The organism is Arthrobacter zhaoxinii (assembly GCF_024385505.1).
In the GTDB taxonomy this organism is placed as follows: Bacteria; Actinomycetota; Actinomycetes; order Actinomycetales; family Micrococcaceae; genus Arthrobacter_B; species Arthrobacter_B zhaoxinii.
Genome location: NZ_JANFLT010000005.1, coordinates 623,242 through 853,927 on the forward strand (window position 1 = coordinate 623,242; position 230,686 = coordinate 853,927).

203 protein-coding genes, 1 tRNA gene and 3 pseudogenes (2 of these 207 running past the window's edge) are annotated in these 230,686 nt (G+C 66.4%); 92 read left to right on the forward strand and 115 right to left on the reverse strand.

The window, feature by feature from the left end; genetic code table 11:
* Positions 1–863, reverse strand: the 5' portion of a protein-coding gene (locus NNX37_RS10370; protein WP_255792511.1) for an alpha/beta hydrolase family protein. Its footprint begins 400 nt before the window's first position; the window shows 863 of its 1,263 coding nt (coding positions 1–863); the start codon lies at positions 861–863; the stop codon falls past the left edge of the window.
* A gap of 96 nt (positions 864–959) precedes the next feature.
* Here NNX37_RS10370 and NNX37_RS10375 point away from each other — a divergent pair, with 96 nt between their 5' ends.
* From NNX37_RS10375 to NNX37_RS10440, 14 genes are all read left to right on the forward strand, one after another.
* Positions 960–1,451: a hypothetical protein gene (locus NNX37_RS10375; protein WP_255792513.1), complete on the forward strand. Its 492-nt coding sequence runs from the start codon at positions 960–962 to the stop codon at positions 1,449–1,451.
* A 14-nt stretch (positions 1,452–1,465) separates the two neighbouring features.
* Entirely contained in the window at positions 1,466–1,912 is a 447-nt protein-coding gene (msrB, locus tag NNX37_RS10380) for a peptide-methionine (R)-S-oxide reductase MsrB (RefSeq protein ID WP_255792514.1), read from the forward strand.
* 6 nt (positions 1,913–1,918) lie between these two features.
* A complete protein-coding gene (locus NNX37_RS10385; protein WP_255792515.1) occupies positions 1,919–2,467 on the forward strand; it encodes a flavin reductase family protein in 549 nt (182 codons plus the stop codon).
* A 110-nt stretch (positions 2,468–2,577) separates the two neighbouring features.
* Positions 2,578–2,898, forward strand: coding sequence for a ferritin family protein (locus tag NNX37_RS10390; RefSeq protein WP_255792516.1), 321 nt, complete (start codon positions 2,578–2,580; stop codon positions 2,896–2,898).
* A 36-nt stretch (positions 2,899–2,934) separates the two neighbouring features.
* On the forward strand, positions 2,935–3,381 hold the full coding sequence (locus NNX37_RS10395) for a hypothetical protein (RefSeq protein ID WP_255792517.1): 447 nt from the start codon (positions 2,935–2,937) through the stop codon (positions 3,379–3,381).
* Positions 3,378–4,388: a hypothetical protein gene (locus NNX37_RS10400; protein WP_255792519.1), complete on the forward strand. Its 1,011-nt coding sequence runs from the start codon at positions 3,378–3,380 to the stop codon at positions 4,386–4,388. The genes NNX37_RS10395 and NNX37_RS10400 overlap by 4 nt, the downstream gene beginning before the upstream one ends.
* Positions 4,375–5,730, forward strand: coding sequence for a V-type ATPase 116kDa subunit family protein (locus tag NNX37_RS10405; RefSeq protein ID WP_255792520.1), 1,356 nt, complete (start codon positions 4,375–4,377; stop codon positions 5,728–5,730). The genes NNX37_RS10400 and NNX37_RS10405 overlap by 14 nt, the downstream gene beginning before the upstream one ends.
* Positions 5,727–6,182, forward strand: a complete 456-nt coding sequence (locus NNX37_RS10410) for an ATP synthase subunit C (protein WP_255792521.1) — start codon at positions 5,727–5,729, stop codon at positions 6,180–6,182. The genes NNX37_RS10405 and NNX37_RS10410 overlap by 4 nt, the downstream gene beginning before the upstream one ends.
* Positions 6,179–6,412, forward strand: coding sequence for a hypothetical protein (locus tag NNX37_RS10415; protein ID WP_255792524.1), 234 nt, complete (start codon positions 6,179–6,181; stop codon positions 6,410–6,412). Before NNX37_RS10410 ends, NNX37_RS10415 begins: the two co-directional genes overlap by 4 nt.
* A complete protein-coding gene (locus NNX37_RS10420; protein WP_255792527.1) occupies positions 6,409–6,936 on the forward strand; it encodes a hypothetical protein in 528 nt (175 codons plus the stop codon). Before NNX37_RS10415 ends, NNX37_RS10420 begins: the two co-directional genes overlap by 4 nt.
* Positions 6,933–8,717, forward strand: a complete 1,785-nt coding sequence (locus NNX37_RS10425) for a V-type ATP synthase subunit A (protein ID WP_255792529.1) — start codon at positions 6,933–6,935, stop codon at positions 8,715–8,717. The genes NNX37_RS10420 and NNX37_RS10425 overlap by 4 nt, the downstream gene beginning before the upstream one ends.
* Positions 8,710–10,092: a V-type ATP synthase subunit B gene (locus NNX37_RS10430; RefSeq protein ID WP_255792531.1), complete on the forward strand. Its 1,383-nt coding sequence runs from the start codon at positions 8,710–8,712 to the stop codon at positions 10,090–10,092. The genes NNX37_RS10425 and NNX37_RS10430 overlap by 8 nt, the downstream gene beginning before the upstream one ends.
* Positions 10,089–10,688, forward strand: a complete 600-nt coding sequence (locus NNX37_RS10435) for a V-type ATP synthase subunit D (protein ID WP_255792533.1) — start codon at positions 10,089–10,091, stop codon at positions 10,686–10,688. Before NNX37_RS10430 ends, NNX37_RS10435 begins: the two co-directional genes overlap by 4 nt.
* Positions 10,689–10,903: 215 nt before the next feature.
* A complete protein-coding gene (locus tag NNX37_RS10440; RefSeq protein WP_255792838.1) occupies positions 10,904–11,791 on the forward strand; it encodes a DUF695 domain-containing protein in 888 nt (295 codons plus the stop codon).
* Positions 11,792–11,800: 9 nt separating this feature from the next.
* Here NNX37_RS10440 and NNX37_RS10445 read toward each other — a convergent pair whose 3' ends face one another.
* The 4 genes from NNX37_RS10445 to NNX37_RS10460 form a co-directional block, all read right to left on the reverse strand.
* Positions 11,801–12,469 (reverse strand): cyclase family protein, encoded by a 669-nt coding sequence (locus NNX37_RS10445; RefSeq protein ID WP_255792536.1) that lies wholly within the window; start codon positions 12,467–12,469, stop codon positions 11,801–11,803.
* A gap of 3 nt (positions 12,470–12,472) precedes the next feature.
* A complete protein-coding gene (locus tag NNX37_RS10450; protein ID WP_255792538.1) occupies positions 12,473–13,888 on the reverse strand; it encodes a purine-cytosine permease family protein in 1,416 nt (471 codons plus the stop codon).
* A gap of 9 nt (positions 13,889–13,897) precedes the next feature.
* Positions 13,898–14,401, reverse strand: coding sequence for a YybH family protein (locus NNX37_RS10455; RefSeq protein WP_255792540.1), 504 nt, complete (start codon positions 14,399–14,401; stop codon positions 13,898–13,900).
* 157 nt (positions 14,402–14,558) lie between these two features.
* Complete coding sequence (locus tag NNX37_RS10460) at positions 14,559–15,725, reverse strand: acetyl-CoA C-acetyltransferase (protein WP_255792544.1); 1,167 nt, start codon at positions 15,723–15,725, stop codon at positions 14,559–14,561.
* 186 nt (positions 15,726–15,911) lie between these two features.
* Here NNX37_RS10460 and NNX37_RS10465 point away from each other — a divergent pair, with 186 nt between their 5' ends.
* The 4 genes from NNX37_RS10465 to NNX37_RS10480 all read left to right on the forward strand — a co-directional run bounded on the left by NNX37_RS10465 (position 15,912) and on the right by NNX37_RS10480 (position 20,071).
* Positions 15,912–16,538 carry a winged helix-turn-helix domain-containing protein gene (locus NNX37_RS10465; protein WP_255792547.1) on the forward strand — a complete coding sequence of 209 codons (627 nt, stop codon included), beginning with the start codon at positions 15,912–15,914 and terminating at the stop codon, positions 16,536–16,538.
* 14 nt (positions 16,539–16,552) lie between these two features.
* Positions 16,553–17,818: an MFS transporter gene (locus NNX37_RS10470; protein WP_255792548.1), complete on the forward strand. Its 1,266-nt coding sequence runs from the start codon at positions 16,553–16,555 to the stop codon at positions 17,816–17,818.
* A 113-nt stretch (positions 17,819–17,931) separates the two neighbouring features.
* Positions 17,932–19,560 (forward strand): peptide chain release factor 3, encoded by a 1,629-nt coding sequence (locus NNX37_RS10475; RefSeq protein WP_255792550.1) that lies wholly within the window; start codon positions 17,932–17,934, stop codon positions 19,558–19,560.
* A 295-nt stretch (positions 19,561–19,855) separates the two neighbouring features.
* On the forward strand, positions 19,856–20,071 hold the full coding sequence (locus NNX37_RS10480; protein WP_255792553.1) for a hypothetical protein: 216 nt from the start codon (positions 19,856–19,858) through the stop codon (positions 20,069–20,071).
* Positions 20,072–20,119: 48 nt separating this feature from the next.
* Here NNX37_RS10480 and NNX37_RS10485 read toward each other — a convergent pair whose 3' ends face one another.
* Entirely contained in the window at positions 20,120–21,163 is a 1,044-nt protein-coding gene (locus NNX37_RS10485) for a substrate-binding domain-containing protein (RefSeq protein ID WP_255792554.1), read from the reverse strand.
* A gap of 150 nt (positions 21,164–21,313) precedes the next feature.
* Here NNX37_RS10485 and NNX37_RS10490 point away from each other — a divergent pair, with 150 nt between their 5' ends.
* The 4 genes from NNX37_RS10490 to NNX37_RS10505 all read left to right on the forward strand — a co-directional run bounded on the left by NNX37_RS10490 (position 21,314) and on the right by NNX37_RS10505 (position 26,433).
* Positions 21,314–22,831 carry a sugar ABC transporter ATP-binding protein gene (locus NNX37_RS10490; RefSeq protein ID WP_255792556.1) on the forward strand — a complete coding sequence of 506 codons (1,518 nt, stop codon included), beginning with the start codon at positions 21,314–21,316 and terminating at the stop codon, positions 22,829–22,831.
* A complete protein-coding gene (locus tag NNX37_RS10495) occupies positions 22,828–23,880 on the forward strand; it encodes an ABC transporter permease (RefSeq protein WP_255792558.1) in 1,053 nt (350 codons plus the stop codon). The genes NNX37_RS10490 and NNX37_RS10495 overlap by 4 nt, the downstream gene beginning before the upstream one ends.
* 52 nt (positions 23,881–23,932) lie before the next feature.
* Positions 23,933–25,012 (forward strand): polyprenyl synthetase family protein, encoded by a 1,080-nt coding sequence (locus NNX37_RS10500; RefSeq protein WP_255792560.1) that lies wholly within the window; start codon positions 23,933–23,935, stop codon positions 25,010–25,012.
* 185 nt (positions 25,013–25,197) lie between these two features.
* Entirely contained in the window at positions 25,198–26,433 is a 1,236-nt protein-coding gene (locus NNX37_RS10505) for an ROK family protein (protein ID WP_255792562.1), read from the forward strand.
* Positions 26,434–26,514: 81 nt separating this feature from the next.
* On the opposite strand, the gene NNX37_RS10510 is transcribed toward NNX37_RS10505, so the two are convergent.
* From NNX37_RS10510 to NNX37_RS16535, 8 genes are all read right to left on the reverse strand, one after another.
* Complete coding sequence (locus tag NNX37_RS10510) at positions 26,515–28,626, reverse strand: PQQ-dependent sugar dehydrogenase (protein WP_255792563.1); 2,112 nt, start codon at positions 28,624–28,626, stop codon at positions 26,515–26,517.
* Positions 28,627–28,937: 311 nt separating this feature from the next.
* Positions 28,938–30,338, reverse strand: a complete 1,401-nt coding sequence (locus NNX37_RS10515; RefSeq protein ID WP_255792564.1) for an alkaline phosphatase family protein — start codon at positions 30,336–30,338, stop codon at positions 28,938–28,940.
* A gap of 9 nt (positions 30,339–30,347) precedes the next feature.
* Entirely contained in the window at positions 30,348–31,496 is a 1,149-nt protein-coding gene (gene eboE, locus NNX37_RS10520) for a metabolite traffic protein EboE (RefSeq protein WP_255792565.1), read from the reverse strand.
* The gene (locus NNX37_RS10525) at positions 31,496–32,374 is read right to left on the reverse strand and encodes a TatD family hydrolase (RefSeq protein ID WP_255792566.1); all 879 of its coding nucleotides are present in this window, start codon (positions 32,372–32,374) and stop codon (positions 31,496–31,498) included. The genes eboE and NNX37_RS10525 overlap by 1 nt, the downstream gene beginning before the upstream one ends.
* Positions 32,375–32,376: 2 nt before the next feature.
* A complete protein-coding gene (locus NNX37_RS10530) occupies positions 32,377–33,882 on the reverse strand; it encodes an EboA domain-containing protein (RefSeq protein WP_255792567.1) in 1,506 nt (501 codons plus the stop codon).
* Complete coding sequence (locus NNX37_RS10535) at positions 33,879–34,760, reverse strand: SCO3242 family prenyltransferase (RefSeq protein WP_255792568.1); 882 nt, start codon at positions 34,758–34,760, stop codon at positions 33,879–33,881. The genes NNX37_RS10530 and NNX37_RS10535 overlap by 4 nt, the downstream gene beginning before the upstream one ends.
* On the reverse strand, positions 34,757–35,998 hold the full coding sequence (locus tag NNX37_RS10540; protein ID WP_255792569.1) for an inositol-3-phosphate synthase: 1,242 nt from the start codon (positions 35,996–35,998) through the stop codon (positions 34,757–34,759). The genes NNX37_RS10535 and NNX37_RS10540 overlap by 4 nt, the downstream gene beginning before the upstream one ends.
* A 412-nt stretch (positions 35,999–36,410) precedes the next feature.
* Complete coding sequence (locus NNX37_RS16535; protein ID WP_308206317.1) at positions 36,411–36,629, reverse strand: hypothetical protein; 219 nt, start codon at positions 36,627–36,629, stop codon at positions 36,411–36,413.
* On the opposite strand from NNX37_RS16535, the gene NNX37_RS10545 reads away from it, so the two are divergent.
* The 17 genes from NNX37_RS10545 to NNX37_RS10625 all read left to right on the forward strand — a co-directional run bounded on the left by NNX37_RS10545 (position 36,603) and on the right by NNX37_RS10625 (position 56,983).
* Positions 36,603–37,514, forward strand: a complete 912-nt coding sequence (locus tag NNX37_RS10545; protein WP_308206316.1) for an ROK family protein — start codon at positions 36,603–36,605, stop codon at positions 37,512–37,514. The genes NNX37_RS16535 and NNX37_RS10545 overlap by 27 nt on opposite strands.
* 441 nt (positions 37,515–37,955) lie before the next feature.
* Entirely contained in the window at positions 37,956–38,864 is a 909-nt protein-coding gene (locus NNX37_RS10550; protein WP_255792571.1) for a sugar phosphate isomerase/epimerase family protein, read from the forward strand.
* Between the two features lie 268 nt (positions 38,865–39,132).
* The gene (locus tag NNX37_RS10555) at positions 39,133–40,530 is read left to right on the forward strand and encodes a DUF6421 family protein (RefSeq protein ID WP_255792573.1); all 1,398 of its coding nucleotides are present in this window, start codon (positions 39,133–39,135) and stop codon (positions 40,528–40,530) included.
* The gene (locus NNX37_RS10560; RefSeq protein ID WP_255792575.1) at positions 40,527–41,288 is read left to right on the forward strand and encodes an SDR family oxidoreductase; all 762 of its coding nucleotides are present in this window, start codon (positions 40,527–40,529) and stop codon (positions 41,286–41,288) included. Before NNX37_RS10555 ends, NNX37_RS10560 begins: the two co-directional genes overlap by 4 nt.
* Positions 41,289–41,322: 34 nt before the next feature.
* Positions 41,323–42,402, forward strand: coding sequence for a threonine aldolase family protein (locus tag NNX37_RS10565; protein ID WP_255792577.1), 1,080 nt, complete (start codon positions 41,323–41,325; stop codon positions 42,400–42,402).
* A 303-nt stretch (positions 42,403–42,705) separates the two neighbouring features.
* Positions 42,706–43,434: a nucleotide exchange factor GrpE gene (gene grpE / locus NNX37_RS10570; RefSeq protein WP_255792578.1), complete on the forward strand. Its 729-nt coding sequence runs from the start codon at positions 42,706–42,708 to the stop codon at positions 43,432–43,434.
* A gap of 58 nt (positions 43,435–43,492) precedes the next feature.
* On the forward strand, positions 43,493–45,088 hold the full coding sequence (locus NNX37_RS10575; RefSeq protein WP_255792580.1) for an Hsp70 family protein: 1,596 nt from the start codon (positions 43,493–43,495) through the stop codon (positions 45,086–45,088).
* A gap of 12 nt (positions 45,089–45,100) precedes the next feature.
* A complete protein-coding gene (locus tag NNX37_RS10580; RefSeq protein WP_255792582.1) occupies positions 45,101–47,800 on the forward strand; it encodes a fibronectin type III domain-containing protein in 2,700 nt (899 codons plus the stop codon).
* A 2-nt stretch (positions 47,801–47,802) separates the two neighbouring features.
* Complete coding sequence (locus NNX37_RS10585; protein ID WP_255792583.1) at positions 47,803–48,999, forward strand: TRAFAC clade GTPase domain-containing protein; 1,197 nt, start codon at positions 47,803–47,805, stop codon at positions 48,997–48,999.
* 9 nt (positions 49,000–49,008) lie between these two features.
* Positions 49,009–51,036: a GAP1-N2 domain-containing protein gene (locus NNX37_RS10590; protein WP_255792584.1), complete on the forward strand. Its 2,028-nt coding sequence runs from the start codon at positions 49,009–49,011 to the stop codon at positions 51,034–51,036.
* 2 nt (positions 51,037–51,038) lie between these two features.
* Complete coding sequence (locus tag NNX37_RS10595) at positions 51,039–52,742, forward strand: TRAFAC clade GTPase domain-containing protein (RefSeq protein WP_255792586.1); 1,704 nt, start codon at positions 51,039–51,041, stop codon at positions 52,740–52,742.
* Complete coding sequence (locus NNX37_RS10600) at positions 52,739–52,960, forward strand: hypothetical protein (protein WP_255792589.1); 222 nt, start codon at positions 52,739–52,741, stop codon at positions 52,958–52,960. The genes NNX37_RS10595 and NNX37_RS10600 overlap by 4 nt, the downstream gene beginning before the upstream one ends.
* 206 nt (positions 52,961–53,166) lie before the next feature.
* The gene (locus NNX37_RS10605) at positions 53,167–53,817 is read left to right on the forward strand and encodes a nuclease-related domain-containing protein (protein ID WP_255792591.1); all 651 of its coding nucleotides are present in this window, start codon (positions 53,167–53,169) and stop codon (positions 53,815–53,817) included.
* 94 nt (positions 53,818–53,911) lie between these two features.
* On the forward strand, positions 53,912–54,091 hold the full coding sequence (locus tag NNX37_RS10610; protein ID WP_255792593.1) for a hypothetical protein: 180 nt from the start codon (positions 53,912–53,914) through the stop codon (positions 54,089–54,091).
* Between the two features lie 227 nt (positions 54,092–54,318).
* The gene (locus NNX37_RS10615) at positions 54,319–54,942 is read left to right on the forward strand and encodes a DUF3000 domain-containing protein (RefSeq protein ID WP_255792840.1); all 624 of its coding nucleotides are present in this window, start codon (positions 54,319–54,321) and stop codon (positions 54,940–54,942) included.
* 87 nt (positions 54,943–55,029) lie between these two features.
* Positions 55,030–56,367, forward strand: a complete 1,338-nt coding sequence (locus NNX37_RS10620) for an HRDC domain-containing protein (RefSeq protein ID WP_255792595.1) — start codon at positions 55,030–55,032, stop codon at positions 56,365–56,367.
* Positions 56,368–56,425: 58 nt separating this feature from the next.
* On the forward strand, positions 56,426–56,983 hold the full coding sequence (locus tag NNX37_RS10625) for a hypothetical protein (protein WP_255792596.1): 558 nt from the start codon (positions 56,426–56,428) through the stop codon (positions 56,981–56,983).
* Here NNX37_RS10625 and NNX37_RS10630 read toward each other — a convergent pair.
* Positions 56,973–57,485, reverse strand: coding sequence for a GNAT family N-acetyltransferase (locus NNX37_RS10630; RefSeq protein ID WP_255792598.1), 513 nt, complete (start codon positions 57,483–57,485; stop codon positions 56,973–56,975). The genes NNX37_RS10625 and NNX37_RS10630 overlap by 11 nt on opposite strands.
* A 61-nt stretch (positions 57,486–57,546) precedes the next feature.
* Between NNX37_RS10630 and NNX37_RS10635 the strand changes: the two genes are divergently transcribed.
* Together NNX37_RS10635 and NNX37_RS10640 are read left to right on the forward strand one after the other, a co-directional pair.
* On the forward strand, positions 57,547–57,972 hold the full coding sequence (locus tag NNX37_RS10635; protein ID WP_255792599.1) for an SRPBCC domain-containing protein: 426 nt from the start codon (positions 57,547–57,549) through the stop codon (positions 57,970–57,972).
* A gap of 56 nt (positions 57,973–58,028) precedes the next feature.
* Positions 58,029–58,568: a GNAT family N-acetyltransferase gene (locus NNX37_RS10640; protein WP_255792600.1), complete on the forward strand. Its 540-nt coding sequence runs from the start codon at positions 58,029–58,031 to the stop codon at positions 58,566–58,568.
* Here the strand turns inward: NNX37_RS10640 and NNX37_RS10645 are convergent.
* Positions 58,565–59,065 carry a DinB family protein gene (locus NNX37_RS10645; RefSeq protein WP_255792601.1) on the reverse strand — a complete coding sequence of 167 codons (501 nt, stop codon included), beginning with the start codon at positions 59,063–59,065 and terminating at the stop codon, positions 58,565–58,567. The genes NNX37_RS10640 and NNX37_RS10645 overlap by 4 nt on opposite strands.
* An 89-nt stretch (positions 59,066–59,154) precedes the next feature.
* Between NNX37_RS10645 and NNX37_RS10650 the strand changes: the two genes are divergently transcribed.
* Positions 59,155–59,577 (forward strand): GNAT family N-acetyltransferase, encoded by a 423-nt coding sequence (locus NNX37_RS10650; RefSeq protein WP_255792602.1) that lies wholly within the window; start codon positions 59,155–59,157, stop codon positions 59,575–59,577.
* A 136-nt stretch (positions 59,578–59,713) separates the two neighbouring features.
* Positions 59,714–59,956, forward strand: a complete 243-nt coding sequence (locus NNX37_RS10655; protein ID WP_255792603.1) for a hypothetical protein — start codon at positions 59,714–59,716, stop codon at positions 59,954–59,956.
* A 134-nt stretch (positions 59,957–60,090) separates the two neighbouring features.
* Here NNX37_RS10655 and NNX37_RS10660 read toward each other — a convergent pair whose 3' ends face one another.
* Together NNX37_RS10660 and NNX37_RS10665 are read right to left on the reverse strand one after the other, a co-directional pair.
* The gene (locus NNX37_RS10660) at positions 60,091–60,360 is read right to left on the reverse strand and encodes a GlsB/YeaQ/YmgE family stress response membrane protein (protein ID WP_255792605.1); all 270 of its coding nucleotides are present in this window, start codon (positions 60,358–60,360) and stop codon (positions 60,091–60,093) included.
* A gap of 152 nt (positions 60,361–60,512) precedes the next feature.
* Entirely contained in the window at positions 60,513–62,234 is a 1,722-nt protein-coding gene (locus tag NNX37_RS10665) for a bifunctional metallophosphatase/5'-nucleotidase (RefSeq protein ID WP_255792607.1), read from the reverse strand.
* Positions 62,235–62,519: 285 nt separating this feature from the next.
* Between NNX37_RS10665 and NNX37_RS10670 the strand changes: the two genes are divergently transcribed.
* Positions 62,520–64,328: an immune inhibitor A domain-containing protein gene (locus NNX37_RS10670; protein WP_255792610.1), complete on the forward strand. Its 1,809-nt coding sequence runs from the start codon at positions 62,520–62,522 to the stop codon at positions 64,326–64,328.
* A gap of 225 nt (positions 64,329–64,553) precedes the next feature.
* Here NNX37_RS10670 and NNX37_RS10675 read toward each other — a convergent pair whose 3' ends face one another.
* Positions 64,554–65,078 (reverse strand): GNAT family N-acetyltransferase, encoded by a 525-nt coding sequence (locus tag NNX37_RS10675; RefSeq protein WP_255792612.1) that lies wholly within the window; start codon positions 65,076–65,078, stop codon positions 64,554–64,556.
* Between the two features lie 9 nt (positions 65,079–65,087).
* Entirely contained in the window at positions 65,088–65,636 is a 549-nt protein-coding gene (locus NNX37_RS10680) for a GNAT family N-acetyltransferase (protein WP_255792614.1), read from the reverse strand.
* 159 nt (positions 65,637–65,795) lie between these two features.
* On the opposite strand from NNX37_RS10680, the gene NNX37_RS10685 reads away from it, so the two are divergent.
* Positions 65,796–66,245 carry a PGPGW domain-containing protein gene (locus tag NNX37_RS10685; RefSeq protein WP_255792616.1) on the forward strand — a complete coding sequence of 150 codons (450 nt, stop codon included), beginning with the start codon at positions 65,796–65,798 and terminating at the stop codon, positions 66,243–66,245.
* Between the two features lie 183 nt (positions 66,246–66,428).
* Positions 66,429–68,135 (forward strand): 3-ketosteroid-delta-1-dehydrogenase, encoded by a 1,707-nt coding sequence (locus tag NNX37_RS10690; protein ID WP_255792617.1) that lies wholly within the window; start codon positions 66,429–66,431, stop codon positions 68,133–68,135.
* On the opposite strand, the gene uvrA is transcribed toward NNX37_RS10690, so the two are convergent.
* A complete protein-coding gene (gene uvrA / locus NNX37_RS10695) occupies positions 68,119–70,644 on the reverse strand; it encodes an excinuclease ABC subunit UvrA (RefSeq protein WP_407079944.1) in 2,526 nt (841 codons plus the stop codon). The genes NNX37_RS10690 and uvrA overlap by 17 nt on opposite strands.
* A gap of 112 nt (positions 70,645–70,756) precedes the next feature.
* On the opposite strand from uvrA, the gene NNX37_RS10700 reads away from it, so the two are divergent.
* Both NNX37_RS10700 and NNX37_RS10705 read left to right on the forward strand, forming a co-directional pair.
* On the forward strand, positions 70,757–71,167 hold the full coding sequence (locus tag NNX37_RS10700; protein ID WP_255792618.1) for an MmpS family transport accessory protein: 411 nt from the start codon (positions 70,757–70,759) through the stop codon (positions 71,165–71,167).
* Positions 71,168–71,395: 228 nt separating this feature from the next.
* Positions 71,396–71,812 (forward strand): hypothetical protein, encoded by a 417-nt coding sequence (locus NNX37_RS10705; RefSeq protein ID WP_255792620.1) that lies wholly within the window; start codon positions 71,396–71,398, stop codon positions 71,810–71,812.
* Here the strand turns inward: NNX37_RS10705 and NNX37_RS10710 are convergent.
* Positions 71,809–72,729, reverse strand: a complete 921-nt coding sequence (locus tag NNX37_RS10710; RefSeq protein WP_255792621.1) for an alpha/beta hydrolase fold domain-containing protein — start codon at positions 72,727–72,729, stop codon at positions 71,809–71,811. The two genes, NNX37_RS10705 and NNX37_RS10710, sit on opposite strands and share 4 nt — an antisense overlap.
* A gap of 190 nt (positions 72,730–72,919) precedes the next feature.
* Between NNX37_RS10710 and NNX37_RS10715 the strand changes: the two genes are divergently transcribed.
* The 4 genes from NNX37_RS10715 to NNX37_RS10730 all read left to right on the forward strand — a co-directional run bounded on the left by NNX37_RS10715 (position 72,920) and on the right by NNX37_RS10730 (position 77,058).
* A complete protein-coding gene (locus NNX37_RS10715) occupies positions 72,920–74,161 on the forward strand; it encodes a thiolase family protein (RefSeq protein ID WP_255792623.1) in 1,242 nt (413 codons plus the stop codon).
* On the forward strand, positions 74,161–76,287 hold the full coding sequence (locus NNX37_RS10720; RefSeq protein WP_255792624.1) for a 3-hydroxyacyl-CoA dehydrogenase NAD-binding domain-containing protein: 2,127 nt from the start codon (positions 74,161–74,163) through the stop codon (positions 76,285–76,287). The genes NNX37_RS10715 and NNX37_RS10720 overlap by 1 nt, the downstream gene beginning before the upstream one ends.
* Before the next feature lie 184 nt (positions 76,288–76,471).
* A complete protein-coding gene (locus NNX37_RS10725; RefSeq protein ID WP_255792625.1) occupies positions 76,472–76,708 on the forward strand; it encodes a hypothetical protein in 237 nt (78 codons plus the stop codon).
* A 59-nt stretch (positions 76,709–76,767) separates the two neighbouring features.
* A complete protein-coding gene (locus NNX37_RS10730) occupies positions 76,768–77,058 on the forward strand; it encodes a DUF4287 domain-containing protein (RefSeq protein WP_255792626.1) in 291 nt (96 codons plus the stop codon).
* Between the two features lie 202 nt (positions 77,059–77,260).
* On the opposite strand, the gene NNX37_RS10735 is transcribed toward NNX37_RS10730, so the two are convergent.
* The 6 genes from NNX37_RS10735 to NNX37_RS10760 form a co-directional block, all read right to left on the reverse strand.
* The gene (locus tag NNX37_RS10735) at positions 77,261–78,238 is read right to left on the reverse strand and encodes an aldo/keto reductase (RefSeq protein WP_255792627.1); all 978 of its coding nucleotides are present in this window, start codon (positions 78,236–78,238) and stop codon (positions 77,261–77,263) included.
* Between the two features lie 66 nt (positions 78,239–78,304).
* On the reverse strand, positions 78,305–78,619 hold the full coding sequence (locus NNX37_RS10740; RefSeq protein ID WP_255792629.1) for a hypothetical protein: 315 nt from the start codon (positions 78,617–78,619) through the stop codon (positions 78,305–78,307).
* Between the two features lie 51 nt (positions 78,620–78,670).
* On the reverse strand, positions 78,671–79,528 hold the full coding sequence (locus NNX37_RS10745; protein ID WP_255792630.1) for an SDR family oxidoreductase: 858 nt from the start codon (positions 79,526–79,528) through the stop codon (positions 78,671–78,673).
* 44 nt (positions 79,529–79,572) lie between these two features.
* Positions 79,573–81,546 (reverse strand): 1-deoxy-D-xylulose-5-phosphate synthase, encoded by a 1,974-nt coding sequence (dxs, locus tag NNX37_RS10750; protein WP_255792632.1) that lies wholly within the window; start codon positions 81,544–81,546, stop codon positions 79,573–79,575.
* A gap of 174 nt (positions 81,547–81,720) precedes the next feature.
* A complete protein-coding gene (gene acnA / locus NNX37_RS10755; RefSeq protein WP_255792634.1) occupies positions 81,721–84,546 on the reverse strand; it encodes an aconitate hydratase AcnA in 2,826 nt (941 codons plus the stop codon).
* Between the two features lie 312 nt (positions 84,547–84,858).
* Positions 84,859–86,148 (reverse strand): class I SAM-dependent RNA methyltransferase, encoded by a 1,290-nt coding sequence (locus tag NNX37_RS10760; protein ID WP_255792636.1) that lies wholly within the window; start codon positions 86,146–86,148, stop codon positions 84,859–84,861.
* A 209-nt stretch (positions 86,149–86,357) separates the two neighbouring features.
* Here NNX37_RS10760 and NNX37_RS10765 point away from each other — a divergent pair, with 209 nt between their 5' ends.
* Positions 86,358–87,032 carry a potassium channel family protein gene (locus tag NNX37_RS10765; protein ID WP_255792637.1) on the forward strand — a complete coding sequence of 225 codons (675 nt, stop codon included), beginning with the start codon at positions 86,358–86,360 and terminating at the stop codon, positions 87,030–87,032.
* Positions 87,029–87,862, forward strand: a complete 834-nt coding sequence (locus NNX37_RS10770; RefSeq protein WP_255792638.1) for a potassium channel family protein — start codon at positions 87,029–87,031, stop codon at positions 87,860–87,862. The genes NNX37_RS10765 and NNX37_RS10770 overlap by 4 nt, the downstream gene beginning before the upstream one ends.
* Here the strand turns inward: NNX37_RS10770 and NNX37_RS10775 are convergent.
* The 4 genes from NNX37_RS10775 to dut form a co-directional block, all read right to left on the reverse strand.
* The gene (locus tag NNX37_RS10775; protein ID WP_255792639.1) at positions 87,760–88,488 is read right to left on the reverse strand and encodes a DUF3159 domain-containing protein; all 729 of its coding nucleotides are present in this window, start codon (positions 88,486–88,488) and stop codon (positions 87,760–87,762) included. The two genes, NNX37_RS10770 and NNX37_RS10775, sit on opposite strands and share 103 nt — an antisense overlap.
* Positions 88,485–88,796 (reverse strand): single stranded DNA-binding domain-containing protein, encoded by a 312-nt coding sequence (locus tag NNX37_RS10780; RefSeq protein ID WP_255792641.1) that lies wholly within the window; start codon positions 88,794–88,796, stop codon positions 88,485–88,487. The genes NNX37_RS10775 and NNX37_RS10780 overlap by 4 nt, the downstream gene beginning before the upstream one ends.
* A gap of 32 nt (positions 88,797–88,828) precedes the next feature.
* A complete protein-coding gene (locus tag NNX37_RS10785) occupies positions 88,829–89,554 on the reverse strand; it encodes a DUF3710 domain-containing protein (RefSeq protein ID WP_255792643.1) in 726 nt (241 codons plus the stop codon).
* A gap of 85 nt (positions 89,555–89,639) precedes the next feature.
* On the reverse strand, positions 89,640–90,113 hold the full coding sequence (gene dut, locus NNX37_RS10790) for a dUTP diphosphatase (RefSeq protein ID WP_255792842.1): 474 nt from the start codon (positions 90,111–90,113) through the stop codon (positions 89,640–89,642).
* A gap of 206 nt (positions 90,114–90,319) precedes the next feature.
* Here dut and NNX37_RS10795 point away from each other — a divergent pair, with 206 nt between their 5' ends.
* Positions 90,320–90,805: a DUF3093 domain-containing protein gene (locus tag NNX37_RS10795; RefSeq protein WP_255792644.1), complete on the forward strand. Its 486-nt coding sequence runs from the start codon at positions 90,320–90,322 to the stop codon at positions 90,803–90,805.
* A gap of 1 nt (position 90,806) precedes the next feature.
* On the opposite strand, the gene NNX37_RS10800 is transcribed toward NNX37_RS10795, so the two are convergent.
* Entirely contained in the window at positions 90,807–91,106 is a 300-nt protein-coding gene (locus tag NNX37_RS10800; protein ID WP_255792647.1) for a DUF4193 domain-containing protein, read from the reverse strand.
* 314 nt (positions 91,107–91,420) lie between these two features.
* Between NNX37_RS10800 and sepH the strand changes: the two genes are divergently transcribed.
* Positions 91,421–92,740 carry a septation protein SepH gene (gene sepH / locus NNX37_RS10805; protein WP_255792648.1) on the forward strand — a complete coding sequence of 440 codons (1,320 nt, stop codon included), beginning with the start codon at positions 91,421–91,423 and terminating at the stop codon, positions 92,738–92,740.
* A gap of 48 nt (positions 92,741–92,788) precedes the next feature.
* Here the strand turns inward: sepH and NNX37_RS10810 are convergent, their stop codons facing one another.
* The 4 genes from NNX37_RS10810 to NNX37_RS10825 all read right to left on the reverse strand — a co-directional run bounded on the left by NNX37_RS10810 (position 92,789) and on the right by NNX37_RS10825 (position 98,264).
* Positions 92,789–93,625: a thymidine kinase gene (locus tag NNX37_RS10810; RefSeq protein WP_255792649.1), complete on the reverse strand. Its 837-nt coding sequence runs from the start codon at positions 93,623–93,625 to the stop codon at positions 92,789–92,791.
* 2 nt (positions 93,626–93,627) lie between these two features.
* Positions 93,628–94,902, reverse strand: coding sequence for an alkaline phosphatase family protein (locus tag NNX37_RS10815; protein WP_255792650.1), 1,275 nt, complete (start codon positions 94,900–94,902; stop codon positions 93,628–93,630).
* Positions 94,841–95,515 carry a DUF5998 family protein gene (locus tag NNX37_RS10820; RefSeq protein WP_255792652.1) on the reverse strand — a complete coding sequence of 225 codons (675 nt, stop codon included), beginning with the start codon at positions 95,513–95,515 and terminating at the stop codon, positions 94,841–94,843. The genes NNX37_RS10815 and NNX37_RS10820 overlap by 62 nt, the downstream gene beginning before the upstream one ends.
* A gap of 61 nt (positions 95,516–95,576) precedes the next feature.
* The gene (locus tag NNX37_RS10825) at positions 95,577–98,264 is read right to left on the reverse strand and encodes a bifunctional acetate--CoA ligase family protein/GNAT family N-acetyltransferase (RefSeq protein ID WP_255792653.1); all 2,688 of its coding nucleotides are present in this window, start codon (positions 98,262–98,264) and stop codon (positions 95,577–95,579) included.
* A gap of 127 nt (positions 98,265–98,391) precedes the next feature.
* On the opposite strand from NNX37_RS10825, the gene NNX37_RS10830 reads away from it, so the two are divergent.
* Positions 98,392–100,890: a DNA gyrase/topoisomerase IV subunit A gene (locus NNX37_RS10830; protein WP_255792654.1), complete on the forward strand. Its 2,499-nt coding sequence runs from the start codon at positions 98,392–98,394 to the stop codon at positions 100,888–100,890.
* Positions 100,891–100,995: 105 nt separating this feature from the next.
* Here NNX37_RS10830 and NNX37_RS10835 read toward each other — a convergent pair whose 3' ends face one another.
* Genes NNX37_RS10835 through NNX37_RS10845 form a run of 3 tightly spaced genes read right to left on the reverse strand, consistent with a single transcriptional unit; the run spans position 100,996 to position 103,988 of the window.
* On the reverse strand, positions 100,996–103,332 hold the full coding sequence (locus NNX37_RS10835; RefSeq protein WP_255792655.1) for a heavy metal translocating P-type ATPase: 2,337 nt from the start codon (positions 103,330–103,332) through the stop codon (positions 100,996–100,998).
* A 49-nt stretch (positions 103,333–103,381) separates the two neighbouring features.
* Positions 103,382–103,606: a heavy-metal-associated domain-containing protein gene (locus NNX37_RS10840; protein WP_255792657.1), complete on the reverse strand. Its 225-nt coding sequence runs from the start codon at positions 103,604–103,606 to the stop codon at positions 103,382–103,384.
* 37 nt (positions 103,607–103,643) lie between these two features.
* Positions 103,644–103,988: a metal-sensitive transcriptional regulator gene (locus tag NNX37_RS10845; protein WP_255792658.1), complete on the reverse strand. Its 345-nt coding sequence runs from the start codon at positions 103,986–103,988 to the stop codon at positions 103,644–103,646.
* Positions 103,989–104,102: 114 nt separating this feature from the next.
* Between NNX37_RS10845 and NNX37_RS10850 the strand changes: the two genes are divergently transcribed.
* The gene (locus tag NNX37_RS10850; RefSeq protein ID WP_255792659.1) at positions 104,103–104,798 is read left to right on the forward strand and encodes a metal-dependent transcriptional regulator; all 696 of its coding nucleotides are present in this window, start codon (positions 104,103–104,105) and stop codon (positions 104,796–104,798) included.
* Positions 104,799–104,807: 9 nt separating this feature from the next.
* Here the strand turns inward: NNX37_RS10850 and NNX37_RS10855 are convergent, their stop codons facing one another.
* From NNX37_RS10855 to NNX37_RS10870, 4 genes are all read right to left on the reverse strand, one after another.
* Positions 104,808–105,800, reverse strand: a complete 993-nt coding sequence (locus NNX37_RS10855) for a GNAT family N-acetyltransferase (protein ID WP_255792660.1) — start codon at positions 105,798–105,800, stop codon at positions 104,808–104,810.
* A gap of 9 nt (positions 105,801–105,809) precedes the next feature.
* Complete coding sequence (gene cydD / locus NNX37_RS10860) at positions 105,810–109,283, reverse strand: thiol reductant ABC exporter subunit CydD (RefSeq protein ID WP_255792661.1); 3,474 nt, start codon at positions 109,281–109,283, stop codon at positions 105,810–105,812.
* Positions 109,280–110,296, reverse strand: a complete 1,017-nt coding sequence (cydB, locus tag NNX37_RS10865) for a cytochrome d ubiquinol oxidase subunit II (RefSeq protein WP_255792663.1) — start codon at positions 110,294–110,296, stop codon at positions 109,280–109,282. The genes cydD and cydB overlap by 4 nt, the downstream gene beginning before the upstream one ends.
* A 99-nt stretch (positions 110,297–110,395) precedes the next feature.
* Complete coding sequence (locus NNX37_RS10870) at positions 110,396–111,997, reverse strand: cytochrome ubiquinol oxidase subunit I (protein ID WP_255792666.1); 1,602 nt, start codon at positions 111,995–111,997, stop codon at positions 110,396–110,398.
* Between the two features lie 182 nt (positions 111,998–112,179).
* Here NNX37_RS10870 and NNX37_RS10875 point away from each other — a divergent pair, with 182 nt between their 5' ends.
* Positions 112,180–112,545, forward strand: coding sequence for a BlaI/MecI/CopY family transcriptional regulator (locus tag NNX37_RS10875; protein ID WP_255792668.1), 366 nt, complete (start codon positions 112,180–112,182; stop codon positions 112,543–112,545).
* An 8-nt stretch (positions 112,546–112,553) separates the two neighbouring features.
* Positions 112,554–113,546, forward strand: a complete 993-nt coding sequence (locus NNX37_RS10880; RefSeq protein ID WP_255792669.1) for a M56 family metallopeptidase — start codon at positions 112,554–112,556, stop codon at positions 113,544–113,546.
* A gap of 141 nt (positions 113,547–113,687) precedes the next feature.
* On the opposite strand, the gene NNX37_RS10885 is transcribed toward NNX37_RS10880, so the two are convergent.
* Positions 113,688–115,799: a DNA gyrase/topoisomerase IV subunit B gene (locus tag NNX37_RS10885; protein ID WP_255792671.1), complete on the reverse strand. Its 2,112-nt coding sequence runs from the start codon at positions 115,797–115,799 to the stop codon at positions 113,688–113,690.
* A gap of 240 nt (positions 115,800–116,039) precedes the next feature.
* On the opposite strand from NNX37_RS10885, the gene NNX37_RS10890 reads away from it, so the two are divergent.
* Positions 116,040–116,261, forward strand: coding sequence for a DUF7455 domain-containing protein (locus NNX37_RS10890; protein WP_146362357.1), 222 nt, complete (start codon positions 116,040–116,042; stop codon positions 116,259–116,261).
* A 249-nt stretch (positions 116,262–116,510) separates the two neighbouring features.
* Here NNX37_RS10890 and NNX37_RS10895 read toward each other — a convergent pair whose 3' ends face one another.
* The 6 genes and pseudogenes from NNX37_RS10895 to NNX37_RS10920 all read right to left on the reverse strand — a co-directional run.
* Positions 116,511–117,800: an RNA polymerase sigma factor gene (locus NNX37_RS10895; RefSeq protein WP_255792673.1), complete on the reverse strand. Its 1,290-nt coding sequence runs from the start codon at positions 117,798–117,800 to the stop codon at positions 116,511–116,513.
* Positions 117,801–118,067: 267 nt separating this feature from the next.
* On the reverse strand, positions 118,068–119,318 hold the full coding sequence (locus NNX37_RS10900) for a DUF4192 domain-containing protein (protein WP_255792675.1): 1,251 nt from the start codon (positions 119,316–119,318) through the stop codon (positions 118,068–118,070).
* A gap of 126 nt (positions 119,319–119,444) precedes the next feature.
* Complete coding sequence (locus NNX37_RS10905; protein WP_255792677.1) at positions 119,445–120,182, reverse strand: ABC transporter permease; 738 nt, start codon at positions 120,180–120,182, stop codon at positions 119,445–119,447.
* Between the two features lie 26 nt (positions 120,183–120,208).
* Positions 120,209–120,967 carry an ABC transporter ATP-binding protein gene (locus NNX37_RS10910; RefSeq protein ID WP_255792679.1) on the reverse strand — a complete coding sequence of 253 codons (759 nt, stop codon included), beginning with the start codon at positions 120,965–120,967 and terminating at the stop codon, positions 120,209–120,211.
* A gap of 79 nt (positions 120,968–121,046) precedes the next feature.
* The gene (locus tag NNX37_RS10915) at positions 121,047–122,384 is read right to left on the reverse strand and encodes an MFS transporter (RefSeq protein WP_255792681.1); all 1,338 of its coding nucleotides are present in this window, start codon (positions 122,382–122,384) and stop codon (positions 121,047–121,049) included.
* A 216-nt stretch (positions 122,385–122,600) separates the two neighbouring features.
* Positions 122,601–123,494, reverse strand: a pseudogene (locus NNX37_RS10920) (proteasome assembly chaperone family protein); the annotation flags it as partial.
* A 253-nt stretch (positions 123,495–123,747) separates the two neighbouring features.
* Between NNX37_RS10920 and NNX37_RS10925 the strand changes: the two are divergent.
* The 9 genes and pseudogenes from NNX37_RS10925 to NNX37_RS10965 all read left to right on the forward strand — a co-directional run bounded on the left by NNX37_RS10925 (position 123,748) and on the right by NNX37_RS10965 (position 132,446).
* A complete protein-coding gene (locus NNX37_RS10925) occupies positions 123,748–125,277 on the forward strand; it encodes a leucyl aminopeptidase (protein WP_255792682.1) in 1,530 nt (509 codons plus the stop codon).
* A 190-nt stretch (positions 125,278–125,467) separates the two neighbouring features.
* Positions 125,468–126,850 carry a dihydrolipoyl dehydrogenase gene (lpdA, locus tag NNX37_RS10930; RefSeq protein WP_255792684.1) on the forward strand — a complete coding sequence of 461 codons (1,383 nt, stop codon included), beginning with the start codon at positions 125,468–125,470 and terminating at the stop codon, positions 126,848–126,850.
* Between the two features lie 122 nt (positions 126,851–126,972).
* Positions 126,973–128,742 carry a 2-oxoglutarate dehydrogenase, E2 component, dihydrolipoamide succinyltransferase gene (gene sucB / locus NNX37_RS10935; RefSeq protein ID WP_255792686.1) on the forward strand — a complete coding sequence of 590 codons (1,770 nt, stop codon included), beginning with the start codon at positions 126,973–126,975 and terminating at the stop codon, positions 128,740–128,742.
* A 163-nt stretch (positions 128,743–128,905) separates the two neighbouring features.
* Positions 128,906–129,253, forward strand: coding sequence for a hypothetical protein (locus NNX37_RS10940; RefSeq protein WP_255792687.1), 348 nt, complete (start codon positions 128,906–128,908; stop codon positions 129,251–129,253).
* Positions 129,254–129,335: 82 nt separating this feature from the next.
* Positions 129,336–129,764, forward strand: a complete 429-nt coding sequence (locus NNX37_RS10945) for an OsmC family protein (protein WP_255792688.1) — start codon at positions 129,336–129,338, stop codon at positions 129,762–129,764.
* Positions 129,765–129,933: 169 nt separating this feature from the next.
* Positions 129,934–130,536 (forward strand): annotated as a pseudogene (locus NNX37_RS10950) (urease accessory protein UreD); the annotation flags it as partial.
* A 14-nt stretch (positions 130,537–130,550) separates the two neighbouring features.
* Positions 130,551–131,744, forward strand: coding sequence for a HoxN/HupN/NixA family nickel/cobalt transporter (locus NNX37_RS10955; RefSeq protein WP_255792690.1), 1,194 nt, complete (start codon positions 130,551–130,553; stop codon positions 131,742–131,744).
* Entirely contained in the window at positions 131,741–132,016 is a 276-nt protein-coding gene (locus NNX37_RS10960) for an urea transporter (RefSeq protein ID WP_255792691.1), read from the forward strand. Before NNX37_RS10955 ends, NNX37_RS10960 begins: the two co-directional genes overlap by 4 nt.
* A 10-nt stretch (positions 132,017–132,026) precedes the next feature.
* A complete protein-coding gene (locus NNX37_RS10965; RefSeq protein ID WP_255792843.1) occupies positions 132,027–132,446 on the forward strand; it encodes an urea transporter in 420 nt (139 codons plus the stop codon).
* Between the two features lie 9 nt (positions 132,447–132,455).
* On the opposite strand, the gene crcB is transcribed toward NNX37_RS10965, so the two are convergent.
* The 5 genes from crcB to NNX37_RS10990 all read right to left on the reverse strand — a co-directional run bounded on the left by crcB (position 132,456) and on the right by NNX37_RS10990 (position 139,154).
* The gene (gene crcB / locus NNX37_RS10970; protein ID WP_229952269.1) at positions 132,456–132,833 is read right to left on the reverse strand and encodes a fluoride efflux transporter CrcB; all 378 of its coding nucleotides are present in this window, start codon (positions 132,831–132,833) and stop codon (positions 132,456–132,458) included.
* Positions 132,830–133,282 (reverse strand): fluoride efflux transporter FluC, encoded by a 453-nt coding sequence (locus NNX37_RS10975; protein WP_255792692.1) that lies wholly within the window; start codon positions 133,280–133,282, stop codon positions 132,830–132,832. The genes crcB and NNX37_RS10975 overlap by 4 nt, the downstream gene beginning before the upstream one ends.
* Entirely contained in the window at positions 133,279–133,614 is a 336-nt protein-coding gene (locus NNX37_RS10980; protein ID WP_255792693.1) for a hypothetical protein, read from the reverse strand. The genes NNX37_RS10975 and NNX37_RS10980 overlap by 4 nt, the downstream gene beginning before the upstream one ends.
* Positions 133,615–133,679: 65 nt before the next feature.
* Positions 133,680–137,264: a S41 family peptidase gene (locus NNX37_RS10985; protein ID WP_255792695.1), complete on the reverse strand. Its 3,585-nt coding sequence runs from the start codon at positions 137,262–137,264 to the stop codon at positions 133,680–133,682.
* Between the two features lie 48 nt (positions 137,265–137,312).
* Entirely contained in the window at positions 137,313–139,154 is a 1,842-nt protein-coding gene (locus tag NNX37_RS10990; RefSeq protein ID WP_255792696.1) for a serine/threonine-protein kinase, read from the reverse strand.
* A gap of 144 nt (positions 139,155–139,298) precedes the next feature.
* Here NNX37_RS10990 and lipB point away from each other — a divergent pair, with 144 nt between their 5' ends.
* The 3 genes from lipB (at position 139,299) to NNX37_RS11005 (ending at position 141,885) form a co-directional block, all read left to right on the forward strand.
* Complete coding sequence (gene lipB, locus NNX37_RS10995) at positions 139,299–140,027, forward strand: lipoyl(octanoyl) transferase LipB (RefSeq protein WP_255792697.1); 729 nt, start codon at positions 139,299–139,301, stop codon at positions 140,025–140,027.
* Positions 140,024–141,028 carry a lipoyl synthase gene (gene lipA / locus NNX37_RS11000; RefSeq protein ID WP_255792698.1) on the forward strand — a complete coding sequence of 335 codons (1,005 nt, stop codon included), beginning with the start codon at positions 140,024–140,026 and terminating at the stop codon, positions 141,026–141,028. Before lipB ends, lipA begins: the two co-directional genes overlap by 4 nt.
* A gap of 104 nt (positions 141,029–141,132) precedes the next feature.
* Positions 141,133–141,885, forward strand: coding sequence for a DUF4191 domain-containing protein (locus NNX37_RS11005; RefSeq protein WP_255792699.1), 753 nt, complete (start codon positions 141,133–141,135; stop codon positions 141,883–141,885).
* 54 nt (positions 141,886–141,939) lie between these two features.
* Here the strand turns inward: NNX37_RS11005 and NNX37_RS11010 are convergent, their stop codons facing one another.
* Positions 141,940–142,995: an NAD-dependent epimerase/dehydratase family protein gene (locus NNX37_RS11010; RefSeq protein ID WP_255792700.1), complete on the reverse strand. Its 1,056-nt coding sequence runs from the start codon at positions 142,993–142,995 to the stop codon at positions 141,940–141,942.
* Between the two features lie 37 nt (positions 142,996–143,032).
* On the reverse strand, positions 143,033–143,473 hold the full coding sequence (locus NNX37_RS11015; RefSeq protein WP_255792701.1) for an RDD family protein: 441 nt from the start codon (positions 143,471–143,473) through the stop codon (positions 143,033–143,035).
* A gap of 249 nt (positions 143,474–143,722) precedes the next feature.
* Between NNX37_RS11015 and glnA the strand changes: the two genes are divergently transcribed.
* Positions 143,723–145,147, forward strand: coding sequence for a type I glutamate--ammonia ligase (gene glnA / locus NNX37_RS11020; protein WP_255792703.1), 1,425 nt, complete (start codon positions 143,723–143,725; stop codon positions 145,145–145,147).
* A 132-nt stretch (positions 145,148–145,279) separates the two neighbouring features.
* Here the strand turns inward: glnA and NNX37_RS11025 are convergent, their stop codons facing one another.
* Together NNX37_RS11025 and NNX37_RS11030 are read right to left on the reverse strand one after the other, a co-directional pair.
* On the reverse strand, positions 145,280–145,879 hold the full coding sequence (locus NNX37_RS11025; RefSeq protein WP_255792705.1) for a hypothetical protein: 600 nt from the start codon (positions 145,877–145,879) through the stop codon (positions 145,280–145,282).
* Positions 145,880–146,049: 170 nt separating this feature from the next.
* Positions 146,050–146,226 carry a hypothetical protein gene (locus NNX37_RS11030; protein ID WP_255792707.1) on the reverse strand — a complete coding sequence of 59 codons (177 nt, stop codon included), beginning with the start codon at positions 146,224–146,226 and terminating at the stop codon, positions 146,050–146,052.
* Between the two features lie 262 nt (positions 146,227–146,488).
* Between NNX37_RS11030 and NNX37_RS11035 the strand changes: the two genes are divergently transcribed.
* Both NNX37_RS11035 and NNX37_RS11040 read left to right on the forward strand, forming a co-directional pair.
* Complete coding sequence (locus tag NNX37_RS11035) at positions 146,489–147,169, forward strand: alpha/beta hydrolase family protein (RefSeq protein WP_255792709.1); 681 nt, start codon at positions 146,489–146,491, stop codon at positions 147,167–147,169.
* On the forward strand, positions 147,169–148,068 hold the full coding sequence (locus NNX37_RS11040) for an alpha/beta hydrolase fold domain-containing protein (protein ID WP_255792710.1): 900 nt from the start codon (positions 147,169–147,171) through the stop codon (positions 148,066–148,068). Before NNX37_RS11035 ends, NNX37_RS11040 begins: the two co-directional genes overlap by 1 nt.
* A gap of 122 nt (positions 148,069–148,190) precedes the next feature.
* Here the strand turns inward: NNX37_RS11040 and NNX37_RS11045 are convergent, their stop codons facing one another.
* The 7 genes from NNX37_RS11045 to NNX37_RS11075 form a co-directional block, all read right to left on the reverse strand.
* Entirely contained in the window at positions 148,191–149,729 is a 1,539-nt protein-coding gene (locus tag NNX37_RS11045; protein WP_255792711.1) for an HNH endonuclease, read from the reverse strand.
* A gap of 405 nt (positions 149,730–150,134) precedes the next feature.
* Positions 150,135–150,524: an SdpI family protein gene (locus tag NNX37_RS11050; RefSeq protein ID WP_255792712.1), complete on the reverse strand. Its 390-nt coding sequence runs from the start codon at positions 150,522–150,524 to the stop codon at positions 150,135–150,137.
* A 9-nt stretch (positions 150,525–150,533) separates the two neighbouring features.
* The gene (locus tag NNX37_RS11055) at positions 150,534–151,232 is read right to left on the reverse strand and encodes an NUDIX hydrolase (RefSeq protein WP_255792713.1); all 699 of its coding nucleotides are present in this window, start codon (positions 151,230–151,232) and stop codon (positions 150,534–150,536) included.
* 54 nt (positions 151,233–151,286) lie between these two features.
* The gene (locus NNX37_RS11060) at positions 151,287–152,015 is read right to left on the reverse strand and encodes an amino acid ABC transporter ATP-binding protein (RefSeq protein WP_255792714.1); all 729 of its coding nucleotides are present in this window, start codon (positions 152,013–152,015) and stop codon (positions 151,287–151,289) included.
* Positions 152,012–153,472, reverse strand: a complete 1,461-nt coding sequence (locus NNX37_RS11065; RefSeq protein ID WP_255792715.1) for an amino acid ABC transporter substrate-binding protein/permease — start codon at positions 153,470–153,472, stop codon at positions 152,012–152,014. The genes NNX37_RS11060 and NNX37_RS11065 overlap by 4 nt, the downstream gene beginning before the upstream one ends.
* Before the next feature lie 110 nt (positions 153,473–153,582).
* Complete coding sequence (locus NNX37_RS11070) at positions 153,583–156,597, reverse strand: bifunctional [glutamine synthetase] adenylyltransferase/[glutamine synthetase]-adenylyl-L-tyrosine phosphorylase (RefSeq protein WP_255792716.1); 3,015 nt, start codon at positions 156,595–156,597, stop codon at positions 153,583–153,585.
* Between the two features lie 11 nt (positions 156,598–156,608).
* On the reverse strand, positions 156,609–157,949 hold the full coding sequence (locus NNX37_RS11075) for a glutamine synthetase family protein (protein ID WP_255792717.1): 1,341 nt from the start codon (positions 157,947–157,949) through the stop codon (positions 156,609–156,611).
* A gap of 150 nt (positions 157,950–158,099) precedes the next feature.
* Here NNX37_RS11075 and panB point away from each other — a divergent pair, with 150 nt between their 5' ends.
* Positions 158,100–158,966, forward strand: a complete 867-nt coding sequence (panB, locus tag NNX37_RS11080; protein WP_255792718.1) for a 3-methyl-2-oxobutanoate hydroxymethyltransferase — start codon at positions 158,100–158,102, stop codon at positions 158,964–158,966.
* 28 nt (positions 158,967–158,994) lie between these two features.
* Here panB and NNX37_RS11085 read toward each other — a convergent pair whose 3' ends face one another.
* Positions 158,995–159,156: an SPOR domain-containing protein gene (locus NNX37_RS11085; protein WP_255792720.1), complete on the reverse strand. Its 162-nt coding sequence runs from the start codon at positions 159,154–159,156 to the stop codon at positions 158,995–158,997.
* An 87-nt stretch (positions 159,157–159,243) separates the two neighbouring features.
* On the opposite strand from NNX37_RS11085, the gene map reads away from it, so the two are divergent.
* Positions 159,244–160,122: a type I methionyl aminopeptidase gene (gene map / locus NNX37_RS11090; protein WP_255792721.1), complete on the forward strand. Its 879-nt coding sequence runs from the start codon at positions 159,244–159,246 to the stop codon at positions 160,120–160,122.
* A gap of 37 nt (positions 160,123–160,159) precedes the next feature.
* Positions 160,160–160,963, forward strand: a complete 804-nt coding sequence (ppgK, locus tag NNX37_RS11095) for a polyphosphate--glucose phosphotransferase (RefSeq protein ID WP_255792723.1) — start codon at positions 160,160–160,162, stop codon at positions 160,961–160,963.
* A 122-nt stretch (positions 160,964–161,085) separates the two neighbouring features.
* Here the strand turns inward: ppgK and nrdR are convergent, their stop codons facing one another.
* The 25 genes from nrdR to dinB all read right to left on the reverse strand — a co-directional run bounded on the left by nrdR (position 161,086) and on the right by dinB (position 190,430).
* A complete protein-coding gene (nrdR, locus tag NNX37_RS11100) occupies positions 161,086–161,586 on the reverse strand; it encodes a transcriptional regulator NrdR (protein ID WP_255792724.1) in 501 nt (166 codons plus the stop codon).
* 131 nt (positions 161,587–161,717) lie between these two features.
* Entirely contained in the window at positions 161,718–163,064 is a 1,347-nt protein-coding gene (gene hisD / locus NNX37_RS11105) for a histidinol dehydrogenase (RefSeq protein WP_255792725.1), read from the reverse strand.
* An 81-nt stretch (positions 163,065–163,145) separates the two neighbouring features.
* A complete protein-coding gene (gene dnaE / locus NNX37_RS11110) occupies positions 163,146–166,685 on the reverse strand; it encodes a DNA polymerase III subunit alpha (protein ID WP_255792727.1) in 3,540 nt (1,179 codons plus the stop codon).
* 83 nt (positions 166,686–166,768) lie between these two features.
* Positions 166,769–167,704, reverse strand: a complete 936-nt coding sequence (locus tag NNX37_RS11115; RefSeq protein ID WP_255792729.1) for an RluA family pseudouridine synthase — start codon at positions 167,702–167,704, stop codon at positions 166,769–166,771.
* Complete coding sequence (gene lspA, locus NNX37_RS11120; protein WP_407079953.1) at positions 167,701–168,294, reverse strand: signal peptidase II; 594 nt, start codon at positions 168,292–168,294, stop codon at positions 167,701–167,703. Before lspA ends, NNX37_RS11115 begins: the two co-directional genes overlap by 4 nt.
* A 232-nt stretch (positions 168,295–168,526) precedes the next feature.
* Positions 168,527–169,198 carry a DivIVA domain-containing protein gene (locus NNX37_RS11125; RefSeq protein WP_255792733.1) on the reverse strand — a complete coding sequence of 224 codons (672 nt, stop codon included), beginning with the start codon at positions 169,196–169,198 and terminating at the stop codon, positions 168,527–168,529.
* 157 nt (positions 169,199–169,355) lie between these two features.
* Positions 169,356–169,646: a YggT family protein gene (locus NNX37_RS11130; RefSeq protein WP_255792735.1), complete on the reverse strand. Its 291-nt coding sequence runs from the start codon at positions 169,644–169,646 to the stop codon at positions 169,356–169,358.
* Between the two features lie 63 nt (positions 169,647–169,709).
* Positions 169,710–170,240 (reverse strand): cell division protein SepF, encoded by a 531-nt coding sequence (locus NNX37_RS11135; protein WP_255792736.1) that lies wholly within the window; start codon positions 170,238–170,240, stop codon positions 169,710–169,712.
* Positions 170,241–170,362: 122 nt separating this feature from the next.
* Positions 170,363–171,121 carry a YggS family pyridoxal phosphate-dependent enzyme gene (locus NNX37_RS11140; RefSeq protein ID WP_255792737.1) on the reverse strand — a complete coding sequence of 253 codons (759 nt, stop codon included), beginning with the start codon at positions 171,119–171,121 and terminating at the stop codon, positions 170,363–170,365.
* A gap of 45 nt (positions 171,122–171,166) precedes the next feature.
* Positions 171,167–171,889, reverse strand: coding sequence for a peptidoglycan editing factor PgeF (gene pgeF, locus NNX37_RS11145; RefSeq protein WP_308206312.1), 723 nt, complete (start codon positions 171,887–171,889; stop codon positions 171,167–171,169).
* A 41-nt stretch (positions 171,890–171,930) separates the two neighbouring features.
* Positions 171,931–173,127, reverse strand: a complete 1,197-nt coding sequence (ftsZ, locus tag NNX37_RS11150) for a cell division protein FtsZ (RefSeq protein WP_255792738.1) — start codon at positions 173,125–173,127, stop codon at positions 171,931–171,933.
* A gap of 333 nt (positions 173,128–173,460) precedes the next feature.
* Complete coding sequence (locus tag NNX37_RS11155; protein WP_255792739.1) at positions 173,461–174,420, reverse strand: cell division protein FtsQ/DivIB; 960 nt, start codon at positions 174,418–174,420, stop codon at positions 173,461–173,463.
* Positions 174,410–175,843, reverse strand: coding sequence for a UDP-N-acetylmuramate--L-alanine ligase (gene murC, locus NNX37_RS11160; protein WP_255792740.1), 1,434 nt, complete (start codon positions 175,841–175,843; stop codon positions 174,410–174,412). Before murC ends, NNX37_RS11155 begins: the two co-directional genes overlap by 11 nt.
* Positions 175,840–176,949, reverse strand: a complete 1,110-nt coding sequence (gene murG / locus NNX37_RS11165) for an undecaprenyldiphospho-muramoylpentapeptide beta-N-acetylglucosaminyltransferase (RefSeq protein ID WP_255792741.1) — start codon at positions 176,947–176,949, stop codon at positions 175,840–175,842. The genes murC and murG overlap by 4 nt, the downstream gene beginning before the upstream one ends.
* Complete coding sequence (locus NNX37_RS11170) at positions 176,946–178,277, reverse strand: FtsW/RodA/SpoVE family cell cycle protein (RefSeq protein ID WP_255792742.1); 1,332 nt, start codon at positions 178,275–178,277, stop codon at positions 176,946–176,948. Before NNX37_RS11170 ends, murG begins: the two co-directional genes overlap by 4 nt.
* Before the next feature lies 1 nt (position 178,278).
* Positions 178,279–179,844, reverse strand: coding sequence for a UDP-N-acetylmuramoyl-L-alanine--D-glutamate ligase (murD, locus tag NNX37_RS11175; RefSeq protein ID WP_255792743.1), 1,566 nt, complete (start codon positions 179,842–179,844; stop codon positions 178,279–178,281).
* Positions 179,826–180,929 carry a phospho-N-acetylmuramoyl-pentapeptide-transferase gene (mraY, locus tag NNX37_RS11180; RefSeq protein WP_255792744.1) on the reverse strand — a complete coding sequence of 368 codons (1,104 nt, stop codon included), beginning with the start codon at positions 180,927–180,929 and terminating at the stop codon, positions 179,826–179,828. The genes murD and mraY overlap by 19 nt, the downstream gene beginning before the upstream one ends.
* On the reverse strand, positions 180,926–182,431 hold the full coding sequence (locus NNX37_RS11185) for a UDP-N-acetylmuramoyl-tripeptide--D-alanyl-D-alanine ligase (RefSeq protein ID WP_255792745.1): 1,506 nt from the start codon (positions 182,429–182,431) through the stop codon (positions 180,926–180,928). The genes mraY and NNX37_RS11185 overlap by 4 nt, the downstream gene beginning before the upstream one ends.
* Positions 182,432–182,437: 6 nt before the next feature.
* The gene (locus NNX37_RS11190) at positions 182,438–184,063 is read right to left on the reverse strand and encodes a UDP-N-acetylmuramoyl-L-alanyl-D-glutamate--2,6-diaminopimelate ligase (RefSeq protein ID WP_407079954.1); all 1,626 of its coding nucleotides are present in this window, start codon (positions 184,061–184,063) and stop codon (positions 182,438–182,440) included.
* A gap of 22 nt (positions 184,064–184,085) precedes the next feature.
* Positions 184,086–185,867 (reverse strand): peptidoglycan D,D-transpeptidase FtsI family protein, encoded by a 1,782-nt coding sequence (locus NNX37_RS11195; protein WP_255792746.1) that lies wholly within the window; start codon positions 185,865–185,867, stop codon positions 184,086–184,088.
* Positions 185,868–185,914: 47 nt separating this feature from the next.
* Complete coding sequence (locus NNX37_RS11200; protein ID WP_255792747.1) at positions 185,915–186,637, reverse strand: hypothetical protein; 723 nt, start codon at positions 186,635–186,637, stop codon at positions 185,915–185,917.
* The gene (rsmH, locus tag NNX37_RS11205) at positions 186,634–187,635 is read right to left on the reverse strand and encodes a 16S rRNA (cytosine(1402)-N(4))-methyltransferase RsmH (protein WP_255792748.1); all 1,002 of its coding nucleotides are present in this window, start codon (positions 187,633–187,635) and stop codon (positions 186,634–186,636) included. The genes NNX37_RS11200 and rsmH overlap by 4 nt, the downstream gene beginning before the upstream one ends.
* A 189-nt stretch (positions 187,636–187,824) precedes the next feature.
* Positions 187,825–188,256 (reverse strand): division/cell wall cluster transcriptional repressor MraZ, encoded by a 432-nt coding sequence (gene mraZ, locus NNX37_RS11210; protein WP_255792749.1) that lies wholly within the window; start codon positions 188,254–188,256, stop codon positions 187,825–187,827.
* Between the two features lie 348 nt (positions 188,257–188,604).
* A complete protein-coding gene (locus NNX37_RS11215; RefSeq protein WP_255792750.1) occupies positions 188,605–188,979 on the reverse strand; it encodes a DUF3040 domain-containing protein in 375 nt (124 codons plus the stop codon).
* A 182-nt stretch (positions 188,980–189,161) separates the two neighbouring features.
* A complete protein-coding gene (dinB, locus tag NNX37_RS11220) occupies positions 189,162–190,430 on the reverse strand; it encodes a DNA polymerase IV (RefSeq protein WP_255792751.1) in 1,269 nt (422 codons plus the stop codon).
* Positions 190,431–190,574: 144 nt separating this feature from the next.
* On the opposite strand from dinB, the gene NNX37_RS11225 reads away from it, so the two are divergent.
* Entirely contained in the window at positions 190,575–191,078 is a 504-nt protein-coding gene (locus NNX37_RS11225) for a hypothetical protein (protein ID WP_255792752.1), read from the forward strand.
* 2 nt (positions 191,079–191,080) lie between these two features.
* On the forward strand, positions 191,081–192,181 hold the full coding sequence (locus tag NNX37_RS11230; protein ID WP_255792754.1) for a polyprenyl synthetase family protein: 1,101 nt from the start codon (positions 191,081–191,083) through the stop codon (positions 192,179–192,181).
* Positions 192,182–192,273: 92 nt separating this feature from the next.
* Here NNX37_RS11230 and NNX37_RS11235 read toward each other — a convergent pair whose 3' ends face one another.
* Entirely contained in the window at positions 192,274–192,627 is a 354-nt protein-coding gene (locus tag NNX37_RS11235) for an Rv2175c family DNA-binding protein (RefSeq protein ID WP_229952314.1), read from the reverse strand.
* 256 nt (positions 192,628–192,883) lie between these two features.
* Between NNX37_RS11235 and NNX37_RS11240 the strand changes: the two genes are divergently transcribed.
* Both NNX37_RS11240 and NNX37_RS11245 read left to right on the forward strand, forming a co-directional pair.
* Positions 192,884–194,233 carry a lytic transglycosylase domain-containing protein gene (locus NNX37_RS11240; RefSeq protein ID WP_255792755.1) on the forward strand — a complete coding sequence of 450 codons (1,350 nt, stop codon included), beginning with the start codon at positions 192,884–192,886 and terminating at the stop codon, positions 194,231–194,233.
* Positions 194,234–194,313: 80 nt separating this feature from the next.
* On the forward strand, positions 194,314–196,473 hold the full coding sequence (locus NNX37_RS11245; RefSeq protein ID WP_255792756.1) for a Stk1 family PASTA domain-containing Ser/Thr kinase: 2,160 nt from the start codon (positions 194,314–194,316) through the stop codon (positions 196,471–196,473).
* Positions 196,474–196,494: 21 nt separating this feature from the next.
* On the opposite strand, the gene NNX37_RS11250 is transcribed toward NNX37_RS11245, so the two are convergent.
* Together NNX37_RS11250 and NNX37_RS11255 are read right to left on the reverse strand one after the other, a co-directional pair.
* A complete protein-coding gene (locus NNX37_RS11250; RefSeq protein WP_255792847.1) occupies positions 196,495–197,856 on the reverse strand; it encodes a class II 3-deoxy-7-phosphoheptulonate synthase in 1,362 nt (453 codons plus the stop codon).
* Positions 197,857–198,433: 577 nt separating this feature from the next.
* A pseudogene (locus NNX37_RS11255) lies at positions 198,434–199,114 on the reverse strand (lysophospholipid acyltransferase family protein); the annotation flags it as partial.
* Between the two features lie 169 nt (positions 199,115–199,283).
* Between NNX37_RS11255 and NNX37_RS11260 the strand changes: the two are divergent.
* Positions 199,284–200,048: an alpha/beta hydrolase gene (locus NNX37_RS11260; RefSeq protein WP_255792757.1), complete on the forward strand. Its 765-nt coding sequence runs from the start codon at positions 199,284–199,286 to the stop codon at positions 200,046–200,048.
* On the forward strand, positions 200,045–200,593 hold the full coding sequence (locus tag NNX37_RS11265; protein ID WP_255792758.1) for a hypothetical protein: 549 nt from the start codon (positions 200,045–200,047) through the stop codon (positions 200,591–200,593). Before NNX37_RS11260 ends, NNX37_RS11265 begins: the two co-directional genes overlap by 4 nt.
* A 31-nt stretch (positions 200,594–200,624) precedes the next feature.
* Here NNX37_RS11265 and NNX37_RS11270 read toward each other — a convergent pair whose 3' ends face one another.
* Complete coding sequence (locus NNX37_RS11270) at positions 200,625–201,605, reverse strand: ROK family glucokinase (RefSeq protein WP_255792759.1); 981 nt, start codon at positions 201,603–201,605, stop codon at positions 200,625–200,627.
* Positions 201,606–201,835: 230 nt separating this feature from the next.
* Between NNX37_RS11270 and NNX37_RS11275 the strand changes: the two genes are divergently transcribed.
* Positions 201,836–203,644: an AMP-dependent synthetase/ligase gene (locus NNX37_RS11275; RefSeq protein ID WP_255792761.1), complete on the forward strand. Its 1,809-nt coding sequence runs from the start codon at positions 201,836–201,838 to the stop codon at positions 203,642–203,644.
* Between the two features lie 33 nt (positions 203,645–203,677).
* Here NNX37_RS11275 and NNX37_RS11280 read toward each other — a convergent pair whose 3' ends face one another.
* Together NNX37_RS11280 and NNX37_RS11285 are read right to left on the reverse strand one after the other, a co-directional pair.
* Positions 203,678–205,105 carry a mycothione reductase gene (locus tag NNX37_RS11280; RefSeq protein ID WP_255792762.1) on the reverse strand — a complete coding sequence of 476 codons (1,428 nt, stop codon included), beginning with the start codon at positions 205,103–205,105 and terminating at the stop codon, positions 203,678–203,680.
* 43 nt (positions 205,106–205,148) lie between these two features.
* Positions 205,149–208,547 carry a pyruvate carboxylase gene (locus tag NNX37_RS11285; protein WP_255792763.1) on the reverse strand — a complete coding sequence of 1,133 codons (3,399 nt, stop codon included), beginning with the start codon at positions 208,545–208,547 and terminating at the stop codon, positions 205,149–205,151.
* 255 nt (positions 208,548–208,802) lie between these two features.
* Here NNX37_RS11285 and NNX37_RS11290 point away from each other — a divergent pair, with 255 nt between their 5' ends.
* The gene (locus NNX37_RS11290) at positions 208,803–209,633 is read left to right on the forward strand and encodes a ParA family protein (RefSeq protein WP_255792764.1); all 831 of its coding nucleotides are present in this window, start codon (positions 208,803–208,805) and stop codon (positions 209,631–209,633) included.
* A gap of 96 nt (positions 209,634–209,729) precedes the next feature.
* On the opposite strand, the gene NNX37_RS11295 is transcribed toward NNX37_RS11290, so the two are convergent.
* The 4 genes from NNX37_RS11295 to NNX37_RS11310 all read right to left on the reverse strand — a co-directional run bounded on the left by NNX37_RS11295 (position 209,730) and on the right by NNX37_RS11310 (position 212,264).
* Complete coding sequence (locus NNX37_RS11295; RefSeq protein WP_308206313.1) at positions 209,730–210,317, reverse strand: MerR family transcriptional regulator; 588 nt, start codon at positions 210,315–210,317, stop codon at positions 209,730–209,732.
* 193 nt (positions 210,318–210,510) lie between these two features.
* Positions 210,511–211,005 carry a bifunctional nuclease family protein gene (locus NNX37_RS11300; protein ID WP_255792765.1) on the reverse strand — a complete coding sequence of 165 codons (495 nt, stop codon included), beginning with the start codon at positions 211,003–211,005 and terminating at the stop codon, positions 210,511–210,513.
* A gap of 1 nt (position 211,006) precedes the next feature.
* A complete protein-coding gene (gene ftsR / locus NNX37_RS11305; protein WP_255792766.1) occupies positions 211,007–211,756 on the reverse strand; it encodes a transcriptional regulator FtsR in 750 nt (249 codons plus the stop codon).
* 37 nt (positions 211,757–211,793) lie between these two features.
* Positions 211,794–212,264, reverse strand: a complete 471-nt coding sequence (locus tag NNX37_RS11310) for an FHA domain-containing protein (protein WP_255792767.1) — start codon at positions 212,262–212,264, stop codon at positions 211,794–211,796.
* Between the two features lie 330 nt (positions 212,265–212,594).
* On the opposite strand from NNX37_RS11310, the gene NNX37_RS11315 reads away from it, so the two are divergent.
* Positions 212,595–213,173 carry a GNAT family N-acetyltransferase gene (locus NNX37_RS11315; RefSeq protein WP_255792769.1) on the forward strand — a complete coding sequence of 193 codons (579 nt, stop codon included), beginning with the start codon at positions 212,595–212,597 and terminating at the stop codon, positions 213,171–213,173.
* On the opposite strand, the gene NNX37_RS11320 is transcribed toward NNX37_RS11315, so the two are convergent.
* Positions 213,170–214,255, reverse strand: coding sequence for a PQQ-dependent sugar dehydrogenase (locus tag NNX37_RS11320; RefSeq protein WP_255792770.1), 1,086 nt, complete (start codon positions 214,253–214,255; stop codon positions 213,170–213,172). The genes NNX37_RS11315 and NNX37_RS11320 overlap by 4 nt on opposite strands.
* A gap of 97 nt (positions 214,256–214,352) precedes the next feature.
* On the opposite strand from NNX37_RS11320, the gene NNX37_RS11325 reads away from it, so the two are divergent.
* Positions 214,353–214,874: an alpha/beta hydrolase gene (locus tag NNX37_RS11325; protein ID WP_255792771.1), complete on the forward strand. Its 522-nt coding sequence runs from the start codon at positions 214,353–214,355 to the stop codon at positions 214,872–214,874.
* A gap of 32 nt (positions 214,875–214,906) precedes the next feature.
* Here NNX37_RS11325 and NNX37_RS11330 read toward each other — a convergent pair whose 3' ends face one another.
* A complete protein-coding gene (locus tag NNX37_RS11330; RefSeq protein WP_255792772.1) occupies positions 214,907–217,636 on the reverse strand; it encodes an AAA family ATPase in 2,730 nt (909 codons plus the stop codon).
* A gap of 276 nt (positions 217,637–217,912) precedes the next feature.
* Between NNX37_RS11330 and NNX37_RS11335 the strand changes: the two genes are divergently transcribed.
* A complete protein-coding gene (locus NNX37_RS11335; protein ID WP_255792773.1) occupies positions 217,913–218,497 on the forward strand; it encodes a small multidrug efflux protein in 585 nt (194 codons plus the stop codon).
* Positions 218,498–218,586: 89 nt separating this feature from the next.
* Positions 218,587–219,228, forward strand: coding sequence for a hypothetical protein (locus NNX37_RS11340; RefSeq protein WP_255792774.1), 642 nt, complete (start codon positions 218,587–218,589; stop codon positions 219,226–219,228).
* Positions 219,229–219,317: 89 nt separating this feature from the next.
* Here the strand turns inward: NNX37_RS11340 and NNX37_RS11345 are convergent.
* The 10 genes from NNX37_RS11345 to NNX37_RS11390 form a co-directional block, all read right to left on the reverse strand.
* Positions 219,318–219,391, reverse strand: a tRNA-Pro gene (locus tag NNX37_RS11345).
* 347 nt (positions 219,392–219,738) lie between these two features.
* Positions 219,739–221,301 carry a ribosome biogenesis GTPase Der gene (gene der / locus NNX37_RS11350; RefSeq protein WP_255792776.1) on the reverse strand — a complete coding sequence of 521 codons (1,563 nt, stop codon included), beginning with the start codon at positions 221,299–221,301 and terminating at the stop codon, positions 219,739–219,741.
* Between the two features lie 168 nt (positions 221,302–221,469).
* A complete protein-coding gene (gene cmk, locus NNX37_RS11355) occupies positions 221,470–222,171 on the reverse strand; it encodes a (d)CMP kinase (protein WP_255792777.1) in 702 nt (233 codons plus the stop codon).
* On the reverse strand, positions 222,168–223,277 hold the full coding sequence (locus tag NNX37_RS11360) for a prephenate dehydrogenase (protein ID WP_255792778.1): 1,110 nt from the start codon (positions 223,275–223,277) through the stop codon (positions 222,168–222,170). Before NNX37_RS11360 ends, cmk begins: the two co-directional genes overlap by 4 nt.
* Before the next feature lie 3 nt (positions 223,278–223,280).
* Positions 223,281–224,483 (reverse strand): pseudouridine synthase, encoded by a 1,203-nt coding sequence (locus NNX37_RS11365; RefSeq protein ID WP_255792779.1) that lies wholly within the window; start codon positions 224,481–224,483, stop codon positions 223,281–223,283.
* Positions 224,484–224,507: 24 nt separating this feature from the next.
* On the reverse strand, positions 224,508–225,149 hold the full coding sequence (gene scpB / locus NNX37_RS11370; protein WP_255792780.1) for an SMC-Scp complex subunit ScpB: 642 nt from the start codon (positions 225,147–225,149) through the stop codon (positions 224,508–224,510).
* Positions 225,139–226,065 carry a segregation and condensation protein A gene (locus NNX37_RS11375; RefSeq protein ID WP_255792781.1) on the reverse strand — a complete coding sequence of 309 codons (927 nt, stop codon included), beginning with the start codon at positions 226,063–226,065 and terminating at the stop codon, positions 225,139–225,141. Before NNX37_RS11375 ends, scpB begins: the two co-directional genes overlap by 11 nt.
* A gap of 25 nt (positions 226,066–226,090) precedes the next feature.
* Complete coding sequence (locus tag NNX37_RS11380) at positions 226,091–226,984, reverse strand: ParA family protein (RefSeq protein WP_255792783.1); 894 nt, start codon at positions 226,982–226,984, stop codon at positions 226,091–226,093.
* Positions 226,985–227,098: 114 nt separating this feature from the next.
* Positions 227,099–227,686, reverse strand: coding sequence for a GNAT family N-acetyltransferase (locus NNX37_RS11385; RefSeq protein ID WP_255792784.1), 588 nt, complete (start codon positions 227,684–227,686; stop codon positions 227,099–227,101).
* Positions 227,687–227,849: 163 nt separating this feature from the next.
* Positions 227,850–229,277: a cation:dicarboxylate symporter family transporter gene (locus NNX37_RS11390; protein ID WP_255792785.1), complete on the reverse strand. Its 1,428-nt coding sequence runs from the start codon at positions 229,275–229,277 to the stop codon at positions 227,850–227,852.
* 132 nt (positions 229,278–229,409) lie between these two features.
* Here NNX37_RS11390 and NNX37_RS11395 point away from each other — a divergent pair, with 132 nt between their 5' ends.
* Positions 229,410–230,686: the 5' portion of a sensor histidine kinase gene (locus tag NNX37_RS11395; protein WP_255792786.1), read on the forward strand. The gene runs 346 nt beyond the window's last position; only the first 1,277 of its 1,623 coding nucleotides appear in the window; the start codon lies at positions 229,410–229,412; its stop codon lies beyond the right edge, outside the window.

Here is a 230,686-nt window from a genome sequence, read left to right on the forward strand (position 1 = left end):
CAGTTGATTACCGGACCGTCCAGCACCATGGCGCGGATGTACCGGTTCAACGGTGAACGGTCGGCAGCCTGCAGGCTGATTGCCCCGCCCATCGACCAGCCGAACAGCACCACGTCCTTGGCGCCGTGGTCCAGGGCATAGCGGATGGCCGCCTCGACGTCCTGCCACTCGGTCAGGCCCAGCCCGTAACGGCCGTCGGGAGCGTAAGGGGCCTCGCCGTCGTTGCGGTAGGAAATCACCAGGCTGGTCAGTCCGGCTTCCCGGGCGGTGTGCAGTGCCCGCAGGCACTCGGTGCGCCGGGCGCCGCGGCCGTGGACCATGATCGCCCAGGTCTCGGCCCCGGGGGTACGCACCAGCCAGGCCGGCGCTTCTCCCCCGTCCACGGGAATGGAGACTTCCTCTTCCGGAAGGCCGACGGCGGCGGGCGAGGGATAGACGGAGCCGCTCCACCAGCCGCGCCGGGCCTTGCCCAGGTCGCCGCTGTACACCTCCTCTACATCCCGCTGCACGGTACCCTCGCGCGGCACATAGGAGCGGATGGCACCGATCCGGGCGTGACCGTCGCCGTTGTCGAAGTACAGGCTGTAGGTGCCCTCGACCGTGGTGTCGAGGTTGGCCGGCAGAATGATCTGGCGGCCGTGCTCGCTGTCGGGGACAGCCAGGATTTCCAGGTTCGCGTCCCGCGCGCGCGCCGGCGTGACAACCTGGCGCGCGAAGTAAATGCCGAGGCCGGAGGCGGCCGCCACGACGGCGGTGGATGCTGCGGCGCCGATGCCGGCACCGAACGCCGTCCAACGGACCCACGGAACCGACAGAACCGGGGTGGTGCCGGCGGACGCATCAGGAGGAACGGAAATACCCATAGAACATTTTTACCGGATGGGCACAGGCTCCGTGTAACGGCAGGCCGGTGCGGCCCTGATGAGAGCTTCACGGAGGGGCGTACTAGGCTGGTGCGCATGACTTCGACAATTGTGGTGCTGACGGAAGAATCGCTGGGTAGCCGCGATATTGAGAACCTGCGGTCCCTGGTGGGCGATGCCCCCGTCCGCTTTGACGTACTGGTGCCCGCCGATCCGGGACGGAACCTGCTGGTGGACGTGCTGGACAACCTCAGCCTGCTGGATTTCGCGGAAGCGTTCCGGAGCCTGACCGGCGGCCGCCAGTCCAAGGCCGACGAGGTGAAGGAAGCTGTCACCTCGCTCGCCGACTCCCTGGAGCAGCTGCACGCGGCCGGTATGGAGGCCACCGGCACGGTCACCGGTGAAGACCCGGTGGCCGCCGTCGTCGAAACCGCCAAGCGGACGTCCGCGGACCAGGTGGTCGTGATCACCCGGCCGCACGCCGTCGAGGATACGTTCCGCACCGACTGGGCCAATGAAGCCCAGGACCGCCTCGGCGTACCCGTGCTGCATCTGTACACCGGCTCGGGATTTATTGGCGAGTCTTAAGCGTTGACGCGGATATGACTACCGAAGAGAACACCGGAACCGTCCCTGTCCAGAAGACCGACGAGCAGTGGCGCGAGGAACTCACCCCGCAGGAATTCGCGGTGCTGCGCAAGGCCGGCACCGAACGGCCGTACACCGGCGAGTACTGGGACACCAAGACCGCCGGCGTGTACCAGTGCCGCGCCTGCGGCAGCGATCTGTTCACCAGCAGCGAGAAGTTCGATTCGCACTGCGGCTGGCCGTCCTTCTTCGCCCCGCTGGCCGAGGGCAAGGTGCGCTACCTGCATGACCGCAGCATGGGCATGGACCGGGTTGAGGTCCGCTGCGCCAACTGCGATTCGCACATGGGCCACCTGTTCGAGGGCGAAGGTTTCGACACACCCACCGATCAGCGGTTCTGCATCAACTCCATCTCCGTGAAGCTGGTCCCGCAGGACGCGTCCGCCGGCACCGCAGAGTAGGACCCCATGGAGCACGGAGTCTTTCCCGGGGAAACCGTGGCCGGGCCGGACGTCCCGGACGAGGTCATTGACACGTACCGGGAGCTGAGCGCGGACATCGCGTCCGGCGTCGGCGTGGTGTCCACCCGGCTGCGCGGACGCGACTACGCGGCTACGGTCAGCGGGTTCCTCTCCGTCTCCTACGATCCGCCCACCCTCCTGGTGAGCCTGTACGCCGAGGCGCGTATTGCAGAGGCAGTGGTCGACGCCGGCAGCTGGGTCCTGAGCCTGCTGCCGGCCCGGCTGCGCGGCACCGCCAACTGGCTCGCCAGCCCCGGCTCGCCGCTCGAAGGGCTCCTGACCCAGGTCGACTACGGCAGGGCGCCGGAAACCGGGGCCGTCATCATCGAGGACTCGATCGCCTGGTTCGAAGTCCGCACCACGCAGGTGACGACGGCGGCCACACACCAGCTGGTCATCGGCGAGGTGGTGGCCATGGGCCGCCGGGCCAACGCCGACGACGAGGCGGACCCGCTCGTGCACTTCGCCTCCGCCTACGCCCGGCTGGCCCGCTGATCCTGCCCGGAACCATTGTTTCCCCACCGCGTCCCACGTAACGTCGAGGAACGGGGGAAACGTTCCGCAGCCGCATGGACGGCGGGACCACCGGTCCTCAGGAGATGCAAATGGCCACAGACCAATACCATGAGCCGCCTTCCGAACTTCCCGCAGAAACCCGGACCTTTGCACGCATGTGCGCCAGTCTCGCCGAGGAAGCCGAAGCCATCGGCTGGTACGTCCAGCGGATGGCCGTGGAGCCGGATGCCGAGTCGCGGGCCATCATGCTCGATTCACTCGGCGAGGAATTCAAACACTTCAGCATGGAACTGGAATTCCTGCTGCGCCGCACTCCCCTCTGGCGGGACATCGCCCGGGGCATCCTCTTCACCGACGGCGACATAGTCCGGCACGGCGAGGCCTCGGAGGCTGAAGCCACCGGCGACTAGCCGTAACCGTTTTTCCTCCGCTCAGGGAGGTGCCGCATGGCACGCAACAGCCTGCTGGACCGTTTCCGTCCCGTCGGCGCGCCCGGGCCCGCCGGACCCGCCGGTGTTCCGGCCACCGACGACGAGGGTATGGCCGCTGAGCTCATCCCGGTCTTTGAATCCCTCGACGCCACGATCAGCGAAAGCCGCGGCCGCACCGAATCCGCCGAGGCGCAGGCCCAGCAGACGGTGGCCGCCGCCCGCCGGCAGGCCGCGGCCCTGGTGGAGCAGGCGCGGATGGACAGCGCCGCCGTACGGGCCGATGCCGCGGCGCGGGTGTCCGCCGAAGCCGCCCGCGAGGACGAACAACTGCTCGCCGCCGCCAAAGAGGAGGCCGAAACGCTCCGCAGGCAGGGCGAATCCCGCGTACCGGAGCTCGCCTCCGCCATCGTGGCAGACCTGGTGCAGGACCTCCTGGGCCGCGGAACGGACACCGGCGAATGAGGGCGGATTGGGTGGCAGCCTCGGTGCGGGCCCGGTCCATGGCGCAGCGGCGGGTAGGCGCCGGCACGTGCCGTGAACTGTCCACGCTGCCGGACCTGCCGGCTGCCGTCGAGGCGCTCGAGGGGTCCGTGTACTCCGACCAGCTCTCCAGCGCCCGTACGCTGAGCTCCGCGCAGCAGGCGACCCGGCGGACCGTGCTTTGGCAGCTGCGTGTCCTGGCCGGCTGGCTGCCGGCCGGCGGCACGCCGCTGGTGCGGGCGGCAGCGGCACGGTTCGAGGCGGACAACATCCTCGCCCTCGCCGCCGCCCTCCGGGCAGGCCCCGGCACCACGGCCGGCCCGGCCGCTCCGGCAACGCCCGCCTCCACGGGCGTTGCCGCTATGCCGGCATCCGCTCCGCCGGCGTCCGTTCCCCCCGCCGCCGCTGCCTTCGACCTGGGCGGCCTCGCCATGGCCTGGCCGCGGCTGCGCACCGCAGACTCCACCGAGACGCTGTTCGCGATGCTCGCTGCCTCCCCGTGGGGGGACCCGGATACCGAAACGGCGCTGCCGGACCTGCTGACCGCCGTCTGGCTCCGCCGGCTGGCCTCAACCGCGCCGGCGGCACGCCCGTGGGCCGTGGCCGGTGCCGTGCTGACCGCAGCCCGTCTGCTGCTGGTGGATCGCATCCGACCTTCGGACCGGCTGGTGTCCCTGCTCCGCCCCCTGATCGGCACCGGCTGGACCGAAGCCGCTTCGCTGGCGGAACTCACCTCTGCCCTGAGCCCCGCGGCAGGCCAGGTCCTGGCCGAGGTGCAGGAGCCGCACGAACTGTGGCAGGCCGAAGCCCGCGTTGCCGCACAGGTGGAAGCAGACGGCTTCAACCTGCTGCGGGCCGGACTCCCCGGCCCGGACGTGGTGCTCGGCGCCATGGCGGTCCTGGCCGCGGATGCCTGGCGGGTCCGGGCCGCTCTGGCCGCGGCAGCTGCAGGATTCGGGAGAAGCGAGGTGCTCGATGCCGTGGCGTGAAACCCTCAGCCCGGTCCGGATGGACCGCATTGCCCTGGTCTGGCCGGTCGATGCCGCCCGTCCCGTGCTCACCGAGGTGGCCGCCAGTGCCGCCGTCGAACTGGATCTGCCCTACGAACCCGGCAACGGCCCGGAGGAACTGGACCGCGCTGCGGACGCCGCCGTCGTGCACGGGCCCGTGGCCGGGCTCGTCGGCTGGTCCCCCAGCCGGCAGCTGCCGGAGCTGCGGAAGGCTCTGGAACCGCACGGCGCTTCCGCGGTGCCGCTGCGCCGGCCCCGCGGGGTGCAGCCGCCCACCCAGCTCACCGGGGAGGAACGACGCCGGCCGCGGCTGTCCCGGCTGCTCGTGGACACCTACACCACGGTCCCGTACGCGGACCTGGACCCGGCACGGATAGCCGCGGTGGCCTACGTCGTGATGTTCGGAATGATGTTCGGCGATGCCGGACAAGGCGCGCTGCTGGTGATCGCCGGACTGCTGATCCGGTTCCTTCCGGTGCCGTGGCTGGACCGGTACCGCAAAACCTGGCTCTTCATCACCGGCGCGGGTGCCGCCGCGGTGTTCTTCGGCGTCCTGTACGGGGAGTTTTTCGGCCCCACCCATGTGCTGCCCGTACTGTGGCTGGAACCGCTCGAAGAACCCATTCCGCTGATTGTCGCCGCCCTGGTGCTCGGAGCGGTGCTGCTGGCCGGATCCTACGCGCTGGGCAGCATTAACCGGGTCCGGGAAGGCGGCTGGGGCTATGCCCTGTACGCCCGCTCCGGGTTGGCCGGGGCGCTGCTGTTTACCGCCATCGGGCTGGTGGCCTGGGGACTGCTGGCGGGCAGCCCGGTGATCCTGGTGGCCGCCGGAACCGTCGCGCTGGTTGCCCTGGTGCTCATCTTCATCGGGCTGTTCGTGGAATCCGGCGGGGGTCCCACCGGCGGGCTGCAGGCCACGGTAGAGCTGGTGGACACCGTGGTGCAGCTGGCATCGAACCTGGTGTCCTTCACCCGCCTGGCGGCGTTCGGGCTCACCCATGCCGCCCTGATGATGGTGGTCTGGCAGGCGACAACCGCCATCTGGGAACCGGGCTGGCGGATCATTCCCGCCATCCTGATGTTCGTGCTGGGCAATGTGCTGACCTTCGCCCTGGAAGGCCTCGTCGCCGGTATCCAGGCCCTGCGGCTGGAGTACTACGAGCTTTTTTCCCGCGTCTTCACGGAGGAGGGACGCCGCTTCCGGCCCTGGGCCCCCGACCTCGGTGCAGCCTCCGCCTCCCCGGCCACCGCCTCCCCCGCCGCGGCCTCCGCCGTTCCCGCTGCCTCCGCCCTTCCCCCTGTTGAAAGGCACCTGCCGTGAATCCCTGGTTTGCCGTCCTTCCTCTGGTCCTGATTCTCACCGTCCTTCTGGCCGGGGGCGCCCTGGCCCTGATGCGCCGCCGGCGGCGGGCCGGGGTCCGCGCATTGCTCGCGCTGAACGCCTTCCTCATGGCCGGAGCGTTGGCACTGCTGGTCTCGGCATTAAACGCAGCCCCGGCCACGGCGGGCAGCGGCAGTGCCGCGGCCACCGCTGTCGCTGCCGCCACGGACGGCAGCGACAGCAGCGGCGCCGCCCTGCTCGGCGCAGCGATCGCCGTCGCCGGATCCTCCATCGGCGCAGCCATTGCCGTGGCCTACACCGGTTCAGCCGCCCTGGCGGCCATGAGCGAACGGCCGGAAATCTTCGGACGGGCCATGGTGGTGGTGGGCCTGGCGGAAGGCATTGCCATCTACGGACTGATCATTTCCATCATCCTCATCGGCCAGGCATGAGCCGCCGGGAAGGAACCGTGGCCGCGGTGGGCAGCCCGTCCCTGCTCGAGGGGTACCGGCTCGCAGGGGCGGGACTGTACCCGGCCGCGGGGGCAGCGGATGTGCGGGCGGTCTGGGCGGGGCTGCCGGACTCGGTCTGCGTTGTCCTGCTCACGCCCGACGCCGCGGCGCATCTGAGCGACGAACTGGCGGATCCGGCGTCGCCCCTGACGGTGGTGCTGCCTTCATGACCCGGTTGCCGCAGGGTGCCGAGACAGCCCTGGAGCCGGTGCGCCGGGCACTGCAGCAGGAAGCCGAAACGACGGTGGCCCGCTCCGATGCCGAGGCACGGCAGCAGGCAGCGGACCTTCTGGGCCGGGCTCAGGCCGAAGCGGACACCATCCACCGCACCGCGCAGCGGGAAGGTGCAGAGGCCGCCCGCGCCGAAGCCGTTGCATCCTCCGCCCGTGCCCGGCGGCAGGCCCGCCGGACGGTGCTGGCGGAGCAGGAGCACCTGCGCAGCCTCTTGGCCCAGCAGGTGCAGGAGCAGGTGCGCGAAGTGCGGCGGGACCCGCGCTATCCGCAGATCCTGCGGAGGCTGACCGCGCAGGCGGACCGGATCCTCGGACCGATGGCCTCGGTCACCGAAAGCCACAAGGGCGGCGTCATCGGCACCGCAGGCTCGCGGCGGCTGGATTTGTCGCTGTCCACCCTGGCGGAGCAGGCACTAGAGGACCATGCCGGGGAGGTGCGGCGGTTATGGCACGACGCGTGAGGACTCCGAACCCCGCTGAAACAGCAGGCAGCGGCCGGATCACCCGGGTCAGCGGACCACTCGTGGAAGTCAGCGGGCTGCCCGGGCTGTCCATGCTCGAGGTGGTCAACATCGGGCCCGACGGCATCGCCGCGCAGGCGGTATCCATCAACGGAGACGAAGCCACGCTGCAGGCCTACGAATACACCGGCGGACTGAAGGCCGGCGACCGCGCCGAGCGGACCGGACACCAACTGGCCGGACTGCTGGGGCCGGGGCTGCTGGGCACGGTCTTCGACGGGCTGCTGCGTCCGCTCTCCTCCGCTCCCCTGTGGCTCACGCAGGAGCGGCAGAGTTCGGCCGAAGACCCGGCGGTGCTGGAGACCCTGTGGGAGTTTGCGCCCTCGGTCACGGTCGGCGACACCGTGCGGGCCGGTCAGGTCCTCGGGACCGTGCCCGGAGTGGGGACGGTCGAGTTCCGGGTGCTGGCACCGCCGTCGGTCTCCGGGGAGGTGACGTGGCTGGCCGAAGGCAAGGTCCGGCCGCTGGACCCCGTGGCCCGGATCGGCGGCGTGGAGGTGCCCCTGGCGCAGCGCTGGCCGGTGCACACTCCCCGGCCCTTCGGCGAGCGCATCACCGATGTGGTGCCGCTGCAGACGGGGCAGCGGGTCCTGGATCTGCTGTTCCCGGTTCCCCGCGGCGCCGCGGCCGCTGTCCCCGGCGGCTTCGGCACCGGCAAGACCCTCACCCTGCAGCAGATCGCCAAGTGGTCCAACGCGGACGTGATTGTCTATGTGGGCTGCGGCGAGCGCGGCAACGAGATGGCCGACGTCCTCGAAGGACTCTCCGGACTGGACGACCCCCGCACCGGCGGCAAGCTGATTGACCGGACCGTCATCATCGCCAACACCTCCAACATGCCCATGATGGCCCGGGAAGCCTCCATTGCCACCGGCGTCACCGTGGCAGAGTTCTTCCGCGACATGGGTTACGACGCCGTCGTGATTGCCGATTCCACCTCCCGCTGGGCCGAGGCGCTGCGCGAGTTCGCCAACCGCAACGGCGACCTCCCCGCGGAGGAAGGCTATCCGGCCTCCCTCGCCAGCGAACTGGCCGCGTTCTACGAGCGGGCCGCCCGGGTGCGCACCCTGGGCGGGGCGACGGCGTCGGTCACCGTGATCGGGGCGGTCTCCCCTCCCGGCGGCGACATGAGCGAACCGGTCACCACCGGCACCCAGCGCTTTGTCCGTTCCCTGTGGCTGCTGGACCGGGACCTGGCCTACTCCCGGCACTACCCCGCGGTCAGCTGGCGCGGTTCCTTCTCCCGCGACGCCGAGTCCCTGGGCCGCTGGTACGCCGCCCACGGGGATCCGCAGTGGGCGCAGCGCCGGGCGCAGGCCTCCCTGCTCCTGGCGGAGGCTGACCGGCTGACCGCCCTGGCGGAAATCATCGGTGCTTCCTCCCTCCCGGGACACGAGCAGATGGTCCTGCTGGGCGGGCGGCTGCTGCGCGACGGGGTGCTGCTGCAGAACGCGCTCAGCCCCAATGACGGCTACAGCTCGGCCGGGAAGGGCGCCGCCCTGCTGCAGGCCGTGCTGGACGTGGTGGAAACCTGCCAGACCCTCGTGGCGCGCGGAGTGCCGCCGGCCGACGTCGACCGTTACGACTTCACCCCAGTCCTGCGCCTGCGCGAGGACACCGGGCCCACAGACGCCGCCGGTGTGGAGGAGCGCGGCCGGGCCTTTGTGCGGCACCTGACCGAGACCCTGGACCAGCCGGCGACAGGAGATGCGAATGGCTAGCAGCAACCGGGCGCGGGTGGGCCACAGCGATGTGCGGGAACTGCGCGGACCACTGCTGGTCCTCGGGGACACGGAGGGCGTGGGCTGGGACGAGTTCGCCACGGTCGACGTCGAAGGCTCGGCCCAGCGGCACGGGCTGGTGCTGGAGGTCGACGGTGACGAAACAACCCTGCAGGTACTCGAAGGCACCGAGGGGATGGCGCTGGGCGGGGTGGAAGTCCGGTTCTCCGGCCGGCCGCTGGCGGTGCCGGTGGGCACCGGGTGGCTGGGCCGGGTCTGCAACGGGCGGGGTGAGCCGCTCGACGGCGGTCCGCCGGTCACGGCGGAGACCAGTTCACCGGTGAGCGGCTGGCCGCTGAACCCGGTGTACCGTGAACCGCCGCAGGACCCGGTGATTACCGGCATTTCCGTGGTGGACGCCCTCACCACCCTGGTCCGCGGGCAGAAGCTGCCGATCTTCTCCATCCCCGGGCTGCCGCACCTGACCCTGGCCACGCAGATCGCCGCGCAGGCCACCGTGTCCTCCGGGCGGGCCTTCCGGGTGGTATTCGCCGCCATGGGGATGACCCACGCCGATATCGCCTATATCCGTGACCGGCTGGAGGAACGCTCCGCGGCCGGTGAACTGGTGCTGCTGCTGAACGCCGCCGACGATCCGGTGATCGAACGCATCCTCACCCCGCGCATTGCGCTCACCATCGCGGAGTCCCTGGCCTATGACGACGGGTCGGACGTGCTGGTAGTGATGTCGGACATGACCAGCTACGCCGAGGCGGTGCGCGAGGTGTCCGCGGCCCGCCGGGAGATCCCGGCCCGGCGGGGCTACCCTGGCTACCTCTACAGCGACCTGGCCACCCTGTACGAACGCTGCGGACGAGTCCGGGGACGGGAGGGGTCGGTGACCGTCGTGCCGGTGCTGACCATGCCCGCCGGGGACATCACCCACCCGGTGCCGGACCTGACCGGTTACATCACAGAGGGGCAGGTGGTGCTCGACGGCGACATCGACGCCCGCGGCATCTACCCGCCGGTGGACGTGCTCTCCTCGCTGTCACGGCTGATGCGCAGCGGCGCCGGCCGGGGCCGGACCCGGGAGGACCACCTCGACGTCGCGGCCCAGATCCTCTCCGCCATGGCCCGCGCCCGGTCGGCTGCGGAACTGGCCGAACTCGTGGGGGCCGCCGCGCTGAGCGAAACCGACAAGGCCTACATCGAGTTCCGGACCGTGGTGGAGAAGGAACTGCTCAACCAGGGACGGGACGAGCTGCGCACCCTGGAGCAGACCCTGGACCTGGCCTGGCAGGCGCTGTCCCTGCTGCCGCGGCGTGAACTGACCATGCTGTCCGGCGAGTTCCTGGACCGGTACCTGCCGTGAGCGGGTTCCGGTCCGGCGGCAGCCGGGCCGAGCGGTCCGAAGTGCAGCGGCGGCTCGCCACGGCCCGGCGCGGAGCCGAGCTGCTGGACCGGAAGCAGCGCATCCTGCAGGCCGCCATCGACGGACTGCAGGAGCAGGCTGACGCCGGCATCCGTGCCTGGGAGACCGCCGCCCGGACGGCAGCGGTGTGGCTGCAGCGCAGCACCGGGCTGGACGGTGCGGACCGGCTGCTGGAGGCCGCGCCGCCGGACCCTGCCGTCGCCGTCGTGCAGTGGGGCGGGGCCATGGGCATCTCCTATCCCGAGTCTGCGTCCTGCACGGTGCCGCCCGCCCCGCCGCCGGGCGGCAGTTCCGCCCTGGCGTATACGGCTGCGGCGCACCGGACGGCACTGGAGGCGGCCGTGTCCGCTGCGGCCGGGCAACGGGCCCTGCTGCTGGTATCGGAGGAACTCGCCGCCACACGCACCCGGCAGCGGGCTGTGGAGAACCGGTGGATCCCCCGGCTGGAGGAACAGCTGACCGCCATCGAACGCCGGATTGCCGAACAGGAACTGGAGGAGAGCCTGCGGCTGCGCTGGGCCGCCGGGCTGATGTGAGGGCGGGAGCCCGGGGTTAGGTCCTGAGGCGTGCCAGGAGTAGATTCATGCGCGTCGGCACAGCGCAGGGGGAAGGAAACATGGGGCTCTTCACACGCGGGGATTCTCCAGCGGTACACCCGATCACGGGGTTTTGGCAGTGGTGGACCTCAGAGGGATCTGCTCGGTTCACCGCGGCGGCGGATAGCGGAGAATGGGGCAGTCTTTCCGTGGAGATGGGCGAACGGCTGGCTGCCGTCCATCCCGATCTGGCCTGGGACACCGGCGCCGGACGGAGAGCCCGCCATCTGCTGGCCGTCAGTTCCGACGGAGATGCGGTCCTGCGGCGGATTGCGGAACAGTGGCTCCGTGCGGCTCCGGCGGCAGACGACGCGTGGGAATACGCGGCCGCCCGGCAACCCGTTCCCGGTGTCAGCGGCCAGGCCCTCATGATCGACGGTTATCGCCTGGATGCCGGTGATGTCCGTTTCCGTATTTCGGAGGATCCCGGCGGGCAACGGCTCAACCTCGAGGTGCATCATCCGGTGTTCCCTGACCTGCCCGAAGGCGTCCCGCTGCAGGTCTCTTTCCTGATCCTCGACTGGATTCTTGGTGAGGACGGAGTGGAGCGATGGGTGGGTGCCGTCGATACAAGCACCAACGGGGCAACCGCAACGGCCACAGTGTCCGATCTTGCTGCAGCGGCCAAGGCTCTCGCGGACCGGGAACGAGGCGGAACCTGGGTCCTGATGGAGGCCGTGACGCCCGCCGGGGAAAGGGTCATGGCCAAAGCCCGCCGGCCGCTGCGCTGGATCGATTACCCGATGTTCGACCTCCACACCGAGGTGCGCCTCACCTACAGCGATTACCAGGACGACGGCCTGCCCACGCAGGCATCCCTGGACCTCCTCCGCCGAGCCGAGGACGGGATCTCTGCCGCACTCGGAACCCGCGGGATCCTGGTGGCCCAGGAGACGGCAGCCGGCACGCGGGTGCTGCACTATTACTCCGACTCCGAGGACCAAAACAGCGGCGCGGTAATCGAGACTGCGGCCCGTGCTGCCGGCGGGGACACCCGGCACCTCCCCGACCCGGGCTGGAAGCACATGCGTAAATTCTCCTGAAGAAGCGGGTCAGGGCCTAAAAGCCACGGCGCGTACGGGCGAGCCGTCCAGTCCCTCCAGCCGCAGGGGCAGCGCCGAGAACCACGGGTCCGGCACCGGCACCGCGTCCAGGCGAGTCAGGTTCTCGACGATCCCGCCCCCGGCACCCAGAAACACATTGTGGAACGGCAGGAACGGTCCGCTCTGGGACTGTCCGGGGACCGCCGGTCCGGGCGTTGGATCGGGGTTGAGGGTATCGACGCCGACCAGCCGCACCCCGGCCGCCACCAGACGCTCGGCGATCCCGGCATCGAAGGTCGGATGCTCCAGGTAGGCGGGCGTATCGAAGTGCCGGGACCAGCCCGTGGAGAACAGCACGATGGTTCCGGGCAGCAGGTTTTCCAGCTGTCCGCTCACGTCTTCCCAGCGGAGGACGGCATGGGCGGCAGGCTCCGGCAGGGAAACGATCCGCGCCGGGCCCATCAGTGCCTCCAAGGGCATCGCGTCTACTGGCGCGCCGCCCGGCACGGTATGCAGCGGCGCGTCCAGGTGGGTTCCGGAGTGGCTGCCCAGGTGCAGCTGCGCCACGGCGAAGCCGTCCGCGGCCACGGTGGCGGCGCTGCGCAGCTCCACGGACGGGTCGCCCGGGAACACCTGCATTCCGGTGCGGACCGGATGGCTGAGGTCAACAACCTGCATCGGCTAGACCGCTCCGCCGGCTGCGGCTGCCGGGGCGGTCTCGCTGAGGTGCAGGGACTGCGGCCGGCCCTTGACCACGCGGCCGGTCACCGCACACCAGCCGAGGTAGAGCACAAAGGTGACCGCGAAGGTGGGGATAGTGGCTCCGAGCGGGCTGGGCAGCACATAGGTCAGCAGCACGGAGGCACCCGCGCCCACCAGCCAGGCCGCCAGTGCCGCCGCGTTGACACCGCTCCGGAACCAGTACCGACCTCCGTCGCCGCGCAGGATGTCCGCGCTGTACGAACGCTTCTGCACTACGTAATAGTCCGCGATCATCACCGCGAAGACAGGAATGAACAGGGCGCCGATGACGGTCAGGAAGGACGTGAAGCTGTCCAGCAGGCCCAGCCAGGTGGAACCGAGGATGGACACGGCACCCAGAACGAGGGCCGTGGGCAGGAAACGGATCCGCCGGGACGGCACCATGTTCACCACCGAGGAGACCATGCCGTACACCACCATGGTGTTGGTGGCCATGACGGACAGGAAAATCACCACGGCCAGCGGTGCACCGAAGATCCCTACGATCAGGGCCGGATCGAAGCCCACCGCTTCGCCGCCGTCGAGCACCACATAGCCGATGGCGGTGGCCCCCAGCGCCATGGCCAGAACTGTCGAGACCACGTAGCCGACGGCTGAGCCGGCCACGCCGGCGGTCTGTGACTTGGCCAAGCGGTTGAACTCGGCGGAGAGAACGGTCCAGGAGATGGCCGTGGCAATGACGACGTCGAGCACCGAGATCGCGGACATCCCGGCGGCGGCGTCCCGGGGAATGGCGGCGAAGTCCGCCACCGGGAATTCCCGGAACGCGACCGTGAAGACGTAGGCCATGATGGCCAGGATGACCAGGGCCAGCCACGGCTCCACCCGGGCAATGCCCTTATGGCCGAAGATGGCCAGGGCCACCACCAGCAGCTGGCAGAGCACGGAGAAGAGGACCGGACTGGAGAACCCGGTGGCGCGTTCCACCAGGAAATTCACGGTCACCCCGGCAAGCATTGCCTGCACCCAGCTCCAGCCCATGAGGATGACCACGTTCGCGGCCACGGGCAGGAACGAGCCGCGCAGCCCGAAGGACCCCTTGGTCAGGGACATGGTGGGCAGGCCGGTGCGGGTGCCCATGTTGCCCACCAGCACCAGCACGGCGCCGCCGATGAGGGTGCCCAGGACGATCATGCCCAGGGCCATGGGCCAGCTGACTCCCGGAACGAAGAGGGTTCCGGTGAGCAGGGTGGTGACCACCAGGTTGGCGGCCAGCCAGATCATGCCGATGCGTCCGACGCCGAGGGTGCCGCGGAGCGGGCCGTAGCCCTCGGCGTCCTTATCAAGGCGGCGGGACAGACGGGTCCAGGCGGACGGCTGCGCGGTTGCGGACATCGGATCCCCTTAGGCGACGACGACGACGGGCGTGGCGCCGGCGTCGGCACCCGCATCGGCACCGGCGGCGGCACCCGCATCGGCCGGCTCGAGACTGAAGCCGGGGTCCGGCACCGGGGAAAGATGCTCGTGGACTGCCAGGATCTGATCCCCGGACCGGGTGAAGACGATGGTTTCCCGTTCCCGGGTGGTCTCCGTGGCACCGGGCGTGCCGGCCGTTGTCAGCACCGTGTGGCTGAACACCGCGCTGGTGCCGTACACCTGCACATGCGCATCGGTACTCTCACACGCCGTGACGGACCAGCCGTCGGCGAGCCAGAACGCCCAGAGCGCCTCGTATTCGGCCCGGCTTTCCAGCCTGGCCGGTTCCGTGTGGAAGACAAAGGTTGCCTCCGGAGCGAACGCGGCGAAGTACTCCGCCGTGTCCGTGCGCGCAAAGGCGGCGACCAGGCGTGCCGCTGCTTCGAGGACGTCGTTTTCGGACAGGGACCGGGCCGGAGTGGGAGTATCCATGGGCCAGCCTTTCAGAACGGGCTGCGCGCAGCCTCAGTGGGTGGGGTGTTCTTGAAGTACGCTCCCAGAAAACAAGTGGTGCGTATTAGAAAACCTGCTCCAGTCTGAAGTGAGCCGGGTCACGTGTCAAACGCCCGATCGTGCCGCCCCGCATCCCCTACAGCCTGAAGCCTTCATCCAGCCGCTCGATGATGGTGACGTTCGCCTGACCGCCTCCCTCGCACATGGTCTGCAGGCCGTAGCGCCCGCCGGTGCGCTCGAGTTCGTGCAGCAGGGTGGTCATGATCCGGGCACCGGTGGCCCCGATGGGGTGGCCCAGGGCGATGCCGCCTCCGTTGACGTTGACCTTGGCCATGTCCACGCCGAGCTCACGCTGCCAGGCGAGCACCACGGAGGCGAAGGCCTCGTTGATTTCGAGCAGGTCCATGTCCTCGATGCTCATTCCGGTCCGCTTCAGCGCATGCCTGGTTGCCTCAATGGGTGCACTGAGCATCATGACCGGATCATCTCCGCGGGCGGAAATGGAATGGATCCGGGCGCGGGGCTTCAGCCCGTAACGGCGCACCGCGTCCTCGGAAGCGACCAGCAGGACGGCGGCGGCGTCGGAAATCTGCGACGAGGTGGCGGCGGTGAGGTGCCCGCCCTCGGCGAGCGGCGCCAAGGTGGCAATCTTCGCGCGGTCCGGATCCCGGGGACCCTCGTCGGCTGTCACACCGTTCATCGGCAGGATTTCGCGGTTAAAGCGGCCTTCGGCCTGGGCGGCGATGGCGCGCAGGTGGGATTCGACGGCGAAGTCCTCCATCTCCCCGCGGGTCAGGCCCCATTGCTTCACCATCATTTCCGCGCCGATGAACTGCGAAATCTGCTGGTTTCCATAGCGCTTTTCCCAGCCCACAGAGCCTGCAAACGGGTTCGGGAAGCCCAGTTCCTTAGCCGCGGAATTGGCAAAGGACAGCGGGACGGAGGACATGCTCTGCACGCCGCCGGCAATCACCAGGTCGCTGGTGCCGCTCATGACGGCCTGCGCCGCATAGGACACGGCCTGCTGGCCGGAGCCGCACTGACGCTCCACAGTGGTGCCGGGAACCCGTTCGGACAGCCCTGCCGCGAGCCAGGAGGTGCGGGCAATATCCATGGCCTGCGGTCCTACTTGGTCAATGGCACCGAGGATGACTTCGTCATATTCCTCCGAGTCGATCCCGGCACGCCGGACCGTTTCGGCAATCACGTGGGCTGCAAGATCAGCGGGGTGGATGGTGCTCAGCCCACCCTTGCGCTTGCCGACGGGAGTGCGGACGGCGTCGATAATGAACGCTTCAGCCATTTTCAGGGCCTTTCGTCGTTGTAAGGCGGGGGCGGACCACGGACCAGGTGCCCGAAGCCGCTGCGTATGTGCCGTGCACCACAATAGGCGATGCGGACGCGCGGGTAACCAGACCGGCGGTATGGCCCTCGCATTGCAATCTAAAGAACCCTTGCTAAAGACTCCTTTAGCATCTACCCTCACTCCATGACCTCGACACCGGACCCGGCGGATACCGGCCCGAAACAGCACGCGTCCACCCCGGGAGCGTCCGGCGAGCAGGTGTTCGCCGATCCGGTGCAGATCCGCGCCCTGGCCCATCCGGTCCGGCTGGAACTGCTCGGGCACCTGGACGACGTCGGCACGGCGACGGCGACCGAGTGCGCCGCAGCGATCGGCGAATCCGTGGCCAGCTGTTCCTACCACCTGCGCATCCTGGCCAGGCACGGCTTCATCGAACAGGTCGAGCGGCAGGGGCGCGAAAAGCCGTGGAAGCCGGTTTCGCTCCACCGGTCCCACGTCATCGATCCGGAAGCACCCGGCTCCGTGCACGCGGTCTCGGCCGTGGCCGCAATAGAGGTGGACCGCCAGCTGAAACGGATCCAGTCCTGGCTCCGCCGCTCCCCCGCGCTTCCCCCGGAAGACCTCGAGGTCTCCACTGTGCACGAGGCCCGCACCTACGCCACGCACGAAGAGATCCTCCAGCTGCGGGAAGAGCTGTGGCATCTGGCCCAACGCTTCGAAGGCCGCTGGGAGAACCCGGAACAGCGACCCGAAGGAGCGGTTCCGGTCCGCCTGTTCTCCGTCCTCAACGTGGATCCGGGGCAGGAATGACCCCGGCGGCACCGGTGACCGGCACCAATCGCGACGTCCTGCGAGTCCCCGGGTTCCGCAGACTCGCTTTCGCCTGGGTGTTCTCCAACTTCGGCGACTCGGTGCTGTTCCTGACTGCGGCCATCTGGGTCAAACAGCTCACCGGCAGCGACGCCGCGGCGGGTCTCGTGTTCGCTGCCCTCGGCCTGCCGGCCCTGCTCGCCCCCTTCACTGGCCGCATCGCGGACCGCTACCGGCGCAGGCCGCTGCTCATCTTCAACAACCTGGCCGCCGGCGTCGTCGTCCTGGCCCTCCTGGCGGTCCGGGACGTCAGTTCCGTCTGGCTGGTCTACACAGTGATACCGGTGTATGCCGTCAGCTCATATATCACCGGCGCCGCGCAGTCCGGGCTGCTGCGTGACCTTCTGGAGACCCGCCTGCTCGCCCCGGCAAACGGCATCCTGAGCAGCATTGACCAGGGGCTGCGCATCATCTCGCCCCTGGCGGGAGCCGCGATTCTCGCTCTGTGGGGCATGGATCCCGTGGTGCTGCTGGCCAGCGGCTGCTTCCTCACGGCGGCACTGGTCCTCGCCACCCTGAAACTCGCCGAAACGGTCCACCTGCCGGATGCGGCGGAGAGTTTCTGGCACAGCACGACGGCGGGCATCCGGTTTATGGCCCGGCATCCGCTGCTGGGCCGCGCCCTGTTGACGCTGGGCATTGCCATCGGCGCCACCGGAATCCTCAACGTGACCGTCTTCGCCACTGTGGAGCAGGGACTGGGCAGGCCGCCGGAATTCCTCAGCATCCTGCTGGGGGTGCAGGGAGCTATGGCCGTCCTTGGCGGGGTCACGGCGAGCCTGGTGATCCGGCGGATCGGAGTGCGCTCCTGCATGGTCCTCGGTGTCTTCCTGCTGTCCGCAGGCGTCCTGGGCACCGCGCTTACGTTCCTGCCGCTGGTCCTCGCCGCCGCCGCGGCAGCGGGTGCCGGTGCCTCGTGGCTGATCATCGCCTTCGTCACGCTGCGGCAGACCGAGACCCCGCCCGGCATGCAGGGCCGGACCGCAGCGGTGACGCAGGTGATGGTGAACCTCCCCCAGGTCGCAGCCTCAATGCTTGCGGCGGTGCTGATCGGCATCCTGCCGTACCAGGTACTGGTCACGGCCATGGGCGCCGGCTGCCTGCTGGCGGCGGCACCCCTGCTTTCCCGCCGTGCCCGGTCGCACACCCCGGATGACACGGACAGTGACAACGGCAACGCAGCCGCGGCGACGACGACGGCACCCGCCCCGCCGTCATAGCGCCCCGTGGGCGGCGGGTAGAATGAGAAAGCTGTGTTCTGAGCAGCCGGCTGCCGGGTACCACGCAGTTCCACCCACCGGCAGTTCCATCACCAGAGTCTGAAAGCAGCGGAGTGTCCCAACAGGTTTCCACCCCCGTCAGCGCCACCGCCACCAAAGAGATCGTTCGGGAGTCCGCCCGCCGGCGCACCTTTGCCGTGATCTCGCACCCCGACGCCGGTAAGTCCACGCTCACCGAAGCGCTGGCCCTGCACGCCCGGGTGATCGGCACGGCCGGTGCCACCAACGGCAAGGAAAACCGCCGCGAAACGGTCTCCGACTGGATGCAAATGGAAAAGGACCGCGGCATCTCCATCAGCTCCACGGCCCTGCAGTTCGCCTACCGCGACACCGTGATCAACCTGCTGGACACCCCCGGCCACGCCGACTTCTCCGAGGACACCTACCGCGTCCTCGCGGCCGTCGACTGCGCCGTGATGCTGGTGGATGCGGCCAAGGGACTGGAAACCCAGACCATGAAGCTCTTCGAGGTCTGCCGTGCCCGGAACCTGCCCATCATCACCGTGATCAACAAGTGGGACCGGCCGGGCCTGGATCCGCTGGCCCTGATGGACGAGATCACCGAACGCACCGGCCTGGAGCCGATGCCGCTGACCTGGGCCGTGGGCATTGCCGGCGATTTCCGCGGCGTGTGGGACCTGCAGAAGGACGAATACGTCCACTTCGAACGGCAGAACTCCGGTGCCTCGCTGGCCAAGGAAGAGCACTTCAGCCCCGAAGATGCCCTGGCCCGCGAAGGTGACGTCTGGACCGATTCGCTGGACGAAGCCGAACTGGTCATCGACGGCCGCGAGTTTGACCGGAACAAGTTCCTGGACGCCAAGGCCACCCCCATCCTTTTCTCCTCCGCAGCCCTGAACTTCGGCGTGAAGCAGATCCTGGACGCACTGGTGGACCTGGCGCCGTCGGCCTCCGCCCGCGAGGACAAGGACGGCGGACTCCGTCCCGTCGAGGCGCCGTTCTCCGGCTTCGTCTTCAAGGTGCAGGCGGGCATGAACAAGGCCCACCGCGACCACGTGGCATTCATCCGTGTCTGCTCCGGCATCTTTGAACGCGGCATGGTGGTCACGCACTCCAACACCGGCAAAACGTTCGCCACCAAGTACGCCCAGCACCTGTTCGGCCGCGAACGCGAAGTCATTGACCAGGCCTACCCTGGCGACGTCGTCGGGCTGGTCAACGCCTCCGCCCTGCGGGTGGGTGACAGCCTCTATGTCGAGGAACCGGTGGAATACCCGCCTATTCCGTTCTTCTCCCCCGAGCATTTCCGCGTGGCCCGGTCACAGGACCCCAGCCGCTACAAGCAGTTCCGCCGCGGCATCGACCAGCTCGAGCACGAGGGCATCATCCAGGTGCTGCGCTCGGACCGGCGCGGCGATCAGGCTCCGGTCCTGGCCGCCGTCGGCCCGATGCAGTTCGAAGTGGTCGAGGACCGCATGACGCAGGACTTCAATGCGCCCATGCGCTATGAGCAGCTCTCCTACTCGCTGGCCCGGCTCACCACAGCAGACGCCGCCGAGAAACTCAGCAACGTGCACGGCGCCGAAGTGCTGGTGCGGACCGACGGCGCGTTCGTGGCCGTGTTCAACGATGTCTGGGCACTGCGCCGGGTGGAAAAGAACCACCCGGACATCAGCCTGACCGTCATCGGCACCGAATCACCCAACAGCCGCGGCTACTAGGCGCTGCAACTCCGGTTCCGGCACCTTTTGCGGCGGCTACGCGGTTTTTGCGGGGTTCCCGGACCCACCGTTCGGCTCCAATCTGCGCTAGCCTGCCCGCATGACATGTAAAGGGACAGCGGCATGCTGCCTGGTGCTGGCTGCCTCACTGCTAGCGGCGGGATGCGGAAGCGGCACGGGCGCGGAGCCGGCTGCATCCCCGGACCCCGTGCTGCCGGCCCACTCTGCCCCAGAGATCGAGTGCGGGAGCGGCACGGACACCGGGCCGGCGGAACCGGCGGAGGAGTTTTCGCCCGTGCTGCCGGCCCAGCCTGCCCCTCCGGGCGAGGCTGTCCCTCCCGAGGAGGCTGCCGCTCCGGATGATGCTGCCCCGGAGGCAAGTGACTCTGATCCCTGCTCACTGTCCGTCTCTCGGACGGCAGAACCCGGCGAGGCTGCCGACGCGCTGGAGTACTGGACGCCCGAGCGCATGGAAAGCGCCATCCCCGAGATGCCCACGGTGGACAGATAACGCCCGGACAGGCGGGGCACCCGATCCCGGGCACCCCGCCTTTCGGTCCTAGGATTCGAAGGCGGTCGGCAGGTACTCCTCGACGTTTTCCTGCGTGACCACCGGCGCATTCAGGACAATGCGCTTCGGGACTTCGACTTCCACGAGGTCGCTCATTGCCTTGTCCTGCACGATCAGCCTGGCCAGGCGGATTCCGTCCGCAGCCTGGGTGGAGGGATAGATCACCGTGGCCTCCAGGACGCTTTCCCCGGACTGGATTTCGCGCATGGCATTTGCTGATCCGGCACCGCCGACCATGAAGAACTCATCCCGGCCGGCGTTGTCGATCGCGGCCAGGACCCCGACGCCCTGATCGTCGTCGTGGTTCCAGATCGCGTCAATCTTCGGGGCGGCTGACAGCAGCTGCGACGTTGTCGCTTCGCCGCCCGCAACCGTGAAGTCCGCTGCCACCCGGTTATCCACGTCCAGTCCGCAGGATTCGAGGGCGTCCGAGAAGCCCCGGCTGCGGTCCTGGGTCAGCGGCAGGGAGTCGACCCCGGCGATTTCCGCGACGACGGCGTCGTCATTCCCGCCGAGCTTCTCGCAGATGTAGTTACCGGCGCTCACGCCCATGCCGTAGTTGTCCCCCAGGATGGTGGCACGGGCTGCGGCAGGGCTGGAGAACTCACGGTCGACATTGATCACGGGAATGCCGGCCTCGGTAGCCTGCGTTGCGACCTGGGTCAGGGCCGCACCATCCGTCGGCAGCAGCACAATGGCATCAACTCCGTCGTTGATGAACTGTTCCACCTGGCTGATTTGAAGGTTGGCATCATTGGTGCCTTCGGCCACTCTCAGGTCTACGTCCGGCATCTCCTCCGCCGCCTCGAGAGCAGCGCTGTTGATGGCACCGAGCCAACCGTGGTCAGCAGCCGGTCCCGAGAATCCAATGACTACTGTGTCCCCTTCGGCCTGATTCCCTTCCACCGATGCATTTGAGGGCTGGCTGTCACCTTCGTCATCGCCTGCCGTGCACCCGGTGACCAGCGAACCTACAGCCAGGAAGGCACCGGCGGTGATGAGAATTTTCCGTTTCTTGAGAACTGCGGGCATCTGTGTCTCCTCGTTGAGTAGGTGCGTCTTCGCCAAGGACACGGCCACCCCGAAGCCGCAACTTTGCGTGACGTGCATCACAATAACAGAAGATAGAAAATAATCGACGACCTTATACCGAGCCCCGACGTAATGTGCTACGTTCCACACATGTTCGATGGAGACCAGCCCCCTTTGCTCGAGGTCCGCGGCATCACGAAGCGGTTCGGTGCAGTACAGGTACTCAAAGGCGTGGACCTGCAGGTGCGCCCCGGAGAGGTCCACTGCGTGATGGGCCAAAACGGTGCCGGGAAATCCACACTGATCAAGACCCTCTCCGGTGTGCATCAGCCGGAGGGAGGGGTGATCCTCTGGGAGGGCCGGGAGGTCTCGCTTTCGCATCCCACGGAGGCCCTGGACCTGGGCATTGCAACGATGTACCAGGAACTGGACGTAGTGGACGGCCTGACGGTGGCGGAGAACATTTTCCTCGGCCACGAAAACGCCAGCGGGGGGATCCTGCATGTCCGGAGTGCCAACGCCCTCACCCGGTCATTGCTGGAACGGCTCGGCCACGGCCGGCTCGCGCCCGCCACCGAGGTGGGAGAGCTGTCGGCAGCCAACAAGCAGATCGTCAGCCTGGCGCGTGCGCTGTCCCGCGACACCAAGCTGATCATCATGGACGAGCCAAGTGCCGTCCTCGATTCGGGCGAGGTGGCAAACCTCTTCCGGGTAGTACGGGAGCTCACCGCCCAGGGGATCGCCGTCGTATACATCTCCCACCGCCTGGAGGAGATCCGCCAGATCGGTGACCGGATTTCAGTGCTCAAGGACGGAAGAAGCACTGCCAGCGGGCTTCAGGTTGAGAAAACCTCCAGAACCGAGCTGATTCGGCTCATGACGGGACGGGACGTCGAAAACGTCTTTCCCGAACGGAAACCGGTGGATCCAAACGCGCCAGTCGTTCTCGACGTGGAAGACCTGGCGTTGCAGGGGCAATTCCGGAAGGTCAGCTTCAAGGTCAGGGCGGGTGAGGTCTTGGGCTTTGCCGGATTGGTCGGATCCAAGCGCTCCGAGATTCTGGAAACGATCTGCGGAGTCCGGAAGGCAACGTCGGGCAGAGTCTCGGTCAAGGGCCGGAGAATCCGCCCGGGCTCCGTGAGCTCCGCGGTCAAGGCAGGGATCGGGCTCTCCCCCGAAGAACGGAAAAGCCAGGGGCTGATACTGGACGAGCCGCTGTTCAAGAATGTCACGCTGTCCACGTTCGACCGGTTCGCACGTGCGGGTTACCTCAACGAAAAAGCGGAGCGGGACGCCGCCCGCCGCCAAATCCGCGCCCTGGAACTGCGCCCGGCCGATCCTGACCGCACCACCCGCACCCTTTCCGGCGGGAATCAGCAGAAGATCCTCCTTGCCCGCTGGCTCGTGCACGGAACTCCGGTACTGCTGCTCGACGAACCGACCCGCGGCGTCGACGTCGGTGCGCGCGCGGAAATCTACAACCTGATCCGCCGGCTCGCGGCGGACGGGACGGCCATGATCATCGTCTCCAGCGAAATCGAGGAAGTGCTGGGACTCGCGGATACGGTGCTCGTCATCGATGACGGCAACGTCCTCACCGAAACCAATCCAAGCGACATTGACGAGCATGGCGTGCTCGATCTCATTATGAAGGGAAGTGCCGCGTGAGCGAGCCGAACACCACTGTCGCCAATCCCGCTGATAGCCCCGCCGGCGGCACCGGCACTGCCAGGTCGAACCCGCTGAAGGGCGCCCTTGGCGGTTCCGTGGGACGCAGCCTTGGGCTGGTGATTGCGCTGGCCCTGCTCTTCGTGGTGGGGGCCGTCACGAGTGGCGACCGGTTCCTGAATGTGGAGAACCTGCTCACCATCCTGCGGCTTGCGTCCGTTATCGGCGTCATCAGCATTGGCGTCACCTTCGTGATTACGGCCGGGGGCATCGACCTTTCCGTAGGGTCCGTCATGGGCCTGGCAACGGTGGTCGCCAGCCTGACGAGCGTCCAACTCGCGGCAACCGAATCGTCGTGGCTGCTTATGGTCCTGGTTCCCCTGGCGGTCGGCGCGGGAGTCGGGCTGTTGAACGGGGTGGTAATTGCCTACGGAAACGTGGTTGCCTTTATCGCCACGCTCGCGACGCTTGTGGCAGCACGAGGCGTGGCTGAACTCATCTCCGGCCGAAGCACCCAAATCGTGACGAACCGGGACTTCCTCAAGGTCATGAGGGGAGAGTTCCTTGGCGTTCCGGTTCTCGTGTGGATTTTCATTGTGGCCGCTGCAACGGGGTGGTTCCTGCTGAACCGCACCACCTTCGGCCGGAGGACCGTTGCGATTGGAGGAAACCGCGAAGCGTCCCGCCTGGCAGGCATAAAGGTCAATCGGCACTTAGTAACTCTGTACGTTCTCTCCGGACTCTGCGCCGGCATTGCCGGAGTCATGATGCTTGGCCGAACAACGGCAGGAACCTCCACCCACGGCCTGCTCTACGAACTCGACGCGATCGCCGCCGTCGTCGTAGGAGGAACCCTGCTTATCGGCGGCCGCGGAACAATTATGGGCACGGTCCTCGGTGTGCTCATTTTCAGCACCCTCACCAACGTCTTCACGCAAAACAACCTGGACACCTCTGTCCAGGCCATCGTGAAAGGCTTGATCATCGTGGTCGCGGTCCTCCTCCAGCAGCGTTTCGCTGCCACGCGGCCATCCAAGCGGGGAGGATAGTCCCGCACGCAGCGACGGCATCGGCAGCGAAAAAGAAGCAGGGGGCGCACCAGTGAACTTCCCTAACACCGAGTACGCAGTGGAAACGGACGCCGACCTGGGCCTGGTTGAAGAAGTGCTGGATTGGTTCTTCACGGACGCCAAGCTGCGCGCGGTCTCCGTTCATCCGGCCTACCTCAGCCTCTGGGAAGCCATCGAACGCAGTGCCGCCAGCGGAAAACGCTTTCGCCCCCGCCTTCTTATGCTGGCCTACCGTCAGCTGGGAGGAACGGAGTCCGCCGCCGCGGCCAGGCTCGGAGCCGCTTATGAACTCCTCCACAATGCGTTCCTCATCCATGACGACGTCATCGACAGGGACGTGCTGAGGCACGGCGTTCCCAACGTTTCGGGGCACTACAGCAACAAGGCCCGGCGCGCGGGCGCTTCCGCCGCGGCCGCCCAGCATGCCGGCATGACCTCCGGGCTCCTTGCCGGAGACCTCGTCCTTGCCGGAGCCTACCGCCTCCACGGAAGCGTGGAAACGTGCCCCAAGGTCCGGGAGGAACTCAACGGCATTCTGGACTACGCAGTTTTTTCCACGATCGGCGGAGAGCTCTTGGATGTCGAATTCGCCCGGGCCCCGGAGATGCCCTCGCCGGAGGAGATCCGGACAGTGGCCCGCAACAAGACTTCCGTCTACTCCTTTGAGGCGCCGCTTCAGGCCGGCGCAGTACTGGCCGGAGCCACGGCCTCCGTTGCAGCAACACTTGCAGCCTTCGGGCGCGACGCCGGGATTGCCTACCAGATTGCCGATGACGTTCTCGGGGTTTTCGGGCAGGAACAGCACACCGGAAAGACAAACTGGGGAGACCTCAGGGAAGGCAAGCGGACAGCCATGCTCTCCTACGCGGCGACGAAACCTCAGTGGGCGCAGATTTCGGAACTCATAGGCTCAGACCGGATGACGGCGGCGGAGGCACAATGGGTCCGTGCCCTGCTGACTGAATGCGGGGCACAGGAGCACGCGGTCCAGCTGGCATCCGAACATGTACAGGCCGCCCTCAAGCAGTTGGGAGACGAAGTGCCGGCCGGGCTGGGAGACAGCCTGGAAAACCTCCTGTCTTCAGTTCTTGCCGGTCTGCGTTCGCTCTGAGCCTGCTTTCCGGAGGTGGTACCCGGGAGCAGGAATACTGTGGGAAACTAGTCCGGTTCTGGCGCCGTCCGCCAGAGGGACCTACAACGGGGGAAGAATATGCAGGCGTGGAATCGGACCTCACCGTTTAGTCAGTCGTTGGTCGGGCGTCCTCCCCACCGCGGTGCCGGACGAACGCCTGCCGCATGACTTCCGCAGCACAGGGCAAAAACACGGCACGCACGTATCTCGGCAGCAACAGGGATTCGAACCGCCAGCACAACCTCTCAACAGTGCTGCAGCTCGTGCACTCCACCGCTGGCGTATCCCGCGCCCAGCTCACGCGGACCACTGGACTCAACCGTTCCACCATTGGGGCGCTGGTCTCCGAGCTGTCACAGCTGGGGCTGGTGGTCGAAAGTGACATTGACCAGGCCCAGCAGCACGGCCGTCCGAGCAGGATGATCGAGCCGAGTCCCGCCACCCTGGCCTTGTCCGTCAACCCGGACGTCGACGTCGTCAGCGTTGCCCTGGTCTCCCTGGGCGGCCGCATCGTCAACGCGGTCCGTTTCCACACCGTCAGGGCTCCGTCAGTTATCGAAGTGGTGAATATCGTGTCCGCGGTCTACACCGGAATGCGGACTGCGCTGCCGCCCGGGCACCGCGTCGTGGGTGTCGGACTCGCCGTTCCCGGGCTGGTGGAACCCGGCGGCGGAAAAGTCATAGAGGCACCGCATCTCGGCTGGCGGGACGAGCCGCTTCCCGCACTGCTCAGCGACGCGCTCCAGCTGAAGACAGTCAGCGCCAACGACGCCGTAGTGGGTGCCATTGCACAGGCGGCCTTTGGAGCCGGGCAGGATGTTCCGGATCTGGCGTACCTCTACGGCGGGGCAAGCGGGATTGGCGGCGGAATCATGAGCGGCGGCCATCTGCTGAGGGGTGCAACCGGGTTCGCCGGGCAGCTGGGCCACACACATGTGCGCACAAACGGTGCCGCATGCACCTGCGGTTCCCGTGGCTGCCTCGAGGCCGAGGTCACCAGGGAAGCGCTCATCGAGGCAATCGGGCTGCCGGCCGGCGAGACCGAGAACCTTGAAGAAATCCTCATGGAAAAGCTTATGGACGGATCCGACGCCGATGGGGTGCGTTCGGTGATCCAGCGGCAGATCGAATTGCTCGCTGTGGGATTGAAAACAGTGATCAGCCTCGTCAACCCCTCAGTGGTGGTGCTGGGAGGGTTCCTTCGCATCTTGGTGCGTGCCGCGCCCGGCGCCCTGGACGAGGCGCTGCACGGGCCCGGAACCCGCGGGCCCTGGGACAACGTGAGAATCGAGCTTGCTCCGCTTGGGGACGATCCCATCCTGATAGGAGCAGCGGAGCTGGTTTTCGAACCCCTGCTGTCAGATCCGGCAGGCTTCCTGCAAACGCCGGCAGACGAATAACAGCGTTCAAGGGAAAGGACCCTGTGCCGGGTTTCCCGGCACAGGGTCCTTTCCTGCTTATGCTCCGTATTCCAGCAAACGTTAGTTGGAGGGAGTCAGAACAACTTCGGCAGTACCGGTCAACGGACCCGTTCCACCATCACCCGCATCGGTGTAGGAAGCACTGAAAACGCCCGACAGATTGTCGACGGCGGGATCATGCCCCTCCGGCACGGTGGTGGTGATGGTCCCGGTGCAGCCCGAGGTGCTCGTCTGCGGGTGGCCGTGGGCGTCGTGACCCAGAATGTAGGTGACCTGGACACTCGAGCAATCCACCGGCTGGTCATCTGTGACAAGGACTTCGTAGCTGACGGTGTCACCGAATTGGAAGGTTTGACCAGCAACAGGCGTCACGAACTCCACCACCGGCGCCTGGTTGCCTACTTCAACAACAACCTCCGCGGACGAGGACTTGCCCCCGTGCCTGCCGCCCCGATCGGTCACCTGAAGGCTTGCCCTGTAGGTCCCGATCTCTTCATAGGTGTACGTCGGATTGGGGTCCCGCGAGTCCACCACTCCATCGGAGTTGAAGTCCCATGCGTAGCGCAGCCTGTCGCCGTCGGCGTCCGTTGTGCCCGCGCTGGAGAACTGGACGGTCAGGGGCGGCAGGCCCACCGTGGGAGTACCGGAAGCCACGGCTACCGGGCTGTGGTTCCCGCCCTCGCCGATGTAGTCGATGCGGGAGAGCTGGGCGTCCGGGTTCTCACCGAAATAACCGTCACCGTACTCCAGCACATACATCGCGCCGTCAGGGCCGAACTCCATATCCATGGGGTTGTCGACCACGATCGAGCTGACAACGTCCTCGATCGAGACGAGCTCACCCCTCCTCATGGTCATCGCCTTGATGTAGTCACGTGTCCACTCGTACATGAACGACTTGCCGTCGTAGTATCGCGGCCAGGCAACGGAATCCCGGCCCTTGCTCGCCCTCTTATCGAAGTTGTAGACCGGGCCGGCCATCGGGCCGATTCCGCCGGTCCCCAGTTCCGGGAAGGTCTCGGAAACGTCGTAGGAATACCAGACCTCAGGCTGGGCTACCGGGGGCAACTCGCGCAGGCCCGTGTTGTTGGGCGACTCATTGACGGGTGCCGAACAGTCGAACGCCGCACCGGAGGTATTGGTGGCGAAGTCGTAGTCCACATAAGGGAGCTCCGCGGTGGCGCAGTAGGGCCAGCCGTAGTTGGACGGCTCTGTCACAACTGCCCATTTGCCGGTTCCTGCCGGACCCCGGAGTGGATCGGCGGTGCCGGCGTCGGGTGAATAATCCGCGATGAAGAGCTCGCCGGTTTTCCGGTCCAGTTCAATCCGGAACGGGTTGCGCAGTCCCATGACGTAGATTTCAGGACGGGTGAGTGGAGTCCCCCGCCTGAAGAGGTTTCCCCTGGGGATGGTGTATCCGCCGTCCCTTTGGGGGGTTATCCGCAACACCTTGCCGCGGAGATCGTTTGTGTTGGCTGAGGTCCGCTGGGCATCGTATGCCGGGTTGCTTTCGGGCCGTTCGTCGAGCGGGCTGTAGCCGCCCGACGAGAAGGGATTGGTGTCGTCGCCCGTAGAGAGGTAAAGGTTCCCCTGGGCGTCGAAGACAATGTCGCCCCCAACATGGCAGCAGAGGCCACGGTCTACGGGAACCTCCAGCATCCGCTGTTCGCTGGCCAGGTCGATGGTGGCACCGTCGAACCGGAACCTCGACAGCTGGAGGTAGCCCTTGAAGGGCTCAAAATCCTCCGGCGTACCCGTGGCAGGCGCATCGCCTTCATTGACACCCGGGGTCGCCGGATCATCAACCGGCGTATCCAGGGGCGGGGAATAATACATGTAGACCCAGTTGTGGCCTCTATGCCCGAACTTCGGATCAATCGCGATGCTCTGCAGACCTTCTTCGTCATGCTCATAGACGTCGATTGTCCCCGCGAGGGTATTGAGGCCCGTCGAGGAATCGTTCAGCCATACCTCACCCTGGCGGGTGGTGTGCAGGACGTCCTTATTGGGCAGCACCGCAAGGTCGACAGGTTCGCCCGGGAAATCGTTGAGGGTTACTTTCTGGAACGCCGAGTCCGGCGGAGGTGTTGCGGGTGCTCCCGGCCGCGGCTTCGCCTGTGCCGGAGCTACCGCAAGCGATACGGCCATCAGCGCGGCCAGCGCCAGCGCCATGCTGCCGCGACGTGCACGTTTGGCCGAGGTTTTGCTGGCATCCGTCCGATGCCCGGGTGATTGGGCTAACCCGCGTCTTGTGACTGTCATCGCTCTCTCTTCTCGCCATTGAGGGACCCGGACGAGCCGGAGTCAGGTTCGATGAACGGTAACGGAGGCCCACCCCAAGCGCCAGTGGTTTGAAAAAACAAAGCCAGCTTTCAAAAACACTCTTTACACCCGCTCCCCCGACGAGCGCACAACAAAGCCGTTCCAAGCGTTCGGAGTGATTCGAAGGGTTTGTTGTTTGATAAATAAAAGTCAGCTGATGCTCATTCAGGAAGTCCCTGTGTCTGGAGGACGAGGGATTTTACCGCTGCAGCAGGGATAGGCTTCCCCCCGCGCATCAGCTCTTCGACAAAAGGCGGCAGCCGGTCCTCGGAAGAGATCACCACCGGAGTGCTGTTGCGGGAGCCGGGAAGCCTTCCGTGCGTCCCCCGGACGTGCGCCGGGTTCAAGGGCACGGTGCTCATGGCATAGCGCAGCCCGGCTTTTTTCCTGAGCAGGTTCAGGCCTGCCTTGGCCTTCGCGAGCTTGTCAGCCGGGTCGAAGAAGAGTTCGCCCGGGTCATATCCCGGCTTTCGATGGATATCCACGCCGCGTGCGTATTCGGGCGCACGGGCATCGTCCAGCCAGAAATAGTACGTGAACCAGGCGCCCGGCTCGGCAATGACGACGAGCTCTCCGGACCGCTCATGGTCCAGCCCGTACCTCGCCTGGGCATGACGGTCCAGGACTTCATCGATCCCCCGGGTCGCCCTGAGGATATCCGCCGTACGGGCAACGTCGCCTGCATCCTGAACGTAAACGTGCGCCACCTGGTGGTCCGCGACGGCAAAGGCGCGGGAGGCCCACGTATCCAGTTGCTCCTTCCCGTCCTGCACATAGACCTCCAGCAGGCCCTCCCTGCGCAGGACCCGGTTGATGTCCACGGGTAAGTGCGCGTCTTCGATCCCGTACTCGGCCACAGCGATGACCGCGTACCCGTGGAACCCGGCTTCATCCAGCAAGGGAGCAAGTGCTGCATCGAGCTCGGCAGCGGCGCGGGCGGCCTGGGGATGGGTGGGGCCAAAACGCTGCAGGTCATAATCGAGATGCGGAAGATACGCCATGAGGAGCTCAGGTGCCTGGCTTCGCATGACGTGCTTTGTGGACTCAATGATCCATTGCGTCGATTGAATACCGGCGCCCGGGCCCCAGTACTGGAACAGCGGAAATTCGCCGTTTCGGGACACTAATTCGTCATGCAGCGCCGGTGGACGGATATAGGCGTCCGGAGATTTCCTTCCGTCCGCGTGATAGATCGGGCGGGGAGTTATTGTTATGTCCGTTGTCATGCCCATGGCGTACCACCAGCAGATGTTGCCGGCGCGGTAATCCGGATCTTTGCGCCGGGCACTTTCCCAGATCTTTTCCCCGGCGACCAGCTTGTTGTGCTGGCGCCAAAAGAAGACGTCCCCCAATTCGCGGAAATACCAGCCGTTGCCGACAATCCCGTGTTCCGACGGCGCCAGGCCGGTGAGCATAGTGGACTGGACTGTGCAGGTGACGGCCGGAAGGACGGTAGCCAGTTCGGATGACCACCCCGCCGCAGCGAGTTTGGACAGACGGGGCATGTGCCGCAGTGACAGGGCAGTGAGTCCCACGACGTCGAGCAGCAGTACCGGTTTCAAGGGTTCTCCTTAGGTCTCCAGGGGTATGCATGGCTGTCGTGGCGCCGGAGCCAGGAGGCGGGACCGGGCCCAGGCGATTTCTCCTGCTATTCCTTCCACGAGATCGGCTTGTTTCCCGGGCAGGACACTCCAGGTGTAGGTTTCAATGTCCAGGTGCGCTTCCTTCCCGTACGGCAGGCTGCCGACTTCAGCCACAGTCATTTCCAGCACCTCAACCGTCGTCTCCAGCGGAAGGGCCGGCACCAGGTGCAGCGGCATGTGGAAATGGACTCTCCATGGGCCTCTGCCCGGCAGCTCGCTGAGCGCCTCCGGCAAGTCGTCTGCCTTCAGGACGGTCCCGTCGCGTCGCAGCTCCCGGACCTGGTGCAGGTAGCGCGGTTCCGCGAATGCCTCGAGCGCGGTGCGGGCGGCCGCATCTGCGGGCGCGGCCACGTGCAGTGCGGCGGAAGCTTGGACTTTAACGATGCGCAGGCCCGCTGCCCCCACGCTGCGGACAGCTGCAACCGGGTCGGCGAAGGACACCGCCAGGTGGCAGGTGTCTATGCACAGGCCGACGTAATCGGGATCGATGCCTCCCGGGATGCGCGCTTTCAGCCATTCCGCAACATCCGAGACAGTATCGAGCACGCATCCCGGTTCCGGTTCCACAGCTATGCGGACCGTCTTCCCCGTGCGCTCCTTCAGCGTTCGCAGACCTTCACACAGCTCAGCGAACGCCATAACGGCGGCGTCGTCGTCGTCGGCCGTCCAGGGATCACGCCACCCCAGAGGCAGCGTGGAGATTGACCCCGGGGTGCCGTCCGGCAGCAGGGCGGCAAGGACCTCCGCGCACTCCAGCGTGTACTGCAACCGCTCCCGCTGTGCCCACGTGGGCCTGTACACGTCTGTCTTCACTACCTCGTTGTGGAAGCCGCCGTAGGGAAATGCGTTCAAGGTATGGATCTGCAGGCCCTGCTCGGAGAGGACCTCCCGAAGCACAGCGATGTCCGCGGCGCTTCCCGCCAGACGGCCGGCGAGCCCTGCAGGCAGCCACAGCCCTACACCGAGAACGTCCAGTCCTGCCCTGCGGCGGACAGGGCCGGCATAGTTTCGGAGCTGCCGGATGACCCCGTCGAGATCCTCCGCCGGATGCACGTTGGTGCAGTAGGAAAGCTGCATCAGGCGCGGACACCCCGCAGCAGTGAGTTACCTTCGAACGTAGCCCCCGCTCCCCCGAGGTCAGCGCCGTCGAAACCGGGGATCGGTTCGAGGATCAGCTGTCCGCTCTGGCCGTAGAAGTCGACCGGATTCTGCCACAGGACCCGGTCGACGTCGTCCGCCGAGAACCCACCGGTGAGCATGGCTCTCGCCGTGCTCACCGTCTTGAGCGGGTCGGACTTGCCCCAGTCCGCCGCAGAGTTAACCAGCACCTTGTCGGTTCCATACTCGTGGAGGATCGCGACCAGGCGTTGCTCGTCCATCTTGGTGTCCGGGTAGATGGAGAACCCCATCCAGGCTCCGGCGTCCTTCACCATGCCTACGTTCGTCTCATTGAGGTGGTCCACCACAACCATCGAAGGAGGAAGCGCTGACTCACGAATGATGTCCAGTGTGCGGCGCGTGCCCTGGAGCTTCTCCCGGTGCGGGGTGTGCACCAGCGCGGGGAGGGAAAACTCGTGGGCCAGTTCCAGTTGGCGGATGAACGCCTTATCCTCGGCGGGGGTCATTGAGTCAAAGCCGATCTCTCCGACCGCCACGACGCCTTCCTTCGCCAGGTACCGGGGAATCTCGTCCAGGACGGGCACGCATCTGGGATCGTTTGCTTCCTTGGGGTTGAGGGCGATCGTGGCGTGGTGGCGGATTCCAAACTGGGAGGCCCGGAACCGCTCCCAGCCCAGCAGGGAATCAAAATAGTCGATGAACGATCCAACGCTGGTCCTGGGCTGTCCCAGCCAGAAGGCGGGCTCGACCAGTGCCCGCACCCCGTTGGCGTAGAGCGCGGCATAGTCATCGGTCGTGCGGCTGGTCATGTGGATATGCGGATCGAATATGCGCATGGCTAGGACTCCTTACGAGAGACGGTGGGACTGGCTGCACGGTTCAGCAGGAGAACGACGTCGTCGGGTACCGGACGTCCCGCAGCCTGCCGTTCGGCGGCGAAATCGGCGGCCATGCGCGCCAGTTCATCGTCCGCTCGATCGTCCAGATCGGTGACGGCGGCAAGGCTGACCCCCATGAAGACCAGTTTCAGGACAGCGTGGCGCCAGTTGTGCTGATCAAGGTAGGCAGCCGCGAAAGGGCCGACGGCGGCCGCCACGAGCCCGGTCTCGTTCGTCCGCAGCGCCTCAACCGTCAGCCGCAGGCCCGCTGCCAGGACCGGTGCCGGCAGGTCCGGATCCTCAGCTGCCAGTGATCCCAGTCCCCTAAGCACGCCACGTCGTTCCGAGGAGTCCCCCCGGTCATAAAGCGAAAGGACGGTCCCGGCCAGGTCTTCCGGGGGGAGAAACTGTTTCAGGCGCCGAATGAGCTCGCCGCGGGCATAATCGCTGCTGCTGCCATGGAGAACCCCCGTGGGATCGGTGTCAGGGTGCACCGGACTTCGGCCCACCCTGCGACCGGCTGCCACGAAGATTCCAGGCAGGGCCCCGGGATCTGCGGCGATCCTGCCCGTACTTTCCTGCAGCCACTGTTCCGCTGCCTGGCTGGCCTGCACATCCCGCCAGGCGGCCTGCAGCGCGGCCATGCTCCGGACCGCCAGGCCCGGGGCATCGAAGGAGTGGCGGGGCAGCTCCACCGCGGCCACGCCGCGGTAATCCAGTTCCGCCAGCGTTGCCAGAGCGAGCGGAACGTCGACCTCCCCCTCGCCGAACGGAAGGTGTTCGTGGGCAGCGGATCGCATGTCGTCGAGCTGGACGTTGGCCAGCAGCTCTCCGGCTTCCATCAGCGCACCGCGCACGCCTCCGGGCTCAACCACCACGCAGTGTCCGATGTCGACGGTCACCCTGAGTCCTCGCGGATTGCCGAGCCGTCGCCGAAGCTCGAGCGCATCGGCGACCGTCTCTACGAGCATCCCGGGTTCCGGCTCAATGGCGAGCAGGACCCCGTTTTCGGCGGCGTGTCCGAGGACCTCGGCGACCCGTGTTTCCAGCCGCTGCCAACCGGACTCGGGGCTGGTTCCCGGAGGCAGGATCCCCGAAAAGAAGGAGACGCATTCGGCGTCGAGCACCGCCGCGATGTCTACCGCGCGGCGCAGGAAATCGACACGGGCGGCGGCCTCTTCGTCAACGAGAGCGGGGCGGTGCTTCTCACGGCGGTTGAGCAGGAATCGCGTTCCCGTCTCTATGACCAGGCGAAGCTCCAGCTCGTCGAGACGGCTGCGCAGGCTGCTCAGCCGGGCGTCCAGGTCAGGGGCGAACGGGTCGAGGTGGGGATGGCCGAGGGTCAGGGCCACGGACCCGTAGCCGAGTTCGTGCAGCAGCTCCAGTACGTCGGACAGGGGATGGTCCGTGAAGCCGTTGGTACCGTACCCGATGCTGAAGGGAACCGGCGATGCCATGGTGGTCATGACTCGCTCACCATCCTGGCCTTGGGACGGGACCGGAGGATCTTGCCCAGGACATCCACTGCAACCAGTGCACCTGCAGCCGTCGGGTGTCCATACCGAACCGCGAGCGCTGCCTGGAGCGGAATCATCGCGCGGATGCCGGCCCGGGTCGCAGCCAAGGCGTTTGCTGCCGCCGGACTCCGCGCTGCCCTTATCTGGGCGGGCCCGCACCTTGCGGCATAGGCAGCAGTGGCAGCGAGAACGGCAAGCATCCTGGCCGGCGGCCCGGACGAGCCGGCCACCACTGCGGCGGCAACCAGTCCGGTGGTTGCGGCGACGCCGGAAGCGGTCACAGCGTCTGTTCCTTCGACTTCACCGCGGGAAAGGAGCGTCACGGCGACGGTATGGCCGCCCATGATGCCCGCCGCCCCGAGTGCCGGCCTCATCTGCCCTGCGCCTGCGCCCATCAGGACGTCGAGGGCCCGGCAGCTGCCCATCGAGACTGCTCCTATGAGCGCGTGGTTCTTCGCGATCAGGTCATATGTCCAGATGGACCCCGCGAGCGGGACCCCTACAGCGAGCGCGCTCCGTCCACCGGCCACGGCACACAACCCGAGTCCCGCGACGGTGAGGGCAGATGCCGCGGCCAGGGCACTTCCGGCGCTTACCCTCCCCGACGGAAGGGGACGCTGCGGGCGTTCGCGGGCATCGACGTCGCGGTCTGCGTAGTCGTTCAGGGCCATTCCCCCGGCATAGAGGCACGCGCTCGCCAGAGGCATCCACATCCGCCTGCCGCTGAGGGCGCGGCCGGCAGCAGCGCCGCCTGCCACGGTGTCGCCCAGGACGGTGAGGACGGCAGGAGCCCGGACCAGCTCGAGATAATCGCCGAACGGGGTCACGGCTGATTCCCGTCTGTAGTGGAAGTAAGCCGGGCAGAGGCAGCAAGCGCCCACTGCACCAGGTTGTTCGTCTGCTGCGCGAAGGAATGCTCACCGCTGCCCCATGGATCTTTGAAGAAGAAACCAAGGGCACCGACATGTCCGGTTTCTCCGACGGCGTCAGCGAGTGCCATAAGGCGGGCCAGGTCGAGCACCATCGGAGCTGCCAGCATGGAGTCATAGGCGCTCCAGGTTGTCTGGATCGTCAGCCGGGACCCCAGGAAGCCTTCGACGTGGATGTGGTCCCACGCCACTTTGGTCTCGCCCAGATCCGGTACGTTGTCAATGTGCAGCGGAGTCACTGCACCTCCGGCGAGCTCCCTCAATCCCCTGTTCTTGGACTGCAGCTTCCCGGAGACTGCCCTGCTGTCCGCAAGCGTGGCCCCGTCGCCGCCGCCAAGCAAATTCGTTCCAGCCCAGGAGAGCACCCGCAGCCCGCGTGCGGAGAGCGCCGGAGCCAGCACCGACCGCAGCCATGTCTGGCCCGTCTTGCCGTCCTGTCCCGCTGTCGGAACCCGGTCAGCCCCGGCAAGCTCATACAGCGCGGGAATGTTCAGGGCGGGCGACGGCGTGAAACATATATATGGTGAGCCCGACAGAACCGCCGCATAGGCCCCTACCGAGCTGGCGGGCAAGACTGACCGTGCCGGATCCTGCAGGGCCGCCTTCAGGAGGCCGACGTCGTGGAATTCGTCGAGCGGGTCCGGCGGTGCCTCTGTAGAGGCGACGTCCAAGACGATAACCCGCTGCAGGCCGTGGAACTCCCGGAACGCAAGGATATCGCCGGACAGACGAAGCGCAGCATCAGCCTGCGGCTCTGCAGTTCCGGCGGGGTCGTACCCGGGACGCACCCGGCTGTCCGCCTCAAGGAGCTGGGCGCGGACAGACTCAAAAACATCGCCGGGGAGCATACCGGCAGCAACAAGGTGCTCCGCCCGCTTGGCCATGGAAACACCGCTGATGTCGTGTCCACCGACCACAAGGTCCGCGTAGTCCGGGAGATGCACGCCCCGAAAAGCATCCTGTTCTGTGACACATCCCCGCGGTTTCACCAGTCCGGCTGCGATGGCGGCCAGGCCCATCGCCGCCGTCGTTGCCACCGACCCCCGTGCGCCGATGAGCCAGATGCCTGTCCTGCCGTAGAACCGGCCCTCCAGACCCGCACCCGTTCCATCCTCCGTCCCAGCTGGCATTCCCATGTCAAACTTCCTCCTCGAAGCCATTCCGCAGGTGACTGCAGGCCCGGCGCCATAAGAACCTGGCGGAGGGACGCGTGTTATCGGGGAACCTAACATAGGTAACGTCAGGGAACAACGTACTTATGAGGTATTCCGATATATCTGCGCTTCGCAGTACCGTCATTCTGTCGATGCGCCGTGGAGGCGGGGTGGAACTTTGATTTTCCCCTGTCCCTGAAGGCTGTTTTGCCTTCGCCAGCGGTCCCTAAGAAGGGCCGTGGTGTCGTTCCACGCGAAGGTCTTGAAGTCAGGGGTTCCGTCGCCTTTATGCTGTAATGAGTCGGTGAGTGACATAAGTAACGTAAGCGGTCTTGCATCGTCCGGAGCGAGCGAGCTCTTTCAAATCCTCCGCGACGGGAAACCACGGACCCGGTCAGAGCTCGCCGAGCAGATGGGGCTGGCGCGCTCCACCGTCACACTTCGGATCGAAGCCCTTATGGACCTGGGCCTCGTAGGGTTCGTTCAGGATGCCGTATCCACCGGTGGGCGGCCTTCGTCCCGGATTGCGCTCAAGGCGGGCAGCCGGGTTGTGCTCGGAGTGGACATTGGCGCTTCCCACCTCCAGGTGGCCGTCACGGACCTCACCGGGCATCTACTGTCCCAATCTGCACGCACATTGGAAATCACACGGGGTCCGGAGGCAGTCCTGGAGGCGGTCGTCGAACTCGGCACGGAACTGCTCAAGGGCACCGGCCGTTCCCTGGACGACCTCCTGGCTGTCGGCATCGGACTCCCCGGACCCGTGGAACACCGCACCGGCCGGCCCATCAATCCACCCATCATGCCCGGATGGAACAGCTATGACGTGCCTGGCTATCTGGAGGCGCAATTCCATGTACCGGTCCTGGTCGACAATGACGTCAACATCATGGCCCTGGGCGAGCGCAATATGGCCTGGCCCCAGGTCGACAACCTGCTTTTCGTCAAAGTTGCCACCGGAATCGGTTCAGGCATTGTCTCCAGCGGCATGCTGCAGCGCGGGGCGGACGGTGTCGCCGGAGACATCGGGCACATCCGCGTGCACGGCGGCAGCGGAGTCCCCTGCCACTGCGGAAATACTGACTGTCTGGAGGCAATAGCATCCGGCCCTGCCGTGGCGTCCAAGCTGCGGCAACTGGGATTGGAGGCCAGCGGCAGCGAAGACATCGTGGAACTCGTTCGTGCCGGAAGCACGGAGGCCATCCATGCCGTGCGGCAGGCCGGGCGCGACGTCGGCGAAGTGCTTTCGGCATGCATCAGCCTTATCAACCCATCTGTGATTGTCATCGGGGGATCCATGGCCCTCACGGGCGAACATTTCATCGCCGGCATCCGGGAAACGGTGTACTCGCGTACCATCCCGCTTGCCACCCAGCACCTTCGGATCGTGCACTCCAACTCCGGTGTCGACGCCGGTGTGCTGGGCGCCAGCATGCTGGCAATCCACCATGCCATGTCCCCTCAGCGCATCGACGCCATGGTCTCCCGGCTCTCGTAACGAGTAGCCACTGAGCTTACCCGGCGCCCTGTCGACGACTTTTGCTTGACAGACACCAAAACCCCGTCCTAGCCTCATGCGACGGACTCATTTCCAGTCACCCCCTTTGCTCCAACTCGTACCTGAAAGGGTAGGACCGATAGCAGGCATTGCTTTTCGAAGCTTGCCCTAACGGTACGCCCGGGCGTCTGGTAGTGGTTTCAGACAACAAAAGGACATCTTGGCCCAAGTGCTAGATACCGAGTTGTGGCGGACAGCTTGTCGGCGACGGCGGCCTTTCTTCATCAGCCCGGTGAATCACCCCAGTGACGCCCCAGCGCGTGTTCTCGCTATTGCCAACGAAGGCGGCGAAAGAATGCGTTTTACTGTCAGAAAGGCAAGAGTATGTGCTTTGGATTTGACGCATCAGGTGCACTAAATCGTTCTCTTGAAAAAAAGGGGGTGGACCGACGCAACTTCATCCGCGGAACGCTCGCCGCGGGCGTGGGGGTCGGCCTGGCCGGTGCCGGGGCAGCTCCCGCCGTCGCACACGGACCCGGACACCACGGCAAACCGGGCCACGGACACCGGCCGAAGCAGACGGTTCCCCCATGGCTCATCAGTATTCAGCTCTACACGCTGCGGTCGATCATTACCGAGGAGAATGTCGACGCGACGTTCCAACAACTTGCACGGTTCGGGTACAAGCGTGTCGAACTGGCCGGGTACTACGGGCGAACAGCCAGGGAAATGCGCAGAACCCTGAAGCGTACCGGAATTCAGGCCACTTCCAGCCACGAAGGGATAAGTGCGACGCCCGCGGATCTGCAGGCAAAGATCTCCAACGCACTGACGCTCGGTCAGACGTACATGGTTGTTCCATACCTTGCGTCGGACAGTGCAGATGACTGGTACCGGTGGGCAGACCAGATGAACGCGGAAGCGGCTGTCGTACGGAGGGCCGGGATTAAATACGGCTATCACAACCACGCGCACGAGTTCACTACGGATCTCGGGGGCGGGCTCACCCCCTGGGACATTTTCACAAGCCGCCTCGACCCGAGGCTGGTCCACCTGGAAGTCGATCTGTACTGGGCGGTCACCGGCGGTGTTGGCGTGGGAGCTTCCGACCCCGTCCAGTTCGCTATTGACACGATAAAAGAGGCACCCCAGAAGGTTCTGCAGTACCACGTGAAGGACCGCGATGCTACCGGCGATTTCGCTGATCTAGGTGCCGGAACCATCGACTTCTCACGCATTTTCGATGCGCACCAGCCGCAGGAGTACATTGTGGAAAACGACCAGCCGGACGTCACCCCGCTCCGGACTGCGGCGGTCGGCTACCGGTATCTTCGGAACGTGCGCTTCTAACGACGCGCGCTAACCACCGAGCGAGGGGGCTGTCCCGGACCAGGGGGCAGCCCTTCGTTCTGTTCCGGGCGCCACCGCGTGCTGCCCACGTGCGTCAGCCGATGCGGCAGGCAAAGCCCGGCTTATGGTCGTTACGACGAAGTCGGCGGGAGCATAAGAGTTGCTTATCAATAGGTGGGTTTTCAGTAAGCGTTAGTTTTTCGTGAGTATGCTGGCCGCAATTCCCATGAGCCCTTCGGAACGGCTCCCGCACCTGAAAGTTGCAGCCATGTCTCTTCACGCGTTCCCTCCGCCCTCCCGCACCTCCTTCCCTGCACCGGCACCGGGCAGCAATCCCGCGGATTCCGAGGCATGGCAGGCGCTGAAGCAGGCAGCCACCGATCTGCAGCCGCTGCAGAACAAGAACGGATCCGTGGATTCCGAGCATCACGCCGAGGCAGTAGAGCTGATCGGAACCATCACTGCCGCCGTTACGGCACTGGCTCCGGCTTTCGAGCACGACGCCGAGTATCTCCGCCTGGTAGTGCAGGACTTCGAGCGCTGGGTGGCCGGCGGCTTGGACAACGAACCTGATTTCCTCGATTCCCTGCTGGCCTTCTCTCCCCAGCGGGACCGCGTCAACGGGCTGGCGCACCTCGTGGTCTTCCCCATGTACACGCAGAACGGCTCCACCAACCGCTTCGTGGAGGCAGTGCTGATTGAGGTGATCTGGCCCGAGTTCGTCGCCGAGCTGGAGGCAGGCGAATATTCCAACGGCCTCTTCGTACCGATCCGTTTCCTGGACTTCACCCCCGGCTATGACACCAACTCCGCCGTGCTCTTCCCGGAAACCGTTGCAGTCCGCGCAACGCCCGCCTTCACCTGGGGTGCCATCTTCGCCGACCGCGAGGCAGCCCGTTTCCGGAAGGTCCTGGCCGCCGCCGCGGACACCACTTCCCTTCAGCTGCCGGCCGAAGCCGCGGAACTCCTGCATAACCAGAAGCTTGCCGAGGAAACCTTCATCATGTGGGACCTCATTCACGACCGCACCCACATGCGCGGCGACCTCCCCTTCGATCCGTTCATGATCAAGCAGCGCATGCCCTACTTCCTCTACTCGCTGGAAGAACTGCGCTGCGACCTCACCGCGTTCCGCGAGGCCGTGAAAATCCAGCGCGACGAGGACGCCCCGGAGGACACCCGGCGGCATGCACGCCTGGTGCAGTACGCAGTGATCTTCGACCGCATCTTCCGCTTCGCCATCACCGGCAGCCGGGTACGCAACTATGACGGGCTCGGCGGCCAGCTGCTCTTCGCCTGGATGCACCAGAACCATGTCCTGCACTGGACCGACGGGAAACTGAGCATCGACTGGGAGGAGACCGCCGACGTCGTCGTCCGCCTTGGTGCGGAAATCGAGGAACTCTACTGGCGCTCCATCGACCGGCCCAAGACGGCGCACTGGCTGGCCGCGTACGACCTGGTGGCAGGGACGCTGACGCCCAACCCTGCATCGGTTTGGGCCCAGGGGCCCAAGGCCCTGCCGTTGGACGGGCCGCCGCGCGGACTCACCGACCAGGTGCTCGACGACGAATTCCCGCTGTCCATGTTCTACGAAGCCCTGTCCAAGAAGATGGCCCCGGTGATCGAATCCACCGCCGGAATCACGGGAAGCACCGCCGAATGAGCACTGAGCCCGGCGCGCCCGCTGGTGCAGCCCCGCTGACGGGCCGGACCGTCCTGGTGGCCGGAGCGGGCAGCGCCTCCGGCACCGCCGTCTGCCGGGCACTGGAAGCGGCCGGCGCCAAAGTGGTGGCTGTCGGCCGCGACGCAGCACGCCTGGCAAACACGTTGGCCGACGACGCCGATCGGCGCACCTGCGATCTCGGCGACTCCGGGGAGGTGGCGGCCCTGGCGGCCGATCTGCAGGAAACCTACGGCGGCATCGACGGGCTGATCCACCTGGTGGGCGGCTGGCGGGCCGGTACGGATATCGGCTCCCAGAGCGAGCAGGACTGGGACTTCCTGGAAACGAACATCCTGCGTACGCTCCGCAACGTCAGCCGCAGCTTCTACGACCAGCTCGCGGCCTCCCCGGTCGGACGCCTGGCGATCGTTTCCTCCACGGCGGTGGATTCCCCCACCGCTGCCGGCGCCGGCTACGCAGCCGCCAAGGCCGCCGCGGAAGCCTGGGTCCGGGCCGTCGCCGCGGGGTTCCAGGGCAGCCAGTCGGGACGGAAGGAAAACCCCGCACCGCAGCACTCGGCCGCCGTCGTCTTCGTCGTCAAGGCCCTGGTGGACTCCGCGCAGCGCACCGCCGCCCCGGACCGCAGGTTCCCCGGCTACACCGACGTGGAGGACCTGGCCGACGCCGTCGTCCGGCTCTTCCAGCAGGATGCCGCAGAGGTCAACGGGCAGCGAATTCGCCTCGTACCGTCGAAGTGACCTGAACTACATCAAGGTAAGAGATACTAGGACCGTGACTGACATACTCCCCCTGCACGACACCGCAATTAAGGCTTTTGCTTCCGACAACTACTCCGGTGTCCATCCGGAAATCCTCGCGGCGCTCACCGCCGCGAACCAGGGCCACCAGGTGGCCTACGGCGAAGATGTGTACACCGCGAAGCTGCGCGAGGTCCTGACCGAGCAGTTCGGAAACCACATCCGCGCGTTCCCGGTCTTCAACGGCACCGGCGCCAACGTCACCGCCCTGCAGTCCCTGCTGCCCCGCTGGGGTGCGGTCATCTGCCCGACGACGGCGCACATCAACGTGGACGAGAACGGCGCCCCGGAGCGCATCGGCGGCATGAAGCTGCTGGGCATCCCCACCGACGACGGCAAGCTCACCCCCGAGCTGATCGACCGCGAGGCGTGGGGCTGGGGCGACGAGCACCGCGCCCAGCCGCTGGCCGTGTCCATCACCCAGTCCACCGAGCTCGGCACGCTGTACACGGTGGAGGAAATCGCCGCGATCGCGGACCACATCCACGCCCGCGGGATGAAGCTGCACATGGACGGTGCCCGGCTGGGCAACGCCGCCGCCGCCCTCGGAGTGTCCTTCAAGGAGATGACCGCCGATGCCGGCGTGGACATCCTTTCCCTGGGCGGCACCAAGAACGGAATGATGTACGGCGAATGCATCATCACCTTTGACCCCGAGGCCTCCCCCGGCCTGGACTACCTGCGCAAGATGAACATGCAGCTGGCCTCCAAGATGCGCTTCATCTCCGCCCAGTTCGTCACCCTGTACGGCACTGATCTGTGGCACCGCTCTGCCTCGCACGCCAATGCCATGGCCAGCCGGCTGCGCGCCGCCGTCGAGCAGATCGACGGCGTGGAAATCACCCAGCCCAGCCAGGTCAACGCCGTCTTCGCCAAGCTGCCCGCCGGCGTTGCCGACCGGCTGCGCGGCGACTTCCGTTTCTATGACTGGGACCAGTCAACCGGCGAGGTCCGCTGGATGTGCACCTTCGATACGTCCGAGGATGATGTCGATGCCTTTGCTGCGGCAATCGCCCGTGAAGTTGCTGCCGATCCGGCACCGCTGAACGCCTAGAGCAGCATGAACAAACCGCATAGAGCGCGGTCCCGGGTATATCCGGGACCGCGCTTTTTGTTTTTTATACAAATGCCCGGCATCAGGACCCGGGCATCTGCCGCATTCCGGCAAGGTGACGATTATGCAACGATAAGTCCCGAAGTAATACCCTGACCGAATGTTGTGCCAAAAGGCTATAGGCTCGCTATCGCACGGTCCGCGCCATTCCTTCATGGCTTAAACCGCCGTGAATAGTAATTGCAAAGTCCCGCGGTGCTGTCTCGTTTTATTGATATAGCCGCGATTTTTCGAGGAGCAGCTTTGACCAACGACCTTTCCCCCGGCCGCGAAACCGGTTCATCAGTTGATGCGGACGATGCGGCAGACACGGGCACCGTGCAAGACCTTGATGCGGTGGCAGGCTCCGCGGAGGATTCCGCGGCTGAACCGCCTGAGGAAATCCAGGCTGATGCTCCTGAAACCCTTGAGACGGCAGGCGGAACCCTGGAGGCAGCCGGCGGAACGCCCATCCCCGATGACAGCACCGCCCTGCTTGGCCGCATCAATGCTGCACTCGAGTCCTTCCACTCGCGGGCAGAGCACTACGAAGAAACCAACAGGCTCCTTCATACCCGTATCGAAAGCCTGCAGAGCGATCAGGTCCGTGTGCTCCTCAAGCCTGTTTTTGAGCGGCTTGCCACGATGCAGGCACAAGCGGTCGACGCCGCTGCGGACGCCCGGGGCCGCGATTCCTCCAGCGCCGGGGATTTTGAGTTCTTTGCGATCTCCATTGACGAACTACTGGCTCTTTACGACGTGGAACCCGTGGGGGCGGCACCCGGAATCACCTTCGACTCCAAACTTCACCACGGCGCCCGGATTGTTCCCACGGCGGACCTGGAACTCGATGGACGGATTCAGCGGGTCCAGCGCCAGGGGTACAGATATGCCGGGGCTGATCGGGTAATGCTCCCTGCCCGCGTCAGTGTCTACCGCTACACAGCACCGGCTCCGGAGACAGCCCTCGATTCCGACCGATCCACCAGCTAACTTCCGGGACATCCCCGCAGCCACCAGAACATCACGGAGCAAAGGACTTTCGATTTACATGAATGACAGCGTTTACGGCATCGATCTTGGTACCACATACTCGGCCATCGCCCGGATCAGTTCCCTCGGGGCTGCGGAAATCATCCCCAATTTCGAGGGCGAGCAGACCACTCCCTCGGTCGTTTACTTCGAAAGTCCTTCAGCAGCCATTGTCGGTTCGGAGGCGAAACGCGTCGCCATAACCGATCCGGATAATGCAAGCCTACTGATTAAACGGCATATGGGGACGGAATACCCGCAGCATTTTCAGGGGGAAACATACTCACCTGAGGCCATTTCGGCGCTGATCCTGAAGGAACTGGTCAGCGCCGCGAATCAGGAGTCGGGCGGGGAAGCAACCAAGGTTGTCATCACGGTCCCGGCGTATTTCGGCGTCCAGGAACGCGAGGCTACGCGGCAGGCCGGCACCATAGCCGGGCTCGAGGTCATCGGCATCGTCACAGAGCCCGTGGCCGCAGCGCTGTCCCTGGGAATCAGCGGCGGCAAAGCGGAAACCATCATGGTCTACGACCTGGGCGGCGGAACGTTCGATACTACCGTGATGCGGGTCGACTCCGGGCGGGTTGAAGTAGTAGCCGTTGACGGCAACCGGAAGCTGGGCGGCGCTGACTGGGATTCCGCACTAGTGGACCTGATTGTCGAAAAGTTCGTGGCGCAGGCCGATCTGGGCGACGATGACCCCCGTTACGACGAAGAGTTCATGCTGGACCTGCGTCTTGGTGCAGAAGAGACCAAAAAGTCCCTGACGAAACGGGAAAGCGCTACTATCCGCTGCTCCTACGAGGGCAAGAAGGCCAACATCGAGGTGACCCGGGCCGAGTTCGAGGCCGCTACAGAGCACCTGGTGAACCAGACCATTGAAATCTCCTCGCGCACCCTTGACGCAGCGTCGGAAAAGGAAGCGGGCCTGTCCATTGACCGGGTTCTGCTGGTGGGCGGCTCCTCGCGCATGCCCATGATCTCCGCCGCTCTCACGGACCGCCTGGGCTGGGATCCCCAGCCGACCGACTTCGATCTGGCTGTCGCCAAGGGAGCGGCGATCTACGGCCAGTCAGCCGTCGACGAGGTCCTCCTGTCCGAGGGAGAAGACGCCATGCGCGGCGACGCCGCAGATGCCGCACCCCGCCCGTTCCTCGGCGGTGCCACGTCCCTGACCATCGAGAACGTGCTGGCACGCGGAGTGGGCGTTGAGTTCTCGCGTGACGAAAACGACGAGATCGGGTACATCTCGTTCTTTGCCAGCGCCAATGACTCCATCCCCAAGACCCCTGAACCCATCGGGGCCCGCACGTTGGTCAACGGCCAGCGCTCGGTCAAAATCTCCATCTACGAGCAGGGCGGGGAGCGCGAATCGGAGGTCCCCGCGGACAATCGGGAGCTGAAAACAGCATCTCTGCCGCTTCCGGCAGGGCTGCCCAAGGGGTCCCCCATCGACATCACGGTCACCATTACCGGCGAAGGGATCGTGAAGATGATCGTGACCGACGACGTCAGCAAGGAGCAGATCGAGCTCGAGGCCATGGTCTCGGTACTCACCCAGGAACAGGTCGATGAGGAGACTGCCAAAGTCACCGCATTGGCTCTTCGCTCTTAGGCCACCGACGCAATGGCAGGTTTCGACGCAAAAAAATACCGCGACACGGTCCTGAAGCCTACGTCCAAGGGGGAAGGTTACGAACAGCTCCGGGAAGTCCTTGCCGAGCTGCGCCAGGATCCGGACAGTACGTCCTATGCCCGGCTGGATCTGAATGTCCTCTACGACATACCAAGTCCGGTCAAGGCGGAAGAGCTCAAGGGATGGAAGGCACAGATTGTCCCTGCCCTTAATAAGGCCGGCCAGCTGCCATCGGCACCGCTTCTCAAAGCCCTGCTGGAGCTGTTGGAAAAGCAGGGACATGTCCTGACCGATCCGTCGTTCTGGGGCCGGCTCCAGGAACAGCGGCAGAAGCGGGTCCGCACGGACCTGGAGGAAGGTCTCCGCAAGCTCCGGGCCGAGTATCCCCTCGGTTTTGTTGAGAGCGGCGAACTGCTGTCCCGGCTCCAGACCGTTGGAGTCGCGGGGGTGACGGACAAGAGCATCTTTCATATTGCAGGCGAACAGGGACTGCAGGTCTTCACGAAACTGCAGCTTGACGCCACGGGGGTTCCGGAAAAGCTCAAGAGCGTCTGGCGTGCCGCTGCCCGGAACCCCGAGTACCGGTCCGTTCTCGACCTGCTGCTCCTGCACCGAAGCGGCGATATCAAGGATGTGCGTTTTCTCGACGAGCTGACCGCGGGCGGGAAGCCGTTCACAGTTGCCGACATTGACGCCGCCCGGCGCCAAAGTGAACGCGGGCAGGACACGGATGCACTGCAGGACGCCCAGAAATTCCTGGGAGCGGCCAAAGACATCGCCGTGTCACAGACGGACCTGCAGCAGCTCGTGCTCGGCACGGTCATGGACTGGGTCGGCGCACAACTGGGCCGGGGAAAGCCGAAACTCGAGGTCCGTGACGACCTGGTCCGCAGGGGATTCCACGTTGACGACACCTCGCGCCTGGTCAGTACCCTCAGCAGCGGGACGGGCGCGGCCCGCACCGGCCTGGGAACAGTACGGGACAAACTCAGCGAAGGACTGCTGGCGGAGGCGAGCGCTGCACTGACGTCCATCGTTCCCGCCGAGGACGAGGAAAACGAGTACGGCATCCTCACGGCACGGATTGCAGAGCTCACCGATAAGAAAAAGGCACTGCTCCAGCGTTACCACCAGGCCATGGAAGCGGGCGATTTCCCCGCCGCTTTGACGGCCGTCACGGACGCCATGCGAATCGACCAGGCGGATGATCGCCTGGCCTCCCTGCAGGACGCCGTCCCTCCGGCAGCACCGTCATCCTTGACGCTGCGGGTGGAAAGTGCCGGCGTTATGCTGCGCTGGCCGCAGGCCGATTCGCTGGTGTATACGGTGGTCCGCGACGAGGGCCGCGCCCCCGCCACCCCGCAGGACGGCAAAATCCTGGCGGCAGGAATCCGTGCCGGCAGCTACCGCGACGCTGCAGCGCCGGCAGGCCGGAGCGTCAGTTACGCGGTGTTTGCCAGCCGGGACGGCACGGTCTTTTCCGGTCCGCGAACCGACACCATTGCGGTACTTCCTGCGCCCTCGGACCTGGCTGCGTCGTCGGCTCCCACCAGTGCCCTGATCACCTGGTCCCGCCCCTCCCACGCTGCGGGGGTAGTAGTCACCCGGTTGGGCCCCGATGGGAACAGCATTGAAACGGAGGTGTCGACCGGCTCAACGTTCCGCGCCACGGGACTCAAGACAGGGGCCAGCTACCGCTTCTCGGTCAAGGCCTACTACCTGCTCCCGGACGGGCGGAAGTTCTCCGAGGCCGTGTCGATCGTCGTCGTCCCCCGGGGCGAAGCCTCTGCCGTCACCGATCTGCTCCTGACCAGTCCGGACTCCGACGGCGTCGTCCGGGCGACGTGGAGCGGCCCCGATGGGTTCGACGTCGAGCTGTGGAGGTTTCCGCCACTGAGCGAAGTACCGGAACACCGCATGTCCCTGCAGCAGGCAAAAGCCAGCGGCGGGCAGGCCATCCAGCCCCTCCCGGGCGGTGGAAAGTCCGGCACCCAGACCCGCGTGCTGTTCAGGGCATTCCCCGGAATCAACACGGTTGTCCCCCTGACCGTGGACGATGAAGGTTTCCTGGTCGGCAACCGGGTCCTCTCGGGTTCGGCCCCGCAGCCAACCGCTGTGGTTGCGGAAGCCTTTGGCGATGATCTCCGGGTTTCCTGGGAGTGGCCGCAGGGTGACTACATCATGGAAGTTGCCTGGAAGCTCGACGGAGTTCCCCGGACGCGTCGGGTCACGAGGGCAAGATACCGGGCGGACGGCGGTGTGAAAATCGTCAACGGAGCCGCAGCTGACGGCCTCACCATCGCAACCGTCATTACCGTCGACGACGAACGGCTCACCTCGACACCCCTTCCGGTGCCGCTGCAGGCCCGTTCCCGGCTGACGATCCACTATGAAGTGCGGATCAAGCGGAGTTTCACCGGAAACGTGACATGCGTTGTCTCAGCCGAGTCCAGCGCCGCCGGTTCCACGGTTGACACGGATCTGATCCTCAAAGAAGGAAAGATCATGCCGACAAGCAGTACCGACGGCAAGCTGATTGAACACCTCGCCCTTGACTTCACCACGGGGACCAGTTCCCGGCACGAAATTCCCCTCGGCAAGGTCAAGTCGCCCTTCTGGCTGTCTCTGTTCACACAGGGCAACGGCGAAACCAATCTCATTGCCCCGCCGACCTCCCAATTGAAAGGCTGACAGTGCTTTCCTCGCTGCTTCCCTCCAAGGCAACCGCCTGTCCTTACTGCTACGCCGAACTCAACGTGAACAAGGTTGCTTTCCGCTGCAGCGGCCGCGGCGCCCCCGGCCGGACTCCCTGCAAACCGGTCCCCGATCCCAAACGCGGGGAGGCCTTCTCCGACGGCACCCCCGTCCTGCCGGCGATTTCGGAACCGGGACAGCAAAGGGATCTCCTGGGGAAATCCACAGCTTCCTGCGGCAACTGCGGCGGTGAAAGCGGAATCCGGATGTGTCCGTCCTGCCACAGCATCCTGCCGCGGGGACTCGACAATAATTCACCGCTGTTCGGCCTTATCGGAGTCCGCAACTCGGGTAAGACCGTCCTGTTGTCCGTCCTTCACCGCGAGCTCGTCCAGAGCGTTGCCCGCCGGTTCGACGCGGCTATCGATACACCGGGCGGCTCCACGGGCCTGGCCCGGGACCTGGCCCAGTATGAAAAGGACATGGCCCGCGAAGGCGGCTCGCTCCCCCGGCAGACGCCCGCAAGCGGCACCGTGAAAAAAACGCCCGCTGTTTACGAATGGAAATACGCCCGCAAGGGCAAAACGGCGTCCACCATCTTTTCCTTTTACGACACCGCCGGCGAAGACGTTTCCCGCCAGGAAACAGCCATGATGCAGCAATACCTGGGCCAGGCGTCCGGAGTCATTCTTCTTCTGGACCCCTTCGCCTTCCCGGAAAACCATGAGCGGGCCGAGCAGCTGGGCGCTGCAGCCAGTGACTCGGACACGCCTGAATCAGCTCTCGACGGCATTACCTTTGTCCTGCAGAGCGCTCACAACGTCAAGAGGAACAAAAAGATCAAGGTCCCCCTCGCGGTGGTCGTTTCCAAGATCGACGCTTTCTTCGACCAGATTCCTGCCTCCCACCCGCTGCGCCAGCCGTCCTCAGGCAGCGGTTCCTTCGACGACGACGAATCCCGGACAATTCACGACCACGTCATGGCGTTGGTGGCGAACTGGGGCGGGGACGGCCTGCTTCGAAAACTTGATCTCGAGTATGACAACTTCCGTCTGTTCGGTGTTTCAGCGCTTGGAGCGGAACCCGATTACCGTTCCGGTTCCGTCAGTTCCCGCGGTGTGCTGCCGCACCGCGTTGCCGACCCTTTGTTGTGGCTGATGGCCGACCGCGGTTTCATCCCGAAGAGCGACGGATAGGGGTTCGCGGTGGCATTCGAGAGCAGCATCTATACCGATGTCCGGGCCGGTGAAGCAGTTGACGGCGTTGACGGCTTCAATTTCCAGTCCGTTTCGCCGGGCATCGACGGAGCCGATCAAAAGGCCATCCGTGAGCTTATGCTTCACCAGATAAGCACCCAGTGGCCGATGGAACGGGAGGACCGCGATCATCCGCCGTCAGCAGCATTTATGCAGCGGGACGGACGGTTCTACTTCTCGCGGGGCCTTTCCACCGGCACCACGGAAAACGGCCGCCGTGGAAACCAGCTGACCCAGGCCGTGGTGACAAAGTCAGCGGAGGACATCCGCCCTTACCGCCCGGCACAGATCCTGGCGGCCGTGAACTGGAACCTGGAAAAGGCGGACAGCACCACCTGCGAGCCATGGTTCGCACCCCTTGAACTGAGCAGCGGTTTTGAAGCCGATGTCCTGCTTTCCTGGCTGCGCAGCGATACCTGGGTGCAGCAGGTCCTGCCGGAGTTCCTCACCATGCTTGAAAGTGCCACAGGCGAGAGCCCTCAAAAGGTCATCCTCATCCATGATGACCTGCAGGTTGTTCTGCGGTGGATGGCACTGGGGACACTTCTGCTGGATGCCCAGGCAGCCGACCGCCTGGAACTTCGGGCATTCGTCACGGATCCGTACCAGACCAGTGCCGGACTCGTGGGTATGCACCCGGATCTGATGCGGGGGCCGGTTTCAGGGGCTCACACGATCAACATTCTGGAACGGACCATCTCCGGGATTGACCCTTCCGACTCAGCCAGGCTGGTGCTGGACTGGGCGCTGAGGCTGGAAACGTTCGATGCCCTCGAGGTCATCGACATCGCCCAGCGGTGGATGCCGGCCATCGGTGTCCGGTACGGCGCGGCAGGTGCCGAAGTAGTCACAGGCACGCGCACGGCCCGCGTAGGGCGTGAGGAATGGGACCTCGGGGTGTCAATCATCGAGGGGCTCGCCAGCAACGGGCTGCGCAGCGACCTGGAACTCTACCTCGACGAGTTGGCGGAAGCCGTCTCCTCCTACCAGCTCCAGAGCGCGGAGGACTTCGCCCGGGCGGCCCGGGCCACCCGCTTTGCCGCAGAGTCGGGGATCCCCGGACTGGCTGAAGCGCTCCTTGCCCCCACGTTCGAATCACTTGCCGCCGCACCTGAGTTCTCCTTGACATGGGTGCAGGAGATCAACCCCGACGGCGCATGGGTGTGGCCTCAGCTGGATGCACCGGAGTCCCTCGTGGAAAACCTTACCCAGGTCATCAGGGAGGCTCCGGCGCCGGCCCTCAGCCCGCTGCTGGTCCTGGTTCAGCCACTGACCGGACTGCTGCCCGCCGACAAACTTGTACCCGCGATTGACCGGGCGGCCGCGTATCTGCGGCGAAACAGCCGCAGCATGCGTGAACTCGATGGCTGGTACGGCGCTCCGCGCGCCCGGACCACACTGCGCGAGCAGCTGGTGAACGAAATCGATGCCGTTGATTCCGCGTCGGTGAGCGCTGCGTTCGAGGAGCTGCGTGCCGGAACATGGGACTCCCTGGACCCCACGGATGAACCGCTTACGGGCGCTTCCCTGCGCTTCCTGCCCTGGCTCGACGCGGCCCGGGTGGCCCGGGCGGCCGTGGACAAACGCGAAGCTCTCCTGCGCACCGCAGGGATGCGACCGGGCCCGGAGTCCTGGCGGCGTGTCCTCTCCGCCGACACACAGCTGCCAAAGGACGCGGATTTGTGGGCGGCGTGGGTCGAGACCGTCGGCGCCAGCAGCAACATGCAGCAGTACATCAAAGCGCAGGTGGAGGGGATACTGCGGCAGGAGCCCAAGGAGGCAAACGCCAGGGAGACCAGGCGCTGGCTACCCCTCGTCGAAACCCTGTCCGCCAAGTATCCCCGGGACTCTGAACTCGAAACAGCCGTCGCGGATCTGGACGCATTCATTGAGTCGATTCCATCCCTCAAGGAACGTGCGTCGGACGCCGGCAGCAAGGTCAAGGGCATGTTCACCCGCCGCAGCAAGGAAGAGTAAGCATGCCCTACGTCATTGCCGTCATCGTCGTCCTGATCATCCTGTTCTACGTAGTTTGGATTGCCAGCATCTATGCCATGAGGGTTCTCGGATTTCTCATTGCCTGCATCGTTATTGTTACTGCCTTCACCTTCATTGCCGGACTGATCTGGGGTGTTGTCCTTCCGCTGCGGGTACTCCGCGGCCACGCTGCTGAGACCGCGAAAGTCGCGACACCCCAGAGCGTCAGAGACGGGAAAATCTTCAAGGGAGCCCCGAAGGGGGCCGCCAAAGAATTCGGCTGGGACCATGCCTGGCCCCTGTATGTGCCCTATCAATTACGCTTTGACGCCGCTGCTGTCCGCCGTGAGGCAAAGTACCTCGCTACTGCCGTACATGACGTGTCCACGGTATGGTGGCCCACCTCCGGCAAAGTCCTGATGAAGGCGTTTCTGGGCGCAACCCGGTTCCTGATCCTGAGGATTCCGGCATACGGGTTCATTCTGGGTTTGTTCAGCGGGATTCTCCTCTGGATGACCATCGTGGCGCTTATCCAGGCCCTGGTTGTAGGTGCGCAGTGGATTACCACGCGGTTGCTGCGGATCCGCGAGAGCCGGCATATGAAAAAGCATTCCGCCACCGTTAAATGCACGAGATGCTACCGGGAAACCAATATGCCAAGCTATCGCTGCCCCAATCCGGAGTGCCCGCGTATCCACCGCGATGTAAACCCCGGTCCGCTGGGCGTCCGTTCGAGGATCTGCGAATGTGAGGCAAAAATTCCGCTCACCGTAGCCGCTGCGTCCCGGGTCCTCACGGCGCACTGCCCCTTCTGCGAAGCGGAACTTCCCCAGGGCGCCGGGTCGCGCCGCGTTGTTGTTGCACCCGTCTTTGGGTCGGTGGGGTCCGGTAAGACCCAGTTCCTCGCGACCACAGCCGTTTCGCTCCGGTCCATGAGCGAGGACGAAGGCACCCCGACTAAACTAACTGCGCTGACGCCGGCGGCAGAGCAGTTCCTGGCCAGCTCAGTCGAGGAAACGTCCGCTGGCAGCGCACCCCTAAAAACCCAGCACCATGACCGCCCGGAGGGGTACCCCTTCCTGATCACCGGGCACGGCTCCGACGTCGAACTCCACCTCATGGACGCCGCCGGCGAGAACTTCGTCCACTCCGGCAGTTCCGAGTCCCTTGGCTACCTGGACCTCAGTACCTCGCTGCTGTTCCTCCTGGATCCGCTGACCATCCCCGAAGTCCGCGAGCAGCTGGGGCCGTCCGGAGTTGCCGTGCAGGTTGCCCAGGGCCGCGCCAGCGATGCCTATGCCAGCGTCGTCGACCGGCTGCGGGACAGCGGTGAAGACCTCAGGAAAAAGAAGCTTGCAGTGGTCGTGACGAAGGCCGACGTTGTAGCGCAGATTTTCGCCTCGGAACCATTGCCGAATGACAGCGCAGGCGTTCGAGCGTGGCTCTACTCCCACGGAGGTGACAACCTTGTTCGGCGGATTGAAGCGGACTTCCAGGAGGTTGGCTACTTCGCCGTGGATTCAACCCCGGGCACGCCCCTTGATTCCCCTGCCCATCCGCTGCGGGTCGTCGACTGGGCGCTCATCAACGGCGGAGCCGGTTCGTTATCCGCCGGTTCCGGGAGCCCTGCAGCAGGGGCCGTCGACAGCGAGACCTCCGGGCATAACGCACCGGAAGAACACAGCAAGGAGGCGGCACGCTCGTGACCGAACGAAAAACCGTATCAAAGGGCCAGCCCGTCCGCTATTGGGTCTTCCGGAATGTGGTCTCAACACTCCAAGTCCTGGTGGTTGCGGCGCTGTTCAGCGCCGTGACGCTCTGGCTGCTGGCCGACAACAACGGCAAGGACCTGTGGAGCGGGTACCTGGACTTTTCCCGGGGAGTGTCGGACTGGGCGCAGGGTCTGAGGCTGCCATGGGAGTAAAGCTCCGCGTTCTCCTCAAGCTGTGGTCGATGGGTAAGCCGGCCGCATCGAAAGCCGGAAACCGTTCCGCGTCGCCGTCGAACGCCCGCCGTCCCGATATACCCCGTACGGGAACGAAAGCCGGAACGCCCCGGCGGCAGTATGAGCCTGCGAAACCGGCACCCGAGATGGGCGTCATCCGCGCCAGGCCCTCTGCCAAAGGGCAGATGACCGGTTTCGAACCAGCCAAGCTGCGCTCGTACCACGCCCCCGTCTCCCTTCGGGCACATGGGCTGGCAGGCCTGGGCCTTTTCGACTCGGGCTTTGACAGCAGCAACATCTACAACGGGCAGCGCGGCGAGGTGGGTTTTTACAAGGCCCTGTGCCTGGAGGACCTCATTGACGACTGCTCGTCCTACTGGTCTGTGGCAATGCCCGGCGACGACGGCGTTGCACGTCCGGACTCGAAGTTCCAGACTGACGTCGACTGCATAGTCGTACAAGGCAAAACCATGTACCTCATCGACTTGAAGTACTACGCATCCGGCGATGTCACCTGGCACACCCGCGACGGGCAATGGCTTCTTTGCCGGGACAACGCGACCGGGGAACAAGTCGGTAAACCGCGGCACATGTCCCGGAACATGGCCATGGCCCAGGACCGTTTCCAGCGGATTTTCCCCGGGCTGCAGATCAAGAGCTACGTTGTGCTGATTCCCACCCAGGACGGTCTGGGGAACATTGCCTCCGGGACAGCTTGGCCCGGGGAGGTGGAACTGATTAATCTGCCCCGGATGCTGGCCATTATCCGGGCCGGCGGCGCGGGGTTTGCCGAGGACAGCACCCAGCAGAAACTCCTCGCCCTCCTCAAAGACTGAGCAGGCAGTGAATCCGGCGGGATCGTTTCCCGCCGGCCTGCCGTCTTTCCCCTTTTCCACCAGCTTTTACCGATAGGAAGGCGAGACCGCCGCCATGAATGATCTGCTGAACGCGCTCGGAAGCATTGTCGCGCTGCTTGGAGGTTTCGCCGCCATGTGGTGGGTGACCACGCCCAAACGCTTCCCCGGCCGGAGGCACACCCGCGGACTTGTGGCAGTAGTTTTCTTCGGGGTGTCCATCATGCTCTATGCCTTTGCAGGGAACTTCGAATGAGCACACGCCCGTCGCAGGACGTCCAACCGCCGAGTGTTGCCCCGCATCGGGGGTACTGCCGCCGCGCATGTCCTGCTATACCGAGAGGAACGCTTCGGTCTTCCGTCCCCCTGTAGGCCGCGGTCCGGCGGGATCCGGCGCGGAAGCGGCAGGTAACGAAACGGCCACAGCGGCGAGCCTGCTCCACCCCGGTGTTCTGCAGGCCATAGTCTGCGGAGGTGAGTGCAATAGGTGACCTGTCCCAGGTGCCCCCGGATTTCCTGACTGCCCTCGGCGCCCTGCGCCGGGCGGCCTGCCGGGCCGAGTTGAAGCTGGAAGAGATCCCGGCGCCCACCCGGCTGGCTCCCTACGCAGTTTCCCTCGGTGCGGAGGTGCTGACTCCCGGACCCGTCGGGCCCGGCAGCCTGCACGACCCGGGCGTCCCGCTGGTCCCCGACCAGCTGGAGCTGGCCACCGGCCGCTTCATCCTTCTCCACGATCCCGCCGGTTCGCCCGTGTGGAACGGGACGTTCCGCATTGTCACGTACATCCGCGCTGAGCTGGAACCGGACATGGGCAACGACCAGCTCCTCGGATCGGTGGCCTGGACCTGGCTGGTGGAGGCACTGGAGCAGCACGGCGCGCGCTATTCCATGGCAGGCGGCACCGCCACCCGTGTGCTCTCGGAAAGCTACGGAACGCTGGAGCGCCGGGATGATTCAATCGACATCGAGCTCCGGGCTTCCTGGACCCCGGCCGACGCTGACGTTCAGTCCCATTTGGAAGCATGGTCGGACATGGTGTGTACCTTCGCCGGCCTGCCGCCGCTGCCGTATGGTGTCACTCCCCTTCCCGGCCGGCGCAGGAGCTAGCCGCTGCCGGACGGGCCGCCCGCCCGCCGCTGACCACTGTCCGGCGCTGTCCGCGGCCGCTGTCTTCCTCGGTAGAATGGAATCCTTATGACCGCGCACATACCCGGCAAGACCGAAAACCAGTCCAGCACCACACCTGCCGAAGCCGGGGAACTGCCCGATCCGCAGCCGATACCGGTCCTGGAGACTCCCCGGGACGGTGTGCCGCTGGTCATTGACTCCCCCCGCGGCCTGGAACGTGCCGCCGCCGCGCTGGCCGCCGGCACCGGGCCCGCTGCCGTCGACGCTGAACGCGCCTCCGGGTTCCGCTACGGCCAGCGTGCCATGCTGGTCCAGATCCGGCGCGAAGGTGCGGGCACGTGGCTGATTGACCCCGAGGCCTTCGATGACCTGCGGATCATCAACGAGGCCCTGAGCGGCGTTGAATGGATCCTGCACGCCGCCACCCAGGACCTGCCCTGCCTGTCGGCGCTGGGTATGTGGCCCGACAAGCTCTTCGACACCGAACTTGCCGCCCGCCTCGCCGGCTTCCCGCGCGTAGGCCTGGCCGCCGTCATCGAAAGCCTGCTCGGCTTCTCGCTGGCCAAGGAACATTCGGCTGCCGACTGGTCCACCCGCCCGCTGCCCGAACCATGGCTGCGCTACGCCGCGCTCGACGTCGAAGTCCTCACCGAGCTGCGCGTGGAACTGATCCGGGTGCTTGAGGAAGCCGGGAAGCTGGAACTGGCGGAGGAGGAATTCGAAGCCATCCGTACCGCGCCGCCGGCACCTCCGCGGGTGGACCCGTGGCGCCGTACCTCCGGGATGCACCAGCTTCGGGACCGCCGCCAGTTGGCCGCCGTCCGCGAACTCTGGACCGAACGCGAGCACCTGGCTGAACTGCGGGACACTGCACCCGGCCGCCTGATTCCGGATTCGGCCATTGTCGCCGCCGCCCGGGCCATGCCCACCACGGTTCCGCAGCTGCTCAAGACCCCAGGCTTCCACGGCCGGGCCGCGCAGAAGGAGGCGCCGCGCTGGCTGCGCTGCATTTCCGCGGCGCGCTCCACTGCGGATCTTCCTCCGCTGCACATTCCGACCCATGCCCCGCCGCCTCCGCGCGTCTGGGCCAAGAATGATCCGGCAGCTGCCGCCCGCCTGCAGACCGCCAAGCCGCGGCTGACCGCTCTGGCGGAGAAGCTGAACCTGCCCCTGGAGAACCTGCTCACGCCGGATCATCTGCGGCGGGTTGCCTGGCGTCCGCCGACGGAAATCAATCTGGACACCGTCAGCGCCGCGCTGCGCGGGCTGGGTGCCCGGGAGTGGCAGATCCGGGAAACCGCCGCGGTCCTGACCGTGGCCTTCCTCGATCCTGATCCGCTGGAGGACAAGCCGGCAGAAGACAAAGCCGGCGGGGAGCAACCTTCCCGGGGCCGGCGCCGCTAACCGGGCAGGGCCGCAGCCACTCATTGACAGCAGGCCGGCGGCCTGCTGGGATCGGCCCGTGCCCAGTCGAAATGCTTTCCTTACCTTCGCAGTCCACGGGCTGGTTTTTGCCGTGCTGTTCGGAGCTTTCGTGGAACCAGGCCTCCCGTTCCTGACGGAAAGGTACTGGTTCATTCCGTTGCAGTTCCTGGTTCTCGTGCTGGCGATCCGTGCCGGCACCCGGCGGTCGAAGGCACGTTTCCGGGAACGCTGCGAGTTCGCCTGCCTGCTTCGGGAAGTACCGGGCGGAGGCGCCGGCCTCTCCGGCCGCTGGAAAAGCGCCGCGGTCATCCCCTATCAGCATCGATTGAGCATCACAGGTCATGCGGCGGACCGGCCACCGGCCTCCCACCTGACGTGGGATGAACCGATCGAGGAGGGCCTGGTGCAGTTGGAGAATCCGGTCGAGGTGTCCCGGCGTGATCCTTCCCTGCCGGAGGTGTTCCGGTTCGGGTTCGCATACCCGGTTGCGCGGTACTCCGCCGACGGAGCGGTAGTGGAAATAGCTGCACCGTCTAGGTACCTGGATGCTGCCCGTGCCGTCGTGCACGGGACGGTACCGGCGGCTAGTCCGTAGCTGCCGGCTGCCCCAGGTCCAGGTCCAGGTCCAGGTCCAGGTCAAGGTCAAGCACCAGCGCATCTGCGGTCTCCCCGCGCGGATCGATTCCGAATCCCAGCCGGCGATACGCCCGCAGGGCTACCGTGTTCCCTTTGGCGACCCGCAGCCCTGCGGTCCCGGCACCCCCGGCGCGCGCCCGTTCCAGGACCAGCCGCATCAGCTGCTGCGAAAGGCCCCGACCGCGGAGCAGCGGATCAATGATGACCCGGGCAATATGCGCGTGTCCGCCCCGCAGGCAAAGTTCCGCGTGTCCCAGCACCTGCCCGGAACCAGGCGCGGCATACATCACCCAAGCGGTAAGTCCGGGCACGGCCGCCAGTTCCGCGAATTGGCCCCTCGTCGGCGGCCATGCCATCCGCGGGCCGGTAAACATCAAAAGGGCGGCTTCGTCGGGAATCCAGCTGATCACGGTGTCGATGTCGGACTCACAGCGCCTGCGGAGGTATGGCAGTTCGGACATGCATGCATTATCGTCCGCTACGGCACCTCGAAGTGCCGTCCTTCCGGAAAGAGGGTTCGCTATGAACGAAACACCGTCCACGGTGTACCGCACGCACATTGCCGCTTCCCCGGCCCGTCTCTGGGCGGAGCTGACGGCCGTTGATGTCCCCCGGCCCTGGATGTGGGACTCCGTCCTGGCCGGCTCAGTGACCGAAGGCAGTTCCTATGCTTTCCGCATCGCCGGTGAGGACCAGATCACCGGAACGGTCCTGGCGGTTGAAGCGCCGGTACGCCTGGCCCTCACCTTCAACCCGCAGTGGGATGGAACGGTGGCCCGCGAAGCTCCCGGGGTCCTTGAATACTCCTTGGAGCAGGCCGGAGACGGATGCGACCTCACCGTCAGTATCAGCGGGCTGCACGGGGCATCCGCCATTTCGGTGGACCACGACACGCCGGGTATCTATGCGGGCCTGAAGACTCTCCTGGAATCATTTCCGGTGGCCTGATGCGCGGAGGCAGAGAGGGGGTTGGGGCGGCTGCACAGTGAATGCAACAATGACGCATGCCTCTTCCGACGCCCACCCCGGACACGCTCCAGGCGGGGAGGTTCACCCTCCACATCCTGACGGCAGCGGACTGGCGCCTGGAGCAGGCTCTGTCGAGGGACGACGACGTCATCCGCTGGACGCTGTTCCCGCCGGACCTCAGTGACGACCGCGCCCGTTACCGCATGAACCGTGCGGCGGAAGCACGCGGCGAGAGCCTCCTGGCCCGGTACTCGCTGCGTGAGGGCGAAGAGGTCTTGGGGACAGCGGGAATCTCCTCCACCAGGGACGGCACGCCGGAACTCATGTACGCACTGTTACCCTCCGGGCGCGGCCGCGGGGCCGCCACTGCCGCGACGCGCGGACTCAGCGACTGGGCCTTAGGCAGCGGTTTTCCCGAGGTCGCGCTGCGCACCATTTACGGGAACAGCCTGAGCGAGGCCGTTGCCCGGCGCGCCGGTTTCCATCCCCTGCGGACTGAACGCCAGCGCCAGCGCGGTGCGCTGGTAAAGATGCTTTACTGGACCCGGTCCGCCGGACACGGCCTGCCGGTCTAGTCTCCGGTGGAGCCGTCCAGCAGCTCACGCAGAATATCCAGGTGGCCGCAGTGCCTGCCGGTTTCCTCAATCATGTGCACCAGCACCCAGCGGACGCTCTGTCTTCCGTTGCCGCCCCGGCAGCGGTCCTCCAGATCGTACCGCGCCAGCACGTCGCGGGACCGGCGGCAGGCAGCATCATAATCGGCCAGCAGCCGGACCAGGCTGTCTGACTCGGAAACTCGGAACTCGCCGTCCGGGTCCTCTTCTGACCACCGAGTCCGCACTCCCGGCTGCCCGTCTATCCGGCCCTGAAACCAGAACTGCTCGACGTCGGTCAAGTGCTGAACGAGTCCGGAGACCGTTGTCAGTGAGGGCAGCAGCTGCTTGGCGCCGTCGGCGTTGCTGAGTCCTGCCGCCTTCAGGTGCACCGTGGCCCGGAAGTAGTCCAGGAAACCGGTCAGGGTCTCCCGTTCTCCGGCCGCCTCGGGCGGCTCTACACGAGTGTCTGTCTGCATGCGGCTAATCTAACCGGCCTCGTCCGGGAATCCGCGGCACGGCACGCACGCCATCGGGGCGCCCTGACGCAGCGGCCCGTTTAGGCTGGGTGATCGAATATTCCTACGCCGCTGCCGGCGAATTTTCCGTCTCCGACGTCGTCGACCTCTACTCGTCTGTGGGCTGGACCGCCTACACCGATGACCCGAAGACACTGCTGCAGGCGCTGTCAGGTTCTTCGACGGTCGCGGTGGCGCGCGAAGAAGGGCGGCTGATTGGACTGGCACGGGTTATTTCCGATGGCCACACCATCTGCTGCCTGCAGGACATCCTGGTTCATCCCCGGTTCCAGCGGTTGGACATCGGCGGGGCGCTGGTATCTGCGGTGCTGCGGCCCTATCCCGCCGTGCGCCAGAAGGTGCTGCTCACGGATGACGAATCCGGACAAAAGGCATTCTACGAGGCGCTCGGGTTCACCCAGTCGACGGCGTTTCTCGCCGGGCCGATGAACGCCTTCGTCCGGTTCGACTAGCCCGCCGGAGCGGCGGCAGCGGCTTGCCGCGGGGTCAGCCCGCAGGGGCGGGAAGCCGTGTTTGCTTTCGCCGTGGAAGGCGCTATCGTAGATGCTGGTTCAGACGCGGGCCTTGGTTTCCTCTGTAAGGACACATATGCCCCCGCGCCCCATTATCTCCGTGGATGTCTTCCCGGATTTCTCCGCCATGACGGACAGTACCCTTGAGTCCCTGTGCGATCAGGTGTTCACCCAGCTTGAAGACGGCCCCATCGTTGAAGGGCTCTTCGCGTTCTACCTTTCCATCCAGACGGAAATTGAAGATCGGCAGTCCGCTCCCGCCTCTCCGCTGACCGCTTCGGCAGCGCCCGAGCAGAGCACGGCCCCCATCCCCGCCTGAACTGAAGCGCGGCCCGGAGGACCACCGGGACATGCGGCAGTCCCCGCAGGTAAACGGTCTCCGACACAAAGCGTCCCGGCACCCATCGCGTACTACGCGTCGGGTGCCGGGACGGCTTAGTTAGTGGTGCCGGGCTAGCGGCGTACCTGGTTGCCCTTGCCTCGGCCTGCAACAGCCTCGGCAACGCCGATCAGCAGGACCGCGGCGATGACGGCCACGATGAATCCAAGGAAGTTGAGCTCCCAAATGTTGCCGGTGCCCAGCAGGCTGGCAATGGATCCGCCGATAACGGAACCGACGAGGCCCAGCAGCAGAGTCGCCACCATCCCCAGGTTCTGGCGGCCCGGCTTGATCAACCGCGCGAGGGCTCCGATGATTAGCCCTGCAATGATGAATCCGATCATGGTCCTGGTCCCTTCGTAGCAGTGCATACAACGGGAGCGGGGAACTCCCGCAAATCCGTTCTGCCATCAATCCTAGACAAGACCCGCCGGATTTCCTAAGCGTACTGTCTATTTCGGTCCGGGGCGGCCGGGATAACCCCGCCCTTCAGCGGCTATTCGAAGACAGGCACGCCGCTGCGTACCAGGCGCCAGTTGTTCTCGGCGAAGTCCGCCGGATCCACCGCCCCCTGGGCCACTACGTAGTCAATGAGCAGCTGGCGGATTTCCGTCTGCTGGTTGACCAGCACCGGCGCACTCGAGATGTGTGGGAAGTTGCCGCCGCCGGACTGCCGGTAGTTGTTGGTTGCCACGGCAAACCGCTGGGCCGGATCCACCGGAGCACCGTTGAAGCTCAGGTTGACGATGCGCTCCCCCACCGGGCGGCTGATGTCGATGTCATAGTCCACGCCGGACATCATGTCGTAGTTGTAGTCGGGGGTGCCGTTGGCGTTGGTCAGCGTGGCCGGATCCACCGGAGCACCGGGGGCGGTCTGGGTGAAGTACTTCGCCGAGTACTCCAGGTACTCCTTCACCTGCGCACCAGTCATTTCCACGCCGAAGAGGGTGTTCGGGAAAACGTACAGTTCGGCCAGATCGCGGATGGTTACCGGACCGGCGGGGATTTCTGCAGTGCGGCTAAAGGGTGCCACCAGCGAGAGCACCGGCAGGTCGGCGTTGGGACCGCCGTCGAGCGCCCGGTCCACGGCAGAGGCCTGGACGTAATTCACGAAGTCCATGACGGCGGTGTCACGGTACCGGGACTCCTCTGCGGGCATTGACTCGGTGGCGGTGCCGACCGGGGTATTGACGTAATCGATGACCCGCTGGTGCTGTTCGGCAACCAGTTTGGAGACCACAGGGTCCGCCTCAACGGTGTTCGCATTCAACAGCAATGCCGACGCCGACGTCACGTCCCACTGGCCGCGGGTCTTGGTCAGTTCAAAGTCCATGACGGACAGGCGCATGCCCCAGTTCAACGGCTCGGTCAGCAGGACCTGCTCGCCGGTGGTTTTGTTGGTCACGAAGCGTTCCGGGATTTCCTGGTGGGCGTGCCCCACCAGGATGGCGTCGATGCCGGGCACGGTTTCCGCCAGCTGGGTGGAGGCGTTCTCCAAGGGCAGCTCGTCCCCGTAGGAGGAGGTTCCCGAGGTGCCGGAGTGCGAACTGACCACCACGACGTCGGCGCCGCGGGCCTTCATTTCCGGCACATACTTCTGTGCCTGCTCCACGATGCCGGGGAATTCGAGCTTCCCGTCAACATTGTTCTTGTCCCAGATGGCTACGCCGGGATTGGTGAGGCCCAGGATTCCCACCTTTACGGGTTTGTTGCCCTTGGTCTTGACGGTCTTGATGATGTACGGGGTAAAGGCCGGCTTGTCCGTTGCGGAGTCCACCGCGTTGGCCCCGAGCAGCGGGAAGTTCAGCTGGGACTCGAATTTGCGCAGCATTTCGAGGCCGTAGTTGAATTCGTGGTTACCCAGCGCAGCGGCGTCGTAGTCCATGGAATTCATGGCCGCGGCCATGGGATGGATTTCCCCTGTTTCGGTAATCGGCTCCGTGTTGGCGAAGTAATCGGTCAGGGACGTGCCCTGAATGGTGTCGCCGGCGTCGATCAGCATGGTGGACTCCGGTCCCCGGTCGGCCCGTACCGAATCCACCAGGGTGGAGATCTTCGCCAATCCCACATCGTTGTGCGCGGCGTCGTCATATTCGGCGTCGTTGAAATAGTCCCAGTTCTCGACATAGCCGTGCATGTCCGAGGTTCCCATAACCGTGACGCTGGTTTTCTGGTCCTTGCCGGCATGCTCCGGCGGCGCGGCCGCTGCGGGTGTCATCGACACGAGTGTAACTGCCACGGCTGCGGTGACTGCGGTGGCAGCACCCCGGCGTCGGGCGGATGAATGCATCAATTACAACAACTCCTCATAGTGCGGAAAATGTGACCTTAGGCACCCTTACAGGGTAAGGGACCATTTCGGAAGACCCCGGCGTTCTTTCGCTTCCGCTTTTCGTAACAAAGAAAAAAGGACCGACATGCCGCGTGTCACAGCCGACCGGAAAATGTAGCGTAATGCCACCTCACTCACACTCTGCACTAAGGGGAAACTTTGAAAATTGACATGAGACACCGGAGTTTCCGGTGCGCATTGGTGCTGGCCATCGGCAGCGCCGTTGTCCTCTCCCCGGTGGCGGCCGTTGCCGCCCCCGCCAAGCCTGCGCCGGCACCCAGCGGGTTCTCCGGCGCACCGGGGCCGGACGGGAAAGCCGTCAAATCCGACGACCGTTCGGATCCGGCAGCCGATGAACGCCGCCAGCTGAACCAGCAGGCCGTAGAGAAAGTTGTCCGGGGTGAAGCGCCCGTGCAGGCCCGCGGCGGTTCCAAGTCCGTGCAGGTGGCACCGGGCCAGTGGGCCGAGTACGGGCTGGAGGACAGCGACCAGATCCTGTCCTTCCTCATCGACTTCGGCGACCAGGTGGATCCGCGGTTCCCGGCCGCGCCTGCCGGGCCGCAGCACAATGAGATCCCCCAGCCCAACCGCGCCACGGACAACTCAACGTACTGGGAGCCCGAGTTTGACCGGCAGCACTACCTGGACATGTTCTTCGATCCGCAGGAAGAGTCGTTGAAGACCCTGTATGAGGAAATGTCCAGCGGCCGCTATACGGTTGACGGCGATGTCAGCGACTGGGTCACGGTCCCCTACAACTCCGCCAGCTACGGAGAAACCGAGAGCCAGGAGGACATGACCCGCTTCGTACAGGACGCTGCCGACGCCTGGTACGAGGCGCAGATCACGGCTGGCAAGAGCCCTGCCGAGATCGATGCCTATCTGGCCGGCTTCGACCAGTGGGACCGCTACGACTACAACAACAACGGCAACTTCGATGAACCCGACGGCTACATCGACCATTTCCAGGCCATCCATGCAGGCGAGGGTGAGGAGGCCGGCGCTCCGACGTCGACCATCTGGGCCCACCGCTGGGCAGTAGGCCAGGCCGGCGCCGGCACGCAGGGACCCGCGACCAACCCGTTCGGCGGCATCCGGATCGGCGATTCGAAGGTCTGGATCCGCGACTACACCACGGAACCGGAAAACGGCGGCCTCGGCGTCTTCGCACACGAGTACGCCCATGACCTCGGACTTCCGGATCTCTACGACACCAGCGGCGGCGAAAACAGCACCGGATTCTGGACACTCATGAGCTCCGGTTCCTGGCTCGGCCACGGCAACGGAACAATCGGCACCACACCGAACCACATGGGGGCCTGGGAAAAGCTGCAGCTCGGCTGGCTGGACTACGACACGGCGACAGCCGGGACAAAGTCCACCCACAAGCTCGGCCCGTCCTTCCACGCAACCAAGAAACAGCAGGCTCTGGTGGTCACCCTGCCCCGGGATGCTGCCGGAAACGGCCGTTACTACATCGCCGAAAACCGGCAGTATGTGGGCTATGACGACACGTTGCGGACCGGCCCGTACAACTTCGGCTGGGGGGTCAACGCCCCGGACCGGGTGGAGCATTACCCGTACCAGGACGGCCTGCTGATCACGTACTGGAATGCAGGACAGCGGAACAACAACACCCGCCAGCACCCGGGTTCCGGCCTCGTCCTCCCGGTTGACTCGCATCCGCAGACCCTGAGGTTCTCCGACGGCAGCATTGCCCGTAACCGCATCCAGAGTTTCGATGCAACGTTCGGCAAGGAGGCCACGGATCCGGTCCTGCTGCACAGGGAAACCGCCACCGGGATGACCACGCTGAGCGCACCGTCCCGCCCCGGCGTGCCGGTGTTCGATGACACCAATCCGAATGCCTACTACGATCCCGCGAACCCGCAGGCGAGCGTGGTGGTGGCCGGAACGGGCACGAAGATAACCGTGGTGAACAGTAATCCGAAGGGCATGATGACGGTGCGGGTGAACTAGTTCGCCCTTTGCTGGCACCGGCGGCTTGGGCCGCCTGGGTCGCCTGCGGGGCCTGGCTCCGGCGGCAACGAAATTCCAAAGCTCGCAGAGCTCGCTTGGAATATTAAAGCCGCCTCCGCCAGGCCCCTACGGCTAATCCGGCAGCGTCACCGCACAAAAGACAAACGGCAGGCCAGGGACTACTTCCCCGGCCTGCCGTTTCGTTGGTGCTTCGTCGTTTGGCCGCTAGATCGTTGGCGGGGCGGAGTCTTCCCAGGATTCTTCGCCGTCGGCGTCGAGACGGCCGGTTGGGGTAAGGCCGAGATTGCGGGCCACAGCAGCGGAGGGAAGGTTTTCCGGATGGATGGATGCCGTGATGCGGACCGGTGGGTGCCGGCGGCGGAGCCAGGCGACCATGGCGCGGGCGGCCTCGGTGGCAGCACCCCGGCCCTGGAAAGCCTCGCCCACCACCCACGCCACGTCCGACGTCGGGCCCTCGAGCTCCAGGGTCGCCTGGACGAAGCCGATGCTCCGGCCCTCTTCGCGGATAATCCAGTTCAGCCAGACCTCTCGTCTGTCCGCTGATGTTCCGACTGTTTGGGCCGCGTACCGGGCGGCCAGGATCTCCGCCGTCGGTGCCTGTCCGCCGATATACCGATAGAGGGCGGTGCCGGCCAGGACCTGCACCATTTCCGCCGCATGGTGTACACCCAAGGGTTCAAGCGTCAGCCGATCCGTGGTGATCAGCCCGGCACGAAGGGTACCCGTCATCGCCGGAACCTAGAGAATCCGCTGGAAGAGCAGATGGTCCTGCCACTCCCCCGCAATTCGAAGATAGTCCGGCGCCATACCGATCCGCTCGAATCCGGAGCGGGCCAGGACTTTCTGCGACGCAGGGTTGTCCAGCAGGGTCGCCGCCTGGATCCGATGCAGTCCGAGCTGGCTGCGGGCCAGCTCGACGACGGCTGCTACCGCGGCGGTGCCGATCCCTTGTCCGGCGTAGTCACTGCCCACCCAGTAGCCCAGATTGGCCGACTGAAAGGGGCCCTGCACTATTCCGGTCAGGGTGATGGTGCCGGCGATCCGTTCGTCCTGGACCAGGACCCAGGGGACCTCGGTACCCGCTGCGTGCTGCACCAGCTTTGCCCGGAGGACTGCGCGCTGGCCTGCCGGGGTATAGAACGTGTCCTCCCGGAGCGGCTCCCAGGGCGCCAGGTAGCTCCGGTTCCGCTGGTAGGCGGCGGCGAGCGCTTCGGCGTCGGACAGGTCTGCCACCCGAAGCCGGATGCCGTGCAGCAACTGTGTGTCGGGGAAAGGTTCGCTAAGCACACCCGAAGCCTACCTGCCGTGTCCCGGGTCACTGGGTAAGCCACATCCAGCCGCGCCGCCTCAGGACGTCCAGCCGCAGCGGCGGGCAGTCCGGCGATCCGCGGACCGTTGCGGGCGGCCACGCGGCCAACTCGCAGGTTGGTGTGGCAAGGTGACCCAATGAACAGGACCGAACGGATTCCAGCATGGCTGCGCCGCACCGGCATCGAGGTGGCCGGCTGGTCCCTGGTTGTCCTGGGCGTCGCCGCACTGGTACTCCCCGGACCGGGACTGCTCATGGTGGTTGCCGGGTTGGCGGTGCTGTCGCTCCGCTACGCCTGGGCCCACCGCTGGCTGCACCCCGTGAAGGCCCGCGCCTTCCGTGCTGCGGCGCTGGGTGTGCAGACCACCCCGCGGATTGTGGGCTCGGTCGTAGGCGGGCTGGCAGTGATAGCCGCCGGCGTGCTCTGGGGTCTCTGGCGGCGGGTGCCGCACTGGTGGCCCCTGCAGGATTCCTGGTGGCTGCCGGGCGGCTGGATCACAGGTACAACGCTGATCGCGTCGGGCTGCATCGGCCTTGCCCTGATTGCCTACAGCTACGTGCGCTTCCGGCATTCCAGCCGACGCTGAGACGCTTCGGAAGCGCCGCCGCACGTCCGACCCGATCCGAAAGTCCGCCTGGGAACGGTTCCGTTCCGGAGCCTGGCCCCGCGTTGCGTTTCCCCGGATCCCTCCGGGACCGGCTAGGGTGCTTTCACTGCACAAAGCACCGCTGCTGCCTACCCGCACAGCCTGCAATCAAAGGAGATTGGCATGCCGAAACCCGCACCCGCCCGCGCCCACACGGCACAGGACACCACAGTGGACCTCCTGGTCATCGGCTCGGGAACCGGCATGGCAGCCGCCCTTGCCGCCTCCGAGCTGGGTTCTCAGGCCCTGATCATTGAGAAGACCCCCTACGTCGGCGGCTCCACGGCCCGGTCCGGCGGAGCCTTCTGGATCCCCAACAACCCGGTGCTTCGAAAAGCGGGCGCAACGGACACCCCCGCCCGGGCCGCCGCCTACGTTGACGCCGTCGTCGGCGGGACGTCGCCGCGGGCACGCTGGGAAACTTTCCTCGCCCACGGCAGCGCCGCCGTGGAGATGCTGCAGCGGATGACGCCGATGCGCTTCATGTGGGACAAGGAGTACTCGGACTACCAGCCGGAGCAGCCGGGCGGCTCGGCCATGGGCCGCAGCTGCGAATGTGTTCCCTTTGACGCCAACGAGCTCGGTTCCGAACGCAGCCGCCTGCGCGGCGGAACCATGGAAGCACCGCTGCCTATGCCGGTCACCGGCAAGGACTACCGCTGGCTGAACCTGATCGCCAAGGTGCCCGGGAAGGGACTGCCGACGGCGGCAACGCGGGCCATCCAGGGCATCGGCGGGCTGGCGCTGCGCCGGGACTACGTCGCCGGCGGGCAGGCACTGGCCGCCGGACTTTACGCGGGTGTGCTGCGGGCCGGCATCCCGGTATGGACCGAGACATCCCTGGTCCGCCTCGTCAGCGAGGACGGGCGGGTCACCGGCGCCGTGCTGGAGCAGGACGGCCGGGAGGTCACCGTGACCGCACGGCAGGGCGTGGTCCTGGCCGCAGGCGGATTCGATCATGACATGGCCATGCGGCACAAGCACCAGTCAGCGGCGCTGGAGAACTGGAGCTTCGGGGCCGAGGGCAATACCGGCGACGCGATCAAGGCAGCCACGGAAATCGGAGCGGGCACCGCACTGATGGACCAGTCCTGGTGGTTCCCCGCCGTCGCACCGCTGCCCGACGGCGCACCGTCGGTGATGCTGGCCGAACGGTCGCTGCCGGGGTCCTTTATTGTCGACGACGCCGGACGCCGGTTCACGAACGAAGCGCAGGATTACATGTCTTTCGGGCAGCGCGTGCTCGAGCGGGAACGGCAGGGCGATCCGGTGGGCACCATGTGGATGGTCTTCGACCAGGAATACCGCAACAGCTACCTACTCGCCGGCGGCCTGTTTCCGCGCATGCCCCTGCCCGCAGCCTGGTACGAGGCGGGCATCGCGGCCAAGGCGGACAGCCTGTCCGAACTGGCCCGCGGCATCGGCCTCCCCGAAGAGGCCTTTACTGCCACCGCAGAGCGGTTCAATGAACTGGCCGCGGCCGGCGTGGACGAGGACTTCCACCGCGGCTCCAGCGCCTATGACCGCTACTACGGCGATCCCACGGTCCGGCCCAACCCGAACCTGCGCCCCCTGTCCGGCAAGACTTTCTATGCGGTCAAGGTGGTCCTGGCGGATCTGGGCACCTGCGGCGGCGTGACCGCGGACGAACGCGGCCGCGTGCGGCACGAGGACGGCAGCCCGGTGGAGGGGCTGTACGCCATCGGCAACACGGCGGCGAACGTCTTCGGCAAGAGCTACCCCGGTGCCGGAGCCACTATCGGCCAGGGCCTGGTCTACGGCTACGTGGTGGCCCGCGACGCCGCGGGCCGGCTTATGGAAGCAGCTTGAGCGCCGCCGACAGGTAGGGTGCCGTCCGGCTGGCGTCGCACGCGGCGACGTCGCCGGCGGTCCCGGCGCAGATGATCCGGCCGCCTTCCTCGCCGCCGGACGGGCCCATGTCGATGACCCAGTCCGCGGACGCCACCACGTTCATGGAGTGTTCCACCACCACCACGGTGTTGCCGGCGTCCACCAGCCGGTTCAGCTGGCGCAGCAGCAGCTGCACATCCTGCGGGTGCAGGCCGGTGGTCGGCTCGTCGAGCAGGAACAGTGTGTGGCCGCGCCGGGCACGCTGCAGCTCGGTGGCGAGCTTGATCCGCTGGGCCTCGCCGCCGGAGAGTTCGGTGGCGGGCTGGCCCAGGCGCAGATAACCCAGTCCGACGTCGAGCAGGGTCTGCAGGCTCCGCGATGCCGCGGGCACATCGGCCAGGAACTCGGCGGCGGTTTCCACCCGCATCCCCAGCACGTCGGCGATGCTCTTGCCGCGGTAGGTGACTTCCAGGGTTTCCTCGTTGTAGCGGGCGCCGTGGCAGACCGGGCAGGGTCCGTAGGTGCCGGGCAGGAACAAAAGTTCGACGGCGAGGAAGCCTTCGCCCTGGCAGGTCTCGCAGCGTCCGCCGGTCACGTTGAAGGAGAACCGGCCGGCGTTGTAGCCCCGGGCACGCGCTTCCTCGGTGCCGGCATACAGCTTCCGCACGGCGTCGAAAAGGCCGGTGTAGGTGGCCAGGTTGGAACGCGGGGTGCGGCCGATGGGGCGCTGGTCCACCCGGACCAGCCGGTCCAGGTGCTCCAGCCCGGAAATGCTGCGTACGTGGGCGCCGGGATCGTTGTCCTCCGCCGCCTCGGGATCCTCGGGCTCCGCGGCCACTCCGTTGACCTGGCGTCCCACCGTTTCAGCGAGGACCTGGCTGACCAGCGTGGACTTGCCGGAACCCGAAACACCGGTGACCGCCGTGAACACCCCCAGCGGAATCTCGGCGTCCAGGCCCTGCAGGTTGTGCCGGGTGATCCCCTTCAGGCTCAGCCACCGGTCCGGTGTCCGTCGGGCCGGTCTGGCGGTTTCCGCGTCGCCGAACAGGAACGGACGGGTGGCGCTTTCCGTTACCTCGGCCAGTCCCGCGACGGGGCCGCTGTAAAGCACTGTTCCGCCGCCGTCGCCGGCCTGCGGGCCTACGTCCACAATCCATTCGGCGCTGCGCACCACGTCCATGTTGTGCTCGACGACGAACACGGAGTTCCCGGCGTCCTTGAGTTCCTGCAGCACGGTCAGCAGCGGCTCGGCGTCGGCCGGATGCAGCCCGGCGGAGGGCTCATCCAGGACATAGATGACCCCGAACAGGCCCGAGCGCAGCTGGGTGGCAATCCGAAGGCGCTGCATTTCCCCGGGCGAGAGGGTCGGCGTGGCGCGGGACAGGCTCAGGTAGCCCAGGCCCAGTCCGATCAGCACCTCCAGCCGTCCCAGCAGATCCCGGGTGATGGTCACGGCCACTTCGGTGTCTTCGTTGGACGCCGCGGCCCGGGAGGCGGTGCCCGCGGACTTCAGTTCCGCCGTCGGCCGGATAATCTCGGCCAGCTCTGCCAATGTGGCGCCGTTCAACTCGGCGATGTTCTTGCCTGCGAACGTCACAGCGAGAGCCTCCGGGCGCAGGCCCGCTCCCCCGCAGACGGGGCAGGGACCCGAGACCATGTAGGCCAGGACCCGTTCACGCATCTGCGCACTGCCCGAATCCGCCAGCGTGTGCATGACGTAGCTCTTGGCGCTCCAGAACCGTCCCTTGTACGGTTTGGCCACGCGGTCACGCTGCGGGGTGATCATCACTACGGGCTGTTCTTCGGTGAACAGGATCCAGTCGCGGTCCTTCTTGGGCAGCTTCTTCCAGGGCACGTCGACGTCGTAGCCGAGCTGGATGAGGATGTCGCGCAGGTTCTTTCCCTGCCACGCGCCGGGCCAGGCGGCGATCGCGCCGTCCCGGATGCTGAGGGTGGGATCCGGCACCAGGGAGTCCTCGGTGACGGTGTGGGCGATCCCCAGCCCGGAGCATTCCCGGCAGGCTCCTGCCGCCGTGTTGGGTGAGAAGGCGTCCGAGTCGAGGCTGCCGGGTTCGGCGTCCGCCGGATAGGTGCCCCCGCGGGAGAAGAGCATGCGCATTGAGTTGGAGAGCGTGGTGAGAGTGCCCACGGTGGACCGTGAGCTGGGGGCTCCTCGGCGCTGCTGGAGGGCGACGGCGGGCGGCAGCCCGGTGATTTCCTCCACCTTCGGGTTGGATCCCTGGGCGAGCAGCCGGCGTGCGTACGGGGCCACCGACTCCATGTAGCGGCGCTGCGCTTCGGCGTAGATAGTACCGAAGGCCAGCGAGGACTTGCCTGATCCGGACACCCCGGTGAAGGCGACAATGGCGTCGCGGGGAACATCGACGTCGACGTTGCGCAGGTTGTTCTCCTGCGCTCCGCGGACGCTGACCATTCCGGATGTGCTGGGCGTGGGGGCAGTGTTCGGGGAGATTTTCGCAGTACTCATCATTCTCAGATTAGCGAGGTGCCCGGCGCGAAACGAATTAGTAAGCATGCTTCCGCCCAAAGCATCAGTGATATGGTTCACAGGCGAATACTCACGAGACCTTGGGGGATCCATGAAGAGAAAACTGGCAGCAACTGCCGTCCTGCTCCTGGCCGCTTCGCTGACCGGATGCGGCGGCGGGGACGAGCCGGCCGACGCCCAGGAGCCGGCCTCGGAGGAAGCCAAGACGCACACCATCCTCTTCGAGGTGAGCAGCGACAGCCCCACCTCCCCTTCCGTCATCGTCTCCGGCAAGGTCGGCGCGAATGAAGACGAGCAACTCACCGACGTCGCGCTCCCGTTCACCAGGGAACTGACGGACAAGAACGAGACGGAATACGAGAGTTTCTACGACGTCTCCGCCACCAAGGATGAATCGGCCACGTCCATCACCTGTAAAATCACGGTGGACGGCGAAGTGATGGAAGAGCAAACGTCCACAGGGGCCGAGAGCGCCTACTGCGCCGTCACGCCTGATCTCTGACGTAACGGGCAAGAACTTTTTCTCCGGCGGGAATGACCGCTGTGCCGCCTATTGGCAGGCATAGGCAGCCCCGATGTCACGGTTCACTGGTCCCGCAGCGGCGAGGGCCGGCCACCGCACGGTGCCGACATGGCCGGGCGCATCAAATAAACGCAAGCAAATGGGGGACAGTTGAGCAACAACCCGAGGCCACCCGGCTACCCGGAGCCAGGCGCTCCGCAGGCGTCTGTGCCTGAGCCCGGTGCGCAGTATGGGGCCCGGCAGGAGCCCGCACAGCAGGAACGCCGCGGGCAATACCCGCAGTACCCGCAGTACCCCGGACAACTCGCAGGCACCGGGTATGCCCAAGGTCAGCTGCCGAAGAAAGAGACGGGCAAGAAACTTGCCACCGTCGTCATGCTGGTCATCGGGTACGCGACAGGCGCCTTATTCCTGCTCGTTGTGCCGGGGAGCCTGGCGATGACGCTGGAAGAGGGAACCGGAGGCATCGCCTATTCCATGGGCGCCGTAATCGGCGTTCTCCTGCCCCCTGCCCTATGCGCCGTTGCCCTGTTTTTCACGCACCGCTGGCGTGGCCGCATCAAGCGCCGCGAGGTAGGGATAATCAAGCTCCGCGAAGCACGGATGACCGATTTTCGGCCCTAGATCCGGATTCTTCCTAGCATTTTCCCGTACCGCCGGAGCAGGGTATCGCCGGCCGTCCGCGCGGCCGGCGATACCGTATCCAGCGTCATAAATCCGTGGACCAGGCCGGGGTGTGGCAGATACTCGACGTCGGTTCCGCCGCGGGCCAGCTCGTCGGCCAGCTGTTTTCCTTCATCCCGCAGTGGATCATGTTCGGCAGTTGCCAGCAGCGTCGGCACCGGCATGGGGCAGCGGCGCGCGCCGTCCACGGGGCTGAAGCCCGACAGGTTCGATGCTTCCGGAATCCACTGGGCTATGTAAAAGGCGAGATCCCGTGCCGACAGCCCCCACCCCTCTCCTTTCTCCCGGACACTGGGCAGGCTGAGGGTCAGGTCCGCATTCGGATACGCCAGGAACAGAAGATCGGGCCGGGCCGGTGTGCCGACAAGCCGCTGGGCGGCAAGGAAGGCAATCAGCCCGCCGGCGCTGTCACCGGCCAGTCCGACTCGTGGGTTCAACGGCCCCAGCTCCCCCGGCCCCCTTGCCGCCCAGGCCAGCACCGCCGCGACGTCGTCCACCGCCGCCGGAGCCGGATGCTCAGGGGCCAGCCGGTAGTCCACCGCCAGTACCGCCGTTCCCGCCAGCAGCGCCAGCCTGCGGCACAGGCGGTCATGCGATGCCAGGCCGCCGAACACGAAGCCCCCGCCGTGGACAAACACCGTCAACGGCTGCGGCCTCATGCAGGAGCGGTACAACCGGGTCCGCACCGGGACATCGGCGGGAACCGTCACATCCTGCACCTGCACCAGCTCGGGACCGGGCGGGCGGGCGCGCGGCAGCCGCAGCTGCCGGATCTGTTCCAGGGAGGGTTTCCCGCCTTCGGCGCGCTGCGACTCTGCAAGCCAGGCCGCCAGCTGCGGGTCCGCGACAAAATCCACCGGGCCAACCTAACACCGGGTTTCTCGAACGCCGGTATGTCGATAGGGTCGGTGCTGGCGCCGGCGTGATCCATGCCATATCGGACCTTCTTTCCGCAGTCACCCGCGGCGTCCTTGCAGGCTATGTTACCCGCGAGTAACATCGAGCCCGGACGTAGTTCCGTTTCATATCTCAAAGAGGAGTAAGTACGTGAGCCCACAAAGCCGATCACGGCAGATCAGGGACGTAGTTTTCGTTGACGGAGTGCGGACACCCTTCGGCAAAGCAGGCGACAAGGGCATCTACGCCGGAATGCGTGCTGATGACCTGGTGGTCAAGTGCATCCGGGAACTGATGCGCCGCAACCCCTCCCTTCCTCCGGAACGTATTGATGAAGTAGCCATCGCCGCCACCACGCAGTCCGGTGACCAGGGCATGACCATCGGGCGCACCGCAGCCCTGCTGGCCGGCCTGCCGCGCACGGTGCCGGGCTTCGCCATTGACCGCATGTGCGCCGGTGCCATGACGGCCGTGACCACCACCGCGTCCGGTATCGGCTTCGGCGCCTACGACGTCGTCATTGCCGGCGGCGTGGAGCACATGGGCAACCACCCGATGGGCAAGGACGCCGATCCGAACCCGCGCTTCATGACCGAGCGCCTGGTGGACCCGGCTGCCCTGAACATGGGCAACACCGCGGAGAACCTGCACGACCGCTTCCCGCACATCACCAAGGACCGCACCGACGCGTACGCCGCCGCCAGCCAGGAAAAGCTTGCCAAGGCCTACGCCGGCAACTCCATCCAGCCGGATCTGGTCCCCGTCGCCACCAAGAAGCCCGGCACCGGCTGGACCCTGAACACCGTGGACGAGCCGCCGCGCCCGGGCACCACCGTTGAAGACCTCGCACAGCTGCGCACCCCGTTCCGTGCGCACGGCCGGGTCACCGCCGGTAACGCTGCCGGCCTGAACGACGGCGCCACCACCGCGCTGCTGGCCTCCGCCGAAGCTGCCGAGGAACTCGGCCTGGGCGTCAAGATGCGCCTGGTCGGCTACGCCTTCGCCGGCGTCGAGCCCGAGGTCATGGGCTACGGCCCGGTCCCCTCCACCGAAAAGGTGCTGAAGCAGACCGGCCTGTCCATCGAGGACATCGGCCTCTTCGAAATCAACGAGGCCTTCGCCATCCAGGTCCTGGCCTTCCTGGACCACTTCGGCATCGCCGACGACGACCCCCGCGTGAACCGCTACGGCGGCGCCATCGCCGTCGGCCACCCGCTGGCCTCCTCGGGCGTCCGCCTGATGAACCAGCTGGCCCGCCAGTTCGAGGAAGACCCGAGCGTCCGCTACGGCATGACCACCATGTGCATCGGCCTGGGCATGGGCGCCACCGTGATCTGGGAAAACCCGAACCACCCCGACTACAACACCGATTCCACGGAGGCCACGAAGTAATGTCTGCTCCTGACTACCAGCGCCTCGCGGGCCTCTTCCCCACCGAGGTCATCACCCACTCCTACGTCTCCGACATCCAGCTGCCGGGCAACGCCGGCACCTTCGCCCTGATCACCCTGGACAACGACGTCGACCACTCACGTCCCACCACGCTGGGCCCGAACACGCTCCTTGAGCTGGGTCAGAAGCTGGACGAGCTCAAGGCCCGCGCGGACAAGGGCGAGATTGTCGGCGTCGGCGTCACCGGCAAGCCGTTCTACCTCGTGGCCGGCGCCGACCTTTCCGCCGTGAAGTCCATCTCCGACTATGAAGACGGTGCGGCCATGGCCCACCTGGGCCACGACGTCTACGCCAAGCTCGGCAACCTGGGCGTGCCCAGCTTCGCCTTCATCAACGGTGTAGCCCTCGGCGGCGGACTGGAGATCGCCCTGCAGTCGGACTACCGCACCGTCTCCACCGGTGCCGGTGCCCTGTCGCTGCCGGAAGCGTTCATCGGCCTGGTGCCGGGCTGGGGCGGCGTCTACCTGCTGCCGCGCCTGATCGGCCCCGAGAACGCCGTCAAGGTGATGATCGAGAACCCGCTGAGCAACAACCGCACCCTGTCCGGGGCTGCCGCCTACAAGCTGGGCATTGCCGATGCCCTGTTCGAGCCGGCGGATTTCCTCGAGCAGTCGCTGGCCTGGGCCTCCCGCGTGATCAGCGGCGAGGAGCAGGTGTCCCGGCCCAACGCCGTCGAACCCGCCGACGCCGGCGAAGCGTGGGATGCCGCCGTCGCCAAGGGTCGCGCCTTTGTGGAGGCCAAGACCTCCAACGCAGCACCTGCACCGGCTAAGGTCCTGGACCTGCTCGAAGCCGGCAAGACGTGGACCCGCGAGGAGTCCCGTGACGCCGAGTGCAATGCCCTGGCCGAGCTGATGCAGACCCCGCAGTTCCGCTCCACCGTCTACGCGTTCCTGGACCTGGTCCAGAAGCGCGGCAAGCGGCCCGCCGGTGCTCCGGATAAGAAGCTGGCCCGCCCGGTCACCAAGGTGGGCGTGGTCGGCGCCGGCCTGATGGCCAGCCAGCTCGCCCTGCTCTTCGCCCGCCAGCTCAAGGTGCCCGTGGTGATGACGGACATCGACCAGGCGCGCGTGGACAAAGGTGTGGGCTACGTGCACGCGGAGGTGGACAAGCTCCTGGCCAAGAAGCGCATCTCCCCCGACGCCGCCAACCGTACCAAGGCCCTGGTCACCGGGTCGGTGTCCAAGGAAGCGTTCTCCGACGCCGACTTCGTCATCGAAGCCGTCTTCGAGGAACTCTCCGTGAAGAAGCAGGTGTTCGCCGAGGTGGAGGCCGTGGTCTCCCCCGAGTGCATCCTGGCCACCAACACCTCCTCGCTCTCCGTGACGGAGATGGCGGCTGACCTGCAGCACCCGGAGCGTGTGGTGGGCTTCCACTTCTTCAACCCGGTGGCCGTGATGCCGCTGCTGGAAATCGTACGCGCTCCCAAGACCGACGACGCCGTGCTGGCCACCGCGTTTGTGCTGGCCAAGCAGCTGAAGAAGACCGCCGTGCTGGTCAAGGACGCTGCCGCCTTCGTGGTGAACCGCATCCTGGGCCGTATGTTCGGCGAGATCACCATGGTCTTCGACGAGGGCACCGATGCTGCCACCGCAGACAACGCGCTGCGCCCGATGGGCCTGCCGATGTCGCCGTTCACCCTGCTGGCCCTGGTGGGCCTGCCGGTGGGACAGCATGTGCAGGAATCCCTGCACTCGGCGTTCGGTGAGCGCTTCTGGCTCTCGAAGAACTCCCAGAAGATCATCGACGCCGGCATCAAGTCCCTGTGGCAGAAGGACGAGGACGGCAACGCCTACATCCCCGAGGAAACCCTGGCGATGCTGGACTTCGGCACCACTCCCTCCACCTCCGAGGAAGTCCTGCGCCGGACGCAGGATGCCCTGGCCGAGGAAATCGGGCTCATGCTCGAAGAGGGCGTTGTGGCAGGTCCCGAGGACATCGACCTGTGCGTCATCCTCGGTGCCGGCTGGCCGATGCACCTGGGCGGCATCACGCCGTACCTGGACCGTGTCGGGGCGTCCGAGCGCGTGAACGGCAGGAAGTTCCATGAGGCTGCTGCTGCCTAGTTAGTCCGTTCGCTTCGCCCGCGCCGGGCGGACCGGAACGGCGGCAACGAAAATCCTTTGCTCGCAGAGCTCGCAAGGATTATTAAAGCCGCCTAACCCGGTCCGTCCGGCGCTTTTGCGTGTCCGTCCCGGTGCATTTCATTCGGGTCTGGTCAGCGGGCAGCGGCCGCGCTAACCTCCCTGCATGAGTCAGGACCCAGCATGGTCGCAGACGCGTACAAAGCGAATGGTGCTGTTCATGCTCAGTGCTTGCGTCTCTTTGTGGCTGGTTCTTCTCCTACCGTTCGACGAGCCGTGGAATTGGTTGTTGATAGGTCTTTTCCTGGTACTGGGCGCTGCTTTCATCAAGCTGCTGGCAAGCTTCGTCCTACAGCAGCGTGAGAGTTACCGGCAGGAACGCGAGGAAGAGACTGGCAGCTAGCGCTCCTGCAACCAACCCGGCGAATCCGCAAAGTCAGCTCAGGATTTTAGGAGAACCAGATGTCTTTCCAGGCCTACCTCGACGCCATCGAGGAGAAAACGGGACTAACACCCCGCCAGCTCGTGGATATTGCCGCCGCTAAAGGATTCAGCGGCGGCAACGTGAAAGCCGGGGAAATCCTCGAATGGCTCAAAACCGACTATGGAATCGGGCGCGGGCATGGGATGGCACTCGTCCATGTCATTAAGAACGGCGCCTCCATAGATCAGAAACATGTGGGCACTACGGGAACCCACCGGGACGACTCCGACACCCTGTGGCTCGACGGCAGGGCAACCAAGCCCGCCTGAGCCTCCCGCGGGTCAGGGCTAGGCGGAGGCTTGCGGAGGCACCGTTGGGCCCGGAGGGTCCGGGTTAGGCGGCTTTAATAATCTCGGCGAGCTCTGCGAGCAGGGATTTTCGTTGCCGCCGTTCCGGACCCACCGGGCCACCGGACCCACCGGGCCACCGGACCCACCGGACCCACCAGCGCACCCAAGGCGAGTGACAAGACTAGAACAAAGCAACCTTCGGCGTCCGCGGGAAGATCCGGTCCAGTTCTTCAAGGTCCTTCTCCGACGGAACCCAGCACACGGCCTCGGCGTTCTGCTGCACCTGCTCCACCTTCGTAGCCCCGGCGATCACGGACGCGACCGACGGCTGAGCTGCGAGCCAGGAGAAGGCGACCTGCACTTCGGTCAGACCGCGGTCCGCGGCGAACCGGCCGAACTCCGCCAGCTGCTCCATATCGGCGTTCTCCAGCAGGTTCTTCCGCGAATGGGTAAGCCGGCTGCCTTCGGGAGCCTTGCCGCTGCTGTACTTGCCGGTGAGCAGGCCGTTGGCCAGCGGGAAGTAGGGCAGCACACCCAGCCCGTACGCTTCGGCGGCGGGAGTGACCTCGAGCTCGGCCCGGCGGTCCAGCAGGTTGTAGTGGTTCTGTGCGGAGATGAACGGGGTGTATCCGCCCATGCGCGCGGTGAACTCGGCTTCGGCAATCTGCCAGCCCGTGCGGTTGGAGTGTCCGATGTAGCGGACCTTGCCGCTGGTCACCAGATCATCCAGGGCCGCAAGGGTCTCTTCGATGGGCGTCAGGGGGTCCGGTGTGTGGAACTGGTACAGGTCAATCCAGTCCGTGTTCAGCCGGCGCAGGGAGGCTTCCGCGGCCTTCACGATATAGCGGCGCGAGCCCCGGGCACCGAAGTCGGCACCGTTGACGCCCTGCATGTCCATACCGAACTTGGTAGCCAGCACAATGTCATCGCGCCGGGAGCCCAGCGCCTTGCCCAGCATTTCCTCGCTCAGCCCCGGCGTGCGCCCATACGTATCGGCCACGTCGAACAAGGTGATGCCGGCGTCGATCGCGGCGTGGACGACGGCGTCGGTGCCCTCCTGCGATTCGGTGGGTGTTCCCGGTCGGCCCAGGTTGTTGCAGCCCAGCCCGACCGTGGAGACGGTCAGGCCGGAATTTCCAAGTCTGTTGTAAGAAGTCATGGAAGCTACGGTATACCTCGGAACTCCGCCTCGTTGCGGCCGCAGGTTCCGCGACGCCGCCGGAACTCAGCCCGGGAAGGTGTCCAGGGTGTTGTTGGGTCCGGGGGCCTTGTCCGTTTCAAGGATGTACTGGATGGGGATGGCCCCGGTGGGGAGCAGCCCGGTGTAAACCTGTTCACTGCGCCGGCGCTCTGCCTCTATCCCCTCCCCCTGGACCGCGGCGGAGAAAACCTGCATGCCCTGCGGTTCCATCCCCTGCTGTTCACTCCAGATCATGTACATGCCGTAGAGGTCGGCCACGGGGGTCACCTCGTCATCCAGATCGCCGACTGTGCATTCGGCAAGAAACCGCTGGATATCCGGGAATATGTCCTGAGCCATACCCATGACACTATCCTCTGTTCCCCCCGCACGGCACTCCCCTTCGAACGCTTACTTGCGGGGTTGCTGCAGGTAATCCTCGAACCTCAGCGGAGCAACGCCGGTGATCTGTTCAATGTCCGGGCTGGCCGGTGCCAGCTGCCCCGCCGCAATGGCCTGGTAGCTGCTGGTCCAGGCCTCGGCCTGCCACTGCGCGGCCCCGGCCTTTGTCCGCGACGCCATGGCCTCGTCGTAGGACTCCGGCTCATATCGCACGCGCCTTCCGGTCACCGTGGACAGGATGCCTGCTGCCTCGGCCATGGTCAGCTCGGCGGGACCGGTGAGGGCGTAGGTGCGGTTCCGATGCCGTTCCGGGGAGAGCAGGATCTTCACAGCGGTACGGGCAACATCGGTCCGGGCCACCGGCGCAAAACGGCCGTCCCCCGCCGGGCCGCGGATGACGCCGTCGGGCTGGACAAAGGTGGGCAGCACATCCTGATAGAGGCAGTCGCGCAGGAACGTGTACGCGAGCCCGTTCCGGGAGGAAATGTACTCCTCGGTGGCGGCATGGTCGCGGGCCAGGGTGAAGACGGCATCGGGTGCCGCGCCCATGAATGACGTGTACACAAGGTGCTCCACCCCGGCCTCGACGGCGGCATCCACAAACGTGCACTGGTCTTCCACCCGGTGCGGGCTCTCGTCGGCAGACACCATAAACAGTGTCTGCACGCCGCGCAGGGCGCTGACGGACTGCGGCCGGTCCAGGTAGGACGCTGCAAAGACGGGAGTATCCGGCAGCTGAGGCAGCCGGGCGGTGTTCCGTGCCAGCAGCCGCTGACGGACTCCGGCTTCCCCGAGCAACCGGGCGACGGCGCCGCCCAGGGCGCCGGTCGCCCCCGTAACGGCAAGGGCAGGAACGTTGTCCGCCATGGCTACTCCCCTTCACAGTGGTCCGGCCGCCCGGACCTGCGTGACTACTGGATCTTCGGCACCTGCCCCGTCGGCATTTCGGAGCCGGGCAGCGGACGGGCAAACGGAACCTTGGTGCCCAGGACCTGCGCGACGACGTCGTTGGCGATCTGCCGGGCGGTCAGTCCCACCCGCTCGAGCACCTCGCTCCGGCTGCCGTGATCCAGGAACTCCGCCGGAAGCCCGACTTCGTTGAGTGCTGTGTCGACGCCGGCGGCCCGCATTTCCTGCCGGATCCGCGATCCGACGCCGCCGGCCCGGACGCCGTCTTCGATCACGATGACAATCCGGTGCTCGGCAGCGATGCTGATGATGGACCGCGGGACGGGCAATACCCAGCGCGGGTCCACCACGGTGGAGCTGATGCCCTGCGCGCCGAGGCGGTCGGCAACGTCAAGGGCCATATCCGCCATGGCACCCACGCTGACGATCAGGACGTCATTGGAGCTGTCTCCGGTGGGACGGCGGGCCAGGATGTCCACGCCGTCGGAGGTCCGCTCCACGGCGTCAATATCGCTGCCCACGGTGCCCTTGGAGAAGCGGACAACGCTGGGGGCATCCGAGATGGCCACGGCTTCGCGCAGTTCTTCCTTCAGGCGGGTGGCGTCGCGCGGTGCGGCGAGGTGCAGCCCGGGAACAATCTGCAGCATGGACATGTCCCACATGCCGTGGTGGCTGGCGCCGTCGGGGCCGGTCACGCCCGCCCGGTCGAGGACGATCGTGACGCCGGCCTTGTGCAGCGCAACATCCATCAGCAGCTGGTCGAAGGCCCGGTTCAGGAAGGTGGCGTACAACGCCACCACCGGATGCAGGCCGCCGAAAGCCATGCCTGCAGCGGAGGTGAGGGCATGCTGCTCGGCGATGCCGACGTCGATCACCCGCTCGGGGTGCCGCTCGGCGAACCGGTGCAGTCCGACCGGAATCAGCATGGCGCCGGTGATCCCGACGATATCGCTGCGTTCGTCGGCAATCTCGGCGATCTCCGTGGCGAACACGGAGGTCCAGGATTCCTTGCCGCCCGGCTCCACCGGGGCACCGGTTTCCGGATCGATGATGCCGACGGCGTGGAACTGGTCTGCCTCGTGCGCGCGGGCCGGGGCGTAGCCGCGTCCCTTCTCGGTCATGGCGTGCACGATGACCGGGCCGGCGTAGTTCTTGGCCTTGTGCAGGGCGCGTTCGACGGCGTCAAGGTCATGGCCGTCGATGGGTCCCACGTACTTCATGCCGAGGTCCTCGAAGAGGCCCTGCGGGGTCCACCAGTCCTTGATGCCCTTCTTCGCGGCGTGCAGGCTGCGGTAGGCGAACCGGCCGGCAGGACCGCCCTGCTGCAGACGGTCGCGCCACCAGCCGAGGGTGTTTTCATAGGCGTGGTGCGTGCGCACGGCGTCAATGGTGGGCCGCAGGGAGGCGAGGTAGTCGGCCAGGCCGCCGATGGTCGGGGCGTAGGAGCGGCCGTTGTCGTTGACGACGATCACCACGCGGCGCCGCTGGTCAGCGGCGATATTGTTGAGGGCTTCCCAGGCCATGCCGCCGGTCAGGGCGCCGTCGCCCACCATTACTACGGTGTAGCGGTCCCCTTCGCCGTTGAGCTGGCGGGCACGGGAGATGCCGTCCGCCCAGGAGAGGGAGGAGGAGGCGTGGGAGCTTTCCACGATGTCGTGGACGGACTCGGCGCGCGCCGGATAGCCGGACATGCCGCCCTGCTGGCGCAGCGTGGCGAAGTCCTGGCGGCCGGTGAGGATCTTGTGCACATAGGACTGGTGCCCGGTGTCAAAGACAATGCTGTCCCGCGGGGAATCAAAGACCCGGTGGATGCCCATGGTCAGTTCCACCACGCCCAGGTTCGGCCCCAGGTGCCCGCCGGTCTGTGCGACGTTAGTGATCAGGAACGAACGGATCTCCTCAGCAAGCCGCTTCAGCTGTGTCAGCGAAAGCCTGCTGAGGTCCCGAGGATCCCGGATTGTTTCCAGAAGTCCCAACAGGGGTGCCTCCCTTGAGTCGTATCGGCGGCACTGCACACCGTCGCAATGGATTAACTCTAACGCGCGGCGTGCGCTCCGCGGTTCCTACCCAACGCTTCAGGGCCCCGTTTCCCTTCCTCCGCCTTCTGGACGGATCGGGGAAACGGGGCCCTGAACGTGGTGCGTTTACTGCTACTTAGCGGAAATCTGGCGCAGTACGTACTGCAGGATGCCGCCGTTGCGGTAGTAGTCGGCTTCACCCGGGGTGTCGATGCGGAGGACCGCGTCGAACGTGATGGCTTCGCCGTTTTCGGGGGTGGCCGTGACCCGAACGGTCTTGGGCGTGGTCCCGTTGTTCAGTTCGGTGACACCTTCAACGGAGAAGGTTTCCGTACCGGTGAGCCCCAGGGACTCGGCGTTGACGCCGGCCGGGTACTGCAGCGGAAGGACGCCCATGCCGATGAGGTTGGAGCGGTGGATCCGCTCGTAGCTCTCGGCAACTACTGCCTTGACGCCCAGCAGCGCGGTGCCCTTGGCAGCCCAGTCACGTGAAGAACCGGAGCCGTATTCCTTGCCGGCCAGGACAACCAGCGGGGTGCCGGCGGCCTGGTAGTTCATCGCGGCATCGTAAACGGCAGCCTGCGGTGCGTCGGCCTGGCTGAAGTCGCGGGTGAAACCGCCTTCAACGCCGTCGAGCAGCTGGTTCTTGATGCGGATGTTGGCGAAGGTGCCGCGGATCATGACTTCGTGGTTGCCACGGCGCGAGCCGTAGGAGTTGAAGTCCTTGCGGGCCACACCGTGTTCCAGCAGGTACTTGCCTGCGGGGGTGTCGGACTTGAAGGAACCGGCCGGGGAGATGTGGTCGGTGGTGACCGAATCGCCCAGCTTCAGCAGGACGCGTGCGGCCTGGATGTCGGAGACGGGCTCCGGCTCGGCCTTCATGCCCTCGAAGTACGGGGGCTTCCGGACGTACGTGGACTCCATGTCCCACTCGAAGGTTGCACCTTCGGGGGTGGGCAGGGACTTCCAGCGGTCGTCGCCTTCGAAGATGGTGTTGTAGCTGTCGCTGAACATCTTCTGGTCGATGGAGGCATCGATGATCTGCTGGACCTCGACCGGGTTCGGCCAGATGTCCTTCAGGTAGATGTCGTTGCCGGCTTCGTCCTGGCCCAGCGGGTCATTCTCGAAGTCGAAGTCCATGGTGCCGGCCAGGGCGTAGGCGACTACCAGCGGCGGGGAGGCCAGGTAGTTCATCTTCACGTCCGGGTTGATGCGGCCTTCGAAGTTGCGGTTGCCCGAGAGCACTGCGGTGACTGCCAGGTCGGCTTCGTTGATCGCCTCGGAGATTTCCTCTTCAAGGGGACCGGAGTTGCCGATGCAGGTGGCGCAGCCGTAGCCGACCACGAAGAAGCCGAGCTTCTCGAGGTACGGAATCAGGCCGGACTTCTCGTAGTAGTCGGTGACGACCTTCGAGCCCGGAGCTACCGAGGTCTTGACCCAGGGCTTGGACGCCAGGCCCTTGTCCACCGCGTTGCGTGCCAGCACGGCGGCGGCCATCATCACGGAGGGGTTGGACGTGTTGGTGCAGGAGGTGATCGACGCGATCGTTACTGCACCGTGGTCCAGATCGAAGGTGCGGCCGTCCGCCATGGTGACCGGAACGGAGTTGGTGGCACGCTCGGCGGGAGCATCCGCCTCGGCAACCAGGTCGTGTTCGTGGTCTTCAACCGTCGTGGCGTTGGCGTTGAACGAGGGTGCGTCGGAGGCCGGGAAGGTCTCTTCCAGCGTCTCGTCTACGGTGCCGTTTTCGGCTTCAACGGTTTCGTGGACGTAGTTCTTCAGGTCATTGCGGAACTGCGTCTTGGCGTTGGTCAGTTCCACGCGGTCCTGCGGGCGCTTCGGGCCGGCGATGGAGGAAACCACCGTGGACAGATCCAGTTCCAGGTACTCGGAGTACTTGATCTCCTTGGACGGATCGTGCCACAGGCCCTGCTCCTTGGCGTAGGCCTCAACGAGGGCCACGTTCTCTTCGGAGCGGCCGGTCAGGCGCAGGTATTCCAGCGTCACGTCGTCGATCGGGAAGATCGCTGCAGTGGAACCGAATTCCGGACTCATGTTGCCGATGGTGGCGCGGTTGGCGAGCGGAACAGCGCCGACGCCTTCGCCGTAGAACTCCACGAACTTGCCCACAACGCCGTGCTTGCGCAGCATTTCGGTGATCGTCAGGACAACGTCGGTGGCCGTGGCTCCGGCGGGGATCTCGCCGGTCAGCTTGAAGCCGACGACGCGCGGGATCAGCATGGAGACGGGCTGGCCGAGCATTGCTGCCTCGGCCTCAATGCCGCCAACGCCCCAACCGAGCACGCCCAGGCCGTTGACCATGGTGGTGTGGGAGTCGGTGCCGACGCAGGTGTCCGGGTAGGCACGCAGGACGCCGTCAACTTCGCGGGTCATGACCGTGCGCGCCAGGTATTCGATGTTGACCTGGTGCACAATGCCCATTCCCGGGGGAACGACCTTGAAGTCATCGAAAGCCGTCTGGCCCCAGCGAAGGAACTGGTACCGCTCGCCGTTGCGCTGGTATTCGATCTCCATGTTGCGCTCGAGGGCGCCGGAGTTGCCGAAGGCATCAATCTGCACGGAGTGGTCAATGACCATTTCGGCAGGTGCCAGCGGGTTCACGCGCTTCGGGTCGCCGCCGAGCTCGGCCACGGCCTCACGCATGGTGGCCAGGTCAACGATGCAGGGTACGCCGGTGAAGTCCTGCATGATCACCCGGGCCGGGGTGAACTGGATTTCGGTGCTGGGCTCTGCGTCTGCGTCCCACTGCGCCAGGGCACGTACGTGGTCCGCAGTGATGTTTGCACCGTCTTCGGTGCGGAGCAGGTTCTCCAGCAGGACCTTGAGGCTGAACGGAAGGCTCTGGGCGCCTTCGACGGAATTCAGCCGGAAAATTTCATACTCGGAACCTTTGACGTCTAAGACGCCCTTGGATCCGAAGCTGTCCACATTAGTCATAACAGGACTCCTCTCGCCACCTAGTTATCTTTGTCCACGTCACAACTGCCCGCCAGTTAGGTTTCCCTAATAGCCGGGCAAGGGGGGCGGCAGGAAAACCGGTGGTTCATTTCCCTGCCGACACATGCCCCCTGCCTGGGCAATAACCGCTCGAAAGCGGGAAACTCCCCCGGGAAACCCCCATAAAGGCGCAGGACTGGACAACTGCCTCCCATCCTAGCCTTTACAGGGGCGCCCGCAGGAGATATGGGCCACGACGCGTCGTGACGGGGCTCGCTGGCCGCCTTCCGGGCGGTTTCGGGGGCGGTTCGCCTAGCGCTTGCGCAGGACGGCGAAGGACTCCATGTGGTGGGTATGCGGGTACAGGTCAAAGACCCGCAGGCTGTCCATGTCCCAGCCGGCGCTGCGGAAATAGCCCAGGTCGCGGGAGAACGACGCCGGATCGCAGGACACGTAGCCGACCACGCGGGGCGCGGCGGCATCGATCTGCTGCACCACCGTTTTTCCGGCCCCGGCACGCGGCGGGTCCAGCAGTACGACGTCGAGGTCCCCGACCTCGCGGAGCATCTTGTCCACGCGGCCCTGGCTAATGGAAACCTGGGGTGCGGCGAAGAGGTTCTTGCGGGCATCCCGGCTGGCACCCGGGGATCCTTCCACCGAGAGCACCCGGCCGGATTCGCCTGCAGCCTCGGCCAGCGGTGCGGTGAACAGCCCGGCACCTGCGTACAGGTCAGCCACGGATTCCCCGGACTGCACGTCGAGCCCTTCGAGGACGGCGGCTGCCAGGGTCTGCGGTGCGGAGCGGTGGATCTGCCAGAACCCTGCACCGGTGACCCGGTAGTCGTGGCCGAGCACTGTTTCCTGCACCCAGGTCCGGCCCTTGAGGCGGGTGAGTTCATGGGTTTCCGGATCCCAGGCTGCCACGGACACGCCGTCCGGCAGGTTCTGGGCAATCCGGGCCGGCATCCGCGGATGGGTTCCCGGTGCCGGGATCAGCAGGACCAGGGGCTGCCCGCCTGCCGCCGGCGCGGCGACCTCTACTCGGTCCATACCCGTGAAGTCCGCTTCCCACAGCCGCAGGGCGTTGATCGCCTCAGTGGCCAGCGGCATGGCCTCGACCGGAATCAGCTCGTCCGAGCGGTGGGCATGCATGGCCAGCCGGCCGCTGGGTGCCACCGAGAAACTGACGCGGGTGCGCCAGGCCAGGCCGTCGGCACTCTCCTCCAGGGCGGGTTCAACCTCGGGGACCAGGTCGGTGCCGCCGAGCCGGCGCAGCTGCTCGGCGAAGATCTCCGCTTTCAGCCGGCGCTGGACATCAAGGTCGATGTGGCCGAACTCGGCGCCGCCCACGGGCAGCTTGCCCCGGGCTGCGGCGCGCAGCGCATCGGCGTCCTTCCAGAAATGCTCGCGGCGCCCCTGGGCGGGCTCCAGGACCTCGACGACGTCGGCACGCCAGAATTTGGCGTCCTCGCCGGATTCGGTGAGCCGGACCCGGACCCGCTCCCCCGGCAGGCCGTGCCGGACAAAAATGACGCGCCCTTCGTGCCGGGCAACGAAATGGCCGCCGTGGGCCGGGGCGCCGATGGTGAGTTCAAGTGACATGGGGTGGTTCTGCTTCTTTCAAGAGGCCTAAAACTCCATCTCACCACGGGAGCCGGGCGCGGTGCTATTTGGGCCGCCGACGGGACTAAGCTGGCGTTGATTGTTTTTTATGCACGGACGGCCGGACCGACGGTCCGGCACAACGGTGCAGCCGCCTCTGAAGGCGGAGCAGCCACCCAGAGGACCAAACCGAAACCGAGGTAGGGCAGTTGGCCCATTACGTGATCATGGGGTGCGGGCGCGTAGGCGTCAGCCTGGCCCATACCCTGGACAATGCCGGCCATTCGGTGGCCATCATCGACCAGGACGAGCGGGCGTTCCGGCGGCTGCGGCAGACCTTCACCGGCCGCAAGGTGACCGGCGTCGGGTTTGACCGCGAGACGCTGAAGGCCGCGGGCATCGAAGAGGCCTACGCGTTCGCCGCGGTTTCCAGCGGCGACAACTCCAATATCCTGGCCACCCGCGTCGCCCGTGAGACCTTCCACGTCGGGCACGTCGTTGCGCGCATCTACGATCCGGGACGCGCGGAAATCTACCAGCGCCTTGGCATCCCCACGGTCGCTGCAGTCCGGTGGAGTGCGGACCAGGTGCTGCGCCGGATCCTGCCGGAGCAAAGCATCAACGGCGATTTCCGGGAGTCCTCCGGGCGGCTGATCCTCGGTGAGCTGTCCCTGCATGAAGGCTGGCTGGGACGCTCGCTGGGCAGTATCGAGACCGCCGCCGGTGTCCGGATTGCCTACATCACCCGCTTTGGGGAAGGGATCCTGCCGCGGCCGGACAGCAGCTACCAGGAGGGTGACGTCCTGCACGCCATGATGTCCGTGGACCGGACGGCCGAAATCAGCAAGATCCTGTCCAAGGAACCAGTCAAGGAGTCCCTGTGAAAGTTGTGATTGCCGGTGCCGGCAGCGTGGGCTCGTCCATTGCCAAGGAGCTGCTGTCCCACGGCCACGATGTGCTGCTGATCGACGAAAAGCCCGAGTGCGTGGGGCGCAGCGGCCTGCGCGGAGCGCGGTGGCTGATCGGCGATGCCTGCGAGCTCACCACGTTGAAGGATGCACTGCTGGAGGAGGCCGACGTCGTCGTTTCCGCCACCGGCGATGACAAGGTCAACCTCGTGGTTTCGCTGCTGGCCAAGAGTGAATTCGGCGTGGCGCGGACGGTGGGCCGGGTAAACAACCCGAAGAACGACTGGATGTTCGACGATTCGTGGGGTGTGGACGTGGCCGTGAACACGCCGCGCCTGATGACCGCCCTGGTGGAGGAAGCCGTCGAGATCGGCGACCTGGTCCGGCTGCTGAGCCTGCAGACCGGGGTGTCCTCCATGGTCGAGTTCACCGTTCCCACCGATTCGCACCTCACGGGCCGGACTCTGGGGTCGATCGACTGGCCGCAGGATGCCACCGTGGTGGCGATCCTGCGCGACGACGCTCCCATTACTCCGAGCAACGACGACGTCGTCGAGCCCGGTGACGAACTGTTCTTCATCACCACCATCGCGGCCGAGGACGAGCTGCGGGCGGTCCTGTCCCCCGCCGCGGCTGAGGCTGCTGCGCAGGCACGTCGGGAGTCCCTCGACGCCGAGCCGGCTGCTGCGCAATCCTCCGGAACTCAGTCTCCCGGTACCGGAGAGGATGCGGACCCGCTCGCTGCTTCCGGCACGATGGCCGAGGGGCGGGAAACCACCCACGCCAGCCAGAGCCCCAGCGCGTAGAGCGGTACGCCCATCGCCAGGCGCATGGTGCCCAGCGCGGCCACGTTCCCGGCCAGGAAAAGCGGAAGCTGGACGGCCAGCCGGAGCGCGAAGACCGCCACGATGATCCAGCTGGCCCAGGTGTAGGCCTTCAGCCGCACAGGTTCGGAGCGCCAGTCCAGGTTCTCGCCGCGGATCATCCCGAACAACAGGCCGGCAACCGGCCATTTCACTGCGATTGAGACCAGGAACGCCAGGATGTAGGCGCCGTTCAGGTAGAACCCGGGCACGAAGTACGTGGCGCCGTCGCCGCTGCGCAGTGCCACGAAGGCGCAGATGGCGACGCCTGCCACACCGGTCAGGGACTGCATCAGCGGGCGCCGCTGGATAAGGTTGGCCACCGAAAACACGGCGGCTGCGGCCACGGCTGCTCCCAGCGAGACGTTCAGCTCGGCGCCCACCGTGTGGAGCAGGGTGAAGAGGAGCCCCGGAATAATGGCCTCGGCGAGCCCGCGGACACCGCCGACGGACCTGAGCACATCAATCTGGCCGTCGTCCCGGCGTTCCACGCCGGCCCGCGCCGCGTACTGGCCTGCGAGCTGGTTCAGGTCCGGCTGGCCGTCCTCCGGCTGTTTGGGGGTGCTCATGCGTCGGCCTCCGGGCGTCCAATGATTTCGTAGCGGGGATTAAAGATCGTGGGGCGGCCGTCCACAGTGGACACCATGCCCTCGAACGCGAGACAGGTTCCCGCCTCGATCCCCGGCACCCGGCGCTGGCCCACCCAGACCAGGCGGACCTTGGCCCGTGCCGTCGCCGGGTTTTCCCGGTACTCGGCCATCGAGTCCTCGACCACCGCCGTAAAGCGGGGCGGATCGTTGACCGGAACCACGGTGATGGCCGAAACATAGCCGCGGCAGGACGCACGGCCGCGCTCCGGCAGGGATTTGATGCTCACGCTGTGCGTAGAAGCGGTGACTGCTGACACGGTTAGCCGATCGTCGTGATTTCCGGGCCGCGCTCGGGCGCGGCGGGCTTGGCGGCAGCCTTGTCGGGGCGAGGGAGCGGGGAAGCATCGCGCGGCAGGCGCAGCTGCAGCAGGTCGCGCGGCGGCAGGGGCTGATCGCCGCGGACCACCACGACGTTGCGGAAGACTTCCTCGAGGGGGCCGGCGGCGTCGGGGTTCATTGCGGCCGGGCCGCCGAAGACGCCGCGGAGGAACCAGCGGGGACCGTCAACGCCGATAAAGCGGGCCACCCGGTATCCCTTGGAACCGTCCTGGGCCTGCGCGGGCACCCGGGCCAGCAGCTCAGTGCCGAAGATGCCGGAGCGCTCATCCACTGTTCCGCCCTGCGATGCCACCGATTTGCCGATCTGTTCCCGGATATCGTCCCAGAGGGTCTCGGACCGCGGAGCGGCGAAGGCCTGCAGCTGAAGGCTGGAACCTTCCAGATCCAGTGTCACGGCAACCACGCGCTGGGTCTTCTCCTCGACTTCCAGCCTCAGCTGAAGTCCCTGGGACGCGGCAATCCGGAGGGCTCCGAGGTCAATGTAGCCTTCCTCGGAGGGACGCTCGCTGAGATCGTAGGGACCGCCGGCCGCCTGCACGGCGCCGCTGCCGGCGTCTGCCGGCTCCCCGGCCGCTGCGTTCTCCGCGGCTGCCTCGGTCCCGGCCGTTTCCTCTGCCTTGGTTTTCCTACGGCGCCCAAATGCCATAACCGACGTTCCTTCTCTCGTGTGTCTGCAAGTTCTTAGTATGGCCGCCGCAGTGTCTGCTGCCGCCCGGGACCGGAAAAGCGGATCAGGCCGGAACGGCGGTGAACCCTCCGGTGGAACCGAATCCGCCGGCTCCCCGGACGGAGTCCGGCAGCTCGTCAACGGGATCAAACTCTGCCGTTTCCACCCGCTGGATCACGAGCTGGGCAATCCGGTCGCCGCGCCGAAGCGTCACTGGCTGCGACACATCGGTATTGATCAGCGTGACCGAAATTTCGCCGCGGTAACCGGCATCCACGGTCCCGGGTGCGTTGACGATGCTGATGCCGTGCTTGGTGGCCAGCCCGGAGCGGGGATGGACAAAGGCTGCATAGCCGAAGGGCAGTGCCAGGGAAACACCCGTGGGAATGAGCTGCCGTTCCCCGGGTGCGAGGGTGAAGTCTATCCGGGAGCGAAGGTCGGCTCCGGCGTCGCCGGGGTGCGCGTACGACGGCGGTTCCAGCCCGTCGTCGAGCATTTTCAGCTGTACCTTCAACGTGGTCCCTGCACCTTGCACCAGTTTCTCCGGTTTCCATAGATTTCCGACAGCTGCTGCCCCGGCGGACTGCACGGGGTGTGGAAGCTTCCCGGCGGGCGGAGCCGTCCAGGGCCCGGCCGCCGTGCCAACCCCCACACTTTAGCGCGTTTTCCTGTGTGGCCGCCGGGCATCCGGCACCCGGCACGGCGCGGGATGAAATGCCCCGCCAAAGGTGAAAAGCTGGGGGTATGTCATCCCCTTCCCCACAGAGCCGTTCCTCAAAGAGCTCCGCCGGCACCGTGCTGTATTCCGAACGCCTCACTCCCTCCCTCGGGATCTGGTTGGTCGCGGCCCTCCTCGCCGCCGCCTGCATCTTTGTGTTTGTCCCGATCAGCCTTGCGGCCGGAATCACTGGTGCCGTAGTTGCCGCCGTTATTTTTGCCGTCCTGCTCGTTATATCGACCCCCCAGATCCGGGTCACTCCGGAAACCCTGCAGGTTGGCCGGGCACAGATCGAGCGCCGCTTCATCGGCAAGGTGGAGGCCTTCCGCGGTGAAGACGCCACCATGCAGCGCGGTCCGGCACTTAACGCCACGGCCTACATGTGCATCCGGGGCTGGATTTCGCCGGTGGTCCGCATTGAAATCACGGATCCGGCGGACCGCACGCCCTACTGGCTGACCTCGACGCGGCGTCCCGAGAAGCTCGTGGAAGCCCTCACGCAGGACCGCTGAACTACCCTTCGCAGTCCACGCAGTACGACATTCCGTTTTTCTCCAGGGCTATCTGCGAGCGGTGGCGGACCAGGAAGCACGACGCGCAGGTGAACTCGTCCGCCTGGGCCGGAAGGACCCGCACCAGGAGCTCTTCGCCGGAAAGGTCCGCCCCGGGCAGCTCGAATCCGTCCGCGGCCTCGGCTTCGTCCTCGTCGACAACGGCCGACTGCGGGTCGGTACGCCTGGTCTTGAGCGCCGCTATCGGCTCGGAGACGATGTCTTCCTCGATCTTGCGGGGGGCGTCATAATCTGTCGCCATAGTGTCTTATCTCGCCGTTCGGTTGAGTGGTGTTCGCTGCTGCCTGAGCCCGGGGGCCGGACCGGCTGTCCGGCCCGAGTCGGTGCTCTGAGATATCAACGCCACGGATACCTGTTTTGTGCCCGTAAGGCAGAGATTTTTACCCACATGCCGCCAAAAAGCGAACCGGCACCGCCCCGGGACACGTACCCGGGTGCCGGACCGGCGTTCCGCGGCCCGTCCCAAAAGCGCCACACCCGGGCAAAGCTTAGGTTTTCGCCGCCGGGGATGGCATTGTGTCAAGAAGGAATTGCTATCGGGTGGAGGACTTTTTGATGCAGGATCTACGGCTGGTGGGTGTCCAGGAAGGTGGCGAACATCTGCTGTTAAGCGGCAAGGGCGGGGAAACCTTCCGTCTCCGGATTGATGAAGCCCTCCGGGTGGCGGCATCACGTCCGCACCGGTCCGCACCGCAGGCCGCTCCCTCGGCCGGCACCAGCATGTCCCCGCGGGATATCCAGGCACGGATCCGTTCCGGTGCCAGCGCCGAAGAGGTTGCCGAACTATCCGGCCTCGACCTTGCCCACATCCACCGCTATGAGGGTCCCGTCCTCGCCGAACGTGAGTATGTTGCACGGCAGGCACAGGGCGTGGAAGTCGCTGCGCCGATGTCCGCCACCCACGACGGGTACCGCAGTGCCTTCGGCGAAAACCCGGTCAACCTCGGAGACATGGTGCTCCACCGGCTGCGTTCCTTCGGCGTCGACCCCGATTCCGTCGAGTGGGACGCCTGGCGCCGCCCCGACGGCACCTGGGAAGTTGTCGCACGTTTCGCACTCACGGAAAAGTCCCGCGTCGCCATCGGTGAAGAACCCCCGGCCCGCTGGATCTTCAGCCCGCTGCGCAAGAGTGTCACCAACACCAACCGCTGGGCGCAGGTCCTCAGTGAGCTGGAACCCCTGGATACGCCCGTGCCCACCCGCCGCCTGTCAGCCGTCGCGGACCGGGTCTTCGATTTTGAAGCCGAAGGCAGCCCGTCTCCGGACGATACCGACAACATCCTCGAAGTCCTCAAGTCGCGCCGCGGCCAGCGGCTGGGCAGCGATGAAGACGGCGACGACGCCCTCGCGGCCCTGCTCTCCAAGGGCAGCATCCCCGCAGCACACCCCCGCGACGGCAGCCCCGACGCCGAGGACGAGGACAGCAACGGCAGAAGCCCGCGTACCGGCCGCCTGACCCTGGCGCCGTCCGTCGATTCAGCTGACTCCGACGATCCGGTTGATCCCGTAGCCCTTCCCGGCAGCGTGACCCAGACGCGGGAAATCAGCGTCCTGGCACGGCCCTTCCGCCGGCGCGCAGCCCGCGCTGAGGAACCCGCAGCGATCGATACCGAAGAGGCCGCGGCGACCCCGCCCGCGGAGGCGGACGAGACTGTCCCGGAGGAATCACCGGCTCCCGCGCCCGCCGAACCGTCCGGCCGCAAGAATGCCGGACGTGATTTCCCGTGGGACCGACTGCCCAACGGCGGCAAGGGCCAGCAGGAATCCGACGCGGATAAGGGCAAGGATGACGCCGCCCAGGAACGGCGTATCAAGCCGAAGCGTTCCTCGGTTCCTTCCTGGGACGAGATTGTCTTCGGGACCAAGGGCGACTAGGTGGCTGGAGACTGCGGGCTTCCTCATCGCCGCTGAAGGCGTTGCCGGCTAGGCTCCGAAGGTTTCCGGCCGGGACTCTACGGAGCACAACGACGGCGACTGCCCGGTCTCTGCGTGGGCGGCACCCTGCTGCGCGGTTACCCGGCGCATGTAGTGCCGTCGGCACAGCGTTTCATAACCGATGACGGGGCCGGATCCGGCCGAAGTGCCGGACGAAGAACCCGGCTCCTTGGCCGGCAGGAGATCGCCGGCGTCGAACAGCGGCTGATCATCGAACAACGGCCGGTCCTCAAACAGCGGCTCGTCTTCAAACACGGCCCGCTCCGTGTCCGCGGCGGCGGCCGGAGCCGGAGTGCGGGACTCGACGTCGCCCACCACCACCTGGTCCCCTTCCGTCACCATCACGCCGTCAACGGTGCGCGCGTTGTGCGTGGCCCGCCGACCGCACCAGCACAGGGCCCGGACCTGGAGGACTTCCATGCGGTCCGCCAGCTCCACGAGCCGTTGGGATCCGGGGAAGAGCCGGGTCCTGAAGTCGGAGGTGATGCCGAAGGCAAACACGTCAATGTCCATCTCGTCCACAATGCAGGCGAGCTGCTCCACCTGCTGCGCGCTGTAGAACTGCGCCTCGTCGCAGATGACGTAGTCCACGTTGCCGGACTCCCGGCAGCGCAGCACCTCCGCCCAGAAGTCGGTGTCGTCGCGCACCTCGACGGCCGGAGTCTGCAGGCCGAGGCGGCTGGAAATCATGGATTCCCCCGCCCGGTCATTGCGGCTGAACAGGATGCCGCCGCGTCCGCGGGCGCTGTGGTTGTAATCCATCTGGAGCGCGAGCGTGGACTTGCCACAGTCCATGGTGCCTGAGAAAAAGACCAGTTCCGCCATGGCTACTTTCCGCCCTGCGCCGTCGAGGACTTGGCTTTGCGTGTTTCGGGCCGGGCGAGGACCAGGAGCGGAACCTCGCATTCCGCCTTGGTGAGGGATCCGTGCTGGCCGGTGACCTCCATAGCCGACGCGGGTGCCCGGCGGCCGTCGAACAGGGCAATCGGCTCCCGCGCGGCGACCATCAGGTTCCCGATGCGCGGCAGGACGGCGGCATCCACCTCCGGACCGAAGTAGCCGGCACGCACTGCTTCGTCCCGGGTGAATACCCAGGCCCGGGTGCCGTAGGCGGCCTGCCAGGCAGCTTTGAGGCCGGCCAGCGCGGCTTCGCCTGCCTCCGGCTCCAGGTACAGATGAACCATGCGCGGCTCCCCCGCCGTGTGCCGGACGCCGTCGATCAGTTCCGGCCGGGTACTGAAGTCGAACCGCTGCGACACCGGAACATCCACCATGCCGTGATCTGCAGTCAAAACCACCAGGGTGCCGGACGGCACTCGGGCCACCAGCCGTTTCAGGGCACTGTCGAGCTCTTCCAGCTCGTTGCCCCACTCCGGGGATGCTGCACCGTACCGGTGCCCTGCTTTGTCCAGCTCATTCCAGTAGAGGTACATCAGCATCCGGTCCGCCCCGGCCAGGGCGTCGACGGCTGCGGAAACCCGGGCGTGGACCCCGGACGCCGGGATGAACGTTCCTCCCCGGAGCGCGGCACGGGTCAGGGCTGAGTCGGCGAAGCGCGGCAGGCTGACCGTGGTGACCGGGATGTGCTCTGCGGCCTTTTCGAGGACGGTGGGATAGGGCTGCCACCGGAGCGGGTCGACGCCGGGATCCCAGGACCCGAGCATGTTGACCACTTTGTCCTGCTGCGGATCCAGGACGTCATATCCCACCAGACCGTGCCGCCCGGGTGGAAGCCCCGTGCCGAGGGACGCCAGCGACGCCACAGTGGTGGTGGGGAAGGAAGCACTGAGGCTGCGGGCGGCCGGAAGGAACCCCTTCAGGAACGGCGCATGCCCGCCGCGTTTCCGAAGCAGGGACAGGCCCAGCCCGTCCACCATGACCACAACAACGCGTCGGGCGGCGGGCAGGTCCAGCCGGTTCTCGTAGCCCGGGACACCCAGCACAGCGGCGGCGCTGGAGAGCACGTCCGCTACGGAACGGGTTCCGTAGGCCGGTGCTGCGGGCAGGAGGTCAGGGACAGCAGGGATCGAAGCCACGGTTCTAGCGCTGCGGGTGGGCGCGGTTGAAGCGGCCCCCGATGCCGGGCATGCGCTGGCGCGCATCGCCGCCGTCGAGCGGGCGCGGAACTGCAGTGGTATCGGTGTTGACCTTGCGCAGCGCGCGGGCGAAGGCCTTGGCGTTCTGGACCGCCTGCGCGCCGTCGGCTTCGGCGCTGACCCGGAGCACAATGTCTTCCTGCGCGATGGTGCCGGTGTAGCCGTGGTCCGCATCGCACTGCGGGTCTGCGCAGCCGGCCGGACCCATGTCCAGCCGCTGGCCGCCTGACCAGGCGATGGCAAGGGTCATTTCCCGCACCGGGTCGGACGGCTTGTAGTTCTGCGGCTGGGCATACATGTAGCCCAGCACCACGGAGCGGATCTGCGTCACCGGGACCGATTCGGTGGAAACCTGCGCCATCATCTGCTCACCGGCGTCGTCCAGCTGCTGGTCGTCCACGTGGGTGATGACCAGCATGTCCTCGGTCAGCACCAGAACCGTGATGTGGCGGTGCACCTCGGTACGCTCAAAGTGCGTTTCCAGGTGGATCAAATGGGAAAGCGGTTCGCGGCCGTCGAGGGCATCGTGGACCACGTCGGCCAGAAGCGTCGGGTAGAAGCCTGCCCGTTCCATGGATGCGTCAAGGCTGCGGCGTTCAGCGGAAAGTAACGGCGACATGGTTCCAGTTTCCCCCAGATCAGCCCTTCCTGCCTAAATGGCGCGCGGGTGGTGGAAAAGATCAGTCCCGCATTGCCCGCCGGGCGCTGTCGGTGCGCCGCTGCGGGTTGCCCAGCCGGACGTCCGCACTCAGCACGGTGATGCCGTCGGCAGAGACCAGGACCGGGTTGATTTCGATCAGGGCGATCTGCGGATGCTCGTCCTTCAGGACGGCCAGCCGGGCCATCAGGTCCTCCAGCGCCGCGATATCCGCTTCCGGCAGCCCCTGGTAGCCGAACAGCTTCGCCGCGGCACGGGGCGTCCGGACCAGATCGGCAATGTCGCGGTCCGTCAGCGGGGGAACGCCGTGCGCCCAGTCGTCCAGCAGGCTGGTGGCATCGCCGGCCAGCCCGAAGGAGACCACCGGCCCCAGCAGCGGATCCTCGATGGCCCGGATGCGGCAGCCCTGCCCGCTGGCGGCCATGGACTGGACTTCCATGTCGAATTCCCCGTAGCGGCGCAGGGCCTGGCGCATCTGCTCCACGGTGGTCCGCAGCGCCTCCGGTGTGGAGATGTTCAGCCGTACTCCGCCCAGGTCAAGGCGGTGCCGCAGGTGCCCTTCACGGGTCTTGACCGCAACCGGCCAGCCAAGCTGTTCGGCGGCGGCAACGGCTTCGTCCGGAGTGGCGAAGCCGACGGCGGGCAGCACCGAGATGCCGTAGAACTCCAGGAGCCGGGCCGTCTGACCGGGGTCCAGCCGGGTCAGGGCATCTCCCTGAACCGAGTCCATCAGTGTATCGATGTAGGCCGCCGCTCCCCCGGTGTCGACGCCGGCCGGTTCCACGAAACTGCCGTGGTCCCGGTTCGCCCACTCGGTGTAGCGCACCACCGATGCCAGGGCGGCGACCGCAGCTCCGGGGCTGCTGAAGCACGGCAGTCCCTCGCCGGGGACGCCCGGATCCGCCGCGAGCAGTCCTTCCACGTGCGCACTCGGGTCCAGGATCCCGGTAAACGCAGCGACCAGGGGCTTGCCGGTGGCCTGCACGCACTCGGCCAGGACGGCGGCTATCGCTTCCGTCTTCAGCCCCGGCGCCGGCAGGATGGCGACGACGCCGGCGTCCACGGCGTCGTCGGACAGCACCTCGGTGACCGTCCGGCGCAGCTGCGGCAGGGCCACGCTCATCCCGGTGTCCAGGGCCAGTTCGGTCTCGAGCCGGGTGATCTCCAGGTCCAGGCCGGTGCACGCATCCGCCAGGACCCGGCCCAGGGCCGCCGAATTGCTGAACACGGCGACGCGGCGGCCGCGCGGCAGCGGCTGGCTGACCGCGATCTGCGCCACGTCGATCAGCTGCTCGTTGGTGCTGACCCGGATGACGCCGGACTGGCGCAGCATCGCGTCCAGGGCGCCCGGAGGCGCCTGCGTGGTCCGGACGGCGTGGCCCGGCGGCAGCTGGAGGCCGGTGACATCCGACTTGGCGACGATCACGGGCTTGGTCCGTGCCAGCCGGCGGGCCAGGCGGGAGAACTTGCGCGGGTTCCCCACCGACTCAAGGTACATCGCCACAACGCGCGTATCGGCGTCGTCCTCCCAGTACTGCATGGCGTCATTGCCGGAGACGTCCGCACGGTTGCCCGCGGAGATGGTGGAGGACAGTCCCAGGTCCCGGCGCTGGGCGGTGGCGTAGAGCAGCACGCCGATGGCGGCGGACTGGCTGAACAGTCCCAGTCCCCCGCGGCGAGGCAGGGCCGGTGCCATGGAAGCGTTCAGGGACACCTCCGGCCGGGTGTTGATCAGGCCCAGGGACGCCGGGCCGACCACCCGCATGCCGTGGGCACGTGCCCGGCGGACCAGGGCGCGCTGCTGCGCCAGCCCCTCCGGTCCCTTGGGACCGAAACCGGCGGTGACCACGAGCAGGGCCTTCACTCCTGCGGCGGCGCACTCGTCCGCCACTGCCAGGACCTGGTCGTACGGGACGGCGATGACGGCCAGCTGGACCGGTTCCGGCACTTCGGCGATCCGGGCGTAGGAAATCATTCCGGCGAGTTCGAAGGCTTCCGGGTTGATGGCGTACACAGAGCCCTTGAAGCCGCCCTCGATGATGTGCTCCAGCAGCTGGTAGCCCACCGAACCCCATTCCCGGCTGGCTCCGATGACGGCGATCGACGACGGTGCGAGCAGGTCCGCGACACTGCGGGCCTCGGCGCGGTGCTCGCGGGCCTCCATGACCGCCAGTGATTTTTCCGTGGGGTCGATATTGAAGTCCAGGGCGATCACGCCGTCGTCGAAGTGCCGGCTCACCTCGTATCCGGCGTCGGCGAAGACCCCGATCATTTTGCGGTTCTCCGGCAGGACCTCTGCCGAGAACCGGCGGATCCCGTTCTCCCGGGCGGCGGCGGCAAGGTGTTCCAGCAGGATGGATCCCAGGCCGCGGCCCTGGTGTCCGTCGGCAATGTTGAAGGCCACTTCGGCCTCGGTGGGATCGTCGAGGCGGTCATAGCGGCCGATGCCGATGATCTCGTCGCCGATGGTGATGACAAACGCCACCCGGTCCCGGTAATCCACGTTGGTGAAGCGCTCGAGCTCCTTGTTGCTGAGCTTCGCCTTGTAGGTGAAGAACCGCAGGTAGATGGAGCTCTGCGACTGGCGCATGTGGAACGCCTGCAGCGCGTCCGCATCCGCGGGGGACACGGGCCGTAAATGGCCGGTCCCTCCGTCCCGCAACACGACGTCGGCTTCCCAATATTCGGGGTAATGTCCCTGCTCCACCATAGAATCAGAGTAGTGGGCAATCTTCCCCCTAGTCATCCACCCGCTCCGTACCGTGTTGATCCGCACCGCGGCGACCGTCTACGGCACGGGCTCTCTGTCCCCTAACACTGCAAGGATTCGACACAGCATGGCCCGGCGCCAACCCGTCTCCAAATCAGTCCCCGGCGAAAAGATCGCCGAGAACATCATCGATATCGATGTCACCACCGAGATGGAAGGTTCCTTCCTCGAGTACGCCTACTCGGTGATTTATTCGCGTGCCCTTCCCGATGCGCGCGACGGCCTCAAGCCTGTCCAGCGGCGCATCCTGTACATGATGTCCGACATGGGCCTGCGTCCGGACCGCGGGCATGTGAAGTCCGCCCGCGTGGTGGGCGAGGTGATGGGCAAGCTGCATCCGCACGGAGACACGGCCATCTACGACGCCATGGTGCGCATGGCGCAGGACTGGGCGCTGCGGCTGCCGCTGATTGACGGCCACGGCAACTTCGGTTCGCTCGACGACGGCCCGGCCGCCGCCCGGTACACCGAGGCCCGGCTGGCCGCACCTGCCCTGACCATGACGGACCACCTGGACGAAGACGTCGTGGACTTCGTTCCCAACTACGACAACCAGCTCCAGCAGCCCGAAGTGCTGCCGGCAGCCTTCCCCAACCTGCTGGTCAACGGTGCCACGGGTATTGCCGTGGGTATGGCCACCAACATGGCACCGCACAACCTGGGTGAGGTCATCGCAGCCACCCAGCACCTGATCGCCAACCCGGACGCGTCCCTGGACGAGCTGATGCGGTTCATTCCCGGCCCGGACCTGCCCACCGGGGGACGCATTGTGGGTCTGGACGGCATCCGCGACGCGTATGCCTCCGGCCGCGGCTCCTTCAAGACACGGGCCAAGGTGGAGGTGGAGCAGCTTACCGCCCGCCGCACCGGCCTGGTGGTCACCGAACTGCCCTACATGGTCGGCCCGGAAAAGGTCATTGAAAAAATCAAGGACGCCGTCACGTCCAAGAAGCTGCAGGGCATCTCCGACATTGTGGACCTGACCGACCGCAGCCACGGCCTGCGGCTGGTGATCGAGCTGAAGAACGGGTTCAACCCGAACGCCGTGCTGGCCCAGCTGTACAAGTTCACGCCCATGGAGGATTCCTTCGGCATCAACAATGTGACCCTCGTGGACGGCCAGCCCCGGACCCTGGGCCTGGTGGAGCTGCTGCAGGTCTACGTTGCCCACCGTCTCGGCGTGGTCCGCCGCCGCACCGCCTACCGGCTGGGCCGGAAGAAGGACCGGCTGCACCTGGTCGAGGGCCTCCTCATTGCCATTGTCGACATTGACGAAGTCATCCAGATCATCCGTTCCTCGGATGAAACCGCGCAGGCCCGGGAACGGCTGATGGCGGTGTATGACCTGACTGAAGTCCAGGCCAGCCACATCCTGGAACTGCGCCTGCGGCAGCTGACGAAGTACTCGAGGATCGAACTCGAGAAGGAGCAGGACGAGCTGCGCAGGGCCATCGAGGAACTCGAAGCGATCCTGGGATCCGAGGAGCGGCTGCGGTCCCTGGTCTCGGAAGAGCTGGGTGAAGTGGCGGCAAAGTATGCGACGCCGCGGCGTACCGCGCTGCTCGAATCGGAGGCTGCCGCTCCCCTGAAGGGCGCCGCAGTGACGGCTGCTGCGGGTGCTCCGGGCAAGGGCGCCAAGGCGGTGCTGCCGCTGGAGATTCCGGACGACCCCTGCTGGGCCATCCTGTCCGCGTCCGGCCAGGTGGCCAGGACCTCGGACCGGGAGCCGCTGACCGAGGGCGGGCAGCGGGTGCGCCATGACGTGTTCCGTTCGGTGGTCGGCACTACTGCCCGCGGCGAGATCGGGGCGCTGACCTCCTCCGGGCGGATGATCCGGATCTCCGTCCTGGACCTGCCCGCGCTGCCCCCGACGGCCGGGCTGCCCAACCTCGCCGGCGGTGTTCCGGTGAAGGACTTCATGACCCTGGGCAAGGGCGAGAAGCTCGTGGGGCTCGTCCCCCTGAACTCCGTGGTGGCCATCGGCACCCGCAACGGCGTGGTGAAGCGGGTCAACCCGGATTACCCGCTGAACCGCGACGACTGGGAAGCCATCACGCTCAAGCCCAAGGACGAGGTTGTCGGTGCGGCAGTGGCTGCCGACGAAACCGATGAACTGGTGTTCATCACCCGGTCCGCGCAGCTGCTGCACTTCCCTGCCTCCACCGTCCGTGCCCAGGGCCGCACCGCCGGCGGCGTGGCCGGGATCAAGCTGGCCGCTGACGACGCCGTAGTGTTCTTCGGCGTTGTGGCCGCGGAGGATCCGGACGCCGTCGTCGTCACGGTGTCCTCCACCACCGAGGCACTGCCGGGAACCCCCGGCGGGTCGGTCAAGGTCACGCCCTTTGCCGAGTATCCGGCGAAGGGACGGGCAACGGCCGGAGTCCGTGCACACCGCTTCCTGAAGGGCGAGGATTCGCTGTCGGTTGCATGGGCCGGCCACGGACCCGCGAAGGCCTCCGCCGCCAACGGCGTGGCCCGGGCGCTGCCTACGGAGCACGGGCGCCGGGACGGATCCGGCGTCCCGCTGACCAATGCGGTGGACGCCGTCGGCCCCAGCCAGGGCTAGGCCATCGGCAGTAGGCCGTCGCCTGTAACAACGGCAACGGGCCGGTCCGGGGAGCTGAATGCTCCGCGGACCGGCCCGTTTTTTCTTGTCTGCCTGCCGGGTTTCCTACTTGCCGAAGCTGCGCAGCCGCAGCGAATTGCCGACCACCAGCACCGAACTGGCCGCCATGGCGGCTCCGGCGATCATCGGGTTCAGCAGTCCGAAGGCAGCCACCGGGATGCCCACGGCGTTGTAGAAGAACGCCCAAAACAGGTTGGTCTTGATAGTCCGCAGCGTCCGCCGGGAGAGCTCGACGGCGGTGGCCACCTGCTCCAGGCTGCTGCCCATCACGGTCAGGTCCGCTGCTTCCATGGCGACGTCGGTGCCCGATCCCATGGCGATCCCGAGATCGGCCTGGGCGAGTGCCGCGGCGTCGTTCACGCCGTCCCCTGCCATGGCCACCGTGCGTCCCTGCGCCTGGAGGCGGCGGACGGCGTCGACCTTGCCCTCGGGACGGACGTCGGCCAGCACGTCCTCGCCGGGGATTCCCACCTGTTCGGCAACCTGGGCTGCCACCACCGCGTTGTCACCGGTCAGCAGCACCGGGTGCAGACCCAGGCGGCGGAACCGTGCAACGGCAGCGGCAGATCCCTCCTTGACGGTGTCCTGCAGACTGATGATTCCCGCGGTCCGGCCATCGACCGCCACGAAGACGGCGGTGGCTCCGGCGTCCTGTTCCTCGCGCAGTGCTGCATAGGCGGCATCGGGCAGGTCGATGCCGTTCTCGTCCAGCCAAGCCGGACGGCCGGCCACAATGCGCTGCCCGTCCACAGTGCCCCGGACTCCCCCGCCCGGGGCGGAATCGAAATCGGTGACCTGCGCGGTGCCGGGGCCGGAGCGGGCGGACGCGGCGACGGCCCGGGCAATCGGATGTTCGCCGGCGTCCTCTACGGAGCCTGCCAGGCGCAGCAGGCCGTCTGCGGTGAGGCCGGAGGGAGCGCTGTCCAGCAGGCGGATCCGGGCCACGGACAGCCGGCCTGAGGTGATGGTGCCGGTCTTGTCCAGCACGATGGTGTCCACCGTGCGGGTGTCCTCGAGGACCTGGGCGCCCTTGATGAGAATGCCGAGCTGCGCGCCGCGGCCGGTCCCGGTCAGCAGGCCCACCGGGGTGGCGAGGCCGAGGGCGCAGGGGCAGGCGATCACGAGCACCGCGACGGCGGCGGTAAAGGCGGCCTGCAGGTCGCCGGTGAGGACCAGCCACAGGACGAAGGTCAGGACGGCGATCCCAAGCACCACGGGGACGAAGACGGCGCTGATGCGGTCCGCGAGCCGGGCGATGGGTGCCTTGGAGGACTGGGCCTCGCTGACGAGCCGCCCCATCTGCGCCAGCGTCGTTTCACTGCCCACGCGGGTGGCCCGGACCAGCAGGCGGCCGGAGGTGTTGATGGTGGCGCCGGTGACGGTGCTGTCCACGTCCACTTCCACCGGCAGGGACTCTCCGGTGATCAGCGAGGCGTCCACTGCGGAGCGTCCCTCGACGACGACGCCGTCCGCAGGAATCTTTTCCCCGGGACGGACAACAAATACGTCGCCGACTTCCAGCCGGTCCGCCGGGATCCGGACTTCCTGCCCGTCCCGCAGCACCGTGGCGTCCTTCGCACCCAGGTTCAGCAGGGCTTTCAGTGCATCGGCCGCCTGGGTTTTGGCGTTGGCCTCCAGGTAGCGGCCCAGCAGCAGGAAGGTGACCACGACGGCAGCCACCTCGAAGTACAGGTGCGGCTCGGACCCCATGCCCGGATCGGCAGTGAGACCGGGACTGACCACCAGCTGGCCCAGCGAGAACAGGTAGGCCGCTGCGACGCCGATGGAGACCAGGGTGTCCATGGTGGAGGCAAGGTGCCGGGCATTGATTGCCGCGGCCCGGTGGAACGGCCACGCGGACCAGGTCACGACGGGCAGGGCCGGCAGCGCCACCACCCATCCCCAGTTCGGAAAGGCCAGGGCAGGGACCATGGAAATGAGCAGGACCGGAACGCTGAGCAGCGCTGCGAGGATCAGCCGCGGCCGCAGCTGGGCGGCGGTTCCGCCGTGCGACATGTGGTTTTCGTGCGACATGTCGTCGCCACCGGACATGTGCCCCGCGCCGTGCTCCGCCGGCGTTTCATCCCGGGTGTCCGCTCCGGTTGCCGAGGCGGCGTGCCCCCCGTGGGCGGAAGACCGGGCAGCGTGCCGGGTTTTCAGCCGGGCGCTGTAACCGGCAGCATTCACGGCGTCGACAATCTGCTGGTCCGTCACCGATGCCGGCACCGTGACCCGGGCGCTTTCCAGCGGCAGGTTGACGGACGCCTCTACTCCCTCGATCTTTCCAAGCTTCCGCTCCACCCGGGCCACGCAGGAAGCACACGTCATACCCTGGATGTCGAGCTCAACTGCCCTGGATACTTCTTGTTCACGAGTGTCCATGATGATTCCCTTCTGCTGGATCCCGGGGGTGCGCGGCTGAGTGCGCCGGCTATGCTTCGGCGTTCACCACCGAGTACCCGGCTTCGGCCACTGCCTCGACCAGTTCTGCGGGGGTCAGGCTTCGGTTCGCGGTGACGGTTGCCGTGGAGATGCCGCCGGCGTTCAGGTCGACCGAAACCTCGTCGACGCCGTCGAGTGCTTCGAGTTCCTCAGTCACCGAGGCGACACAGTGTCCGCAGGTCATTCCGGAAATGTTCAGTGTGGTGGTTTCCATGGTGCTCTTCTTCCTGTTGATGAATGGGGTCTGCGTGCTAGCGCAGCAGCCTGCCGATGGCGTCTGTGGCTTCCTGGATCTTCGCGGAGACAATCTCCGGGTTGCCGGTGCGCTCGGCTTCCTGTGCAGCTCCGACGACGCAGTGCGACATGTGGTCCTGGACCAGCCCAAGGCTCACTGCATGCAGTGCCTTGTTGATGGCTGCGACCTGGGTGAGGATGTCGATGCAGTATTGATCTTCCTCGACCATGCGGGCAATGCCCCGCACCTGTCCTTCAATCCTGCGCAGCCGCCGCAGATAGGCTTCTTTGTCCGAGGTGTATCCGTGCGGGCCTTCGTGGTTCTCCAGGGTTCCGGAGATGCCGTCAGTGGTTGCTTCCATGGGGTGCTCCAATCTCGACACCTCCGAAGTTATACCCCCTTGGGGTATGCGTCAAGTACCCCCTGGGGGTATCTTTCCGGGAGCGGGCGGGGCGGTTCCAGTAAGGTGGAGCCCGTGGTGCACAGCGAACTCTCGACAGCAAGCCAGGATTACCTGAAGGTCATTTGGACCGCGCAGGAGTGGACGGATGAGCCGTTGACGGTGTCCGCACTGTCCATGCACATGGGCTTTTCGCCGTCGTCGGTGTCCGAGGCGGTCAAGAAGCTGACCGGCCAGGGCCTGCTGACGCATGCGCGGTACGGATCGATTGCGCTGACGGAGGCGGGCGAGCTGGCCGCCGTGGGCATGGTCCGCCGCCACCGCCTGATTGAAACGTTCCTGGTGGAGTACCTGGGCTACCGGTGGGACGAGGTGCATGACGAAGCGGAGCACCTCGAGCATGCCGTGTCGGACAAGATGGTGGATGCCCTGGCTGCCCGCCTGGGCCACCCGGTACGCGACCCGCACGGGGATCCGATCCCGGCCCGCGACGGGAGCTACCCCGCGCTGGATGCAAAGCGGCTGAGCCGCTGCGAACCGGGCACCCGCGGGCAGGTGGCCCGCGTTTCCGACAACGAGCCGGAACTGCTCCGCTACATCGCCGGGCTGGGCCTGCACCTGGACACCATGGTGTCGGTGGTGCAGCGCCAGCCCTATGCGGGCACCATCACCATCGAGGCCGGCGGGCGCACGCTGGACCTCGGCCTGCCCGCGGCGGAGGCCATCTGGATCCTCACGGCCGCGGACGCTGCCGCTTCCCCGGCCTTGTAGCCGCCGGTCCTACAGCACGGTTTTGTCGAAGACCACTTCCCGGTGCGTGGGCCGATAGCCCAGGCTTTCGTACAGGCCCAGGGCACCCGACGGGTTCTCCGTGTCGACGCCGAGGCCGGCGTTATCCATGCCGCCGTTCCGGAAGCGGCGCATTGCCTCCCGCAGCATGGCCGGCGCCAGTTTCCTTCCGCGCCACTCCCGCCGCACCCCGAGGAGCATGGTGTAGCCCTCTTTGTACCCGTGGATGTCCTTGCTTTCCGGATCAAAGCTGGCCAGCTGGTAGGCGGCCACTTCCCCGGAACCGGTGTCCACCACGGCGAAGCTCCACTTCGGCCGGAACTGCGGATGGTCGACGGTGAATCCCCAGCGTTCCTTGTTGCGCGGCTCGCTCCCCCAGTGGTCCCGAAATGCCTCGTTGTGCGCCCGGCGCACGGCGTCGGAGATTTCCTCGTTGAAGGTCCGGAACTCCATTCCCTCCGGCAGCTGGGCGTCGGGAAGTTCCCCTGCCAGCGGCCGGCTCATTTCGGTGAAGTACCGGACCACGACGGCACCCTCGGACTGCAGCAGTGCCACCTGGGAGGCATTGGATTCCTCGGCGTAGGTGCGCAGCACCCCGTGCTTCCTGTGTTCGGTGAGCAGGCGCTGGCGCAGCCGGGTTTCCTGCCAGCGGTACACCTGTGCGCCGATGCCGCGCCGGCGCCACTGCGGGTCCACGCCGCCGAACCCTGAACCGGTCTCGGAGCCGGGGTTCAGCGCAATCCGGCCGTAGGCCCGCGCGGCCCCGGTCTTGTCCAGCCCGATCAGGGTGTCCAGGGCGGGGTTGCCGGACGTGGTCTCCAGTGCCTGCTCGAGGTCCCTGCGGTCCTCCACCCATCCGGGCCTGTCCGCCTCCGCCATCCGGCGGATCAGCGCGTACCAGGCGTCCACGTCGTCAGCGCCGATGGACCGCCAGCGGAGGCCGGTTTCCGGCCCGGGGAACAGGGGTGGGGATGGCGTCTGCATCCATCCACCCTAGGACAGAAGTACCGCCCCCAGTGAGACCTCCCGTTCACACCAGGCGGCATCGGCTTGATTATGCGTAACCACCACAACCGCCTTGCCCTGCAGCCCCGATTTCAGGTCTGCCATCAGCTGCGCGCCGGCTGCCGCATCCAGGTGGGCGGTCGGTTCGTCCAGGAGGACGACGTCGGCCTCCGCCAGCAGCGCACGGGCCACGGCAAGCCGCTGGCGCTGGCCGCCGGAGAGGAAATGCCCGCCGGCACCGATGGGTGTATCGAGTCCGTCCGGGAGCGTATCGAAGACCGATCCTAGGCCGACGGCACGCAGGGAACCGATCATTTCCGCCTCCGTCGGGGCGAGGGCGCGGTCGCGGGCCAGCAGCAGGTTGCCGCGCAGGGTGGAGTCGAAGAGGTGCGCTTCCTGCGGGCACCACGCCATCCGCCGGGCCGCCGGCGGCACCGACCCCGCGGGAACGCCGTTGATTCGGTAGGAACCGCTGCGGGGCGGCAGGAAGCCCAGCAGCACGCCGAGCAGTGTGGATTTGCCGCTGCCGGACGGGCCGGTGACGGCCACCCACTCCCCTGCCGAGAGGCGCAGGTCCACCCCGGTCAGGACGTCTTCCGCCGCCCCGGGGTAGCGGTAGCGGATGTCGTTCAGTTCGAGGGTGCGGACTGCCCCGAAGCTGCGACGGGCCGCGGTGTCCTCCCCGGTCGTGTCGGCGTCGATGTCCTCGGTGCCCAGGTCCGGCAGGACCTTGTCCCCCAGGGCCCGCCAGGCGGTGAACTGCTGGATGGATCCGTTGACCGCCACAAAGGGTTCAATCAGGGCAAGCTGGACCAGGACGACGACGGCGGCCACGGTGGCCGGTGCGTCCTGTGCGGCGCGGATCATGTAGACGGCTGCCAGGGAGCAGGCCAGGGCAGTGAGCGCGTTGGCTGCGCCCTGGGCCCAGGCGCTGCGCCGGACCGCCCGGGCAGCGGCGGCTTCGTATTGCTGCTGCCGGGCCAGCACCGGGGCGGAGCTCGAGTTGGCTTCCAGATCGGTGGCCGCGGAAAGGAGGCGCGCCATCGAGGACATGGACCGGGCCTGCAGGTTCACGGTGGCGGCGCGTGCGGCGGCGTCGGCGAACAGGGCCAGCAGCGGGGCAACCACCATGCCCACCACGGTCAGCGCCACCTGTACGGCGAAGCCTTCCGGTACCAGCAGCCAGGTGACCAGGCAGGCGCCGGCCGCGGTCAGCAGTCCGGTCAGGGGTGCGAAGACCACGCGGGGAGCAATGTCCCGCAGCTCGTCCACATCACCCACCAGGCGCTCCAGGGCTCCCGAGCCCCGCGCCACCCGGCGCCAGCCTTCGGGGCGCTGCAGCAGTCCGTTCCAGAGCCGCACCCGCAGCGTGTTGGTGGCCCGGAAGACGGCGTCGTGCAGGGAGAGGCGCTCGAGGTAACGCAGCAGTGCCCGGCCGATGCCGAAGAACCGCACGCCGACAATCGCCATGAGCAGGTAGAGGATCGGCGGCTGCTCCGCCGCCCGCACGATCAGCCACGCGGACAGGGCCGTGAGCGCGACGGCGAACATGGTGGCACCGGTGCCCAGCACCAGGGCCAGGACGAACTGCCTGCTCCACGGCTTCAGCACCAGGAGGTTCTTCCAGAGCGGTTCACGGGGAGCGGGCTCCGCGGAGGCCTCCGCGGCGGCGGGGCCGGAAGCTGCGGCCGCCCCGGTGGATCCAGGGGCCGCGCCGGCACCGGCCGCAAGGTGCGGGGCGGACGGATCGACGTCTGCTGCGGCGGCGGGCAAGGTGTGCCTGCCCTGGCTTCGGCGCAGGGTCGCTGCCCCGGAAGCTTCCGGATCGACGGGGATCATGACGTCGGCAATGGCCGCGGTTTCGGCATCGTGGGCCACCAGCAGAACGGTGGTCCGGCCGCGCAGTGCCCGAAGGGCTGCACGGACAGCGGAGGCGCTGTGCGCGTCCAGGTGCGCGGTGGGTTCGTCCGCCAGCAGGACCCGGACCTCGGGATGTGCTTCGATGCGGGCCAGGGCACGGGCCACGGCGACCCGGCGCTGCTCGCCGGGGCTCAGGTCCGCGGTGGCGGCGTCGAGGAGGTGTCCGGCGTTGATCTGTTCCAGAGCGGCGCGGGCGGCCGCCCGGCCTGTGGTGTCCCTGTTGTTGCTGTCGCTGTCTGCGGCAGGGTGTCCGTCGGCGGCATCGGCGACGGGGAAGCCCGCGTAGAGTGCGATCTCCTCTGCAACGGTGTCCTCGACGAGCACGGGGTGCTGCGGAATCCAGGCCTGCGTGGTGCGGGTGATCCCGTCGACGGTCCCGGTCAGCCGGGTGTCTCCGCCGTTCCGGCGCAGCCCGGCCAGGGCTTCCAGCACGGACGTCTTCCCTGCCCCGCTGGGGCCGGTGAGGGCGGCGATGGTACCTGCGGGCACGGCGAAGCTGAGGTTCTCCACGGCCGGGTGCGGCCGGCCCTCGTAGGCGATGGTCAGGTCCCGGACCGTCAGCGCTGCGGCGGGAAGCGGGCCCGATGCGCCGGCTGTCAGGGGCCGGGCCTCCGGGGCGTCCAGCACCGCGTTGGTCCGGTTCAGTGCTTCGAGGCCGTCCTCGCTGGCGTGGTGCGCGGTGCCCAGATCGCGCAGCGGCTGGTAGCACTCGGGCGCGAGGATCAGGGCAAGCAGACCGAGTTCAAGCGGCATGCCGCCGTGCACCAGGCGGACACCGATGAAGACGGCGACCAGGGCCACCGAGATGGTGGCGATCAGTTCCAGGGCAAGCGAGGACATAAAGGCCACCCGCAGGGTCGCCAGCGTGGTGACGCGGTAGCGGTCGGCCACGTCGCGCAGCGCCCGGGTCTGGGCGCGGGCCCGGCCCAGGCCCACCAGCACGGGTAGCCCCTTGGCCAGCTCCAGCATGTTGTCCGACAACCGGTTCAATGCGTCCACCGCCGCCGCGGTCTTGTCCTCGGTGTGGAGGCCGATCAGGATCATAAAGACCGGGATAAGGGGAACGGTCAGCACAATCGTGACGGCGCTGACCCAGTCCGCGGCAAGGATCCGGGCTCCCACCAGCAGGGGAACGACGGCGCAGGTCACCAGGGCGGGAAGGTACTTGGAGTAGTAGTTGTCCAGCCCGTCCAGGCCGCGGGTCAGCAGCACGCTCAGCGCACCGCTGCCCATCCCCGGGACCGTGCCCCCGTCAGCCAGGACGCGTTCAGCCAGCTGCCGGCGCAGTTCGTCCTTCACCCCGGCGGCGGCGCGCTGGGCCACGCTGTCCTGGCCCCACGCGGCCACGGAACGCAGCACGGCGCCGGCAACCCCGAGGAGGAACACCCGGTTCCAGTCCGGGCCGCCGGCGGCCAGCCCGGCGATGCCGTGTGCCACGGCGTCGGCCAGCAGGACGAGCCCCGCAGCCTTGACGGCGGCAAGCAGCCCCAGGAGGTACAGCGCCCGGCGGCTGGTGGCGCTGACGGGCAGTACCGGTTTCACTGGTTCTTGAAACTGTGGGGGGCAGGAATGGCCTCGGTGGTGACCCGCTTACGGAACACCCAGTAGGTCCAGCCCTGGTACAGCACCACAACCGGCAGGCCGAACAGGGCCACCCAGCTCATGACCTTCAGGGCGTAGGGCGATGCGGAAGCGTTTTCCACCGTAAGGTTCCAGGCGGCATCCAGCGTGGAGGGCAGCACCACCGGGTATATGGAGGCGAAGATCGTCGCCGCGCCGGCCACCAGGAAGACGCCGAGGCTGATGAAGCTCAGGCCGTCACGGTCCCGGCGTGCGTAGATCCATGCAAGGACGGCTCCGACCACGGCAATCACGAGCAGGGGCAGGGTCTCCACCTTGCCGTTCATGAACTGCACAATGATGGCCCATGCCGCCAGGGGCAGGATGCCCACGGGCAGCCAGCGCGTCACGATGCGCTTGGCGCGCTCACGGATCTCACCGTCGGTCTTGAGCATCAGGAACGCGCAGGCGTGGATCAGGCAGAAGGCCACTACGGCCAGGCCGCCCAGCACCGCGTACGGGGTGAGCCAGGCAAAGGCTCCGCCCACGCGGTCGCCGTTCTCGTTCAGCGGCAGGCCGGTGGTGGTCAGGCCGAGCGCGGCTCCGACGCCGAAGGCGGCCGTGAACGCGCCGAGGGCATGGGCCCAGTCCCAGCGGTTTCGCCACCTGTCGCTGTCATGCTTGCCGCGGTATTCGATGGAGACGGCCCTGAAGATGAGTCCCATCAGCACAAAGACCAGCGGGATATACAGGGCGGAGAACAACGAGGCGTACCACATCGGGAAGGCTGCGAAAGTCATTGCACCCACGGTGATCAACCAGACTTCATTGCCGTCCCAGACCGGGCCGATGGTGTTGAGCAGCACCCGGCGGTCCTTCTCGTTGCGGGCCATGAGCTTCATGAGCATGCCCACGCCCAGGTCGAAGCCCTCCAGGAACAGGTACCCGACCCATAGGAAGGCAATCACAATGAACCAGAACAGCGGTAGCGACATTACTTTCAGAGCTCCAGAAATGCCGGCGGCCGGCAGATTGCAGGGTGGTCGGACAGGGTCCGGAGGGCGGCCGCATGCGCGGTTGCCCTCCGGAGAATCTCAGTAGGCAAAGTCGAGGACATCGCCCTTCTTCTTTCCGGGGCTGCCGTCAGGATCGCCGCCGGCGGAATCCAGGCCGCCCGTGCCGCCGTCGTCGCCGTGCAGCAGGTCAGGCATCGCTGCCGGAACGCCGCCGCGGACGAACTTGAACAGCAGCCGCACCTCCACGATCAGCAGCGCCAGGTACACGACGGTGAAGGTGATGACGGAGAACAGCAGCTCCGCCATGCTCACCCCGGGCGAGACGGCTGCGGCGGTGAACATAAACACGCCGTCGGAACCGGTGGGGTTCGGTGCCACAACGAACGGCTGGCGGCCCATTTCGGTGAAGATCCACCCCGCGGAGTTGGCACCGAACGGCGCGAGGATACCGAACACGGCCAGACGCATCAGCCACTTGGATTCAGGAACCGTACCCTTGCGGACCACCCAGAGGGCGAAGGCGGCGGCAACGGCTGCGATGCCGCCGAAACCGATCATGATGCGGAAGCCCCAATAGGTGACCGCGAAGTTCGGCGTGTAGTCGATTTCCATGCCGGAGTTGGCGCCGTACATCTCGTCAGCGGGCAGGTGGGTGCCGTAGGCATCCTGGTACTGCTCCAGCAGGGTGTTCACCCCTCGGATTTCAGTGTCGAAGTCACCGTTGGCGAGGAAGGACAGCATGCCCGGGATTTCCACCAGCGTCTGTACGTCCTCGCAGTTCTTCGCGCCCGGGTCACCGATGGACAGGACGGAGAAGGAGGTGCCGTCATGGCATGCTGCTTCCGCAGCGGCCATCTTCATGGGCTGCTGCTCAAACATCAGCTTGCCCTGCAGGTCACCGCTCACCGCGACGCCGGCAAAGGAGATCATGGCGACGACGGCACCGATGCGCAGGGACCGCAGCCACACGGAATGGTCGGTCTTGTCCCGGCCGATTTCGGGCCGCTCACCCACTACCACGTTGCCTTTGGCGTCGACGGTGTCGATGCCGTCACGGCGCCGCTTCCAGAGGTGGTACCAGGCGATGCCGAGCAGGAATCCGCCGGCAACGGCGAAGGCACCGAAGATCGTGTGCGGGAATGCAACGAGGAGGGTGTTGTTGGTCAGGACGGCCCAGATGTCGTTCATGACCGGGCGCCCGTCCACCATTTCCACGCCCACGGGGTGCTGCATCCACGAGTTCGCGGCGAGGATGAAGTAGGCCGAGAGCATGGAGGCGAGTGTGGTGATCCACAGGCACGCCAGATGGATTTTCGGGGGCAGGCGTTTCCAGCCGAAGATCCACAGCCCCAGGAATACCGATTCGGTGAAGAAGGCCAGGAGTGATTCCAGCGCCAGCGGAGCGCCGAACACGTCACCGACGAACCGGCTGTACTCGCTCCACGCCATCCCGAACTGGAACTCCTGAACGAGTCCGGTTGCCAGGCCCAGGATGAAGTTAATGAGGAACAGCTTGCCCCAGAACTTCGTCATTCTCAGGTACTGCTCTTTGCCGGTGCGCACCCAGGCTGTCTGCATGGCTGCCACCACAATCCCCAGCCCAATGGTCAGCGGAACCATGAGGAAGTGGTAGACGGTCGTGATGCCGAACTGCCACCGGGCGATATCCAGTGCTTCCACGCTTATGTCCTTCAGTCGAGGAACGACTTCTACACGTTGTAGAACCCCTTACTTCTACACAGCGTAGAACAACTCGGCGGAGATTTCTACGTGATGTAGAACAAACGGATGAAACACGGTACATTAGTAAGTCTGGACCTGATACCGGGGTCCACCGGGGTCTCGATCAAAAAAGGATGCACATGGCAACGCTCGGCGATTTGGAACGCGCGATGATGGACCTGCTGTGGGAATCGACCGAAGCAGCAACCGCGAATGAACTGCGCGAGAAGCTGGCGCAGCGCGAAGACTCTGCGGACGGCAAGGGCCTGGCCGTGACCACGGTGCTGACCGTGCTCTCCCGCCTGGAGAAGAAGTCGCTGGTGGTCCGCGAACGCGATATCCGCCCCCACCGCTACCGCGCCGTGACCAGCCGCGCCGAACACACTGCCGAACTTATGCACGAAGCCCTCGGAACCGCGAATGACCGGGAAGCCGTGCTGGCCCGGTTCGTCGGGTCCGTCTCCGACACCGAGGCCCAAATGCTGCGCAGGCTGCTCGGCGCCTAGTACCCCGGGTGTTCTGGGCCTCCTACGCACTGGCTGCGCTGGCGATCGTGCTGGCGTGGCCCGTTCCGGTTCTCCTTTCGCGGGCGCAGTGGCCCGCGCGCTCCCCTTTCACCGCGATGGTCCTCTGGCAGGCCATAGCCCTCGCGGGCGGCCTGTCAATGATCGGCGCCATGCTTACCTGGGGCCTTGAACCGCTCGGTGACAACCTCCTGGCCGGCCTGCACGGCCTCTGGCGCATCCTGCTTGAGGGTGCCCCTGCCAGCACCCTGGGCCTGGTCCACGTTTTCGCCCTGAGCGCCGCGACCCTGCTGAGCGCCCACCTGGTCTTCACCCTGCTGCTGACCTACTACCGCATTCAGCGCGGCAGGCGCCGGCACCGGGACATGCTGAACCTGCTCAGCAGCCCGTCGGCGGATACTCCTGCCACCCTCGTGATCCAGCATCCGACCCCGGTGGCCTACTGCCTGCCGGGCGGTGCGCGTTCCGTCACCGTGCTCTCCGACGGACTGTTGAACATGCTCTCCAAGGAAGAGCTGGGCGCGGTCCTGACCCACGAGCGGGCCCATCTGGCCCAGCACCACCATCTCCTGCTGTGGGCTTTTGCCGCCTGGCGGGCGGCCCTGCCGTGGCTGCCGACGTCGCTGCTGGCCCAGCGCTCGGTCAACGAGCTGATCGAGATGCTTGCCGATGACGAGGCGCTGCACGAGGCGGACAGGATGACCCTCGTCCGCGCAGTGGCCATTGTCGGTTCGGGCAGTGCCGCTCCGGAGGACGGAGCTGAAGCGAAGCTGCCGCCGGCCCTGCCCGCCCCGGGGAACACTCCCCTGCCCCTGGGCGGCCCGGATGCGTCCGAACCGCTGGGCACCGCAGGCCGGCTCAGCCGCCTGCTGACGCCGCAGCCGCCGCTGCCGCGCTGGCAGGAGTGGAGCGTGCTGTGCCTCTCGATCCTGCTGCTGGCCGTACCGACAACGCTGCTGATCGCCCCGGGACTGCTTAACTAAGGCACACCCCTGGTGCGCGTGGGATTCGGCGGACCCGGCAGGACATCCCACCCGGTGGAACCAGACCCGCCCACTCAATCCCACCGGTCACAGCAGCACCACTGCGTGGACAAACCTGCGCCAGCGGGCGGGAAGGTGGCGCTATGCGTCGATCCGGTCCCGGTCCAGCATGGCGGCTCCGGCAATGATGAAGTCCTTGCGCGGCGCCACGTCGCTGCCCATCAGCAGTTCGAACGCCTGCTCGGCTGCAGCGGCTTCCGAAATGCGCACCCGCCTGAGCGTCCGGTGCCGCGGGTCCATGGTGGTCTCGGCCAGCTGGCCTGCATCCATCTCGCCCAGGCCCTTGTACCGCTGGATTGGTTCCTTGTAGCGCTTCCCTTCCTTTTCCAGCCGGGTAAGCACCTGGTGCAGTTCCTTTTCGCTGTAGGTATAGACCATCTCGTTGCTCTTGGAGCCGGCGTTGATGACCTCGACGCGGTGCAGCGGCGGAACGGCGGCATAGACCCGCCCGGCATCCACCAGTGGGCGCATGTAGCGGAAGAACAGCGTAAGCAGCAGGGTCCGGATGTGGGCGCCGTCGACGTCGGCGTCCGTCATGAAGATGACCTTGCCGTAGCGGGCGGCGTCCAGCTGGAAGCTGCGGCCTGAACCGGCGCCCACCACCTGGATCAGGGCTGCGCATTCGGCGTTGGACAGCATGTCCGCAACGGACGCCTTCTGCACGTTGAGGATTTTGCCGCGGATCGGCAGCAGCGCCTGGTAGTCCGAGGACCGGGCGAGCTTGGCTGTGCCGAGGGCACTGTCACCCTCCACGATGAACAGTTCCGAGCGTTCCTGGTCATCGATGCGGCAGTCCGCCAGCTTCGCCGGCATGGTGGAGGTTTCCAGCGCGTTTTTCCGGCGCTGGGTTTCCTTGTGCACGCGGGCGGAGATCCGGGACTTCATCTCCGCCACCACCTTTTCCAGCAGCTGCGAAGCCTGCGTCTTGTCGGCGCGGGCGGTGGAGTTCAGCCGGGCGGTGATTTCCTTTTCCACGACCTTGCTCACGATGGCCCGCACCGCGGAGGTGCCGAGGATTTCCTTGGTCTGGCCTTCGAACTGCGGTTCGGCCAGGCGGACGGTCAGCACGGCGGTGAGGCCGGCGAAGACATCGTCCTTTTCGATCTTGTCATTGCCGGCCTTGAGCTTGCGGGCGTTGGCTTCGATGACCTTGCGGAAGGTTTTCAGCAGTCCCTGCTCAAACCCTGCCTGGTGCGTTCCGCCCTTCGGCGTGGCAATGATGTTCACGAACGAGCGGATGTTTGTTTCGTAGCCGATCCCCCAGCGCAGGGCGATATCCACCTCCGCCTCGCGCTCGACTTCGGTGATCCGGCTGTGCCCGCTGTCATCCAGCACGGGTACGGATTCCTTGAACTTGCCCGAACCGTGCAGGCGCCAGATGTCGGTAACGGCGGCGTCGGCGGCCAGGTAGTCGACGAACTCGGCGATGCCGCCGTCGTGGTGGAAGACTTCCTCCACCGGTCCGTTTTCCCCCGGCGTGCCGGGCAGGCGCCGTTCATCCCGGAGAGTGATCCGCAGCCCGGGCACCAGGAACGAGGTCTGGCGGGCGCGGGCCTGCAGCTCCGTGTAGGAGAACTTGGCATCCGGCGTGAAAATCTGCCGGTCCGCCCAGTAGCGGATGCGCGTGCCCGTGACGCCGCGCTTGGCCTTGCCCACTACTTCCAGCCGTGAACTGTCCAGGAACGGAGAGAATTTGGCCTCGGGGCCGGGCTTCCTACCCGTGTCGTCAAAATGCCCGGGCTCGCCGCGGCGGAACGCCATCTGGTAGGTCTTGCCGGCACGGTCCACCTGCACATCGAGGCGGGAGGACAGGGCATTGACCACGCTGGCGCCGACGCCGTGCAGGCCGCCGGAGGCAGCATAGGACCCGCCGCCGAACTTTCCGCCGGCGTGGAGCTTGGTGAAGACGACTTCGACGCCGGACAGGCCGGTTTTCGGTTCGATGTCCACGGGGATGCCGCGTCCGTCATCGTGGATCTCCACGGAGCCGTCCGGGTGGAGGATGATCTTGATGCTCTGCCCAAAGCCGGCAAGGGCTTCGTCGACCGAGTTGTCGATGATCTCCCAGAGGCAGTGCATCAGGCCGCGGGAGTCGGTGGACCCGATGTACATGCCGGGACGCTTGCGGACGGCTTCCAGTCCTTCCAGGACGGACAGGTGCCGGGCGGTGTAATCAGAACTAGGGGGCGCCACGTGCGTTGAAACTCCTTGGTGCCGGCTGTTTTGCCGGTAGAGATATCCGGGAACAATCAGGGACTCCTTCAAGGTTAATCCCAGGCGGTGACACTTCCGCTCAACGACTCAGCTGCGTGAGACTGCCCACAGGAGCCGCGCCGGTTTCCTACGCGTAGAGCGAAAGGCGGACCCTCCTGCGCGGGAGTGGGTGTCAAAGGTGGTTATATAAAGTATCAACACCCCTTGAGGAGGCAACTCATGACAGCAGCAGTAGCAACCCGTGAGCTGAACAGCCTGGACCGCTGCGACCGTTGCGGCGCACAGGCCTACGTACGTGCCGTACTGGAATCCTCCGGTGGGGAACTGCTTTTCTGCGGGCACCACGCCCGCGCGGTGGAGGCAAACCTCCGTCCGCTCACTTCGGAATGGCAGGATGAGACGTCACGCCTGAACGAGAAGGCACCCGTCTCCGCAGAGTAAACACGCAGTCGCCTGCGCGGTCTGCGGCGCCGCGGAGTAAAGTCCGACGGCGGCGCAGCGTACCAAGCTTGAAGAAGTCCCCTTCCGGGTCGGAAGGGGACTTCTTTTTTGCGCCGCCGTGTCTGCCGGCGTCGCCGCCCTGCACTGCATCACCCAGCTGTGCCGTCCTCCAACAGCGCTGCCGCAGACAACAGCACCCCGCCCGCGGAAGCGGACGGGGTGCTGTTCGTTCGACCTGCCGGCAGATGCCTAGTCCAGGTAGTCCCGCAGGACCTGGGACCGGGACGGGTGGCGCAGCTTGGACATGGTCTTGGATTCGATCTGGCGGATCCGCTCACGGGTGACCCCATAGACCTTGCCGATTTCGTCCAGCGTCTTCGGCTGGCCGTCAGTGAGGCCGAAGCGCATGGCCACAACACCGGCTTCGCGCTCGGACAACGTGTCCAGTACGGAGTGCAGCTGTTCCTGCAGCAGCGTGAAGCTGACGGCATCCGCGGGAACCACGGCTTCGGAGTCCTCGATGAGGTCGCCGAATTCGGAGTCGCCGTCTTCACCCAGCGGGGTATGCAGGGAGATCGGCTCGCGGCCGTACTTCTGTACCTCCACCACCTTTTCGGGGGTCATGTCCAGTTCCAGTGCCAGCTCTTCGGGGGCGGGCTCGCGGCCCAGGTCCTGGAGCATCTGCCGCTGCACGCGGGCCAGCTTGTTGATGACTTCGACCATGTGCACCGGGATGCGGATGGTGCGGGCCTGGTCTGCCATGGCACGGGTAATGGCCTGGCGGATCCACCACGTGGCGTACGTGGAGAACTTGAAGCCCTTGGTGTAGTCGAACTTCTCCACGGCGCGGATCAGGCCCAGGTTGCCTTCCTGGATCAGGTCCAGGAACAGCATGCCGCGGCCGGTGTAGCGCTTGGCCAGCGACACCACGAGGCGCAGGTTGGCCTCGAGCAGGTGGTTCTTCGCACGCTTGCCGTCATGGGAAACCCACTGCAGCTCGCGCTTGAGCTTGGGATCCATATCCGGATCCGCTGCCATCTTTTCTTCGGCGTACAGACCGGCTTCGATCCGCAGCGCGAGGTCGACTTCCTGCTCGGCGTTCAGCAGGGCAACCTTGCCGATCTGCTTCAGGTAGTCCTTGACCGGGTCCGCGGTTGCACCGGCGGAAACAACCTGCTGCGCAGGTGCATCATCGTCGTCGGCATCCGAGTACACGAAACCGGAACCCGTGGGTGCGGCTGCAGTGTCTCCGCCTTCAACGGCGTCGGCGTCGGGCTCAACATCAGAGCTCTCGACTTCTTCGTCAGCCTCGGCCTTGGCAGCCTTGGCGGTCTTCGCAGCGGTCTTTCGACCGGCTGCAGTGGTGCCGGCCTTCGCCGGAGCCTTACGGGCGGCAGCGGGCTTGCGGGCCGTCTTGGCAGCGGTCTTTTCGCCGGAAGCAGCCTCCTTGGGGGCCGCCGCGGACGGGGCCTCAGTTGCGGCAGTGCGCTTATTTGCAGTGTCAGTCTCTTCGACTGCAGTTGTCTTTCTCGGCGACACAGAAAACCTTTCATACGGCGGGTTGTGGCACCGCCATTGGGGGCAACACCACTATGACCCTGTCAAGTCCGTGCTTATTTCCAAGTGTTCGGCTTGGCATGTCCTGATAGAACACACCGTGCCGGTGTTTTGTTCCGCTGGTCACAGGGACCGGCAGTTCAAAGGACACTTGATACACGAACCCGACCGGGTCTCGGTTCCCATTGTCGCACGTTTTCCGTTTCTCCACAGCACGGCGCAGGCCGTAAGGCGGACGGTCTCCGCGGGTCAGTCGTCCGGAATGCCCGGCCAGGAGCCGCCGCGCGAGCGGGACCAGTCCGGAAGGATTCCGGTGCCGAGCAGCTCCCGAAGCAGAAGCGCCAGGCGGTAGCCGGGACTGGCCTCGGCTGCGTGCTGCAGGTAGATCTGCGCCCGGGACCCCCGGCCCCTGGCCCACTCGATCCAGGCCAGCAGTGAAAGCAGGGCGGCCTTGGAATCACCGCCGGCCACCGGGACGAGGTCGGTGAACACGGCGTGCGCCCGGTCCAGCAGGGTCCAGTCCGGGGCGCAGGCACCCCGGCCCACCAGGATGCTGCGGAAATCCGCCGCGGCGGAAGATCGCCGCCGGGCCCGCGGCAGCAGCGGGACCACCGAGGGCTCCCCGGCGGGCGGGCCGGCAGCCCCGGGCAGGACCAGGGGGTGCAGCTGCGGGCGGACCATGCCGTTGGCTTCGGCGCCGTCCACCGCTGCCGCTTCGCCCACAGCGGCCAGGATCAGCAGGGCATCCCGGATTCCCCGGTCGCCGAGGCTGGCCAGGAGGAATCCGGCGCATTCGGCATCGCGGCGCAGCCGATCCCCTCCTCCGGAGAAGCACTCGGTCCACAGCCGGATTGAGCGCCGGAACTGGTCCCGCTCACACCAGCGCCCGGCCAGCACGCCGGCAAAGCGTTCCTGTTCGCTGCCAACCTCCCGCCGGTTCGGCCATTGCTCCGGGAAGGAGTCCCTCACCGCCCGCTCGAGTGTCGCGGCGAACGCACTCCCCCGATACACCAGCTCCGTGTTGAGCATGCTGTCCGCTATCTGCGACCGCGGAGCCCCCGGCCAGGGGCAGCAGTCCGGCCGGATGCAGAAATAGTCCCGCCAGGTCCGGGCGCCGACCAGCCAGCCGTCCTGCAGCGGGATGCCTGCCGCGGCCAGTTCCTTCTCCAGCTTCCGGACCAGCTGCCGGTACGGCGGCTGTGCCGGATTTTCCCAGGGGGCCTCCGTGTACATCGCCAGGAGGACACCGTCGGCCTCGGCATCAGAGGTCAGGAACTGACGGGCGGTGGCTGCATACGCGGCGGTTCCCGCTTTGGCCGCCGGCCAGTGGGGAAGGTCAAGGCGAAGCGTCGCTCCCAGCCGGCCTCCACACAGCGCCATCAGCACCAGGGACTCGTGGGGCTCAAAGCCCAGGGTATGGGGAATCAGGCTGAGGATGTCCGCCGGAGCGCTGACGCGGTAGGGATTGCGCGGGGTGCCGTCGGCCGGTTCTGTGCTCATGCCACAAGGGTCCGCGGGCACCTGTCTTCGCCGCAGATCCGGACCGATACCTGTGCATCCGCCGCAGCCTGGACCGCCGCGTCCGCGGGTGGTGGAGGACGAGTGATCCCCGGCAGTCCGCCGGAGTCATTTCCAGCGGAAAACCCTCGCGGCCACCACGGCGCAACTTACCGTCCAGCCGAGCATGACGGCAAAGGGAGCAACTGTGACTGCCCCTCCATACCAGGCGGCGGTGAGTGCCTGGGTCATGGCACCGAGCGGAGTGAAGGCGGCGACCTGCCGGACCCCCTCGGGCATTAATGGTCCCGGCGTCCACAGTCCGGCGCTGAACATGCACACCATGAAAACCAGGAACCCGATGGCGTAGGCGTTCTGGGCGGTCCCGGCGAGGGCGGCGATGAGCGATCCCACGGCCATCATGGCGGCAGCACCGAAGAGGAGCACAAGGACCACCAGTGTCCCGCTGCCGGGCATCCGGCTGGAAAAGGCGACTCGAGCCAACAGGACGGTGACCGTCACCGCCACGGCGAGCGACACGGCGCTGACGATCCACTGGGCAAAAAGGATGCGGTGCGCCCCCACTGGCGTCACGCCTAGGCGGCGCAGGACCCCGCTTTCCCGGTAGCCGCTGATGGCGGACGGATAGTTGGTGACCGCCACGCTGGCCAAAGCCACCGCAATGGACAGCGGCACGAGAAGATCGATGGGGCGCAGGGCTGCGTAGACGGGATCGGTGCCGCCCAGCGGGGCCCTGGTGCCCGGAATAACGAAACCCTGCAGCAGCAGGATCGCCGAGGGCAGCACCAGTGCCATGAAAACGCTCAGCGGGTTACGCAGGTACAGTGCTGCTTCAGTGCGAGTCAAGGCTCCCAGCGCCCGCATGCTTCCCTTCAATCGGCTGTCGTCTGCTCAATGAAGGCCAGATAGGCGTCCTCGAGGCCGCCGGGCCCACCGGTACCCGTGCCGGAGACGGCCAGCAGTTCCGCCGTGGTGCCCACGAAGCGCGTCCGGCCGGCGTCGATAATTGCCAGGCGGTCGCACAGTCGCTCGACGTCGTCCAGGTAGTGGGTGACGAGCACTACCGTGATGCCGTCATCCTTCACCTGCTGGATCAGCTGCCGGACGTCACGCCGGCCCTGGGGGTCCAGCCCCGTGGTCAGCTCATCGAAAACGACGACGTCGGGGTTGCCTACGAGCGCGAGGGCAATGGAAAGCCGCTGCTTCTGGCCCCCGGAGAGCTTGCCGAAGGGGCGTTTTCGGTGTTGATCGAGCCCGACGGTCCGCAGCAGGTCCGGCACGTCCGCAGGCTCGGGATAAAAGGCGGCAAAGAGGCGCAGGGCCTCCTCCACCCGGAGTGCCGGAGGCAGTGCGGCGGCCTGAAGCTGATAGCCCACGCGCCCGCGCACCGTTTCGCGGTCCTCCGCGGGATCCACCCCCAGGACCGTGACCCGGCCGGCGTCGGGCCGCAGCGTACCGGCAACGCACTCCACTGTGGTTGTCTTGCCGGCCCCGTTGGGACCGAGGATTCCGAAGGCTTCACCGGCCTCAATGGAAAACGTTACGTCTTCGAGGGCCGCGACCTTCCGAAAGGATTTGGCGAGTCCGTTCACGCTTACCACTGTGCCGGTGGGCATCTGCGCCCTGGTCATGCCGACAATTGTGGCGGCGGTGCCGCGGAGGGTCAAGAGTTCCGGCGCCGGGGGTGACGACGGCACCGGCGGCGGAGTGCTAGGGGGTTCCCGGCCCGCGTCGTTCCTCCCGGCGCCGCTGCCGCTCACGGGCCAGGGCTGCACGGAGCGGCGGCAGCGGAGTTCCTTCGTCGGCCAGGCGTGCGCGGATCTGCCCGCGGGTGCGCAGGATACCCACGACGCCCACCGCCATGACGGCGAACTGCACCGACAGGGCAATCCGGAACGAGCCCAGGGCGTAGAGGTTGCCGCCGGAGAAACCGCTGTTGTTCAGCATGTCCAGCACCACGCCGATCAGGTACATGCTGACCAGTGAGGCAATAAAGCCGCCGATGTTCACGATTCCGGTGGCGGTGCCCAGCCGGGAGCTGGGGTTGTACGTCCGGGCGAAGTCGAAGCCGATCATGGATCCCGGACCGCCGACGGCGAGCAGCGTCACCAGAAGGACCAGCAGCCACAGCGGAGCCGGTCCGGGGTAGAGCATCACGGCCGCCCACCCCGCGGCCATAGCTGCGGCGATCAGCAGCACCATGGTGGACCGGCGCAGTGGATGCCGGCCCACCCACGAGCCCATCCAGGGACCGCAGATGATGCCGACCACAACGAAATAGGTCATCAGCCCGGAGGCGACGGCCGAGGACACGCCTTCCGCGCTGACGAGATAGGGGAACCCCCACATCATCACGAACACCGTGCCGGGGAACTGGACGGTGTAGTGGGTCCACATCCCCAGCCGGGTTCCGGGCTGCGCGAAGGCCTCCGCCAGGGAGGTGCCGGTCTGCCTCAGCGGAAGCGGCACCGGCGCCTCGCCGCCGTGGGGCCGGTTCCGCACGCAGGCGAGGACCAGGACGAGCGACAGCAGTGACAGGGACGCAGCCGAAAGAAAGGCCGGGCTCCAGCCGAACCGGTGCAGCACGAAGGCGAACGGAATCGCGCTGACAATTTGCCCCAGCTGGCCGACGATGCCGGTGTACTGGGTCAGGACGGGAATCTTCCGGCCGGAGAACCAGGCCGGAAGCAGCCGAAGCACCGAGATGAAGGTCAGCGCATCCCCGGCACCCACCAGCGAGCGTCCCAGGATGCCGGCGCCGACGGATTCGGCGGTGGCCAGCTGGAACTGCCCCGCGAACATCAGTGCCGCTCCCCCCGCGATCAGCAGCCGGGGGCCGAAACGGTCCACCAGCACGCCCACGGGTATCTGCAGTCCGGCGTACACCAGAAGCTGAACCACGGTGAAGATGGACAGGACCGATGCGGTGGCGGAGAAGCGCTCGGTGGCTTCGATACCTGCCACGCCAAACGAGGTGCGCTGCGTGACCGCGACCAGATAGGCGAAAACGCCGACACCCCAGACGATCCAGGCACGGGTTCCGTTCATCGGGAGACCTGCCCCGGACAGGGGCGGCGGCCCGGGGCTTTAGGCCGTCCCGGGCCGTTCGTTCCCGTCGTCGCTGCCGTGGCCCTCAGCCGTGCCCTCGGTGGCATGTGGTGCAATCTCCTGATCCGCGTTTTCGCTCGGTTCGCTGCTGTCGGGCCCGGCTGCCTGCTGGGTTTCCGGCCACAGTGCCTCGGATTCCTCTTCGGCCTGCGGGCTGGCCAGGTAGGCCTCCACCGCGGCGCCGATTTCCTCGGCATCCGCGAGTTCGTCGTTGCCCTTGACCAGGAGGGAACGCCGGACTGTGCTTTCGGTGTATTGGTCGTAACGCTTCTCCAGCGTGGACACGACGCCCTTGACCTCCGCCGAAGCGTCGACCTGTTCGGTGATCTGGCGTTCCACGTCGCGGCCCGCTTCACGCAGCCGGTCGGTCGGCAGCACCAGTGACGCGGCGGCACCGAGGTACTCGAGTCCGGCGACGGCGGCGGGCGGGAACTCAGCCTCGGCCAGGTAGTGCGGCACGTGCACCACGTGACCGACGACGTCGACCCCGGCCTCCACGAGCCGCACCTCCAGAACGTGACCAACCGCGGCCTGGACCTGGGCGATCGGGGTCCAGGAACTGATCCCCTCCACCAGGTCGGGCCGGTTGCCGTGCGTCGTCACGCCGATGGGCCGGGTGTGCGGGACAGGCATGGGGATCGAGTGGACCCAGCAGACCAGGGAAACCTCGAAGGCCTTCACCAGGTGCAGCACGGCCGCCGTGAAACGCTCCCACTGCAGGTCCGGTTCAAAGCCCGTCAGGAACAGGAACGGCTCCCCCAACCCGTCGTACATCCGGTGCAGTTCGAGCCGCGGCGGCTCGTAGTCGCTGAGGTGGTCCTCGATAAAGGAAATCTGCGGCCGGCGGGTGCGGTAGTCAATCAGCTGGTCCGCGTCGAACGTGGCCACCAGGTCATGGTCGAGGGCATCGAAGAGCTCATCCCGGATCTGGCTGACCACGTGGCCGGCTTCGGCAAAGCCGGTAAAACCGGCAAGGAGCTTCAGGCCGGACAGGTCCCCGGATTCCGCGACCTCAGGATTCAGATTAAACAGGGTCAACGGATCAAGCATGTCTTACCCCTTCCGGGAACTCACGTGCGCTCTCGGCACAGGACGGTGTCCGCCGGTGTTCGGCTGCTGCTGACCGCTGCTGTGCCCTTCTTCAAGGGTAAACGCCCGGACACGTGTGTTTCATTCCGGGGCCGGGCGCGAAGGGGCCCAGCGGATGCAGGACCGGGCGCAACGTTGCGGCGTGCGGGCGTTCTTCAGACTACGATCGGTGGAATAAGCGCAAAGCAACACAGAAACGTGAGGAAGCAGCTTCGTGAACAAAGCCAGTGAACCCAGCCTGTCGGCAGTATCCAGGGACGGGCGGAAGGTTGCCGCCAGCGCCCTCGTGATCGGCGTCGGCCAGACCCCCGACGGTCCCGTCCTCGTCGAAAGCCCGCTTTCGCCCAAGGCCTCTGCTGCCCTGGCTGCTTCGCTGCCGCTCCTCGGCGTCACCGGTGCCGCCGATGAAGTCCACCGCCTGCCGGGCCTGCCCGAGGCCGACGCCGACATGCTGGTCCTTACCGGCCTGGGCAAGGTTTCGGCCGGGGTCGCCCTGACCGAGGAAGCCCTGCGCCGCGCCGCCGGATCGGCCGTCCGCCAGATCGCCGGCACCGCATCGGTCGCCCTGGCGCTGCCGGCCGGCACCGTGGCCGACGCCGCCGCCGTCGCCGAAGGTGCCCTGCTCGGCGCCTACAGCTTCACCGAACACCGCAGCGCCGCGACCGCCGGCAAGGTTCCCGCTCCGGTCGCCGAGATCACCGTTATTACTGCAGCCGCCGACGAGAAGGCCCTGAAGCCCGCCCTCGAGCGCGCCCGCATTCTCGGCCGGGCCGTCAATGCGACCCGCACCCTGGTCAACCAGCCGCCGAGCCATCTTTACCCGGAGACCTTCGCAGCCGCCGCCAAGGACCTGGCCAAGGCGCTGCCCGTGAAGGTCACCGTCATGGATGAGAAGAAGCTCGAACGCGAAGGATTCGGCGGCATCCTCGGCGTGGGCAAGGGCTCGGCCCGCCCCCCGCGCCTGGTCAAGCTTGAATACACGCCGGCGCGTCCCAAGGCCACGCTCGCCCTCGTCGGCAAGGGCATCACCTTTGATTCCGGCGGATTGTCCCTGAAGCCCGCTGCCGGCATGCAGGCCATGAAATCGGACATGGGCGGCGCCGCCGTCGTCCTGAACGCCCTGCTCGCCATCGCGGAACTGGGCCTGCCCGTCAAGGTGACGTCCTGGCTGTGCATTGCCGAGAACATGCCGTCCGGCACCGCCCAGCGCCCCTCCGACGTGATGACCACCTACGGCGGCCGCACGGTTGAGGTCCTGAACACCGACGCCGAAGGCCGGCTGGTCATGGCTGACGGCCTGGTCGCCGCCAGCGAGGAAGCCCCGGACGTCATCATCGACGTCGCCACCCTGACCGGCGCCCAGATGATTGCCCTCGGCAACCGTGTGTCCGCGGTCATGGGTGAAGAAGGCGTCCGGGATGCCGTGAAGGCGGCAGCAGACCGTTCCGGCGAGCTGTTCTGGCCGATGCCGATTCCCGAGGAGCTGCGGGCCAGCCTGGATTCCCAGGTGGCCGACATTGCGAACCACGGCGAGCGTTTCGGCGGCATGATGACCGCTGCCACCTTCCTGCAGGAATTCGTCGGTGAAGTCAACGGCACCAAGATCCCGTGGGCACACCTGGACATTGCCGGGCCGGCCTTCAACGACGGCGCCCCCTACGGCTACACGCCCAAGGAAGGCACCGGCGTCGCCGTCCGTACGCTGGTGGCCTACGCCGAAGACGTCGTGGCGCGCGCCTCATAGCATCCAAAACGGTTCCGTGAAACGGAACTGACGCTTGTGGCAGGTGTTTCTCATTACACTTCGCCCCCTACCGCCTGTGTTCAAGTGGATGCCGGTGGTGGGGGGCGATAGGGTGAGGACTGATCACAAACGCCCAATAACTCACCGGCGCGCATGGGCGCGTCCAACGAAAACGCGAGGGAGCGTCCAAGTGGCCGATAAGGCAGCTGCGCAAGAGTTCGACATCCTGATCCTCGGCGGAGGCAGCGGCGGCTACGCCGCGGCACTGCGCTCCGTGGAGCTGGGATTCTCCGTAGGTCTGATTGAGAAGGGGAAGCTGGGCGGGACCTGCCTGCACAACGGCTGCATCCCCACCAAGGCGCTCCTGCACTCCGCGGAAATCGCAGAGAATGCCAAGACGGCCTCGAAGTACGGCATCAACGCCACCTTCGACTCCATCGACATGACCGCCGTGAACGCATACAAGGACAACATCATTGCGGGCAAGTTCCGCGGCCTGCAGGGCCTGATCAAGTCCAAGGGCATCACCGTCATCGAGGGCGAAGGCAAGCTCACCAGCGAGAAGACCATCGAGGTCAACGGCGAGACCTACACCGGCAAGAACATCATCCTGGCCACCGGCTCCTACTCCCGTTCACTGCCGGGCCTGGAAATCGGCGGCAAGGTCATCACCTCCGACCAGGCCCTGAAGATGGACACCGTGCCCAAGAGCGCGGTCATCCTCGGCGGCGGCGTCATCGGGGTCGAGTTCGCCTCGGTCTGGAACTCCTTCGGCGTGGACGTCACCATTGTCGAGGGCCTGCCCTCCCTGGTCCCCAACGAAGACGCAGCCATCATCAAGCAGCTGGAACGCGCGTACAAGAAGCGCGGCATCAAGTTCAGCACCGGCATCTTCTTCGACAACGTCCAGCAGAACGACGACGGCGTCGTCGTCACGCTGGCCGACGGCAAGACCTTCGAAGCCGACCTGCTGCTCGTCGCCGTGGGCCGCGGCCCCGTCACCGCCAACCTGGGCTACGAAGAAGCCGGCCTGACCATGGACCGCGGCTTCGTCATCACCAACGACCGCCTGCACACCGGCGTCGGCAACATCTACGCCGTGGGCGACATTGTTCCCGGCCTGCAGCTGGCCCACCGCGGCTTCCAGCAGGGCATCTTCGTTGCCGAAGAAATCGCCGGCCTGAAGCCCGTTGTGGTTGACGACGTCAACATCCCCAAGGTCACCTACTGCGAGCCGGAAATCGCCTCCGTCGGCCTGACCGAAGCCAAGGCCAAGGACAAGCTGGGCGCCGAGAACGTCCAGGTCCAGGAGTACAACCTGGCCGGCAACGGCAAGACCTCCATCCTCGGTTCCTCCGGCCTCATCAAGATGGTCCGCGAGAAGGACGGCCCCATCGTGGGTGTGCACATGATCGGCGGCCGTATCGGCGAGCAGATCGGTGAAGCCCAGCTGATCGTCAACTGGGAGGCGTACCCTGAGGATATTGCCAGCCTGATCCACGGCCACCCGACGCAGAACGAGGCGATCGGCGAAGCCGCTATGGCACTTGCCGGCAAGCCCCTTCACGGTTAGCACCTGAGATTCACTCCCCCGGGCCGCATCCCGCCTTGCGGCTGCGGCCCGGGGAAATCATCACCAGCACCAGCGGCACGGCTGGTCACAAAAAAGATCTATCAAGGAGAAACGGGGACAATATGTCTGAAACCGTGAACTTACCAGCCCTCGGCGAGTCCGTCACCGAAGGCACCGTCACCCGCTGGCTGAAGAACGTGGGCGACCGCGTCGAGGTCGACGAGCCGCTGCTCGAGGTATCCACCGACAAGGTCGATACGGAAATCCCCTCCCCCGTTGCCGGCGTGATCGAGGAAATCCTCGTAGCCGAAGACGAAACCGCCGAGGTCGGCGCTGCGCTCGTACGCATCGGTGACGGCTCCGGTTCCGGCGAGCAGAAGGACGACGGCGGCAGCGCCGCCAACCAGGAAGCTCCGGCACAGGAAGCTGCCGAAGAAGCTCCCGCTCCCGCGGCTGAAGAGGCTCCGGCCGCTGAAGAAGCTCCCGCCTCCGATTCCGGCTCCGGCGAGGGCACCGAGGTCACCCTCCCCGCCCTCGGCGAGTCCGTCACCGAAGGCACCGTCACCCGCTGGCTCAAGGCCGTGGGCGACGACGTCGAAATGGACGAGCCGCTGCTCGAGGTTTCCACCGACAAGGTCGACACCGAGATCCCCTCCCCGGTAGCCGGCAAGCTGCTGGAAATCCGGGTCAACGAAGACGACACGGCTGAGGTCGGTTCCGTCCTGGCCGTCATCGGTTCCGGTGCGGCTGCCCCCGCCAAGGCCGAGCCCAAGGGAGCCGAGCCCGTAGCGGCCGCCTCCAAGGACGAGCGCGAAGCGCCGGCCGTTGAGCCGGAGAAGAAGGAAGCCCCCAAGGCCGAGGCTCCCAAGCAGGAAGCCCCCAAGGCCGAGGCTCCTCAGCAGGAAGCTCCGAAGCAGGAAGCGCCCAGCGCTTCCAACGACGGCGGCACCTACGTAACGCCGCTGGTGCGCAAGCTCGCCAACCAGCACGGTGTCGACCTCGCCGGCATCAAGGGCTCCGGCGTCGCCGGCCGCATCCGCAAGCAGGACGTCCTCGAGGCCGCAGAGGCCAAGAAGGCTGCGTCCTCCCAGCCGGCTGCTTCCGCTCCTGCCGCCCCCGCCGCCCCTGAAAAGGCAGCACCGGCGCAGATCAGCGAAGCCAGCGCCAAGCTCCGCGGCACCACGGTGAAGGCCCCCCGCATCCGCCAGACGATTGCACGCCGCATGCGTGAATCCCTGGAGGAGTCGGCACAGCTGACGCAGGTGCACGAGGTCGACATGACCCGCATTGCCGCGCTCCGCCAGAAGGCCAAGAACAACTTCCAGCAGCAGAACGGCGCGAAGCTCACCTTCCTGCCGTTCATTGCCAAGGCAGTGGTCGAGGGCCTGAAGCAGCACCCGGTCCTCAACGCCTCGTACAACAACGAGACGCAGGAAATCACGTACCACGACGCCGAGCACCTCGCGATTGCCGTGGACACCGAAAAGGGCCTGCTGGTTCCGGTCATCAACGACGCCGGTGACCTGAACATCACCGGCCTGGCCAAGAAGATCGCCGACGTAGGCAGCCGCACCCGCAACAACAAGATCGGCCCCGACGAGCTCTCCGGCGGCACGTTCACCATCACGAACATCGGCAGCGTCGGAGCCCTCTTCGACACCCCGATCATCAACCAGCCGCAGGTCGGCATCCTGGGCACGGGCGCGATCGTCAAGCGTCCCATGGTGGTCACCGACGCCGAGGGCAATGACAACATTGCCATCCGTTCGATGATGTACCTCTCCCTGACGTACGACCACCGCCTGGTGGACGGCGCCGATGCAGGCCGCTTCCTGCAGACGCTGAAGGCACGTCTGGAAGAAGGCAACTTCGAGGCAGATCTGGGGCTCTAGTTCCGGTTCCGCTTAGGCAGGGCGCTCTCCCGTTACCGGGAGGGCGCCCTGCGACTTTAACCGGCGGCAGCCCGGCGGAAGTTTCTCTACAAGTTGTAGAAAAGTTACCGCACAACCCCCGGTTTCCGGCGGGTTACTGACTGCGAGTCGATAAACTCGGAGTATGGACTTCCTTCACAACTTCCTCGTTTTCCTGCACATCCTGGGTGCAGCCATCATCGTCGGCCTCTGGATTGCCCGAATCAAGAATCCGACGGTACTGCCCGGCCAGTTCCACGGTGCCCTGCTGCAGCTGGTCACCGGCCTGGCGCTGGTGGCCGTCAATGAAATGGGCGACGGCGACGTCAACCACATGAAGGTCGGCATCAAGCTGCTGATCACCCTGGTGATTGCCGTGCTGGCCTTCATCGGACAGCGCCGCTACAAGAAGGACGAAAAGGTCTCCCCGGCACTGGCGAACGGTGTGGGTATCCTCGCGGTCATCAACATTGCCGTAGCCACTATGTGGTAGTCCGCACAACAGCGGAAATAGGATGGGATGGTGCGCCGGCTTGTTGCCGGCCCCGTCCCATCACTGTTTTAAGGAGACCCCCATGGCTACAGTCCGTTCAGCCCACACCGTCTGGAACGGCGACCTCTTCAACGGCAAGGGAGACGTCACCCTCGACTCCTCCGGCCTTGGAACCTACGACGTTACGTGGAAGGCCCGCGCCGAGGAGGCCAACGGGAAGACCAGCCCTGAGGAACTTATTGCCGCGGCCCACTCGGCCTGCTTCTCCATGGCTTTCAGCAACGCGCTTGCCGAGGCAGGCAAGACGGCAGAGCGGATCTCCACATCCGCTGACGTGACCTTCGTTCCGGGCACGGGCATCACCGGCAGCCACCTCAAGGTCACCGCCGTCGTTCCCGGCCTGACGGCGGAGCAGTTTGACGACATTGCCGAGTCGGCGAAGACCGGCTGCCCGGTCTCGCAGGCACTGACCGGCATCGAGATCACCATGGACGCCACGCTGGAGTCCTAGCAGCCCGCTCCCAGCAGCACAGAGGGCCCCTGTTCCGAACGGAACAGGGGCCCTCTGTGCTGCTGGACGGGCCGGTCCCCGTTTTCCCGGGCCAGAAGTCCCCGTTGCAGATTTGAGCTTCGGCCCCGGCACTTCGGCGCATGTGACCACTTAGACCCAGACCAGGGTCTACCGCATGGACCATGACTACGCCTCCGCGCTGATGAACATCACGGTCGAAGAAGGCGCCCATGTGGAGTACTTGCCCGAGCCAGTGGTGCCCTTCGCAGCTTCGCGCTATTACCAGCAGACATCGGTGGTGATCGACGAGTCCGCAACCTTGCTGCTCGGCGACACCATGTACGCGGGCAGGCTCGCACGCGGGGAGCGGCATGCCTACGATGTGTACGCCTCCGACCTCGAGGTGCGGCGGCCCGACGGCCGTTTGGTTGCCCTGGACCGGGTTCGGCTCAGCCCGGGAGCGGAAGCCGACGGAGCGGTCTCCGGCGTCACCGGGCTCGGCGTGCTTGCCAACCACGATGTGCTGGCCATGCTGTACGTCTTCACACCCCTTGTTCCGGCGGCCCGGCTCGCTGATACCCTGCACCGTGCGCTTGGCGAAAGCGGCGGTGACCTGATCTTCGGGGTGAGCACGTTATCCGGTGATGCAGGCGTGTGGATGCGCCTGGTGGGCAACGACACCGTAGCTGTGGCGGCCGCAAACACGGCCGCCGCAGCGGCGGTGCACGAGTTGCTGACAGGGAAGCGGGCACCCGCAATTCGGAAGAGCTAGAGAGGGGTCTAACGGTGAGTGAACAAGCGAACACGCAAGAGAAGGCTGTCGGCCCGGGGCGCTCCTACCGGGCGCAGGTGGTGCTCGCCTTCATTCCGGTCGCGCTGCTGCACATCGCGGGCTTCGGACTGTTCTTCTTCCTGGTCGAACCGCTGCATCTGCAGCTGGGCTCCTCGGTCTTCGGGGTTGGCATCGCCGTGGTGGCCTACGTCCTCGGCGTGAGGCACGCCTTCGATGCCGACCACATCGCTGCGATCGACAACACCACCCGCAAACTCGTGGACCTGCGCAAGCCGGCCGCCGGGGTCGGATTGTTCTTCTCCCTGGGGCACTCCACCATCGTCTTCCTCATGGCAGCGCTGCTGGCGCTCGGAGTGAGTTGGGCGGTAGGGCTGAGCGACGACGGCAACGAGGTACGCAACGGCCTCGGTGTCTTCGGCACGGTCGTCTCCGGAGTCTTCCTGCTGCTCATCGGACTCATCAATGCCGTGGCGTTCATCGGAATCCTCAAGGTCTGGCGGGCCTCGCGCAACGGCGACCTCGACGAGCTGGAGCTGGAGCGGCATCTGCAGGGCCGAGGCCTCATCAGCCGCCTCATCCGGCCGATGCTTCGGACGATCGACCGCCCGGGGAAGATGTATGCCGTTGGCTTTTTGTTTGGGCTCGGCTTCGACACCGCCAGCGAGATTGCCCTGCTGGTGCTGGCCGGAACCGGGGCGGTTACGGGGCTTCCCTGGTACGCCATCCTCTGCCTGCCCCTGATTTTTGCCGCAGGCATGAGCCTGTTCGACACACTCGATTCGGCCGTGATGGTGAAAGCCTATGGCTGGGCAAGCGTTAACGCGGTTCGCAAGCTGTACTACAACCTCACCGTTACCGGCCTCTCAGTCATGATTGCCGTCATGATTGGCGGCATTGAACTGGTCGGGCTGTTGAATGAGAAGCTCGGGCTGCGGGACCCGCTCACCGGGTGGGTAGCCGCCATCGACCTTGAGAACGCGGGCTACATTGTCGTGGCCACGCTGATACTGGTCTGGTTGACCTCTACCGCCTACTGGCGGTTGGGCCACGTGGAGGAACGATGGGCGCTGGCAAGCGGCGGGGCGGGCACATCTGGCGGCGCAACCGCGCACAGCGGGCCGGAGTTGAGGCAGGGGCCTGAAAAGGGCGCTCCGCCTGACGATGCCCCGCGAACGGAGCAAGCATGAGCAGCGCCGGCGCGGCCTCGCCGACCCCATCCATCTCGGGTGCGGGCTGGTTGAAAGGCTGGGGGCAGGGTCTGTCGCAGATCTTCTTCCAGAGCAATATCTACACAGCGCTGCTGATTCTGGCCGCCTTCGTTGTGGCCGGCTGGCGCCTGGCCCTGCTCGTGCTGATCGGCTGTGCGGGAAACACGGTGGCCGGGCGTCTCCTCAAGGCTGATTCGTCATCGGTGACGTCGGGTCTGGAAGGCTTTTGCGGCGCCGTCAGCCACCATTGATTCCGAACCGCTGGCTTTTGCACGCTCCCTGCTGACGAATGTGTCAGAGGTGGTGCTGATCAACAACGTCTGGTCCGGTGCCCTTATCCTGCTCGGGTTGTTCGTGGCGAGCTGGAAAGTAGGGCTGGCGGGGCTGCTGGGCAGCGTGGTGGGGAGCCTATGCGCATTGGCGATGGGCGAGAGCCTCACCGAGACGGCGAACGGCCTGGCCGGCTATTCCGGTGTACTCACCGCGATTGCCCTCGCCGTGGTCTTCCTCCGCAGCAGCACGCTCTCGTGGGTTCTGGCTGTGGTTGGAACCGTGGTGACGGCGGTGATGACGGTGATCATGCACGATTTTTCAGCTCCCACCTACACCTGGCCGTATATCCTCACCACTTGGGTGTTCCTGGTGATCGCCCAGTACATTCCGGCAGCCAGACGCACGTGAGCGGGACATTTAGAGCGCTGCGCCCACCCAGAGGCCGACGGCGGCCGCCGCCACCGAGAGCACGAGCATAACCACACCGCTGATAAACGACGCGCCGTGGCGGCCCTGTTTGATCAGCTGAACCGTCTCGTAGCTCGCCGTACTGAAGGTGGTGTAGCCGCCGAGGAAGCCGGTACCGATGATATAGCTGAGGTCGGTCGGCACCAGGTGCACGAACACGACGCCGGTGAGCAGGCCGAGCACGAGGGAGCCGGACACGTTGATGATCGTCGTTGCCCACTGGAACGTCGTCTTAAGGTGGGCTCGGATCAGCCCGTCCACGATGAACCGCACCGCGGCACCGAATCCGCCGGCCAGCGCCAGCAGCAGGAAAATCCCGGGAGTCATGCAGCAGCCTCCTTCCCGCCGTCGTTCCGCCGGCCGGGACCATTGATGGCGCTCGCCACGGCGATGCCGGCCCAGGTGGCGCAGGCACCAACAAGCACCGTGCCAAAGGCGTAGATCAGCGCGGCCCAGGGCAGCCCGTCACGAAAGAGCACGGCGGTGTCGGTGGCCAGCGAGCTGTAGGTCGTGAAGCCGCCGCAGAAGCCGGTCCCGAGCAGCAGTTTGAGATTCTTGCCGGTCGGGGCGCTGCCGAGGCGGGTGACGGCCTCATAGAGGTAGCCGAGGAGAAAGGCGCCGACCACGTTGATGATCGGAATCGCCACCGGCACCTCGCCGAGGTTCGGGATGAGCAGTGTAAGACCTTCGCTGCTGGCGGCACCGGCTGCGCCGCCGAGGAACACGAGACTGATGGGTGCCCAGCGCAGGTGCGGTGGGCGGAGACCGGCGCTCATCGTCCGGCCCGGGGCCGGCCCGGGCGAGCCCCGGTGTCACGGACGCGAATCCCGGCAGCATCAATGCCCGGGCGGGAGTCGAAGAAGACCACGCGCCCGTCGTCGAAGTCGGGGTCCATCGGGGAGGTGTGCATTAACCCGTCATGGGACTCGGCGGCGGCAAAGCCGGCAAGGACCACATGCGGCGGCCGGCCGGAGGAAACGCAGACTACGACCGGGTGGCTCTGTAGGGAATTCGAGCTGGCGCCCTTGTTTCCGAAGGTACTCCCGGGGCCACCCGTCTTCAATGCCGGCAGGCCGCCGGTCCGCTGAGCGGCTGGGAACAGCACCACGTTCGAATGTACCGGCTGTACGCCAAGGACCCGGCCCCGCCGGAGCCGGGCCTTTGGTGCGGACATCAATGCCGGCTGTCCCTGGTTCCATCGGTGCTGCCCGTGCCGGCCGATACCGGGGCCGGAATGGGCAGGTCACCGTCCTCCTGCCGGCCCTCCCCCGCCAGGCCCTGCGGCCGCGGCGGCAGCGGAGCCGGCTGGAGGCTGCGGTACCCGGCAAGCGCCGGCGGTTCGTCCGTAGGCAGCTCTGACAGCATTTCGCGCAGGATGCCCACACCGTGTTCCAGCTGCGGGTCGTCTCCGGCAACGTAGGCGTGCGGCGGGAAAGCCACCTCAATGTCAGGCTCAACGCCGCGGTTTTCCACGTCCCAGCCCACGCCGCCCGTAAACCAGAACGCGTACCGCGGCTGGTTCACCGCGGTTCCGTCCACCAGGTTAAAGCGTCCGTCGATTCCGACGACGCCGCCCCAGGTGCGCGTGCCGACCACGGGGCCGATGCCCCGCAGCTTGGAGACCTGGGTGACGATGTCGCCGTCGGAACCGGCAAATTCGTCAGTGAGGATCACCACCGGTCCCCGCGGAGCATGCGACGGGTACGGTGTGGGAGTGCCCGCCCGGGGGCTGCTCCAGGCCGTGACCTTCCGGCCAAGCAGCTCGGCAACCAGCTGGGAGGTGTGCCCGCCGCGGTTCCGCCGGACGTCCACCAGCAGTGCGCCCATGGACGCCTCCTGGTCCAGGTCCCGGTGCAGCTGCGACCAGCCGTTGGCCACCATGTCCGGAATGTGCAGATAGCCGAACTCGCCGTTGGAAGCTTCGCGGACGATGCGGCGGTTGGCGCTGACCCAGTTCTGGTAACGCAGGCGTTCCTCGCTGCGCAGCGGGACGACGGCGATCCGGCGCTGGGACGGCGCGCCGTCGTCGCCCGTGGTGACGACCGTCAGTTCCACGGTCCGGCCGGCGGCACCGGCGAGCAGGACTGCGGGTCCTTCCCCGGCGGGAACCGGCTGTCCGTCCACGGCTGCGATGACGTCGCCGGGGTGGACATCGGCGCCGGGGGCGGTCAGCGGCGACGTGGCCTGCGGATCGGAGGACTCTGCCCCGAGAATCCGGACCACTTCCCACCCGCCGGCCCCGGGACGCAGATCGGCGCCGAGGAAACCCTGGCCACCGGATCCTTGTTCGGTGACCGGAGCGGGCGTCACGTAGGCATGGGAGGTACCCAGTTCGCCGTGCATTTCCCACAGCAGGTCCACAAGGTCGTCGTGGCTGCCGAGGTTCTGCACCAGCGGGCGGTACCGGGCGTGGACGCCTTCCCAGTCCAGCCCGCCCATGTCCGGAGCCCAGAAGAAGTCCCGCTGCAGGCGCCACGCTTCATCGAAGGCCTGGCCCCACATCTTCACGGGGTCGATCCGGACCCGGATGCGGTCAAGGTCAACGCGGACGTTGTCGGCGGAGTCCTCTTCCACGCGGGCGGCAGCGGGCACCGTTCGGACGCTGCCCTCGTGGCGCAGCACTACCTTGGTGCCGTCGCCGCTGACTTCGAAATCGTCCAGCGCCGGTACCAGGACGGAGACGTCCTTCTTCTCCAGATCAAAGCGTTCAAGCCGGGAGGCAGGGTCCCGGTCGGTTGCCGATGCCCGTCCGTCGCCAGTGACGCCGTAAAGGTCCGAAGCCTGCCACAGCAGGGCCCCTTCGGCTGTCCGGAGCTTTTCATAAAGCCCCTGCGGGACGGGGACCGCGATCAGGCGGTCGCCGATCCGTTCGGCGTCGATCTGCACGGGGGCCACCGTTCCTTCCGGTTTTTCAGCCGCCCCGCCTGTTACGGCCGGGGACGTTCCGGAGACCGACGGGCCGAACGGCGAAGGTGTTCCGGCTGCCAGTGCCACCAGGAACGGCTTCGTGGAGGACGGGAAGCTGAGGTCGAACCGGTGCGTGTCATACACCGGATCGAAGCTGCGCTCGGAAAGGAAGGCCAGGTATCTGCCGTCGGTGGTGAAGGAAGGATCATGGTCGGTGAACCGGCCGTCGGTGACGTCGATGACCGGTGCGGCCGGATCCAGCACGGACCGCAGGCGGATCCGGGACCGCCCTTCGCCGCTGGACGGTTCCGCCCAGACCAGCCACTGCGAGTCCGGTGAGAAGGCCAGCTGGTCGACGGCGCCGAAGCCCGAGGATGCCACGGGGAACAGTTCTGCCGTGGCCACGTTCAGCACAAACACCTCGCCGTATTCGGTGGACACGCCTACGCGCTGTCCGTCCGGGCTGGGGACAAGCTGGCTCACGCGTGTCGGGCGCTCGAAGCCTACCCGGACGACGCCGGTAGTGGCGTCGGTAGTGGCGTCGGCTGCGGCACCCTCCCGCGCGCCTGCGCCGGGTACCGCGGCGCCGCCCGTCCCGGCAACGCCGGCTTCGTCGCTGTTCACCGGCGGGGCCGGAACGGCAGCGCCGGAGGCAGACACCGGACTCGGCAGGACAAGACCGTTGGTTTCACCGGCAGGTGCGGCCGGCTTCTCCGGGGAGATTCCCTCCTTGGCCGCCGGGACTGCCGCCCCTGCGGGGAGGTCCGCGAAGACGTCCTTGATATAGATTGCTTCTTCACCGTCTTTATCCGCGACGTACACGGCGCGGGTGGGATCCAGCGGCCTGCCCAGGCGGCTGCGGACGGCCGAGTCGGCTTCAATGACACGGGAGGGACCGTCGCGGTGGGTCAGCCAGTGCAGCGTTCCGTGGGTTTCCACCACGCTCGCGGTTCCCTTGGCGTCCGGTACAACCGCTGACAAGTGCTTTGCGACGTTCAGGGGACGCGGGCGGCGGGCTGTGCCGGCCGAGCCCAGGACGATGTCCAGCGGCTGCGCTTCGGCGTCCAGCGAAGACAGGAGCCAGATGCGTCCTGCCGATTCGAACACGATCCGGCTGCCGTCGGAGGACGCATGCCGGACGTAAAAGCCTTCAAAGTCCGTGTGCCGGCGGAGGTCCCCACCCTGGGGAGTGACGGAATAGAGGTTGCCGTAGCCTTCGTGGTCCGAAAGGAAGACCACCCTGCCGTCGATCCACATCGGGTCCGACAGGTTGCCGTCCAGTTCGGGCACCAGGCGAAGGAACTCTCCGTTGCCGTCCGCGTCAATCCAGAGCTTTCCTGCAGTTCCGCCGCGGTAGCGCTTCCACCATGCCTGTTCGCGGGTGAGCATGCTGCCGATCACCATCGGGCGTTCGTCACCGATTACGGGTCCTTCGGCGACGGTTTCCACCGGCCCGTACGGAAGCTTCACCGGTGCCGTGCCGTCGAGGGGCACGGCGAACGCCCAGCGCAGCCGGTTGTCTTCCTGCTCCACGGAGCAGGTGGCAATGACGTGTCCGGCCGAGTTGAATCCCTTGAGCCGCGTGCTTTGGCTGCCCCAGAAGGTCAGCTGCCGGAAGTCCCCGCCGTCGACGTCGGCCGTAACGATTTCCGGGGCTCCGCCCTGGACCACCTGCCACGCCAGCCGGCTCCCGTCCGGGGAGAACTTCGGGCTGCGGGCGGGCAGCTGCATCGCGGAAACCCGCCACGCGCGGCCGCCGCTGACGGGAGCCATCCAGACGTCATCTTCGGCGACAAAAGTGAGGAGGTCCCCGTGCAGGTCAGGGAAACGGAGGTATGAAGTAGGACTCATGGCTCGATCCTATCTTTCACCGTGGACATGTCCGGTGAGCAGCCGGCCTCATGACGCGGCCAGAACCCGGCTGATCCGCCACATGCCCTCGTTTCGCACCAGCACCAGCAGCACCTCCTGCTGTTGTGCCGGCTCCTGCCGGAGCACCTCGCCGGTCCGGTTCATGTGTGTGTAGGCGGAAACCTGCATCCGGACACGCAGTTCCGCAGACCCCGGAGTCGGGTCTGGCGGCAGGGCTGCCTCCGGCGGTGCCGGCCCGCTGCGCCCCAGCACGTCCACCGTCATGACCAGCCCGGCCAGGGTATCTCCTTCCGAAGCGAGCCGGCCCACCTGCTCCTGATCGGCCAACTGTGCTTCTGACTCCGGAGCGTTAACGTGGTCGAGCAGCGCAGGGTCGGCACCGGTGAAAGCTCTTGTCCGCAGTTCGGCGAGCGCGGGCAGGGCCTGTGCGGGATCCTCGGCTGCGGTTTCCGACAGCAGCGAGTCCACGCTCTTCCCTGCCGTCCCGGGCAGCTCCCCATTCCCGTGGGAAGGTGCAGGTGCGGCAGGTGCTGTTGTGTCCCGGGCAGCACCCGTGGAGTCGCCTGCGGACCCATTCCGGGCCTCGGGAGCGGTACTGCGGACACTCAGGAGTTCAGGGGCTGCGAGCGCTATTGCCGCAAGCACCAGCACTGCGGCAACCACGGCTGCGGCGGCAACCGGCACAATCCGCCGTTCCCGGGGCGGACCGGCGGCACGCCGTCGCCGTCGCCGTCCCTGTCGTCCCGTCTCCTGCTCCCGGTCCAGGTCCCGACTCTGCTCCCGGGTCCGGTCCCGCTCCCGGTCCCGATCCCGTCTGCGCTCCCGGTCCCGCTCCCGTCTGCGCTCCCGCCTGCGCTCCTTCCTGCGGTTCCGTCCCCGACCCTGCCGCACTCCCCGTCCGGCGGCACCAGCCCCGCCCCGCCGCTGGCCGGGCCTCCGCCACCAGCGCTTTCGTCCCCCTGCACCGGAACCGGCCGATTCTGTCCGGCGGGTCAGCAGTTCGGGATGAACGTCCGGATGAACGGCAGCCACCAGGTCCACGGGCAGGGCGGGAACACTGCGGTAGACAGCAGCCGCGAATTCGCCGGCACCGGGTCGCACTGCAGCATCCTCCGCCAATCCGGCCTCCAGCAGGGCCGGCAGCTCCCTCCCCACTCCGGGAACCAGGATCGACAGCGGGGGCCGGGAACGGCTGGGCGGGGGAATCCGTCCAGTCAGTAAAAACCAGCCCACGGCGGCCAGCGAGTAGATGTCCGACGCCGCACCCAGCCCGGCGTCCGCTCCGTCCCGGCGCTCGGGGGCAGAGAACCCCGGTGTCCCCGGATGTGGCGCCCCGGGTTCCCCCAGCAGCCGGCCAGAGCCGAAGTCAGCCAGCAGCGGCCTGCCCTCGGGAGTGAACAGGATGTTCCCGGGCGATACATCGCCGTGGGCCGTACCCCGCGCGTGGAGGTAACCCAGGGCACCGGCTATCCCCACAAGGATGCTGACGGCTTCCCCCGGCTGGACCGGCCCCCGGGCTGCAACCAGGCCCGCTGCGCTGCCGCCCGCGGCATACCCGCCGAGCAGGCCGGTACCCTGGTCCGTTTCGACCACCGCGTGCACCTGCAGCAGGTGCGGATGTTCCAGCCGGGAAAGGATATTCACTTCACGCCGGGCTTCAAAGGCGTTTACTCCCCCGTCTGCCCCGCGCACCGGGACCTTCAGGGCGAACGGGGCGCCATCCGAGTCCCGGACTAGCCAGACCGCGGCAGTGCCTCCGACACCCAGCAGCCGGTCCACCCGGAAACCCGGCACGTCCGGTGCAGGAGACACCGGGATGCCGCGTCGGCGGTCTCCATCAGGGAGGTCAGGCAGCGGGGTCGTGTCCATGGGAGCAGAGTCTTCGCTACTCCCCGACCTGCACGGCAGTTATCCACAGGGTATTTCTCCTCGGCCGGGGCAGGAAAACCCGGCCGGCCAAACCCCCGCGGAGTGTGGTCCACATTACAGCTGCGGGGGTCTAGGCTGGTGGCCATGGCTTTGGAGTTCACCCGCGTAGGCCTGGCTCCGCACTACGTGGACTATTCAGCAGGCTGGGATCTCCAGCAGCAGCTGCACCGGCAGGTACTGGAGGGCAAGGTACCGGACACGGTGCTGCTGCTTGAGCACACCCCGGTCTATACGGCAGGGCGTCGTACCGAGCCGCACGAGCGTCCTTTCGACGGCACCCCGGTGATCAACGTGGACCGCGGCGGAAAACTGACGTGGCACGGACCCGGCCAGCTGGTGGGCTATCCCATCCTGAAGCTCGCTGACCCGTCCGCCGTCAGGGCGTATGTTGATGCCCTCGAAGCGGCCGTCATCTCCGTGCTGCGGGACTACGGGATTGCCGGTGTCCGGGTTGAAGGGCGCTCCGGCGTCTGGATCCGGGGAGACGGGCAGCCCTTCGGCGTTCCGGACCGCAAGATCGCCGCCGTCGGCATCCGCGTCCACCAGGGCGTCACCATGCACGGATTCTCCCTGAACTGCAGCAATGACCTGGCGCCTTACAGCCAGATCGTTGCCTGCGGCATCACCGACGCCGGAACCACATCGATCAGCACCGAAACGGGAGACACCGTGTCCCCGGCCGACGTCGTCACCCGGATTGAAGCCGCACTTGCCGCCCGCGAGGCGGCCCTGACCGGCACCACCCCCTCGAAGAACCTCCCCGGCATCGGCGCCGTCCCTGCCGGCAGCCGGCCGAAAGGAGCCCTGCTGTGACCCTCGCCCCTGAAGGACGGCGCCTGCTGCGCATTGAACAGCGCAACGTCGCCGTCCCCGTGGAACGCAAGCCCGAATGGATCAAGGCCAAGGTAAACATCGGCCCTGAATACGTGGAGCTGAAGAAGCAGGTGAAGCAGGAAGGCCTGCACACGGTCTGCGAGGAAGCGGGCTGCCCCAACATCTTTGAATGCTGGGAGGACCGCGAGGCAACCTTCCTCATCGGCGGGTCCGAATGCACCCGGCGCTGCGACTTCTGCCAGATTGACACAGGCAAGCCCTCGCCGCTGGACCTGATGGAGCCCACCAAGGTGGCGCGTTCGGTACAGCAGATGAACCTGCGCTACGCCACGGTCACCGGCGTGGCCCGCGACGACCTGGCGGACGAGGGTGTCTGGCTCTATGCCGAGACCATCCGGAAAATCCATGAGCTCAACCCCGGCACCGGCGTCGAGATCCTGATCCCCGACTTTTCCGGGAAGGTGGAGCACATCATCGACATCTGCGAAGCCCGGCCCGAGGTCTTTGCCCACAACGTCGAAACGGTTCCCCGCCTGTTCAAGCGGATCCGGCCGGCGTTCCGGTACGAGCGTTCCCTCGACGTCATCACCCAGGGGCAGAACATGGGCATGGTCACCAAGTCCAACCTGATTCTCGGCATGGGTGAAACGCGCGAAGAAATCTCCGGCGCACTGAAGGACCTGCGGGATTCCGGGTGCGACCTGATCACCATCACCCAGTACCTGCGCCCCAGCGAACGCCACCTGCCGGTGGACCGCTGGGTCAAGCCGCAGGAATTCGTCGACATCAGTACCGAAGCCGAGGAACTGGGCTTCCTGGGCGTTATGAGCGGACCGCTGGTGCGCTCCTCGTACCGTGCCGGGCGGCTCTGGGCCGGTGCCATGCGCCGCAAGGGCCGCGAGCTGCCCCCGCAGCTGGCGCACATCGAGGACTCGGGGAGCACGCTCCAGGAAGCCTCCTCCATCCTCGCCCGCGGATAACTCCGCCGACGGCGCCCACCGTCCCGCACTGCAGACGCACCGGTTCCGCCGAACCGAAGGCACTTCATAACCGCACGCCTTCCATCACGTAGAATGAACTCATTATGGCCAAAAGCACCGATTCAGACGCATCCCAGAGCGCCCGCAAAGGCGTCTTTTCCCGCAAGCCGAAGGGGGAAAAGAAGCCCAAGAAGGACGGGCGCATGAAGCAGATTGCCCAGGTCTTCAAGATGACCCGGCGCAACGATCCCAACGTCGTATGGCTGATGCTCGGCGCGTTCCTCGGCATTATCGCCGTGGGCCTGCTGATCGGCTTCCTGATCGACAACTGGATCACGATGCTTATCATCGCCATCCCCCTCGGCCTGCTTGCCGCTGTGTTCATCCTCTCCCGCCGGGCCGAACGGGCGGCGTTCACGCAGATTGAAGGCCAGCCGGGAGCTTCCGGCGCAGCCCTGAGCGTGCTGCGCCGCGGCTGGATCCTGGAGGAACAGCCCGTCGCCGTGAACCCGCGTACCCAGGAAGCCGTCTTCCGTGCCATCGGCCGTCCCGGCATCGTCCTGGTCACCGAAGGTTCCCCCTCCCGGGCGAAGGCACTGGCCGACGGCGAACGCCGGCGCATGAACCGCATCGTCCCCAAGGTTCCGATCACGGTCATCCACACGGGCCGCGGCGAGGGCCAGGTTCCGCTGTCCAAGGTAGCGACCACGGCCAAGAAGCTTCCCAAGGCACTGACCAAGCAGGAAGTCGCCACCGTCAACAAGCGGCTTTCGGCGCTCGGCACCCGGCTGCCGATCCCCAAGGGCATCGACCCCTACCGCGCCCGTCCGGACCGCAAGGCAACCCGCGGACGCTAGCCGATTCTGCACCCAAAAGGGCCCCTCTTATGAGGGGCCCTTTTGTTTTGTCCCTCAGGCTTCCGGCACCAGGGGATCCGCGTCCGCCAGCCGGGCCAGCAGGTTCCGTTCTTCCTCCCGGGTGAGTCCTGCCCCGCGGGGACGCTCGACGCCGGCGGCTTCCTCCCAGGCAAGGGTGTCAGCAAGGGTCTGCCGCAGCGGCCGCAGCTGAAGTCCCGCGGAACGCGCCCGGACATTGGAGCGGGCATTCATCCCGTGCCAGTCCGGATCTTCCAGCCAGAGCGGCAGTGAACGGGGGCCTGACCATTCATTGACGCCCTGCCCGCGGAGCCACCGGGTTGGAACCGGTATGGCAGTTCCCGGAACACCCCCACGGCCTGCGTCTCCCTCGCCCGCTGCCCCGGCTTCTCCCGCTGCGTCCGCAGCCGCCTCCAGATGCGCTGCGAACGGCACGGTGTCCCCCACGGCGTTGAATACCCCGGCGCTCCGTTTGCGGGCCACCTGTACGAGCCACCGGGCCAGGTCACGGACATCTATGAGCTGCGTGGGCTGGTCCGGGGCTTCGGGCACGAGCACGGAGCCTCCCTGCGCAAACCGCAGCGGCCAGTAGCCGCTGCGTCCCGAGGTGTCCCCCGGACCCCCGATCAGCCCCGCCCGGATGATCGCGCGGGCACCGGCGCCGAACCCTCCGGTGACGGCCTCTTCACACGCGACCTTGGCGGGGCCGTAGCTTTCCATGTCCGCCATGACGTCGCCCGCCAGGGGTGCCAGCAGGGCGGCATCCTCGTCCTGCCCGAACTCCCGTTGGCTGGCGTAGACGTTGCCGGTCGAGACGAAGACGTAGAAGTCGGCGGCATCCCTCAGGTCGCGGACGGCGCGGCGCACCTGGCCCGGTTGGCGGGAAACATCAATGACGGCGTCCCAGTGCTGTTCGGCGGCTGCTGCCAGGCCGTCGTCGGCGTCGCGGTCCACCCGCAGGAAGGAGGCTTCGGCCGGCGGTTCGCCGGAGCTTCCCCGGGCAGCGCAGGTGACCTGGTGGCCTTCGGCTGCAGCGGCGAGGGCGGTCTGATGTCCCAGCCAGGCGGTTCCGCCCAGAATCAGTAGTTTCATACCCGGAATCTGCCAGATCCGCGGGCTGATTCAAAGCCTAGTGCTTCACCTTCACCAGTACCGTGCCCATGGCGCGGTCATGCAGGCCGCGCTGGTCGGCGTCGAACACCACCGCCGGAATCACCAGGCACAGCAGCAGCGTGCGGACAATCGCTGCAGGAATGTTGGCGGGCCGGCCGTCCATTTTCTGCACCTGCAGGCTGAAGACGCGGTGGCCGATGCTGTAGCCGAGGAGGCTGACGAGCAGGATCTGCTCGACGGCGAAGATCGCCAGAATGGCAAAGTCGTCTCCGCCGAAGAGCCAGTAGGCAATGAGCGAAGCGATGGCCCAGTCGATAACCAGGGCTCCCAGGCGCGGGCCGACGCGGGCTATGGACCCCGGTCCGGTACGCGGGCGTCCGAGGCGCTTGCCCGGCCACGTGCTCTCGTCGGAGGGAGGGCCTTCCAGCCAGGAACCTATATCGCTTCTATCAACCACGGTTAAAGACTACCCGGGGGGCTGTGATGTAAATAAACCCACTATTATCACTGTCTCCGGAGGTTGCGGATAGGGTGGAAGGGAGGCCATCGGCTGCGTAACCTTCCGGAAACACATGTGTCACCGCTGGGAAACCCGACCCCCTTAGGGTCAAGGTGATGCGCCGGACGGTCAAAGGGCCAGGCGCCAGCTTTGGTCTTGCAGCCCGAGGTCTTCCACCCAAAACAGTTGTATAGGAGCACATAAACGATGTTCAAGAACGCGGACGAAGTCCTCAGGTTCATCGCTGACGAGCAAGTGAAGTTCGTCGACATCCGATTCACCGACGTACCCGGAGTGCAGCAGCACTTCAACGTGCCGGCCAAAACCGTAGATGCCGATTTCTTCGTCAACGGTCAGCTGTTCGACGGCTCATCCATCCGCGGCTTCCAGGGCATTGCAGAGTCCGACATGCAGCTCATCCCGGATGTCACGACGGCGTTTGTCGATCCCTTCCGGATCGAGAAGACCCTAGCGCTGAACTTCTCGATTGTGAACCCGCGCACCGGGGAGCCGTACCACCGCGACCCGCGCGGCGTTGCCGAGCGTGCCGAGGCTTACCTGGCCTCCACGGGCATCGCCGATACGGCTTTCTTCGGTTCGGAAGCCGAGTTCTACATCTTCGACAACGTCCAGTACGAGTCTTCCCCGAAGGGCAGCTTCTACAAGGTGGACTCCGAGGAAGCTCCGTGGAACAGCGGCCGCGAGGAAGAGGGCGGCAACCTGGGCAACAAGACCCCGTACAAGGGCGGCTACTTCCCCGTGGCCCCCGTGGACAAGCAGGCTGACCTGCGCGATGCCATCAGCGTGGAGCTGGACAACGTGGGCCTCGAAGTCGAGCGTGCCCACCACGAAGTCGGCGGCGCCGGCCAGGCTGAGATCAACTACAAGTTCACCACCCTGACGCACGCGGCCGACGATCTGCAGAAGTTCAAGTACATCGTCAAGAACGTTGCCGATTCCTGGGGCAAGTCCGCCACCTTCATGCCGAAGCCCATCTTCGGTGACAACGGTTCGGGCATGCACTGCCATCAGTCCCTGTGGAACGGCGGAGTGCCGCTGTTCTACGACGAGAAGGGTTACGCCGGTCTTTCGGACCTGGCCCGCTGGTACATCGGCGGCCTGCTCAAGCACGCCTCCGCCGTGCTTGCCTTCACCAACCCGACGGTCAACTCCTACCGCCGCCTGGTCAAGGGCTTTGAAGCTCCCGTGAACATGGTCTACTCGCAGGGCAACCGTTCCGCGGCTATCCGCATCCCGATCACCGGCTCGAACCCGAAGGCCAAGCGCCTCGAGTTCCGCGCTCCGGATCCCTCCTCCAACCCTTACCTGGCGTTCTCCGCCCAGCTGATGGCTGGCCTGGACGGCATCAAGAACCGCATCGAGCCGGCGGATCCGATCGACAAGGACCTCTACGAGCTGCCGCCCGAAGAGGCCAAGCACATCCAGAAGGCTCCGGCGTCGCTCGAAGAGGCACTGGTTGCCCTGGAGAACGACAATGAGTTCCTTCAGGCCGGCGGCGTGTTCACCCAGGACATGATCGACAGCTGGATCTCGTACAAGCGTGAATTCGAAATCCAGCCGCTGGCACTGCGCCCGAACCCGTTCGAGTTCGAGCTCTACTACGGCGTCTAAGCGTCTGAGCAGCGGCCGATAGCAGCCGATGAACCGCCTCCGCCCCTCACCGGGCGGGGGCGGTTTTTCATTCCGTCCACCCGCGACGTTACGTTTGAGTAGTTGCGGACCTGCCGGACGCCCCGGCGCCGGCTACAGGGTCACGCCGTCGGGAAGTTCCGGTGCATCGAATTTCTGCCGCTCGCACTCGGCCTGCAGCTGCGGGTAGGTGGAAGCGATCAGGTCCAGGATGCGGTTGCGGACCACCAGGTAAGCCTCGCCGACGCCCACCACGCCCTTGAATTCCTTAAGCTCCTCCTCATAGGAGGTCTGCTGGTGCCGCAGGTAGTTCACCGTCAGCCGGTTCAGCCGCGACGGTGCCGTGGAGAGGCTGGCCGGGGACTGCTTGCCGCGGAGGCGTCCGTTGAAATGCTCGACCGCCTTACGCTGCATGGTCTCCCACGGCTCGGGAACAATGCGCAGCTCCAGCGCTTCGGCGACGGCGACCGCTGCCTTCTTCTTCACCAGGGCACGCTCCCGCGCCGCCAGCTGCCGGTTACGGGAGGCTTCGCGGGCCTTGGCATACTCCGGTGTGGCCTCGATGGCCTCAACGCGCTCCAGAGCGTACAGCTTCATGGGGGCTGCCTTGCGGGAAAACGGGTTCCGTGCGGTCTTGTCCGGTTCGGGCAGGAAGGTCTTGATCTGTCCGTCGGTCCAGCCCCGCTCCTTCTTCAGGTCATTGGCGATGAGCATGCCCTCGCTATTGGCCGGTTTCGGACGCGGCGGATGGTGTTTGCCTCTGGGCACAGTGCTCCCCGGATGTAGAAATGGTGTTCTTCCATTCTAGGAGAGCACCGGTGTCCGTTAACGCAAAAACGCCGCCATTCCCGGGTGGGAACGACGGCGGAGACCTCTTCTGCGCGCTAGGCGGTTGCTTCGGCGAGAACCTGGCTCGAGGCCGGTTCTGCGTTCAGCATCGCGATTTCGGCTGCCGATACTCCCCCGGCAACCAGCGCACATCCGGCGGCAATGGCCGTGATCTGTGCGGTGAATCGTGAAGTGGTGGTCCTGGTGCGCGTCACAGCAACGTGCTTCAACATATAGCTGATGCTCCCTTCGAGAGGCATGGGATGGTACTCCGGGCACGATGAATCGATGTGCCGCAAAGCGGTGGCTTCTGTGCCGGAGTGGTGGTGTTGCGGTTCGTCGCCCAAGGCGGACCGCGGATTTCAGGAGAGGCTGCGCGTGGTGCCGATACCGGCTGCGCTTATGGGGCCTTCGGATCCTGTCCGCTTTCCATTCTAGTGGTATTACCTTCTACGCTCAAGGTGTTCGGCCCGGGATGGCAGTACGTTTGAACACATGCACGTTGATCATCTTGACCTGTCCATTCCCGTCGGCGGAGGGCACGTATCCGCCGTATTGTCCCGACCTGAGGGCGCGGATGTGACCGTCGTCGTCGCCCATGGAGCCGGCACCGGTATGGAGCACCCCTTCCTTACCGGGTTTACCGCAGCCCTGAACGACGGCGGTGCGGCCACCCTGCGCTTCAACTTTCCGTACCGGGAGGCCGGGAAGAAGGTTCCGGACCGGGCTCCCGTAGCTGTCGAAACGTGGAAGGCCGTTATGGCCACGGTGGCGGAGCGCGACGACGGCGGGCCGGTCTGGGCGTGCGGGAAGTCCTTCGGCGGCCGCATGGCGTCCATGGCGGTGGCGGAGGGCATGGACGCCGCCGGGCTGGTGTACCTGGGCTACCCGCTGCATCCGCCGGGCAAACCGGAGAAGCTGCGCGACGAGCACTTGTACGGCCTGACCCTGCCGATGCTGTTTCTGCAGGGCACCCGTGACACGTTTGCCCTGCCCGGCGAGCTGGAACCGGTGGCCGAGCGGATTGGCCCGAACGCGGAAGTTCAGCGGATTGACGGCGGAAACCACTCCTTCGAGGTCCGGGGGCAGAAACGGACACCCGACGTCATAGGGGCCGGACTCGCTGATCCGGTGCTGCAGTTTATCCGGGCAGCGGCAACACCCGGGAGGAGGTGATGGCAAGTCTGCCTATGAGGCTCCTGGAGCCGTATCTGCGGCTGACCCGGAAGCCGCTGACGGCCACGGCCGAACGCACCGAGGCGAGACTCTACACCGTAAAGCCGGCTGCTGAGCCGCCCCGCGGGCTGTTGCGAAAGTTTCGAGTCGAGCAACGGCACGTGGACGGGTTCTCCTGCTACTCCGTGACGTCCCGGAACCCCGGCGTTGCCTGGGCTTCCGCGGTACCCTCCGCGGTCCTGTACCTGCACGGCGGTTCGTACATCAGCCCGATCAGCGCCTGGCACTGGCGGTTCATCGCCCGTCTGGCGGCAGCGGGCCACCGGGTGGAGGTTCCGCTGTACGGTCTGGCGCCCGGGTACAGCCATCGGGATGCATCCCCACTGCTGGCGTCCGTGTACCGGCGGCTGCTCGAAGACTGCGATCCCCGGGACGTGGCTTTTGTGGGCGACTCAGCCGGGGGCGGGCTCGTTCTGGCCTTTGCCCAGCAGCTGTCGGAATATGCTCTGCCTCAGCCGCGGCGTTTGGTTCTGCTGTCCCCCTGGGTGGACGTCGCGATGGAAAATCCGGAGCTTGCCGCGGTTGAAGCCGTGGATCCCTGGCTGAGCCGTGCCGGGCTTCGGATTGCGGGCCGGGCCTGGGCATCCGGTGACGACGTGGCGGACCCGCGCATCAGCCCCATCAACGGCAGCCTGTCGGGTCTGCCGCCAACGGACCTGTTTGTCGGAACCCATGACCTGCCCTATCCCGATGTGCTCCGGCTGGAAAGCCTGATGAGGACGGCCGGAACGCCTGTTTCGCTGCATGTCGCTGACGGCGGTGTCCATGTTTACCCGTTGCTCCCCGTGCCTGAAGGCAGAGCTGCGCTGAGGACGATTCTGAGACTGCTGCGGGCCTGATTACCGGAGCCGCGGGAGGTGCAGCGGGCCGTTGACCGCGGGACAGGACGGGAGAGGCAGGGACGGGAAGGTCGGCGGCGGGACAGGGGAAATCAGGCTGCCTTTTACTACCGGTGATGCCGTCAGAAGGGCGGAGTGCTCTCGTCTGGCTCCCGACTCGGTCCGCCGGTTCCTGCCTGCACGGTTCCCGAGCATCCGGCCCCGGAAGTACCAGATCCGTTGAAGTCGCTGCCCTGGGCGTCCGTGCGGTAGATCCGACCCATCGGCGAAGTCCACTCGATTACCCCGGGTGCCGGTTGCCTGGCCTTCCACAACCCGACTGTCTTGAAACGGTGGTGCTTCCTGCATAGGTGAGCCAGGTTCCCATGCTCGGTGGGACCATTGCTCGCCCAGGGCAGAGTGTGGTCTAGTTCGCAGTTCTCTGCTGCCACGCTGCATCCCGGGAACCGGCAGGTCCCGTCGCGGGCCTGCAGCCAACGTTTGAGCGCAGGCGGAATCCTGCGCCGCCTGCCGACTGCCAGGATCTCCCCGTCACCGCTCTGCAGCAGCCCGGTCCACCGTCCCATGCTCGCCAGCAGTTCGCGCGCAATCCCGGCACTGATCGGACCGTAGCCATTCAACTCCGCTGGCGCGTTTGAGAATCCCAACAGCGATTCGGCAGAGACAAGCACCATCACCTCCGCCCGCAGTCCCCCGGCTGGCCAGCTCTCTCCCGCGGTTGGTTCCCCTGCCGAGCCTGCCTGCATCCCTGCGGGCGGTTCCGCCACCGTTCCCGGCAGTCTGGTCGGCGCCGCCATGGATCGTGTCTCTTGGCCGGTAAGCGCCGCAACGAGGACGTCGGCACGCAGCTGGTCGAGAGTCCGGGAATCCCCGGCTTTCTGCTCCCCGCGTGCGCAGACGGTCAATCCGTTGAAGATCCCGTGCGCGGTAGCAGCCGGCAGGAACGCCGAAAGGACACCGATTCCGTCCGGCAGGTCCTCTACCCAGACCCTGCGATCCTGTGCGGCCCTCCGGTGGCGTTCCGGAATGGTATGAGGGAACATCCCCTCCCGCATCCGGCGGGCCGTGCGGTCGAACTGCGGACCGGTCTTCCCGGGAGCCAGTGGCAGCAGCTTGGCCTCAAGCAGCCTCCCGTCCTCGAGGCGCAGGCCGCCGGTCTGCTCCACAACGGTGCGGGCCCTGCGGTAATCAATACCACCGTGTTCGAGAAGGGCCAGCGTCTCGGGGCATCTGGTGCACAACTGTTCCGAATCGGCGACCAGCCGCTGCGCGGTAACTCCGGGCAGGCACAGCAGGGCACCGATCTCGGCGGCGGTGGTACGCAGAACCCACTCCCCGTCCCACGGTGTGAAGGCAGCGTTCGGCTCGGGAGCCGCATCAGCCGCGGGCACCGGATCCGGAGGTGCCGGGTATGGGTCCGGATGCGGGTAGAGGTTGTGTGCGGTGAGTTCCTGCAGCCGGTACACGGTGCGCGCCTGTTGCGCCTGCACCCAGCAGCCCACGGCATTGAGACGCTCCAGGGTCTGCAGCGCCGCTTCCTGCCCCAGTTCTTCCGGACTTTGGAGGGAGAGCATCCCCATCAACCCGGGCGGCAACACCGTGCCTGCAGCAGGAGCATCACCGGCGGACACGCAGAACACGCCCGGCAACTCCAGGCCCATGTCCGCCTGGCGGGATGCGCCGGTTGTCCATGCGCTGGATGGCTCCCGCGGCCCTTCCGCGCGGCCCCCGGCATTTCCGGTACCCGCAGTGTCCGGACGCGGGCGTGCGCCCGGACGACGGTCGGAAGCCGCTCGGCTTCTGGGGTGCGAATTGCGGGTAGTGGCCTGTTCCATGAGCAAAGTCCACCAGCATGAAGGCCTACCCTGACCAGTGGGCCGGCACTTTGTGGAAAACGGGGCTAGTGCTTTCATGACGGCTCAGCCTGTGGAGGAACACTCTGCTCCTGACCCTCACCCGTCTACAGTGACCAGGTCACAAAAGCCATGACACCGGCCGTGCCAGGGGAAGCGCCTCAGTGGGGCCGCTGCCGGAAGTTGTTGCCCCGGATCAGTGCCGCTCCTGATTCAACGATCCGCCCTATCGTGTCGCTTCTCCGTAGGTTCAGTGCCGCCCGCCGCAACAACCCGTTTCGCAGCATGGTTCGCCCGGGAGGCCGCCGCAAGAATCAACGCAAGCACTCCAAGGCTTCCTGCAATGGCACCGACGGCGAGCACTCCCTCGGTGCCGTCAAAGACCAGGGTGAGGATGCCCGTGACCATAAAAACGGCAGCTGCCGCGTGCGTGAGTCCGCGGGCTGCCTGATGTCCCGCCAGCCAGGCCTCCGGCGAAGCCGTCACGTATCCCGTTCGGATGCCGATCAGGCCGTTGACGCAGACCTTCCCCCGGGCAGTGGCTTCAGCTGCCCAGGACAGGCCGAGTCCGCACATTAGCATCACTATTCCCGTAAACCCCATGGCTACAGGCTACCGGGTGCGCTCATAGCGCCAGAAGGTTTTGTCCATCACGAGCCGGTGTCGCGCCGGCAAGGAAGCACCCGACGCTGGAGTAGAAGCCCCACCGACACCCCCGCCCGCGCCGTCGTACTCGTCGTCGCCCTCCCAGGCAAAAACGGTCACGGGCTCATATCCGGCGAGGGAGCGGGTCCGGAAGGTTTCCGGTTCAGCACGCGCAATCCGGGCAAGGGCCGCATCGGCAGAGGCGTCGGTGGTCAACGAGTGCAAGGTCACCCAGGTCGGCGGAACCAACTGCATCAGCCCGTTGCGGTGCCGGTCCAAAGCTTCCGCCGGCAGCAGCCACAGATGGTTGAGCAGTTCCCCGGGGTTAAGGTGAATATCCCCGGCAGGAGCCTTCGCGGCAAAGAACCAGGTCTGGTAGCGCCGTGGGATGTTTTCCGGAGGGATCCAGCAGGAAAGCGGCACCAGGTCCCCGGCGCGGAGAACCAGCCCGGTCTCTTCCGCTGTTTCACGCACTCCGGCGCGCACAGCCGCGCTCTCTTCAGCCTCTCCATCGGCACGGTCTTCCGGGTCCACCCGTCCGCCGGGGAAGACCCAGGCACCGCCGAACGAGCCGGCAGTAGGCCGTTCCAGCAGCAGCACCTCGGGGCCGGCGTCGGAATCCCGAAGGAGTACGACAGTGGCCGCCGTACCGGTTAGTTCACTCATTCGAAAGAGCATAACGAATACCGGCGGCGGCCACTGCAAAAAACGTCCGGAGAGCTAGAGCACCTTGGCCAGGAAGTCCTGCAGGCGCGGAGCCTGCGGGCTGCCGAAGAGCAGCTCCGGGGTGTTCTCCTCGACGATGTGGCCGTCGGCCATGAAGATCACGCGGTCGGCCACTTCGCGGGCGAAGCCCATCTCGTGGGTGACCACAACCATGGTCATGCCTTCCCGGGCCAGGTCACGGATAACCTGCAGCACTTCACCGACCATTTCCGGGTCGAGCGCCGAGGTGGCCTCATCGAAGAGCATGATGTCCGGCTGCATTGCCAGCGCCCGGGCAATAGCCACACGCTGCTTCTGGCCGCCGGAAAGCTGCGCGGGGCGGGCATCGGCCTTGTCTGCCAGGCCCACCCGGTCCAGCAGGGCAAGGGCGGTCTTGCGGACCTCGGCCTTCGGTGCCTTCTTCAGCTGCACCGGCGCCAGCATGATGTTGTCCAGCACGCTCATGTGCGGGAACAGGTTGAAGTGCTGAAACACCATGCCGATGTGCTGGCGCACCTCGTTCAGGTTCACCTTGGGATCGGTGAGGTCGAAACCGTCAACCATGACCGTGCCGCCGGTGATGTCTTCCAGCTTGTTCAGGCAGCGCAGGAAGGTGGACTTGCCGGAGCCGGACGGGCCGATGACGCAGACTACTTCGCCTTCGGCCACGCTGACGTCCAGTCCTTTAAGGACTTCGTTGGACCCGTAGGATTTCCGCAGTCCAATGGTTTGGATCTTGCTCACTTGTTAAACCTCTTATCCAGGACGTCCGCCAGCTTGGTCAGCAGCGTAATGACGATGAAGTACAGGGCAGCCACGATGATCAGTACTTCAGCGGTACGGAAGTTCACCGCGTAGATCTGCTGGCCCTGGTACGTCAGCTCCGCAAAGCCGATGACGGCAAGCAGGGAGGTGTCCTTCAAGGTAATAACGAACTGGTTGATGAAGGACGGCGTCATGATCTTGATGGCCTGCGGAATGATGACCTTCTGCATGGTTTTTCCGTAGCCGAGTCCGAGGCTGCGGGCCGCTTCCATCTGGCCGGGATCCACGGACTGGATGCCGCCGCGGACAATCTCGGTCATGTAGGCGCCGGCGTTCAGGCTCAGCGTCAGCACGCCGGCAGTGAGTACGTCCACCGGCTGGCCGATGATCTGCGGCAGGCCGAAGTAGAAGAAGAAGGCCTGCACCAGTACCGGGGTGCCGCGGAAGATGCTCACGTAGACGGTGGCGATGCCGCGGAGGATCCGCGAGGACCCGACCTTCAGGAAGCCGAAGAAGACGCCGAGGACGAGGGCAAAGAGCAGCGACAGCGCGGTTGCCAGCAGGGTCAGGCCCATGCCCTTGGCGAAGGCGGGGCCGTTGTCCGTGATCAGGGACCAGAAGCTGGAATCCTTGGCACCGGCCTCGAGGTAGGTGTCCAGGATCTCGTCGTACTCGCCGCTTTCCTTCAGGTCGGCGAGGCCGTCGTTGAAGGCGGTCAGGAGTTCGGGATTGGCGCCCTTGTTGACGGCAAAACCGTAGGCGCTGCCGGCTTCCTTCTCGGTGACGGTCTTCAGCCCGTTGCCGGAGGCAACGCCGTAGGCAAGCACGGGGTAGTCGTCGAACACGGCCACGGAGCCGCCGGCCTTGACGTCGTCGTACATCTGGGCGGACTGCGCGAAGGCAACCACTTCGAAGCCGTAGTCGTCCTTGATGGACTCGGCGAAGGTCTGGCCTTCGGTGCCGGTCTTGACCGCTACGCGCTTGCCGCGCAGATCCTCGTACCCGGCGACGTCGTTGTTGTTCTCGGCGACGGCCATCTGGATGCCGGACTCGAAGTACGGGTCCGAGAAGTCGAAGACCTGCCGGCGTTCGTCGGTGATGGACATACCGGCAATAACGCCGTCCACCTGGTTGGACTGCAGCGACTGCAGTGCCGCGTCGAAGCCGAGGGACTGGATTTCGACGTTGAAGCCCTCCTCCTCGGCAATCGCGTTGAGGAGGTCCATGTCGATGCCCACGAGTTCGCCGTTTTCACGGAATTCGAACGGTGCGAACGTGGTATCGGTGCCGATGACGAAGGTCTCGCCTTCGACGCCGTCCGCTGCGACTGCTCCGGCCGCAGGAATCCCCAGCAGCAAAGCCAGGGTTGCGAGGAAGGTGGTCAGCGGTACGGCCAGTTTAGCCGGGCCCTTTAAGGCCCGTTTGCCACTAAGCAAAGTAAACGTCTCCTAGCTCTATCACTGCGGCACACGCCGCAAATGCCCTCATAGAGCGTACCTAGAGCAGTGGCAATGCAACGAACCGATTGGGCCGTCAGCGACGTGAGCTAGGTCCCGTATCCGTAGAAATACCGTTCGAAAACGGCCCGGGCATGCCGGGTGACCTTCAGGTAATCCTCCTCCAGAACCCCGCCCTGACCTGCACCGTAACCGCACCAGCGGGCCACCGCGTCCAGTTCCCGGCGGGAAGAGGGCAGCACATCGGGGTTCCGTCCGCCGCGGATAACATTTGCGCTACGGACCCGGCTGGCCAGCAGCCAGGCCTGCCGGAGGGTCTCGACGTCGACGGCGGGAAGCAGCTCGGCCGCCTCGACCGCCTCCAGCGCGGGCAGGGTCGCCGTCGTCCGCAGCTCCGGCACCCGGCGGGCATGCTGCAGCTGGAGCAGCTGCACGAGCCACTCCACGTCGCTGAGGCTGCCGCGTCCAAGTTTCAGCTGCCGGGAAGGATCCGCTCCCCGGGGCAGGCGTTCGGCTTCCACGCGTGCCTTGATCCGGCGGATCTCCCGGACGTCCTTGGCCGTGACGTCCTCCGGGTAGCGCACCGGGTCGATCAGTGCCATGAAATCCTCGGCCAGCGCGTCGCTGCCGGCCATGGGACGCGCCCGCAGCAGGGCCTGCGCCTCCCAGACCACTGACCAGCGTTCGTAGTAGCCGCGGTAGGACTCCAGGCTCCGCACCAGCGGGCCCTGCCTGCCCTCGGGGCGCAGGCCGGCGTCGAGAACCAGGGGGCGCTCGGCCCGGACAGCCGGGCTGCACGGCTGCTGCAGGTAGGTGGAGATCTGCGAGACGACCTTCTCGGCCTGGGCCTGGGCTGCCGCCGGCTCGACGCCGGGCAGCGGGCGGTGCACGTACATCACATCCGCGTCGGAGCCGTAGCCGATCTCCCGTCCACCCTGCCGTCCCATTGCAACCACCAGCAGATCCGTGAGCTTCTCGCTGCTGCCGAACACCTCCGACTCCGCAACATTCAGGGCACCCAGGACGGCGGCACGGTCGGCGTCCGCCAGGGCGCGGCCGACCTCCTGCTGGCTGAGCAGCCCGGCGCTGTCGGCGATCGCTATGCGCAGCATCTCGCGGCGGCGGATCAGCCGGATGAGCCGCATGGCTTCACCCGGGTGCGGGTGGCGGGACATCTTCGACTGGATTTCCAGCCACTGCGTGTCGAAGGACGCCGGCACCAGGTCCTTGTCGGACCCGAGCCAGGCGGTCGATTCCGGCGAGACCTCCAGCAGGTCGGTAATGAACCGGCTCGAGGAGAGGATGGAGCACAGCCGCTCCCCCGCTGCCGAGGAGTCGCGCAGCATCCCCAGATACCAGTGGGTGTCGCCCAGGTTTTCGCTCAGCCGGCGGAAGCCCAGCAGACCGGCGTCGGGGTCCACGCCGTCGGCGAGCCAGGCGAGCAGCACCGGGAGCAGCTGCCGCTGCAGGGCGGCGCGCCGGCTCACACCCACGGTAAGTGCTTCAATGTGGCGCATCGCGCCGCGGGGGTCCACATAGCCCAGCGCGGCCAGGCGCGCCTGGGCGGCCTCGGGGGTCAGCCGGACTTCATCCGCGCTGAGGTGCGCGGCCGTACTGAGCAGCGGCCGGTAGAAAATGCTTTCATGCAGCTGCCGCACCAGGCGTTTGGTGCGCTGCCACTGTTCGCGCAGGCGTTCGGCGCTGGGGCGTTCGGAGGACAGGGATCCGGCGCTGGCCTTGGCCAGTGCCCTCAGCGCTGCCTCCTCCTCGGGCATCAGATGGGTCCGGCGCATATGCACCATCTGGATGCGGTGCTCGAGCACCCGCAGGTAGCGGTAGGACTCGTCCAGCGCCCGCGCGTCGCTGCGCCCGATGTAGCCGGCCTCGCTGAGCGCCGCGATGGCAGCGGTCGTCGCGCGTACCCGGAGGCTTTCGTCGACCCTGCCGTGCACCAGCTGAAGCAGCTGGACAGTAAATTCGACGTCGCGCAGTCCGCCGCTGCCGAGCTTCAGCTGCCGTGATTCTTCGTGGCCGGGGATGTTGTCCGTGACCCTGCGGCGCATCGCCTGCACCGATTCCACGAAGCCGTCCCGTTCGGAGCTGCTCCAGATCAAGGGGGCAACGGCTTCCTCATAGCGCCGGCCGAGCTCCCGGTCCCCCGCCATGGCCCGGGCCTTAAGCAGCGCCTGGAACTCCCAGCTGTGCGCCCAGCGCTGGTAGTAGCTCACATGCGAGTCCAGGGTACGCACCAGCGGGCCGTCCTTACCCTCGGGACGCAGGTTGGTGTCCACTTCCCAGAGCGGAGGCTCCGGCGCCGAGGCGTTGATGGCGCGCGAAATCCCGGCGGCCAGCGCGGTGCCGATGGTGGACGCCCGCTCTTCCGGCAGCCCGGAGGCCTCAATCACGTAGATGACGTCCACATCGGAGATATAGTTCAGCTCCCGCGCGCCGGCTTTGCCCATTCCGATGACGGCGAGGCGCACGGCGGAAATCTCTTCGGCCGGAAAGCTTGCCGCCAGCTCCGCCCGGGAAACCGCCAGGGCAGCCTCCAGCGCTGCGCCGGCCAGGTCGGCAAGCTCCCGTCCTGCCGCCGGCAGGTAGTCCGTCGGGGATGCCGCGCCGAGATCCCGCACGGCGAGGTCCAGCAGGTGCCGCCGGTACCGGGACCGCAGCGCCACGTAGGCTTCGGTGCCCGTCAGGCCGGCCACGGGCGCCGCACCACTGCCCGCGTGCACGGCGTCGAGCAGCGAGGCCCGCAGAGTGGGCTCATCCGTGCTGCCCGGTTCCGCGCGCAGCTGGCGGTGCAGGACGCCGACGTCGCCCGGATGACGCATCAGGAACTCCGCCAGGGCGTCGGAGGCCCCCAGCAGGCGGAACAGGGCTTCGCTGCGCTCGGTCCCGGCGTTGACCAGGTCCACCAGCTCCGGGGCGCGGCCGATCAGCCGCACCAGTGACTGGAGGGCCAGATCCGGGTCCGCCGAAAAGGCGAACCCGGCAAACAATGCTTCTTCGTCCACGCCCTCGAGTTCCCGGGCTGCCAGGAACCGCGTGCTTTTTTCCAGGTCGCGGAAACCTGTGGCGATCAGCCGTCGGGTCAGGCTCATCGGTGCTCCCTCTAGAGAATGCCCAGGTTCTTCTGCAGTTCGAACCGTGTCACTTGCTGGCGGTATTCGTTCCAGTCCGCGCGCTTGTTGCGCAGGAAATTCTCGAACACCTGCTCGCCCAGGATGTCGGCGACGAGCTCGGATTCCTCCATCACGCGCACCGCGTCATGCAGCGAGGCCGGCAGCGGGTCATGGCCCATGGCACGGCGTTCGGCGGCGCTCAGGCTCTCAATATCGTCTTCGGCACCCGGCGGCAGCTCGTATCCCTCTTCGATGCCCTTCAATCCGGCGCCCAGCAGCACCGCGTAGGCCAGGTACGGGTTGGCCGCGGAGTCAATGCCGCGGTATTCGATGCGGGCCGACTGGCCCTTGTTCGGCTTGTACAACGGCACCCGCAGCAGTGCGGACCGGTTGTTGTGGCCCCAGGAGAGGTAGCTCGGGGCCTCACCGCCGCCCCAGAGCCGCTTGTAGGAGTTCACGAACTGGTTGGTCACGGCCGTGAATTCCGGCGCATGCCGCAGGATGCCCGCCATGAACTGGCGTGCCGTGGTGGACAGCTGGAACTCGGCGCCGGCCTGGAAGAAGGCGTTGCTGTCGCCTTCGAAGAGCGAGAAGTGGGTGTGCATGCCGGAGCCGGGGTGGTGCGAGAAGGGCTTGGGCATAAAGCTCGCGTAGCAGTTGGTCATCAGCGCGACCTCTTTGACCACTGTGCGGAAGGTCATGATGTTGTCGGCGGTCTGCAGCGCATCGGCGTAGCGCAGATCGATTTCGTTCTGCCCGGGCCCGGCCTCGTGGTGGCTGAACTCCACGGAGATGCCGACGGCCTCCAGCATGGACACTGCCGTGCGGCGGAAGTCCTGGGCCACGCCGCCGGGAACGTGGTCGAAGTAGCCCGCCTGGTCCACGGGAACGGGCTGGCCGTCTTCGCCGAGCTCGTCCGACTTCAGCAGGTAGAACTCAATCTCGGGGTGGGTGTAGCAGGTGAAGCCCATGTCAGCGGCCTTGGCCAGCTGGCGCTTGAGGACGTTGCGCGGATCGGCAGCCGACGGCTGGCCGTCCGGGGTGAGGATGTCGCAGAACATCCGCGAGGTCTGCTCCTCGTCGCCGCGCCAGGGCAGGATCTGGAAGGTGGCGGGATCAGGCTGGGCCAGCAGGTCCGACTCGAAGATCCGAGCCAGGCCCTCAACGGAGGAACCGTCAAAGCCCAGGCCCTCCTCAAAGGCGCCTTCGACTTCCGCCGGGGCCAGCGCCACGGATTTCAGCTGGCCGACGACGTCGGTAAACCACAACCGCACAAACCGGACATCGCGCTCCTCGATGGTGCGCAGAACGAATTCCTGCTGGCGGTTCATCCTTACCTTCTTTCCTCTTCACGGCTCAGAGACATGTGAAACCTTCTTCACTCTACCTAGGTGTGGAGGGTTTGGGCGGCAGCCCGCCCGGATCCCCGCAACCGGGCCGCCGGGAGGTTCCTGCGGGGCGTTCTTTAGTAGGCTCGAAGCATGACCAGTGCCGAACAGCCCTCCCCGTACGCTGCCGCTCCCGCGGCCCCTTCCGCTCCTTCAGCACCGGCGCTGAAGAAAATCCGCATCTCCCACCTGCAGCAGCTCAAGGACAACGGCGGCAGGTTCGCCATGCTGACCGCTTATGACCAGTACGCCGCGGGCATCTTCGACGAAGCCGGCATCGAGGTCCTCCTGGTGGGCGACTCGGCTGCGAACAACGTGATGGGCCACGCCACCACGCTGCCCATCACCATGGACGAGATGATCGTCTTTGCCCGTTCCGTCACGGCAGGCGCCAGCCATTCACTGGTGGTCTGCGACCTTCCCTTCGGCTCCTACGAGGTCTCCCCCGCCCAGGCGATCGAATCCTCGGTCCGGCTCATGAAGGAAGGCCTGGTCCACGCGGTGAAGATGGAGGGCGGGCGGCACTATGCGGACCACGTCCGTGCCATGACCGCCGCGGGGATTCCCGTGATGGCCCACGTGGGCTTCACTCCGCAGGCCGAGCATGCGCTCGGCGGCTACAAGGTGCAGGGCCGCGGCGAGGCGGGAGCCGCTGTGGTGCAGGACGCCGTCGCCCTCGCGGAGGCGGGCGCGTTCTGCGTCCTGATGGAAATGGTGCCGGCCGATGTGGCGGCAGAAGTCGACGCCGCCGTCCGCGTGCCCACCATCGGTATCGGTGCGGGCAACGCCACCACGGGACAGGTGCTGGTCTGGCAGGACATGGCCGGGCTGCGCGGCGGGAAGCAGCCGCGTTTCGTCAAAGCCTTCGCCGACCTGCGGACCGAGCTGTCCCGGGCGGCAAAGGAGTACGCGGACGAGGTCCGCAGCGGTTCCTTCCCCGGCCCGGAACACAGCTTCTAGGGCACGCAGACTTCTAGGGCACAAGCCGCTAGTCTTCGTCGGCGTCCCAGGCCTTGTTCCGCGCCTGCACCTTCTGCAGGGCCAGTTCGGCTTCCTCGCGGGTGGGGTACGGCCCGAGCAGCTTCGTCCAGTCGGACTGCGGGCCTTCCTCCACCTGGTGGGTCACTACGTTGAACCAGTAATCGGCCATGGGGTCCTCCTGTTGCCTTGGGATGTGCCTGTGCCGTGCCCGGCGGCTCGTCCCGCCTCCGGGCACGCTGGCGATAAGATCGATGGTATGCCCCAGAAACTCGACACTGCACCTGCTGGACACCTGACACCGGGAAGCATCAGCCCCCGGCTGCGTGTTCCGGCGTCGATCCCCCGGCCCGAATACGTGGACAAGGAAGCTCCCGCACCGTTCACCGGGTCCGAGGTCAAGTCGCCCGAAACCATCGAGAAGATCCGCCTCGCCAGCAAGGTGGCCGCGCAGGCCATCGTTGAGGTCGGCCGGCACATTGTCCCCGGCGTCACCACCGACGAGCTGGACCGGATCGGCCACCAGTTCCTGTTGGACTCGAACGCATATCCCTCCACGCTGGGTTACCGGGGCTTCCCAAAGTCCCTGTGCTCCTCGGTCAACGAGGTCATCTGCCACGGCATCCCGGACACCACGGTGCTCGAGGACGGCGACATCATCAACATCGATATCACGGCCTACATGAACGGCGTCCACGGAGATACCAACTGGACCTTCCTGGTGGGGGACGTGGACGAAGAGTCCCGCCTGCTCGTGGAGCGCACGCAGGAATCGCTGCGCCGGGCCATCAAAGCCGTCGCGCCGGGCCGCGAAATCAACGTCATCGGGCGCACCATCGAGTCCTATGCCAAGCGGTTCGGTTACGGTGTTGTCCGTGACTTCACCGGCCACGGCGTCGGTGAAGCCTTCCACACCGGCCTGATCATTCCGCATTACGACGCCGCGCCTGCGTACAGCAGGCTGATCGAACCCGGAATGGTGTTTACGATTGAACCTATGCTCACTCTCGGCACCATTGAGTGGGACATGTGGGATGACAACTGGACAGTCCTCACTAAGGACCGCAAACGCACCGCACAGTTCGAGCACACCCTGCTCGTGACTGATGACGGCGCCGAAGTTCTGACCCTTCCCTGACCCGCTAGCCCGAGCTCAGAACTACTACTGGAGAACCATGGCCAAGAAGCATAAGTCCGACAAGCACGTCGACGCCGTCATCGGAATTGATATCGGGGGCACTGGCATCAAGGGCGGCATTGTCGACCTGGCCAAGGGCAAGCTGATTGGCGACCGTTACCGCATTCCCACCCCGCAGCCGGCGACCCCCGAAGCCGTAGCCGGCGTCGTGGGGCAGATCGTGGCGGAACTGTCCTCCCGCCCCGAGGGTCCCGGACCCGAGGTTCCCGTGGGCGTCACCTTCCCGGCCATCATCTCCCACGGCATTGCCCGTTCCGCAGCCAACGTGGACAAGAGCTGGATTGACACGGACGTCGACACGCTGCTCACCAAGGCGCTCGGCCGCGACGTGCAGGTCATGAACGACGCCGATGCCGCCGGCCTGGCGGAGGCCCGCTACGGCGCCGGGCGCGAAGTGGACGGCACCGTCCTGGTGATCACCCTGGGCACGGGCATCGGCTCGGCCCTGATCTACAAGGGCATGCTGGTCCCCAACGCCGAGCTCGGCCACCTTGAAATCGACGGGCACGACGCCGAGACCAAGGCCTCGGCCTCGGCCCGCGAACGCGACGGAATCGGCTGGGAGGAATACGCCGAACGGCTCCAGCGCTACTTCTCGCACGTGGAGTTCCTCTTCTCCCCCGATCTGTTCGTGGTCGGCGGCGGAATTTCCAAGCGCAGCGAGGACTTCCTGCCGCTGCTGAACCTGCGCACGCCGCTGGTCACCGCCAACCTGAAGAACAACGCCGGGATTGTCGGAGCCGCCCTCCAGGCAGCCACGCACTTCAAGTACCTCAAGTAACCACCCGGACCGGGACAACGCGAAAGCGGCGGAAGGATAACCTTCCGCCGCTTTTTCCGTGTCTGGAATCAGTACTGCGAGATAATCAAATACTGCGGTGCTTATTGACGGCGCATGTCCATTTACTGCGCGGTAAGCGGCCGCTGGGCACCGGACGGCACCCGGCCGGAGTTTTCCCGGGCCTCGTTCCGCAGCTTCTCAATAGCGGTCTCGAAATCCTCGAGGGAATCAAAAGACTGGTAAACGCTGGCAAAGCGCAGGTACGCCACCTGGTCCAGCTTCTGCAGCGGCGTGAGGATGGCCAGACCCACCTCGTGGGCATCGATTTCCGCCACCCCGCTGGCCCGGATGGATTCCTCCACTTCCTGCGCCAGCATCGCGAGGTCGTCCTCGCTGACGGGCCGGCCCTGGCAGGCCTTGCGCACGCCGTTGATCACCTTGCTGCGGCTGAACGGTTCACCCACCCCGGAGCGCTTGATCACGCTCAGGCTGGTGGTTTCCACAGTGGAGAAGCGGCGGCCGCACTGCGGGCACTGCCGGCGGCGGCGGATTGCCGAGCCGTCGTCGGCCAGGCGGCTGTCCACGACGCGGGAATCAGCGTTGCGGCAAAACGGACAGTACATATCCCGTCCTTTCGCGAAGGGGCCTTATGGTGCTCTCACTATAGGGCCCGCGCTGCTGCATCACCAAGCGGGCAACCACTACATGTAGTACCTGTACAACTACATGTGGGTAGTGGGGAATACCCGCCGGGTTACTCGAAGCGGATGCTCACCGCATCGCCGTGGGCCGGCAGATCCTCTGCACGGGAAAGCGCCACGATATCGGCACTGACTTCTTCCAGCGCCTCACGGTTGTAGTTGACCACCTGAATGGCCCGCATGAAGGTGGTCGTGTTCAGGCCCGAGGAAAAGGCCGCCGTACCGCCGGTGGGCAGGACATGGTTGGAACCGGCGCAGTAGTCGCCCAGGCTGACGGGACTGTAGTTCCCCACGAAAATGGCGCCGGCACTGCGGATCCGCGCCGCTACGGCCTCGGCGTCGGCCGTCTGGATTTCCAGGTGCTCGGCGGCGTAGGCATCGCAGACGGCAATACCCTGCTCCAGCCCGTCCACCAGGATCACCCCGGACTGCGCTCCGGAAAGGGCAGTTTGTACCCGCTCGCTGTGCTTGGTGTCCCGCACCTGGCCTTCCAGTTCCCCGCGGACTTTGGCGGCAAGCTGCTCCGACGCCGTGACCAGGACGGAGCCGGCGTTGGGATCATGTTCGGCCTGGCTGACCAGGTCCGCCGCTACCAGGCGGGCGTCGGCGGTGTCGTCGGCCAGGACCATGATCTCGGTGGGTCCGGCTTCGGAGTCGATGCCCACCACGCCCTTGACCAGGCGCTTGGCGGTGGCCACGAACACGTTGCCGGGACCGGTCACCACGTCCACCGGCAGGATCGCGGCGTTGTTGGCGTCGGCCTGCACACCGTAGGCAAAGGCGGCAATAGCCTGGGCGCCGCCCACGGCGTACACCTCGTCGATGCCCAGCAGCTTCGCAGCGGCCAGGATGGTGGGGTGCGGCAGTCCGCCGAATTCCTTCTGCGGCGGGGAGGCCAGGGCCAGGGACTCGACGCCTGCGGCCTGGGCCGGCACCACGTTCATGACCACCGAGGACGGATACACGGCCAGGCCGCCGGGAACGTAAAGCCCCACGCGGGAGACGGGCATCCATTTGTGCGTCAGGACCGCGCCGGGACGGATCGAAACCTCGGCATCGGCGGGACGCTGGGCCTTGGCGAAGATCCGGGTCCGTTCAATGGCTGTTTCGAGCGCGGTGCGGACGGCCGGGTCCAGCTGTTCAAGCGCCGAGTCCAGGGCTTCCTGCGGCACCCTCACCTGCTGCTGGTCCACGCCGTCGAACCTCTGCGCCAGGTCCGTCAGTGCGGTGAACCCGCGCGTGCGGACGTCCGTGATGATGGCCTCGACGGCGTCGGAGGCGGCGTCGAACGTCGTCTCGGCGCGCGGCATGGCACCTTTCAGCTCCGCGGGGCTGAGATGCTGCCCGCGCAGGTCGATGGTGCGGAAGGATTCAAAGGCGGCGGGGCTGGATGAATTCACACCCTCATTCTACCCAGCCCCGGCCGCGGCCCGCCGGATTGTGTCGCCCGCGGGAGGCCCGGCCGCCGCCCTCCGTCCTGATCAGGCGTCGAGGCAGGCGGGCCCCAGCAGCACCTTCAGGTCGCCGAACAGCGACGGGGTGGGGTTCACCCGCATGTCCACGCCCAGCTTCATGACTTCGACCGTGCGTGAACCGTTGAGCCGGATCTGGACTTCCGAGGTACCCGGATGCGTCCGGAGCACATCGCCCAGCTGGGAGACCACGGTTTCCGTGGCCTTGTACGTGGCCATGGAAATCACCACGGGTCCGGAATGGCCCTCGCTGAGGTCGGGAACGGTGAGTTCCTGCGCGTTCAGCGTAACGGCGCCGTCGTCGCGGCGCTGCAGCCGGCCGCGGACCACCACAATCAGGTCTTCTGCCAGCACGGCCGCAATGGGCCCGTAGACCTGCCCGAAGAACATCACTTCCATGGACCCGGCGAGGTCCTCGATCTCGCAGCGGGCGTAGGCGTTGCCGCTGTTCTTGGCAATGCGCCGCTGCAGGGACGTGATCATGCCGGCGATGGTGACGATCGCGCCGTCGGGCGGACCTTCCTCCCCCACGATGTTGGTAATCGTGGAGTCCGCGTGCTGGCTGAGGATGCCTTCCAGGCCCTGGAGCGGATGGTCCGAGACGTACAGGCCGAGCATGTCGCGTTCGAAGGAGAGCTTGTCCTTCTTCTCCCACTCGGGCAGGTCCGGGATGTCGATGCTGATCGAGTCTTCCGGTTCCTGGTCGGAGATGGCGGCGAAGAGATCGAACTGGCCCACGGCCTCGTTGCGTTTGAGCACCACCACGGAGTCGATGGCTTCTTCGTGGATCATCGCCAGCGGACGCCGGGCGTGGCCCATCGAGTCGAAGGCGCCTGCCTTGATCAGCGATTCGATGGTCCGCTTGTTGCAGACCACCGCCGGGACCTTCATCAGGAAGTCCTTGAAGTTGGTGTACGCACCCTTTTCTTCGCGGGCCGCCACCATCGCCTGCACCACGTTGGTGCCCACGTTGCGGATGGCGCCCATGCCGAAGCGGATGTCCTTGCCCACAGGGGTGAAGTTCACCGAGGACTCGTTCACGTCCGGCGGCAGCACCGTGATGCCCATCTTGCGGCACTCGTTCAGGTACAGGGCCAGCTTGTCCTTGTCATCGCCCACCGAGGTGAGCAGGGCGGCCATGTACTCGGCCGGATACTGGGCCTTCAGGTAGGCGGTCCAGTAGGAGACGACGCCGTAGGCCGCGGAGTGCGCCTTGTTGAAGGCGTAGTCGGAGAAGGGCAGCAGGATGTCCCAGAGCGCCTTGATGGCCGCTTCGGAGTAGCCGCGGTCCACCATGCCCTGGTGGAAACCGGCGTACTGCTTATCCAGCTCCGATTTCTTCTTCTTGCCCATGGCACGGCGGAGGATATCTGCCTGGCCCAGGCTGAAGCCTGCCACCTTCTGGGCGATGGCCATAACCTGCTCCTGATAGACAATCAGGCCGTAGGTGGTGTTCAGGATTTCCGCGAGCGGTTCCTCAAGCTCCGGGTGGATCGGAGTGATTTCCTGCTGTCCGGTCTTGCGCAGGGCGTAGTTCGTGTGCGAGTTCGCACCCATGGGACCCGGCCGGTACAGGGCGATGACAGCGGAGATGTCTTCGAAGTTATCCGGACGCATGCTCTTGAGCAGCGACCGCATCGGCCCGCCGTCGAGCTGGAACACGCCCAGCGTGTCACCGCTGGCAAGGAGGTCGTACGCTTCCTTGAGGTCCAGCGGCAGGTCTTCCAGGACCAGGTCCTCGCCGCGGTTGTTCTTGATGTTCTCCACCGCGTCGGAGACGATCGTCAGGTTCCGCAGGCCGAGGAAGTCCATCTTGATCAGCCCCAGGCCTTCGCAGGTGGGGTAATCGAACTGCGTGATGACCTGCCCGTCCTGCTCGCGGCGCATGATCGGGATGATGTCGATCAGCGGGTCTGAAGACATGATCACGCCGGCGGCGTGCACACCCCACTGGCGCTTCAGGCCTTCAAGTCCCAGCGCGGTATCGAACACACGCTGGGAATCCGGGTCGGTGCGCAGCAGTTCGCGCAGCTCCTCGGCCTCCCCGTAGCGCTTGGCTTCCTTGTTGTGCACGTCGGCCAGGGACAGGCCTTTGCCCATCACGTCCGGCGGCATCGCCTTGGTCAGGCGTTCTCCGACCGAGAAGGGGTAGCCCATCACGCGGGAGGAGTCCTTCAGCGCCTGCTTGGCCTTGATGGTGCCGTAGGTGACGATCATGGCAACGCGCTCGTCGCCGTACTTCTCCGTGACGTAGTGGATCACTTCGGAGCGGCGCCGATCATCGAAGTCGACGTCGAAGTCAGGCATGGAGACGCGGTCCGGGTTCAGGAAGCGCTCGAAGATCAGGCCGTGCTGCAGCGGGTCCAGGTCCGTGATGCCCATGGCGTAGGCGGCCATTGAGCCGGCGCCGGAGCCTCGGCCCGGGCCGACCCGGATGCCGTTCTTCTTCGCCCAGTTGATGAAGTCGGCAACCACCAGGAAGTAACCGGGGAAGCCCATCTGGACGATGATGCCTACCTCGTAGTTGGCACGCTGGCGCACGGCGTCGGAAATGCCGCCCGGGTACCGGCGCTGCAGGCCCGCTTCGACTTCTTTGACGAACCAGGACTCCTCGTTCTCCCCCTCCGGAGTCGGGAAGCGCGGCATGTAGTTGGCCTTGGTGTTGAACTCGACGTCGCACCGCTCGGCGATGAGCAGGGTGTTGTCGCAGGCGTCCGGGTGGTCGCGGAAGATGGCCCGCATTTCGTCCGGGGACTTGAGGTAGAACTCGTCGGCGTCGAACTTGAAGCGCTTGGGGTCCGCCAGGGAGGAGCCGGACTGCACGCACAGCAGCGCTGCGTGCGCGGAAGCGTCTTCGGCGTGGGTGTAGTGCAGGTCATTGGTGGCTACCAGGGGCAACTGCAGCTCGCGGGCCAGCTTGATCAGGTCCGCCTGCACGTTGCGTTCGATGTCCAGGCCGTGGTCCATCAGCTCGCAGAAGAAGTTTTCCGGCCCGAAGATGTCGCGGAAGTCCGACGCCGCCTGCACGGCTTCCTTGTAGAGGCCCAGGCGCAGCTTGGTCTGGACTTCCCCGGAGGGGCAGCCGGTGGTGGCAATCAGGCCCTTGCCGTAGGTCTGCAGCAGGTCCCGGTCCATGCGCGGCTTGTACAGGTAGCCTTCCAGCGAAGCCAGGGAGGACATCCGGAAGAGGTTGTGCATGCCCTCGGTGTTCTCGGCCCACATGGTCATGTGGGTGTAGGCGCCGGCGCCGGATACATCGTTCCTGCCGCCGTCGCCCCACTTCACGCGGGTCTTGTCCCTGCGTGCCGTACCGGGCGTCAGATAGGCCTCCACGCCGATAATCGGTTTGATGCCGGCGCTGCGGGCCTTGTTCCAGAAGTCGAAGGCGCCGAACACGAAGCCGTGGTCGGTGGTTGCCAGGGCGTTCATGCCCAGCTCGTCGGCGTGGCTGAACAGATCAGTCAGCCGGGCAGCCCCGTCGAGCATCGAATATTCGGTGTGGTTGTGAAGATGGACAAACGATTTCGACGTACTAGTTGCTGAAGCCACCTGTACATTCTAGGCCCCGGCGCCCGGCGTGCCGGACGCCGCCGCGCCGGGCCGCCCACGGTGTGCCGCGGCTCTCCGGCGGGCTAAACCTCGCCGCTGCGCAGGGCGTCGACGGCGTACTGCAGGTCCTGCGGGTACTGGCTGGTGTATTCCACGTACTCCCCTGTGGCGGGGTGGGTGAAGCCCAGTTTCCGGGCGTGCAGCCACTGCCGGGTCAGCCCCAGTTCGGCGGCCAGCTTGGCGTCCGCACCGTACGTCAGGTCTCCGGCGCAGGCGTGGCGCAGCGCGGAGAAGTGGACGCGGATCTGGTGGGTGCGGCCCGTCTCCAGGTGCACCTCGACCAGTGAGGCCTTGCCGAACGCTTCCAGCACCTCGTAGTGCGTCACCGACGGACGGCCGCCCTCCACCACGGCGAAACGCCAGTCGTAGCCGGGGTGCCGCCCGATCGGGGCGTCGATGGTTCCCTTCAGCGGATCGGGCAGGCCCTGGACCACTGCGTGGTACATCTTGTCCACCGTGCGTTCCTTGAACGCCTGCTTCAAAAGCGTGTACGCGTGCTCGGTCTTGGCAACCACCATGACACCGGAGGTGCCGACGTCGAGCCGGTGGACGATGCCCTGGCGTTCGGGGGCGCCGGAGGTGGAGATCCGGTAGCCGGCCGCGGCCAGCGCGCCCACCACTGTCGGGCCCACCCAGCCGGGCGAGGGATGCGCGGCCACGCCGACGGGCTTGTCGATCACCACAAAGTGCTCGTCGTCGCCCAGGATCAGCAGGTCATCCACCGGCTCGACGACGACGGCCAGCGGGTCCCGCTGCTCGGGGACGTCCGCGGTGATTTCCTGCCCGGCGCGCAGCTTGTCTGATTTCGTCAGCACCTTGCCGTTGGAACTGAAGTAGCCGTCCGTGCACCAGGTGGCCGCAACGGAACGGGAGACGTCAAGCAGGCCTGCCACTACGGCGTCGGCCCGCTTGCCGTCGGCTTCCTCGGGGACTGCAAAAACTGCGTGGAGCTCATTCATCGTGTTGCCTCGTCGTCATTTTGCTGCTGGGTGGAATCTGTCTTGCCGGACGGGATGCGTACCCCGTCCATGCCGATTCCGCGCAGGGTCAGCAGGCAGACAAGAATCACGCCGCAGACGACGCAGGAATCGGCAATGTTGAAAATCGCGAAATTAGGGAAGGCGATAAAGTCCACCACGTGGCCCTGCCCGAAGGACGGTTCGCGGAACAGCCGGTCGGTCAGGTTGCCCAGGGCGCCGCCAAGCACCAGGCCCAGGGCCGTTGCCCAGGCCAGGGAACGCACCCGGAACATGAGGTAGATCAGGAAGCCGGAGACAAGCACCATGATGATCGTGAAGACCCAGGTGTAGTCGGTGCCGATCGAGAACGCCGCCCCGGGGTTGCGGATAAAGTGCCAGCGCAGGACCGGCGGCAGGACGTCGGTGACCTGGCCCTCGGTCATGGTTCGGACCACCCAGAATTTGGTGAGTTGGTCAAGGACGACGGCGGCGGCGGCCAGGGCAAGCATGATGAACGCCGGCACGCCCCTGCGGGCGCGGCCGCGTCCGGGTCCGGTGCTGTCCGGGGTCTGCGGTGAGGAAGGAGTCATGGTGCTTTCATGATGGGAATACCGGCGGGAGTCAGGGTGCAGGCGTGCATTGCGGGTGGATCCGGAAGCCATGCGGAAAACCTAAGGGCCGGTGGCCGGGGTGACCCGGCCGCCGGCCCTTAGGTTTTGTCAGTCAGCTTCTGCGCTGCCTGTTTTCTGCATTGTTCAACTTCTGAATCGCTGCCTGTACATCAGTTTAACCGATTCTCCAGGCGAGCTGTGCCGGAGGCAGTTACGCGTCGGCCGTTTCGGAGGCTACGGAACCGCGTGCATCCAGGTCACGCAGCTGGCCTTCGATGTAAGCCTTCAGGCGTGAACGGTAGTCCCGCTCAAAGCCGCGCAGCTGCTCGACCTTGCGCTCCAGGACAGCCTTCTGCTGCTCCAAGGTGCTGAGGATCTTGCGGCTCTTCTCCTGCGCATCGGTGACAAGTCCGCTGGCTTCGATCTGCGCTTCGGCGATGATCTTGTCGCGCTGCTCAATGCCGGCACCGACGTAGTCGTCGTGCATCTTCTGTGCCATGGCCAGGATGCCTGCTGCGGTCTCCGTGTTGCTGACGGCGGGGGCCGGAGCCGGTTCGGGCTTGGCCTCGACGGGCGCCGGAACCTCTTCAACGACCGGGGCTTCAACCTTCGCCTCGGGCTCGGGCTTGGCCTCTTCCGGAACCTTCTCGACCTTCGGGGCAGCAGCCACCGGAGCCGGGACGGAGTCTGCCGACGCGGCGGCGGATCCTCCGGTCGCGGCCGCAGCCAGCTGGCTGCGGAGGTCTTCGTTTTCCGAGTTCAGCCGGCGCAGTTCGACCACGATCTCGTCGAGGAAGTCATCGACTTCGTCCTGGTCATAGCCTTCCCGGAACTTGGTCGGCTGGAACCGCTTGTTGACAACATCTTCTGGCGTCAGAGCCATCTGGTCACCTCATACTGGATTATAAGATTCGCCTGCCAGTCAAGCAGACGGTTCTACGTAGAGAATTACGGACATACAAAAATGCAGGGTTGTATTCGGCTTCACACTATATCGTTTGGTTTCCGAAAACTAACCGGACCCTGCGGCGCCGGCAGCGCTAGCGCGCGACCCCGACGACGACCTGCGTGAGGATTGAAACGAGGATAAACAGGACCAGGAATGCCAGGTCCAGCGCCACTCCTCCGAGGCGGAGCGGCGGGATGATGCGCCGCAGCAGGCGGACGGGCGGGTCGGTGACACCGTAGACGCCCGTGGCGAGCAGCAGTGCGGGACCCTTGGGCCGCCACTGACGCGCAAACATCTGCACCGCGTCGTAGACAATCCGCAGAATAAGTGCGAGCTGGAAAAGCACCAGCACCAGGTATACCAGGGGAAGAATGATATTCACGCGCAGGGTTTCATTTCCGGAAGTCGGTCGGCAGCCCCCGCGGCCCGTTGGTACGGCGCCACGTTAGCTCTGGTTGAAGAAGGTGGACTGCGATTCACTAATCTTCTTGTCGTCGCCCAGGACTTCAACATAGGAAGGCGAGAGCAGGAAAACCTTGTTGGTGACACGCTCAATGCTACCGCGCAGGCCGAAAACGAGGCCGGCGGAGAAGTCTACGAGCCGCTTGGCATCTGCTTCTCCCATGTCGGTGACGTTCATGATGACGGGGATGCCGTCACGGAAGCTTTCACCGATGATCTTGGCGTCGTTGTAGGACCGGGGGTGGACGGTCGTGATCTGACGCAGGCCCGATACGTCCTCGCGGGACGACGGTGCACGCTTGATGGGTGTCACGGGTGCGCGGTACTCCTCAACTGCATTGCGGACGACGGGGGCGGGAGCCGCCTCCGGCGCCTCTTCATCGGGCTCATGGACGGGAGCGAAGTCTTCCTCCCGGGCAGGGGCTTCCCGCAGGTGCCGCTGTTCGGACTCGTAGTGCTCGTCACCATCGGCGAGCCCAAGGTAGATCATTGTCCTGCGCATTGCGCCAGCCATGGTTGCTCCTCATAATCCTTCAACGCCTAGCTGCCCGTTACTGTACTGGTACTGCATTGTTACTGCATCTGCACGGTACAAACGGTGCTGCGCGGCGGCTGTCTGGTGTTCGTACTTTGACGCTACCGTACCTGCGGTCGCGGGCCCAGAACATCGGACCCGATCCGCAGGTGTGTCGCCCCGTGGGCCGCGGCGGCCTCGAGGTCTGAACTCATTCCGGCGGAGATGCTCCGCGCCCCGGGATGGTCGGCCTGCAGCTGCTCCGAGAGCTTCCCCAGATGCGCGAAGGCTTCGCCCGCATCCCCGTCCAGGGGCGCCACGGCCATCAGGCCGGACAGCACCAGGCCCGGGGTTCCGGCTACGGCCTCGGCAAGGCGCGGCAGATCCGCAGGCAAGGCTCCCCCTCGTCCGGGGTCTGCGGCCCTCGCGGGGTCCGCGCGCAGGTCCACCTGCAGGAAGCAGTGCAGGTCGGGGCGGGCGGGCAGCCCTTCTCCCCCGCGTCGCTGCTGCTCCGCTGCCATGGCCTTGCCGAGGGCGGCCACGAGGGAAAGGCGGTCCACGGAGTGGACGGAGGCGGCGTAGCGGACCACGGACTTGGCCTTGTTGGACTGCAGCTGGCCGATGAAGTGCCAGTTCAGGCCCAGTTGCGCCAGCTCCGCGGCTTTCGCTGCGGCTTCCTGGTCCTTGTTTTCGCCGACGTCGCGCACGCCGAGTCCGGCAAGGATCCCGACGTCGGACGCCGGAAAGTACTTGGTGACCACAATGAGGTGCGGTTCTGCGGTACCGGCGGGGCGGTCGGCCGCAGCGATGCGCTCCCGAACGCGCTGCAGCCGGTCGCGAAGCTCGTCGGCCCGGGAAGGAAATTCGGAGAGTAAAGTCATGGTCTTTCCATTATCCCCGGCCGCTGCGGCGGATCCGCCGCAGGGTCAGGGGCGCTGCCAGATCAGGCCGGCAAGGCGTCCGGTTGCCGGGTCCCGGCGGTGGGAGAACAGATCCTCGTTCTCCAGGGTGCAGCCCGCAACGCGCTCCACGGCCACCCCCAGGTCCTCGAGCTGCGCCTGCGCCCCCGCCGGAAGATCAAGGGCGGGCGTGCCGCTGCGGGTGGTAGCGGCCGTGGCCGGCAGCAGGGCAACGGACTCGGCCTGCATGTCCGCGGGCACCTCGTAGCATTCCCCGCAGACGCAGGGGCCGATCCACGCCTGGATACCGGTTCCGCCGGCGGCCCGCATCCGGTCCACGGCTTCGGGCAGGATGCGGTCCAGCAGGCCGCGGCGGCCGGCGTGGACCGCGGCTGTGACGGAAACTCCGTCCGCACGGGTCCCGGCCAGCAGGACGGGCACGCAGTCGGCCACCATGACTGCGAGTGGTGCAGAGCCATCGGTGCTGATCAGTCCGTCGGCGGTGGGGGCTTCACAGTCCGGATCGGCGGCCTCTTCCACCACAGCGGAGTGGATCTGGTTCATGAACCGCAGGGAACCGGCAGCGACGCCCATCTGAGCCTCGAGTGCGGCCCGCCGCTGCAGGACCGCCGCCGGATCATCGCCGACATGCAAAGCGAGGTTGCCCGCGGATGTATTCGTGAAGGCCACCTGCAGGTTGTCGCCAACCTGCCTGTGCCACCAGAACATCCGGGACAACCCCCCTGCCATGCTCAGCTGCTCTTACTCTGCTGTTTCGCCGATCCGTCTTCCTACTTCAGGAAGTCGGGCACATCCAGGTCATCCGGACGGCCGGTGGACAGATCGGATTCGACGACGGCCGGAAGGTCGATGTCGAAGCCGGCGTCGGCCGGGACGTCACTCTGCTGGCGGGACCGCTGCGACCAGGCAGACAGGCCGGCGGAAGCCGGAGCGGCAGCACCGAAGCCGCCTGCAGCCGCTGCCGAGGCAGGCGGTGCGGCGGGTTCAGCGGGCTTGTGCTGTGCAGGCTGCGAGGTGACATCCACTTGGTCGAAGCCTGCTGCGATGACCGTAACCCGTGCTTCGTCGCCCAGGGCGTCGTCAATGACGGCGCCGAAGATGATGTTGGCTTCGGGGTGGGCAACTTCCTGCACCAGGCGTGCGGCCTCGTTGATCTCGAACAGGCCGAGGTCGGAGCCGCCCTGGATGGACAGCAGCACGCCGTGCGCGCCGTCGATCGAGGCTTCGAGCAGAGGAGAAGCTATTGCCAGCTCGGCGGCCTTGACGGCACGGTCCTCGCCGCGGGCCGAACCGATACCCATGAGGGCCGAACCGGCGCCCTGCATCACGGACTTGACGTCCGCGAAGTCGAGGTTGATCAGACCCGGAGTGGTGATCAGGTCGGTAATGCCCTGGACACCGGAGAGCAGGACCTGGTCCGCGGAGCGGAAGGCGTCCAGCATGGAGACGTTGCGGTCGCTGATGGAGAGCAGGCGGTCATTCGGGATAACGATCAGCGTGTCGACTTCGTCGCGCAGCGTATCGATACCGGATTCGGCCTGGTTGGAGCGGCGCCGGCCTTCGAAGGTGAAGGGGCGCGTCACAACGCCGATGGTCAGCGCGCCGAGCGAACGGGCGATCCGGGCAACAACGGGAGCGCCGCCGGTACCCGTGCCGCCGCCTTCGCCTGCGGTGACGAAGACCATGTCTGCGCCGCGGAGGACTTCCTCGATCTCCTCGGCGTGGTCCTCGGCGGCCTTGCGGCCCACCTCGGGATCAGCGCCGGCGCCCAGGCCGCGGGTGAGTTCGCGTCCGACGTCGAGCTTGACGTCGGCGTCGCTCATCAGCAATGCCTGTGCATCGGTGTTGATGGCGATGAACTCCACGCCGCGGAGGCCTACATCGATCATCCGGTTTACGGCGTTCACGCCACCGCCGCCGATGCCGACGACCTTGATGACGGCCAAGTAATTCTGCGGTGCTGCCACGTCCTGTGTCCCTTGTTCGAATCTCTGCAACTTTATGTTTTCTACAACTGCGTGTTTCCTGCACAACTGCCTGCGTTCAGCAGCTGCGTATGTTCCTGCGAACCGGCCTTGCCTTCAGACCGGTTCCCGGCCGCCGGCACCCCCGCGGTCCCCAGCGGAATCCTGGGGTACCGCCGGACGCCCGGCCGAAAACCTTGAACCAACAAAACCCTAACCCTCAACTTGAGGGTTATAGTTATGTCAAGTAATCCATTACTTGGAACGCTATGGGGCCAGCGCCGCTTCCGCAAATACCGGACCCGCGTGTCGGCTTAATCTTTCCTCACGCACCGGTCAACGTGTGACCGGGCGCTCGGGAGTGCTGACATCGTAGACCTGTACCGGCGGATCCGACGGTTCCATCTTCAGGAGCGCTTCAAGCACCCGCGCCTTAGCCTCGTTGGCATCGGCACTCCCCCAGAATACTGTCTGTCCGCTGTTGAGCTTCAGCTCGACTGAATCCACTGTCTGGGCGGAGGCGTTTTCCAGCCGTGCCAGCACCTCCGGCGGCAGCGCCGCCAGCACCGCCGTGATGCTGGGGAAGACCTTCGCGTTGACGGCTTCGCCGCCGCCGGCAATCAGCGGCAGCGGCACCGCGGCCCGGTCCGGCGCAGCCGCCAGCCGGCGTCCCTCTTCATCGATGAGGACATGTCCCCCGCCCTCCTGCAGCACTGCTACGGGAATGCGTTCGGTTACCTTGACCACCAGGGTGGAAGGGGGCTGGGCCGCCACCTCGACCTTTTCGATTTCCGGACGGTCTTTCAGCAGGTCTTCCACGTCGGCGTCGGAGATGGTGGGCAGGGTCTGCCCCTTGAGCGGTTCCAGTGCCGCTTCGGCCTGCGCACGCGGCAGCAGCGAGGTTCCCTCGACCTCCACGGTCTTCAGGGCCAGCATCGGCGAGAAATACAGCAGGACAAAAAACAGCGCCGTGGCGAGCAGGGCGGACCCGACCGTGATCCAGGCAATCCTGCGCCGCCGGCGGGCCGGCGGTTCCGGGAACGCCAGGACCGTTCCGGCGGTGTCTGCGCCGCTGCCGGACGGTGCCGGAGATGCGCCGGCCGGCCGCGGAGCGCCCGCTGCGCGGCCCGCGGCCCTGGGGACTGCCGCACCGGTGGACTTTCCGGTGGACTTGCCGGCGGGCTTCCCGGAGGTGCTGACTGCGGGTCCGGCCGCGGGGGCCGAATCTTCCGGGTCGAGGGCACGGGTGGCTGTGATGGTCTCGTCGCCGCTCCCCGGGCGCTTCCTACCGGCCATCGGCAGCGTTCCCGGCGGAGGCGGCCGAGCGGGCCGGAACGGCTGCCAGCCGGGCCACCAGTTCGGAACCGAGGCCGGTGACGTCACCGGCTCCGACTGTCAGGATGATGTCGCCGGCGTCGGCGGCGTCAGCAACCTGTGCCACTGCCTGGTCCGTGGTGCCGGCATAACCTCCCGGGACATGCAGGCGGGAGGTGATCAGCTCACTGGTCACGCCTTCGATGGGATCTTCCCGGGCCGGGTAGATGTCCAGCACGGTGGCGGTGTCGGCGAGGTCGAGCGCTGCGGCGAACTCCGCTGCGAAACTGCGGGTCCGGCTGAACAGGTGGGGCTGGAACAAGACGTGCACCCGGTGCGCGCCCGCAACGGTGCGGGCCGCTTTCAGTGCGGCGTTTACTTCGGTGGGGTGGTGGGCGTAGTCGTCGAAGACCTGCACGCCGCGGGCGGCGCCGCGGGACTCGAACCGTCTGGCTGCTCCGGAGAACGTGCCCAGCCCTGCCGCGGCCGCCTCGGGATCAACACCCAGTTCCAGGGCGACGGCAAAGGCCGCAGCGGCATTGAGGATGTTATGGGCGCCGGGAACCTGCAGGACCAGCTGCACCTGCCCCTTCCGCCCGTCCACCGCGAAATGCAGTGTGCTGGTCGAACCGGCACCGTCCGGGCGGGTATCCGAAACACGGATGTCCGCTCCTTCGGTGTAACCGTAGGTGGCTGCGCGGACGTCCGGGCAGCGTTCAACGAGGCTGACCGCACCGGCGTCGTCCGCGCACGCCACAAGGAGCCCCTCGGGCGGGAGCAGCGTCGTGAAGGCGTCGAAGGAGGCAAAGACCGCTTCCTCGGTGCCGTAGTGGTCCAGATGGTCGGCCTCGACGTTGGTGACCACGCTGATACGCGGGTCGTAGTTCAGGAAGGAACCGTCGGACTCGTCGGCTTCGGCCACGAAGACGGGCCCGGCGCCGTGCGCGGCGTTGACGCCAAGGGCGGCAACATCCCCGCCGATAGCGAAGGACGGATCCAGTCCGGCCTCGCGCAGCATGACGGTGATCATGGCCGTGGTGGTGGTTTTGCCGTGGGTGCCGGCCACCGCCACCAGGTCCTGTTCGCCCATGGCCGCGGAGAGCGCGACGGAGCGGTGAATGATCCGCAGTCCGCGGGACCGCGCCCGGGCCAGCTCGGGGTTCGTCTCGCGAATGGCCGTCGAGACAACCACGGTGTCCGCATCCGCAACGTTGGCGGCGTCGTGCCCTACGAACACGGCCGCGCCCAGCGCTTCAAGGGCACGCAGTCCCGGAGAGTCCTTGGCATCGGATCCGGAGACCGGGATGCCCTGGGCGAGGAGCACCCGGGCCACGGCCGACATGCCGGCGCCGCCGAGGCCGATGAAGTGGACCTGTCCCAGGTCGGATGGATTCAGCCGGTTCATGCCTTTGACCTATCGCTTGCTTCGAGGATGAATGCAGCCATCCGGGCGTCCGCGTCGCGGATGCCCAGCGCCGCGGACGCCTTCGACATCGCGTCGAGGGCCGCCGGATCGGCCAGCAAAGGTATCAGCCTTTCGGAGATCCAGTCGGCTGTGAAGAGGGAATCGGCGACCGTCAGTGCCCCGCCCGCAGCCACGAGGGCTTCTGCGTTGAGGGCCTGCTCGCCGTTGCCGTGCGGCAGCGGAACCAGGACGGCAGGAAGCCCTACGGCGCTGATTTCACAGACCGTCCCTGCCCCGGAACGGGCCAGCAGCAGGTCCGCGGCCGCGTAGGCCTGTTCCATGCCGTCGATGTACTCCACCTGCGTGTAGCCGCGGGCCGCAATCGGTTTTCCGCCGGCGTCCAGCAGGGACTTGCCGCGGCCGGTGATGTGCAGCGTCTGGATACCCGCAGCAGCCAGCGCCGGAAGGGCCTGCTCCACGGCACGGTTGATACTCGCGGCGCCCGAGGAGCCGCCGGTCACCACCAGTGTGGGCCGGTCCTGCTCGAGCCCCAGCGCCGACCGCGCCGCACCCCGCGCTTCGGCCCGGTCCAGCGAGGAGATTTCCCGGCGCATCGGCATGCCCACCCACGTTGCCCGCGGCAGGTTTGTGGACTCGAAGGCCACCCCGGTGACGGCGGCGAAGCGCGCGCCCACGCGGTTAGCCAGGCCCGGACGGGCGTTGGCCTCGTGCACGATCACCGGCAGCGAGCGGCGCCGGGCCGCCAGGTACACCGGAGTGGAAACGTAGCCGCCCACGCCTACGACGACGTCGGCCTGCGCCGAGTCCAGGATCTCCCCGGCCTGCCGCACGGCACGCACCAGGCGCGCCGGCAGTTTCGCCAGGTCCGCAGAGGGCCGGCGGGGCATGGGTACCCGGTCAATGGTGGCCAGCTCATAACCCGCTGCCGGTACCAGCCGCGTTTCCATCCCCGAGGCGGTCCCCACTACGGTGATGCGGGCGTCGGGGCGGCGTGCCTTCACGGCATCTGCGACGGCCAGGAGCGGACTGATGTGCCCGGCGGTGCCGCCTCCGGCCAGGACTACGGACAGGGAATGCTGCGTCATGGAGCTGTTGGTTCACTTTCGGGGATTTTGCGGGCAAAGGAAAGCAGGACGCCGACGGCGGCGAGCGTGAAGGTCAGCGATGATCCGCCGTAGGAAATGAACGGAAGCGGAACACCGATGACGGGCAGCAGCCCGGTCACCATGGCAATGTTCACCGAAGCCTGGCCGATGATCCAGACCAGGATGGCGCCGCAGACAATGCGGATGAACGGATCGGTGTGGCGCATGGTGACCCGTACCGTGGCGATGGCGAGGACCGCGAAGAGGCTGACCACCACGAGTGTGCCCAGCAGACCGAACTCTTCGCCGATGATGGCGAAGATGAAGTCATTGTGCGCTTCCGGGATCCAGTTCCATTTCTGCCGGCTCTGTCCGATGCCGAGCCCCAGCCAGCCGCCGGAAGCCAGCGCGTACATGCCGGCGTTGGCCTGGTCGCAGAGGCCCGTGCTGCAGTCCAGCTGCAGCCAGGCGCTGATGCGGCTGGAGCGGTTGCTGCTGACGAGGGACATCAGCACGGCACCGACTGCTGCGCCCGCGGCCAGGACGCCCAGGAAGCGCAGCGGTGCTCCGGCGAAGAACAGGGCGGCGACCATGATCATGCCCATCACGATCACCGTACCGAGGTCGCTGCCGAGCATGACCAGCAGGATCAGGATTCCGCCGCCGGGAACCACCGGGATCAGGGCGTGCTTCCATTCGGTGATCAGCCGGCCCTTCATGGACAGGACCGCCGCGAACCAGATGGCCATGGCCAGCTTTGCGGCCTCGGAGGGCTGTCCGGTGATGGGACCGATCTCGATCCAGTTCTTATTGCCGTTGACTTCCTTGCCGATCACCAGCACCAGGACCAGCAGGATGAAGGCAAGGGCGTACAGGAACCAGGCGAGGGCGCGGTAGTGCGACGGGCCCAGCCGTGAGAGTCCCAGCATGGCGAGGACGCCTGCTGCGGCGAACATGGCCTGCTTCAGGAACAGGTCGAACGTCGTGGCGGCTCCGGCGTCGCTCCCGGCGGCAGCGGCGATGGACTCGACCGAGGAGGCCGAAAGCACCATCATCAGGCCGATGGCGGTCAGGGTCAGGGTGGCACCGAGGATCATGTAGTAGCTCGATCCGGTGGCACTGCGTCCGCTTCCCTCGAGGAGGACGAGGAAACGCTCCACGAACGACGCCGGCTTGGACTGTCGTTTCGCGGCGTACGGGCGAGCGGGCGCCGCCTTAGTCCCGGTTCCGGGACCGGCTTTCACCTCGCCCGTGCCGTTACCGGCTGTGGCCGCGGGGTTTCGGCGCAGGACCGGCTTGCGTTTGCTGCCGGTGGGCGTGGTGACCAATCTAGGGCTCCTTTGGAGTCTGTGCCTGTCCCGGTGCCTGCTGTTCGCTCACATACCCCGCAACGGCTTCGATGAAAGCCTCGCCGCGGTGGGCATAGGAAGTGAACTGGTCCATGGAAGCTGCTGCCGGAGCCATCAGCACGGTGTCTCCGGCTTCGGCCACGGCAGCCGCCGCAGCGACTGCCCGGACCATGATTTCTTCGGCGCTGGTGACGGACGCCGCGGGCTGCTGGTCCCCAGTCTGCTCCCCCAGTGCGTGGATGACCGGCACATCGGGTGCGTGTTGCGCCAGAGCTGCCTGCAGTTCGGCACTGTCGGCGCCGATCAGCACCACTGCCTTGAACCTGCCGCGGTGTTCGGCCACCAGGTTGTCGTAGCTGACGCCCTTGGACAGGCCGCCGGCAATCCAGACCACGCTGGTGAACGCAGCCAGCGACGCCGACGCGGCGTGCGGGTTGGTCGCCTTCGAGTCATTGACCCAGAGGATGTCGTTGAGGCGGGCCACCGGCTGGATTCGGTGGTCTCCGGGCGAATAGGCGCGCAGTCCGTCCCGCACCGCGGCCGGTTCGACGCCGAGGGCACGCACCAGCGCGGCCGCGGCCAGGGCATTGGCGACCATGTGGCGGGGGGCGTACTCCCCCAGGTCGGACATGGCCGCAAGTTCGGCGGCCGAGTCCTTGCGCTGTTCAATGAAGGCGCGGTCCACGAGCAATCCTTCGACCACTCCGACCATGCTCACGGCCGGCACGCCGGTGGTGAAGCCGACGGCGCGGCAGCCTTCCACTACGTCGGCTTCCTCGACCATGTGCTCGGTCTCGTACTGTTCGGCGTTGTAGATGCAGGCGACCTGCGTGTTTTCGTAGATCTTGGCCTTGTCGGCCAGGTAGGCGTCGTAGGAGCCGTGCCAGTCCACGTGGTCTTCGGCGATGTTCAGGCACACGCTGGCCAGCGGGGAGATGGAGTGCGTCCAGTGCAGCTGGAAGCTGGACAGCTCCACGGCAATGGCGTCATAGCCCTCCGGATCCCGGATCGCGTCCAGGATCGGGGTGCCGACGTTGCCGGCGGCAATCGCGCGCAGCCCGGCAGCCCGGAGCATGCTCTCGGTCATGGACACCGTGGTCGTCTTGCCGTTGGTGCCGGTGATGGCCAGCCACTGGGCCGTCTTCCGGCCCTCGCGGATGCGCACCCGCCAGGCCAGTTCGACGTCGCCCCAGATGGGAACGTCCGCCGCTGCGGCAGCCGCCAGCACCGGGTGGGTGGGCCGGAAGCCCGGGGAGGTCACGACGAGGTCGGGGGCGGCGCCGTCGACCTGCGGAAGCCCGGCCACGGCGTCGGCACCCAGCAGGATGTCGGCGGCGCCGACAATGCGGAGGGTGTCCGCCTTGGCCCGGTTTTCCTCGGTGTCCCTGGCGTCCACCACCACTACCCGGGCGCCGAGTTCAACCAGCGTGTCGGCAGCGGAAAAACCGGAGAGGCCGATGCCGGTGACCACTACGCGCAGTCCGGCCCAGTCGGCGTCCCAGGTGGTCAGTTCATCGAGGGGCGCGCTCACAGTCCCACCACCCATTCGGCGTAGAAGATGCCCAGCGCCACGGCGACGCAGAGACCGGCGATGATCCAGAACCGGACCACCACGGTGACCTCGGCCCAACCCTTGAGCTCGAAGTGGTGCTGCAGCGGTGCCATCTTGAAGACGCGTTTGCCGCCACTGAGCTTGAAGTAACCCACCTGGATGATGACGGATAGCGTGATGATCACGAACAGGCCGGCAAGGATCACCAGCAGCAGTTCGGTCCGGGAGAGGATGGCGAAGGCGGCAATTGCACCGCCGATGGCCAGCGAACCGGTATCGCCCATAAAGATCTTCGCCGGCGAGGTGTTCCACCAGAGGAACCCGATCAGCGCGCCGGCCATCGATCCGGCTAGCAGGGCCAGGTCCATCGGGTCGCGGACCTCGTAGCAGACGCCCCCGGCGTCTGCCGAGCCGCAGCTCTGGTTGTACTGCCAGATCCCGATCAGGAAGTAGGCGCCGAACACCAGCACGGAGGCACCCGCAGCGAGGCCGTCGAGGCCGTCTGCGAGGTTTACGCCGTTGGTGGTGCCGGTGATGATGACCAGCGACCAGATGACGAACAGGATCGCGCCGATCACGGTGCCCGCGAAGGCTAGATCGAAGTTGGTGTCGCGGATGAAGGACACGGCGGTGGACGCCGGGGTCCGTCCCTGCTCGTTGGGGAACTGCAGGGCCAGCACGGCAAAGGTAATGCCGACCACGGCCTGCAGGATGATCTTCGCCTTGGCGTTCAGGCCCAGGCTGCGCTGTTTGGAAATCTTGGTGTAGTCGTCAATGAAACCGACCATGCCCATTCCCACGGTGAGCAGCAGGACCAGCAGGCCGGACGCCGTCGGGCTGAAGGACCCGAAGCCCAGCATGCCGCTGACGAGGTGGGTCAGGAAGTACGCAGCCACCACCGAGGCCACAATGACGGCGCCGCCCATGGTGGGCGTGCCGCGCTTGGTGTGGTGCGAGGTGGGGCCGTCGTCGCGGACGAACTGGCCGTAGCCTTTCCGCACCAGGAAACGGATGAACAGGGGTGTTCCGGCAAAGGCGAAGACCAGAGCCAGCGAAGACCCTACAAGCAGGGAGATCACAGGTTGTCTCCTCCGGTCCCTTCGGTGCGCGCCGGCCCGGAGGCCGGATCAGTTGCTGCGGACGGTGGTACAGGGGTCAAGGCTATCCGATCGCCGAGGAAGCGCAGGGCCGCCCCGTTGGAGGATTTGAACAGGACAAGATCGCCGGGGGCCAGGGATTCTTCAAGGATGCGCTCGGCATCCTCGGCGGTCTCCACGAAGGTGGATTCCTCGCCCCATGAGCCTTCCATGACCGCACCGGTGTGCATGGCGCGGGCACCGGTGCCGACAACGATGAGTTTGGAGATATTCAGCCGGACGGCGTAGCGGCCGATGGCATCGTGTTCGGTGACGGCATCGTCGCCGAGCTCCAGCATTTCGCCCAGCACTGCCCAGGTGCGTCGTTCCCGGCCGAGCTCGGCGAGGGTACGCAGTGCGGCACGCATGGATTCCGGGTTCGCGTTGTAAGCGTCATTGATGACGGTGACGCCGTCGGCCCGGTCGGTGCGCTCCATGCGCCAGCGGCTGGCCGCCGTACGGCCGGAAAGCCCCTCGGCGATCTGCTCGCCCGGAATCCCGGCGGCATAGGCTGCTGCGGCGGCGGCCAGGAGGTTCGCCGTGTGGTGGGCGCCGATGAGCCCCGAACGGATGTCGTGCCGGCTGCCGTCGGGCAGCAGCAGCGTGAAGACCGGCCTGCCCTCGGCGTCGGTGCGCGCGTCCAGGGCGCGGACGGCGTTCTTTGCGCCGTGCGCTTCCTCGGGCGAGGAGGTGAAGTACAGGACGGGTGCCTCGGTGCGCTCCGCCATCGCTGCAACGCGGATGTCGTCGGCGTTGAGGATGGCGGTCCCGCCGGCCGGGAGGGACTCCACGAGTTCACCCTTGGCGACGGCGATGTTGTCCACGCCGCCGAACTCGCCGGCGTGTGCGGAGCCGACGAAAAGGACGACGCCGATGTCGGGCTTCACCATCTCCGCCAGGTAGCGGATGTTGCCGATGCGGGTGGCACCCATTTCCATCACGAGGTAGCGGGTGCCGTAGCCGGCCGTGAACACCGTCAGCGGGAGGCCCACTTCACCGTTGTAGGAACCCACCGGAGACACGGTCGGGCCGGCTTCGGCCAGCACGCCGGCCAGCAGGTCCTTGGTGGTGGTCTTTCCCGCGGATCCGGTGATGCCGATGACGGTCAGCTCGCCGTGTGCCCGGAGCCGGCGGACGATCTCCGCGGCGAGGGTGCCCATGGCAAGGACAACGTCCGGAACCATCACGGCCGGGTAGGGTGTCCCGGCGTCGTCGGACACCGGCCGCTCGACCAGTGCCAGCATGGCACCGCGCGCGAAGGCCGCATCCACGAACAGGTGGCCGTCGGAGTTCTCGCCGGGCTTCGCGATGAACAGCGATCCCCGGACAATCTCGCGTGAATCCGTGGTGGCGGAAGTCACGACGATACCCGGAGTCTGTGCGGCCGGGCCGATCAGCTCGCCGCCTGTAATTGCCGCTATTTCGGCTGCATTAAGTTCAATCATGACGACTTAGGACTCTACCCCGTCGCTGGAAAGGGCAGTGAATCCGTATCTTGTCAAAGCCCTGCGCAGCTCCACCCGGTCATCCAGGGCAAGGTTCTCCCCCATGACCTCCTGCCACACTTCATGGCCGCGGCCGGCCACGAGGACGGTGTCCTGCGGACGGGCCAGTTCCACGGCACGGTCGATGGCAGCTGCCCGGGGGGCCACTTCCTCGATCACGCACGCGAGGGCTTCACCTGTCCGTGCGGCTTCGGCGCCGCGCAGGACATCGGAGCGGATGGCTGCGGCGTCCTCGCCGTGCGGGTCGTCGTCGGTGACAACGACGACGTCGGCGCCGCGGGCTGCGATGGCCCCCATCAGCGGGCGCTTGGTCTGGTCCCGTTCGCCCGTGGCGCCGAAGACGATGATGACCCGGGCGTCGCTGGCGGGACGGCGCACGGAGGCCAGGGTGCGGCTCAGCGCATCGGGATTGTGAGCAAAATCAACGATGGCTGCCGGTTCTTCACCGATCAGCTGCATGCGGCCGGGCACCTCGACCGTAAACGGGTCGCCGGCGTCCAGGGCCCGCTGCACGTCGTCTGCGGGGACGCCGGAAGCCAGCACCATGAGGGTGGCCAGCGCGGCGTTGGAGACGTTGAAGGTGCCGGGCAGGGCCGTGGAGACCCTCAGCTGCTTCCCCTCCGGGCCGCGGAGGAGGAAGCTGTGCCCGAGTCCGCGGGGCTCGATGCCGGTGACGGACCAGTCCGCACCGCGTGCGGTGCCGTCGGTGGCCAGGGTCAGGACAGGCACCCCGGCCCGGGCTGCCATTCGGGCTCCCCATTCGTCGTCGATGGTGACAACGGCCCGGCGGGCACGGTCAGGCTGGAAGAGTGCTGCCTTGGCGGCGAAATACTCCTCCATCGACCCGTGCAGGTCCAGATGGTCCTGCGTGAGGTTGGTGAATCCGGCGACGTCGAAGCGGACCCCGTCCACGCGGCGGTAGGTGATCGCGTGGGAGGACACCTCCATGGTGGCGGCGTCCAGGTTCCGTTCGCGCATCAGCGCCAGCAGTCCGTGCACCTGCGGTGATTCCGGTGTGGTCAGGACACTCGGAATGGCTTCGCCGCCGGCAAGGATCTCAATCGTGCCGATCAGGCCCGTGGTGCGCCCGAGTGCCTGCAGCAGCGAGTTCACGAAGTAGGAGGTGGTGGTTTTGCCGTTGGTGCCGGTGATGCCGAACAGGGTGGGGCGGGGGCCCTCCGCCGGGACACTGTTGAAGACGGCGGCGGCCAGCGGCCCCACCAGCCGGCGGACATCCCCGGCCACGAAGACCGGGATCTGCAGGCCGGCCAGGTGTTCCAGGCCGGCTGCGTCGGTCAGGACCGCGGCGGCACCCGAAGCCTGCGCTGCAGCCGCGAAACGGGCGCCGTGGTACCGGGCACCGGCTACGCCGACGTACAGGTCGCCGGGGAGCACCTCCCGGGAATTGATGGTCAGCCCTGAAAGACCGGTCTCCCAGGCTGATTCCGCCGTTCCCGCAGCCGGCGCCACGTCCTGCAGGTCCGCCGGCAGTGCCTGTACCGCGGCACGCACGGTGACCGGCTCCACGGCACCGGGGCGGAGACCGGATCCGGCGGGGGAATTTTCACTTATTGGCACTTCAATGCTCCAGGAATTAGTACTCAATGGGGTAGGTCTCAGGCTCACCGGTGGAGGGCGGCACGTTGTTGCTGACGAGCGCCTGTTCCATGACCTTCTGGAAGGACTGGCCCGGAATGATGTAGTAGAGGTCGCCCTGGGGCCGCTGGAGGGTCACCACAACCACGTACTTCGGATCATCCATGGGTGCAATACCAGCATAAGAGAGCGTGGAGCCTGAATAGCCGCCGTTCGGCCCCGGAGCTTCCGCCGTGCCCGTCTTGGACCCGACCCGGTACTGCTTCAGGGCTCCGGTCTTGCCGGAACCGTCCTTGGTAACGGTTTCCATCATGTGCTGGACCTGCTCCGCGGTCTCCTCCGAGACAACCCGCGTGCCCGGTTCCTTCTCGACGGGCTGCTCGGTGCCGTCTTCGGTGATGACGGAGTCAATGATGCTGGGCTGGATGCGCACGCCGTCGTTGGCGATGGTCTGGTAGACGCTTGCCGTGTGCAGGGCGGTCTGGGTGAGGCCCTGGCCGAACAGCACGGTGTACTGCTGCCGGCCGTCCCAGTTTTCCGGCGCCGGAAGGAGGCCTGCCGTCTCACCGTTCAGTCCGACGTTAAGGGGCATGCCGATGCCGAATTTCCGCAGCCAGTCGTACCGCTCCTGCGGGGTCAGCTGCTGGCCGATCTGCACCGTTCCGGTATTCATGGACTTCGCCAGAATCCCGGACGCGGTCATCTTGACGGTCCCGTGTTCGAAGGCATCCTTGAAGGTCTGGCCGTCGACGGTATAGGTGGAATCCAGCTCGAACCGCGATTCCGGCGTGGTGAGGCCCTGCTCAATGGCGGCCGCCATGGTGATGACCTTGGTGGTGGAGCCCGGTTCGAAGGAATCGGTCACGGACCGGGCCTTGCGGGAATCCGCCGGCGTTGCCCCCGGGTTGTTGGGGTCGACCGTGGTGGATTCGGCCAGCGCGATCACCCGCGCGGTGTCGGCCTCCATGACCACGATGTTGCCCCATTCGGCTTCATATTCATCCACCTGGGCGGCAATCGTCTGCTGGGCGAACCACTGCAGGTCCTGGTCAATGCTGAGCTTGATGGACTGCCCGTCATGGACGGGGACGTCCTCATTCGTGGCGTACGGGATGCGGATACCGTCTCCGCCGATTTCGTAGGTCTTGCTGCCGGCCTCGCCCGCGAGGATCTCATCCTGCGTCAGCTCCAGGCCTTCCTGCGCCCCCTCGGTGCCGAGGAATCCGACAATGGAACCTGCAACGGCACCGGAGGGATAGGTCCGCAGGGTGGTCCGGTCCGCGTAGACGCCGGGGAACTTTACCGCGAGCACCTTCTCCTTGATTTCGGGAGTGACCGTCTTGGCGACGAAGTTGAAGCCCTTCTCCCCCAGCAGTGCCGAGCGGAGGGTTTCAGGATCCTGTCCGAGGATGGCCGCAAGTTCCCCGAACGCCTGGTCGAATGTGACGTCCTGGAGCTTGCCCTCCGCGTCGCGGCGCTTGAATTCGCCGCCGATGTCCTGTGAGAGGCGCTGGTCCACCACAATGTCGAACCGCTCCACGCTTCGGGCCAGGTAATTGCCCTTGGAATCGAGGATGCTGCCGCGCAGCGCCGGTACGCTGACCGTCACGAGCCGGTTGTCCACGGCGCTCTGGGCCATGCCGTCCGGATCCAGCGCCTGGACCTGGAAAAGCCGGACGCCCAGTGCCACAAGCAGCACCAAGGCAAGGATCAGACCGGTACGCAGCCGTCCGGTAACGATGGCCACCCTGTGGTTGTCCGGGCCGGATGTTTTTGCCACAACGTGTCCTCGTTTTGCCTGAATTTCTGGGAACTGCCTAGCTTGGGTCAGTAATCGCTTAGCTGCCCGGGTGCGGGGATGGTCCCGCCGTTAAGCTCCCCTTCGGGGACGGCGTCGGGAGCCTGTACCTGCGTCTCCACGGGCACCTCCACCGGCGCCTCGACCGGGGCCAGGGCAGCTGCTTCGGCTGCTTCGCGTGCAGCTTCTTCTTCCTCCAGCGCCCTCACCGTATCCTGCGGTTCCGCAGGAACCGCAGCCGCCGCCGGCATGACCGGCTGGTTGAGGACATTCGGCGCGCCGATCAGAAGTTCTGCGGGCTCGCCTTCCTTGGCGGCCTCGGGACTGCCGGTCACGGCCAGTGTCTTGAGGTCGATGGTGCCGAAGCTCGGCGAGGAGACCATGCCGAGGTCCACGGCAGCTGCGGCCAGGACCTGGGGTGCCTGGTGGTTTTCGATGTCCTGGGTCAGGGCTTCGTTGCGCTGGGCCAGTTCCGCTTTCTGGCTCTGCAGCTGCACCAGTTCATACTGTCCGCTCGACACCGAGATATTGAGCAGCAGGACGGAGGCCAGTCCCAGCACGAGCGCTGCGAAACAGAAGATGGCAAAGGGGGCGCGCCTGCGGCGCGAGGCAGCAGGCACCAGCGACAACGGAGTGCGCCGCCGGACGGGGGCGGGTGTCTCCGCATCCCAGTCGAGGGCCCGCGCCGTATTGCCTACGACGGCGTTCGACGCCACGGTGTTGAATCGGGCCGATGGCCGACGTTCACTCATTTTTTCCAGGCCCCATCCATGGGTTTGCGGATTCGTTCTACTGCGCGGAGCTTTGCTGAGGCTGCACGGGGATTTTCTGCGATTTCCTCGTCCGTAGGCACCTCGGTGCCCTTGGTCAGCCTCTTGAGCTGGGCCTTGTGTTGTTCAAGTTCAACGGGGAAACCCTTAGGGGCGGAGGAGGCTGCGCCGGCGGCGAAGATGCCCTTGACAATCTTGTCCTCCAGCGAGTGGTAGGACATCACCACCACGCGTCCGCCCATATTCAGCACGGACAACGATGCCGGGATGGCCCGTTCGAGGACGTCCAGTTCCTCGTTGACCTCGATCCGCAGCGCCTGGAAAGTCCGTTTCGCCGGATGCCCGCCGGTGCGGGCGGCGGCTGCCGGGACAACGCCTCGGATAGCTTCGACCAGTTCACCGGTAGTGGTAAAAGGCTTCGCTGCACGCGCCGCAACGATGGCCGATGCAATCCGGCCGGCGAATTTCTCCTCGCCCCACTTCCGGATGATGCCCACCAGTTCGGCTTCGCTGTAGGTGTTCACGACGTCGGCAGCCGTACGTCCGCGGCTGGTGTCCATCCGCATATCCAGGGGCGCGTCGTAGGAGTAGGCGAAGCCCCGGTCCCGCTCGTCGAGCTGCAGCGAGGAAACGCCGAGATCAAACAGGGCTCCGTCGATGCCGTCAAACCCAAGATCGGCTACGACTTCTGCTATTTCGTCATACACCGCGTGGACCAGGTCGATGCGGTCCGCAAAGGGCTCCAGCCGTTCGCCGGCCAGTGCCAGCGCCTGGCGGTCCCGGTCGATACCGATCACATGGAGCTGGGGAAAGCGCTGCAGCATGGCCTCGGTGTGCCCGCCCATGCCGAGAGTGGCATCTACGACCACCGCACGGCCGTGGTCGGCAACGGCGCTTTCAATGGAAGGAGCCAGGAGATTGATGCAGCGGTCGCGCAGCACCGGAACGTGCCGTTCCTCGGTGGGGCGCTCTTCGCTCATCTAAGGCTTCCTTTGCGTACATAGTGGTGTGTGCCTTGCGGCGCGGCTCTGCAATCAGACCCCCATCCGCGCCTCACCGCTGTGCTCCGCCTGGCTCCGGGGAAGGGAAGCCAGGTGGGCCGTGCGGTGGGGCGGCGGGAGATCTCATTACAGACCCGGCCCCGGTTGGCCCGGTGCGGGCCGGTACTGCTAGAAAATCCCGGGAATCGCGTCTTCGTCCGTTTCCGAAAACGCGGTTTCCTGTTCTGCCAGGTAGTTCTGCCAAGCGGTTGCATCCCAGATCTCGGCCCGTGTGCCGGCGCCGATGACGACCAGTTCGCGTCCGAGTCCTGCATACGACCTCAGTGCCGGAGGGATGGTTACCCGCCCCTGCTTGTCCGGAACTTCGTCAGAGGCCCCGGACAGAAAGACCCGAATGTAGTCACGCGCCTGGCGGGAGGAAAGTGGAGCTTCCCGCATTTGGTCGTGGACCCGTTCGAATTCCTTCCGGCTGAAGACGTAGATGCAGTGCTCCTGGCCCTTGGTCAAGACCAGGCCGTCGGCCAGTTCCTCGCGGAATTTAGCCGGCAGAATGAGCCTCCCCTTCTCATCCAAACGCGGTGAATGTGTTCCTAGGAACATCACGCACCGCCCTGTCTGATTGGGGGTAAACCCCTCGAGTACCGCCCCTACCCTCTTATGTCCCCCACTTTACTCCACTTCCCTCCACAGTCAACGTCCGCGCCGGTTATATTCCCGGCGCGTCGGACCGGAAATCCGCATGCTGATGCGGTTGCCTGCCGGTGGAGGACAGTGGAGGGGCAAATGCTCCCGCCGGGGATCCGGGGAACGGCGTCCGGACTGGCCCCGGGCACAAAAAAGGACCCGCCGAAGCGGATCCGTTTTTGAAACTTATCAGCCTGCCGGACGGCCGTCATGTGCGGTCAGGCAATGCCGGCCCCAAGTCTGCGGAGCGGAGGTTCGGCGCACCTACGGCTGGTCGCGTTTGCGTTCATCCCACTTGTTTTCCAGGTTGTTCATGAATCCGCGCTGGGTACTGGACTCACGCTCCCTGCGGCCGTCCGCCGCCGTGGGCGGGTTCTTCCGTCCGCGGGTGGTTGCGTAGTAGACACCGGCACCCATGATGAGGAACCCCAGTACGCCGACAGGGATCCCCGCTTCCGTGATCCCCAGCAGCAGTACCCCCAGCCCGACAACAGCCAGCAGGGCGCCAAGTACGATGCGTCTTGTCGAGATCCCCCGGCCGGCGGACGTCGCCATTGAGTTCGCGAATTTAGGATCTTCGGCGTGTAATTGCTGCTCCAGCTGATCCAGCAAGCGCTGCTCGTGTTCCGACAGTGCCATTACTGCCTCCTTGCCGTCCGGTTCTGCCCCTGTAAACCAACCAACGAACGTATGGCGCCGGATGTTCCCGCCCAGGCCCGCTGCTGCTTTGCACTTAGTCCAAGGATAGGGGGCAACGGGTCAGCACGAAAGCGGCGGATCTACGTATTCGGCCGGGCGTCCGGTCCGGACCGCGGCACGGCCTATCCGGGACGCTGCCCGGGCCCGCCGGAAGCGCCTCCCGGGGACGGATCCGGCTCCGCAGGCGGCTTCCGGGGAGACGGGGCAATCAGCCGGGCCGGAACAACACCCAGCTCGCCGAACCGCCGGTTGATCCGGTCCAGGGCATCCTCGGCCGAACGCCAGCTGTCCTCCCGCCCGTCCAGCGTCAGCTGCATGGCAGCACCTTCGGCGGACTCAAGCTGTTCCGCCCGCAGGCCGATCAGCCGGACACTTTGGGGCCGCGGCCCCAGTGCCGCCAGCAGCCCCTTGGTCGTCTCGTAAATCATCTGCGCACTGTCCACCGGCTCGGGGAGGGTGCGTGTGCGCGTCAGCGTCGTGAAGTCGGCGTAGCGCAGCTTCAGGGAGACCGACCTGCACTGGAGACCTGCGGCCCGCAGGCGGACAGCGCTGCGGTGCGCGAGCCGCAGCAGCTCTGTGTGCAGTGTGTCGTCGTCACTGACGTCGGAGGCGAAGGTTTCCTCTGCGCCGATGCTCTTTTCCCTCCGCACCGGGGTTACCGCCCGGGGATCCCGCCCCCAGGACAATTCGTACACGTGGTCGCCCACGGCGCCGAGCAGCCGGCGAAGCACGGTCGGCGGAGTATTGGCGACGTCGGCAACAGTGGCGATCCCGACCCGCGCCATCACTTCGCGGGTCTTGGCCCCGACTCCCCACAGCGCGGAGACGTCGAGGGTATGCAGGAAGTCCACCGTCTGTTCCTTGGGTACCAGCAGCAATCCGTTGGGTTTGCAGCGGGTGGAAGCAATCTTGGCTACGAACTTGGTCGCAGCAATGCCGACACTGGCAGTCATGCCCAGCTCGTCGGCGACGCGCTGGCGGATGAGCTCCCCGATGACGCGCGGAGGTCCGAGCCTGCGCATGGATCCGGCTATATCGAGGAAGGCCTCATCCACGCTGAGCTGTTCCACAAGCGGGGTGATGGACTCGAAGATCTGCATCAGCTGCCCGGAGAAGGTCCGGTAGACGTCCTGGTGCGGCTCCAGGACCACTGCCTGCGGGCACTGCCTGCGGGCCACTGCCATGGGCATGGCCGAGCGGACTCCGTAACGCCTTGCCTCGTAGGACGCCGACAGGACTACGGACCGCCCTCCCAATCCGCCTACGATGACGGGCCTGCCTATCAAATCAGGCCGCTTGAGGAGCTCAACCGACACATAAAAGGCATCCATATCCACGTGCATTATGGTGCAGTCGCGGTTGCCGCCGGCGGCATCTGAACCATTACTCACTCCCTCATCGTAGCCAGCCCCACCCCCTTTCCGGAGTTGCCTGCCGGAGCACGCTTATCCGCGGCCCCCCGCCCTCCCCCGGGACGGATTCCGGTTCGCCTAGACTGGGTGGCAGGACCCTGCCCCCCACTGAAGCGGAACCCGATGAAAAACACCCTCACGATGCTCTCTTCCGCGGCCCTGATCCTGGCGGCCGCCGGATGTTCCACCGGCTCCGGGGAGGGCAGCGCTTCCCCGTCCGGCACTGCTTCGGCTGCCTCCTCCCCCGCTTCCGGGACAGCAGGTTCCCCTTCGCCGTCGGCGTCGCCGGTCACCCTCGCGGAGGACTTCCCCTCCACGCTCATTCCGGTTCTGGACGGCGCAGAGATCCTTTCGAGCACAGTGGACCGCTCCAACGGCACCCTCACCGCAGTCCTCGTGGAGTCCTCGGACGCACCCGCCGCCGAGATCCTCGCTTTCTACGATGCAAAGCTCACCGCGCAGGGATTCGCTGCCGCGGAAGCGGCCCCCGGCTCGCCCTCTTCGCGTGACTACGTCCGGACCGGCGCCGGGGATCCCGAAACCGTCAACATCACGGCTATTGCCCAGGACGGCGGTCCGGCAACTGTGACTGTCGGCGCGACGGTGCTCGCAGAAAAGGCGAAATAACCGTGACCGTTACCCCCGTCGAAACCGCGCAGGAGGAACAGTCGGCATATCGGGGCCTGCTCGGCACCGAGCTCGAGGATTTCCTGGCGCTCCAGCAAACCGTCCTCGCCGAAATCTCGGCCGAGGCGCTGCCCCTGCTGGACGCGGTGCACAACCTCGCCCAAGGCGGAAAGCGGCTGCGCGCCCTTCTCTCGTACTGGGGCTGGCGCGGCGCGGGAGGCGCTCCCCTGCACCTGGAAGCCGTCCGGGCCGGCGTGGCTCTGGAACTGTTCCAGAGCGCGGCGCTGATCCACGACGACATCATCGACCGGTCGGACACCCGCCGGGGCGGGCCCAGTGTCCACCGCATCTTCTCCATGGCGCACGCAGACTCCGACTGGCACCTTGACGGATCCCACTTCGGCTCGTCCGCCGGCATCCTTGCGGGCGACCTCTGCCTTTCCCTGAGCGAAGAAATGTTCTCCGCAGTGGGCCCGCGCGCCGCGTACGGCACCGAAGCGCGGCGGATCTTCAACCGGATGCGCACCGAGGTGATGGCCGGGCAGTACCTTGACATCCTGGAAGAGGTAGTCGGCCCCGGACACGATCCCGAACATGCCGTGGTCCGGGCCCTGAACATCCTCCGTTACAAGGCCGCGAAGTACACCACGGAGCATCCGCTGACTCTTGGCGGCGCGCTGGCCGGTGCCGGGACGGATCTCCTGGCCGGGTATTCCCGCTTCTCCCTGCCCCTGGGCGAAGCCTTCCAGCTTCGGGACGATGTCCTGGGCGTTTTCGGGGATCCGCAGACAACAGGCAAGCCGGCCGGCGACGATCTGCGCGAGGGCAAGCGCACGGTCCTGATTGCCTATGCCCTCTCCGGCGGCAGCGGGAACGCACGGAAGGAGATCACCGCCCGGCTTGGGGATCCGGACCTGGACGACGACGGCGTGGCCCGCCTGCGGGGGATCCTCCTGGACACGGGGGCGCTGGAGGCAACCGAGGCACTTATTTCGCAGCATACGGAAACGGCTTTTTCCGCCCTGGCCGCACTCCCCCTTGACGATGTCCCCAAGGCGGCACTGGACGCCCTGGCGCACTCGGCGGTAAAACGCAGCGCCTAAACCAAAACGCCGAATACTAAGTGTGCATATAAATAGGGAGCTTCCCGTCTGCTGACGGGAAGCTCCCTATTTAGGTACTGCGGGTGGAATTATTACCAGCCCAGAGCCTGGGCGCGGCGGCGGATCTCCGTCTTGCGCCCCTCGCGGAGCGCGTCCACGGGACGGCCCGGCAGTGTGTCGTCAGCCGTAAACAGCCAGCGGATCATCTCGTCGTCGTGGAAGCCTGCGTCATCGAGCACGGAAATCGTGCCCTTCAGGCTGTCCAGCACGGAGCCGTCGGCAATAAAGGCAGCCGGAATACTGCGGATCTTCCGCTCGCCGAGGCGCACGGCCACAAGGGCGCGCTCCTCCAGCAGGCTATGCACCTTGTTAATAGGGAGATCAAGTTGTTCAGCCACATCGGGCAGGGTCAGCCAGTCGGAAACAAGTTCCTCGAGTTCATTCACTCTTCAAGGGTGCCACGTCCGGGGCGGCCCGGGCCACTTTGCCGTTCGGCACCGGAACCCGTTTGTCAAAAGTCACCACCGGGTATTGTGCGCCCGCCTCATTAGTGTAAATTCACATGGGTACCTGTAATCACATGAGTAACTATCACACCATCAGTCACTCAAACAACAGAAGTAACACCCGTTTCATTACTTGTAATGAATCCTAGGATTTGCAAAGTAATGGGCCGCCATACAGATGAGGAAACACCACTCTATGAACACTCAGTCGACGACGGGACCGCACACAGCGCGTCCCGGTGCCAACTCAATGCCGCGCAAACTGAGTGTTGCCGTCACGACCGCCGCCATTCCTGCAGTGATGATCTCCGCGCTGGCTCTCGCGGAACCGGCCGCCGCAGCGCCCGCTGCACCGCAGAACACCCTGTTCCCGCAGCTTCCCCTGCAGGCCATCAAGAACCTGAACACCGGTACGTCCACCGGTGTTGCCGCCTCACAGCTGGCTACGCAGATGCCCGCAACGCTGCCGGCCGAGTCCGCGGCGCCCGCAACGCACCGGATCGTTTCCGGGGACACCGTCAGTTCCATTGCGGCACAGTACGGCCTTTCCGCGGCCGACCTGCTGCGCGTGAACAACCTGCAGCCGACGTCGCTGATCTTCGCCGGCGACGAGCTCCGCCTGGGCGGGTCATCCGCCCCCGCCTCCGCCGCGGCCGCTGCGCCTTCCGCCGGCACCTACACGGTGGTCTCCGGCGATACGCTGGGCGCCATCGCCGCCAGGCACGGCGTCAGCCTCTCCAGCATCCTCGCCGCCAACGGACTGAGCCTCACCTCCGTCATCTACCCGGGACAGAGCATCCGGATCGACGGCAAGTCACCGTCAGCGGCGCCCGCCGCCCCCGAGCAGGGCCAGACAGCACCCGCCGCCGGTGCCAGCTACACCGTCGCCGCGGGCGACACCCTCGGCGCCATCGCAGCCAAGCACGGTGTCAGCCTTTCGGGCGTCCTCGCGTCCAACGGCCTGACTCAGGGCTCGGTCATCCGTCCCGGCCAGCAGATCCGGCTCGACGGCAGCACCGTGAGCATCACGGCTGCGGCGCCTGTTGCGGCCCCCACGGACCTGGTGCCCAACACCTTCCTGCACTACACGTACCCCGAGCACACGGTCGCCGATGCCAACCTGAACAAGCAGGCGCTGAATTCGCTGCCGGTTCCGGACCGTGCACAGATGCAGCAGATTGTGGCCGACACGGCAGTGCAGATGGGCGTCGACCCGGCCCTGGCGCAGGCCTTTGCGCTCCAGGAATCCGGCTTCGACCAGCGGGCGGTCTCCCCCGCCAACGCCATCGGCACCATGCAGGTCATCCCCTCCTCCGGAGAATGGGCCTCGCAGCTGGTGGGCCGGCAGCTGAACCTGCTGGATCCGTATGACAACGCAACCGCGGGCGTAGCCATCATCAGCGCGCTGATCCGCAGCAGTGACAGCCTGGAAAACGCGATTGCCTCGTACTATCAGGGCCAGTACTCGGTCACCACGCACGGCATGTTCGCCGACACCCGCGGCTACGTGAGCTCGGTGCTTGCCCACCGCGAGTCCTTCCGGTAAAGCAGTCCACGAGTGCCTCGAAAGGGTCCGGATCGGGTGTCGATCCGGTCCCTTTCGCGTACCGCCATTAGGATCGAAGAGTGCATGAGCCCGTGAAAGACTCCCTCGTTGAGACGCTGGTAGACGACCGTTACTTCGTCAGGTCCCTGGTGGCGCGCGGCGGAATGTCCAGTGTCTACCTCGCTACCGACCGCCGACTGGACCGCGACGTGGCGCTGAAGGTGCTGTACCCGCACCTTGCAGCCGACCGCGGCTTCCTTCGGCGCTTTGAAAGTGAGGCCAAGTCCGCTGCCCGGCTTTCCCACCCGCATGTGGTGGGCGTCCTGGACCAGGGCATCACGGACAGCCTGGCTTATCTGGTCATGGAGTATGTACCGGGCCGGACGCTGCGCGGGCTAATGGACGAGCGCGGCCCGCTGTCGCCGCGCCTCGCACTGGCACTGATGGACGCCGTGGTTGAAGGACTTGCCGCAGCACACGACGCCGGGCTGGTCCACCGCGACGTCAAGCCGGAAAACGTACTCCTTGCGGACAACGGCAGGATCAAGATCGCGGACTTCGGGCTGGCCCGTGCCGTGTCCACCAGCACCAATACCGGCACACTCGTGGGCACCGTTGCCTATCTGGCCCCCGAACTCGTGACCGCAGGCGGTGCCGACGAACGCAGCGACGTCTACTCGGCCGGCATCATGCTTTACGAAATGCTGACCGGCCGGCAGCCCTTTACCGGGGACTCCCCCATCCAGGTCGCCTTCGCACACGTCCATTCCTCGGTTCCCGCCCCGTCCGCCCTCTGCCCCGGGCTGGCTGAGGACCTGGACGACCTGGTCCGCTGGTGCACGGCCAAGGACCCCGAGGAACGCCCCGTCAACGGCCGTGCCCTGCTGGGCGAGCTGCGCCATATCCGCACCTCCCTGAGCGACGGCGAGCTTGATTTCCGGTGCGCCCCGCGCCCGGACCACAGTCCGGCTGCGTCCGGCTCACCCACCGAAGCCCTGTCCGGAGCCACGGAAGTCCTTACGGGGGCCGGCGCCGCCACCAGTGTCATCGACACGTCAGCGCTGCACCCGGACGGGGCCGACGGCAACTCCACCGAGGTTATCCACCGCAGCGGCAACCCCACTACGGTATTCCCCTCCGGCGGGCGCCCGGGCAGCCACGACGGGGGACGCGGCACAGACGGCTACCCGGCCGACGAAAACGATGACACGTACGACGACGGCGACGGCGAGGACGGAGGCGACGACGGGCAGGGCCCGCAGCGGCGCCTGAGCAAGCGGGATGAACGCGCCCTTGCACGGCACAACGACCGTGAAGCTCATCGCCCGCAGATGTCCCTCCGCAGCGGCAAACCCCGGCGGCGAGGCATCCTGGTGGCCGTGCTGCTGGCGGTCCTGATCGCCGGCGCTGCCTTCGCCGGCTGGTTCTTCGGCGCCGGACCGGGCGCCCTTGTCTCCGTACCGGACGTCAGCAATACCGCCGTCGAAGATGCCGGGACGCAGCTGGGCGACGCAGGGCTGACATATACCACCGACGAGGTTTTCGATGAAGTCGTGGCAGCCGGACTGGCCGTGGGCACTGATCCCGCCGCACCCCGGGAAGTGCGGCGCTTCCAGCCGGTGATCCTGCTCGTATCCAAGGGGCCGGAGCTTTTCCCGGTGCCCAACGTGGTCCAGCGGACGGTCGAAGCCGCCGCAGCGGACCTTCAGGAGGCTGAACTCACCCTCGGCGCGGTTACCGAGGAATACAGCGAAAGCGTTGCCGCCGGCAGCATCATCAGTCAGCAGCCGCTGCCCGATACGCTGCTGCGGCTGGACGCCCAGGTGAACGTCACGGTTTCCATAGGACCCGCACCCGTTGAGGTGCCGGCGGTCACCGGCCTCGGCGAGGAGGCCGCCGTAGAGGCCGTCGAGGCCGCCGGGCTCACGGCCGCCGTCGCCCCGGACAAGGTGAACAGTGCTTCCGTGCCCGCGGGTGCAGTAGTTGCCCAGACACCGGCTTCCGGCCTGCTGGAGCGGGGCTCCACCGTCACCCTGACCATTTCCCTCGGCCCGCGGATGGTCGAGGTCCCGAACTACGTGGGACAGCGCGCCGAATCCGCACGCGCCGATCTGGAAAGCCGCGGGTTCACCGTGGAGGTGGAGAACCTGCTGGGCGGACTGCTCGGCCTGGTCCGGGACCAAGACCCGGGCGCCGGAACCGCCCCCGAGGGCTCCACCGTCATCCTGAAGGTGGTGTAGCCCCCGGGGCAAGGTCCTGGATCAGCTCCTGCGGGACAGGGCGCCGGCCACCAGGAAGGCCATCTCCAGGGACTGCATATGGTTCAACCGCGGATCGCAGACCGACTCGTAACCTTCAACGAAGGCCTCCTGGTCAACGGGGTCCGCGCCGCCTAGGCACTCCGCGACGTCGTCGCCCGTCATTTCCACGTGCAGGCCGCCGGGGAAAGTCCCCAGCGAATCATGCACCTCGAAGAAGCCCCGCACTTCGTCCATCACATCGTCGAAGTTGCGGGTCTTGTAGCCGTTCGGCGACGTCACGGTGTTGCCGTGCATGGGGTCCGTCACCCACAGCACCTGGGCGCCGGAGGCGGTCACTTTCTCCACCAGGGAGGGCAGCTTCTCGCGGATGTTCCGGGCACCCATCCGGGTGATGAAGGTCAGCCGTCCGGGTTCGCGGTTCGGATCAAGCCTGTCGATCAGGGCGAGGGCGTCTTCGGCGCTGGTTGACGGGCCCAGCTTCACGCCGATGGGGTTGCGCACCCGGGAAAGGAAGTCCACATGCGCGGAATCCAGGTCGCGGGTCCGCTCCCCGATCCACAGGAAGTGCCCGGAGGTGTCGTACGGCTGGCCGGTGCGGGAGTCCACGCGGGTCAGTGCACGTTCGTAGTCCAGGAGCAGCGCCTCATGGCTGGCGAAGAACTCAACGCGCTTCAGTGCTTCGAAGTCAGCGCCGCAGGCGTCCATGAACCGGACGGCCCGGTCAATCTCCCGGGCGAGGGATTCATAGCGGGAGTGTGAAGGATTGGAGGTGAAGCCCTTGTTCCAGTGGTGCACCAGGCGCAGGTCGGCGAAACCGCCCTGGGTGAAGGCACGGATCAGGTTCAGCGTGGAGGCGGACGTGTGGTAGGCACGCACCATCCGTGCCGGGTCGTGTCTGCGGGATTCGGGAGTGAAGTCGTAGCCGTTGACCATGTCGCCGCGGTAGGCGGGCAGCGTCACGCCGTTCCGGGTTTCATCATTGGACGAGCGCGGTTTGGCGAACTGGCCGGCCATCCGTCCCATCTTGATCACGGGAACGGAGGCGCCGTAGGTCAGGACGACGGCCATCTGGAGCAGCGTCCGGACGCGGGCGCTGATCTTGTCTGCAGTGGCGGCCTCGAAGGTCTCGGCGCAGTCGCCGCCCTGCAGGAGGAAGGCACGGCCCTGCGCAGCCTCGGCCAGGCGGCCCCGGAGCACGTCTACTTCGCCTGCGAAGACCAGCGGCGGAACCATGGAGAGCTCGGCAATGGCAGCGTCATAGCCGGGGTCGCCGCGCCAGGACGGCTGCTGGGAAATCGGCAGGGAACGCCAGTTGTCCAGCTCTGGGTGGCTTGCCGACGTCGCCGCCGCGCCGGAGAGCATGGTGGGAATGGACTCGCGGTGTACGGGTGTGTCAGTCACGGCTTAAGCGTACTTGGTGCCCCGCAGGAGCAAACAACACCGTCACAATTGCCTTCGGAGCACGCAACACGGGCTCCGCGGCGCGGACGCGGGGATGCCAGGCGCGGACGCGGAGATCTGACGCGGACGCAGAGGTGCCAGGCGTCGACGCGGGGACCTAGGCGGTGTGGGAACGCGGATCCGTGTCGCGGTCGTCGCCGGCAGTACGGGCAGCGTCGGCTCCGGTTTCGCTGGAACCGGCGGCGCGGGCACCGTTGGTTCGGGGCATCCGGCTCCGGAACTTCTTCCGGAGCGTGGTTCCCGCTTCAGCCACGGCCGCGCCGGCGTCGCCGCCGGCAGGCTTCCGGGCTTTGTCCCTGCCTTTTGCCGTGCCGGAGTTTTTTGCCGTAGCCGAGCCGATGACGGTGATGGAACCGGGACGCTTGCCGCCTGCTTCGGCGGGGAGCTCCGGGCCGGCGTCCGGGGTTCCCGCACCGGCGTCGGAGCCGGCGGTAAGGCGCACCGCCGCACCCCGCGCCTCGGCAGCTTTGCCGCCCTTGCGTGCGGCCAGCTTCTCCTTGACCGTGCTGGCATACACATCCACGTATTCCTGGCCGGAAAGACGCATGAGTTCATACATGATCTCGTCAGTAACGGACCGCTGGATGAACCGGTCATTCTCCAGCCCGGCGTACCGCGAGAAGTCGAGCGGTTCGCCTACGATGATGCCGATCCGGCGGATATTGGGGAGCCGCCGTCCAATCGGCTGGACCTTATCGGTGCCGATCATTGCCACCGGGATGACGGGCACACCGGTGGAAAGCACCAGCTTGGCCACGCCGGTCTTGCCGCGGTAGAGGCGTCCGTCCGGGCTGCGGGTTCCTTCGGGGTAGATGCCCAGGAGTCCGCCGTTCTCCAGTACGTCGACACCGGCCTTCAGCGAGGAGGCAGAAGCCGCCCCGCCGGAACGGTCCATGGGCAGCTGGTTGGCAAGTCGGAAGAACGTGGCAGTGAGCTTTCCCTTGATCCCTTTGCCGTTGAAGTACTCGCTCTTCGCGAGGAAGCTCACCGGCCGGGGCACGGCCAGCGGAAGGAAGATCGAATCGGAGAACGACAGGTGATTGCTCACCAGGACGGCAGGCCCGGATTCGGGAATGTTGTCCATTCCCTTAACCCAAGGCCGAAAGAGAAGATTCACCACCGGCCCGATGAATATCGTCTTCATCACCCAATAGAACACGCGGCTTGATCTCCTGTCCGGACAAGACAATAACTAGGGACCCGATTGGTTCCCCAGACTCTACTGTATGCGTGCTTATCCCTGCTGGTTAACTTTGCACGTACCGCGCCTGCGGATAGTTTCCGCCGCCCGGGGTCCAAAAGACCCCCGCTAATGCAACCATAGACACATGACTTCCCTCCCCGGCGCTGCTTCCTTCACCTCCGAGGGGCACGGCGCCAACGCGGGCGTAGGCGTGCTCCTCAGCCACGGATTCACCGGCTCCCCGGTGAGCCTGGCGGCTTGGGCCCGTTACCTCGCGGACCGCGGCTACGCCGTGAGCCTGCCGCTGCTGCCGGGGCACGGCACCAGCTGGCAGGAGCTGCAACGGACGCCGTGGCAGCGCTGGTACGAGGAATACGAAAGCGCCTATTTCACCCTGCGGGAGCGGACAAGCTGTGTTGTGTCCGGCGGTCTTTCCATGGGCGGTGCCCTGGCGCTGCGGCTGGCAGCACGCCAGCCAGTGGCCGGCGTCGCCGTCGTTAACCCCGGCCTGACGTTCGGCGACCCCCGGGCCCGTTATTCGGGCGTGCTCAAGTACTTCCTGAAATCGGTCCCCGCCATCGGCAACGACATCCGGCTTCCAGGGCAGGATGAAGGCGCGTACCCCCGGACGCCGGTGGGTGCCGTGCACCAGCTGCGGCAGCTTTTCCGCGATACTGCCGCCTCGCTGCCGGCTGTTACCGCCCCCGTACTGGCCTTCCGTTCACGGGTGGATGCGGTGGTGCCGGAGTCGAGCATGGAGGTGCTCCGCCGCCGCCTGCTGAACGCGGAACTTGAGGTGGTACCGCTGGAGAACAGCTACCACGTGGCCACCATGGACCACGATGCCCCGCTCATCTTTGAACGGTCGCACGAGTTCATCCAACACGTCAGCTCCGGGGTCCGGGCATGAGCGAACGCGAGCCGGACCACAACAAGTCAACGGACGAGGAAGTCTGGCTGGATCTGGTGGCCCGGCTGGAGCACATGGACGCCGCCTATCCCGTGCAGCCCGAGCCGGACCCGCCGGGCGCTCCGGACGGATCCGCGGACGGATCCGGCGGCCGGGACACCGGAAAGACCGGACCGTCCCCTGAACCGGCGGCACCGTCTCCGGCCGAACCCTCTCCGGCCGAACGAACGCGGGCGATCTTCCGGAACCAGCCGCTGGCAGCGGCGGGACCGCGGGACTATACCGCGGAGGATGACGGGGACGACGACGGCGGTTTTGTCCCGCCGGAACCTCCTCCCCTCGGCATGGGCGAACCGCTGGTGGTGCTCAGCTGGCTGGGTACACTGGCCGGGCCGCTGCTGCTCCTGGTGTTCGCCATGTTCTGGCGCGATGCACCCCTGGCCGTCATCCTGGGAACCATTGCGGTCTTTGCCGGATCGGCCGGCTACCTGCTTTTCCGACTACCCCAGCACCGTGATGAGGGCGACGACGGCGCCGCCGTCTAGGGCCGGCCTTCCCGCAACGGGACGCCGCGGCTCAGCGGCGTGCGGCGATCCGGGACAGGTCGGCGGCGCCGATCATTCCCGCCGCAGGACCCAGGGCGGAACGCTCCATCCCGGCCGCCGGGCGGAAACCGCGTCCGGTGAGGTTCCGGGCAAAGGACCGCCGGGCAGGTTCCAGCAGCAGGTCACCGGCATCGCTGAGCCCGCCGCCGATGACGAACATCCCCGGGTCAAGGGCCGCGGCCAGGTTGGCCAGCCCCAGCCCCAGCCACTGCCCCACCTCATCCAGCAGTTCCACGCAGGCCGGATCGCCCTCGAGGGCGAGGCGGGTAACGACGGCACCGGTCACCTGATTCGCATCGCCGTCCACCGCCCGGAGCAGTTCCGAGGCCACCGGCGAGTTTGCCGCCGCCAGCTCCCGGGCCTCCCGGCCCAGGGCGTTGCCCGAGGCGTACTGTTCCCAGCAGCCGCGGTTGCCGCATTCGCAGCGGTGCCCGCCGGGCATGATGATCTGGTGGCCGAACTCGCCCGCCACACCGTACCGGCCGCGTTCGAGGCGGCCGTCGAGCACCATCGCCCCGCCGATTCCGGTGCCCAGGGTGACGCAGACCATCCTGCTCTCCCCCGCGCCGGCTCCGAACCGGTATTCGGCCCAGGCGGCGCCGTCGGCGTCGTTGACCAGGAAGACCCGGCGGCGCAGCAGCCGCTCCAGGTTCTCGCGCAGCGGCTCGTTGCGCCAGGCCAGATGGGGGCTGAACAAGACCGTGCTGCCGGCGAGGTCCATCCACCCGGCCGCGCCGATTCCCACGGACCACACGTGGTGATCGGCGGACAGTTCCCGGACCAGGTCCACGATGACTGCTTCGACTTCGCGCGGATCCTGGCCGGGCGTCGAACGGCGTGCCTGCTTCAGGACCCGGCCGTCGCCGTCGACCAGCCCGGCGGCGACTTTGGTCCCGCCGATATCGATGCCGATGGCCAGGCCCCGCCGCCGCATCCGGTTGGGCAGCCGCATGGGCCTGCGGGTCCGGAACGGCTCCGCTTGCCGGCGTTGGAGCGGGGTGGAAAGGGATCGGGGAACGGGTGCTGGGGTAACTGGACGCATCAGAAACCTATTCTAGGGAAACGGCAAGAGCAGCGACGCGTTCGTTATCGATCCGCAAGGTTACCGACGGGTATGAAAATGTGATCTAGGTTATAGGCTGAACAGTGCCTACGGGCGTAACGGATATCAAAGGAGCTATCGTGCGAGAATTCAGTGTTCCCGTCCTAGCGGAGTCCCCGCCGCAGACGAACATCACCAACATGCTGCTCGATCAGGCAGCCAAGCCAAGCAACCCCGCTCTCTTTGCCGTCCGGAACGGCCAGGGCGAATGGCAGCGGATCAGTGCCACGGAATTCACCAAGGACGTCCGGGCGCTGGCAAAGGGCTTTATGGCCAGCGGTATCAAGGCAGGCGACCGTGTGGCCATCATGTCCCGGACCCGGTACGAGTGGACCCTCGTGGACTTTGCCCTCTGGTTCGCCGGAGCCGTTCCGGTCCCGGTCTATGAAACCTCCTCCCCCTCGCAGGTCGCCTGGATCCTCAGTGATTCCGGTGCCGTCGGCATTGTGGTGGAGGCTGCCAGACACGAGAACATTGTCCGCACGGCGGCGGCCGATGAGGACCTTTCCATGGTCGCCAATGTCTGGCAGATCGACGGCGGCGGACTGGATGCGCTGCGTACCGAGGGTGCCTCGGTGAGTGATGAAGATCTCGAGAAACGGCGCTCAACCGCGCAGATGGCGGACCTGGCGACCATCATCTATACCTCCGGCACCACGGGCAAGCCGAAGGGCTGCGAACTCACCCACGCCAACTTCGTCGACGTGTCGCGCAACTCCGAGCTGGCGGAGCCCGAGGTGGCGACCGAAGGCTCGCAGACCATCATGTTCCTGCCGCTAGCGCACGTCCTTGCCCGGTTCATCTCCGTGCTCTGCGTGGCCACCGGCGCCACCGTCGCGCACACCCCCGACGTCAAGAACCTTCTCCCGGATCTGCAGAGCTTCAAGCCCAGCTTCATCCTGGTGGTCCCGCGCGTGCTGGAGAAGGTCTTCAACGCCTCCATGCTGAAGGCCGAGGACGGCGGAAAGGGCAAGATCTTCCATGCCGGCGTGGCCACCGCAGTGGCCTGGTCGAAGGCAAAGCAGGAGGGGAAGGTGCCTCTGAGCCTGACCCTTCGGCACGCACTCTTCGACCGCCTGCTGTACGGCAAAATCCGCGAGGCGATGGGCGGCAAGGTGGAATACGCCGTGTCCGGCGGAGCTCCCCTGGGCGAACGGCTGGGGCACTTCTTCCACGGCATCGGCCTGCTGGTGCTGGAAGGCTACGGCCTGACCGAAACCACCGCACCGCTGACCACCAACACCCCGCAGCTGGTCAAGCTGGGCACGGTGGGCGCACCCCTTCCCGGCAACAGTGTGAAGATCGCCGACGACGGCGAGATCCTGGCCAAGGGCATCAGTGTCATGAAGGGCTACTACAACCGCCCCGAGCTGATGGGTGAAACCTTCACGGACGGCTGGTTCCATACCGGCGACATCGGTGAACTCGACGCCGACGGCTTCCTGAAGATCACCGGCCGGAAAAAGGAAATCATCATCACGGCCGGGGGCAAGAACGTGGTCCCGTCGCACCTGGAGGATTCCATCCGTGCCGATTCGATTGTGTCCCAGTGCGTTGTCGTCGGGGATGCGAAGCCGTTCATTTCGGCCCTGATCACGTTGGACGAGGAGGCCCTGCCCGGGTGGCTGGGACGCCACAAGCTGCCGGCCACCATGACGGTGACCGAAGTTGCCAAAACCGATGAGCTGCAGAACGAGCTGCAGGCCCTGGTGGACCGCGCCAACAAAAAGGTCTCCTCCGCCGAGGCCATCAAGAAGTTCCGCGTGGTCCCGACGGACTTCACCGAGTCCAGCGGACACCTGACGCCGTCGATGAAGATCAAGCGCGCCCAGGTCCTGCGGGACTTCTCGGACGTCATCGACGATATCTACAGCGGCCAGCGCGTCTGACGCCCGCACCCTGCCGGGCCGGAGCCGTCTCGACTAGAGGCGGTTCGGGCCCGGCTTTTCCTTTGTGTTCAGCGAGAGCAGCGCGTTTTCCACCACTTCGGTCAGCGCCGGGTGGATCCAGTACTGCCCGCGGGCCATCGTGGCTGCGTCCAGCCCGAATTCCATTGCCTGCACCAGCGGCTGGATCAGCATGGACGCCTCATGGCCCATGATGTGCGCGCCGAGCAGCCGGCCGCTTTCCTTCTCCGCCAGCAGCTTTACAAAACCGGTCGAGTCCTCCATGGCCCAGCCGTACGCCGTCGACCCGTATTCCTGGACCGCAAGAGCCAGTTCGACGCCGCGGGCTTCCGTGTCCGCCAGGGCCTCGTCCTCGGTCATCCCCACGCTGGCGATCTGCGGGCTGCTGAACACGGCCGCCGGAACGAAGCGGTGGTCCATGGCACGCAGATCCCCGGGGTGGACCAGGTTGTGCGCTACTACGCGGGCCTCATGGTTGGCCACATGCTTGAGCTGGTAGGGGCTGCTGACGTCGCCCAGCGCCCAGATCCCCGGCACGGGCGCACCGGATGCCAGCACACGTCCGTAGCTGTCCACCGCCAGGCGCCGGTCCCCGGTGACGTCGAACCCGGCCGCAGCGACGTCCAGCCGGTCGGTGTTGGGTGTCCGGCCGGTGGCCACAAGCACCAGGTCCACGTCCAGTGCCGATTCGCCGGCGGGACCGGAGAGCACGGCGTGCACCGACCCGTCCGCGTTTTCCACCAGTGAGTCCACGGTGGTGTTCAGCTGCAGGTTCCACTGCTTGGACGCCTCCGCGGTGAAGCGCTCGGACACCGTGGCGTCCAGGGAACGAAGCAGCGCACCCGACCGCACGGCCACGGTGACGTCCGAACCGAAAGCGGAGAAAACGAACCCGAACTCCGCGGCGATGTATCCGCCTCCGATGATCAGCACCCGGGCCGGCAGATCGTCGATGCGCATCACCGTGTCCGAGGTGTGGACCTGCGGCAGGTCCATCCCCGGGACATCCGGCAGGACCGGACGGGAGCCTGCGGCCACGACAATCTGGCCGGCCGTAATCTTTTCCCCCGACGCGGTCACCAGGGCGTGCGGAGAGACGAAGCGGACGTATTCGCTGTAGAGGGTGACGTTCTCGAGCTCCTCGTCCCGGTAGCGGCGCCCGCCGTCGGAGATGGCGTCAATCCGCGCGAAGATCCGGTCCCGGATATCCCGCCACCGCACCCCCGCGGACACCGAGTCCACGCCCAGCCGGGCGCCGTCGACGGCGGCGGCGGCCAGCTGGGCCGGATACACGAACATCTTGGTGGGAATGCAGCCGACATTGAGGCACGTTCCTCCGAACGTGCCTCCGTCGATGATCGCTACCTTCTTGCCGTCCCAGTCCGGGGTGATGAGCGAGTTGCCGGAGCCGGAGCCGATGATTGCCAAATCGAAGTGAGTCACGCTCTTCAGTCTATGCAGTTCGGCTTCCGCCACCACTCGGGGTTCACTTCGGAGCAATGACCAGGAGCAGGTCTCCGCCCTGGACCTGTTCCACCCGGGAGATGGCGACCCGTTCTACCGTGCCGGCAACCGGAGCCGTAATGGAGGCCTCCATCTTCATGGCTTCGATAGTCGCCACGGTCTCGCCGGCGGCCACCTCCGCCCCTTCCTTGGCCGTGACGGTGACAGCTCCGGCGAACGGAGCCGCAACGTGCCCGGGCTCGGCCGGATCGGCCCGTTCCGCCGTCTTGGTAGTGCTTTCAATGCTGCGGTCCCGGACCGAGACGGGCCGCATCTGCCCGTTCAGGGTCGTCATGACCGTGCGCATGCCCTTTTCATCCGGTTCGGACACTGCGTCCAGTGCCGCGATCAGGCGCACACCCTTTTCCAGTTCAATGACGTGCTCTTCGCCGCGGCGCAGCCCGTAAAGGTAATCGCGGGTTTCGAGGACCGAGACGTCTCCGTAGGTTTCCCGGACAGTGGCAAACTCCTTGGCCGGGCCTGCGAAGAGCAGGCGGTTCAGGGTTTCCTGCCGGGTGGCGGAGTCTGCGTGCAGGCCTGCCTTGTCCACCTCCGTCAGGTCGACGTGGCGGGGCTTGATCTCGCGTCCCTGCAGGGCCTTGGTCCGGAAGGGTTCGGGCCAGCCTCCGGGCGGGTCTCCGAGTTCGCCGCTGAGGAAGCCGATGACCGAATCCGGGATGTCGTAGTTCTGCGGGTTCTCCTCGAAGTCCTCCGGGGAGACGTTGGAACCCACCAGCTGAAGCGCGAGGTCACCGACAACCTTGGACGACGGCGTGACCTTGACCAGGCGGCCCAGGATCCGGTCGGCGGCGGTGTACATGTCTTCGATGGCTTCGAAGCGCTCCCCCAGCCCCAGGGCAATCGCCTGCTGGCGCAGGTTGGAGAGCTGGCCGCCGGGGATTTCGTGGCGGTACACGCGTCCGGTCGGACCGGCCAGCCCGGATTCGAAGGGAGCGTACACACGCCGCACGGCCTCCCAGTACGGCTCGAGGGCACCCACGGCATCCAGGCTGATCCCGGTGTCCCGCTCGGTGTTGGTCAGCGCGGCGACCAGCGAGGACATGGACGGCTGGCTGGTGGTGCCGGCCAACGGGGCACTGGCGACGTCCACGGCGTCGACTCCCGCCTCCGCGGCCGCGAGCAGGGTGGCCAGCTGGCCGCCTGCGGTGTCGTGCGTGTGGAGGTGGACGGGCAGGTCGAAGCGCTCCCGCAGCGCCGCGACCAGCTTGGCGGCCGCGGCGGGGCGCAGCAGTCCGGCCATGTCCTTGATGGCCAGAATGTGGGCGCCTGCGTCCACCATCTTCTGTGCCAGGTCCAGGTAGTAGTCCAGCGTGTAGAGGTCCTCATTAGGGTTCAGCATGTCGCCGGTGTAGCAGAGCGCCACCTCGGCCACGGCGGTGCCCGTCTTGCGGACGGCCCGGATGGCGGGCTCCATCTGCGACACATCGTTCAGGGCGTCGAAAATGCGGAAGATGTCCACACCGGTGGCGGCGGCTTCCTCCACGAACGCTTCGGTGACTTCGGTGGGATACGGCGTGTAGCCAACCGTATTCCGTCCGCGGAGCAGCATCTGGATGCAGATGTTGGGCAGCTGGTGCCGCAGGGAGGCGAGCCGTTCCCACGGATCTTCGCCCAGGAAACGCAGGGCGACGTCGTAGGTGGCACCGCCCCAGGCTTCCACGGACAGCAGCTCCGGAGTCAGGGCGGACACCGCAGGTGCCGCCGCGACCAGGTCCCGGGTCCGGACCCGGGTTGCCAGCAGCGACTGGTGGGCATCGCGGAAGGTGGTGTCCGTGACGGCCAGTGCGGTCCGCTGCCGCAGGTCCGCCGCGAAACCCTCGGGGCCCAGTTCCAGGAGCCGCTGCCGTGAGCCCGGCACGGCTTCGGGCAGGCCGCCGGGAAGCTTCTCCGCCGGGTTGGTGTGCGCGACAGGGTCGCCGTACGGCTTGTTGACCGTAACGTCGGCGAGCCAGTTGAGCAGCTTGGTGCCGCGGTCGGCTGAGCCGCGGGCATTGAGCAGTTCGGGTCGTTCCTCGATGAAGGAGGTGGCTACGTCTCCGGCCACGAAGTCCGGATCATCCAGGACGGCCTGCAGGAAGGCGATGTTGGTGGCGACGCCGCGGATGCGGAACTCGGCCAGCGCCCGGCGGGCCCGGTTGACGGCGATGGGATAGGTGCGGCCCCGGCAGGTCAGCTTCACGAGCATCGAGTCGAAGTGCGGGCTGATCTCGGCGCCTGCGTAGACGGTGCCGCCGTCGAGCCGCACACCCGCACCGCCGGCGGAACGGTAAGCGGTGATGCGGCCGACGTCGGGCCGGAACCCGTTGCTCGGATCCTCGGTGGTGATGCGGCACTGGAGGGCGGCACCGCGGATCTGCAGTTCATCCTGCTGCAGGCCCAGGTCCGCCAGCGTTTCCCCGGCTGCGATCCGGAGCTGGGACTGGACAATGTCCACGTCGGTGATTTCCTCGGTAACCGTGTGCTCCACCTGGACGCGGGGGTTCATTTCGATGAAGACGTGCTGTCCGGCGCGTTCTCCGACGGTGTCAACGAGGAACTCCACCGTTCCGGCGTTGACGTAGCCCAGGGCCTTGGCGAACTTGACCGCGTCCCGGTACAGGGCCTGGCGGATGTTCTCATCCAGGTTGGGAGCCGGGGCTATCTCCACCACTTTCTGGTGGCGGCGCTGCAGCGAGCAGTCGCGCTCGAACAGGTGAACGATGTTGCCGTCAGCGTCGGCCAGGATCTGCACTTCGATGTGCCGGGGGCGCAGGACCGCCTGCTCCAGGAACACCGTGGCATCGCCGAAGGCCGCCTCGGCCTCGCGCATGGCTGCCTGCAGCGCCTCGGGCAGCTTGTCCGCCGTGTCGACCCGCCGCATGCCCCGGCCACCGCCGCCGGCCACGGCCTTGACGAAGATGGGGAAGCCGATGTCCGCTGCCTCGCTGAGCAGCTTTTCCACGTTGTCGCTGGGCTCGGTGGAGCGCAGCACCGGGATGCCGGCCTTCCGGGCGGCGTTCAGGGCGTGGACCTTGTGGCCGGCCAGCTCGAGGATGTCGGCGGGCGGGCCCACGAAGGTGATGCCGGCGTCGGCGGCAGCCCGTGCCAGGTGCGCATTTTCGGACAGGAAGCCGTAGCCGGGGTAGATGGCGTCGCAGCCGGATTCCTTGGCCACCCGGACGATTTCGTCCACGTCCAGGTACGCCCGGACCGGATGTCCCTCTTCCCCGATCAGATAGGCTTCATCGGCTTTCTGGCGGTGGATGGAATTGCGGTCCTCATGGGGAAACACGGCCACGGTCTTAGCGCCCAGTTCATAGGCGGCACGGAAAGCACGAATGGCAATTTCGCCTCGGTTCGCGACCAATATCTTCGAGAACATGAATCTCCTGCGTCGACGGACGGGGCACCCGGGAAGATGCGCCTTTTACGGATTTTAGCCACGACGTCAGCGGAAACACCCAGGCCGGACCTCGCCGGCGGACGGAGCCCGAAGCTGCCGTGTTGAACATCACACGGCACCAGTCTAAGCGCCACCCCTGCAAAAGCCTGCTGCCAAGGTAACGGTTGTCCGTCACATAGAATGAGTCTGCAGCCGTCCAGTGATCCCTAGACACGATAGGTTTTGGTTCAACAAGTGCAAGTAGTGAGCATCAGCAGCCTGAAGGGCGGCGTGGGCAAAACCTCCGTGACCCTGGGTTTGGCATCCGCCGCGCTGGCCGCGGGCATTCCGACGCTCGTCGTGGACCTGGACCCGCATGCCGATGCCACCACCGGACTGGGCGTGAGCCCCGGGAACCAGCTGGCAATCGGCGAGATGCTCCGGACTTCCCGTCGGGCACAGCTCTCGGACAATGTGGTGCCCAGCGGCTGGGTGGCGAACGCCCGCCGACTCGGGAAGGATTCCCCCGTGCTGGACGTTGCCATGGGGTCCGCGTATTCCGGCATCTATGACCGTCCGGACCTGGGTAAACGCGACGTTCGGCGCCTGACCACCCTGCTGTCCCGGCTGTCCGGGTACGGACTGGTCCTCATCGACTGCCCGCCGTCGCTGAACGGCCTCACCCGGATGGCCTGGACCGCCAGCAACCGCGTGCTGCTGGTAGCCGAGCCGGCACTGTTCTCCGTGGCCGGCACCGAACGCACGATGCGTGCCCTCGAACTGTTCCGGGCGGAATTCGCCCCCAATCTGGGCGCCGCCGGGATTATCGCCAACCGGGTTCGTCCCAGTTCCAACGAACATGTCTTCCGGCTTGCCGAAATGAAGCAGATGTTCGGCGACCTGCTGCTCAGTCCCACCATCGCGGAGCAGGCGAACTGGCAGCAGATCCAGGGTGCCGCCCACTCCGTGCACCACTGGCCGGGCGAGTCTGCCAAGCAGGCAGCAGCGACCTTTGACGCCCTGATGAAGAACCTGACGGATTCCGGCAGCGTACGCAACCGGGTCATGCGCCGCCCGGTCGCCTAGGCTCCGGCGAAGGGCACAATAAACCTATAAAGGAAGGGCATCCCCGAGGGGATGCCCTTCCTTTATAGGTTCACCGGCATGCGCGGGCTGTGTGCCTTAACTGATTTTCCGGGCGATACGGCGCTGGCTCAGCTCGTCGCCGGGAAAGTCATGCTCATTGACGTGCTCACTGGGCAGCTGCGCGAGGCTGCCCTCAACCTCTCGCCAGACCCGGCCCACGGCAATGCCGAAAACGCCCTGGCCGCCCTGGACCAGATCAATGACCTCATCGGCGGACGTGCACTCGTAGACGCTGGCGCCGTCGCTCATCAGGGTGATCTGCGCCAGGTCCTCCACACCGCGTTCACGCAGGTGCTCAACGGCGGTACGGATCTGCTGGAGTGATACGCCGGTATCCAGCAGCCGCTTGACGACTTTCAAAACCAGGATGTCGCGGAACCCGTAGAGGCGCTGCGTGCCGGAGCCGGCAGCACCGCGTACGGCGGGTTCCACCAGGCCCGTGCGTGCCCAGTAATCCAGTTGGCGGTAGGTAATTCCGGCTGCCTTGCAGGCAGTGGGTCCCCGGTAGCCTGCGTCTTCGTCGAGAAGAGGCAGATCCTCGGTGAACAGCAAGCCCTGGGCGCTCCGGGAAGGGATGCTCCCCGGTGCCACGGCGTGTTCGCCGGCATCGCCTTTCGGACTCACGTGTGCCTCCTAGTAACGGTTCCCGTGGGGGTCGGCACTGGCCGGAGCTGTCAGGGTTTCTTCAGTGTGCCCCGAGAACTCCCCCGGTGCAATGGGAACTCTATTCTTCGACGTTAGAACCGACGGGCACCAAGGTCAAAGATGCCGGGAACTTTTTCGCCAGCGTGTCGGCAGGCTCCGGCCGAAGGGGCGGTCAGCGCTCGAAGTCTTCGGGCTCGACGTCGGCCAGGAACTCCCGGAACTGGCGCATCTCCTGCTCTGCGTTGTCCTGCTCTTCTTCGCCTTCGGGCTCGGCGTCGGCAATCCGGACGCCGGCTTCGTTGAGGACCTCGTCCGCGCAGTAGATAGGGCACGGGATCCGCAGGGCAACGGCGATCGCGTCGGAGGCCCGCGAATTCACCGCGGTGCCGTCTTCGAAGACAATTTCCGCGTGGAACACCGTGTCTTCCACCGAGATCAGCCGGACGAAGGTGACTTCACGCTTCAGGGCGTGGATCAGGTTCACGAGCAGGTCATGGGTCATGGGCCGCGGGGGAACAATCCCCTGCTGCACGAAGGCAATTGCACTGGCTTCCGGCGCCCCGATCCAGATGGGCAGGTGCCGCTCGCCGTTTACTTCCTTGAGCAGGACCAGCGGCTGGTTGGACGGGAGTTCTATCCGTACACCGACAACTTCCACTTCCTGCATCTCAGCCCTCCATCCGCGCGATCTGGCCGTGCACCAGGGCACTGTGCAGGCTCAGGCAAAGGTCGCTGATCTCGCGGGCGGTCTCGGCGGCACGCGCCTTGGAGGCAACGTCGCGGCGGGAGGCGACGGGTGCAACCACCCGTTCCACGAGGCCGAGCTCCCGGTCCGCGGCGGCACGGAAAGGACGCAGGTGCCGGGGCTCGATGCCGTGGGCCTCCAGCTGCACGCAGGCCTTGGCCACTTTCAGTGCATGCTCGTCATAGTTTTCATCCGCGCCGCTGATCAGGCCGTAGCTGGCCAGGCTGTGCACCAGTTCGGTACTCGCTCCGGATTCCTGCACGAGTTCGTTGAAGGTCAGGGTCCGGGCGTGGGCCCGGGCGGACAGCTCCCCGGCCAGCTGGTCCGACACGGCCCGGGGCGCGAGGGACATGCCCCCGGGCAGGGATTCCGGCCGCTCGCCCCTATCGATGGCATCCAGGTAGTCCTTGATGACCTTCAGGGGCAGATACTGGTCCCGCTGCAGTGCGAGCACGAACCGCAGGCGCTCGACGTCGGCCGAAGTGTATTTCCGGTACCCGGCGGCGGTGCGCTGCGGCGTCACCAGGCCCTTTTCCTCGAGGAAACGGATCTTGGACGCGCTGATGGCGGGGAACTCTGCGCTTAGCTCGCTCAGGACCTCGCCGATATTCAGCACCCTGCCGCGCAGCCGTTCGGTTCCGGTGGTGCGTCTGACGGGCTGTGATGCTGACATGTTTACTACCTTATCTGCCCGACGCCGGGGCCTGAGCCTAGTTTCCGGCGGATGCGGGGCGGGCAGCGTAAAAAGTGAGTCGGAACTTGCCGATCTGCACTTCGCTGCCGGTGCGCAGCAGCACGCTGTCGACCCGGTCATGGTTGACGTACGTGCCGTTCAGGCTCATGGAGTCCACCACCCGGAAACCCTCCGGGGTGCGGCGGAACTCAACGTGCTTGCGCGAAACCGTGACGTCATCAAGGAAAACGTCGGCGTTGGGGTGCCGGCCGGCGGTGGTGATGTCCTGGTCCAGGAGGAAGCGTGCACCGGCATTCGGACCGCTGTGGGCGATCAGCAGGGCCGACCGCGCAGGCAGAGCCGCAACGGCCGCCCTCTCGTCCGGGGTCAGCTTGGGCTCGACCGAAGTGGAATCCGACATCGGGGGAAGACTGATGGATGTGGTGTCCTCCGCGCCGGGTGCCTGTCGGCTGCCCGCCCGTTCGGCGCTGTACTTCTCGCCCGCCATGTGCAATTTCCTCCCCAAAAAAGAAAACTGATCAGCCAAAAATAACTGGCTGATCCGGTTCCGATGACTGTTTCTGCCTTACATGCTGTATCAGACTACCCGTAACCGGCCCGGCGCGGCACTGGTTTACAAGTACTGCTTGCTGCTTTCACTCGCTGAGGCCGTAATTCGCCCGGACGTGGCTGCCTGCCGGCCGGTTCCCTGCCGTGTTCCGATGGGCCGTGCACTGCTGCTGGGTGGGTCTGCTTCCGTTACTCCGGCCGGCAGGTTACGGTACGAGGAATTCGAGGCGAAAGCGTATCGAGTGCACCAGCTCAAGGGAACTGCGAAATGATCGAGGTCCACCCCGCCACCGCGGACCGGTTCGACGACGTCGCCGCGGTCCTGGCGCCCGGGAACCCCGGCGCGCAGGCCTGCTGGTGCCTCAGTTACCGCCTCCCGACGTCGGAGTTCCGAGCCCTGCCAGGCTCCGAACAGCAGGGCCGGCTGCGACGGTACGCCGAGGAGGGCACCCCGCCCGGCGTCGTCGCGTACGTTGACGGTGAGGCTGCAGGCTGGTGTTCGGTGAGCCCTCGAGCCAGCCACCACCGGCTGCGGTCCTCACGGACCATCCCTACCGTCGACGACGTGCCGGTGTGGAGCGTGGTCTGCCTGGTTATCCGGTCGCAGTTCCGCCGGCAGGGGCTGGCCCGGCATCTGCTCGACGGCGCCGTCGACTATGCCCGGTCCGCCGGAGCCCCGGCGCTGGAGGCCTACCCGATCGACGCCGGGGGCGGGCGGATCAGTTCCCCGCTCGCGTTCGTCGGTACTACTGGATTGTTCGAGGCCGCCGGCTTCGAGCGCGTGGTGGAGACGGCGTCGAAGTCCGGTGGGAAAACCCGGTGGCTGATGCGGAGAAACCTCGCCTAATCCGTTGCCAATCGGAGAATCCGGTCGTCATCCTGCCCCGGCCTGCCGCGGCCATCGGTGTTGTTGGTCAGGATCCAGACACTGCCGTCCGGAGCATTGACGACGTCGCGCAGCCGGCCGTATGCGCCGGCCAGCTGCTCGGTGGAGGTACCGGGATCGTCCAGCGGGACCTCCCGCAGCCGTTCTCCGCGTAGGTTGGCGATGTACAGGGAGGTCCCCGCGACGGCGATGCCGCTGGGACTCGCTTCCCCGGGGGTCCACTGCTGGACCGGGTCGATGAAGTCGTTGTCCCCGGCGATGCCCTCCACCTCCGGCCAGCCGTAGTTCCCGCCGGCCTCGATCACGTTCAGTTCATCCCAGGTGTTCTGCCCGAATTCGCTCGCGTAGAGGACGCCGTTGCTGTCCCAGGCGATGCCCTGCGGATTGCGGTGCCCGTAGCTGTAGATGAGCGTTCCCGGGAACGGGTTGTCCTCCGGGACACCACCGTCCGGGTTCATCCGCAGGATCTTGCCGGCGAGCGAGTCCCGGTCCTGGGCGCTGTCCCGGCTGCCGGCGTCGCCCGCCGTGGCGTAGAGCAAGCCGTCGGGGCCGAACGCGATGCGCCCGCCGTTGTGGACCGGCCCGGCGGGGATGCCATCGAGGATGGTTTCGGGGTCCTCCAGTGCGAGTGAGCCGGGCGCACCGGTGATCCGGCGGCGCTCGATCCGGTTCCCGCCGTCCGCAGTGAAGTACGTGTACAGATAGCCGTCCTGCACGGCGATCCCGAGCAGCCCGCCCTCTCCCCCGCCGCCGGCGTCCTCGATGGTGCCGGCCTCCCGGACATTGCCGTCGGCGTCGATCTCCAGGACGCGTGCGGAGTCCCGCTCGCTGACCAGAGGGATCCCCTCATGGAAGGCGATGGACCAGGGTGCGTCGAGGCCGGCGGCGAGGACTTCCGGGGTGCTGGAGGCGGCGGCGCCGGGGACACCGGTAGCGGCCGGAGGGCCTGGCTGCTCATCCGCTGCCGTGCACCCGGTCAGTGCTGTAAGGAGAGCGGCAGCGATCAGAGCAGCACGGCGCCGCGGCTTTGCCCTAGTCAACATTCACACCCCCTTGACCTCTGAGTTTGCAGACGGCCAAGCTGGCCTGGAAGAACAGGCGACGCAAATCCGGCACGGCAATGAAATCCCTGGAGAACGCATGGAGATCCTCTTTGTCCATGGAGCCGGCGGTTATCAGGACGACCTGCCCCTTGCAGAAGAACTGCACACCCGCCTCGGCCTGCCCGTTACGACGCCCCGATTCCCCGACGCGGACATGTCGGCCGCGGACTGGCGCAGCGAAATCGAACGGCATCGGAACACCCTCGCCCCTGACCTGGTCATCGTGGGGCATTCCTTCGGGGCGTCGATGGCCCTGCTTCACCTCGCCGATGGGTTTCAGGGCACCCCGCCGCTGGGACTTGTCCTCCTGGCAATGCCTTTCTGGGGGTCGGAGGGTTGGCAGGCGGAGTACACGCTGCCTGCGGACGCCACGCTGCCGACCGGCTTCCCGGTCTGGCTTCACCATTGCGTCGACGACGAGGTGGTGCCCATCGACCACTTGGACCGGCACGCGGCTCGGTTGCCGCAGGCGCAAGTCCGCCGACATACGTCCGGCGGGCACCAGTTCGAGGGGCGGATGGCTGCGGTGGCCGACGACGTGGGCACACTCGCGGGCTAGTGGCGAGGCCTCGACCGTCACGCCCGCGGGCCTCAGGAAAGGGACAGCTCGCGGAGCTGACGGCGCGAGGTGACGCCCATTTTGCGGAAAATATTGCGGAGGTGGGCATCAATCGTCCGTGGGCTGAGAAAGAGTTCCGTGGCGACTTCGCGGGAGGTTGCACCGGTGGCCACCAGCCGGGCGATGTGCATCTCGTGGGCGGTGAGGGAGTCGGCCGGCTGGGCGCTTCGCTTGCGGGGGTGCTCGCCGGTGGCGCGAAGTTCGCGGGCGGCGCGGGCGGCGAACGCCTCGGCGCCCATGTCCAACAGCATCCCGTGCGCGGTGCGGAGCTGTTCGCGGGCGTCCTGGCGGCGGCCCTCGCGACGGAGCCACTCGCCGTAGACGAGATGCGTTCGGGCGAGATGGGTGGTTATCCGGCAGCGGTTGAGTTGCTCGATCGCCTCGCGGAAATGTTCCTCAGCGGCTGTCCCCGTAGAAGTCAAAGCCCGTGAATGCGCCGCCAGACCGAGCCCCCACGGCGTACCGCTGGCGAGGGCGCGTGAAGTGAGTTGCTCCAGCGCATCGGCCGCACTCTCCGGCCGGCCGGAACGGCACGCCGCTTCGACGAGTTCAGAGTGGGCCAGGTTGTTGAACCTCACCGCTTCGGCGTCGATGGCCCGTGCCGCCGCGGCATGAGCTGCGGAGTAGTCGCCCAGACCGTTATGCAGCACCGCCATGGCGTACTGTGTCAGGGCATCCTCGGTGCTGTGCGCCTGTCCGGCAGCCTTGCGGACAATGCTCGCGCGCATCCCGGCGGTCTCGTCTGGACGGCCGCGCCAGGCAGACAGGAGGAGCTGCGCGTGCAGCAAGGGCACAGCCCCGGTCGCGGCTGCGATCGCTGCGTGCTCGGCGGCGCGGTCGAACTCACCCGAGAGCACTTGTATGACGGATTGGCCCAGAAGTGCGTCCGGGAGGGCGGCAAGCGCGCCGGTCTCCCGGGTCAGACGGACATGACGGATGGACACCGCGTGGAGCATCTCGTCGTCGAACACCGACATTGCGGTTCGGCTGGCGAGCCACCCCCAGCGGCAGGTGTCGGCGACGCTCAGCGCATCAACATCCTGCTCCTGGCCTCCGAAGGCCGCCAACGCCCGCCGCAGCCCCGGCACACCGGCCGAATACCCCTGAGTGAAGGTCGTCACAAGCCCGTCAAGCAGCAGATCCGCAGGCCGCGGAGACCCCGTCGCGGCGGGCGCCGTCAGGGCAGCCTCGGTCACTTCCGGTATGCCGCGGCCGCGGCGGAAGTCACCGGTGACGATCGCCGCTTCGAGCGCGCGCAGATACGTCTCACGGGACAGCACCGGGTCCAGCGGGGCCAGGCTCTTAGCGGCTTCCAGCAGCATCCTCTGCCCTTCGGCGTCGCGCGCGAGGTGGAACGCGATCCGCGCGCGCAGCAGTTCGAGGCGAGCCTGCTGCAGGGTATCGAGCGGCCCGGCCGAAGCGACCGTCAGCAACTCGGAGGCGTCCGCACCAGCCTCGTGCTTCTCCTGCGCGGCCTCCAGCGCCCGGCTCGCGCGGGTGGCAGGGTCAGGGGTCAGTCTGGCCGCATGCTCCATGAACGCCGCCGCAGCGGCCAGCCCGCCGCGGGCGCGCGCCCGGCCTGCTGACCGCACCAGCCCAGCGGCGGCGTCCTCGTCGGTGCCCAGCACGGCCTGGGCCTGGTGCCAGGCGCGGCGGTCGGGGTCGACGCCTGGATCGATGGCAGCGGCCAGCGCGTCGTGTGCACGGCGACGCTCCAGCGGGGCGGCGGACCGAAGCACAGCTGAACGCACCAGCGGATGGCGAAACCTCACCCGTGTATCAATCTCCAGGAGTCCGGCGGCCTCTGCGGGCGCGGCAGACTCGCCGGCGATCCCCAGGTGCGCGGCCGCACGCCACAGCAGCGCCACCTCGCCGGTAGAATCGGCCGCGGCAACCAGCAGCAATAGTCGAGTAGGTGCCGGCAGGCTGTCCGCGCGGCGCCGAAAGGTGTCCTCGATGCGGTGCGTGATGCCCGGCACCGGCTCGAACCCGCCGGCCACCCATGCCGCCGGCGCGCTTCGGGCCAGCTCCAGCAGCGCGAGAGGGTTCCCGTGCGCCTCCGCGACGACATGCTCGCGCATCCCGTCGTCCAGGGGTACGTAGTCGGCTGCTGCCAACAGCTCCCGCGCGTCGGCCTCGTTGAGCCCGCCCAAGCGTAAGCCGGGTATGCCGTCGAACCCGCGAACATCGCGGTCGGTGGGCTCCCGCAGGGCGAACACCAGCGCCATCGGCTCCGCGGCGACCCGTCGTGCCACGAATGTGAGGACCTGAGCCGACGCCTCGTCCAGCCACTGCGCATCGTCAACGAGGCACAGAAGGGGCCCTTCCTCAGCGGCCTCGGCCAGCAGGTTGAGAGTAGCCAGCCCTATCAGGAACCAATCCGGCACTGCACCGCTTCGCTGCCCGAACGCCACGCCCAGAGCGATCTGCTGCGGCTCGGGCAGGGCACCCATGCGGTCCAGCAGGGGCGCGCACAACTGATGCAGGCCCGCAAAAGCGAACTGCGTCTCGCACTCCACCCCGACCGCGGACACTACTCGGAACCCCGAGGCATCAGCCCTGCCGCGGGCGTACTCGAGCAACGCCGTCTTTCCGATACCCGCTTCCCCTCGGACGATGACTGCCCCGCTCAGCCCGGCTCGTGCCTGCGCGAGGAGGTTGTCGACCGTTGCGCGGTCCGCGGAGCGGCCCAGGAAGTCCATCAGTGTCGCTCCCTTCAGAGCATGACGGCACCTTATTAGGCAATTTTCGCCTACGCAATCGAAGTCGCTCCGGCCCAAGCAGCTAGGCGGAAACCGGCGGAAAGGCAGGGGTTTCCACCGACGCGAAGACCCCGTCTCCGCTGCGAATCTGAAGACTCCGGTGCAGGCGAAGCAGTACGGCCCAGCCCAGACCTGGGAACACGGTTTGCGCTGGACCGTTTCGAGAATCGCACGAATCCACGACCCGCATAAGACATAAGAAAGAAGCGCCGAACCATGAACCCCATTCAGGAACTGATCATCAACTTCCAGGATCTGGCGGCCCAAGTGCCCGAGATCATCCGGCCCGTCATCGTGATGCTCGCCGGGGCCGTCCCGTTCATCGAGACCGAAGGGGCCTCCGTGATCGGCATCCTCGGCGGCCTCCACCCTATCGCTGCCGGTATCGCGGCCGCAGTCGGCAATTTCCTGAGCGTGGTTTTCGTGGTGCTCTTCACCTCCCGGGCCCGCACTGCGGTCACCAACCACAACAGGGACCGTGTCTCGGCTGCCCGGAGCGCCGAGCGCGTCCCGGCCTCCCTGGGTTACCAGGGGTCCGCTGCGTTCGAGGAGACGGCGCCGGCCAAGCCCGTATCCAAGGGGCGCCAGCGCTTCATGAAGTGGCTCGTCCGTTTCGGCGTCCCCGGCGCGAGCATCCTCGGTCCCCTTGCAATCCCGACCCAGTTCACATCCGCGATCCTCATCGCGAGCGGAACCCCCCGTGGCTGGGTGCTGCTCTGGCAAGGTGTGGCAATCGTCATATGGACGACAGTGGCCACCGTCTCGTTCTGGGCCGCCCTCACCTTCGTCGTCGGAGTCTGAGTCACATGAAAGGCCGGATCGAAGATCCACCGGCGGAACGTAGCCGCGCCGGCAAGGCAGCTCCGAAGAAGCGATTCCGGGAGGAACAAGTGACACCCAAAGAGACGCTGGAACCCGGGGACGGCCATACGCTTCCGCGCTATCGATGGTGGCAGCTGGTCTCGCGTTCCCTCTTTCATCTGCAGCTCACCGGCGAGGACGGTGCACCGGAGATCTGGTCCGTAGAGGTCCGGCCCGGGGGTGATTCCGACGGCGAAGTGCGCGCGCAGCTCTACCGCAACGGGATCAACCAGGCCCGATCGAAACTTCCCGCGGTGTTCGCAGTGCCGGGTGGCGCCATCGAGGTCGAGGTCAGCATCTACGGGCTCAGACGCTGCCACTATGTGACGCCCGACGGGTCCGAGCGACAGCTTCTACCTGATCCTGCCTCGGCCGAAGGACTGCGCGCCCGACTGGAACGGACCAATCCGGCGCTGAGCCGTGCCGTTGGCATCGTATCGGCCAGCGTACTCGTGGTCGCGCTCGTGCTCGGCGTTCCGCAGATCATTGAGCAGATCATGCAGCTCCCGCCCATCGCGGAGAACATCGGCACGTTCTCGAGCCCGTTCCAACTTCCGGCATCGGCGAACTTGGTGCTGCTGCTGGTAACGCTGGCAGCCAGCACCGAGCGCGCACTCCGGCTGCGCTACAACTGGGTCCTCGACGGCGGCTTCCTTGAGGGTGGTGACTAGAGCATCGGCCGGGCTCTGCGGCAGGCTCAGCCCGGCACCCGCTTAAACGACAAAAGCCTGATGAAACTTCCGTTTCATCAGGCTTACCGTCGGGTTGACAGGATTTGAACCTGCGACCCCCTGACCCCCAGTCAGGTGCGCTACCAAGCTGCGCCACAACCCGCAGTTCTTCCGGAATCTCTCCGGCTGAACCACCTCAAATACCTTACACCACAACCGGCGAATCCGTCGCATCGAGGCTCGCGGGCGTTGCGGGCACCGGCGTAGCCAAAACAGAGCGCGCACCAGCTCCCCCGCTTCCCGGCCGCGCTGCTTGTACAGATAACGGGCTTATCCCAGCTGGATAGCCCCGTTATCTGTACAGTGATGAGCCACCGGACTCCCGGGCCGCTGCCACAGCCCCGAAGCCCGCTGTCGCAGCACCGCAGCCTGCACCCCCGCAAACGCAGAAACCCCGGCCCCGCTCCCCCGACAGGGAGAACGGAACCGGGGTTCACGAGGCCAAGAGACTTAGCGCTTGCTGTTCTTGCCGCGCTTCTCGCGCACACGCATGCTGACCTCGATGGGCGTGCCCTCGAAGCCGAAGGTTTCACGAAGCCGGCGGGTGATGAAGCGGCGGTAGCCGGGATCCAGGAAGCCGGTGGTGAACAGCACGAACTTCGGCGGACGCGAGGAAGCCTGCGTGCCGAAGAGGATGCGGGGCTGCTTGCCGCCGCGCACGGGGTGCGGGTGGGCTGCCACGAGCTCGCCCAGGAAGGCGTTGAGCTTGCCGGTGGGGATGCGCTTGTCCCAGTTCTCCAGGGCGGTATCCAGTGCAGGAACCAGACGGTCCTTGTGCCAGCCGGTCTTGGCCGAGATGTTCACGTGCGGGGCCCATTCAACGTGGGCCAGGTCGCGCTCGATCTCGATCTTCAGGTAGCGGCGTCGTTCGTCGTCGAGCAGGTCCCACTTGTTGAAGGCGAGGACCAGTGCGCGGCCGGATTCGATGGCCAGCTGCAGGATGCGGACGTCCTGCTCGCTGAGGACTTCGTCCACGGCCAGGAGCACGACGGCGACCTCGGCCTTCTCCAGGGCGGCCTGGGTACGCAGCGAAGCGTAGAAGTCGGCGCCCTGGGCCATGTGCTGGCGGCGGCGGATACCGGCGGTGTCGACGAAGCGCCAGGTGCGGCCGCCGAGTTCGATCATTTCGTCCACCGGGTCGCGGGTGGTGCCGGCCGTGTCATCCACGACCACGCGCTCGGAACCGGCCAGCTTGTTCAGCAGCGAGGACTTGCCCACGTTCGGGCGGCCGATCAGGGCGATGCGGCGCGGGCCGCCGGAGCGGTCCAGGCCGCCGTAGGCGGAGTACTCGGGCAGCACGTCGAGGACGGCGTCGAGCATGTCACCGGTGCCTCGGCCGTGCAGCGCCGACACCGGGTACGGCTCGCCGAAGCCCAGGCCCCAGAGGGAGGAGGCGTCGGCTTCGTTCTGGATGTCGTCCACCTTGTTGGCGACGACGACGACGGGCTTGCCCTTGCCGCGCAGCATCCGCACCACGGCCTCGTCAGTGGCGGTGATGCCGACGGTGGCGTCGACCACCAGCATGACGGCGTCGGCGTGGTCGACGGCGATTTCTGCCTGGTCAGCCACACGGGCGTGGATGCCTCGGGCGTCGTGCTCCCAGCCGCCGGTGTCAACCAGCGTGAAGTTCACGCCGTTCCAGGTTGCCGGGTAGGACACCCGGTCACGGGTCACGCCGGGGGTATCCTCGACGACGGCCTCGCGGCGGCCGAGGATACGGTTCACCAGGGTGGACTTGCCCACGTTCGGGCGGCCAACGATGGCGACCACGGGATCCTGGCGCAGCGGTGCGTCTTCGTCGTATTCTTCGAAGCCGCCGGCGAGCAGCGCGGCGTCTTCTTCATCAAGCTCATAGTCGTCGAGACCGGCGCGGAGGGAACGGGCGCGGATATCGGCCTCGTCGTCGTCCAGTGCCGCCAGGCGCTCGTCGATGGAGTCTTCTCCGGACGGGATGTACTCGTCCGTGGAGGTCCCGTCACCGGCGGTGTCGTCGTTGAGAGGTTTTCCGTTCATTGAATTGCTTTCTTTCCGTTGAGGTCTGCAGCACTGCGTACAGGCCGTCGCCGGACGTTCAGCCCGGTAAGTGTGAGGGAGGATCGCTGCGGCGTTTCCGCCGGATGTCCTCCTCCCATTGAAACACGGGCGGGTGCCCGTAGTTGGTGCCGGGTTCCCGGCAGGGAGTTAGTGGGTGCTGGTGAAAACGACTTCCAGTACCGCGGAAACGGTCTCTTCGAAGTCCAGATCGGAGGAATCGATGGTGACGACGCCGTCGGCTGCCTGCTGGAAATCCACCACGGTGGAGTCCTTGGCGTCGCGGACGAGGACCTGTTCCTTCAGCGCCGCGGCGGTCTGCGTGCCGCCCAGTTGGATGCCGCGGCGGCGAAGCCGTGCTTCCTCACTGGCGGTAAGCAGGATCCGGACCTCGGCATGCGGGGCCACCACGGTGGTGATGTCCCGGCCTTCGGCAACAATCCGCAGACCGGAGTCCCGGATCAGCTGCTGCTGGCGGCGGACCAGCTCTGCACGGGCACCCAGCGTCGTGGCGACGGCGCTGACCGAAGAGGACACGACGGGTTCGCGGATGGCGTCGGTGACGTCGCGTCCGGAGACCCGGACCCATTCCTCGTCCGGGGACAGGCTCAGGGCAATGTCGGCGTTTTCCGCCGCGGCTTCGACGGCCACGGAGTCCGTTAGGTCAATGCCGGCCTCCATGCAGGAGAGCGTGACAGCGCGGTACATGGCTCCGGTGTCAAGGTACGCAGCATGCAGGCGGCGGGCTACTTCCCGGCTGATGCTGGATTTGCCCGAACCCGACGGTCCGTCAATGGCCACCACCAGCGGTTTACCCAGCCGGAACTGGGCCGGATTTACATTTGAACTCACTGCACTACCTTCCACCCGCGGGCGCTTAATTCAGAAACAAGGTCATTCACCCGGCCGGGCAGGACGGAGATTTCCGCCCGTCCCACCTGGCGTCCGGAGGCATGCTCCAGGCGCAGGTCTTCCAGGTTCACACCGATCTCACCGATCTCGGTGAGCAGCCGGCCAATCTGGCCCGGGGTGTCATCCACCAGCACGGTGAAGGACACAAAGGTCTGCGCCGGCCCGCCGTGCTTGCCCGGAATCCGGGCCTGCCCCGCGTTGCCTTCGGCAATCAGCTGCGCCATGTCCAGACGCGCACCGTCCGCCACCGGATCCTCGAGCGTGCGGATCAGCCGGTTCAGGTCCTCGCGGACCCCGTGCAGGATCGGCACCAGACGGCCGGCGTTGCCGCTGAGGATCTGCACCCAGAGATTCGGGTCACTGGCGGCAATCCGGGTCACGTCGCGGAGGCCGTTGCCGGACAGGGCGAGCGACTGCGGCGGGGTTTCCTGCAGCCGGCTGGCCACCAGGGAGGCCATGACCTGCGGCAGGTGCGAGGTCAGCGCCACGGATGCGTCGTGCTCCTCGGCGGACATCCGGGACACCACGGCACCCAGGTCGAAGGCGAGGGCCTCGGCACGGCGCACGGCGTCCGGGGCAGCTTCCTCCGGAGGGCAGATCACCCAGGGCATGCCGTTGAACAGTTCCGCCCGTGCAGCCACCGGCCCGGATTTCTCCCGGCCCGCCATCGGGTGCGTCCCCACGTAACGGCTGAGGTCGGCGTCGCGCTCCCGCAGGTCAGCCAGGACGGCGGACTTGACGCTGGCAATATCGACGACGACGGCGGCCGGCCAGTCCTTCAGCGCTGCCGCAGCCAGGGACGCGGTGACGTCCGGCGGCGCGGCAACAACCACGAGTGACGGCTCGAAGCCTTCGCCTGCGGTACTGAGCAACCGTCCGGCACCGATGTCGCGGGCCACGGCCTCTGTCGAGGGAGACAGGTCCGAGAGCACCACATCGGCACCCCGGGCCGAAAGCCCGAGGCCGATACTGGTGCCCAATAGTCCCGTGCCGATAATCAGCACGGATCCGGACAGGTGGGTGCCCCCGTCAGCGGCAGCGGCCATTCGCTACAGTCCTACGGAGGCGAGCAGGTGTCCGACCTCGCCGCGGCCGAGGACGCGGATGCTGCCCTGGCGCTGGTCGCCCAGGCTGATCGGGCCGATCTTGGTGCGGACAAGGCGCTCCACCGGGTGGCCGACAGCGTCGAACAGCCGGCGGACAATGCGGTTGCGGCCCGAGTGCAGGACTACCTCAACCAGGAGGTGGCCCGGGGTGGAGTCGACGAGTTTGAAGGAATCAACCTTCTGGAAGCCGTCTTCCAGCTCAATGCCTTCCCGCATCTGTGCGCCCACACCGTGGTTCATCGGTCCGCGGACCTGCACCAGGTAGGTTTTGGGCACTTCGTAGGAGGGGTGCGTCAGCCGGTTGGTCAGCTCGCCGTCGTTGGTCAGCAGCAGCAGGCCCTCGGTTTCGTTGTCCAGCCGGCCAACGTGGAACAAACGCTCGTTCTTGCTGGTGGACTTAAGGAAGTCGCTGATGCAGGGACGCCCTTCGGGGTCTTCCATGGTGGAGATGACGCCGCGGGGCTTGTTGAACACGTAGTACTTCTGGGTTTCATCCAGCTGCAGGCGCATGCCGTCCACATGGATGGCCACCGTCTCCGGGTCGACGCGGACGCCGAGCTCGGTGACAACCTGGCCGTCAACTTCGACGCGGCCTTCGGCAATCATTTCCTCGCAGACGCGGCGTGAGGCGACGCCGGCGCTGGCCATGACCTTCTGCAGGCGGACGCCTTCGGGGTTGTGCTGTTCGGAAATCACCGGGGCCGCGGGGCGGCGGGTGGTGGAACGGCGCACGGGGCCCAGGTTCTGGCCGAAGCGCTCCCCGCGGAAAGCGCGGTCGCCGCTCTTGCGCTGGCCTGCCTGCGGGCCGCCGAACTTGCCGGCACCGGACTTGGTACCGGACTTGGGAGCGCCGGTCTTGGGTGCACCGGTGCGGGCGCCACCGGATTTGCCGGTGCTGTTGCCGAAGGCCTTCACGGCGTCGGACTTGAACTTCTCGGGACGGGCGGCTTCGGGGCTGACGCTCCGGTAGCCGTTCGCGCGGTCTTCGCCGGGCTTCAGGCCCGATGCGGAGCGGGGTCCGCCGGTGCGGGGCGAGGAGGGCTTGGAGCCGCGGCCGACGCCCTTGCCGCCGGCGGGGCCACCGGCACTGCGTCCGCCGCCGCGCGGGGTATTGCGGCCGGATCCGGAACGGGGTGCTGGGGTCATGAGTAAGTCCTTTGGGTGTAGCGGTTAATAAGTAGTGTCTTCAAATTCGGCCAGGTTTTCCAGCCCGGGCAGGTGCGGTGCAATCTGCGGAAGCTCGTCGATACTGCCCAGGCCAAGCCGTTCCAGGAAGTACGGCGTTGTCCGGTACAGCAGCGAACCGGTTTCCGGTTCGGTGCCGGCGTCGACGATAAATCCACGCTGCACCAGCGTGCGGACCACCGAATCGACGTTGACTCCGCGGATCGCGGAGACCCGGGCCCGGGAGACGGGCTGCCGATAGGCAATGACCGCCAATGTTTCCAGTGCGGCCTGCGACAGCCGGGCACTCTGGCCTTCCAGTACAAACTTCGACACAACGGGCGCATAGTCAGCGCGGGAAAAAATCCGCCATCCGCCTGCAACATCGCGGAGTTCAAAACCACGCGGTGCGCCCTCGGGTCCACCCCCAGTATAGCCGTCATACTCCTGCTGCAGTTCCGTGAGGGCAGCGAGCACTTCCTGCTCCGGCACGCCGATCACGGAGGCCAGCAGTGCGGGGGCTGCGGGTTCGTCCACCACCATCAGCACCGCTTCCACGGCACCCTTCACACCTCCGGGCAGTGCATCAGCCTCATCGGTGCTTTCCCCGGTACCCTTCCCGGTACCGAAAGCCGGTTCAGCCGTCATGACCCTCCCCTTCCACGTTCGTGTGTTTCCCCGGGTGGTCCCCGCCGCCGGCGGGTTCCCGCTCGTATTCATCCACTCCGGCGAACCCGGTTTCCGGATCCGCATTCCCGGTCCAGGTGATGAGCAGTTCCCCCAGCGGAGTTTCCTGCTCAAAACTGACGGCCCCGTCGCGGAACAGTTCCAGCAGCGCCAAAAAGCGCGCCACGGCGACCGGACCGTCGGCGTCGGAGACCAGGACCGCGAACGTTGCGGCGCCTCCGCCGGTCAGGCGTTCGGCCAGGATCAGTGCCTGTTCCCGGACGCTGGTCTTAGGGGCATGCAGGTGTTCGAGCCCCACGGTCGGGGGCTGCTCGTCGTGCGGCTGCAGCGCACGGGCGGCAAGGTCGGCGAACTGTTCCGGGGTGGTGCGCCAGACAAGTTCCGGGAGCATTGCCGCAAAGTGCGGGTCCAGGGATACCTGCCGGGGGAAACGCTGCGCTTCATCTGACAGCCTCTCCCCCAACAGGGCGGCCATCTCCCGGAACGCCTTGTACTGCAGCAGCCGGGCGAACAACAGGTCCCGGGCCTCGAGCAGGGCAACGTCTTCCTCGTCTTCAACGTCCCCGGCCGGAAGCAGCCGTGCGGCCTTGAGATCCAGGAGTGTTGCGGCGATGACCAGGAATTCACTTGCCTCGTCGAGCGCCACCTCGGGCCCGGTTCCGAAGAGTTCGCGGATGTAGCCGAGGAACTCGTCGGTGACGGCCGCGAGGGCAATCTCGGTGATGTCCAGCTCGTGCTTGGAAATCAGGCCCAACAGGACGTCGAACGGTCCGGTGAAGTTTGTCAGGCGGACTTCGAATCCGGTGCGGGGTGCTGATTCCCCGGCGTCTGGTTCCCGGGGATCCGGTTCCCGGGCGTCCGGCAGCGCTGCGGTCAAGGGCACCGTCTCCGCGGACGCCCCCTTAGGGCGCGCCGCCGCGGGCAATCAGTTCCTTGGCGAGGCGGCGGTAGGAATCGGCGCCGGGGTGGTTGCCGGCATAGGAGGTGATCGGTTCCGCAGCCACGGTGGCGTCTGCAAACTTGATGGTCCGCTTGATGACCGTTTCGAAGACCTTGTCGCCGAAGGCTTCCACCAGGCGGGAAATGACCTCGCGGCTGTGCAGGGTGCGGGCGTCGTACATGGTGGCCAGGACACCGTCCACCTGCAGTCCGGGGTTGAGCCGGTCCTGGACCTTCTCGATGGTCTCCACCAGCAGGGCCACCGCACGGAGGGCGAAGAACTCGCAGATCAGCGGGATGATCACACCGTGCGCCGCCGTGAGGGCGTTGACGGTCAGCAGTCCCAGGGACGGCTGGCAGTCGATGAGGATGACGTCGTAGTCATCCGAAACCTTGCGCAGGGCACGTTCGAGCACCTGCTCGCGGGCTACCTCGTTCACCAGCTGGACCTCGGCCGCGGAAAGGTCGATGTTGGCCGGCAGCAGGTGGATGTTCTCGATGGAGGTTTCGTGAATCGCGTCGCGGATATTCACCTTCCGGTCCATCAGCACGTTGTAGACGGTGAGGTCGAGTTCGTGCGGGTTGGCGCCCATACCTGCGGACAGGGCACCCTGCGGGTCAAAGTCGACCAGCAGTACGCGGCGGCCGGCCTCGGCGAGGGCTGCTCCCAGGTTGATGGTGGAGGTGGTCTTACCGACCCCGCCCTTCTGGTTCACCATCGCGATGATCCGGGCAGGACCATGCGAGGTGAGGACGGGAGGCTCGGGGAATACCGTCAGGGGACGACCCGTAGGGCCCATCACCGTTTCGGTTGCGATTGCGTCCTGCAGAGTTGATGAACTCTGATCGCTGCTCACGTATAAATCCACGCTTCCATATCTAGCTGTGCTGCGGGCTGTCTTCGTCAAGGTTACAGCCGCACAACGGCCATCCCGCTAATCAGGGCCGCGGCGACCGGCGAGCCTTGACGCTCAAGTAGAGGTCGAACGTTGCGGCCGCACCACCGCATGGAGGTGCATATCGTGCCAGCCGTCGGCATGCCGCAGGGCGCTGCGCTTGGTTCCCTCCAGGTCGAAGCCCGTTTTCCGGGCTACCCGGCAGGAGGCCTCGTTGCGGACCGAATGGGAAAGCTGCAGGCGTTTGAGGCCCACCGTCCCGAACGCCCAGCTTTTCAGCGCCTGCACGGCGCGCGGTGCAACCGACTTTCCCCGTTCCGCCGAAAGCATCCAGTACCCCAGCTCGCCGTCACCTTCGTAGAGGTTGATCCGGCTTAGCGCCGCCCGCCCCACGACTCTGCCGTCACCGGCACACACCGCCCAGTTGGCCCCGGTCTCTTCCTGCCACCGGACTCCCCAGCGGCGGGTCCACTCAACGGCCTCATCCTCGGTCGACATCGACCGGCGGTTGTAGCGCGAGATGCCCGGTTCGCTGTACGCCTTCAGCACCACCGCGGCATCGGCTGCGGCCCAGGGACGCAGGAACAGGCCGTCTGCATCGAGAATGGGCTGCTCCTCTCGGTTCAGCGTCCCCCGCGGCAGATACGGGGCAAGTGCTGTCATCGAAAAACCACCGTTACGTTGAGCGGGAAGTGAGGACCATTATCCACGCCGTGGCTTGCCGTGCCGGAAGCAGCGGCGGCACGGCAAAAAGGAAACGCGCCCCGCCCCCGGGTCAGCCGGGGCGGGACGCGTTCTTCGGTGCTGCCGGTTCTGATACTCCGGGTTAGTGCCGCGTCCCGGCGGACGCGCCGGGAACTGCGGTGCTGCCTGCCGGGCCGGGCACCGTTGCAGCCAGTTCAGCGGACTCCGCCGTCTGGTGCGGTTCGTCGGTGCCGGCGTCGACGTTCATGCTTGCCTCGTCGAAGGGACGCTCGCGGTTCAGGACCGCATTGACCTGTTCCTTGTCGATTTCCTTGGTCCAGGTGCCGATCAGCACGGTGGCGACGGCGTTGCCTGTGAAGTTGGTCAGCGCACGGGCTTCGGACATGAACCGATCGATGCCGACAATCAGGCCCACGCCTTCGATCAGGTCGGGGCGGTGGGACTGCAGGCCGCCGGCCAGGGTGGCCAGGCCGGCGCCGGTGACGCCGGCGGCACCCTTGGAAGCCACGATCATAAAGACCAGCAGGGAGATCTGTTCACCCAGTTCCAGCGGCTTGCCCATGGCCGAGGCAACGAACAGTGCGGCCATGGTCAGGTAGATGGCTGTTCCGTCGAGGTTGAAGGAGTACCCCGTCGGAACCGTCACGCCGACGACGGGCTTGGAAATACCCAGGTGCTCCATCTTCGCGATCAGGCGGGGCAGGGCCACCTCGGAAGAGGAGGTGGAGAAGATCAGCAGGTATTCACGGCCCAGGTAGCGCATGAGCTTGAAGATGCTGAACCCGGTGACCAGCTTCAGCAGTCCGCCCAGGATGACGACAATGAAGAGGATGCAGGTGATGTAGAAGGCAACCATCAGGGTGGCCATGCTCACGATCGCCTGGATGCCGGTCTCGCCGACGACGGCGGAAATGGCACCGAAGGCTCCGATGGGAGCCAGCCACATGATCATCATGAGGATGCGGAACACCAGCGCCTGGATGTAGCCGATCCCCTTGAGCACCGGCGCGCCTGCGGGGCCCATCTTCTGCAGGGCAAAGCCGACCAGCAGGGCAACAAACAGGGTCTGCAGAATGGACTCACCGGTAAGCGATGCCAGCAGCGTGGTGGGGATGATGCTCAGCAGGAAGCCCGTCATCCCTTCCCCCTCCTCGGGAGCGGCCGGAGCGGCACCGCTGGAGGCCTCCAGGTCCAGGCCTTCGCCCGGGTGGATCAGGTTGCCCACCACGAGGCCGATGGCCAGGGCGAAGGTGGACATGATGATGAAGTAGCCAAGCGCCAGGCCGCCCACCTTTCCGACCGTGGCTGCTTTGGCGATTGATCCGATGCCTAGGACAATGGTGCAGAAGATGACGGGGGCAATCATCATCTTGATGAGGTTGATGAACCCCGTCCCGAGGGGCTTCAGACCCTTCGCAAACTCGGGGGCAAGGAGACCGAGCACGGCACCGAGCACCACCGCAGCGATGACGGCGATGTAGAGGAAATGTGTTCTGTCCCGCTTACGGCTCTTCTGTGAACCGTCGTAGGGATTAGCGGCAGCTGCCATGGCGGTACTCCTTGATGCGTTTGGTCGGCTTCCATCTTCGATGATGATGTGATCACAGTCACCCTTGTGTTCATACTGTTCTCAACACCACCGCTTACGCCCTCGCAAGGAACCGCAATCAAAGGACCGAATGTGCACCGAGGCAGCCTGGCCGGCCGGCTGTTCCTGGCCCAGCTGGGCTTCATCCTGTGTGCCTCGGGCGGGATCGCCTGGGGTCTGTACCAGCAGGCGGAAGAGAACACCTACGACGAAACCCGCTCACGGATGCTGGCCGTAGCCAAGACCGTGGCCGCCGGAAGCGCGGTTCGGACCGCCGTCGACTCCCCCGACCCCGCCGTACTGCAGGGCTACGCCCGCGAGGTGATGGAGCGCGTCGGCGTGGACTTCCTCACGATCATGGATACCGACCGGACGCGGTTCACACACCGGAACCCGGACCAGATCGGCAGGCCCTATATCGGTTCCGTGGATGCCGCCCTGGCCGGGGAGAGCTTCACAGAGACGTACACGGGGACGCTCGGCCCCTCGGTCCGCGCGATCACTCCGGTGTACGACGACGCCGGCACCGTCACCGCGCTCGTCGCCGCCGGCATCACCGTGGACCGCGTCGGCATTGCCCGTGACGCCCGGCTGCCGGAACTGTTTGCGATTGACGCAGCCGCCCTGGCGGCGGGAGCCGCGGGTTCTTATCTGCTCAGCCGGTATCTGCGCCGGGCCACCGCCGGACTGGGTCCTGCCGAACTCATGCATATGTACGCCTTTTACGATTCGGCTCTGCACTCGGTGCGTGAGGGGCTGCTGCTGCTCAATGACCGGGGACAGCTGGTGCTCTACAACGATGAGGCCGCCGTTCTGCTCGGCCTGCCGCCGGCAGGCACCTCTGCTTCGGACCAGGAGCTCCCGGACCTCCCCGCACCGCTCGCTTCCCTGCTGCGCTCGGGCCGGGATGCCAAGGAGGAAATCCATCTCACCGGCGAGCGCATCCTGGTGGTCAACCAGTCTGCCGCGGTGTCCGCGGGACAGCATGGCCGGCGTTTCGGTACCGTCACCACCCTGCGGGACTCCACCGACGTCGAATCCCTGACCGGAGAGCTCGCCTCCATGCGCACGCTCGCCGAGGCCCTGAGTGCCCAGGCCCATGAACATGCCAACCGGGTGCACACCCTGGCCTCACTGATCGAACTGGGGCGCAGCGACGAGGCCCTCCGATTCGCCACTGCGGACCTGGAGCAGTCCCAGCACCTCAACGACGAGGTGCTGGCGGCAGTGGAGGAACCTGCGGTGACCGCCCTGCTGATGGGCAAGACCGCACAGGCCCGCGAGCGCGGCATCGCCCTGGACGTCGAGGTGGAGCCGGCAGCCGAGCGGTTCACCGGAGCAGGCCTGGACCCGGTGGAACTGGTGACCAT

Excerpts from the sequence above, each read along its gene's own strand:
- NNX37_RS10940 (WP_255792687.1), top strand. The coding sequence starts at position 128,906 with ATGGACTTCCTTCACAACTTCCTCGTTTTCCTGCACATCCTGGGTGCA.
- acnA (WP_255792634.1), bottom strand. The coding sequence starts at position 84,546 with ATGACTAATGTGGACAGCTTCGGATCCAAGGGCGTCTTAGACGTCAAA.
- NNX37_RS11390 (WP_255792785.1), bottom strand. The coding sequence starts at position 229,277 with ATGGCAGCTGCCGCTAATCCCTACGACGGTTCACAGAAGAGCCGTAAG.
- ftsR (WP_255792766.1), bottom strand. The coding sequence starts at position 211,756 with ATGTCAGCATCACAGCCCGTCAGACGCACCACCGGAACCGAACGGCTG.
- NNX37_RS10640 (WP_255792600.1), top strand. The coding sequence starts at position 58,029 with ATGCCTCTTCCGACGCCCACCCCGGACACGCTCCAGGCGGGGAGGTTC.
- NNX37_RS10685 (WP_255792616.1), top strand. The coding sequence starts at position 65,796 with ATGAACAGGACCGAACGGATTCCAGCATGGCTGCGCCGCACCGGCATC.
- NNX37_RS10655 (WP_255792603.1), top strand. The coding sequence starts at position 59,714 with ATGCCCCCGCGCCCCATTATCTCCGTGGATGTCTTCCCGGATTTCTCC.
- NNX37_RS10730 (WP_255792626.1), top strand. The coding sequence starts at position 76,768 with ATGTCTTTCCAGGCCTACCTCGACGCCATCGAGGAGAAAACGGGACTA.
- NNX37_RS10820 (WP_255792652.1), bottom strand. The coding sequence starts at position 95,515 with ATGTCGCCGTTACTTTCCGCTGAACGCCGCAGCCTTGACGCATCCATG.
- murC (WP_255792740.1), bottom strand. The coding sequence starts at position 175,843 with ATGAACCGGCTGAATCCATCCGACCTGGGACAGGTCCACTTCATCGGC.
- NNX37_RS11035 (WP_255792709.1), top strand. The coding sequence starts at position 146,489 with ATGCACGTTGATCATCTTGACCTGTCCATTCCCGTCGGCGGAGGGCAC.
- NNX37_RS10735 (WP_255792627.1), bottom strand. The coding sequence starts at position 78,238 with ATGACTTCTTACAACAGACTTGGAAATTCCGGCCTGACCGTCTCCACG.
- NNX37_RS11225 (WP_255792752.1), top strand. The coding sequence starts at position 190,575 with ATGAAAAACACCCTCACGATGCTCTCTTCCGCGGCCCTGATCCTGGCG.
- NNX37_RS10775 (WP_255792639.1), bottom strand. The coding sequence starts at position 88,488 with ATGAGCACCCCCAAACAGCCGGAGGACGGCCAGCCGGACCTGAACCAG.
- NNX37_RS10455 (WP_255792540.1), bottom strand. The coding sequence starts at position 14,401 with ATGGATACTCCCACTCCGGCCCGGTCCCTGTCCGAAAACGACGTCCTC.
- NNX37_RS11285 (WP_255792763.1), bottom strand. The coding sequence starts at position 208,547 with ATGTTCTCGAAGATATTGGTCGCGAACCGAGGCGAAATTGCCATTCGT.
- NNX37_RS10620 (WP_255792595.1), top strand. The coding sequence starts at position 55,030 with ATGACCGCGCACATACCCGGCAAGACCGAAAACCAGTCCAGCACCACA.
- NNX37_RS10610 (WP_255792593.1), top strand. The coding sequence starts at position 53,912 with ATGAATGATCTGCTGAACGCGCTCGGAAGCATTGTCGCGCTGCTTGGA.
- NNX37_RS10450 (WP_255792538.1), bottom strand. The coding sequence starts at position 13,888 with ATGTCCGCAACCGCGCAGCCGTCCGCCTGGACCCGTCTGTCCCGCCGC.
- NNX37_RS10840 (WP_255792657.1), bottom strand. The coding sequence starts at position 103,606 with ATGGAAACCACCACACTGAACATTTCCGGAATGACCTGCGGACACTGT.
- lipB (WP_255792697.1), top strand. The coding sequence starts at position 139,299 with ATGGCTTTGGAGTTCACCCGCGTAGGCCTGGCTCCGCACTACGTGGAC.
- NNX37_RS11045 (WP_255792711.1), bottom strand. The coding sequence starts at position 149,729 with ATGGGCCTGGAGTTGCCGGGCGTGTTCTGCGTGTCCGCCGGTGATGCT.
- NNX37_RS11030 (WP_255792707.1), bottom strand. The coding sequence starts at position 146,226 with ATGTTGAAGCACGTTGCTGTGACGCGCACCAGGACCACCACTTCACGA.
- NNX37_RS10415 (WP_255792524.1), top strand. The coding sequence starts at position 6,179 with ATGAGCCGCCGGGAAGGAACCGTGGCCGCGGTGGGCAGCCCGTCCCTG.
- NNX37_RS10960 (WP_255792691.1), top strand. The coding sequence starts at position 131,741 with ATGAGCAGCGCCGGCGCGGCCTCGCCGACCCCATCCATCTCGGGTGCG.
- NNX37_RS11215 (WP_255792750.1), bottom strand. The coding sequence starts at position 188,979 with ATGGCACTGTCGGAACACGAGCAGCGCTTGCTGGATCAGCTGGAGCAG.
- NNX37_RS11010 (WP_255792700.1), bottom strand. The coding sequence starts at position 142,995 with ATGAAACTACTGATTCTGGGCGGAACCGCCTGGCTGGGACATCAGACC.
- NNX37_RS11070 (WP_255792716.1), bottom strand. The coding sequence starts at position 156,597 with ATGAGCCTGACCCGACGGCTGATCGCCACAGGTTTCCGCGACCTGGAA.
- NNX37_RS10630 (WP_255792598.1), bottom strand. The coding sequence starts at position 57,485 with ATGTCCGAACTGCCATACCTCCGCAGGCGCTGTGAGTCCGACATCGAC.
- NNX37_RS10530 (WP_255792567.1), bottom strand. The coding sequence starts at position 33,882 with ATGACCACCATGGCATCGCCGGTTCCCTTCAGCATCGGGTACGGTACC.
- NNX37_RS10725 (WP_255792625.1), top strand. The coding sequence starts at position 76,472 with ATGAGTCAGGACCCAGCATGGTCGCAGACGCGTACAAAGCGAATGGTG.
- NNX37_RS10760 (WP_255792636.1), bottom strand. The coding sequence starts at position 86,148 with ATGTCACTTGAACTCACCATCGGCGCCCCGGCCCACGGCGGCCATTTC.
- NNX37_RS10690 (WP_255792617.1), top strand. The coding sequence starts at position 66,429 with ATGCCGAAACCCGCACCCGCCCGCGCCCACACGGCACAGGACACCACA.
- NNX37_RS10845 (WP_255792658.1), bottom strand. The coding sequence starts at position 103,988 with ATGGAAGCAACCACTGACGGCATCTCCGGAACCCTGGAGAACCACGAA.
- NNX37_RS10505 (WP_255792562.1), top strand. The coding sequence starts at position 25,198 with ATGACTTCCGCAGCACAGGGCAAAAACACGGCACGCACGTATCTCGGC.
- NNX37_RS11335 (WP_255792773.1), top strand. The coding sequence starts at position 217,913 with ATGAACCCCATTCAGGAACTGATCATCAACTTCCAGGATCTGGCGGCC.
- NNX37_RS11005 (WP_255792699.1), top strand. The coding sequence starts at position 141,133 with ATGGCCAAAAGCACCGATTCAGACGCATCCCAGAGCGCCCGCAAAGGC.
- NNX37_RS10900 (WP_255792675.1), bottom strand. The coding sequence starts at position 119,318 with ATGAGCACAGAACCGGCCGACGGCACCCCGCGCAATCCCTACCGCGTC.
- panB (WP_255792718.1), top strand. The coding sequence starts at position 158,100 with ATGACCAGTGCCGAACAGCCCTCCCCGTACGCTGCCGCTCCCGCGGCC.
- NNX37_RS11025 (WP_255792705.1), bottom strand. The coding sequence starts at position 145,879 with ATGCTCATCGCCAATGACCTGAAGAAGGAGCGGGGCTGGACCGACGGA.
- map (WP_255792721.1), top strand. The coding sequence starts at position 159,244 with ATGCCCCAGAAACTCGACACTGCACCTGCTGGACACCTGACACCGGGA.
- NNX37_RS10445 (WP_255792536.1), bottom strand. The coding sequence starts at position 12,469 with ATGCAGGTTGTTGACCTCAGCCATCCGGTCCGCACCGGAATGCAGGTG.
- NNX37_RS11385 (WP_255792784.1), bottom strand. The coding sequence starts at position 227,686 with ATGACAGCACTTGCCCCGTATCTGCCGCGGGGGACGCTGAACCGAGAG.
- NNX37_RS10560 (WP_255792575.1), top strand. The coding sequence starts at position 40,527 with ATGAGCACTGAGCCCGGCGCGCCCGCTGGTGCAGCCCCGCTGACGGGC.
- NNX37_RS11365 (WP_255792779.1), bottom strand. The coding sequence starts at position 224,483 with ATGACCCCAGCACCCCGTTCCGGATCCGGCCGCAATACCCCGCGCGGC.
- NNX37_RS11310 (WP_255792767.1), bottom strand. The coding sequence starts at position 212,264 with ATGGCGGGCGAGAAGTACAGCGCCGAACGGGCGGGCAGCCGACAGGCA.
- sucB (WP_255792686.1), top strand. The coding sequence starts at position 126,973 with ATGTCTGAAACCGTGAACTTACCAGCCCTCGGCGAGTCCGTCACCGAA.
- uvrA (WP_407079944.1), bottom strand. The coding sequence starts at position 70,644 with ATGAGTACTGCGAAAATCTCCCCGAACACTGCCCCCACGCCCAGCACA.
- lspA (WP_407079953.1), bottom strand. The coding sequence starts at position 168,294 with ATGACTCCTTCCTCACCGCAGACCCCGGACAGCACCGGACCCGGACGC.
- NNX37_RS10700 (WP_255792618.1), top strand. The coding sequence starts at position 70,757 with ATGAAGAGAAAACTGGCAGCAACTGCCGTCCTGCTCCTGGCCGCTTCG.
- NNX37_RS11260 (WP_255792757.1), top strand. The coding sequence starts at position 199,284 with ATGACTTCCCTCCCCGGCGCTGCTTCCTTCACCTCCGAGGGGCACGGC.
- NNX37_RS10525 (WP_255792566.1), bottom strand. The coding sequence starts at position 32,374 with ATGCGCATATTCGATCCGCATATCCACATGACCAGCCGCACGACCGAT.
- NNX37_RS10915 (WP_255792681.1), bottom strand. The coding sequence starts at position 122,384 with ATGAACGGAACCCGTGCCTGGATCGTCTGGGGTGTCGGCGTTTTCGCC.
- NNX37_RS10430 (WP_255792531.1), top strand. The coding sequence starts at position 8,710 with ATGGCTAGCAGCAACCGGGCGCGGGTGGGCCACAGCGATGTGCGGGAA.
- der (WP_255792776.1), bottom strand. The coding sequence starts at position 221,301 with ATGAACGGAAAACCTCTCAACGACGACACCGCCGGTGACGGGACCTCC.
- NNX37_RS10460 (WP_255792544.1), bottom strand. The coding sequence starts at position 15,725 with ATGGCTGAAGCGTTCATTATCGACGCCGTCCGCACTCCCGTCGGCAAG.
- cydB (WP_255792663.1), bottom strand. The coding sequence starts at position 110,296 with ATGTCGCTACCGCTGTTCTGGTTCATTGTGATTGCCTTCCTATGGGTC.
- glnA (WP_255792703.1), top strand. The coding sequence starts at position 143,723 with ATGTTCAAGAACGCGGACGAAGTCCTCAGGTTCATCGCTGACGAGCAA.
- NNX37_RS11135 (WP_255792736.1), bottom strand. The coding sequence starts at position 170,240 with ATGGCTGGCGCAATGCGCAGGACAATGATCTACCTTGGGCTCGCCGAT.
- pgeF (WP_308206312.1), bottom strand. The coding sequence starts at position 171,889 with ATGGCAGGGGGGTTGTCCCGGATGTTCTGGTGGCACAGGCAGGTTGGC.
- NNX37_RS10375 (WP_255792513.1), top strand. The coding sequence starts at position 960 with ATGACTTCGACAATTGTGGTGCTGACGGAAGAATCGCTGGGTAGCCGC.
- NNX37_RS10670 (WP_255792610.1), top strand. The coding sequence starts at position 62,520 with ATGAGACACCGGAGTTTCCGGTGCGCATTGGTGCTGGCCATCGGCAGC.
- rsmH (WP_255792748.1), bottom strand. The coding sequence starts at position 187,635 with ATGAGCGAAGAGCGCCCCACCGAGGAACGGCACGTTCCGGTGCTGCGC.
- NNX37_RS11300 (WP_255792765.1), bottom strand. The coding sequence starts at position 211,005 with ATGCAGGAAGTGGAAGTTGTCGGTGTACGGATAGAACTCCCGTCCAAC.
- NNX37_RS10540 (WP_255792569.1), bottom strand. The coding sequence starts at position 35,998 with ATGGGAATGCCAGCTGGGACGGAGGATGGAACGGGTGCGGGTCTGGAG.
- NNX37_RS10510 (WP_255792563.1), bottom strand. The coding sequence starts at position 28,626 with ATGGCGCTGGCGCTGGCCGCGCTGATGGCCGTATCGCTTGCGGTAGCT.
- NNX37_RS10875 (WP_255792668.1), top strand. The coding sequence starts at position 112,180 with ATGGCAACGCTCGGCGATTTGGAACGCGCGATGATGGACCTGCTGTGG.
- NNX37_RS10580 (WP_255792582.1), top strand. The coding sequence starts at position 45,101 with ATGGCAGGTTTCGACGCAAAAAAATACCGCGACACGGTCCTGAAGCCT.
- NNX37_RS11240 (WP_255792755.1), top strand. The coding sequence starts at position 192,884 with ATGAACACTCAGTCGACGACGGGACCGCACACAGCGCGTCCCGGTGCC.
- NNX37_RS11360 (WP_255792778.1), bottom strand. The coding sequence starts at position 223,277 with ATGGCCGCTGCCGCTGACGGGGGCACCCACCTGTCCGGATCCGTGCTG.
- NNX37_RS10405 (WP_255792520.1), top strand. The coding sequence starts at position 4,375 with ATGCCGTGGCGTGAAACCCTCAGCCCGGTCCGGATGGACCGCATTGCC.
- NNX37_RS11155 (WP_255792739.1), bottom strand. The coding sequence starts at position 174,420 with ATGGCCGGTAGGAAGCGCCCGGGGAGCGGCGACGAGACCATCACAGCC.
- NNX37_RS10740 (WP_255792629.1), bottom strand. The coding sequence starts at position 78,619 with ATGGCTCAGGACATATTCCCGGATATCCAGCGGTTTCTTGCCGAATGC.
- NNX37_RS10795 (WP_255792644.1), top strand. The coding sequence starts at position 90,320 with ATGTCATCCCCTTCCCCACAGAGCCGTTCCTCAAAGAGCTCCGCCGGC.
- NNX37_RS10390 (WP_255792516.1), top strand. The coding sequence starts at position 2,578 with ATGGCCACAGACCAATACCATGAGCCGCCTTCCGAACTTCCCGCAGAA.
- NNX37_RS10825 (WP_255792653.1), bottom strand. The coding sequence starts at position 98,264 with ATGGTGGAGCAGGGACATTACCCCGAATATTGGGAAGCCGACGTCGTG.
- NNX37_RS10395 (WP_255792517.1), top strand. The coding sequence starts at position 2,935 with ATGGCACGCAACAGCCTGCTGGACCGTTTCCGTCCCGTCGGCGCGCCC.
- NNX37_RS10855 (WP_255792660.1), bottom strand. The coding sequence starts at position 105,800 with ATGCAGACGCCATCCCCACCCCTGTTCCCCGGGCCGGAAACCGGCCTC.
- NNX37_RS10645 (WP_255792601.1), bottom strand. The coding sequence starts at position 59,065 with ATGCAGACAGACACTCGTGTAGAGCCGCCCGAGGCGGCCGGAGAACGG.
- NNX37_RS10665 (WP_255792607.1), bottom strand. The coding sequence starts at position 62,234 with ATGACACCCGCAGCGGCCGCGCCGCCGGAGCATGCCGGCAAGGACCAG.
- NNX37_RS10575 (WP_255792580.1), top strand. The coding sequence starts at position 43,493 with ATGAATGACAGCGTTTACGGCATCGATCTTGGTACCACATACTCGGCC.
- NNX37_RS10835 (WP_255792655.1), bottom strand. The coding sequence starts at position 103,332 with ATGGACACTCGTGAACAAGAAGTATCCAGGGCAGTTGAGCTCGACATC.
- NNX37_RS10675 (WP_255792612.1), bottom strand. The coding sequence starts at position 65,078 with ATGACGGGTACCCTTCGTGCCGGGCTGATCACCACGGATCGGCTGACG.
- eboE (WP_255792565.1), bottom strand. The coding sequence starts at position 31,496 with ATGCAGCTTTCCTACTGCACCAACGTGCATCCGGCGGAGGATCTCGAC.
- NNX37_RS10975 (WP_255792692.1), bottom strand. The coding sequence starts at position 133,282 with ATGAGCGCCGGTCTCCGCCCACCGCACCTGCGCTGGGCACCCATCAGT.
- NNX37_RS11265 (WP_255792758.1), top strand. The coding sequence starts at position 200,045 with ATGAGCGAACGCGAGCCGGACCACAACAAGTCAACGGACGAGGAAGTC.
- NNX37_RS11055 (WP_255792713.1), bottom strand. The coding sequence starts at position 151,232 with ATGAGTGAACTAACCGGTACGGCGGCCACTGTCGTACTCCTTCGGGAT.
- NNX37_RS11325 (WP_255792771.1), top strand. The coding sequence starts at position 214,353 with ATGGAGATCCTCTTTGTCCATGGAGCCGGCGGTTATCAGGACGACCTG.
- NNX37_RS10605 (WP_255792591.1), top strand. The coding sequence starts at position 53,167 with ATGACCGGTTTCGAACCAGCCAAGCTGCGCTCGTACCACGCCCCCGTC.
- mraZ (WP_255792749.1), bottom strand. The coding sequence starts at position 188,256 with ATGTTCCTAGGAACACATTCACCGCGTTTGGATGAGAAGGGGAGGCTC.
- NNX37_RS10555 (WP_255792573.1), top strand. The coding sequence starts at position 39,133 with ATGTCTCTTCACGCGTTCCCTCCGCCCTCCCGCACCTCCTTCCCTGCA.
- NNX37_RS11315 (WP_255792769.1), top strand. The coding sequence starts at position 212,595 with ATGATCGAGGTCCACCCCGCCACCGCGGACCGGTTCGACGACGTCGCC.
- NNX37_RS11085 (WP_255792720.1), bottom strand. The coding sequence starts at position 159,156 with ATGGCCGATTACTGGTTCAACGTAGTGACCCACCAGGTGGAGGAAGGC.
- NNX37_RS10440 (WP_255792838.1), top strand. The coding sequence starts at position 10,904 with ATGGGCGAACGGCTGGCTGCCGTCCATCCCGATCTGGCCTGGGACACC.
- NNX37_RS10910 (WP_255792679.1), bottom strand. The coding sequence starts at position 120,967 with ATGACCAGGGCGCAGATGCCCACCGGCACAGTGGTAAGCGTGAACGGA.
- NNX37_RS10660 (WP_255792605.1), bottom strand. The coding sequence starts at position 60,360 with ATGATCGGATTCATCATTGCAGGGCTAATCATCGGAGCCCTCGCGCGG.
- NNX37_RS10830 (WP_255792654.1), top strand. The coding sequence starts at position 98,392 with ATGGCCCGGCGCCAACCCGTCTCCAAATCAGTCCCCGGCGAAAAGATC.
- NNX37_RS10815 (WP_255792650.1), bottom strand. The coding sequence starts at position 94,902 with ATGCGCGCCAGCGCATGCCCGGCATCGGGGGCCGCTTCAACCGCGCCC.
- NNX37_RS16535 (WP_308206317.1), bottom strand. The coding sequence starts at position 36,629 with ATGCCCGGTGAGGTCCGTGACGGCCACCTGGAGGTGGGAAGCGCCAAT.
- NNX37_RS10985 (WP_255792695.1), bottom strand. The coding sequence starts at position 137,264 with ATGAGTCCTACTTCATACCTCCGTTTCCCTGACCTGCACGGGGACCTC.
- NNX37_RS11330 (WP_255792772.1), bottom strand. The coding sequence starts at position 217,636 with ATGGACTTCCTGGGCCGCTCCGCGGACCGCGCAACGGTCGACAACCTC.
- crcB (WP_229952269.1), bottom strand. The coding sequence starts at position 132,833 with ATGACTCCCGGGATTTTCCTGCTGCTGGCGCTGGCCGGCGGATTCGGT.
- NNX37_RS11050 (WP_255792712.1), bottom strand. The coding sequence starts at position 150,524 with ATGGGGTTTACGGGAATAGTGATGCTAATGTGCGGACTCGGCCTGTCC.
- msrB (WP_255792514.1), top strand. The coding sequence starts at position 1,466 with ATGACTACCGAAGAGAACACCGGAACCGTCCCTGTCCAGAAGACCGAC.
- NNX37_RS11250 (WP_255792847.1), bottom strand. The coding sequence starts at position 197,856 with ATGCTCTCCGGCGCGGCGGCGACGTCGGCAAGCCACCCAGAGCTGGAC.
- NNX37_RS10800 (WP_255792647.1), bottom strand. The coding sequence starts at position 91,106 with ATGGCGACAGATTATGACGCCCCCCGCAAGATCGAGGAAGACATCGTC.
- NNX37_RS11200 (WP_255792747.1), bottom strand. The coding sequence starts at position 186,637 with ATGAGTGAACGTCGGCCATCGGCCCGATTCAACACCGTGGCGTCGAAC.
- NNX37_RS10485 (WP_255792554.1), bottom strand. The coding sequence starts at position 21,163 with ATGCCCGCAGTTCTCAAGAAACGGAAAATTCTCATCACCGCCGGTGCC.
- NNX37_RS11185 (WP_255792745.1), bottom strand. The coding sequence starts at position 182,431 with ATGATTGAACTTAATGCAGCCGAAATAGCGGCAATTACAGGCGGCGAG.
- murG (WP_255792741.1), bottom strand. The coding sequence starts at position 176,949 with ATGACGCAGCATTCCCTGTCCGTAGTCCTGGCCGGAGGCGGCACCGCC.
- NNX37_RS11125 (WP_255792733.1), bottom strand. The coding sequence starts at position 169,198 with ATGGCTCTGACGCCAGAAGATGTTGTCAACAAGCGGTTCCAGCCGACC.
- NNX37_RS11040 (WP_255792710.1), top strand. The coding sequence starts at position 147,169 with ATGGCAAGTCTGCCTATGAGGCTCCTGGAGCCGTATCTGCGGCTGACC.
- NNX37_RS10385 (WP_255792515.1), top strand. The coding sequence starts at position 1,919 with ATGGAGCACGGAGTCTTTCCCGGGGAAACCGTGGCCGGGCCGGACGTC.
- murD (WP_255792743.1), bottom strand. The coding sequence starts at position 179,844 with ATGGGTGGTGGGACTGTGAGCGCGCCCCTCGATGAACTGACCACCTGG.
- ppgK (WP_255792723.1), top strand. The coding sequence starts at position 160,160 with ATGGCCAAGAAGCATAAGTCCGACAAGCACGTCGACGCCGTCATCGGA.
- NNX37_RS10945 (WP_255792688.1), top strand. The coding sequence starts at position 129,336 with ATGGCTACAGTCCGTTCAGCCCACACCGTCTGGAACGGCGACCTCTTC.
- NNX37_RS10990 (WP_255792696.1), bottom strand. The coding sequence starts at position 139,154 with ATGGACACGACCCCGCTGCCTGACCTCCCTGATGGAGACCGCCGACGC.
- NNX37_RS10635 (WP_255792599.1), top strand. The coding sequence starts at position 57,547 with ATGAACGAAACACCGTCCACGGTGTACCGCACGCACATTGCCGCTTCC.
- NNX37_RS10810 (WP_255792649.1), bottom strand. The coding sequence starts at position 93,625 with ATGGCGGAACTGGTCTTTTTCTCAGGCACCATGGACTGTGGCAAGTCC.
- NNX37_RS10785 (WP_255792643.1), bottom strand. The coding sequence starts at position 89,554 with ATGGCATTTGGGCGCCGTAGGAAAACCAAGGCAGAGGAAACGGCCGGG.
- NNX37_RS10490 (WP_255792556.1), top strand. The coding sequence starts at position 21,314 with ATGTTCGATGGAGACCAGCCCCCTTTGCTCGAGGTCCGCGGCATCACG.
- NNX37_RS11140 (WP_255792737.1), bottom strand. The coding sequence starts at position 171,121 with ATGACTTTACTCTCCGAATTTCCTTCCCGGGCCGACGAGCTTCGCGAC.
- scpB (WP_255792780.1), bottom strand. The coding sequence starts at position 225,149 with ATGACGGCTGAACCGGCTTTCGGTACCGGGAAGGGTACCGGGGAAAGC.
- nrdR (WP_255792724.1), bottom strand. The coding sequence starts at position 161,586 with ATGTACTGTCCGTTTTGCCGCAACGCTGATTCCCGCGTCGTGGACAGC.
- NNX37_RS10400 (WP_255792519.1), top strand. The coding sequence starts at position 3,378 with ATGAGGGCGGATTGGGTGGCAGCCTCGGTGCGGGCCCGGTCCATGGCG.
- NNX37_RS10745 (WP_255792630.1), bottom strand. The coding sequence starts at position 79,528 with ATGGCGGACAACGTTCCTGCCCTTGCCGTTACGGGGGCGACCGGCGCC.
- NNX37_RS11075 (WP_255792717.1), bottom strand. The coding sequence starts at position 157,949 with ATGAACCGCCAGCAGGAATTCGTTCTGCGCACCATCGAGGAGCGCGAT.
- NNX37_RS11115 (WP_255792729.1), bottom strand. The coding sequence starts at position 167,704 with ATGAATGAGCTCCACGCAGTTTTTGCAGTCCCCGAGGAAGCCGACGGC.
- NNX37_RS10465 (WP_255792547.1), top strand. The coding sequence starts at position 15,912 with ATGACCTCGACACCGGACCCGGCGGATACCGGCCCGAAACAGCACGCG.
- NNX37_RS11270 (WP_255792759.1), bottom strand. The coding sequence starts at position 201,605 with ATGCGGCTGCCCAACCGGATGCGGCGGCGGGGCCTGGCCATCGGCATC.
- NNX37_RS10890 (WP_146362357.1), top strand. The coding sequence starts at position 116,040 with ATGACAGCAGCAGTAGCAACCCGTGAGCTGAACAGCCTGGACCGCTGC.
- NNX37_RS10720 (WP_255792624.1), top strand. The coding sequence starts at position 74,161 with ATGTCTGCTCCTGACTACCAGCGCCTCGCGGGCCTCTTCCCCACCGAG.
- NNX37_RS10420 (WP_255792527.1), top strand. The coding sequence starts at position 6,409 with ATGACCCGGTTGCCGCAGGGTGCCGAGACAGCCCTGGAGCCGGTGCGC.
- NNX37_RS10595 (WP_255792586.1), top strand. The coding sequence starts at position 51,039 with ATGCCCTACGTCATTGCCGTCATCGTCGTCCTGATCATCCTGTTCTAC.
- sepH (WP_255792648.1), top strand. The coding sequence starts at position 91,421 with ATGCAGGATCTACGGCTGGTGGGTGTCCAGGAAGGTGGCGAACATCTG.
- NNX37_RS11320 (WP_255792770.1), bottom strand. The coding sequence starts at position 214,255 with ATGTTGACTAGGGCAAAGCCGCGGCGCCGTGCTGCTCTGATCGCTGCC.